The organism is Geodermatophilus sp. URMC 63, from assembly GCF_053502565.1.
Map to the genome: position 1 here is coordinate 57,297 of NZ_CP199956.1, position 230,686 is coordinate 287,982.

General features: G+C 73.7%; 199 protein-coding genes, 4 tRNA genes and 11 pseudogenes (1 of these 214 running past the window's edge). 65 read left to right on the forward strand and 149 right to left on the reverse strand.

Annotated features, from left to right (window positions below):
- Positions 1–38: 38 nt before the first annotated feature.
- From lepB to rpsP, 7 genes are all read right to left on the reverse strand, one after another.
- Positions 39–950, reverse strand: a complete 912-nt coding sequence (gene lepB, locus ACWIZO_RS00285; RefSeq protein WP_448640586.1) for a signal peptidase I — start codon at positions 948–950, stop codon at positions 39–41.
- Between the two features lie 67 nt (positions 951–1,017).
- Positions 1,018–1,374: a 50S ribosomal protein L19 gene (rplS, locus tag ACWIZO_RS00290; RefSeq protein ID WP_448640587.1), complete on the reverse strand. Its 357-nt coding sequence runs from the start codon at positions 1,372–1,374 to the stop codon at positions 1,018–1,020.
- A 184-nt stretch (positions 1,375–1,558) separates the two neighbouring features.
- Positions 1,559–2,059 (reverse strand): NUDIX hydrolase, encoded by a 501-nt coding sequence (locus ACWIZO_RS00295; protein ID WP_448640588.1) that lies wholly within the window; start codon positions 2,057–2,059, stop codon positions 1,559–1,561.
- Complete coding sequence (trmD, locus tag ACWIZO_RS00300) at positions 2,052–2,795, reverse strand: tRNA (guanosine(37)-N1)-methyltransferase TrmD (protein WP_448640589.1); 744 nt, start codon at positions 2,793–2,795, stop codon at positions 2,052–2,054. Before trmD ends, ACWIZO_RS00295 begins: the two co-directional genes overlap by 8 nt.
- Positions 2,792–3,292 carry a ribosome maturation factor RimM gene (gene rimM / locus ACWIZO_RS00305; protein WP_448642907.1) on the reverse strand — a complete coding sequence of 167 codons (501 nt, stop codon included), beginning with the start codon at positions 3,290–3,292 and terminating at the stop codon, positions 2,792–2,794. The genes trmD and rimM overlap by 4 nt, the downstream gene beginning before the upstream one ends.
- A 40-nt stretch (positions 3,293–3,332) precedes the next feature.
- The gene (locus ACWIZO_RS00310) at positions 3,333–3,569 is read right to left on the reverse strand and encodes an RNA-binding protein (protein WP_446756861.1); all 237 of its coding nucleotides are present in this window, start codon (positions 3,567–3,569) and stop codon (positions 3,333–3,335) included.
- Between the two features lie 3 nt (positions 3,570–3,572).
- On the reverse strand, positions 3,573–4,010 hold the full coding sequence (gene rpsP / locus ACWIZO_RS00315; protein ID WP_448640590.1) for a 30S ribosomal protein S16: 438 nt from the start codon (positions 4,008–4,010) through the stop codon (positions 3,573–3,575).
- 158 nt (positions 4,011–4,168) lie between these two features.
- Between rpsP and ACWIZO_RS00320 the strand changes: the two genes are divergently transcribed.
- On the forward strand, positions 4,169–4,570 hold the full coding sequence (locus ACWIZO_RS00320; protein ID WP_448640591.1) for a VOC family protein: 402 nt from the start codon (positions 4,169–4,171) through the stop codon (positions 4,568–4,570).
- Here ACWIZO_RS00320 and ACWIZO_RS00325 read toward each other — a convergent pair.
- The 7 genes from ACWIZO_RS00325 to ACWIZO_RS00355 all read right to left on the reverse strand — a co-directional run bounded on the left by ACWIZO_RS00325 (position 4,537) and on the right by ACWIZO_RS00355 (position 13,768).
- Positions 4,537–6,291, reverse strand: coding sequence for a proline--tRNA ligase (locus ACWIZO_RS00325; protein WP_448640592.1), 1,755 nt, complete (start codon positions 6,289–6,291; stop codon positions 4,537–4,539). The genes ACWIZO_RS00320 and ACWIZO_RS00325 overlap by 34 nt on opposite strands.
- Before the next feature lie 146 nt (positions 6,292–6,437).
- Positions 6,438–7,529, reverse strand: a complete 1,092-nt coding sequence (locus tag ACWIZO_RS00330) for an amidohydrolase family protein (protein WP_448640593.1) — start codon at positions 7,527–7,529, stop codon at positions 6,438–6,440.
- Complete coding sequence (gene ffh, locus ACWIZO_RS00335) at positions 7,526–9,112, reverse strand: signal recognition particle protein (RefSeq protein ID WP_448640594.1); 1,587 nt, start codon at positions 9,110–9,112, stop codon at positions 7,526–7,528. The genes ACWIZO_RS00330 and ffh overlap by 4 nt, the downstream gene beginning before the upstream one ends.
- Positions 9,113–9,216: 104 nt before the next feature.
- Entirely contained in the window at positions 9,217–9,420 is a 204-nt protein-coding gene (locus ACWIZO_RS00340; RefSeq protein WP_448640595.1) for a hypothetical protein, read from the reverse strand.
- An 87-nt stretch (positions 9,421–9,507) separates the two neighbouring features.
- A complete protein-coding gene (locus tag ACWIZO_RS00345; RefSeq protein WP_448640596.1) occupies positions 9,508–11,931 on the reverse strand; it encodes a [protein-PII] uridylyltransferase in 2,424 nt (807 codons plus the stop codon).
- Positions 11,932–12,062: 131 nt separating this feature from the next.
- Positions 12,063–12,401 carry a P-II family nitrogen regulator gene (locus ACWIZO_RS00350; RefSeq protein ID WP_091108093.1) on the reverse strand — a complete coding sequence of 113 codons (339 nt, stop codon included), beginning with the start codon at positions 12,399–12,401 and terminating at the stop codon, positions 12,063–12,065.
- Positions 12,398–13,768, reverse strand: a complete 1,371-nt coding sequence (locus tag ACWIZO_RS00355; protein ID WP_448640597.1) for an ammonium transporter — start codon at positions 13,766–13,768, stop codon at positions 12,398–12,400. Before ACWIZO_RS00355 ends, ACWIZO_RS00350 begins: the two co-directional genes overlap by 4 nt.
- 351 nt (positions 13,769–14,119) lie before the next feature.
- Between ACWIZO_RS00355 and ACWIZO_RS00360 the strand changes: the two genes are divergently transcribed.
- Positions 14,120–15,241: a HoxN/HupN/NixA family nickel/cobalt transporter gene (locus ACWIZO_RS00360; protein ID WP_448640598.1), complete on the forward strand. Its 1,122-nt coding sequence runs from the start codon at positions 14,120–14,122 to the stop codon at positions 15,239–15,241.
- Positions 15,242–15,304: 63 nt separating this feature from the next.
- Here ACWIZO_RS00360 and ftsY read toward each other — a convergent pair whose 3' ends face one another.
- Entirely contained in the window at positions 15,305–16,540 is a 1,236-nt protein-coding gene (ftsY, locus tag ACWIZO_RS00365) for a signal recognition particle-docking protein FtsY (protein ID WP_448640599.1), read from the reverse strand.
- 72 nt (positions 16,541–16,612) lie between these two features.
- Between ftsY and ACWIZO_RS00370 the strand changes: the two genes are divergently transcribed.
- Together ACWIZO_RS00370 and ACWIZO_RS00375 are read left to right on the forward strand one after the other, a co-directional pair.
- The gene (locus ACWIZO_RS00370; protein WP_448640600.1) at positions 16,613–18,316 is read left to right on the forward strand and encodes an alkaline phosphatase D family protein; all 1,704 of its coding nucleotides are present in this window, start codon (positions 16,613–16,615) and stop codon (positions 18,314–18,316) included.
- Between the two features lie 13 nt (positions 18,317–18,329).
- The gene (locus ACWIZO_RS00375) at positions 18,330–19,145 is read left to right on the forward strand and encodes an endonuclease/exonuclease/phosphatase family protein (RefSeq protein ID WP_448640601.1); all 816 of its coding nucleotides are present in this window, start codon (positions 18,330–18,332) and stop codon (positions 19,143–19,145) included.
- A 63-nt stretch (positions 19,146–19,208) separates the two neighbouring features.
- Here the strand turns inward: ACWIZO_RS00375 and smc are convergent, their stop codons facing one another.
- From smc to ACWIZO_RS00435, 12 genes are all read right to left on the reverse strand, one after another.
- Positions 19,209–22,775: a chromosome segregation protein SMC gene (gene smc, locus ACWIZO_RS00380; protein ID WP_448640602.1), complete on the reverse strand. Its 3,567-nt coding sequence runs from the start codon at positions 22,773–22,775 to the stop codon at positions 19,209–19,211.
- A gap of 81 nt (positions 22,776–22,856) precedes the next feature.
- On the reverse strand, positions 22,857–23,048 hold the full coding sequence (locus ACWIZO_RS00385; protein WP_446756876.1) for a hypothetical protein: 192 nt from the start codon (positions 23,046–23,048) through the stop codon (positions 22,857–22,859).
- Positions 23,049–23,252: 204 nt separating this feature from the next.
- Entirely contained in the window at positions 23,253–23,525 is a 273-nt protein-coding gene (locus ACWIZO_RS00390) for an acylphosphatase (protein WP_446756877.1), read from the reverse strand.
- The gene (gene mutM / locus ACWIZO_RS00395; RefSeq protein ID WP_448640603.1) at positions 23,522–24,400 is read right to left on the reverse strand and encodes a bifunctional DNA-formamidopyrimidine glycosylase/DNA-(apurinic or apyrimidinic site) lyase; all 879 of its coding nucleotides are present in this window, start codon (positions 24,398–24,400) and stop codon (positions 23,522–23,524) included. Before mutM ends, ACWIZO_RS00390 begins: the two co-directional genes overlap by 4 nt.
- A gap of 2 nt (positions 24,401–24,402) precedes the next feature.
- Positions 24,403–25,212 (reverse strand): ribonuclease III, encoded by an 810-nt coding sequence (rnc, locus tag ACWIZO_RS00400; RefSeq protein ID WP_448640604.1) that lies wholly within the window; start codon positions 25,210–25,212, stop codon positions 24,403–24,405.
- 11 nt (positions 25,213–25,223) lie between these two features.
- Positions 25,224–25,403 carry a 50S ribosomal protein L32 gene (gene rpmF / locus ACWIZO_RS00405; RefSeq protein WP_075014296.1) on the reverse strand — a complete coding sequence of 60 codons (180 nt, stop codon included), beginning with the start codon at positions 25,401–25,403 and terminating at the stop codon, positions 25,224–25,226.
- A 2-nt stretch (positions 25,404–25,405) separates the two neighbouring features.
- Complete coding sequence (locus tag ACWIZO_RS00410; RefSeq protein WP_448640605.1) at positions 25,406–26,026, reverse strand: YceD family protein; 621 nt, start codon at positions 26,024–26,026, stop codon at positions 25,406–25,408.
- Between the two features lie 221 nt (positions 26,027–26,247).
- Positions 26,248–26,937 carry a hypothetical protein gene (locus ACWIZO_RS00415; protein ID WP_448640606.1) on the reverse strand — a complete coding sequence of 230 codons (690 nt, stop codon included), beginning with the start codon at positions 26,935–26,937 and terminating at the stop codon, positions 26,248–26,250.
- Positions 26,934–27,419 carry a pantetheine-phosphate adenylyltransferase gene (gene coaD, locus ACWIZO_RS00420; protein ID WP_448640607.1) on the reverse strand — a complete coding sequence of 162 codons (486 nt, stop codon included), beginning with the start codon at positions 27,417–27,419 and terminating at the stop codon, positions 26,934–26,936. The genes ACWIZO_RS00415 and coaD overlap by 4 nt, the downstream gene beginning before the upstream one ends.
- Positions 27,416–27,970: a 16S rRNA (guanine(966)-N(2))-methyltransferase RsmD gene (gene rsmD / locus ACWIZO_RS00425; RefSeq protein ID WP_448640608.1), complete on the reverse strand. Its 555-nt coding sequence runs from the start codon at positions 27,968–27,970 to the stop codon at positions 27,416–27,418. The genes coaD and rsmD overlap by 4 nt, the downstream gene beginning before the upstream one ends.
- A gap of 9 nt (positions 27,971–27,979) precedes the next feature.
- Positions 27,980–30,166 carry an ATP-dependent DNA helicase RecG gene (recG, locus tag ACWIZO_RS00430; protein WP_448640609.1) on the reverse strand — a complete coding sequence of 729 codons (2,187 nt, stop codon included), beginning with the start codon at positions 30,164–30,166 and terminating at the stop codon, positions 27,980–27,982.
- 1 nt (position 30,167) lies between these two features.
- Positions 30,168–31,814, reverse strand: a complete 1,647-nt coding sequence (locus ACWIZO_RS00435) for a DAK2 domain-containing protein (protein ID WP_448640610.1) — start codon at positions 31,812–31,814, stop codon at positions 30,168–30,170.
- Between the two features lie 182 nt (positions 31,815–31,996).
- On the opposite strand from ACWIZO_RS00435, the gene rpmB reads away from it, so the two are divergent.
- Positions 31,997–32,179 (forward strand): 50S ribosomal protein L28, encoded by a 183-nt coding sequence (gene rpmB / locus ACWIZO_RS00440; RefSeq protein WP_425283681.1) that lies wholly within the window; start codon positions 31,997–31,999, stop codon positions 32,177–32,179.
- A gap of 135 nt (positions 32,180–32,314) precedes the next feature.
- Here rpmB and ACWIZO_RS00445 read toward each other — a convergent pair whose 3' ends face one another.
- The 3 genes from ACWIZO_RS00445 to ACWIZO_RS00455 are packed head-to-tail and all read right to left on the reverse strand — an operon-like array spanning position 32,315 to position 34,504.
- Positions 32,315–32,941 (reverse strand): cytidylate kinase-like family protein, encoded by a 627-nt coding sequence (locus ACWIZO_RS00445; protein WP_448640611.1) that lies wholly within the window; start codon positions 32,939–32,941, stop codon positions 32,315–32,317.
- The gene (locus ACWIZO_RS00450; protein WP_448640612.1) at positions 32,929–33,486 is read right to left on the reverse strand and encodes a GNAT family N-acetyltransferase; all 558 of its coding nucleotides are present in this window, start codon (positions 33,484–33,486) and stop codon (positions 32,929–32,931) included. The genes ACWIZO_RS00445 and ACWIZO_RS00450 overlap by 13 nt, the downstream gene beginning before the upstream one ends.
- Positions 33,470–34,504 carry a thiamine-phosphate kinase gene (locus ACWIZO_RS00455; RefSeq protein WP_448640613.1) on the reverse strand — a complete coding sequence of 345 codons (1,035 nt, stop codon included), beginning with the start codon at positions 34,502–34,504 and terminating at the stop codon, positions 33,470–33,472. Before ACWIZO_RS00455 ends, ACWIZO_RS00450 begins: the two co-directional genes overlap by 17 nt.
- A gap of 92 nt (positions 34,505–34,596) precedes the next feature.
- Between ACWIZO_RS00455 and ACWIZO_RS00460 the strand changes: the two genes are divergently transcribed.
- Positions 34,597–34,830 (forward strand): Lrp/AsnC ligand binding domain-containing protein, encoded by a 234-nt coding sequence (locus tag ACWIZO_RS00460; RefSeq protein ID WP_448640614.1) that lies wholly within the window; start codon positions 34,597–34,599, stop codon positions 34,828–34,830.
- Positions 34,831–34,933: 103 nt separating this feature from the next.
- Positions 34,934–35,425 carry a DUF3515 domain-containing protein gene (locus ACWIZO_RS00465; RefSeq protein ID WP_448640615.1) on the forward strand — a complete coding sequence of 164 codons (492 nt, stop codon included), beginning with the start codon at positions 34,934–34,936 and terminating at the stop codon, positions 35,423–35,425.
- A 26-nt stretch (positions 35,426–35,451) separates the two neighbouring features.
- On the opposite strand, the gene ACWIZO_RS00470 is transcribed toward ACWIZO_RS00465, so the two are convergent.
- A complete protein-coding gene (locus ACWIZO_RS00470) occupies positions 35,452–36,102 on the reverse strand; it encodes a hypothetical protein (protein ID WP_448640616.1) in 651 nt (216 codons plus the stop codon).
- Entirely contained in the window at positions 36,099–37,247 is a 1,149-nt protein-coding gene (locus tag ACWIZO_RS00475; RefSeq protein ID WP_448640617.1) for a D-alanine--D-alanine ligase family protein, read from the reverse strand. The genes ACWIZO_RS00470 and ACWIZO_RS00475 overlap by 4 nt, the downstream gene beginning before the upstream one ends.
- A gap of 83 nt (positions 37,248–37,330) precedes the next feature.
- Between ACWIZO_RS00475 and ACWIZO_RS00480 the strand changes: the two genes are divergently transcribed.
- A complete protein-coding gene (locus ACWIZO_RS00480) occupies positions 37,331–38,149 on the forward strand; it encodes a CDP-alcohol phosphatidyltransferase family protein (RefSeq protein WP_448640618.1) in 819 nt (272 codons plus the stop codon).
- Positions 38,150–38,172: 23 nt separating this feature from the next.
- Here the strand turns inward: ACWIZO_RS00480 and ACWIZO_RS00485 are convergent, their stop codons facing one another.
- The 3 genes from ACWIZO_RS00485 to ACWIZO_RS00495 are packed head-to-tail and all read right to left on the reverse strand — an operon-like array spanning position 38,173 to position 41,143.
- Positions 38,173–39,330 (reverse strand): cystathionine gamma-lyase, encoded by a 1,158-nt coding sequence (locus ACWIZO_RS00485; protein ID WP_448640619.1) that lies wholly within the window; start codon positions 39,328–39,330, stop codon positions 38,173–38,175.
- Positions 39,327–40,349: an NAD(P)H-dependent glycerol-3-phosphate dehydrogenase gene (locus tag ACWIZO_RS00490; protein ID WP_446756897.1), complete on the reverse strand. Its 1,023-nt coding sequence runs from the start codon at positions 40,347–40,349 to the stop codon at positions 39,327–39,329. Before ACWIZO_RS00490 ends, ACWIZO_RS00485 begins: the two co-directional genes overlap by 4 nt.
- Positions 40,346–41,143: a lysophospholipid acyltransferase family protein gene (locus ACWIZO_RS00495; protein ID WP_448640620.1), complete on the reverse strand. Its 798-nt coding sequence runs from the start codon at positions 41,141–41,143 to the stop codon at positions 40,346–40,348. Before ACWIZO_RS00495 ends, ACWIZO_RS00490 begins: the two co-directional genes overlap by 4 nt.
- 87 nt (positions 41,144–41,230) lie before the next feature.
- Here ACWIZO_RS00495 and cofC point away from each other — a divergent pair, with 87 nt between their 5' ends.
- From cofC to ACWIZO_RS00510, 3 genes are read left to right on the forward strand one after another with little or no spacing between them, the layout of a single operon-like run.
- A complete protein-coding gene (gene cofC, locus ACWIZO_RS00500) occupies positions 41,231–41,869 on the forward strand; it encodes a 2-phospho-L-lactate guanylyltransferase (RefSeq protein WP_448640621.1) in 639 nt (212 codons plus the stop codon).
- A 53-nt stretch (positions 41,870–41,922) separates the two neighbouring features.
- The gene (locus ACWIZO_RS00505) at positions 41,923–44,070 is read left to right on the forward strand and encodes an RNA degradosome polyphosphate kinase (protein ID WP_448640622.1); all 2,148 of its coding nucleotides are present in this window, start codon (positions 41,923–41,925) and stop codon (positions 44,068–44,070) included.
- Complete coding sequence (locus ACWIZO_RS00510) at positions 44,060–44,989, forward strand: NUDIX hydrolase (RefSeq protein ID WP_448640623.1); 930 nt, start codon at positions 44,060–44,062, stop codon at positions 44,987–44,989. The genes ACWIZO_RS00505 and ACWIZO_RS00510 overlap by 11 nt, the downstream gene beginning before the upstream one ends.
- Positions 44,990–45,007: 18 nt before the next feature.
- On the opposite strand, the gene leuD is transcribed toward ACWIZO_RS00510, so the two are convergent.
- Positions 45,008–45,613, reverse strand: coding sequence for a 3-isopropylmalate dehydratase small subunit (leuD, locus tag ACWIZO_RS00515; RefSeq protein WP_448640624.1), 606 nt, complete (start codon positions 45,611–45,613; stop codon positions 45,008–45,010).
- A gap of 5 nt (positions 45,614–45,618) precedes the next feature.
- On the reverse strand, positions 45,619–47,040 hold the full coding sequence (gene leuC / locus ACWIZO_RS00520; protein WP_448640625.1) for a 3-isopropylmalate dehydratase large subunit: 1,422 nt from the start codon (positions 47,038–47,040) through the stop codon (positions 45,619–45,621).
- Positions 47,041–47,123: 83 nt separating this feature from the next.
- Between leuC and ACWIZO_RS00525 the strand changes: the two genes are divergently transcribed.
- Positions 47,124–47,801, forward strand: a complete 678-nt coding sequence (locus tag ACWIZO_RS00525; RefSeq protein WP_448640626.1) for an IclR family transcriptional regulator — start codon at positions 47,124–47,126, stop codon at positions 47,799–47,801.
- A gap of 94 nt (positions 47,802–47,895) precedes the next feature.
- Here ACWIZO_RS00525 and ACWIZO_RS00530 read toward each other — a convergent pair whose 3' ends face one another.
- On the reverse strand, positions 47,896–48,594 hold the full coding sequence (locus ACWIZO_RS00530) for an MOSC domain-containing protein (RefSeq protein ID WP_448640627.1): 699 nt from the start codon (positions 48,592–48,594) through the stop codon (positions 47,896–47,898).
- Between the two features lie 86 nt (positions 48,595–48,680).
- Here ACWIZO_RS00530 and ACWIZO_RS00535 point away from each other — a divergent pair, with 86 nt between their 5' ends.
- The 3 genes from ACWIZO_RS00535 to ACWIZO_RS00545 all read left to right on the forward strand — a co-directional run bounded on the left by ACWIZO_RS00535 (position 48,681) and on the right by ACWIZO_RS00545 (position 50,637).
- Positions 48,681–48,935, forward strand: a complete 255-nt coding sequence (locus ACWIZO_RS00535) for a hypothetical protein (protein ID WP_448640628.1) — start codon at positions 48,681–48,683, stop codon at positions 48,933–48,935.
- Positions 48,932–49,459, forward strand: a complete 528-nt coding sequence (locus tag ACWIZO_RS00540; RefSeq protein ID WP_448640629.1) for an ArsR/SmtB family transcription factor — start codon at positions 48,932–48,934, stop codon at positions 49,457–49,459. The genes ACWIZO_RS00535 and ACWIZO_RS00540 overlap by 4 nt, the downstream gene beginning before the upstream one ends.
- Before the next feature lie 71 nt (positions 49,460–49,530).
- Complete coding sequence (locus ACWIZO_RS00545) at positions 49,531–50,637, forward strand: molybdopterin-dependent oxidoreductase (RefSeq protein ID WP_448640630.1); 1,107 nt, start codon at positions 49,531–49,533, stop codon at positions 50,635–50,637.
- Between the two features lie 25 nt (positions 50,638–50,662).
- Here the strand turns inward: ACWIZO_RS00545 and ACWIZO_RS00550 are convergent, their stop codons facing one another.
- From ACWIZO_RS00550 to ACWIZO_RS00560, 3 genes and pseudogenes are all read right to left on the reverse strand, one after another.
- Positions 50,663–50,974, reverse strand: coding sequence for a hypothetical protein (locus tag ACWIZO_RS00550; protein ID WP_448640631.1), 312 nt, complete (start codon positions 50,972–50,974; stop codon positions 50,663–50,665).
- 16 nt (positions 50,975–50,990) lie between these two features.
- The gene (locus ACWIZO_RS00555) at positions 50,991–51,944 is read right to left on the reverse strand and encodes a sodium:solute symporter family transporter (RefSeq protein WP_448640632.1); all 954 of its coding nucleotides are present in this window, start codon (positions 51,942–51,944) and stop codon (positions 50,991–50,993) included.
- 139 nt (positions 51,945–52,083) lie between these two features.
- Positions 52,084–52,524, reverse strand: a pseudogene (locus ACWIZO_RS00560) (sodium:solute symporter family transporter); the annotation flags it as partial.
- On the opposite strand from ACWIZO_RS00560, the gene ACWIZO_RS00565 reads away from it, so the two are divergent.
- Complete coding sequence (locus ACWIZO_RS00565; protein WP_448640633.1) at positions 52,433–52,621, forward strand: hypothetical protein; 189 nt, start codon at positions 52,433–52,435, stop codon at positions 52,619–52,621. The pseudogene ACWIZO_RS00560 and the gene ACWIZO_RS00565 overlap by 92 nt on opposite strands.
- 75 nt (positions 52,622–52,696) lie before the next feature.
- On the opposite strand, the gene galK is transcribed toward ACWIZO_RS00565, so the two are convergent.
- The 8 genes from galK to ACWIZO_RS00605 all read right to left on the reverse strand — a co-directional run bounded on the left by galK (position 52,697) and on the right by ACWIZO_RS00605 (position 59,084).
- The gene (gene galK / locus ACWIZO_RS00570) at positions 52,697–53,878 is read right to left on the reverse strand and encodes a galactokinase (protein ID WP_448640634.1); all 1,182 of its coding nucleotides are present in this window, start codon (positions 53,876–53,878) and stop codon (positions 52,697–52,699) included.
- Positions 53,875–54,963, reverse strand: a complete 1,089-nt coding sequence (galT, locus tag ACWIZO_RS00575; protein ID WP_448640635.1) for a galactose-1-phosphate uridylyltransferase — start codon at positions 54,961–54,963, stop codon at positions 53,875–53,877. Before galT ends, galK begins: the two co-directional genes overlap by 4 nt.
- Before the next feature lie 166 nt (positions 54,964–55,129).
- Positions 55,130–55,202 (reverse strand) — tRNA-Glu (locus tag ACWIZO_RS00580).
- A gap of 99 nt (positions 55,203–55,301) precedes the next feature.
- Positions 55,302–55,374, reverse strand: a tRNA-Glu gene (locus ACWIZO_RS00585).
- A 56-nt stretch (positions 55,375–55,430) separates the two neighbouring features.
- Positions 55,431–55,502 (reverse strand) — tRNA-Gln (locus ACWIZO_RS00590).
- 62 nt (positions 55,503–55,564) lie between these two features.
- Positions 55,565–56,800, reverse strand: coding sequence for a CPBP family glutamic-type intramembrane protease (locus ACWIZO_RS00595; RefSeq protein ID WP_448640636.1), 1,236 nt, complete (start codon positions 56,798–56,800; stop codon positions 55,565–55,567).
- Entirely contained in the window at positions 56,797–58,275 is a 1,479-nt protein-coding gene (gene gltX / locus ACWIZO_RS00600) for a glutamate--tRNA ligase (protein WP_448640637.1), read from the reverse strand. Before gltX ends, ACWIZO_RS00595 begins: the two co-directional genes overlap by 4 nt.
- Positions 58,272–59,084, reverse strand: coding sequence for a fumarylacetoacetate hydrolase family protein (locus ACWIZO_RS00605; protein WP_448640638.1), 813 nt, complete (start codon positions 59,082–59,084; stop codon positions 58,272–58,274). Before ACWIZO_RS00605 ends, gltX begins: the two co-directional genes overlap by 4 nt.
- A 63-nt stretch (positions 59,085–59,147) precedes the next feature.
- Here ACWIZO_RS00605 and ACWIZO_RS00610 point away from each other — a divergent pair, with 63 nt between their 5' ends.
- The 5 genes from ACWIZO_RS00610 to ACWIZO_RS00630 all read left to right on the forward strand — a co-directional run bounded on the left by ACWIZO_RS00610 (position 59,148) and on the right by ACWIZO_RS00630 (position 62,351).
- A complete protein-coding gene (locus ACWIZO_RS00610; protein ID WP_448640639.1) occupies positions 59,148–59,528 on the forward strand; it encodes a VOC family protein in 381 nt (126 codons plus the stop codon).
- A gap of 141 nt (positions 59,529–59,669) precedes the next feature.
- Positions 59,670–59,999, forward strand: a complete 330-nt coding sequence (locus ACWIZO_RS00615; RefSeq protein WP_448640640.1) for a putative quinol monooxygenase — start codon at positions 59,670–59,672, stop codon at positions 59,997–59,999.
- Positions 60,000–60,097: 98 nt separating this feature from the next.
- The gene (locus tag ACWIZO_RS00620; RefSeq protein WP_448640641.1) at positions 60,098–61,210 is read left to right on the forward strand and encodes a sensor histidine kinase; all 1,113 of its coding nucleotides are present in this window, start codon (positions 60,098–60,100) and stop codon (positions 61,208–61,210) included.
- Positions 61,207–61,860, forward strand: a complete 654-nt coding sequence (locus ACWIZO_RS00625) for a response regulator (protein WP_448640642.1) — start codon at positions 61,207–61,209, stop codon at positions 61,858–61,860. Before ACWIZO_RS00620 ends, ACWIZO_RS00625 begins: the two co-directional genes overlap by 4 nt.
- An 80-nt stretch (positions 61,861–61,940) precedes the next feature.
- Entirely contained in the window at positions 61,941–62,351 is a 411-nt protein-coding gene (locus ACWIZO_RS00630; protein ID WP_448640643.1) for a hypothetical protein, read from the forward strand.
- A gap of 55 nt (positions 62,352–62,406) precedes the next feature.
- Here ACWIZO_RS00630 and cimA read toward each other — a convergent pair whose 3' ends face one another.
- The 3 genes from cimA to serA all read right to left on the reverse strand — a co-directional run bounded on the left by cimA (position 62,407) and on the right by serA (position 66,913).
- The gene (cimA, locus tag ACWIZO_RS00635; protein ID WP_448640644.1) at positions 62,407–63,996 is read right to left on the reverse strand and encodes a citramalate synthase; all 1,590 of its coding nucleotides are present in this window, start codon (positions 63,994–63,996) and stop codon (positions 62,407–62,409) included.
- 280 nt (positions 63,997–64,276) lie between these two features.
- Positions 64,277–65,296, reverse strand: a complete 1,020-nt coding sequence (locus ACWIZO_RS00640) for a 3-isopropylmalate dehydrogenase (protein ID WP_448640645.1) — start codon at positions 65,294–65,296, stop codon at positions 64,277–64,279.
- Positions 65,297–65,311: 15 nt separating this feature from the next.
- Complete coding sequence (gene serA / locus ACWIZO_RS00645; RefSeq protein ID WP_448640646.1) at positions 65,312–66,913, reverse strand: phosphoglycerate dehydrogenase; 1,602 nt, start codon at positions 66,911–66,913, stop codon at positions 65,312–65,314.
- Positions 66,914–67,112: 199 nt separating this feature from the next.
- Between serA and ACWIZO_RS00650 the strand changes: the two genes are divergently transcribed.
- Positions 67,113–67,955, forward strand: coding sequence for a hypothetical protein (locus ACWIZO_RS00650; RefSeq protein WP_448640647.1), 843 nt, complete (start codon positions 67,113–67,115; stop codon positions 67,953–67,955).
- Positions 67,956–68,068: 113 nt separating this feature from the next.
- A complete protein-coding gene (locus tag ACWIZO_RS00655) occupies positions 68,069–68,542 on the forward strand; it encodes a hypothetical protein (RefSeq protein WP_448640648.1) in 474 nt (157 codons plus the stop codon).
- A 136-nt stretch (positions 68,543–68,678) separates the two neighbouring features.
- On the opposite strand, the gene ilvC is transcribed toward ACWIZO_RS00655, so the two are convergent.
- The 7 genes and pseudogenes from ilvC to ilvD form a co-directional block, all read right to left on the reverse strand.
- Positions 68,679–69,707 carry a ketol-acid reductoisomerase gene (gene ilvC / locus ACWIZO_RS00660; RefSeq protein WP_448640649.1) on the reverse strand — a complete coding sequence of 343 codons (1,029 nt, stop codon included), beginning with the start codon at positions 69,705–69,707 and terminating at the stop codon, positions 68,679–68,681.
- 91 nt (positions 69,708–69,798) lie between these two features.
- Positions 69,799–70,326, reverse strand: a complete 528-nt coding sequence (ilvN, locus tag ACWIZO_RS00665) for an acetolactate synthase small subunit (RefSeq protein WP_448640650.1) — start codon at positions 70,324–70,326, stop codon at positions 69,799–69,801.
- 93 nt (positions 70,327–70,419) lie between these two features.
- On the reverse strand, positions 70,420–72,288 hold the full coding sequence (locus tag ACWIZO_RS00670) for an acetolactate synthase large subunit (RefSeq protein ID WP_448640651.1): 1,869 nt from the start codon (positions 72,286–72,288) through the stop codon (positions 70,420–70,422).
- Between the two features lie 288 nt (positions 72,289–72,576).
- Positions 72,577–72,951: an EAL domain-containing protein gene (locus tag ACWIZO_RS00675; RefSeq protein WP_448642908.1), complete on the reverse strand. Its 375-nt coding sequence runs from the start codon at positions 72,949–72,951 to the stop codon at positions 72,577–72,579.
- 13 nt (positions 72,952–72,964) lie between these two features.
- Positions 72,965–75,058 (reverse strand): annotated as a pseudogene (locus ACWIZO_RS00680) (putative bifunctional diguanylate cyclase/phosphodiesterase); the annotation flags it as partial.
- A 232-nt stretch (positions 75,059–75,290) separates the two neighbouring features.
- Positions 75,291–77,594 (reverse strand): putative bifunctional diguanylate cyclase/phosphodiesterase, encoded by a 2,304-nt coding sequence (locus tag ACWIZO_RS00685; RefSeq protein ID WP_448640652.1) that lies wholly within the window; start codon positions 77,592–77,594, stop codon positions 75,291–75,293.
- A 492-nt stretch (positions 77,595–78,086) separates the two neighbouring features.
- The gene (ilvD, locus tag ACWIZO_RS00690) at positions 78,087–79,790 is read right to left on the reverse strand and encodes a dihydroxy-acid dehydratase (protein WP_448640653.1); all 1,704 of its coding nucleotides are present in this window, start codon (positions 79,788–79,790) and stop codon (positions 78,087–78,089) included.
- Between the two features lie 82 nt (positions 79,791–79,872).
- Here ilvD and ACWIZO_RS00695 point away from each other — a divergent pair, with 82 nt between their 5' ends.
- A complete protein-coding gene (locus ACWIZO_RS00695) occupies positions 79,873–80,694 on the forward strand; it encodes a helix-turn-helix transcriptional regulator (RefSeq protein ID WP_448640654.1) in 822 nt (273 codons plus the stop codon).
- Between the two features lie 2 nt (positions 80,695–80,696).
- Here the strand turns inward: ACWIZO_RS00695 and ACWIZO_RS00700 are convergent, their stop codons facing one another.
- Genes ACWIZO_RS00700 through ACWIZO_RS00710 form a run of 3 tightly spaced genes read right to left on the reverse strand, consistent with a single transcriptional unit; the run spans position 80,697 to position 83,429 of the window.
- Positions 80,697–81,062 (reverse strand): PH domain-containing protein, encoded by a 366-nt coding sequence (locus tag ACWIZO_RS00700; RefSeq protein ID WP_448640655.1) that lies wholly within the window; start codon positions 81,060–81,062, stop codon positions 80,697–80,699.
- A 37-nt stretch (positions 81,063–81,099) separates the two neighbouring features.
- A complete protein-coding gene (locus tag ACWIZO_RS00705) occupies positions 81,100–82,059 on the reverse strand; it encodes a 2-hydroxyacid dehydrogenase (protein WP_448640656.1) in 960 nt (319 codons plus the stop codon).
- 11 nt (positions 82,060–82,070) lie between these two features.
- Entirely contained in the window at positions 82,071–83,429 is a 1,359-nt protein-coding gene (locus ACWIZO_RS00710) for an NAD(P)/FAD-dependent oxidoreductase (protein ID WP_448640657.1), read from the reverse strand.
- 130 nt (positions 83,430–83,559) lie between these two features.
- Between ACWIZO_RS00710 and ACWIZO_RS00715 the strand changes: the two genes are divergently transcribed.
- On the forward strand, positions 83,560–84,723 hold the full coding sequence (locus tag ACWIZO_RS00715) for a PQQ-dependent sugar dehydrogenase (protein ID WP_448640658.1): 1,164 nt from the start codon (positions 83,560–83,562) through the stop codon (positions 84,721–84,723).
- Between the two features lie 125 nt (positions 84,724–84,848).
- Here the strand turns inward: ACWIZO_RS00715 and gatB are convergent, their stop codons facing one another.
- Genes gatB through gatC form a run of 4 tightly spaced genes read right to left on the reverse strand, consistent with a single transcriptional unit; the run spans position 84,849 to position 88,376 of the window.
- Positions 84,849–86,360 carry an Asp-tRNA(Asn)/Glu-tRNA(Gln) amidotransferase subunit GatB gene (gene gatB / locus ACWIZO_RS00720; protein ID WP_448640659.1) on the reverse strand — a complete coding sequence of 504 codons (1,512 nt, stop codon included), beginning with the start codon at positions 86,358–86,360 and terminating at the stop codon, positions 84,849–84,851.
- Positions 86,357–86,539: a hypothetical protein gene (locus ACWIZO_RS00725; RefSeq protein WP_446756936.1), complete on the reverse strand. Its 183-nt coding sequence runs from the start codon at positions 86,537–86,539 to the stop codon at positions 86,357–86,359. Before ACWIZO_RS00725 ends, gatB begins: the two co-directional genes overlap by 4 nt.
- Positions 86,536–88,047, reverse strand: a complete 1,512-nt coding sequence (gene gatA / locus ACWIZO_RS00730; RefSeq protein ID WP_448640660.1) for an Asp-tRNA(Asn)/Glu-tRNA(Gln) amidotransferase subunit GatA — start codon at positions 88,045–88,047, stop codon at positions 86,536–86,538. The genes ACWIZO_RS00725 and gatA overlap by 4 nt, the downstream gene beginning before the upstream one ends.
- Positions 88,044–88,376 (reverse strand): Asp-tRNA(Asn)/Glu-tRNA(Gln) amidotransferase subunit GatC, encoded by a 333-nt coding sequence (gene gatC, locus ACWIZO_RS00735; protein ID WP_448640661.1) that lies wholly within the window; start codon positions 88,374–88,376, stop codon positions 88,044–88,046. The genes gatA and gatC overlap by 4 nt, the downstream gene beginning before the upstream one ends.
- 192 nt (positions 88,377–88,568) lie before the next feature.
- On the opposite strand from gatC, the gene ACWIZO_RS00740 reads away from it, so the two are divergent.
- Together ACWIZO_RS00740 and ACWIZO_RS00745 are read left to right on the forward strand one after the other, a co-directional pair.
- Positions 88,569–89,237 carry an ACT domain-containing protein gene (locus tag ACWIZO_RS00740; protein WP_448640662.1) on the forward strand — a complete coding sequence of 223 codons (669 nt, stop codon included), beginning with the start codon at positions 88,569–88,571 and terminating at the stop codon, positions 89,235–89,237.
- Positions 89,238–89,336: 99 nt separating this feature from the next.
- Positions 89,337–91,511, forward strand: a complete 2,175-nt coding sequence (locus tag ACWIZO_RS00745; protein ID WP_448640663.1) for a DUF222 domain-containing protein — start codon at positions 89,337–89,339, stop codon at positions 91,509–91,511.
- Between the two features lie 43 nt (positions 91,512–91,554).
- Here ACWIZO_RS00745 and ligA read toward each other — a convergent pair whose 3' ends face one another.
- From ligA to ACWIZO_RS00775, 6 genes and pseudogenes are all read right to left on the reverse strand, one after another.
- Positions 91,555–93,963: an NAD-dependent DNA ligase LigA gene (gene ligA / locus ACWIZO_RS00750; protein WP_448640664.1), complete on the reverse strand. Its 2,409-nt coding sequence runs from the start codon at positions 93,961–93,963 to the stop codon at positions 91,555–91,557.
- Positions 93,964–94,021: 58 nt separating this feature from the next.
- Positions 94,022–95,062 carry a methionine synthase gene (locus tag ACWIZO_RS00755; RefSeq protein WP_448640665.1) on the reverse strand — a complete coding sequence of 347 codons (1,041 nt, stop codon included), beginning with the start codon at positions 95,060–95,062 and terminating at the stop codon, positions 94,022–94,024.
- Between the two features lie 59 nt (positions 95,063–95,121).
- Positions 95,122–96,927: a bifunctional metallophosphatase/5'-nucleotidase gene (locus ACWIZO_RS00760; protein ID WP_448640666.1), complete on the reverse strand. Its 1,806-nt coding sequence runs from the start codon at positions 96,925–96,927 to the stop codon at positions 95,122–95,124.
- 72 nt (positions 96,928–96,999) lie between these two features.
- Complete coding sequence (gene mnmA, locus ACWIZO_RS00765) at positions 97,000–98,073, reverse strand: tRNA 2-thiouridine(34) synthase MnmA (RefSeq protein ID WP_448642909.1); 1,074 nt, start codon at positions 98,071–98,073, stop codon at positions 97,000–97,002.
- Positions 98,073–98,897 (reverse strand): cysteine desulfurase family protein, encoded by an 825-nt coding sequence (locus ACWIZO_RS00770; protein WP_448640667.1) that lies wholly within the window; start codon positions 98,895–98,897, stop codon positions 98,073–98,075. The genes mnmA and ACWIZO_RS00770 overlap by 1 nt, the downstream gene beginning before the upstream one ends.
- 64 nt (positions 98,898–98,961) lie before the next feature.
- Positions 98,962–99,207, reverse strand: a pseudogene (locus tag ACWIZO_RS00775) (aminotransferase class V-fold PLP-dependent enzyme); the annotation flags it as partial.
- A gap of 482 nt (positions 99,208–99,689) precedes the next feature.
- Between ACWIZO_RS00775 and ACWIZO_RS00780 the strand changes: the two are divergent.
- On the forward strand, positions 99,690–101,675 hold the full coding sequence (locus ACWIZO_RS00780; protein WP_448640668.1) for an FHA domain-containing protein: 1,986 nt from the start codon (positions 99,690–99,692) through the stop codon (positions 101,673–101,675).
- 140 nt (positions 101,676–101,815) lie between these two features.
- Here the strand turns inward: ACWIZO_RS00780 and ACWIZO_RS00785 are convergent, their stop codons facing one another.
- The 9 genes from ACWIZO_RS00785 to ACWIZO_RS00825 form a co-directional block, all read right to left on the reverse strand.
- Entirely contained in the window at positions 101,816–102,778 is a 963-nt protein-coding gene (locus tag ACWIZO_RS00785; RefSeq protein ID WP_448640669.1) for an electron transfer flavoprotein subunit alpha/FixB family protein, read from the reverse strand.
- Between the two features lie 38 nt (positions 102,779–102,816).
- Positions 102,817–103,596, reverse strand: a complete 780-nt coding sequence (locus tag ACWIZO_RS00790; RefSeq protein ID WP_448640670.1) for an electron transfer flavoprotein subunit beta/FixA family protein — start codon at positions 103,594–103,596, stop codon at positions 102,817–102,819.
- Positions 103,597–103,714: 118 nt separating this feature from the next.
- Complete coding sequence (locus ACWIZO_RS00795) at positions 103,715–104,836, reverse strand: PLP-dependent cysteine synthase family protein (protein WP_448640671.1); 1,122 nt, start codon at positions 104,834–104,836, stop codon at positions 103,715–103,717.
- Between the two features lie 26 nt (positions 104,837–104,862).
- Positions 104,863–106,053, reverse strand: coding sequence for an ABC transporter ATP-binding protein (locus tag ACWIZO_RS00800; RefSeq protein ID WP_448640672.1), 1,191 nt, complete (start codon positions 106,051–106,053; stop codon positions 104,863–104,865).
- Positions 106,050–106,949 carry an ABC transporter permease subunit gene (locus ACWIZO_RS00805; protein ID WP_448640673.1) on the reverse strand — a complete coding sequence of 300 codons (900 nt, stop codon included), beginning with the start codon at positions 106,947–106,949 and terminating at the stop codon, positions 106,050–106,052. Before ACWIZO_RS00805 ends, ACWIZO_RS00800 begins: the two co-directional genes overlap by 4 nt.
- Positions 106,946–107,869, reverse strand: coding sequence for an ABC transporter permease (locus ACWIZO_RS00810; protein ID WP_448640674.1), 924 nt, complete (start codon positions 107,867–107,869; stop codon positions 106,946–106,948). The genes ACWIZO_RS00805 and ACWIZO_RS00810 overlap by 4 nt, the downstream gene beginning before the upstream one ends.
- Positions 107,845–108,966 (reverse strand): ABC transporter substrate-binding protein, encoded by a 1,122-nt coding sequence (locus ACWIZO_RS00815; protein ID WP_448640675.1) that lies wholly within the window; start codon positions 108,964–108,966, stop codon positions 107,845–107,847. Before ACWIZO_RS00815 ends, ACWIZO_RS00810 begins: the two co-directional genes overlap by 25 nt.
- A gap of 200 nt (positions 108,967–109,166) precedes the next feature.
- Positions 109,167–109,952 carry an enoyl-CoA hydratase/isomerase family protein gene (locus ACWIZO_RS00820; RefSeq protein ID WP_448640676.1) on the reverse strand — a complete coding sequence of 262 codons (786 nt, stop codon included), beginning with the start codon at positions 109,950–109,952 and terminating at the stop codon, positions 109,167–109,169.
- Positions 109,953–110,010: 58 nt separating this feature from the next.
- Positions 110,011–110,832, reverse strand: a complete 822-nt coding sequence (locus ACWIZO_RS00825; protein ID WP_448640677.1) for an ABC transporter ATP-binding protein — start codon at positions 110,830–110,832, stop codon at positions 110,011–110,013.
- A 63-nt stretch (positions 110,833–110,895) separates the two neighbouring features.
- On the opposite strand from ACWIZO_RS00825, the gene glgX reads away from it, so the two are divergent.
- The gene (gene glgX, locus ACWIZO_RS00830) at positions 110,896–113,091 is read left to right on the forward strand and encodes a glycogen debranching protein GlgX (protein WP_448640678.1); all 2,196 of its coding nucleotides are present in this window, start codon (positions 110,896–110,898) and stop codon (positions 113,089–113,091) included.
- Positions 113,092–113,268: 177 nt separating this feature from the next.
- Here the strand turns inward: glgX and ACWIZO_RS00835 are convergent, their stop codons facing one another.
- Together ACWIZO_RS00835 and glgP are read right to left on the reverse strand one after the other, a co-directional pair.
- On the reverse strand, positions 113,269–114,270 hold the full coding sequence (locus ACWIZO_RS00835) for an FHA domain-containing protein (RefSeq protein ID WP_448640679.1): 1,002 nt from the start codon (positions 114,268–114,270) through the stop codon (positions 113,269–113,271).
- Positions 114,271–114,391: 121 nt separating this feature from the next.
- Entirely contained in the window at positions 114,392–116,941 is a 2,550-nt protein-coding gene (glgP, locus tag ACWIZO_RS00840) for an alpha-glucan family phosphorylase (RefSeq protein WP_448640680.1), read from the reverse strand.
- Positions 116,942–117,124: 183 nt separating this feature from the next.
- Between glgP and ACWIZO_RS00845 the strand changes: the two genes are divergently transcribed.
- The 5 genes from ACWIZO_RS00845 to ACWIZO_RS00865 all read left to right on the forward strand — a co-directional run bounded on the left by ACWIZO_RS00845 (position 117,125) and on the right by ACWIZO_RS00865 (position 126,936).
- The gene (locus tag ACWIZO_RS00845; protein ID WP_448640681.1) at positions 117,125–119,152 is read left to right on the forward strand and encodes an alpha-1,4-glucan--maltose-1-phosphate maltosyltransferase; all 2,028 of its coding nucleotides are present in this window, start codon (positions 117,125–117,127) and stop codon (positions 119,150–119,152) included.
- 86 nt (positions 119,153–119,238) lie between these two features.
- Positions 119,239–121,080 carry a maltose alpha-D-glucosyltransferase gene (treS, locus tag ACWIZO_RS00850; protein WP_448640682.1) on the forward strand — a complete coding sequence of 614 codons (1,842 nt, stop codon included), beginning with the start codon at positions 119,239–119,241 and terminating at the stop codon, positions 121,078–121,080.
- On the forward strand, positions 121,077–122,462 hold the full coding sequence (locus ACWIZO_RS00855) for a maltokinase N-terminal cap-like domain-containing protein (protein ID WP_448640683.1): 1,386 nt from the start codon (positions 121,077–121,079) through the stop codon (positions 122,460–122,462). Before treS ends, ACWIZO_RS00855 begins: the two co-directional genes overlap by 4 nt.
- 84 nt (positions 122,463–122,546) lie before the next feature.
- A complete protein-coding gene (gene glgB, locus ACWIZO_RS00860) occupies positions 122,547–125,423 on the forward strand; it encodes a 1,4-alpha-glucan branching protein GlgB (protein ID WP_448640684.1) in 2,877 nt (958 codons plus the stop codon).
- 118 nt (positions 125,424–125,541) lie between these two features.
- Positions 125,542–126,936: a neutral zinc metallopeptidase gene (locus tag ACWIZO_RS00865; protein WP_448640685.1), complete on the forward strand. Its 1,395-nt coding sequence runs from the start codon at positions 125,542–125,544 to the stop codon at positions 126,934–126,936.
- A 58-nt stretch (positions 126,937–126,994) separates the two neighbouring features.
- On the opposite strand, the gene ACWIZO_RS00870 is transcribed toward ACWIZO_RS00865, so the two are convergent.
- Positions 126,995–127,963, reverse strand: a complete 969-nt coding sequence (locus ACWIZO_RS00870) for a tetratricopeptide repeat protein (protein WP_448640686.1) — start codon at positions 127,961–127,963, stop codon at positions 126,995–126,997.
- Between the two features lie 44 nt (positions 127,964–128,007).
- Positions 128,008–128,532: a MarR family winged helix-turn-helix transcriptional regulator gene (locus tag ACWIZO_RS00875; protein ID WP_448640687.1), complete on the reverse strand. Its 525-nt coding sequence runs from the start codon at positions 128,530–128,532 to the stop codon at positions 128,008–128,010.
- A 352-nt stretch (positions 128,533–128,884) separates the two neighbouring features.
- Here ACWIZO_RS00875 and ACWIZO_RS00880 point away from each other — a divergent pair, with 352 nt between their 5' ends.
- Positions 128,885–129,592: an endonuclease domain-containing protein gene (locus ACWIZO_RS00880; protein ID WP_448640688.1), complete on the forward strand. Its 708-nt coding sequence runs from the start codon at positions 128,885–128,887 to the stop codon at positions 129,590–129,592.
- A 100-nt stretch (positions 129,593–129,692) separates the two neighbouring features.
- Here the strand turns inward: ACWIZO_RS00880 and ACWIZO_RS00885 are convergent, their stop codons facing one another.
- Genes ACWIZO_RS00885 through ACWIZO_RS00895 form a run of 3 tightly spaced genes read right to left on the reverse strand, consistent with a single transcriptional unit; the run spans position 129,693 to position 133,406 of the window.
- Complete coding sequence (locus tag ACWIZO_RS00885; protein ID WP_448640689.1) at positions 129,693–131,159, reverse strand: phytoene desaturase family protein; 1,467 nt, start codon at positions 131,157–131,159, stop codon at positions 129,693–129,695.
- 40 nt (positions 131,160–131,199) lie between these two features.
- Positions 131,200–132,219, reverse strand: a complete 1,020-nt coding sequence (gene meaB, locus ACWIZO_RS00890) for a methylmalonyl Co-A mutase-associated GTPase MeaB (RefSeq protein ID WP_448640690.1) — start codon at positions 132,217–132,219, stop codon at positions 131,200–131,202.
- The gene (locus ACWIZO_RS00895) at positions 132,216–133,406 is read right to left on the reverse strand and encodes an acetyl-CoA C-acetyltransferase (protein ID WP_448640691.1); all 1,191 of its coding nucleotides are present in this window, start codon (positions 133,404–133,406) and stop codon (positions 132,216–132,218) included. The genes meaB and ACWIZO_RS00895 overlap by 4 nt, the downstream gene beginning before the upstream one ends.
- 211 nt (positions 133,407–133,617) lie before the next feature.
- Here ACWIZO_RS00895 and ACWIZO_RS00900 point away from each other — a divergent pair, with 211 nt between their 5' ends.
- The 8 genes and pseudogenes from ACWIZO_RS00900 (at position 133,618) to ACWIZO_RS00935 (ending at position 140,838) form a co-directional block, all read left to right on the forward strand.
- Positions 133,618–134,466 carry an alpha/beta fold hydrolase gene (locus ACWIZO_RS00900; RefSeq protein ID WP_448640692.1) on the forward strand — a complete coding sequence of 283 codons (849 nt, stop codon included), beginning with the start codon at positions 133,618–133,620 and terminating at the stop codon, positions 134,464–134,466.
- A gap of 104 nt (positions 134,467–134,570) precedes the next feature.
- Positions 134,571–135,044: a methylmalonyl-CoA epimerase gene (gene mce, locus ACWIZO_RS00905; protein WP_448640693.1), complete on the forward strand. Its 474-nt coding sequence runs from the start codon at positions 134,571–134,573 to the stop codon at positions 135,042–135,044.
- Positions 135,045–135,129: 85 nt separating this feature from the next.
- Positions 135,130–136,461 carry a crotonyl-CoA carboxylase/reductase gene (gene ccrA / locus ACWIZO_RS00910; protein WP_448640694.1) on the forward strand — a complete coding sequence of 444 codons (1,332 nt, stop codon included), beginning with the start codon at positions 135,130–135,132 and terminating at the stop codon, positions 136,459–136,461.
- A 123-nt stretch (positions 136,462–136,584) separates the two neighbouring features.
- Positions 136,585–138,042 (forward strand): hypothetical protein, encoded by a 1,458-nt coding sequence (locus tag ACWIZO_RS00915; protein ID WP_448640695.1) that lies wholly within the window; start codon positions 136,585–136,587, stop codon positions 138,040–138,042.
- Positions 138,043–138,249: 207 nt separating this feature from the next.
- The gene (locus tag ACWIZO_RS00920; RefSeq protein ID WP_448640696.1) at positions 138,250–139,131 is read left to right on the forward strand and encodes a hypothetical protein; all 882 of its coding nucleotides are present in this window, start codon (positions 138,250–138,252) and stop codon (positions 139,129–139,131) included.
- Between the two features lie 114 nt (positions 139,132–139,245).
- The gene (locus ACWIZO_RS00925; RefSeq protein ID WP_448640697.1) at positions 139,246–140,139 is read left to right on the forward strand and encodes a DUF4397 domain-containing protein; all 894 of its coding nucleotides are present in this window, start codon (positions 139,246–139,248) and stop codon (positions 140,137–140,139) included.
- Between the two features lie 257 nt (positions 140,140–140,396).
- Positions 140,397–140,534: pseudogene (locus ACWIZO_RS00930) on the forward strand (class F sortase); the annotation flags it as partial.
- 76 nt (positions 140,535–140,610) lie between these two features.
- The gene (locus ACWIZO_RS00935) at positions 140,611–140,838 is read left to right on the forward strand and encodes a sortase domain-containing protein (RefSeq protein ID WP_448640698.1); all 228 of its coding nucleotides are present in this window, start codon (positions 140,611–140,613) and stop codon (positions 140,836–140,838) included.
- On the opposite strand, the gene ACWIZO_RS00940 is transcribed toward ACWIZO_RS00935, so the two are convergent.
- The 3 genes from ACWIZO_RS00940 to nucS all read right to left on the reverse strand — a co-directional run bounded on the left by ACWIZO_RS00940 (position 140,835) and on the right by nucS (position 143,728).
- Positions 140,835–141,143, reverse strand: a complete 309-nt coding sequence (locus ACWIZO_RS00940; protein ID WP_448640699.1) for a hypothetical protein — start codon at positions 141,141–141,143, stop codon at positions 140,835–140,837. The two genes, ACWIZO_RS00935 and ACWIZO_RS00940, sit on opposite strands and share 4 nt — an antisense overlap.
- 11 nt (positions 141,144–141,154) lie before the next feature.
- On the reverse strand, positions 141,155–142,936 hold the full coding sequence (locus tag ACWIZO_RS00945) for a 3-hydroxyacyl-CoA dehydrogenase family protein (protein ID WP_448640700.1): 1,782 nt from the start codon (positions 142,934–142,936) through the stop codon (positions 141,155–141,157).
- Positions 142,937–143,044: 108 nt separating this feature from the next.
- Positions 143,045–143,728, reverse strand: coding sequence for an endonuclease NucS (gene nucS, locus ACWIZO_RS00950; RefSeq protein WP_448640701.1), 684 nt, complete (start codon positions 143,726–143,728; stop codon positions 143,045–143,047).
- 102 nt (positions 143,729–143,830) lie between these two features.
- Between nucS and ACWIZO_RS00955 the strand changes: the two genes are divergently transcribed.
- On the forward strand, positions 143,831–144,682 hold the full coding sequence (locus ACWIZO_RS00955) for a hypothetical protein (protein WP_448640702.1): 852 nt from the start codon (positions 143,831–143,833) through the stop codon (positions 144,680–144,682).
- Positions 144,683–144,762: 80 nt separating this feature from the next.
- Here ACWIZO_RS00955 and ACWIZO_RS00960 read toward each other — a convergent pair whose 3' ends face one another.
- Positions 144,763–145,536, reverse strand: a complete 774-nt coding sequence (locus ACWIZO_RS00960; RefSeq protein WP_448640703.1) for an enoyl-CoA hydratase-related protein — start codon at positions 145,534–145,536, stop codon at positions 144,763–144,765.
- 51 nt (positions 145,537–145,587) lie between these two features.
- On the opposite strand from ACWIZO_RS00960, the gene ACWIZO_RS00965 reads away from it, so the two are divergent.
- Positions 145,588–146,313: a YqjF family protein gene (locus ACWIZO_RS00965; protein WP_448640704.1), complete on the forward strand. Its 726-nt coding sequence runs from the start codon at positions 145,588–145,590 to the stop codon at positions 146,311–146,313.
- Between the two features lie 9 nt (positions 146,314–146,322).
- On the opposite strand, the gene ACWIZO_RS00970 is transcribed toward ACWIZO_RS00965, so the two are convergent.
- Positions 146,323–148,341 carry a methylmalonyl-CoA mutase family protein gene (locus tag ACWIZO_RS00970; protein ID WP_448640705.1) on the reverse strand — a complete coding sequence of 673 codons (2,019 nt, stop codon included), beginning with the start codon at positions 148,339–148,341 and terminating at the stop codon, positions 146,323–146,325.
- Positions 148,342–148,495: 154 nt separating this feature from the next.
- Between ACWIZO_RS00970 and ACWIZO_RS00975 the strand changes: the two genes are divergently transcribed.
- Positions 148,496–148,825, forward strand: a complete 330-nt coding sequence (locus tag ACWIZO_RS00975) for a hypothetical protein (protein ID WP_448640706.1) — start codon at positions 148,496–148,498, stop codon at positions 148,823–148,825.
- A gap of 54 nt (positions 148,826–148,879) precedes the next feature.
- Here the strand turns inward: ACWIZO_RS00975 and murA are convergent, their stop codons facing one another.
- Positions 148,880–150,160 (reverse strand): UDP-N-acetylglucosamine 1-carboxyvinyltransferase, encoded by a 1,281-nt coding sequence (murA, locus tag ACWIZO_RS00980; RefSeq protein WP_448640707.1) that lies wholly within the window; start codon positions 150,158–150,160, stop codon positions 148,880–148,882.
- A gap of 58 nt (positions 150,161–150,218) precedes the next feature.
- Here murA and ACWIZO_RS00985 point away from each other — a divergent pair, with 58 nt between their 5' ends.
- Entirely contained in the window at positions 150,219–150,827 is a 609-nt protein-coding gene (locus tag ACWIZO_RS00985) for a cob(I)yrinic acid a,c-diamide adenosyltransferase (RefSeq protein WP_448640708.1), read from the forward strand.
- Between the two features lie 12 nt (positions 150,828–150,839).
- Here ACWIZO_RS00985 and ACWIZO_RS00990 read toward each other — a convergent pair whose 3' ends face one another.
- From ACWIZO_RS00990 to argS, 23 genes are all read right to left on the reverse strand, one after another.
- Positions 150,840–151,241, reverse strand: a complete 402-nt coding sequence (locus ACWIZO_RS00990) for a DUF2550 domain-containing protein (protein ID WP_448640709.1) — start codon at positions 151,239–151,241, stop codon at positions 150,840–150,842.
- Between the two features lie 82 nt (positions 151,242–151,323).
- Complete coding sequence (locus ACWIZO_RS00995; protein ID WP_448640710.1) at positions 151,324–151,713, reverse strand: F0F1 ATP synthase subunit epsilon; 390 nt, start codon at positions 151,711–151,713, stop codon at positions 151,324–151,326.
- A 161-nt stretch (positions 151,714–151,874) separates the two neighbouring features.
- Entirely contained in the window at positions 151,875–152,090 is a 216-nt protein-coding gene (locus ACWIZO_RS01000) for a hypothetical protein (protein WP_448640711.1), read from the reverse strand.
- A gap of 311 nt (positions 152,091–152,401) precedes the next feature.
- Positions 152,402–153,838, reverse strand: a complete 1,437-nt coding sequence (atpD, locus tag ACWIZO_RS01005) for a F0F1 ATP synthase subunit beta (RefSeq protein WP_448640712.1) — start codon at positions 153,836–153,838, stop codon at positions 152,402–152,404.
- A gap of 83 nt (positions 153,839–153,921) precedes the next feature.
- Positions 153,922–154,875, reverse strand: coding sequence for a F0F1 ATP synthase subunit gamma (locus ACWIZO_RS01010; protein ID WP_448640713.1), 954 nt, complete (start codon positions 154,873–154,875; stop codon positions 153,922–153,924).
- A gap of 1 nt (position 154,876) precedes the next feature.
- Positions 154,877–156,493: a F0F1 ATP synthase subunit alpha gene (gene atpA / locus ACWIZO_RS01015; protein WP_448640714.1), complete on the reverse strand. Its 1,617-nt coding sequence runs from the start codon at positions 156,491–156,493 to the stop codon at positions 154,877–154,879.
- 73 nt (positions 156,494–156,566) lie between these two features.
- Complete coding sequence (locus tag ACWIZO_RS01020) at positions 156,567–157,385, reverse strand: F0F1 ATP synthase subunit delta (protein WP_448640715.1); 819 nt, start codon at positions 157,383–157,385, stop codon at positions 156,567–156,569.
- The gene (locus tag ACWIZO_RS01025; RefSeq protein ID WP_448640716.1) at positions 157,385–157,969 is read right to left on the reverse strand and encodes a F0F1 ATP synthase subunit B; all 585 of its coding nucleotides are present in this window, start codon (positions 157,967–157,969) and stop codon (positions 157,385–157,387) included. The genes ACWIZO_RS01020 and ACWIZO_RS01025 overlap by 1 nt, the downstream gene beginning before the upstream one ends.
- Before the next feature lie 49 nt (positions 157,970–158,018).
- Positions 158,019–158,252, reverse strand: a complete 234-nt coding sequence (gene atpE, locus ACWIZO_RS01030; RefSeq protein ID WP_448640717.1) for an ATP synthase F0 subunit C — start codon at positions 158,250–158,252, stop codon at positions 158,019–158,021.
- 93 nt (positions 158,253–158,345) lie between these two features.
- Positions 158,346–159,176, reverse strand: coding sequence for a F0F1 ATP synthase subunit A (gene atpB / locus ACWIZO_RS01035; protein WP_448640718.1), 831 nt, complete (start codon positions 159,174–159,176; stop codon positions 158,346–158,348).
- Complete coding sequence (locus tag ACWIZO_RS01040; protein ID WP_448640719.1) at positions 159,173–159,505, reverse strand: AtpZ/AtpI family protein; 333 nt, start codon at positions 159,503–159,505, stop codon at positions 159,173–159,175. Before ACWIZO_RS01040 ends, atpB begins: the two co-directional genes overlap by 4 nt.
- A 13-nt stretch (positions 159,506–159,518) precedes the next feature.
- A complete protein-coding gene (locus ACWIZO_RS01045) occupies positions 159,519–159,992 on the reverse strand; it encodes a hypothetical protein (RefSeq protein WP_448640720.1) in 474 nt (157 codons plus the stop codon).
- Complete coding sequence (locus ACWIZO_RS01050; protein WP_448640721.1) at positions 159,989–161,293, reverse strand: glycosyltransferase family 4 protein; 1,305 nt, start codon at positions 161,291–161,293, stop codon at positions 159,989–159,991. Before ACWIZO_RS01050 ends, ACWIZO_RS01045 begins: the two co-directional genes overlap by 4 nt.
- A 164-nt stretch (positions 161,294–161,457) precedes the next feature.
- The gene (locus ACWIZO_RS01055; RefSeq protein WP_448640722.1) at positions 161,458–162,099 is read right to left on the reverse strand and encodes an L-threonylcarbamoyladenylate synthase; all 642 of its coding nucleotides are present in this window, start codon (positions 162,097–162,099) and stop codon (positions 161,458–161,460) included.
- Between the two features lie 6 nt (positions 162,100–162,105).
- Positions 162,106–162,975, reverse strand: coding sequence for a peptide chain release factor N(5)-glutamine methyltransferase (gene prmC, locus ACWIZO_RS01060; protein ID WP_448640723.1), 870 nt, complete (start codon positions 162,973–162,975; stop codon positions 162,106–162,108).
- Between the two features lie 4 nt (positions 162,976–162,979).
- Entirely contained in the window at positions 162,980–164,059 is a 1,080-nt protein-coding gene (gene prfA / locus ACWIZO_RS01065; RefSeq protein WP_448640724.1) for a peptide chain release factor 1, read from the reverse strand.
- Between the two features lie 105 nt (positions 164,060–164,164).
- Positions 164,165–164,389 carry a 50S ribosomal protein L31 gene (rpmE, locus tag ACWIZO_RS01070; RefSeq protein ID WP_446757000.1) on the reverse strand — a complete coding sequence of 75 codons (225 nt, stop codon included), beginning with the start codon at positions 164,387–164,389 and terminating at the stop codon, positions 164,165–164,167.
- A gap of 190 nt (positions 164,390–164,579) precedes the next feature.
- Entirely contained in the window at positions 164,580–166,811 is a 2,232-nt protein-coding gene (gene rho / locus ACWIZO_RS01075; RefSeq protein ID WP_448640725.1) for a transcription termination factor Rho, read from the reverse strand.
- Positions 166,812–167,058: 247 nt separating this feature from the next.
- Positions 167,059–167,955 (reverse strand): homoserine kinase, encoded by an 897-nt coding sequence (thrB, locus tag ACWIZO_RS01080; RefSeq protein ID WP_448640726.1) that lies wholly within the window; start codon positions 167,953–167,955, stop codon positions 167,059–167,061.
- Positions 167,956–168,146: 191 nt separating this feature from the next.
- A complete protein-coding gene (thrC, locus tag ACWIZO_RS01085) occupies positions 168,147–169,226 on the reverse strand; it encodes a threonine synthase (protein ID WP_448640727.1) in 1,080 nt (359 codons plus the stop codon).
- Positions 169,223–170,512: a homoserine dehydrogenase gene (locus tag ACWIZO_RS01090; RefSeq protein WP_448640728.1), complete on the reverse strand. Its 1,290-nt coding sequence runs from the start codon at positions 170,510–170,512 to the stop codon at positions 169,223–169,225. The genes thrC and ACWIZO_RS01090 overlap by 4 nt, the downstream gene beginning before the upstream one ends.
- On the reverse strand, positions 170,509–171,993 hold the full coding sequence (gene lysA, locus ACWIZO_RS01095; RefSeq protein ID WP_448640729.1) for a diaminopimelate decarboxylase: 1,485 nt from the start codon (positions 171,991–171,993) through the stop codon (positions 170,509–170,511). Before lysA ends, ACWIZO_RS01090 begins: the two co-directional genes overlap by 4 nt.
- Before the next feature lie 32 nt (positions 171,994–172,025).
- On the reverse strand, positions 172,026–173,687 hold the full coding sequence (gene argS, locus ACWIZO_RS01100) for an arginine--tRNA ligase (RefSeq protein WP_448640730.1): 1,662 nt from the start codon (positions 173,685–173,687) through the stop codon (positions 172,026–172,028).
- Positions 173,688–173,906: 219 nt separating this feature from the next.
- Between argS and ACWIZO_RS01105 the strand changes: the two genes are divergently transcribed.
- The 3 genes from ACWIZO_RS01105 to ACWIZO_RS01115 all read left to right on the forward strand — a co-directional run bounded on the left by ACWIZO_RS01105 (position 173,907) and on the right by ACWIZO_RS01115 (position 175,534).
- A complete protein-coding gene (locus ACWIZO_RS01105; protein ID WP_448640731.1) occupies positions 173,907–174,698 on the forward strand; it encodes a DUF3105 domain-containing protein in 792 nt (263 codons plus the stop codon).
- 7 nt (positions 174,699–174,705) lie between these two features.
- The gene (locus ACWIZO_RS01110; protein ID WP_448640732.1) at positions 174,706–175,401 is read left to right on the forward strand and encodes a DUF305 domain-containing protein; all 696 of its coding nucleotides are present in this window, start codon (positions 174,706–174,708) and stop codon (positions 175,399–175,401) included.
- Between the two features lie 58 nt (positions 175,402–175,459).
- Positions 175,460–175,534: transfer RNA gene (locus tag ACWIZO_RS01115), tRNA-Arg, on the forward strand.
- 166 nt (positions 175,535–175,700) lie between these two features.
- Here the strand turns inward: ACWIZO_RS01115 and ACWIZO_RS01120 are convergent.
- The 5 genes and pseudogenes from ACWIZO_RS01120 to mobF (ACWIZO_RS01140) form a co-directional block, all read right to left on the reverse strand.
- A pseudogene (locus tag ACWIZO_RS01120) lies at positions 175,701–176,747 on the reverse strand (tyrosine-type recombinase/integrase); the annotation flags it as partial.
- Positions 176,744–177,067 carry a hypothetical protein gene (locus tag ACWIZO_RS01125; protein WP_448640733.1) on the reverse strand — a complete coding sequence of 108 codons (324 nt, stop codon included), beginning with the start codon at positions 177,065–177,067 and terminating at the stop codon, positions 176,744–176,746. The pseudogene ACWIZO_RS01120 and the gene ACWIZO_RS01125, both read right to left, overlap by 4 nt.
- On the reverse strand, positions 177,064–177,354 hold the full coding sequence (locus ACWIZO_RS01130) for a hypothetical protein (RefSeq protein WP_448640734.1): 291 nt from the start codon (positions 177,352–177,354) through the stop codon (positions 177,064–177,066). The genes ACWIZO_RS01125 and ACWIZO_RS01130 overlap by 4 nt, the downstream gene beginning before the upstream one ends.
- Positions 177,351–177,584 carry a helix-turn-helix domain-containing protein gene (locus ACWIZO_RS01135; RefSeq protein ID WP_448640735.1) on the reverse strand — a complete coding sequence of 78 codons (234 nt, stop codon included), beginning with the start codon at positions 177,582–177,584 and terminating at the stop codon, positions 177,351–177,353. The genes ACWIZO_RS01130 and ACWIZO_RS01135 overlap by 4 nt, the downstream gene beginning before the upstream one ends.
- 356 nt (positions 177,585–177,940) lie before the next feature.
- Positions 177,941–181,588, reverse strand: a complete 3,648-nt coding sequence (gene mobF / locus ACWIZO_RS01140; RefSeq protein ID WP_448640736.1) for a MobF family relaxase — start codon at positions 181,586–181,588, stop codon at positions 177,941–177,943.
- Between the two features lie 306 nt (positions 181,589–181,894).
- Here mobF (ACWIZO_RS01140) and ACWIZO_RS01145 point away from each other — a divergent pair, with 306 nt between their 5' ends.
- The gene (locus tag ACWIZO_RS01145; RefSeq protein ID WP_448640737.1) at positions 181,895–182,995 is read left to right on the forward strand and encodes a PIN domain-containing protein; all 1,101 of its coding nucleotides are present in this window, start codon (positions 181,895–181,897) and stop codon (positions 182,993–182,995) included.
- 264 nt (positions 182,996–183,259) lie between these two features.
- Here the strand turns inward: ACWIZO_RS01145 and dcm are convergent, their stop codons facing one another.
- The 4 genes from dcm to ACWIZO_RS01165 all read right to left on the reverse strand — a co-directional run bounded on the left by dcm (position 183,260) and on the right by ACWIZO_RS01165 (position 187,566).
- Complete coding sequence (gene dcm, locus ACWIZO_RS01150) at positions 183,260–184,546, reverse strand: DNA (cytosine-5-)-methyltransferase (RefSeq protein ID WP_448640738.1); 1,287 nt, start codon at positions 184,544–184,546, stop codon at positions 183,260–183,262.
- Between the two features lie 93 nt (positions 184,547–184,639).
- Positions 184,640–185,566: a hypothetical protein gene (locus ACWIZO_RS01155; protein ID WP_448640739.1), complete on the reverse strand. Its 927-nt coding sequence runs from the start codon at positions 185,564–185,566 to the stop codon at positions 184,640–184,642.
- Positions 185,553–186,731: a hypothetical protein gene (locus ACWIZO_RS01160; RefSeq protein WP_448640740.1), complete on the reverse strand. Its 1,179-nt coding sequence runs from the start codon at positions 186,729–186,731 to the stop codon at positions 185,553–185,555. The genes ACWIZO_RS01155 and ACWIZO_RS01160 overlap by 14 nt, the downstream gene beginning before the upstream one ends.
- A 25-nt stretch (positions 186,732–186,756) precedes the next feature.
- Positions 186,757–187,566 (reverse strand): transposase family protein, encoded by an 810-nt coding sequence (locus ACWIZO_RS01165; RefSeq protein ID WP_448640741.1) that lies wholly within the window; start codon positions 187,564–187,566, stop codon positions 186,757–186,759.
- A gap of 321 nt (positions 187,567–187,887) precedes the next feature.
- On the opposite strand from ACWIZO_RS01165, the pseudogene ACWIZO_RS01170 reads away from it, so the two are divergent.
- Positions 187,888–188,759: pseudogene (locus tag ACWIZO_RS01170) on the forward strand (IS5 family transposase).
- A 271-nt stretch (positions 188,760–189,030) separates the two neighbouring features.
- Here ACWIZO_RS01170 and ACWIZO_RS01175 read toward each other — a convergent pair.
- The 6 genes from ACWIZO_RS01175 to ACWIZO_RS01200 form a co-directional block, all read right to left on the reverse strand.
- Complete coding sequence (locus ACWIZO_RS01175) at positions 189,031–189,468, reverse strand: GIY-YIG nuclease family protein (protein WP_448640742.1); 438 nt, start codon at positions 189,466–189,468, stop codon at positions 189,031–189,033.
- A gap of 112 nt (positions 189,469–189,580) precedes the next feature.
- Positions 189,581–189,973, reverse strand: coding sequence for a very short patch repair endonuclease (locus tag ACWIZO_RS01180; protein WP_448640743.1), 393 nt, complete (start codon positions 189,971–189,973; stop codon positions 189,581–189,583).
- Between the two features lie 167 nt (positions 189,974–190,140).
- The gene (locus tag ACWIZO_RS01185; RefSeq protein ID WP_448640744.1) at positions 190,141–190,296 is read right to left on the reverse strand and encodes a hypothetical protein; all 156 of its coding nucleotides are present in this window, start codon (positions 190,294–190,296) and stop codon (positions 190,141–190,143) included.
- A gap of 54 nt (positions 190,297–190,350) precedes the next feature.
- Positions 190,351–190,764: a hypothetical protein gene (locus ACWIZO_RS01190; protein ID WP_448640745.1), complete on the reverse strand. Its 414-nt coding sequence runs from the start codon at positions 190,762–190,764 to the stop codon at positions 190,351–190,353.
- Between the two features lie 43 nt (positions 190,765–190,807).
- On the reverse strand, positions 190,808–190,945 hold the full coding sequence (locus tag ACWIZO_RS01195) for a hypothetical protein (protein WP_448640746.1): 138 nt from the start codon (positions 190,943–190,945) through the stop codon (positions 190,808–190,810).
- 157 nt (positions 190,946–191,102) lie between these two features.
- A complete protein-coding gene (locus tag ACWIZO_RS01200; protein WP_448640747.1) occupies positions 191,103–191,447 on the reverse strand; it encodes a hypothetical protein in 345 nt (114 codons plus the stop codon).
- A gap of 1,349 nt (positions 191,448–192,796) precedes the next feature.
- Here ACWIZO_RS01200 and ACWIZO_RS01205 point away from each other — a divergent pair.
- Positions 192,797–193,006: a helix-turn-helix transcriptional regulator gene (locus ACWIZO_RS01205; RefSeq protein ID WP_448640748.1), complete on the forward strand. Its 210-nt coding sequence runs from the start codon at positions 192,797–192,799 to the stop codon at positions 193,004–193,006.
- A 117-nt stretch (positions 193,007–193,123) separates the two neighbouring features.
- Positions 193,124–193,741, forward strand: coding sequence for a LuxR family transcriptional regulator (locus tag ACWIZO_RS01210; RefSeq protein ID WP_448640749.1), 618 nt, complete (start codon positions 193,124–193,126; stop codon positions 193,739–193,741).
- Between the two features lie 45 nt (positions 193,742–193,786).
- Here ACWIZO_RS01210 and ACWIZO_RS01215 read toward each other — a convergent pair whose 3' ends face one another.
- Both ACWIZO_RS01215 and ACWIZO_RS01220 read right to left on the reverse strand, forming a co-directional pair.
- Complete coding sequence (locus tag ACWIZO_RS01215; protein ID WP_448640750.1) at positions 193,787–199,147, reverse strand: DEAD/DEAH box helicase; 5,361 nt, start codon at positions 199,145–199,147, stop codon at positions 193,787–193,789.
- Positions 199,144–202,227 (reverse strand): hypothetical protein, encoded by a 3,084-nt coding sequence (locus ACWIZO_RS01220; RefSeq protein ID WP_448640751.1) that lies wholly within the window; start codon positions 202,225–202,227, stop codon positions 199,144–199,146. The genes ACWIZO_RS01215 and ACWIZO_RS01220 overlap by 4 nt, the downstream gene beginning before the upstream one ends.
- A 137-nt stretch (positions 202,228–202,364) precedes the next feature.
- Here ACWIZO_RS01220 and ACWIZO_RS01225 point away from each other — a divergent pair, with 137 nt between their 5' ends.
- The 4 genes from ACWIZO_RS01225 to ACWIZO_RS01240 all read left to right on the forward strand — a co-directional run bounded on the left by ACWIZO_RS01225 (position 202,365) and on the right by ACWIZO_RS01240 (position 206,175).
- Positions 202,365–202,892, forward strand: a complete 528-nt coding sequence (locus tag ACWIZO_RS01225) for a transposase (RefSeq protein WP_448640752.1) — start codon at positions 202,365–202,367, stop codon at positions 202,890–202,892.
- A gap of 1,079 nt (positions 202,893–203,971) precedes the next feature.
- Entirely contained in the window at positions 203,972–204,553 is a 582-nt protein-coding gene (locus ACWIZO_RS01230) for a hypothetical protein (RefSeq protein WP_448640753.1), read from the forward strand.
- A 201-nt stretch (positions 204,554–204,754) separates the two neighbouring features.
- On the forward strand, positions 204,755–204,880 hold the full coding sequence (locus ACWIZO_RS01235; RefSeq protein ID WP_448640754.1) for a hypothetical protein: 126 nt from the start codon (positions 204,755–204,757) through the stop codon (positions 204,878–204,880).
- Between the two features lie 134 nt (positions 204,881–205,014).
- A complete protein-coding gene (locus ACWIZO_RS01240) occupies positions 205,015–206,175 on the forward strand; it encodes a GTPase family protein (RefSeq protein WP_448640755.1) in 1,161 nt (386 codons plus the stop codon).
- A gap of 470 nt (positions 206,176–206,645) precedes the next feature.
- On the opposite strand, the gene ACWIZO_RS01245 is transcribed toward ACWIZO_RS01240, so the two are convergent.
- On the reverse strand, positions 206,646–207,917 hold the full coding sequence (locus tag ACWIZO_RS01245) for a tyrosine-type recombinase/integrase (RefSeq protein ID WP_448640756.1): 1,272 nt from the start codon (positions 207,915–207,917) through the stop codon (positions 206,646–206,648).
- A 119-nt stretch (positions 207,918–208,036) separates the two neighbouring features.
- On the opposite strand from ACWIZO_RS01245, the gene ACWIZO_RS01250 reads away from it, so the two are divergent.
- Entirely contained in the window at positions 208,037–208,852 is an 816-nt protein-coding gene (locus ACWIZO_RS01250) for a transposase family protein (protein ID WP_448638242.1), read from the forward strand.
- Between the two features lie 60 nt (positions 208,853–208,912).
- Here ACWIZO_RS01250 and ACWIZO_RS01255 read toward each other — a convergent pair whose 3' ends face one another.
- The 5 genes from ACWIZO_RS01255 to ACWIZO_RS01275 form a co-directional block, all read right to left on the reverse strand.
- Complete coding sequence (locus ACWIZO_RS01255) at positions 208,913–209,272, reverse strand: hypothetical protein (RefSeq protein WP_448640757.1); 360 nt, start codon at positions 209,270–209,272, stop codon at positions 208,913–208,915.
- Between the two features lie 5 nt (positions 209,273–209,277).
- Positions 209,278–209,460, reverse strand: a complete 183-nt coding sequence (locus ACWIZO_RS01260) for a hypothetical protein (protein WP_448640758.1) — start codon at positions 209,458–209,460, stop codon at positions 209,278–209,280.
- A gap of 94 nt (positions 209,461–209,554) precedes the next feature.
- The gene (locus tag ACWIZO_RS01265; protein WP_448642910.1) at positions 209,555–209,737 is read right to left on the reverse strand and encodes a helix-turn-helix transcriptional regulator; all 183 of its coding nucleotides are present in this window, start codon (positions 209,735–209,737) and stop codon (positions 209,555–209,557) included.
- Positions 209,738–210,097: 360 nt separating this feature from the next.
- Entirely contained in the window at positions 210,098–213,733 is a 3,636-nt protein-coding gene (mobF, locus tag ACWIZO_RS01270; RefSeq protein WP_448640759.1) for a MobF family relaxase, read from the reverse strand.
- A 542-nt stretch (positions 213,734–214,275) separates the two neighbouring features.
- Complete coding sequence (locus tag ACWIZO_RS01275; RefSeq protein WP_448642911.1) at positions 214,276–215,538, reverse strand: IS256 family transposase; 1,263 nt, start codon at positions 215,536–215,538, stop codon at positions 214,276–214,278.
- Positions 215,539–215,738: 200 nt separating this feature from the next.
- Here ACWIZO_RS01275 and ACWIZO_RS01280 point away from each other — a divergent pair.
- The 4 genes and pseudogenes from ACWIZO_RS01280 to ACWIZO_RS01295 all read left to right on the forward strand — a co-directional run.
- Positions 215,739–216,446 (forward strand): annotated as a pseudogene (locus ACWIZO_RS01280) (transposase); the annotation flags it as partial.
- 76 nt (positions 216,447–216,522) lie between these two features.
- Entirely contained in the window at positions 216,523–217,110 is a 588-nt protein-coding gene (locus ACWIZO_RS01285; protein ID WP_448643018.1) for a hypothetical protein, read from the forward strand.
- Positions 217,111–217,584: 474 nt separating this feature from the next.
- Positions 217,585–217,992: a hypothetical protein gene (locus tag ACWIZO_RS01290; RefSeq protein WP_448640760.1), complete on the forward strand. Its 408-nt coding sequence runs from the start codon at positions 217,585–217,587 to the stop codon at positions 217,990–217,992.
- A 12-nt stretch (positions 217,993–218,004) separates the two neighbouring features.
- Positions 218,005–220,935: a CHAT domain-containing protein gene (locus tag ACWIZO_RS01295; RefSeq protein WP_448640761.1), complete on the forward strand. Its 2,931-nt coding sequence runs from the start codon at positions 218,005–218,007 to the stop codon at positions 220,933–220,935.
- Positions 220,936–221,553: 618 nt separating this feature from the next.
- Here ACWIZO_RS01295 and ACWIZO_RS01300 read toward each other — a convergent pair.
- From ACWIZO_RS01300 to ACWIZO_RS01325, 6 genes and pseudogenes are all read right to left on the reverse strand, one after another.
- On the reverse strand, positions 221,554–222,168 hold the full coding sequence (locus ACWIZO_RS01300) for a transposase (RefSeq protein ID WP_448642912.1): 615 nt from the start codon (positions 222,166–222,168) through the stop codon (positions 221,554–221,556).
- On the reverse strand, positions 222,078–222,620 hold the full coding sequence (locus tag ACWIZO_RS01305) for a winged helix-turn-helix domain-containing protein (RefSeq protein ID WP_448640762.1): 543 nt from the start codon (positions 222,618–222,620) through the stop codon (positions 222,078–222,080). Before ACWIZO_RS01305 ends, ACWIZO_RS01300 begins: the two co-directional genes overlap by 91 nt.
- A 637-nt stretch (positions 222,621–223,257) precedes the next feature.
- The gene (locus ACWIZO_RS01310) at positions 223,258–223,818 is read right to left on the reverse strand and encodes a hypothetical protein (RefSeq protein ID WP_448640763.1); all 561 of its coding nucleotides are present in this window, start codon (positions 223,816–223,818) and stop codon (positions 223,258–223,260) included.
- A gap of 594 nt (positions 223,819–224,412) precedes the next feature.
- On the reverse strand, positions 224,413–224,922 hold the full coding sequence (locus tag ACWIZO_RS01315; RefSeq protein WP_448640764.1) for a hypothetical protein: 510 nt from the start codon (positions 224,920–224,922) through the stop codon (positions 224,413–224,415).
- 58 nt (positions 224,923–224,980) lie between these two features.
- A complete protein-coding gene (locus ACWIZO_RS01320; protein ID WP_448640765.1) occupies positions 224,981–225,238 on the reverse strand; it encodes a hypothetical protein in 258 nt (85 codons plus the stop codon).
- Positions 225,239–225,412: 174 nt separating this feature from the next.
- Positions 225,413–225,729: pseudogene (locus tag ACWIZO_RS01325) on the reverse strand (IS3 family transposase); the annotation flags it as partial.
- Between the two features lie 23 nt (positions 225,730–225,752).
- Between ACWIZO_RS01325 and ACWIZO_RS01330 the strand changes: the two are divergent.
- A pseudogene (locus tag ACWIZO_RS01330) lies at positions 225,753–226,242 on the forward strand (helix-turn-helix domain-containing protein); the annotation flags it as partial.
- Positions 226,243–226,657: 415 nt separating this feature from the next.
- Here ACWIZO_RS01330 and ACWIZO_RS01335 read toward each other — a convergent pair.
- Positions 226,658–228,172, reverse strand: coding sequence for a DUF4062 domain-containing protein (locus ACWIZO_RS01335; protein ID WP_448640766.1), 1,515 nt, complete (start codon positions 228,170–228,172; stop codon positions 226,658–226,660).
- Between the two features lie 894 nt (positions 228,173–229,066).
- On the opposite strand from ACWIZO_RS01335, the pseudogene ACWIZO_RS01340 reads away from it, so the two are divergent.
- Positions 229,067–229,546 (forward strand): annotated as a pseudogene (locus ACWIZO_RS01340) (site-specific integrase); the annotation flags it as partial.
- Between the two features lie 89 nt (positions 229,547–229,635).
- On the opposite strand, the pseudogene ACWIZO_RS01345 reads toward ACWIZO_RS01340, so the two are convergent.
- A pseudogene (locus ACWIZO_RS01345) lies at positions 229,636–229,836 on the reverse strand (hypothetical protein); the annotation flags it as partial.
- Positions 229,837–229,956: 120 nt separating this feature from the next.
- Positions 229,957–230,686, reverse strand: the 3' portion of a protein-coding gene (locus tag ACWIZO_RS01350; RefSeq protein ID WP_448640767.1) for an IS30 family transposase. The gene runs 527 nt beyond the window's last position; only the last 730 of its 1,257 coding nucleotides appear in the window; its start codon lies beyond the right edge, outside the window — the gene reads right to left on this strand; its stop codon occupies positions 229,957–229,959.

Consider the following 230,686-nt stretch of genomic DNA (forward strand, 5'->3'; position numbering starts at 1 on the left):
GGGGCGACGCCGTCGTGAGGCAGGTGCGGGCAGCCGCGCTAGCGGTCGGCGGTGCGGCGCAGCCGCCGCCGGCGGTGCCACACCGTCACGGGCAGCGCGCCGACCACCCCCGCACCCAGCGGGAGCACCGAGCCGGCGGGGCTCACGGTGCCGGACGGGGCCTCGGCCGAGGCCTCGGCGTGCTGGATGTCGGGGTCGTCGAGGGTGCCGAAGCGGTTGATCGGCCAGACGATGAGCGCGGCCTTGCCGATGACGTCGTCCACGGCGATCGTCCCGCTGTAGCGGTCACCGACGTGGGAGCGCGAGTCGGCCGACGCCGAGCGGTGGTCGCCCATCACCCACAACCGGCCCTCGGGGACGGTCACCGCGTCGAACGCACGGCTCTCCAGGGGCGTGTTCTCGTAGATGTAGGGCTCGTCGAGGGGCTGACCGTCGACGGTCACCCGGCCCTCGGCGTCGCAGCACTGCACGGTCTGGCCACCGGTGGCGATGACCCGCTTGACGTAGTCGTCCTCGCTCGGCGGCGCGACGCCGACCGTGCGGCCCAGCCACAGCAGCGCGCCGGTGAACCAGTTGTCCGGCTCCTGGACGTCGACCTCGGGCACCCAGGTGTCGGGACCCTGGAAGACGACGATGTCGCCGGGCTCGGGATCGCCGAACCAGTACGGGACCTTGTTCACGAGCACCCGGTCGCCGGTGCACCCGGGGCAGCCGTGCAGCGTCTGCTCCATCGACCCGGAGGGGATGAAGAACGCCTGCGCGAAGAAGGTCTTGACCACCAGCGCCAGCACGAAGGCCACCAGGAGCAGCACCGGCAGCTCGCGCAGCAGCGAGGTCTCCGACCGCTGGGCCCGCCGCCGGCGCCAGCGGCGGCTCGTGGCCTCGGCTCCGGAGGGGGGGACGTCCCCTAGGACGACGTCGGCGGACTCCCCGGACCGGTCGCTGCTCATCGGGAGCCAGCGTACGGCCGTGGGGAGCCCGCCGTGGACAGGCCGGGTGGGGCCGGCCGGGAGGTCGTCAGCGCGCGACGGTCTCGCGACGCTCCTTGATCTTGGCGGCCTTGCCGCGCAGCTCGCGGAGGTAGTACAGCTTGGCGCGACGGACGTCACCGCGGGTGACGAGCTCGATCCGCTCGACGACCGGGGTGTGCACCGGGAAGGTGCGCTCGACGCCCACGCCGAAGCTCACCTTGCGGACGGTGAAGGTCTCGCGGATCCCACCGCCCTGGCGGCGGATGACCACGCCCTGGAAGACCTGGATGCGCGACCGGTTGCCCTCGACGACGCGGACGTGCACCTTGACGGTGTCCCCCGGACGGAACTCGGGGATGTCGTCGCGCAGCGAGTCGGCGTCGAGTACGTCCAGGGTGTTCATCGCAGCATTCCTCGGTCTCAGCGGTGGCTCGTCGTCGGCCCGGCAGCGGGTGCCCCGCGCTCCGGTCCAGATGGCTGCGACTCCAGGAGGGAGTGCCCGTCGGCGGGCGCCTCCGGTCTGCAGCAGCTCTCTACTGTGCCACATCCGCGCTGGGCTGCCGAGCGGACCCCGGGCGGGCGCGGACTCAGTCGACGACGCGGGGTGGGCGGCGCCACGGTCCGGCGAGCAGTTCGGGCAGCACCGCGGCCAGCTCGCGGGGCGCGAACGCCTCGGCCGAGGCGGCCACCTCGGCCGGCGTCCACCAGCGGTGCGGCTCCTCGCCGAGCAGCTCCAGCTCCGTGCGCCCGGCCGGGTCCACCTCGTGCACAACGTCGCGCAGCACGAAGAAGGTCTCGCGCGAGTCGACCTGCACGCCGGCGAAGAGCCCCACGTGCCGCCGGAACCAGACCGGGCCCTCGAGCGCCGCGGGGTCGACGACCAGGCCGATCTCCTCGGCCAGCTCCCGGACGGCGGCCTGCCGGACGGTCTCGCCGTCCTCCACTCCCCCGCCGGGCGTGTACCAGAACAGCACGTCGCCGGGTGGGACGGCGGGGTCGGTCAGCCGCGCTCCGAGCAGCAGCACCCGCCTGTCGGGGTCGAGGACGACGACCCGCGCCGTCGGCCGCACCCACGCCTGCTCAGGCACCGTCGAGGACCGCCCGGTCGGCCGGCGAGAGGGCGTCCTCGGGCAGTGCGGCCAGCAGGTCCGGACGCCGGGCCGCCGTCCGCCGCAGCGACTCCGCCCGCCGCCACCGGGCGATCGCGGCGTGGTCGCCCGAGAGCAGCACCGGCGGGACGTCGAGCCCGCGCCAGGAGGCCGGCCGGGTGTAGGAGGGGCCCTCGAGCAGCCCGTCGGCGTGTGAGTCGTCCTCGACCGACTCGCGGTTGCCGACGACGCCGGGCAGCAGCCGGGTGACCGCCTCGACCATGACCAGCACCGCCGACTCGCCGCCGGCCAGCACGTAGTCGCCGATCGAGACCTCCGACACCGGCCCGGCCGCCGTGGCCCACTCGGCCACCCGCTGGTCGATGCCCTCGTAGCGGCCGCAGGCGAAGACCAGCCCGGGCTCGGCGGCCCACTGCGCGGCGACGGCCTGGGTGAACGGGCGCCCGGCCGGGGTCGGCACCACCAGGCGGGTGCCGGGCGGGCGGACCGCCTCCAGGGCGCGCGCCCACGGCTCGGGGCGCATGACCATGCCGGGGCCGCCGCCGTAGGGGGCGTCGTCGACGGTGCGGTGGACGTCGTCGGTCCACTGCCGGAGGTCGTGCACGCCGATGGCGACCAGGCCGCGCTCGGCGGCCCTGCCCAGCAGCGACTGGCGCAGCGGGGCGAGGTACTCGGGGAAGATCGTGACGACGTCGACGCGGTAGGGGCCGCTCACAGGTCGAGCAGCCCCTCCGGCGGGTCGACGACCACGACACCCTCGGCGAGGTCGACGGTGGGCACGATCGCCGCGACGAAGGGCACCAGCAGCTCGCCTCCACCGGTGCGCGCGACGACCAGCAGGTCGGCGCCCTCGTGGCGCACGGCGGCGACGGTGCCCAGCGGGGCGCCGTCGGTCAGCCGGGCGGCCAGGCCGACGAGCTGGTGGTCGTAGTAGGCGTCGGGGTCCTCCAGCGGCGGGAGGTCGGCGACCGGCACGTGCAGCTCGGTGTCGCGCAGCTCCTCGGCCGCCTCGCGGCTCTCCACGCCCGCGACGGTGAGCAGCAGCACCTCGCGGTGCCAGCGCACGCCGGCCACGGTCAGCGGACCGCGGGTGGCGGGTTCGGTCAGCAGGACGGCGCCGGGGACGAAGCGGTCGTCCGGGTCGTCGGTGCGGACCTCGACGGTCACCTCACCACGGACACCGTGGGGCCGGCCGATGCGGCCGACCACCACGGTGTCCGGTGGGGTATGGGCGTCCAAGGGACGGCGGGGCTCAGCGCCCGTCGGTGTCGACGACGTCGACCCGCACGCCGCGGCCGCCCACGCCGGTCATGACCGTGCGCAGCGCCTTGGCGGTGCGCCCGCCGCGGCCGATCACCTTGCCGAGGTCGTCGGGGTGCACCCGGACCTCGAGGGTCTTGCCGCGGCGACCACCGACCAGGTCCACGGTGACGTCGCGGGGGTGGTCGACGATGCCCTTGACCAGGTGCTCGAGCGCCTCTTCGAGCACGTCTTACTCGGCGGGCGTCTCGGCGGCGTCGGTGCCCGCCGCGTCGTCGGCCTTGGGGGCGGCCTTCTTCTTGGGCGTGGTGGCACCGGCGGCGGGCTCGTCGCCGTTGGTGCGCACGAGCTCCTCGTAGAGGGCCTTGCGGTCGGGCTTGGGGGCGGCGACCTTCATGGGCGGCGGCGCCGGCTCGCCCTTGAACTTCTGCCAGTCACCGGTGACCCGGAGGATGGCGGCGACGGCCTCGGTCGGCTGCGCGCCGACGCCCAGCCAGTACTGGGCGCGCTCGCTGTCGACCTCGATGAAGGAGGGGTCCTCCTTCGGGTGGTACTTGCCGATCGTCTCGATCGAGCGACCGTCCCGCTTGGTGCGGGCGTCGGCGACGACGATGCGGTAGTACGGGGCGCGCATCTTGCCCAGGCGCATGAGCTTGATCTTGGTGGCCACGGTGGCTCGGATTCTCCTCGAACGCTGTCTGACGGTGCTCGCCGGACGGACGCGTGGGGTTACGCCGGGGCGGAGCCAGGGACACGGCCGGCGTCGGTGAGAGGGCCGCGCACCGCCGTGTTCGACCGACCATGATGCCAGACGCGGGGAGGCGTGCGGTGACCAGCCGGGGACTGCTGCACCACGTGGAGCTGTGGGTGCCCGACCTCGCCCGCGCCGAGCGCTCGTGGGGCTGGCTGCTCACGGCCCTGGGCGCGGCGCCGTACCAGTCGTGGGAGCACGGCCGGTCGTGGCGGCTCGGCGGGGTCTACGTCGTCGTCGAGCAGTCTCCGGCGCTCAGCGCCGGCATCCACGAGCGCACGCGCCCGGGCCTCAACCACCTGGCGTTCCACGCCGGGGACGCCGCCGCCCTCGACGGGCTGGTGGCCGCGGCGCCGGCGCACGGGTGGCGGCTGCTGTTCGCCGACCGCCACCCCTTCGCCGGCGGCCCGGAGCACCGGGCGGCCTACCTCGAGGACGCCGACGGCTACGAGGTCGAGCTGGTCGCCGACCGCACCTGAGCGAGGACCGCGGCCGCGGCGTCGGCCACCGGCACCTCCTCGCGCTCCCCCGTCGCGCGGTCGCGCAGCTCGACGAGGCCCTGGGCCAGCCCGCGGCCGACGGTGACGATCGTGGGCATGCCGAGCAGTTCGGCGTCCTTGAACTTCACCCCTGGGCTCACCTTGGGCCGGTCGTCGTAGAGCACGGTCAGGCCGGCGTCGACGAGCTCCCCGGACAGCTGCTCGGCGGCCTCGAAGACGGCGGCGTCCTTGCCGGTGGCGACGACGTGCACGTCGGCCGGCGCGACCTCGCGCGGCCAGACCAGGCCCAGCTCGTCGTGCGTGGACTCGGCGATCGCGGCCACGGCCCGGGAGACGCCGATGCCGTAGGAGCCCATCGTCACCGTGACGAGCCTGCCGTTCTCGTCGAGCACCTGGAGACCGAGCGCCTCGGCGTACTTGCGGCCCAGCTGGAAGATGTGGCCCATCTCCACGCCGCGGGCCAGCTCCAGCGGGCCGGAGCCGTCGGGGGCGGGGTCGCCGGGCAGCACCTCGGCGGCCTCGATGACGCCGTCCCAGGTGAAGTCGCGGCCGGCGACCAGGTCGAACACGTGCGTGCCGGGCTGGTTCGCCCCGGTGATCCACCGGGTGCCGGACACCACGCGCGGGTCGACCAGGAAGCGGATGCCCGACGCGCCGTCGGTGCCGAGGACCTCCGGGCCGATGTAGCCCTTGACCAGCGCGGGGTGGGCCTCGAAGTCGGTGAACGCCTCGACCTCGGCCGGCGCGACCTGGGCCTCGAGCCGCTTGGTGTCGACCTCGCGGTCACCGGGGACGCCGACCACCAGCGGCTCGCGGGTGCCGTCGGGGTGCACCAGCGTGACGACGACGTTCTTCAGCGTGTGCGCCGCGGTGTAGCCGGCGTCGGGGAACAGCTCCCGCGCGACGGCGACGAGCGTGTCGATGGTGGGGGTGTCGGGGGTGTCCTCGACGTGCGCCGCGGGCAGCCCGTCGAGCGGGATCGACTCGGGGACGACGGTGCTGACCGCCTCGACGTTGGCCGCGTAGCCCCCGGCCGAGCGGACGAAGGTGTCCTCGCCGACCTCGGTCGGGTGCAGGAACTCCTCGCTCCTGGACCCGCCCATGGCGCCCGACATGGCCGAGACGATGACGTAGTCCAGGCCCAGCCGGTCGAAGATGCGGATGTAGGCGTCGCGGTGGGCGGCGTAGCTCTTGTCCAGGCCGGCGTCGTCGACGTCGAAGGAGTAGCTGTCCTTCATCGTGAACTCCCGGCCCCGGAACAGCCCGGCGCGGGGCCGCGCCTCGTCCCGGTACTTGGTCTGGATCTGGTAGAGCGACAGCGGCAGGTCCTTGTACGAGGAGTACAGGTCCTTCACCAGGAGGGTGAACATCTCCTCGTGGGTGGGGCCGAGCAGGTAGTCGGCGCCGCGGCGGTCCTGCAGCCGGAAGAGGTTGGGGCCGTACTCGGTCCAGCGGCCGGTGGCCTCGTAGGGCTCGCGCGGCAGCAGCGCCGGGAAGTGCACCTCCTGCGCGCCCATCGCGTCCATCTCCTCGCGGACGACGCGCTCGACGTTGCGGAACACCCGGTAGCCCAGTGGCAGCCAGGTGAAGCCGCCGGGGGCCGCCCGCCGGATGTAACCGGCCCGCACCAGCAGGCGGTGGCTGGGGACCTCGGCGTCGGCCGGGTCGTCGCGCAGCGTGCGCAGGAACAGCGTGGACATGCGAAGGAGCACGGGAGGAGTCTCCCAGGCCGCGCACGCCGGTTTCGTCGGGCCGCCGTCCTCCCTCACCGCAGCGCGTCCTCCCTCACCGCCCACCGTGAGGGAGGACGCGCCACGATCAGGTCACCTGATCGTGGCGCGGGGCCTCAGACGACGCGGCCGCGCAGGACGGTGAGCGCCGGGCGGGTCAGGGTGGCGAGGTCGGCGCGCGGGTCGGCGTCGTAGACGACGACGTCGGCCGGCGCTCCCTCCTCGATGCCGGGCAGGCCCAGCCACTCGCGCGCCGCCCACGACGCCGCGGCCAGCGCCGCCTCGGCCGGCATGCCGGCCTCGCACAGCGCCCGCACCTCCTCGGCGATGCGCCCGTGGTCGATGCCACCGCCCGCGTCGGTCCCGGCGAACACCGGCACCCCGGCCTCGTACGCCGCGCGGACGACGGCGCCGGAGGTCGCGTACAGCCGTCGCATGGTGCTCGCGTAGGTCGGGAACCGCTTCTCCCCCGCGGCGGCGAAGCCCGGGAAGTTCTCCACGTTGACCAGCGTCGGGACCACCGCGGTGCCCCGCGCGGCCATCTCGCCGAGGAGGTCCTCGGTCAGCCCGGTGCCGTGCTCGATGCAGTCGATGCCGGCGCGGATCAGGTCGGGCAGCGCGTCGGTGCCGAAGGTGTGCGCCGTGACCCGGGCACCCTCCTCGTGCGCCGCCGCCATCGCCGCGGCCAGGACGTCGGCGGGCCACTCGGGCGCGAGGTCGCCCACGCCCCGGTCGATCCAGTCGCCGACGAGCTTGACCCAGCCGTCGCCGCGGCGGGCCTGCACGCGCACCTCCGCGACGAGGTCCTCGGGCTCGAGCTCGACGCCCAGGCCCGGCAGGTAGCGGCGGGTGCGGGCGATGTGCCGGCCGGCCCGCACGATCCGCGGCAGGTCGGGCTCGTCGTCGAGCGCGCGGGTGTCCACCGGCGAGCCGCAGTCGCGCAGGGCCAGCACCCCGGCGGCGCGCTCGGCCAGCGCCTGCTCGCGCAGGCCCGCGAGGTCCTCGACGTGCACCCCGCCGCGGCCGATGCCGACGTGGCAGTGCGCGTCGACCAGACCGGGCAGCAGCCAGCCACCGCGGCTCACCGTCTCCGCGCCGGGCACCGGCTCGGAGGTGATCCGCCCGTCGCGCACCCACAGGTCGCGGTGCTCCCCCTCGGGGAGGACGACGCCGGACAGGTGCAGGTCGGGCAGCCGCGGGTCGCTCACCGGCCCGGCCGCTCGTCCTTGAACTTGTCGAAGTCCAGCTTGGTGAGGTCGGGCAGACCCTGCCCGGCCAGGCCCGGCGGCAGCTGCGGCATGCCGGCACCCGGCACGCCGCCCCCCGGGAAGCCGGCGCCCGGCGGCATCCCCGGCGCACCGACGGGGCGCCGCGCCGGCCCACCCTTCCCCTTGACGCCGCCCTTCTTGCCCTTGCCCTTCTTGGACTGGGCCTGCATCTGGCGGCCGCGGGCCTTCTTGGACATGGGGCCCATGCCGGGCATCCCCATGCTGCCGGCCATCTGGCCCATCATCTTCTGGGCCTGCGCGAAGCGCTCCAGCAGCTGGTTGACCTCGGTGACGGTCACACCCGAGCCGTTGGCGATGCGCACCCGGCGGGACGCGTTGATGATCTTGCTGTTGACCCGCTCCCCGGGCGTCATCGACTGGATGATCGCCGCGGTGCGGTCCAGGTCGCGGTCGTCGACCTGCTTGAGCTGCTCCTTCATCGCCCCGGCGCCGGGCAGCATGCCGAGCAGGTTGGCGATCGGGCCCATCTTGCGGATGGCCGTCATCTGCTCGAGGAAGTCCTCGAGCGTGAAGCCCTCGCGGCTGGCGAGCTTGCCGGCCATCTTCTCGGCCTGGTCGGCGTCGAAGGCCTGCTCGGCCTGCTCGATGAGGGTGAGCACGTCGCCCATCCCGAGGATGCGCGAGGCCATCCGCTCGGGGTGGAAGACGTCGAAGTCGGTGAGCTTCTCGCCGGTGGAGGCGAACATGATCGGCTGCCCGGTCACGTACCGGACCGAGAGCGCGGCACCACCGCGGGCGTCGCCGTCGAGCTTGGTGAGGACGACGCCGGAGAAGCCCACGCCGTCGCGGAAGGCCTCGGCGGTGGTGACGGCGTCCTGGCCGATCATCGCGTCGACGACGAACAGCGTCTCGTCGGGCGAGACGGCGTCGCGGATGCCGGCGGCCTGCGCCATCAGCTCGGCGTCGATGCCCAGCCGGCCGGCGGTGTCGACGACGACGACGTCGTGCTGCGTGCGGCGGGCGTGCTCGATCGAGGCGGCGGCGACGCGGATCGGGTCCCCGACGCCGTTGCCCGGCTCGGGCGCGTAGACGTCGACGCCGGCCTGCTGCGCGACGATCGACAGCTGGTTGACCGCGTTGGGCCGCTGCAGGTCGCAGGCCACCAGCAGCGGGGTGTGCCCCTGGGACTTCAGCCAGCGGCCGAGCTTGCCGGCGAGCGTGGTCTTACCGGAGCCCTGCAGGCCGGCGAGCATGACCACCGTCGGCGACTGTTTGGCGAAGCGGAGCCGGCGCGTCTCGCCGCCGAGGATCTCGATGAGCTCCTCGTTGACGATCTTGATGACCTGCTGCGCGGGGTTGAGCGCCTGGGAGACCTCCGCCCCGCGCGCCCGCTCCTTGACGGCGGTGATGAAGGCCCGCACCGCCGGCAGCGCGACGTCGGCCTCGAGCAGCGCGATGCGGATCTCGCGGGCCGTGGCGTCGATGTCGGCGTCGGTCAGCCGGCCCTTGCCGCGCAGGCCGGTGAAGACCTTGTCGAGGCGGTCGGAGAGTGTCTCGAACACGAGCAGTCCTCAGCAGTCACGGGCGCGTTCACGGGCCCGGACGGGCCGCGCCACCTGACCCCAGGGTATCGACCGCGGCCGGCACGCCCCCGCCGTGCGCGCTGCTAGGCCGCGCGGTGGTCGCGCGCGGCGGCCACCGCACCGACGACGGCCTCCAGGCCGCCGAGGAAGAACGCGCTGCCGCAGTCGGTGCACACCCACTCGGGGCACCCGGCGCCGTCGTCGGTGTGGCCGTCGACGCACGGGGGCTGCTCGAACGCCCGGTCCTCACCGCAGGTCGGGCAGGGCCAGTGCTGCTGGGCACTCACCAGGTCTCCTCCTCGCCGGTCGCGCCGGGACCGTCGGGTCCCGCTCGCCTGCGACCGTCGCACGCACCACCGACAGTCCCGCGGAGCTCAGCCCGGTGTGTCCCCCGCCCCGGCCGCGACCGGGTCCGGCACGGGCGGGTCGAGGACGGGCGGGTCCGGCACGGGCGGGTCGGGCACCGCGCCGCGGGTGGCCGCGACCAGCGCGGCCTCCACCCGCGCCCGCTGCCCGGCGTCGATGGGGCGGCCGGCCGGGTTGCACACGTAGAAGTAGTCGGCGGCATCGGCGCCGAGGGTCTCGATCCGGGCGCTGGTGACGTCGAGCCCCTCGGCGGCCAGCGCGGCGGTGAGCCGGTAGAGCAGCCCCGCCCGGTCGGTCGCGCGCACCTCCACGATGCTGGTCGCCTCCCCGCTGACCTCCGAGTCGTGCCAGGAGACCCGCGGCGTCCCCGCGCGTCCGTCGCCCTGCCGGTAGTCGGCCTCGCGCTGCCGCAGCCGCTCGGCCAACGGGAGCGTGCCCTCCAGCGCGGCGCGGACGGCGTCGGCCAGGATCGTCGGCTGCGGCGCGCGGCCGAACCGCGGGCGGACGGCGAACACCGCCGTCGCCCGGCCGCCCACCACGTTGACCTTCGCCGCCCGCACGTCGAGCTGGTTGAGCGCGAGCACCCCCGCCAGCCCGCTGAACAGCCCGGCCCGGTCGGGCGCGCCGATGGTGACCTGCTGGCCGTCGGCGACGTCCTCCACGCCCACGGTGACCGCCCTCGCCGCCTCGCCCTGCGAGACGGTCGGCTCGGTGGGGTGCAGCACCGGGTCGGGCTCGGGGTCCGCGGCCGTGACCGGCGCGCCCAGCCGGGCCTGCACGCGGGCCACCAGGTGCGCCACCAGGTGCGCCTTCCACGGCGACCAGGCCGAGGCGCTGGTCGCGGCGCCGTCGGCCTGGGCCAGCGCGTGCAGCAGCTGCAGCACCTGCGGGTCCTCGCCGATGGTCGTGGCGACGCGGTCGATGGTCGCGGGGTCGTCGATGTCGCGGCGGGTGGCGGTGTCGGGCAGCAGCAGGTGGTGGCGCACCAGGGTGCCGACCGTGGCGACGTCGGCGTCGGAGAAGCCCATGCGGGCGGCCACCGCGGCGGCCACCGGCTCCCCGGCCACGCTGTGGTCCCCGGGCCAGCCCTTGCCGACGTCGTGCAGCAGCGCCGCGACGAGGAGCAGGTCGGGGCGGTCGACGTCGTGGGTGAGCTCCGCGGCGGCCGCCGCCGCCTCCACCAGGTGCCGGTCGACGGTGAAGCGGTGCCACGGGTGGCGCTGTGGGAGCGAGCGGACGCGGTCCCACTCCGGCAGGAAGCGCGCGAGCAGCCCCTCCTGGTCGAGCTGCTCGAGGACGGGCACCGCCGCGCGGCCGCTGGCCAGCAGTCGCAGGAACCACCAGCGGACCTCCGCGGGCCACGGCTCGGGCACCGGCGGCGAGTGCACGGCGAGCACCCGCAGCGTGTAGGGCGACAGCAGGAGGTCCGCGCGTGCGGCGGCGGCGGCTCCGCGCAGCACCAGGCCCGGGTCGGTGGCCGGGCGGGCGTCGCGGGCGAGCACGACCTCGTCGCCCTGACGCACCACCCCCTCGGCCAGCGGCTCGCGCTGCACCCGCCGGTGGCGGGCGCGCGGACGGCGGACCAGGACCGCCTCGACCCGGCGCCAGGCGTCGTCGGCGACGAAGGCCAGCCGCCGGCCGGCGAGGCTCACCTCGCGCAGCAGCTGGTCTTCGTCGGCCAGGCCGAGGGCGACGGCGACCGGACGCTGCTCCTGGCGGACCAGGACGTCCCCGGCCCGGCCCGCGCGGCGGCGCAGCTCGTCGCGGACGTCGAGCAGGAAGGCGTAGACCTCCCCCAGCTCGGCGGAGGGCTCGTCGACGAGCTGGGCGGCGGCCACCGCGCGCAGCACCTGGCCCTCGCGCAGGCCGCCGTAGGCCTCCTTGAGGTCGGGCTCGAGGAGGAAGGCCAGCTCACCGACCTGCCGGGCGCGGGTGCGGCGCAGGTCGCGCAGCTGGGGCAGCAGCCGGGCCGCCGACTGGCGCCAACTGGCCAGGGTGGCGGTGCGCAGCGCCGTGGCGAGGGCGGCGTCGCCGGCGACCAGCCGGGCGTCGAGCAGCCCGAGACCGGCCTTGACGTCGGTGGAGGCGACCGCGACCGCCTCGGCGACCGTGCGGACCGAGTGGTCCAGCCGCACGCCGGCGTCCCAGATCGGATACCAGACGGCGTCGGCGAGGGCGGCGACCTCGGGCCGGCCGTCGTGCACCAGCACGAGGTCGAGGTCGCCGTGCGGCGGGGGCTCGCGCCGGCCGAGGCTGCCGACGGCGACCAGCGCGACGCCGTCGGTCCCGGTGCGCGGCGGCGGCCCGCCGCGGCGCTGCCGCGGTGGCGGCGTCCCGGCGACGGCGTCGGCCAGCAGGCCGTCCAGCCAGGCGTCGAGGACCCGCACCCGCTCGGCGCGGGGCAGGTCGGGCAGCGACCCCAGGTCCGGCACGGTCCCCCCTCGGTGTGGCGTGTGCGACGGCGTCGGCCGGGGCGGTGGGAGCCCACCACCCCGGCCGTCGAAGGACCCCCTGCCCCCCACGGCTCGCCAGCTCGCCGCGGGCCCCTGCAGGGGGCCGGGGGTCAGAGCGCGTCCTCGCCGCGCTCGCCGGTCCGCACCCGCACGATCTCGTCGATCGTGGTGACCCAGACCTTCCCGTCGCCGATCTGGCCGGTGGAGGCCGACTCGACGACGGCGTCCACGACGCGAGCGGCGTCGATCTCGCCGACGACGACCTCGATGCGGACCTTCGGCACGAAGTCCACCTGGTACTCCGCGCCGCGGTAGACCTCGGTGTGGCCCCGCTGGCGGCCGAAGCCCTGGACCTCGCTGACCGTCAGCCCGGTGATGCCGATCAGCTCGAGGGCGTTCTTGACGTCGTCGAGCTTGAAGGGCTTGACGATCGCGGTGACGAGCTTCACACCCGGCTCCTCTCAGTGGCGGGGGTGGTGCTGCGGGCCTCGGCGCGGGCCTGGCCGGCGGCCGTCAGGGCCGAGCCGCCGCCACCGCCGAGGGAAGCCAGGTCGTACCCGGTCTCGGCGTGCACGACGCCGTCGATCCCGGCGACCTCGTCCTCCTCGGAGATGCGGAAGCGCATGACCTTGGCGATGACGGAGCCGATGACCAGCGTCAGGACGAAGGAGTAGACCAGGACGGTCAGGGCGCCCAGCGCCTGGCGCCACAGCTGGTCGACCCCGCCGCCGTAGAACAGTCCGTCCACGCCGGCGGTGGTGGCGGCGGAGGCGAACAGGCCGACGGCGACGGTGCCCCACAGGCCGCCGACGAGGTGGACGCCGACGACGTCGAGGGAGTCGTCGTAGCCGAGCCGGTACTTCAGGCCGACGGCCAGGGCGCACAGCACACCGGCGACCAGGCCGACGGCGAGCGCGCCGAGCGGCGTCACCGAGGAGCAGGCCGGGGTGATGGCCACCAACCCGGCGACGACGCCGGAGGCCGCACCCAGCGAGGTGGCGTGCCCGTCGCGCAGCTTCTCGGTGAGCAGCCAGCCGAGGGTCGCGGCACCGGTGGCGGCCAGCGTGGTGACGAAGACCTCAGCGGCCTGGCCGTTGGCGGCCAGCGCGGACCCGGAGTTGAAGCCGATCCAGCCGAACCACAGGATGCCCGCGCCGATCATCACCAGCGGCAGGTTGTGCGGCCGCATGGGGTCGCGGCCGAAGCCGCGCCGCCTGCCGAGCACCAGCGCGAGCGCCAGGCCCGCGGCACCGGCGTTGACGTGCACCGCGGTGCCGCCCGCGAAGTCGATGGCCAGCAGGTCGTTGGCGATCCAGCCGCCGGTCTCGGACTCCGCGCCGTCGAACGCGAACACCCAGTGGGCGACCGGGAAGTAGACGAGGGTGGCCCAGACGCCGGCGAAGACCATCCACGGGCCGAAGCGGGCGCGGTCGGCGATGGCGCCGGAGATCAGGGCGACGGTGAGGATCGCGAAGACGCCCTGGAAGGCGACGAAGGCCAGCGAGGGGATGGTGAAGACCAGGTTGTCGGGGGCGAAGGCCCCGTCCAGGCCGGCGGTGCCGATGAGCGAGGACAGGCCGAAGAACTCGAACGGGTTGCCCAGCAGCCCGCCGCCGACGTCGTCGCCGAAGGCCGTCGAGTAGCCGTAGAGCACCCAGAGCACGCTGATCAGCGCGAGCGCCCCGAAGCTCATCATCATCATGTTGAGGACGCTCTTCGCGCGGACCATGCCGCCGTAGAAGAGCGCCAGACCAGGGGTCATGAACAGGACCAGCGCGGCGCTGACCAGGACCCAGGCGGTGTCGCCGGTGTCCACGGCAACCTCCTGACCGTGTGGTGTGGCGGGGCCACAGGACGGCCCCGGTCGCGAGGACGCGCCCGGGGTGTGTGTCGGGTGCGCCCACCTCCGGACGTCGGCCGGCCGGAGGTGGGCTGTGCGGCGTCCACCGTGCCGGGCCCGTGTTTCCGCGGCCGGCGTCCGCCCGTTTCCGGACGGTGAACTCCCCGTCGCGTGTCGCGCGGCGTGTGTCGGCCGTGTTGCGCGGGCCCTCCCCGGCAGCCACCGCCCCACCGGACGGGGAGCGGACCTGTCCGGTGCGACAGGTGTGCAGTTGCAAGTCGTGTGCAATAAGGTCGCCGCGTCCGTCCCGACGTCCCTGGAGGCAGCGTGAGCGTCCCCGCGGTGTCCGCCCGGCTCGGTCTCCCGGCGCGCCGGGCCGGCGCGGGCGGCTCGTTCAGCCCCCGGGAGTGGCGCTCGATCGGCGGCATGGCCGCGTTCGTCCTGCTGCTGCACGTCGTCGGGTGGGGCGTGCTGGTGTTCGCCGTGGCGCCCGCCGAGTACCCGCTGGGCAGCACCGGCGTGCTGGGGGTCGGCGTCGGTCTGACCGCCTACATGCTCGGCGTCCGGCACGCCTTCGACGCCGACCACATCGCCTCGATCGACAACACCACCCGCAAGCTGGTCGCCGAGGGCACGCCGTCGGTGAGCACCGGCTTCTGGTTCTCCCTGGGCCACTCCTCGGTCGTGTTCGCGGCGAGCCTGCTGCTGGTGGCCGGGGTGCGCTCGGTCGCCGGCGTCGTGCAGTCCGACGACAACTCCGTCGGCCAGGCCCTGGGCCTCGTCGGCACCCTGGTGGCGGGCACCTTCCTGCTGCTGATCGGGCTGATGAACCTCGGCTCGGCGGTGGGCATCGCCCGCGTGTTCCGGCGGATGCGCTCGGGTGAGTACGACGAGGCCGAGCTCGAGCACCACCTGCACAACCGCGGGTTCCTCGCCCGGCTGCTCGGCCGGGTGACCCGCCGGGTGAGCCGGCCCTGGCACCTCTACCCCGTCGGCCTGCTCATGGGCCTGGGCTTCGACACCGCCACCCAGGTGGCGCTGCTCGTGCTCGCGGCCGGCTCGGCGGCGTTCGTGCTGCCCTGGTACGCGATCCTCGTCCTGCCGGTGCTCTTCGCCGCCGGGATGAGCCTGTTCGACGCCGCCGACGGCGTCCTCATGACCCGCGCCTACGGCTGGGCGTTCCTCAAGCCGGTGCGCAAGGTCTTCTACAACCTGACGATCACGGTGCTGTCGGTGACCGTCGCGCTGGTCATCGGCACGCTGGTGCTCGTCGGGCTGCTCGTGGAGCGGCTGCAGCTGCAGGCGGCGCCGCTGGTGTGGCTGGCCTCGCTGGACCTCGAGTACGTCGGCTTCGCGATCGTCGGGCTGTTCGTGCTCACCTGGGCGGTGGCCGTCGCGGTGTGGCGGTTCGGCCGCATCGAGCAGCGCTGGTCCGCCGGCGCCTCCTGACGCGGCCTCCCTGCAGGGGCCCGCCGCGAGCGTGCGAGTGGCGGGGGGCAGGGAGGTCCTTCTTCAGTCGGCCCCGCCGACCAGTCCCTCGGCGAAGACCTCGGGCTCGAACGGCGCCAGGTCGTCGGCCCCCTCACCGAGGCCGATCAGCTTGACCGGGATGCCGAGCTCGCGCTGCACGGAGACGACGATGCCGCCCTTGGCGGTGCCGTCGAGCTTGGTGAGCACGACGCCGGTGACGTCGACGGCCTGGGTGAACACCCGCGCCTGCACGATGCCGTTCTGGCCGGTGGTCGCGTCGAGCACCAGCAGCACCTCGGTGACCGGGCTGACCTTCTCCACGACGCGCTTGATCTTCCCGAGCTCGTCCATCAGGCCCGACTTGGTGTGCAGCCGCCCGGCGGTGTCGACGACGACGGTGTCGACCTCGGCCTCCACGCCGGTGCGGGCCGCCTCGAAGGCCACCGACGCCGGGTCGGCGCCCTCGCGGCCGCGCACGGTGAGCACGCCGACCCGCTCACCCCACGTCTCGAGCTGGTCGGCGGCCGCGGCGCGGAAGGTGTCGGCGGCACCGAGCACCACGCTCCTGCCGTCGCCGACGAGCACGCGGGCGATCTTGCCGACCGTCGTGGTCTTGCCGGCGCCGTTGACGCCCACGACCAACACGACGCCGGGCCGGCCCTCGCGGCGGTCGGTGTGCAGGGTGCGGTCCAGGTCGGGGCCCAGGACGGCGGTCAGCTCGCGCACCAGCAGCGCGCGCAGGTCCGCCGGCGAGGCGGTGGCCAGCACCATCGACTGGGTGCGCAGGCGGTCGACGATCTGCTGGGTGGCCGCGACGCCGACGTCGGCGGCCAGCAGGGTCTCCTCGACCTCCTCCCAGTCGTCCTCCGTGAGCCGCTCGCGCGCCAGGACGGTGAGCAGGCCGCGGCCCAGCGAGGACTGCGAGCGGGCCAGCCGCGAGCGCAGCCGGACCAGCCGGCCGGTCGAGGGCGGCGGCGTCTCGAAGACGAGGTCCGGCTCCGGCTCGGCCGGCGGGAGCACGACCTCCGGCGGCGCCTCCGGCGAGACCGCGTCGGGCTCGGCGGGCGCCAGGCCCTGCCCCGAGGCGGTGGCACCGGCCGGCCGGCCGGTCGGAGGAGCCGTCGGCGGGGCGGCCGGTGGGCGCGGCCGGGTCAGCGTCGTGCCCGCGGCGGCGTCGTCGTCGAGCCGGGTGGTGCGCCGGCCGCGGCCGACGAGGAGGCTCACCCCCGCGACCAGGGCCACCAGGACGATCGCGATCGCGATCAGCACGAACTCCATGCCGGCCAGTCTCCCAGTCCCCGCTGCGCCGGGTCTGGGCGGAACCCGGGTCGGTGGGACAGGCTGGGCACCATGCCACCGCCCGCCGGGGACGCCCCCACGCTCCTGATCGGTCCGCTCCTGCGCCACGTCGACCCGGTGTCGGCGACCGTCTGGGTGGAGACCGACCGCCCCTGCGAGGTCGAGGTGCTCGGCCGGACCGCACGGACCTTCCGCGTCGGCGGCCACCACTACGCCCTCGTCCTGGTCGAGGACCTCGAACCGGGCAGCGTCACGCCCTACGAGGTCCGCCTCGACGGCGCCCGGGTGTGGCCGGAGGAGTCCTCCACCTTCCCGCCGAGCCGGATCCGCACGCCCGGCCGACCCGGCCCCTTCCGGCTGGCCTTCGGCTCCTGCCGCTACGCCGCCCCCACCACCGTCGACGTCACCGAGGGCATCCCGCCCGACGCCCTCGACGGCTACGCCGAGCGCGTGGCCGCCCTGCCCGAGGACGAGTGGCCCGACGCGCTCGTGCTGCTCGGCGACCAGGTCTACGCCGACGAGCTGACCGCGGTGACCCGCTCCTGGCTGCGCCGGCGCCGGGACGAGCCGGTGCCCGAGGACGGCCAGGTGCGCGGGTTCGAGGAGTACACCCGCCTCTACACGGAGTCCTGGACCGACCCGCAGGTGCGGTGGCTGCTGTCGACGATCCCGTCGTCGATGGTGTTCGACGACCACGAGATGATCGACGACTGGAACACCTCCGCGGCCTGGCGCCGGAAGATCACGGCCACCGACTGGTGGGACGAGCGGATCGCCGGCGGGCTGGTCAGCTACTGGGTCTACCAGCACCTGGGCAACCTGAGCCCCCAGGAGCTGGCCGCGAACACGACCTGGCAGGCGGTGCGGGCGCTGCCCGGGGGCGCCGACGCCGAGCCGGTGCTGCGCCGGATGGCCGTCACCGCGGACCGGGAGCCGCGCTCGGTGCGCTGGAGCTACGTCCGCCACTGGGGGCAGGCGCGGCTGCTCGTGGTCGACAGCCGGGCCGGCCGGGTGCTCGAGGAGCAGGCCCGCCGGATGGTCGACGACGAGGAGTTCGCCTGGGTCGAGGCGGCGATGCGCCAGGCCGTCGAGGACGGCGTCGAGCACCTGCTGGTGGGGACGTCGCTGCCCTGGCTGCTCCCCCACGCCATCGACTCGATCGAGCGGTGGGACGAGGCGCTGGCCGTCCGGCACGAGGGCCGCCCGCTGGGCCGGCTGGCCGAGGCGCTGCGCCAGGCCGCCGACCTCGAGCACTGGGCCGCGTTCGGGCACTCCTTCGACCGGCTGGCCGCCGCGCTGGTGGCCGTGGCCCGCGGCGAGCACGGCCGGGCGCCGGCGACGGCGGTGGTCCTCTCCGGCGACGTCCACCACGCCTACGCCGCCGAGGTGGTCTCCCCCGGCGACCTGGCCACCCGGGTCCACCAGCTCACCGTCTCCCCGCTGCACAACCAGGCGCCGCACCCCATCCGGGTCGGCTTCCGGATCGGCTGGAGCCGCTGGGCCCGCCGCTTCACCGGGACGATCGCGCGCCTGGCCCGGGTCCGGCCGCCCTCGGTCGACTGGGCCAAGGCGGCCGGGCCCTACTTCGGCAACCAGGTGGGCGAGCTGGTGCTGGAGGGCCGGTCGGCGCGGTTCGTGCTGCACGTGAGCGACCGCCGGCCCGACGGCGACGACGGCCTGCGGGAGGTGCTCGACCTGCCGCTCGCCGATCCGCGGACCGCCCCGGTGCCCGCTGCGACGGCCCCGGCCGGGTGACAGGCTCGCGGGCGTGACCGACGCCCTCGCACCGCGGCCCGCGCCCGGCCCCGACCAGCCGCCCATCCCGGTCCGGCTGGTCACCTTCAACACCCACCACGCGGTGGGCGGCGACCGGCGGCACGACCTCCCCCGGCTGGCGAAGGTGCTCGCGGCCGCCGACGCCGACGTCATCTGCCTGCAGGAGGTCGACAGCCACTTCGGCGACCGCAGCGAGGACGTCGACCAGGCGGTGCTGCTGTCGCGGGCGCTGGACATGCAGCTGGCCTGGGGCCCGGCCATCGACGAGCCGCGGCCCGGGGACGCGCCCCGCCGTCAGTACGGCAACGCGCTGCTGTCCCGGCTGCCGATCCTGGTCAGCGACGTCCACCCGCTGCCCGGCGGCGGCGAGCCGCGCAGCGCGCTGCGCACCCTCGTCGAACTCGACGGCGGCGCGCTGTGGGTGACCACCGCCCACCTGTCCACGCGGTCGGAGGCCGAGCGGGCCGCGCAGGCCGCCCTGCTGCGGGACCTGCACACCGAGCCGATGGCGACCGGCGTGGTCGCCGGGGACCTCAACGCCGGCCCCGACGCCCCCGAGCTGGCGCCGCTGCGCGAGGGGTTCACCGACGCGTGGGAGCTGGCCGGCGAGCGCGACGACCAGGCCCGCTGGCGGTTCTGGCAGCGCGAGGCGGGCCTGACCCACCCGGCGCGGTCACCGCACGTGCGCATCGACCAGGTGTGGGTGACCTCCGGCATCGCGGTGGCCGGCGCCCGGGTGCTCGACGGCGCGGGCGCGTCGGACCACCTGCCGCTGGTGGTCGACCTGCTCGTCCCCTCCGGCGTGTAGCGGAAGGACCCTCCTGCCCCGCCGCTCGCCAGCTCGCCGCGGGCCCCTGCAGGAGGGCCGGGATCAGGCGGGCTCGGGTTCGCGGAGGCGCTGGCTGATGACGCCGGTGATGCCGTCGCCGCGCATGCTCACGCCGTAGAGCGCGTCGGCGATCTCCATCGTCCGCTTCTGGTGGGTGATGACGATCAGCTGCGACGTCGACCGCAGCTGCTCGACGAGGGTGAGCAGCCGGCCGAGGTTGACGTCGTCGAGGGCGGCCTCGACCTCGTCGAGCACGTAGAACGGCGAGGGGCGGGCGCGGAAGATCGCCACCAGCAGGGCGACGGCGGTCAGCGAGCGCTCGCCGCCGGACAGCAGCGACAGCCGCTTGACCTTCTTGCCCGGCGGGCGCGCCTCGATCTCCACGCCGGTGGTGAGCATGTCCTCGGGGTCGGTGAGCACCAGCCGCCCCTGCCCGCCGGGGAACAGCGTGGCGAACACGCCCTCGAACTCGCGGGCGACGTCGGCGAACGCGGCGGCGAAGACGTCGTGGATGCGCCCGTCGACCTCGCGGACGACGGTGAGCAGGTCGCGCCGGGTGGCCTTGAGGTCCTCGAGCTGGGTGGCCAGGAAGCCGTGCCGCTCCTCCAGCGCCGCGAACTCCTCCAGCGCGAGCGGGTTGACCTTGCCCAGCGTGGTCAGGTCGCGCTCGGCCTGGGCGGCCCGGCGCTCCTGGACGGCGCGCTCGTAGGGCACCGGCGCCGGCTCGGGCTCCCCCGCGGCCTCCGCGGCGGCCAGCTGCGCCGGCGTGGGCGGGACGGGCGCGGCCGGCCCGTACTCGGCGACCAGGGTGGGCAGGTCGACGCCGAACTCCTCGGCGGCCCGCTCCTCCAGCGCCTCGATGCGCAGCCGCTGCTCGGCCCGGGCCACCTCGTCGCGGTGCACCTCGTCGGTGAGCCGCTCGAGCTCGGCGGCCGCCGCGCGGACGCGGGTGCGGACCTCGAGCAGCTCGGCCTCGCGGGCGGTGCGCTGGCGGGCCAGCTCGTCGCGCTCGGCGGCGGCGCGGCCCAGCGAGGTCGCCAGCGCGGTGAGCGCCTCCTCGGCCCCGGCCCGCACGCGGGCGGCGACCTCGGCGCCGCGGCGGCGGGCCAGCCGGGCAGCGGCGGCCCGCTCGCGGGCGGCCCGCTCCTGGCGGGCCTGGCGGCGCAGGGCGTCGGCGCGGCCGGACAGCGCCCGGGCGCGCTCCTCGGCGGTGCGGACCGCCAGCCGCGCCTCGGTCTCGGCCTGCCGGGCGGCGGCGACCTCCAGCCGCAGGCGGTCGCGCTGCTCGGAGGAGGGCTCCTCCTCGACCGGCGCCGCCTCGGCCTCGGCCAGCCGCGCCTCCAGCTCGGCCAGGCCGGCCGCCGACTCCTCCAGCGCCCGCTCGGCCCGCCGCCGCGCAGCCGTGGTGCGCTCGGCCTCCGCGGCGGCCGACCGGGCCGCGGCACCCAGCTCGGCCAGCTCCGCGGCCAGCTTCGACCGGCTGCGGTCGGCGGCCTGCCGGGCGGCCAGCGCGGCGTCGACGTCGGCGGAGCGGGCGCGGGCCGCCTCGCGGGCGGCGGCCAGCCGGTCGGCGAGGTCGGCGGCGCGCTCGGCCGCGGTGGCCAGCTCCCGCTCGGCCTCGTCGACGCGGGCACGCACCTCCAGGCCCGAGGGGGTGTTCGCCGAGCCACCGGTGGCCCAGTCGGCGCCCACGAGGTCGCCGTCGGCGGTCACCGCCCGCACCCGGGGGTGGGTGGCCACCAGCGTGGCGGCGTCGTCCAAGGTCGGGACGACGGCGACGCGGTCGAGCGCCCGGGCCAGTGCCGGGCGCAGCTCCTGGGGGACCTCGAGGAGGTCCAGTGCCCACCGCTGGCCCTCGGGCAGCGCCGGCCAGCCCTCCCGCGGCAGCGCCGGCATTCCGCCGGTGACCAGCAGCCCGGCCCGGCCGCGGTCGGTCTCGCGCAGGTGCGCCAGCGCGGCCGCGGCACCGGCCACCCCGGCGACGACGACGGCCTCGGCCAGCCCGCCCAGCGCCGCGGCCAGCGGCACCTCGGCGCCGGGCGCGACGGTGATCCGCTCGGTCACCGGCCCCAGCACGCCGGGCAGACCGGCGGAGAGGACGGCGGCGGCGCCGTCGGCGGGGGCGAGCCCGAGCGCGAGCGCGTCGCGGCGGGCCGACCACGAGGCCCGGTCGCGCTCGGCGGCCCGCTCGGCGTCGGCGAGCTCGGTGACGGCGCGGGCGGCGGCGGTGTGCGCGGCGACGGCGTCGGTGTGGGCGGTGACCAGTGCGACGTCCTCGTCGTCGGCGTCGGCGACCGTGGCGCGCCGCTCGTCGAGGCGGGCCTGCGCGGCCTCGGCCCGCTCGGCGGCCTCGGCGGCGGCCTGCGCGAGCCGCTCGGCCTCCGCGCTGCCGGCGGCGGCGCGCGAGCGGCCGGCGGCGACCTTGCCCGAGAGCCGGGCCAGGCCCTCGCGCCGGTCGGCGAGCGCGCGGGTGGCGGCCACCCAGGCGCGCTCCTCGGCGGCCAGCTCCTCCTCCAGCCCGGCCCGGGCGGCGACGGCGGCGGCCAGCCGGCCGCGCTCGGCCTCCAGTCCGGAGGCGAGCCCGGCCTCGGTGGCCGCGACCCGGTCGGCCTCGGCCTCGAGCTGGTCGGGATCGCGGCCGGCGGTCGTCGCGGGCCCGGCTGCCGAGAGGTGCCGGTGCCGCTCGGCGGCCAGCTGGGCGACGCCGCGGAAGCGCTCGGTGAGCGCCGAGAGCCGGTACCAGGTGTCCTGCGCGGCGCCCAGGCGCGGGGCGTCGGCGGCCAGGGCCGCCTCCAGCGCGCTCTCGCGCCGCGACACCCCGGCCAGCTCGGCCTCCACGACGGCGCGGCGCGCGCGGGCGGCGGTCTCGTCGGCGACGTCCTTGTCCAGGGCGTCGCGCAGTCCGACGAGGTCGTCGGCGAGCAGCCGCAGCCGGGCGTCGCGCAGGTCGGCCTGCACGCCCGCCGCGCGGCGGGCGACCTCGGCCTGCCGGCCCAGCGGCTTGAGCTGGCGGCGCAGCTCCGCGGTGAGGTCGGCCAGCCGGTCGAGGTTGGCCTGCATCGCGTCGAGCTTGCGGAGCGCCTTCTCCTTGCGCTTGCGGTGCTTGAGGACGCCGGCGGCCTCCTCGACGAAGGCGCGGCGGTCCTCCGGGCGGCCGGAGAGGACGGCGTCGAGCTGGCCCTGGCCGACGATGACGTGCATCTCGCGGCCGATGCCGGCGTCGCTGAGCAGCTCCTGGACGTCGAGCAGGCGCACCTTGTCGCCGTTGATCTCGTACTCGCTCTCGCCGGAGCGGTACATGCGGCGGGTGACCGAGACCTCGGTGTAGTCGATCGGCAGGGCGCCGTCGGCGTTGTCGACGGTCAGCGTCACCTCGGCCCGGCCCAGCGGGGCGCGGCCGGCGGTGCCGGCGAAGATGACGTCCTCCATCTTGCCGCCGCGCAGGCTCTTGGCGCCCTGTTCCCCCAGGACCCAGGCGATGGCGTCGACGACGTTGGACTTGCCCGAGCCGTTGGGGCCGACGACGGCGGTGATGCCGGGTTCGAGCCGGAGCGTCGTCGGGGACGCGAAGGACTTGAAGCCCTTGAGCGTCAGGCTGGAGAGGTGCACCGGACCGGCTCGGGTTCCCAGCGGGCGGCCCCGCTGCGGGGTCCCGCCACGGGGGTGTGGGTGGGCAGCGAGGTCCTGGCCTCAGGCCAGGGCGGGCTCGGCGTTGTCGCCGGCCAGGCTGAGCAGCTCGTGGGCGATGGCGGCCTCGCGCTGGGTGCGCAGCTCCTCGAGCTCCCGCTCCAGGCGCCGGACCCGGGCCCGCAGCACCGCGTTCTCCTCGAGGGCGCGGAGCTCCGCGCCGGATACGACGGAACCGAAGAGGGCCTTGGCCATGGCGGAACGGCCTTTCACAGCGAGAGGGGTGCCCGCCGCCCCGGGAGGTCGGTCGGCGCGGGCTCGGTGTCCTCAGGGTGACAGCCCCGGACACGCAGGTCAACGCCAGTGCCGGACCCGTCCCGTGTCGGGGCGGTGTCGTCTTCGTCACGCCGCCGTGATGCCGTCGTGACACGGCGGTGACGCGGCGAGGAGGGCAGGTCGTCAGGCCGTGGTGAAGCCCGATCCCCCCTGCACCGGGCGGTCCTCCCGGGTCACGCCGGTGACCGAGCCGGGCGCACGGGGACCGTCGAGGGCGGCGAGGACGGCGCGGACGTCGTCCTCCGGTCCCTCCAGCTGGACCTCGACCCGCCCGTCGGGCAGGTTGCGCGCCGAGCCCGACAGGCCGGCGGCGTCGGCCAGGCCGCGGACGAACCAGCGGTAGCCGACGCCCTGCACCAGCCCGGAGACGAGGGCGTGCACCCGGACGGTGCTCACGTCCGGCGGGCCCGCGGCCGGGGCTGGCACGTCGGGCAGCTGTAGCTCGACCGGTTCATGAACGACTCGCGCACGATCGCCGTCCCGCAGCGCGGGCAGGGCCGGTCGACCTGGCCGTAGACGGCGAGGAAGCGGGAGAAGTAGCCGCTCTGCCCGTTGACGTCGACGTAGAGCGAGTCGAAGGAGGTGCCGCCCTGCGCCAGCGCCTCCCCCAGGACGCTGCGCACGCCGTCGAGCAGGTCGGTGACCTGGGCCCGGGTCAACCGGTCGGTGGGCCGGGCGCCGTGCAGCCGCGCCCGCCACAGCGACTCGTCGGCGTAGATGTTGCCGACGCCGCCGACCAGTGTCTGGTCGAGCAGGGCGCGCTTGACCTCGGTGTGCCGCCGCCGCAGCGCGGCGCTGAAGCCGGACTCGTCGAAGGAGGGGTCGAGCGGGTCGATGGCGATGTGCGCCAGCCGCGGCGGGATGCCGTCCCCCTCCGGGGCGTCCTCGACGACGAGGCCGCCGAAGGTGCGCTGGTCGACGAAGCGCAGCTCGCGGCCGCCGTCGGTGAAGGTGAACCGGGCCCGCAGGTGGGTCTCGTCCGGTTGCGAGGGCTTCTCCACCAGCAGCTGGCCGCTCATGCCCAGGTGGGCGACCAGCGCCCGCCCGGCGGAGGTGCCGTCGTCCTCGGCCAGCGGCAGCCACAGGTACTTGCCGCGGCGGTGGGCCGCGGTGAGCGTGCGGCCGGTCAGTGCCGCGGTGAAGTCGTCGACGCCCTCGAGGTGCCGGCGGACGGCGCGCGGGTGGTGCACCTCGACGGCGGCCACGGTGCGCCCGGCCACCCAGCGCTCCAGGCCGCGCCGCACCACCTCGACCTCGGGCAGCTCGGGCACGGTCAGCCGCCGCCCGCGCCGGTCGCCGTCGGCAGTGCCGCCGTCGTCGCGGTGGGGTCCGCCTTGATCGCGCCGTAGGCGGCCGCGGCGGCCTCCTGCTCGGCGGCCTTCTTGGTGCGGCCGGTGCCGCGGCCGCGGACGACGTCGGCCAGCGACACCGCGGCGGTGAAGGTCTTGGCGTGCGGCGGCCCCTCGTCGCTGACGTCGTAGACGGGCGCACCGAGGCCGCGGGCGGCGCCGAGCTCCTGCAGGCTGGTCTTCCAGTCCAGGCCCGCGCCGCGGGTGGCGGCCTCGGCCAGCAGCGGGTCGAAGACGCGGTGCACCAGGACGCTCGTGGCGTCGAGCCCCAGGCCCAGGTGCAGCGCGCCGATGAGCGCCTCGAGCGCGTCGGCGAGGATCGAGTCCTTCTCGCGCCCGCCGGTGGTCTCCTCGCCGCGGCCCAGCAGCAGGTGCGGGCCCAGGCCGCCGGCGCCCAGCCGCCGGGCGACCGCGGCCAGGGAGGTCATGTTCACCACCGAGGCGCGCAGCTTCGCCAGCCGGCCCTCGGGCAGGTCGGGCTGGCTGCGGTAGAGCTCGTCGGTGACGACCAGGCCGAGCACCGAGTCGCCGAGGAACTCCAGGCGCTCGTTGGTCGGCAGACCGCCGTGCTCGTAGGCGTAGGAGCGGTGGGTCAGCGCCAACGCCAGCAGGCCGCCGGGCAGCTCGACACCCAGGGCGTCGAGCAGCCAGGCGGCCGCGCGGTCGGCGTGCGCCTGGCCCGCCGGCGGACCGCCGTCCGGGACCACCGTGCTGCGGGGAGCGGCGCTGGCCACGACCGGCCGGGTCAGACCGAGAGGACCTGACGGCCGGCGTGCTGGCCGCAGTTCGGGCAGGCCTGGTGCGGCGGCTTGAGCTGACCGCAGGCGCGGTTCGGGCAGGGGGTGAGCGTGGGGGCGCTCGCCTTCCACTGCGACCGGCGGGCGCGGGTGTTGGCGCGGGACATCTTCCGCTTCGGGACGGCCACGGTCAGTTCTCCTCAGGGTCGTCGGGGCGGTCGGGGACCGTCCCGGTGGTGGCGAGACCGGCGAGCCCGGCCCAGCGGGGGTCGAGCAGCTCGTGCGAGTGGTCGGCCGGCAGGTCGTCGAGGCGCTGGCCGCAGCCCGAGCACAGGCCGGCGCAGTCCTCGGTGCACGTGGGGGCGAGAGGGAGGGCCAGGACGACGGCGTCGCGGACCATCGGCTCGAGGTCGATGCGCTCGCCCTCGACGAGGCGGACCTCGTCCTCCTCGCTCGTGGCCTCCGTCGTGCTGCCCGGGTAGGCGTAGAGCTCCTGGATGTCGAGCTCGAGGGTGTCCTCGACCGGCTCCAGGCAGCGGGCGCACTGACCCTGCACTGGGACCTCGACGTCCCCGGAGACCAGCACGCCCTCCATCACCGACTCCAGCCGCACCCGCAGGTGCACCGGCGCGCCGGCCGGGACGCCGATGAGCTCGAGCCGCCAGCCCTCGGGCGCGGGCAGGGTGCGGTCGAGCTCCTGCATCGAGCCGGCGCGGCGGCCGAGCTCGCGGAGTTCGACGGCCCAGGGGTTGGTGGCGGGACGCCGGGCGTCCGTGGACGCGGCGCCTGGGCGGTGCGGTGCGGCAGGCATGTCAGTACTCGCGGTCGTCAGTGGGAGGGGATCCGGCCCGGGGAGGTCACCGGTGGACCAGCACCCGAGACTACCCGATCCCGGGACGACGCCGTCCGGCGCGGAGGGCGGGGGCCGTCCTCCCCCACCGCGGCGCGTCCTCCCTCACCGCAGCGCGTCCTCCCGCACCGTCCACCGTGAGGGAGGACGCGCCACGATCAGGTTCCCTGATCATGGCGCGCTCAGGAGTCGCGCAGCGTGGAGCGGGCCTTCTCCACCGAGCGCAGCATCCGCTCCAGCGTCGCGCCGAAGTCGGCCAGCCGGGTGTCGACGTACTCGTCGACCTCGGCGCGCATCCGGTCGACCTCGGCCACCGTCTGGGCGCCGAGCTCGTCGGAGCGGCTGACCGCGCCGCGGTAGACCTCGGTCTCGCTGACCAGCCGCTCGTGCTCGGCCTGCGCCGCGGCGAGGATCTCGGCCTGCTGGGCCTGCGCGTCGGCGACCAGCGCCTCGTGGTGGGCGCGCGCCTCGGCCAGCAGCCCGTCGGCCTCCGCCTCGGCCCGGGTGAGCAGCTCGTCGGCCTCGGCCTGCGCCTGGGCGAGCAGCTCGTCACGCTGCCGGCGGGCCACGCCGAGGACCTCGTCGCGCTGGCGGCGTGCCGCGGCCACCAGCCGGTCGGCGTCCTCGCGGGTGCGGCCGGTGAGCTGCTCGGCCTCGGCCTGGGCCTGCTGGAGGATCTCGGTGCGCTGCTCGACGATGGCGCCGGCGGCGTGCACCTCCTCGGGGAGGTTCTCCCGCAGGTCGTCGAGCAGGTCGAGCAGGTGGTCGCGCGGGACCATGCACGAGCCCGACATCGGCACGCTGCGGGCGCTCTCGATGACCCGGCTGAGCTCGTCGACGGTCTCATAGAGCCGGTAGACGACCTCCGTCACGCCCCGGCCCCGTCCCGCTTGGCCAGCAGCCGGTCGAGGACTGCCTTCGGCACCAGCCGCGAGACGTCGCCGCCGAAGGTGGCGATCTGCTTGACCAGGCTCGAGGACAGGTGGCCGACCTGCGGCGCGGTGGGCACGAACAGCGTCTCGACGCCGGCCAGCTCCCGGTTCATCTGCGCCATCTGCAGCTCGTACTCGAAGTCGCCGACGGCGCGCAGGCCCTTGACCACGACCGGGACGTCGTGGCTGCGGCAGTAGTCGACCAGCAGGCCGCTGAAGCTGTCGACGACGACGTTGGGCAGCTCGGCCACCGACTCGCGCAGCAGCTCCATGCGCTCGTCGACGGAGAACAGGCCGGCCTTGCCGGGGTTGACCAGCACGGCCACGACCAGCTCGTCGTACAGGGCGGCTGCGCGGTTGATGACGTCCACGTGGCCGTTGGTGACCGGGTCGAACGACCCGGGACAGACCGCTCGCCTCACGGGAGCCGACCGTACCGGAGCAGGGCCTCCCCGTAGCGGCGGTCGCGGATCCCCTCGAGGGGTGTCGGCCACTCCTCCGGGGCCCCGCGGGCCGGCCGCTCCACGACGACCACGGCTCCGGGCGCCAGCCACTCCCCCGAGACCAGCACCGCCAGGACGTCGCGCACCTCGGCGGCGGACGAGGCGTAAGGCGGGTCGGCGAGCACCAGGTCGAAGCGGGCCGGCGGGGGGCCGGACACGACGGCGCGCACGGGACCGGCCACCACGCGGGCCCCGGGGAGGCCGACCGCGGCGACGTTCGCGCGCAGCACCGGGAGCACCCGGGGCCCGTTCTCGACGAGCACCACCGTCGCGGCGCCGCGCGACAGCGCCTCCAGGCCGAGCGCGCCCGAGCCGGCGTAGAGGTCGAGGACGGTGGCGCCGTCGAGGTCGAGCAGGGTGCCGAGGCTGTTGAACAGGCCCTCGCGGGCGCGGTCGCCGGTGGGCCGGACGCCGCTCGGGGGCACCCGCAGCCGCCGTCCCCCGGCGACGCCGGAGATCAGCCTGGTCACCGGCCGGCCTCAGGCCTTCTCGAGGTAGGTCGCGCGCTCGTCGGTGGCCAGGGCGGCGACCTCGGCGGCCAGGCCGGGGTGGTCGGCCAGGCCGCGCTCGGTCTCCAGCAGCGCGGTGGCCTCGGCGCGCGCCACCGCGATGAGCTCCTCGTCCTCCAGCAGCGACAGCAGCTTGACCGTCGAGCGGCGGCCGGACTGCGCGGCGCCGAGGACGTCGCCCTCGCGGCGGGTCTCGAGGTCCACCCGGGCCAGCTCGAAGCCGTCGGAGGTCGAGGCCACCGCGGTCAGCCGCTGCCCGGTGGCCGAGGTCAGCGGCAGCTCGGTGACCAGCAGGCACAGGCCCCGGTGCTTCCCGCGGGCGACCCGGCCGCGCAGCTGGTGCAGCTGGCTGACGCCGAAGCGGTCGGCGTCCATGACCACCATGACCGTGGCGTTGGGCACGTCGACGCCGACCTCGACGACGGTGGTCGCGACCAGGACGTCGACCTCGCAGGCGGCGAAGGCCCGCATCGTCGCCTCCTTGGCCTCCGGCGTCATCCGGCCGTGCAGCACCGCCAGCCGCAGCCCCGCGAGCGGCCCCTCCGCGAGCCCCTCCGCCACGTCGAGCACGGCCAGCGGCGGCCGCTTGTCGTCCCCGCCGGCGGGCTCCTCGGGAGCGTCGGCCTCGTCCGGGTCGTCGTCGCTGGCGCCGGCGTCGTCGCCGATGCGCGGGCAGACGACGTAGGCCTGCCGGCCGGCGGCGACCTCCTCGCGCAGGCGCTCCCAGGCGCGGTCGAGCCACGCCGGCTTGTCGCTGACCGGCACCACCGAGCTCGCCACGCCGCCGCGGCCGCTGGGCAGCTGCCGCAGCACGGAGGTCTCCAGGTCGCCGTAGACGGTCATCGCGACCGTCCGCGGGATCGGCGTCGCGGTCATGACCAGCACGTGCGGCGGCCGGTTGCCCTTGGCGCGCAGGGCGTCGCGCTGCTCGACGCCGAAGCGGTGCTGCTCGTCGACGACGACCAGGCCGAGGTCGGTGAAGTCGACGCCCTCCTGCAGCAGCGCGTGGGTGCCGACGACGATCCCGGCGCTGCCGTCGGCGACCGCGGCGCGCGCCTCCCGCCGGGCGGCGGCCTTGAGCGACCCGGTGAGCAGCACCACCCGCGTGCCCGCCGGGTCGCCGTCGAGCTCGCCGGCGCGGGCGAGCGGGCCGAGCATCGCGGCGATGCTGCGGGCGTGCTGGGCGGCCAGGACCTCGGTGGGCGCCAGCAGCGCGGCCTGGCCGCCGGCGTCGACGACCTGGGCCATGGCGCGCAGCGCGACGACGGTCTTGCCGGAGCCGACCTCGCCCTGCAGCAGCCGGTGCATGGGCTGGTCTCGGTCGAGCTCGGCGGCCAGCTCCTCGCCCACCGCGCGCTGGCCCTCGGTGAGCGAGAACGGCAGCGCGGCGTCGACGGCGTCGAGCAGGCCGCCGGGACGGCGCGGGCGGGCGGTGCCGGGCTCGAGCGCGGCGGCGCGGCGGCGGGCGGCCAGGACGAGCTGCAGGGTGAGCGCCTCGTCCCACTTGAGCCGCTCGCGCGCGTGCTCGACGTCGTCGGACGAGGTGGGCCGGTGGACGTCGAGCAGCGCCGCCGGGAGGCTCGGCAGCCCGTGCCGGGTGCGCAGGTCCTCGGGCAGGGGGTCCTCGACGAAGCCGAACCCGCCGGCCGCGTCGAGCAGCAGCTTCACCGACTTCTGGATCACCCAGCTGGAGACGTCCTTGCTCGCCGGGTAGATCGGGATGAGCGCGCGGGCCCAGTCCTCGTCGTCGTCGCCGGAGATGAGGTGGAAGTCGGGGTGGGCGAACTGCTTGGTCCGGCGGTACTCGCCCACCGTCCCGGCGAACAGCCCCCACGCGCCCTGGCTGAGGTTGCCGTGCTTGCGGTTGAAGAAGACCAGCTGCATCTCCCCGGCGCCGTCGCCGACGGTGACCTCGGTGAGCGTGCCGGGGCGGTTACGCATCCTCCGCGTGGTGACGCGCGTGACCTGGGCGAGCACGGTGACCCGGTCGCCGACCTGCAGGTCGTCCAGCCGCGTCATCTCCCCGCGGCGGGCGTAGCGGCGCGGGTAGTGGCGCAGCAGGTCGCGGACGGTGCGCAGCTCCAGCGACTCGGCCATGGCCTTGGCCGTCTTGGCGCCGAGGACCCGGGACAGGTCGGTGTCGAGGGTGACCGCCACCTCACTCCACCCCGACCTGCAGCGGGACGGCGGCCGCCCCGCCGTCGTAGCGCACCACCTCGACGGTCGGGTGCGCGGTGGCCAGGTGGGCGCAGACGGCGTCGCCCAGCGCGGCGTCGGGGCCGACGACGAGGGTGGCCATCTCGCCGCCGGCCGACAGCAGCCGGTCGAGCAGGTCGCAGGCGACAGCGGCCGGCTCGGCCCCGATGACGACGACGTCGCCCTCGGCGGCGCCCAGGACGTCACCGGGCCGGCAGGGACCGGCGCTGGTGAGGGCCTCCTGCTCGGCGGTGCTGACCTCGGCCCAGCGCGTGGCGGCGGCGGCCTCGGCCATGGCGATGACGTCGTCGTCGAAGCGGCGGGCGGGGTCGGCGACGGCGACGGCGGCCAGCCCCTGCACCGGCGAGCGGGTGGGGACGACGGCGACGTCGCGGTCCTGCTCGCGGGCCCGGGCGGCCGCGCGGGCGGCGACGGGGGTGAGCGCGGCGTCGTTGGGCAGGACGACGACGTCGGTGGCGGCGGCGGCGACGATCTCGCGGAGCACCGCGTCCTCGGTCACGCCGTCGGGCCCGCGGGCGACCACCCGCACGCCCTCCCCGGCGAACAGCCGGGCCAGCCCGTCCCCCGGCACGACCGCGACCACCGCGCGGCGGCCGGGCACGGGCGCCGCGGCGCGCACCGGGGCCAGCGGGGTGACCGCGATCCGGTACGGCCGCCCGGCCTCGATGCCGGCCTCGATGGCGGCGCCGACCTCGCTGGTGTGGACGTGCACGTTCCACTCGCGGCCGGTCGGGGTGTCGACACCGACGACGACCAGGCTGTCGCCGAGGGCGGCCAGCCGGGTCCGCAGGCGCGCGACAACGGTCTCGTCGGAGTCGGCGAGCAGGTACTGGACCTCGCTGCCGGGGCCGGGCGGGGGCTGGTGCGGCGCGTGCCCGGGATCGCCGCGGCCGGCCGGGCGGGTCACCAGCGGCGGGCGCGCGGGCTCCGCCCCGGTGACCGTGCCGACCAGCGCGTCGAGGACCAGGCACAGGCCCGCGCCGCCGGCGTCGACCACCCCGGCGTCGCGGAGGACGTCGAGCTGGCCGGGGGTGGCCTCCAGCGCGGCCCGGGCGCCGTCGGCGGCGGCGACGACGACGTCGGCGAGCGCGGTGCGGCCCGCGGCGACCGCGGCCCCGGCGGACTCCGCGCCGGCGCGGGCGACGGTGAGGAAGGTGCCCTCCTCGGGGTCGGCGACGGCCGCGTAGGCGGTGTCGGCGGCCTTCTGCAGCGCGGCGGCGAGGACCGGGCCGTCGGCGGGCGGCGCGTCGGCCAGGGAGTCGGCCAGGCCGCGCAGCAGCTGGGCGAGGATCGTGCCGCTGTTGCCGCGCGCACCCAGGACCGCGCCCCGGGCGAGCGCCGTCCAGGCGGACCCCTCGCTGCCGGACCCGCCACTGCCGGCGGCCTCGTCGAGGGCGGCCTCGTCGAGGGCGGCCTCGTCGAGGGCGGCCACGGCGGCCTCGGTGGTGAGCAGCAGGTTGGTGCCGGTGTCGCCGTCGGGCACGGGGAAGACGTTGAGCTCGTCGAGCCGGTCGCGGCCGGCGGACAGCGCCGCGACCGCGGCCCGGCACCACCGGCCGACCGCGGCGTCGTCGAGCGCCTGCAACACGGCCGGAATGTACCTGCGGCCGCCGACGGCCCCGGGCGCCGCGCACCGGTGCGGCGGCGCCCACCCCGCCCTCGGCGACACGCGCGCCGCCGAGCGGTTAGACTCCTCGACGGTCTCGCGGTCGCCGTCTGTGCGCCGCCGTCTGTCAACGAACTTCCTGGGAGTGATCCACCGTGGCTGCCGTGTGCGACGTCTGTGGCAAGGGGCCCGGTTTCGGTATGTCGGTGTCGCACTCGCACCGCCGCACGCCGCGCCGGTGGAACCCGAACATCCAGTCGGTGCGGGCGCTGGTCGCCCCCGGCAACCGCCGCCGCATCAACGCCTGCACCTCCTGCATCCGCGCGGGCAAGGTCGTCCGCGCATAACGCGCCGGGGAGGGCCCGGTCGCGGGCCCGAACCCGTCCCGGCCACGGCCGGGCCGACCCCGGAGGTCGACGACCTCCGGGGTCCTCCGTGTGCGCAGGTGGGGCCGCGGGCGACCCGGACACCGGCGTGACCGTCTAGGCCCCCACGCCCCGCGACCGGGCCGCGGCCACGACGAGGTCGACGACGGTGCCCAGCGGCAGCGCGGTCCCGTCGACGACGAGGTGGTAGTGCTGCGCCGCCGCGGGGTCGCACCGGTAGAAGTGGCGGACGTAGGCCTCCCGCGTGCGGTCGTTGGCCTGCATCTCCTCCCGCAGCTCCTCCTCCGGGCGCCCGTAGCGCTCGACCGCCGCGCGCAGCCGGGCCCCGGGCGGCCCGTCGAGCCGGACGTGCAGGGCGTCGGGCCGACCGCGCAGCACCAGGGCCCCGGCCCGGCCCAGGACGACGCCGCCCGCGCCGTCGGCGATCTCGTGCAGCACCCGCTCGGTCTGCTCCCGGTAGGCCCGCTCGTCGGGCTGCGGGGTCAGCGGCACCACGCCGCCCACCGGGTCGGGCATGGCCCCGAGCGAGGCCACGAGCCGCCACAGACCGCGGACCACCCGCTCGTCGTTGGCCTCGGCGTCGTCCTGCGATACGCCCAGGCGCCCGGCCACCTGCGCCGGGATCGCCCGGTCGTGGAAGGGCAGGCCCAGCCGCTCGGCCACGGCCGGGCCCACCTCCGGGCCGCCGGCCCCGTAGGACGCGGAGATCGTCACGATGCCCACGGCCGCTCCTCGCTCTCCTCGGCGCCCTCCTCGGCGGGGGCGCCCAGCCGCTTGCCCAGGAACACCGCTCCCGACCCACCGGCGTAGATGCCGTACCCGGGGACGGGCGTGTACCCCAGGCCCGCGTAGAGCGCGATCGCCTCGGGCTGGCGGTCGCCGGAGTTGAGGACCACCGAGCGGTACCCGGCCCGGCGGGCCGAGTCCTCGAGCGCGGCCACCACGACCTGCGCCAGCCCGCGGCGCCGGAACGCGGGCTCCACGTACACCCGCTTGACCTCCGCCTGCCCGGGACCGCCCTCGACGTGCCGCCGCCACGCGCCGCACCCGGCGGGGACGCCGTCCACCTCGGCGACGAGGAACAGGCCCGCGGGCGGCACGAACTCCGCCGGGTCGACGGCGGCCTCGTCGGGTCCACCGTAGCGGTCGACGTACTCCTGCTGCACCCGGGCGACGAGTCCGCGGGCCACCGGGTCGTCGTAGGGCACGGCGCGCAGCGCGGCGGTCGAGCCGTCGCGCAGCCGCACGGCCTCAGCCGAAGTGGACATGCCCGGCCCTCCCGGCCCCGACGGCGGTGACCACGGCCGCCGCCGGTTCCCCGCTCACCAGCACCCCCGGGTCCCCCGCGCGGACCTCGCCGATGGCCACGAAGCCCTCCGGCAGCGCGGCGCCGGCCGGGAAGGTGGCCAGCAGGGCGTGGTCCTCCCCGCCGGTCAGCACCCACGACAGCGGATCGACGCCGAGCGCGGCGGCCACCTGCTGCATCGGTCCCGGCGGCTCCAGCGCCGCCCGCACGAGCGCCGCCCGGTCGATGTCGACCACGACGCCGCTGCTCTCGGCGACGTGGCCGACGTCGGCGAGCAGGCCGTCGCTGACGTCGCACATCGCGGTCGCACCGGCGTCCGCGGCGGCGGGCCCGGCGGCGTAGGGCGGAGCCGGACGGCGGTGCGCGGCCACCGCGGCGATCGGGCTGCTGAACCCGCGGCGCAGCACGGCCAGCCCGCACGCCGACCAGCCCAGCCGGCCGGCGACGGCGAGGACGTCACCGGGCCGGGCGCCCGAGCGCAGCACCGGGGCCCGGCCGCGGAGGTCGCCCAGCGCGGTCACCGACAGCACGACCGAGCCGCTGTCCGGCGCCGAGGCGACGGTGTCCCCGCCGACGACCGCCGCGCCCAGCGGCGCACACTCGGCGGCCATGCCGGCGGCCACCCCCTCCAACCAGGAGGTGGACGTGTCCGCCGGGCAGGCCAGGCCGACGAGCAGCGCGGTGGCCACGCCGCCCATCGCGGCGACGTCGGCGAGGTTGGCCGCGGCGGCCTTGTGCCCCACGTCCTCGGCCGAGGACCAGTCGCGGCGGAAGTGGCGGCCCTCGACGAGCACGTCGGTGGTGGCCACCACCCGGCCGTCGGGCACGCGCAGCACCGCCGCGTCGTCGCCCGGGCCGACGTCGGCGACCTCGGCCGACCCGGCCCGGGCGACGACCCGGGCGATGACGCCGAACTCGCCGACGACCCGCACGCTGTCGGCGAGGTCCCCGCGGCCGACCAGCGGCCGGGGCCGTGTCACCGGCCGCCCCCGGGCGCTGCGGTAGGTTGCGGTGCGATCCGCCCGCCGGTGCCGCGGAGGCACCGGCAGCGCTGCCCGAGGAAGGTCGTCCCGTGGTCCACGCCTACATCCTGATCCAGACCGAAGTCGGCAAGGCCGCCCAGGTGGCCTCGACGATCAGCGACATCGCCGGCGTGACGAAGGCCGAGGACGTCACCGGCCCCTACGACGTCATCGTCCGCGCCGAGGCCGACACCGTCGACGAGCTCGGACGCCTGGTCGTCGCCCGCGTGCAGTCCGTCGACGGCATCACGCGGACCCTGACCTGCCCCGTCGTCAACATCTGAGCCGCTGAGCGAGGACGCCCCCGACGACGGCGGCGCCGGGCCCGCCCGGCGTCCCGACCCGCTGCGGCGGTACGCGCTGGTCGCCGCCGCCGTCGTCGTCCCCGTGCTGGTCGCGCTGCTCGTGCTGGTCAACGTCCTGGGCGGCGACGACGACACCGGCGACGGCGCGGTCGCCGACGTCGGCGGCACGACCGGGCCGCAGCGCGAGGACCTGCCCGTGCTCCCGGTCGAGGTGCCTCCGGCGACCCCGGAGGCGGATGCGAGCTGCCCGGCGCTCATGCAGGCGCTCCCCCTCGACCTGCTCGGCGAGCCGTCCCGGCTCGTCGACTCGGACACGCCCTACGCCGCCGCCTGGGGCGATCCGCCGGTCGTGCTCGTCTGCGGCGTCCCCCAGCCGGCGGGCCTGGTCCCCGGGGAGGGGCTGTTCACCATCAACGGGGTCACCTGGTACGTCGACCAGTCCGACCCCGACGCCACCGTGTGGACGGCGGTCGACCGCGCGGTGTACGTCGCGGTGACCCTGCCGCCCGACGTCGACAGCGCCCCCGTCACCGCGCTCAGCGACGTCCTGGCCGACACGCTGCCCGCCCGCTGAGCCCGCGCCGGTGCGCCCGGCTGACCTCATGCCGGCGGCAGCCGGTCGACCTGGGCGAGCACGACCGCCCGCAGCTCGTCGGTGGCCGACTGCTCGCTCGTCGACACCGCGGTGACCGCGACGCTGAAGACCCCGTGCCCGCACCAGGCGAACGCCGCGGGACCGGTCAGCCGGGTGGCCGGGTCGGCCTGCGCGACGGTGAGCAGGCTGCAGCCGGCGGGCAGGCCGGGCGGGTCGCGGCGCAGGACGCCGTCGTAGACCGCGGCGTCGTTGGCCGCGAGGTCCTCGGCGTAGGCGGCCGCACCGCCGGCGTCGTCGAACTGGTCGACGAACACGGTGGTCAGCGGCCCCGTCGTCGACCCCCAGAAGCGCTCCCAGCCGTGCCGGTAGCCGTAGTCGCGCAGCACCGCGCGCTCGCGGGCCGGGTCCTCGGCGTAGCCGGCCACGTCGTCGACGGTCTTGGCGCCCGCCGGGGGCTGCAGGTCCCCGTCCGGGATCCGCGGCAGGCCGGAGGGCACGGCGGACAGCAGCAGGGCCTCGAGGTCCTCGACGGTGTCCGGCGTGACGGAGGCCGGCGCGGGGGTGGCGCTGCCGACCACGGTGGGGGTGCAGCCGGCCGTGGCCGGGACCACCGACAGCAGACCCGCCGTCAGCGCCACGAACCGGCCCGGGGTCACCGGGGGGTCCGCTGGTCCCCCGGCCGGCCCGCCCGCGCCAGCGCCGAGGCGACCAGCCGGTCGACCAGCTCGGGGTAGGCCACCCCACTGGCCGCCCACATGCGGGGGAACATCGAGATCGGCGTGAAGCCCGGCATCGTGTTGACCTCGTTGACCACCAGCCGGTCGGCGCCGTCCGATCCGGTGCCGAGGAAGAAGTCCACCCGCGCGAGCCCCTCGCAGTCCATGGCGAGGTAGGCGCGGCAGGAGGCCGCCTGCACCATCCGGGTCTGCGCCGGGGTCAGCTCGGCCGGCACGTCGAACTCGACGGCGTCCTCGAGGTACTTGGCGTCGAAGTCGTACCAGTCGGTGCCCGGGCGCAGCCGGATCTCCGCCGGCAGGCTCGCCTCGGGCGACCCGCCGTCGCGGCCGGCGAGCACGCCGCACTCGACCTCCCGCCCGGGGACGGCGGCCTCCACCACCACCTTCGGGTCGACGGCGGCCGCGGTGGCCACCGCCTCGGGGAACCGCGCCCAGTCGGTGACCTTGCTGATGCCGATGCTCGACCCCGCGCGCGAGGGCTTGACGAAGACCGGCAGCCCCAGCCGCTCGCGGTCGGCCGCGGTCAGCAGGTCGGGGTCGGCCGACACCGCCCCGCCGGCGTCGCGCAGCACCACGTGCTCGCCCTGCGGCAGGCCCGCGGCGGCCAGGAGCTTCTTGGTGTGCTCCTTGTCCATCGACGCCGCGCTGGCGAACACCCCCGACCCGACGTAGGGCAGCCCGCTCATCTCCAGCAGGCCCTGGATGGTGCCGTCCTCGCCGTAGGCGCCGTGCAGGACGGGGAAGACCACGTCGACCTCGGTCAGTGCCGGGCCGATCGCCGATGCGGGGTCGAGCACCGCCAGGCCGCGGCCGGCCGGGTCGCCGACCAGGGTCACCGCGGTCCCGCCGGTGACCTCCGGCAGCCGCCCGTCGGCGATGGCCAGCCGCTGCCCGGGGTCGGGCAGCACCCAGCGGCCGTCGCGCGCGATGCCGACCGGCACCACCTCGTAGCGCTCGGGGTCCAGCGCCGCCATGACGCTGCCCGCGGAGACGCAGGAGATCGCGTGCTCGGCGCTGCGTCCCCCGAACACGACCGCGACGCGCACCCTGCCTGTCCCGCTCATCGCGGCAGACCCTAGTCGACGTCCTCCGCGCGTCCGGTGCCTCCGGAGAGCCGACACCCCGCCGGTGTGGGAGCCTCGACGCGATGCGGGAGAACGCGGCCCCTCCGGTGGACCCCCGGCCTCCGGCGACGACGGCGGACCAGGGGGAGGTCCCGGCGCGCCCGTACCCGCTCCCCCTGCGGTTGGCCGGCGGGGCCGTGCACGTCTACACGGCCCTCGGGTCGGTGCTGGCGCTGCTCGTCGTGCTCGCCGCGCTCGACGGCGACGCGGTGACCGCGCTGTGGGTCGGCCTGGCCGCCCTGGTCATCGACGGCACCGACGGGATGCTGGCCCGCCGCGCGCGGGTCAAGGAGACGATCCCCTGGTTCGACGGCGCCCTGCTCGACAACATCGTCGACTACCTGACCTACGCCTTCGCCCCCGTCGTGCTGCTGTGGACCACCGGGGCGCTGCCGGAGGGCCCGCTCGGCTGGCTGCTGGCCGCGCTGCCGCTGCTGGCCTCCAGCTACCAGTTCTGCCGGGTCGACGCGAAGACCGACGACCACACCTTCCTCGGCTTCCCGAGCTACTGGAACGTCGTGGCCTTCTACGTCGTCGTCCTGGACCTGTCGCAGCCGGTGGTGGCGGCACTGCTCATCGCCTGCTCGGTGCTGGTGTTCGTGCCGGTGCGCTACCTCTACCCCTCGCGCACCGAGGCGCTGCGCGGCCTGAGCCTGGCGCTGACCGCCGTCTGGCTGGTCACCTACGCCGTCCTGCTCCTCCAGCTGCCCCACCCGCACCCGGTCGTCCTGGCCCTGTCGCTGGGCTACATCGCCTACTACGTCGCCATCAGCGGCTGGCTGACCGCCCGTGCCGCCGCCCGCCGCCGCTCGGCCGCACGGAGCGCCGCGCGCGCGGGCTGAGCCCCTCTCAGCCCGCGGCCCCCTCAGCGCGCGGCGGCCTCGAGCCCCGCGAGGAGGTCCGCGACGACGTCGGCGGTGTCCTCGATGCCGCAGGAGAAGCGCAGGAACCCCACCGGGACGACGTCCCCGCCCCACTGCGCCCGCCGGTCGACGGTGCTGTGCACGCCGCCGAAGCTGGTCGCGGCCGTCCAGAGCCGGGTGGCGGCGAGGAAGCGGGACACGGCGGACTCGTCGGCGAGCTCGGCCGAGACCACCCCGTTCGGCCGCAGCATCTGCCGCGTGGCCAGCTCGTGGGAGGGGTCACCGGGCCGCCACGGCCAGCGCACGCCGGTCACCGCCGGGTGGTCGGCGAGCACTGCCGACACCGCCGCGGCCGTGGCGCCCTGGCGGCCCAGCCGCAGGTCCAGCGTGCTCATCGACCGGTGGCCCAGCCACGCGTCGAAGGCGCCCGGCGTCGCGCCGGTGTGGTCACGCCAGCCCCTCAGCCGGTCGTACAGTTCCGCGGAGGCGGTGCTGACGTGGCCGAGCAGCAGGTCGCTGTGCCCGGTGAGCGCCTTGGTGTCGGCGCCGACGGTGAGGTCGGCGCCCAGGTCCAACGGCCGCTGGCCGAGCGGGGTGGCGGTGGTGTTGTCGACGGCGAGCAGCGCGCCGGCGGCCCGGGTGGCGCGGGCGACGGCGGCGACGTCGCAGACGTCGAGGTGCGGGTTGCTCGGCGTCTCCAGGACCACCATGCGCGCGCCGTCGAGGTCGCCGCGCGCGGCGACGTCGGCGATCTCGAGGGTGGGCACGTACTCCACCCGCACGCCGAGGCGCTCGAGCTCGTCGCGGGCCAGCAGGCGCGTGGCGTAGTAGCCGTCGGCGGGCAGCACGAGCCGGTCCCCCGCCGACACCAGCGCCAGCACCGCGGCGCTGACCGCGGCCATCCCGGTGGCGTAGGACAGGCAGCGGCCGCCGTCGAGCTCGCCGACGGCCGTCTCGAACGCCCGGTACGTGGGGTGCTCGGTGCGGGCGTAGGCGTCGGCGCCGCCCGCGCGCGGCGGGAGGTCGCCGAGGTGGAAGGGGGCGGCGAACACCGGCGAGGGCCGCAGCGGCGTGCCGGGCACCGGGGGCGCGTCACCGGCGTGCACCGCGCGGGTGCCGTCCCCCCAGCCGGCGGGCAGCGGCCCGGTGCTGCCGGTCACTCCTGCTTGGCCTCGCGGGACATGATCTCCTTGAGCATCTGCGCCGCGGACACACCCTCGTGGCACACCCGCACGACCGCCTCGGTGAGCGGCACGTCGACGTCGTGGGCGCGGGCCAGGTCGAGCACCGGACGGCAGCTCTTGACGCCCTCGGCGGTCTGCCGGGTGGTGGCCTGCACCTCCTCCAGCGACATGCCGCGGCCGAGCTTCTCCCCGAAGGTCCGGTTGCGCGACAGCGGCGAGCTGCAGGTGGCCACCAGGTCGCCGAGGCCGGCCAGCCCGGCGAAGGTGGTCAGCTCCGCGCCGAGGGCGGTGCCGAGCCGGGCGGTCTCGGCCAGCCCCCGGGTGATCAGCGAGGCGCGGGTGTTGTCGCCGAACCCCATCCCCTCGGCCATGCCGCAGGCCAGGGCGATGACGTTCTTCACCGCGCCGCCGAGCTCGCAGCCGACCAGGTCGCGGTTGGTGTAGGGCCGGAAGTACGGCGTGTGGCAGGCCGCCTGCAGCGCCTCGGCGCGGTCGGTGTCGGGGCAGGCGATCACCGTGGCCGCCGGCTGCTCCTCGGCGATCTCGCGGGCCAGGTTCGGCCCCGACAGCGCGGCCACCCGGTCGGGACCGGCGCCGGTGACCTCGCGGATGACCTCGCTCATCCGCTTCGTGCTGCCCAGCTCGACGCCCTTCATCAGCGACAGCAGGGTCGCGTCGGAGGGCAGCAGCGGCGTCCAGGCGAGCAGGTTGGCGCGCAGCGACTGGGAGGGGACGGCGAGCACGACGACGTCGGCGCCGTCGAGGGCCTGCGCCGCGTCGGTGGTCGCCGTCAGCGCGCCGGGCAGCTTCACCCCGGGCAGGTAGTCCGGGTTCTCCCCCGACTCGGTGATGGCCTGGCACAGCTCGGGACGGCGGGCGTGCAGGGCCACGGTGCAGCCGGCGTCGGCGAGCACCTTGGCGAACGTCGTCCCCCAGGAGCCGGCGCCGAGGACGGCGGCGCGGGTGCCGTGGCCACTGCGCCCGGGGCCGCTCACGCGGCACTCCCCGGCGCGTCGCCGGGCAGCCGTCGTCGCGCGCGGGGGGCGAAGCCGGAGGGCGCCGGCTCACCGCGCAGCTCGGCCAGGAGGTCGCGCACCCGGCCCATGACCAGGTCGGTCGTCTCCCGCAGCAGCTCGGGCGTCAGCGGCCGGCCGGCGCGCACCTCGGCGCGCAGCGCGGTGAGGTCGACCGGCTCCCCGAGGGAGTACTCGGCGGGCGTGCGCGGGCGCAGGTGCAGCTCCTTGGTGTGGTAGTCGTGCACCCGCTGCGGCCCCCACTGGGCCACGGGCAGCACGACGGCGTCGGTGGTGAGCGCCAGGCGGGCCACGCCGGTGCGCGCCTGCATCGGCCACCAGTGCTCGTCGCGGGTGACCGAGCCCTCGGGGTAGATGACCACGACGTTGCCGGCCTGCAGGTCGGCCGCCGCGGCGGCGAGCGCCTCCCGGGCCTCCGACGAGCCGCGCGCCACCGGGATCTGCCCGGCGTCGCGCAGGATCGCGCCGGCCGGCCCCCTGAACACCGCCTCCTTGGCCATGAAGTGCGGGATCCGGCCGTTGTCGTACACCAGCCGGGCGCAGGCCAGCGGGTCGAGCACCGAGACGTGGTTGGCCACCAGCAGCACCGGTCCCGTGCGCGGCAGCCGCTCCCCGTGCCGGTAGCGCAGCCGGAACAGCAGCGAGGCGACCGGGTAGACGACGACCACCGCCAGCTTCAGCGACCACGGCAGCCTGCCCCGCTCGTGCAGGACCCGCGTCCCGTGCTGCGCCCCGGCGGTTCGGTCCTCGGTCACCGGCACCCTCCGCTCGATCGCGACGACCCGCACATGATCGCACCGAGGCCCGCGGCGGCGTCCGGCGACCGGTCCGGGTGTGCTCACATGGGACCCGTGCGCTGGTCCCTCGTCGTCCCGGCGAAGCGGCTCGGTGCGGCCAAGACCCGCCTGAGACCGCTGACCGGCCCCGCCGGCGGCGGCGTGCACGCCGAACTGGTGCTCGCGCTGCTGGCCGACACCGTCGCCGCGGCCCGCGCCTGCCCGCTGGTCGCCGACGTCGTCGTCGTCACCGACGACGAGCGCGCCGCCGCCACCGTCCGGGCGTGCGGCGCGCGGACGGTGCCCGACGCGCCCGACCGCGGCCTGAACCCCGCGCTGGCCCACGGGGCGCTCGCGGCGGCCACCGGCGCCGTGGCCGCCCTGTCCTCGGACCTCCCGGCACTGCGTCCCGCCGAGCTGGCGGCGGCGCTGGCCGCGGCGACGGCCGCGCCGCGTTGCTTCGTCGCCGACGCCGCCGGCACGGGCACCACGCTGCTCACCGCGGCCGGGGTGCCGCTGGACCCGCGGTTCGGCCGGGACTCCGCCGCCGCCCACGCCGCGACGGGGGCGGTGGCGCTGGCCGGCGGCTGGCCGGGGCTGCGGCGCGACGTCGACACCCCCGGCGACCTGGCCGCGGCCGTGGCGCTGGGCGTCGGGACGGCGACGGCGGCCCTGCTCCCCCGGTTGCCGCGGCCGGCGGCCTGAGCGCACCCGCCGCACGGCCGTCGCCGTCCACCGCGGTGCGGCACGATGGCGACGTGGCAGCCGAGACGACGACCCCCGCGACCGCGACCGGGGGCCCCGCCGCCCCCGCCGAGCCGCCGGCCCTGCCCGCCGACCGCTACCTCAACCGCGAGCTGTCGTGGCTGGACTTCAACGCGCGGGTGCTCGAGCTGGCCGAGGACGAGACGCTGCCGCTGCTGGAGCGGGTGAAGTTCCTGGCGATCTTCGCCGGCAACCTCGACGAGTTCTACATGGTCCGCATCGCCGGGCTCAAGCGGCGGCAGAGCACCGGCCTGACCGTCCGCTCCCCCGACGGGCTCACCATCCGCGAGCAGCTGTCGCGGGTGACCGCGCGCGCCCAGGAGCTGGTGCACCGGCACGCCGTCGCCTTCGAGCAGGACGTCACCCCGCGGCTGGAGACCCAGGGCATCCGGATCGTGCACTGGTCCGACCTCGCCGAGCCCGAGACCCGGCGGCTGCGCGAGTACTTCCGCGACCAGGTCTTCCCCGTGCTCACGCCGCTGGCCGTCGACCCGGCGCACCCGTTCCCCTACATCAGCGGGCTGTCGCTGAACCTGGCCGTGCAGGTGCGCGACCCCGACACCGGCGCGCCGCACTTCGCCCGGCTGAAGGTGCCCAACAACGTGCCGCGCTTCGTGCCGGTGGGGGCGGGGGCGCAGGACACGGCAGGGGCGGGCGGGGCGCAGGACACGGCCTCGCAGGCGACGTTCCTGCCGCTCGAGGACCTCATCGCCGCGCACCTGACCGCGCTGTTCCCGGGGCTCGACGTCGTCGACCACCACCTGTTCCGGGTCACCCGCAACGCCGACGTCGAGGTCGAGGAGGACCGCGACGAGGACCTGCTGCAGGCCCTCGAGCGGGAGCTGGCCCGCCGCCGCTTCGGCCCGGCGGTGCGCCTGGAGGTGACCGAGACGATGGACCCGCAGATCCTCGCCGTCCTGGTCTCCGAGCTCGAGGTCGACCCGCAGGACGTCGTGACGGTGCCCGGGCTGCTCGACCTCGCCTCGCTGTGGGCGCTCTACGACCTCGACCGGCCCGAGCTCAAGGACGAGCCGTTCGTGCCGGCCACCCACCCGCGGCTGAGCGAGGGCGAGACGCCGAAGAGCGTGTTCGCCACGCTGCGCGAGGGCGACGTGCTGGTCCACCACCCCTACCACTCGTTCGCGACCAGCGTGCAGCGCTTCATCGAGCAGGCCGCGGCCGACCCACACGTGCTGGCCATCAAGCAGACGCTGTACCGGACGTCGGGCGACTCGCCGATCGTCACCGCGCTGATCGAGGCCGCCGAGGCCGGCAAGCAGGTCGTCGTCCTGGTGGAGATCAAGGCGCGCTTCGACGAGGAGGCCAACATCACCTGGGCGCGGTCGCTGGAGCGGGCCGGCTGCCACGTCGTCTACGGGCTGGTGGGCCTGAAGACCCACTGCAAGACGGCGCTGGTGGTGCGGCGGGAGAGCGGCGTCATCCGCCGCTACGTGCACATCGGCACCGGCAACTACAACCCGAAGACGGCGCGGCTCTACGAGGACCTCGGCATCCTCACGGCCGACCCGCGGGTGGGTGCCGACCTCACCGACCTGTTCAACACCCTCACCGGCTACTCGCGGCAGACCGCCTACCGGCAGCTGATGGTCGCACCGCACGGCATCCGCAGCGGGCTGGTGGACAAGATCCGCCGGGAGGCCCGCCACGCCGCCGAGGGCCGGCCGGCGGGGATCCGCATCAAGGTCAACTCGCTGGTCGACGAGCGGGTCATCGACGCCCTCTACGAGGCGGCGCTGGCCGGGGTGCCGGTGGAGCTGTTCGTCCGCGGCATCTGCGCGCTGCGGCCCGGCGTCCCGGGGCTGTCGGAGGGCATCCGGGTGCGCTCGATCGTCGGCCGCTTCCTCGAGCACTCGCGGGTCATGGCCTTCTGCAACGGCGGCGAGCCGGAGTGGTGGATCGGCAGCGCCGACCTCATGCACCGCAACCTCGACCGCCGGGTCGAGGTGCTGCTGCGGGTCTGCGACGAGACCGCCCAGCGGGAGCTGCAGGCGGTGTTCGACGCCGCGATGGCGCCGGGCGTGGACTGCTGGGAGCTGGGGCCCGGGGGGACCTGGACCCGCAGCGGCGACCGTGACTACCAGGCGGGGCTGATGGCGGCGGTGACCGAGCATGCCGGCTGAGCGGACGCGCGGGGTGGTCGCGGCGGCCGGCGGGGCGGTCTGGCGCCCGGCGGACGGCGGCGGCATCGAGACCGTCCTCGTCCACCGCCCGCGCTACGACGACTGGTCGCTGCCCAAGGGCAAGCTCGACGCCGGGGAGAACGCCCTGGCCGCCGCCGTCCGCGAGGTGCGGGAGGAGACCGGCCTCGACGTCGTCGCCGGCCGGCGCAGCGTCCGCACCCGCTACGCGGTCGCCGAGGGCGCCAAGCACGTCGACTACTGGCTGGTGCGGGCCGCGGACGGCGACCAGCCCTTCGCGCCCGACGACGAGGTCGACGAACTACGCTGGCTGCCCGTCGCCGACGCGTCGGCCCTGGTCACCCACGAGCACGACCGCACGGTGCTCGCCGACCTCGCGCGCACCGACGTCCCGCGGGCGCCCACGCTGCTGCTGGTGCGGCACGCCCGGGCCGGCAGCCGGGGCGACTGGGACGGCCCGGACGGCGAGCGGCCGCTCGACGCGCAGGGCCGACGGCAGGCGCGGCAGCTGGCCGACGTGCTGCCGGTCTTTGGCCCGGTCGAGCTGCTCGCCGCCGAGCGGGTCCGCTGCCGCCAGACGCTGGAGCCGCTGGCCGAGCGGACCGGGCTGCCGTTGCAGGCGCTGCCCGAGCTCGGCGAGGAGGAGTTCGCCGCCGACCCGGACGCCGGGATGGCGGTGGTCGAGCGCCTCCTGGCGCGCGAGGAGCCGGGGGTGACCGTGGTCTGCAGCCAGGGCGGGGCGATCCCCTCGGCGCTGCTGGCCCTGGGCGTCCGCTGGGAGGGCACCCGGCTGCACCCGCCGGCGGCCAAGGGCAGCGTCTGGGCGCTCGGCGGCCGGCCCGGCGCCCTGGTCGCCGACTACTACCGCGACCTCGGCCCCGACCCCGACGCCCCCGCGTGAGGCGCCAGGGCCGCGGGCTCAGGCCGGGAGGGCGGGGAGGGCCCGGGGTAGCCAGGACGGGCGCCGCGTCTCGTAGGCCTCGACGTCGGCCAGGTGCCGCTCGGTGAGGCCGACGTCGTCGAGGCCCTCCAGCAGCCGCCAGCGGGTGTACTCGTCGACCTCGAACGGCACGCTGTGGTCGCCGTAGGAGACCCGCCGCTCCTGCAGGTCGACGGTCACCTGCGTGGTGGGGTCGGCCTCCACCGCCGCCCAGAGCGCCTCGACCTCGGCCTGCGGCAGGACGACGGTGAGCAGGCCGGACTTGGTCGAGTTGTTCTTGAAGATGTCGGCGAACCGGGAGCTGATGACCACCCGGAAGCCGCCGTCGAGCAGCGCCCAGCAGGCGTGCTCGCGGGAGGACCCGGTGCCGAAGTCCGGGCCCGCGACCAGGATCGAGGCGTCGGCGTACTGCGGCTGGTTGAGCACGAAGTCCGGCTCGTTGCGCCGCCAGGCGACGAACAGGCCGTCCTCGAACCCGGTGCGGGTGATCCGCTTGAGGTACTCGGCCGGGATGATCTGGTCGGTGTCGACGGCGCTGCGGCGCAGCGGGGCGGCGGTGCCGGTGTGCGTGGTGAAGGCGTCCATCGGGCTCAGACTCCAGCGGTCTCGAGGTCGGCCAGGTCGGCGGGGGCGGTCAGGCGCCCGGTGAGGGCGGTCGCCGCGGCCACGGACGGCGACACCAGGTGGGTGCGCCCGCCCTTGCCCTGCCGGCCCTGGAAGTTGCGGTTGCTCGTCGAGGCCGACCGCTCGCCCGGCTGGAGCTGGTCGGGGTTCATGCCCAGGCACATCGAGCACCCGGCGCCCCGCCACTCGGCGCCGGCCTCGGTGAACACCTGGTCCAGGCCCTCGGCCTCGGCCTGCAGCTTGACGCCGACCGACCCGGGGACGACGAGCATCCGGGTGTTCGCGTCGATGTGCCTGCCGCGCAGCAGCTCGGCGGCCACGCGCAGGTCCTCGATGCGGCCGTTGGTGCACGAGCCCAGGAAGACGGTGTCCACCTCGATCTCACGCAGCGGCGTGCCGGGGGTCAGCCCCATGTAGGCCAGCGCCTGCTCGGCGGCGCGGCGCTCGCCCTCGTCGGCGAGGGCAGCCGGGTCCGGGACCGACTCCGCGATCGGCAGGCCCTGGCCGGGGTTGGTGCCCCAGGTGACGAACGGCGTCAGCTCGGCGGCGTCGAGGACGACCTCGGTGTCGAAGACCGCGTCCTCGTCGGTGCGCAGCGTGCGCCAGTGCTCGACGGCGGCGTCCCAGTCGGCGCCCTGCGGCGCGTGCGGGCGGCCCTGCAGGAACGCGAAGGTGGTCTCGTCCGGCGCGATCAGCCCGGCGCGGGCGCCGGCCTCGATCGACATGTTGCAGATCGTCATCCGGGCCTCCATCGACAGCGCCTCGATGGCGCTGCCGCGGTACTCGATGACGTGGCCCGCGGCGCCGTTGGTGCCGATCTTCGCGATGACGGCCAGGATGACGTCCTTCGCCGAGACGCCCTCGGGCAGCTGCCCGTCCACGGTCACGGCCATCTGCTTGGGGCGGTACTGCGGCAGGGTCTGCGTGGCCAGCACGTGCTCGACCTCGCTGGTGCCGATGCCGAAGGCCAGCGCGCCGAACGCGCCGTGGGTGGAGGTGTGGCTGTCGCCGCAGACGATCGTCGTGCCCGGCTGGGTCAGCCCCAGCTGCGGGCCGATCACGTGCACGATGCCCTGGTCGCGGTCGCCCATGGGGGCCAGCCGGATGCCGAACTCGGCGGCGTTGCGCCGCAGCGCCTCGACCTGGGCCCGGCTGACCGGGTCGGCGATCGGCTTGAAGATCTCCAGCGTCGGGACGTTGTGGTCCTCGGTGGCCATCGTCAGGTCGGGGCGGCGCACCGTGCGGCCGGCTGCGCGCAGACCGTCGAAGGCCTGCGGGCTGGTCACCTCGTGCACCAGGTGCAGGTCGATGTAGAGCAGGTCCGGCTCGCCCGCGGCACTGCGCACGACGTGGGCGTCGTAGACCTTCTCCGCCAGGGTCTTCGGCACGGGTCCCTCCAGGTGGGCCATGGTGGTCATCTCACTGAGTGGGATGAGAGTATTGCTGTGTGGGACAGCCTAACCCCGTTGCCGTGCTGGACAAAGCAGTGGCCATCCTGCGCGCCGTCGCCCAGGAGCCGGCGTCGCTCACCGACCTGGTCACCCGCACCGAGCTGCCGCGCGCGACGGCGCACCGGCTGGCCGTCGCCCTCGAGGGCCACCGGCTGCTGCGGCGCACGCCGGGAGGCGCGTGGGCGCCGGGACCGGCCCTCGCCGAGCTCAGCCACGGCAGCGCCGACCTGGCCCGGGTGGCCGGCCGGCACCTGGCGCTGCTGCGCGACGCCAGCGGGGAGAGCGCCCAGTTCTACGTCCGCGAGGGCGGGTCGCGGGTGTGCGTGGCGGTCGCCGAGCGGGCGCACGGCCTGCGCGACACCGTGCCGGTCGGCGCGCGGCTGCCCATGACGGCCGGCTCGGCGGCGCACGCGCTGCTGGCCTTCGCGCCCGCCGAGGAGGTCACCCCGCTGCTGCCGAACGCGAGCTTCACCGCCCGCACGCTGCTCGACGTCCGCCGGCGCGGGTGGGCGCACAGCGTCGCCGAGCGCGAGCCCGGGGTCGCCTCGCTGTCGGCGCCGGTGCGCGACCCGGCCGGCGGGGTCCTCGGTGCGGTCTCCATCTCCGGCCCGGTCGAGCGACTGGGCCGCCGGCCCAGCCCCGAGGTGGTCGGCGCAGTTCTGGAGGCCGCCTCGGCGATCGCCCGCGCCGCGAGCTGACGCCGCCCCCTCCGTGGTCATCGGCGGGTGGCGGCACCCCTGCAGTCGTCCGTCGCCGGGCGGCGCAGGTCGGGCGAGCCGGAGCAGGAGCCGCTCACTCGACCCGGACGACGTCGCCGACGCGGACGGTGCCGCCGTGCTCGACCTGCGCCCGCAGGCCGAACAGCAGGGCCCTCTCCCGGCCGAGCAACCGCAGCAGTCCGTCGCCCGCGGGACGGCCACCGTCGAGGAGGTCGACCATCCGGCAGCGGGTCATGCCCCCGTCGGGGCGCAGCAGGACCTCGTCTCCGAGTGCGAGGCACCGGCCGGCCCAGGCGTCCTCGATGAAACCGGCGCCAGGGACGTCGACGACGACGTTGGCGCGGAACCGCGTGGCGGCGACCGACGCGCCGAGCAGCTCGGCGACGCGGCGCAGACCGGCGGTCGTGACCACGTGCACCGGCGCCTCGTCGTGGTGGGGCACGGCGGCCTCCTCGGCCAGCCGCAGCCGGCGGCCCAGCACGGCTGAGACCAGGTCGTCGGCCGCTGCCGAGCCGACGGGCGCCGACCGGCCGCCGGGGGTGCTCACCGCCGGAGGCGTGCCGGCGGCCACGAGGCCGAGCAGCCCGTCCACCCGGCGGAAGCGCCGAGTGGTCTTGCCGCTCCCGATCCCGCCGTCCTCGGTGTAGGCCGCCCAGACGCGGTCACCGTCGAGACCGCGCGCCCCGATCGTCGTGGCGGCGAGCGGCTCACCGGCCATGGACTTCACCGGGTAGCGCGCCAGCGACACGACCCGTCCGACGTCGGTGGTCACGATGCACCACTGTGGCAGCCGCGCCCACGTCGCCGGTGCATCCGGCACGCTTGAGTCGGTTCTACGTTGTTTCGTAGCATGACGGCATGGAGGAGTCCGGGAGTCCGTCCTCGTCCCGGGTCCTCCGGGGTGCCGCCATCGGCTCCGTGCTCGGCCTCGTCGTCGCGCTGGTGCTGAGCGCGATGGACGTCGAGGCGGTCAGCCCCTTCCTGGCCGCGGCACTCGGCACCGCCCTGGGCGCCGGTGTCGGCGGCGACCCCTCCACGCACCGCGGCCGGGGCGCCGGCATCGGCGGCGACCCCTCCACGCACCGCGGCCGCCGGAGCCGAGGACCCCGGTGACGGGGCTGCCCGAGCGCCTGGCGCGGGTCGAGGAGCGGCTCGCCGCTCTGGAGACCGCACTCGCCGTCGACCCCGCCGCGCCCGGTGGCGCCCCGCCTCGCGCGGACCCTGGGCGCTTCGGCGTCCTCGAGCACCTGGCCACCGACGACGCCGCGCTGCCCGGGGGCGCGGTGGCCTATGCCGGCCGGGTCGAGCTGCCCACTGGCGAGGAGTACGCCTGGCAGCGCACGCACGCCGCTGCGGAGGTACGCGGCACGACCGCGGACGACGCCGTGACGGCCGCTGTCCTCGGTGCACTGAGCCACTCGGTGCGGCTGCGGCTGCTCCGCGAGGTGCTGTCCGGCACCCGGACCACGGCTGCCCTCGCGGCTCTGCCCGGCTTGGGCACGACCGGGCAGTTGCACCACCACCTGCGCCAGCTCACCTCGGCCGGATGGCTGCGAACGACCTCGCGCGGTGCCTACGCCGTCCCGGCCGAGCGCGTCGTGCCCCTGCACGTCGTCCTCGCGGTGGCGACGGCCTGACCGCCCACCCACCCGGCTCCCGCCCGGCCGGAGGGGTGACCCGGGGCGGCCGCGGAGCGGACACTGCGCGCATGACCGCTCCCGAGCGCAGGCACCGCGGCCGTGCCCGGATCGCCGGGCCGGGGGAGGGCATCGGCCTCGACGAGCTGGCCCTCGCCACCCGCAACCACGGGATGCCCCTGGAGGCGCTGCGCTACGACGTCACGCCGCCGGGCCTGCACTACGTGCTCACCCACTACGACATCCCCGCCGTCGACCCGGACAGCTGGTCGCTGGAGATCGGCGGCGCGGTCGGGCGCCCGCTGCGGCTGGACCTCGACGACCTGCGCCGCCGACCGGCCGTGACGGCACGGGTCCTGCTCGAGTGCGCCGGCAACGGCCGCGCCCGGCTGGAGCCGCGGCCGGTCGGCCAGCCCTGGTTGCTCGAGGCCGTGGGCAGCGCGGAGTGGACCGGCACCCCGCTGGCACCGCTGCTCGAGGAGGCCGGCCTCTCCCCCGGCGCGGTCGACGTCGTCTTCACCGGCGCCGACCACGGCGTCGAGCGCGGCGTCGAGCAGGACTACGCGCGCGGCCTGCCGCTGGCCGAGGCGCTGCGGCCCGACGTCCTGCTGGTCTGGGCCATGGACGGCGCGCCGCTGCCGCCCCAGCACGGCGCCCCGCTGCGGCTGCTCGTGCCCGGCTGGTACGGGATGGCGCACGTCAAGTGGCTGACCCGCGTCGAGGTGCTCGACCACCCCTTCGACGGCTTCCAGAACGCCAGGGCCTACCGGCTCAAGGTGGACGCCGGGGACCCCGGCGAGCCGGTCACCCGCATCGCCCCGCGGGCCCTGCTCGCCCCGCCCGGCTGGCCGGACCTGATGACCCGCGCGCGGTTCCTGCGCCCCGGGCCGGTGACGCTGACCGGGCGGGCGTGGTCCGGACGCGCCCCGGTGACCGGCGTGGAGGTCAGCACCGACGGCGGCACCACGTGGACCGCGGCCGCCCTCGCGCCGGCCGACCCCGCCCATCCGTACGCCTGGCGGGCGTGGCGGTGCACCTGGGACGCCCGCCCCGGCGACTCCGAGCTCGTGGTCCGCGCCACCGACACCGAGGGCGCCCAGCCCATCGAGCAGCGGTGGAACCGCCAGGGCATGGCCAACAACCTCGTGCAGCGGGTGCCGGTCACCGTCCTCGGGTGACCGGGCCCGGCGCCGGGGTCCTCCTTCAGTGGCCGGGGACCGTCCGGCCGCTGCCGTCGTCCTCGGGGTCCTGCCGGTCCGGCGGGGCCTCGACGACGATCGGGCGCAGCCGGACCCACAGCGCGAACGCCGCCGCGAAGACGATCATGGCGATCCCGGCCCACAGGTTGGCGTTGACGTCGCCGGTCCGCTCCTGGTCGGAGGGGGTGTCGCCGAACAGGCCCACGAGGACCAGGACGACGCCGTAGAAGCCGATCAGGCCGGCGATGACGTTGCGGACGTCGAAGGCGCCGGCCGCGTGCTTGCTCCCGGCGCCGCCGGAGGTGCTGCTGCTCATGACCGTGCTCCTGACGTCAGCGGAAGATCACGTTGAGGATGATGACCATGACCAGCGCGATCCCGGCCAGCTTGGTCGGCGACTGGTACCAGGGCAGCCGGTGCGCGTCGGGGTCGGTGCGCTGCTCCTTGGGCGTCTCGGAGTAGACGAGCCCGGCGAGCTGGGCGACCGGCTTCGGCGCGGTCACCGAGCTGACGGCCACGCTGACCACGATGTCGACGACGAAGGCGGCACTCGCGGCGACGAAGCTCGCACCCTGGCCACCGATCGGGAGCACGCCCAGCGACGCCGTCCCGAAGGCGTCCTCGCTCAGGAAGGCGACGAGGACCGCCGCCAGTGTCCCGGACACCAGCCCCGTCCAGCCGGCGGTCGGCGTCATCCGCTTCCAGAACATGCCCAGGATGAACGTGGCGAACAGCGGGGCGTTGAAGAAGCCGAACAGCGTCTGCAGGTAGTCCATCAGGTTCGTGTAGCCCGACGCGATGATCGCGGTCCCGATGGCGGCCACGGTGGCGCCGACCGTCGCCCACCGGCCGACGGCGAGGTAGTACCCGTCGGGCCGGTCCTTCTTCACGTACTGCTGCCACAGGTCGTAGCTGAAGACCGTGTTGAAGGCGGAGATGTTGGCCGCCATGCCGGCCATGAACGCCGCCAGCAGGCCGGCCAGCGCCACGCCGAGCAGGCCGTTGGGCAGGGTGTCGCGGATGAGCAGCAGGATCGAGTTGTTGTAGTCGAAGTCCGTGGCGGAGCTGGCCCGGGCCTCGACGACCTCCGGGACCAGGACCGTGGCGATGATGCCCGGGATCACCACGATGAACGGGACGAACATCTTGGGGAAGGCGCCGATGATCGGCGTGCTGCGGGCGGCGGACATCGACTTGGTCGCCATCGCCCGCTGGACCTCGACGAAGTTCGTCGTCCAGTAGCCGAACGAGAGTACGAAGCCGAGGCCGAACACGATGCCGATCACCGACAGGACCGGGCTGCCGATGCCGGAGAAGCTCCGTGGCCGGCCACGAGGTGAGCTCCTCGCCGCGGCCGGAGTCGGTGACCCGGTCGATCAGCCCGCCGACGCCGCCCACGCGGTGCAGGCCGATGAGCGTCAGCGGCAGCAGCGCGGCCACGATGACGAAGAACTGCAGGACCTCGTTGTAGATGGCCGCCGACAGCCCGCCGAGGGTGATGTAGCTGAGCACCACGGCCGCGGCCACGATGAGCGACAGCCACAGCGGCCAGCCCAGCAGCGCCTCGACGATGGTGGCCAGCAGGTAGAGGTTGATGCCGGCGATGAGGATCTGGGCGGCGGCGAAGCTCAGCGCGTTGACCAGGTGGGCGCCGGTGCCGAACCGGCGGCGCATGAACTCCGGGACGCTGCGGACCTTCGACCCGTAGTAGAAGGGCATCATCACCACGCCCAGGAACAGCATGGCCGGGACCGCGCCGATCCAGAAGTAGTGCATGGTGCTCATGCCGAACTGCGCGCCGTTGGCCGACATGCCGACGATCTCGACCGCGCCCAGGTTGGCCGAGATGAACGCCAGGCCGGTCACCCACGCGGGCAGCGACCGGCCGGACAGGAAGAAGTCCAGGCTGTCGGACACCCGCCGGCGCGCGGCGGCGCCGATCAGCAGCACGACGGCGAAGTAGGCGGCCACCAGCAGGTAGTCGACGAACGACGCGTCCAGTCTCAGATCGTCCACTCGGGCCTCCACTCGGGTCGGGTCATGTCAGCCGCCTCGCCCCGGGCGAGGGGACGGCGACGAACGCGCGGGGGGCACCGGCGCCCTCGCGCGCGAAGCGGTCGGCGACGCCGGCGGTGACGGCGTCCACGGCGTCGGCGTCGACGAGGGCGACGGCGCTGCCGCCGAATCCGCCGCCGACCATCCGGGCGCCGTGGGCGCCGGCGTCGAGGGCCGCCTCGACGAGGGCGTCGAGCAGCGGCACCGACACCTGGAAGTCGTCGCGCAGCGAGACGTGGCCCGCGGTGAGCACCGGGCCGACGGCGCGCGGGTCCCGGCCCGAGCGCAGCAGCCCGACGACCTCGCGCACGCGGGCGTCCTCGCTGACGACGTGCCGGGCCCGCCGCAGCAGCAGCCCCCCGCGGTCGGTGCCGTCGTCGAGCGGGGCCAGGTCGGCGACCTCGCGGACGTCGCACAGCAGCTCCACACCCAGCCGCCGCGCGGCCTCCTCGCACTCCCGGCGCCGGTCGCCGTAGCCGCTCTCGGCGTGGTCGTGGGTGGTGCCGGAGTCGAGCACGAGCAGCGCCAGCCCCGCCGCGGCGAGGTCGAGGGGCACCTGCTCGCTGCTGCGGTCGCGGGTGTCGAGGTAGAGCGCGTGCCCGGCGGTGCACAGCACCGAGGCGGACTGGTCGAGGATGCCGGTGGGTGCGCCGACGAAGTCGTTCTCGGCCCGCCGGGCGACGTCGACCAGGTCGCCGGGGCCCAGGGCGAGGGCGAGCAGGTCGCGCAGGGCCAGGGCGACGGCGCACTCCAGCGCGGCCGACGAGGACAGGCCCGCCCCGGCCGGGACGTCGCCGTCGACGAGCAGGCTCAGCCCGCCGGGGACGGACTCGCGCAGCTCGGCCACGACACCGGCGGGGTAGCCGGCCCAGCCGCCGGGGCTGCCGGGAGCGAGGTCGGCGACGGCCACCTCGGCGTCGGCCCCGGGATGCTGGTGCGAGACGAGCACCAGCCGGCCGTCGTCGCGGCGGGTCACGGCGGCCCGCGTCGTGTGCGGCAGCGCCACCGGCAGCACGTGCCCGCCGTTGTAGTCGGTGTGCTCGCCGATCACGTTGACCCGGCCGGGCGCGGCCCAGACCCCCTCCGGCGCGGCGCCGAACCGCTCGGTGAACGCGGCGACGGCGCGCTCGACGGCGGCCGCGTCGTCCAGGGGCCGGTCGCTCACGGGACCACGACCGCGCGCAGCTGCTCGGCGACGTCCTCGGGGTTGGTGTCGGTGACGAACGCGCCCATGCCCGACTCCGAGCCGGCCAGGTACTTCAGCTTGCCCGGGGCCCGGCGCAGCGAGAACAGCTGCAGGTGCAGCCACCAGTCGTCGCGGCCGGTGGTCACCGGCGCCTGGTTCCAGGAGGCGATGTAGGGCATCGGGGTGTCGAAGCGGTGCGCGAAGCGGCCCAGGACGTCGAGGTAGACCGCGGCCAGGGCGTCGCGCTCGGGGTCGTCGAGCGCCGGCAGGTCGGGCACCCGGCGGGTGGGGAACAGCTGCACCTCGTAGGGCCAGCGGGCGGCGGCGGGGACGAAGGCCAGCCAGTGCTCGTTGGCGGCGACCACCCGGGGGCCGGCGCGCTCGGCGTCGACCACCTCGGCGAACAGGTCGCCACCGGTCCGCTCGCGGTGCCGGCGCACCGAGGTCAGCACCCGCTCCACCCGCGGCGTCACGAACGGGTAGGCGTAGATCTGCCCGTGCGGGTGCGACAGGGTCACCCCGATCTCCTCGCCGGAGTTCTCGAAGCAGAAGACCTGCTCGACGCCGTCGATCGCGCTCAACTCGGCGGTGCGCTCGGCCCACACGTCGACGACCAGGCGCGCGCGGTCGCGGCCGAGGCCGGCGAAGTGCTGGTCGTGGTCGCTGGTGAACAGCACGACCTCGCAGCGGCCGAAGCCGGGGCGCAGCTCGGCCAGGGGGTCCCCCGGCGCGTGCGGCGCGACGTCGCGGTCGACCGAGGTGGCCAGCGACGGGAAGCGGTTCTCGAAGACGACGACCTGGTACTCCGACTCGGGCACCTCGGTGGGCCGGCCGGGCCGGGAGGGGTCCAGCGGGCACTGGTCGGCCGGTGGCAGGAAGGTGCGGGCCTGCCGGTGGGCGGCGATCACCACCCACTCGCCGAGCAGCGCGTCCCAGCGCAGCTGCGAGTGGGTGCCCACCGCAGGGAGGTCGCGGGTGTCCTCGGCGGTGCGGGCGGGTGTGCCGTCGACGTCGAAGTAGAGGATCTCCCGGCCGTCCGCCAGCCGACGACTCGTCCGGATCACCGTTCCCGCCTCCCGTCCCGGCCCGCTGACCGACCCCGCGCACGCTATGCCCGTCGGTGATCGCCCAGCCACTCGGGGACCGGGGTCCGGACGCACGAGGGCCCCCGGCCGGGTGACCGGGGGCCCTCGTGCTGAGCCGCGTGCTGTCGTGCGCGTGGTGCCGCTGTAGCCCCGAAGGGATTCGAACCCTCGCTACCGCCGTGAGAGGGCGGCGTCCTGGGCCGCTAGACGACGGGGCCGGACGGGCTCCATGGTGCCACGGGCGGCCGGCGTCCCGGGACGGGGCCCGGGACGCACGAGAGCCCCCGGTCGGCTGACCGGGGGCTCTCGCTGCGCTGTAGCCCCGAAGGGATTCGAACCCTCGCTACCGCCGTGAGAGGGCGGCGTCCTGGGCCGCTAGACGACGGGGCCGTGCGGTGGTGCTGTGCGGTGGTGCTGGTGGTGCGTGAGGAGGTGGTGCTTCCTCGCTGGGGTACCAGGACTCGAACCTAGACTAACGGAACCAGAAACCGTCGGGCTGCCAATTACCCCATACCCCAAGGTCTTGGCCGGCACCTCGCGGCGCCGGGCACGACGATACCCGATGCCCGCGGACCGGGTGTCACCACCCCCGGGTCCGCGGGTCGCCGGCCGCGACGCGCAGGTCCTGGGCCGCCGTGACCAGCTCGGGGTGCAGCCGCCGGCGGGCGGCCGCGACGGCGGCCACGTAGGCGCTCATCGACAGCAGCGTGAGCAGCAGGGACAGCAGTCCCACGCCCGCCGGGACCTCGTCGGTGGTCACGCCGTCGCCCAGCGTGCCGGCCAGGCAGAACACCAGCACGTTGTTCACCGCGTGCAGGACGATCGCCGCCTCGAGGCCGCCGGTGAGCCAGACCACGGCGGAGGCGGCCAGGCCGAAGGCGAACCGGTCGAGGAAGGTGACGACGTCGCCGGGGGCGTGCGCGGCCGAGAACAGCGCGGCGGTGACGACGGCGGCCACCAGCGCGCCGACCCGCGGGCTGCGGATCCACCCGGCGATCGCCTGGCTGAGGTAGCCGCGGAAGACGTACTCCTCGGCGGCGGACTGGATCGGCGTGGTGAGCACCACGACCAGCAGCAGCCAGACGAGGTCGTCGACCGGGCCGGTGACCGCACCCCCCTCGACCAGGAACCCGAGCAGCACCGACAGGCCGATGCCCACGCCGAGCGTGGCCAGGGCCCGCAGGGTGAGGGGCGCGAACAGCCGCCAGCGCAGCCGCGCCAGCACCGACGACGACCAGCCCGGCCGCATGCCGTGCGCAGCCACCCAGAGCAGCCACACGATCGGGATGGCGACGATCAGCGAGAGGTTGGTCAGCAGCAGCGTGCCGGGGTCGACCAGGTCGAGCAGCGCCAGGTCCGGGGTGATCCCGGTGAGCAGGGTCAGCAGGACGACGACGAAGGCCGCCACCGAGTAGGCGACGGCGAACAGCAGCAGCCCGAGCAGCGGCCGCCACCACGCCCAGTCGCGCGAGCGCATGGCGAGCAGGTAGGGCACCGGCTCGTCGTGCGGAGGCGTCCCGGGGGGCGGCGCCAGCCGCACGCCCGGCGGGAACACGGCCGGGGGCGGCGCCGGCCGGGCGTCGAGGACCGCCTGCTGCCAGGACGGGGCGCCGGGCAGGTGGGTGTGCGGGGCCGGCTGTGCGGGGACCGGCCCCAGCGGCCAGGGCACCGGTCCGGCCGCCGCGCCGGGCGGCGGCGGGTACCGGCCGCGGGACGCTCCCGGGACGTACGGCGGCGCCCCGTAGGGACCGGTCGGCGGCGGCCCGGTGTAGGGCTCGTCGCCACCGGGCGGCCACGGCCCGGGCGGGACGGTCACCCGGCCGTGTCCCGGGCGGCCGCGAGGCGGGCGAGCGTGCGCTCGCGGCCCAGCAGCTCGAGCGACTCGTAGAGCGGCGGGGACACCGTGCGGCCGCTGACCGCCACGCGCACCGGCCCGAACGCCTGCCGCGGCTTGCGCCCGAGGCCCTCGACGAGCGCCTCCTTGAGCGCGGTCTCGATCGCGGCGGCCGACCACTCCGCCAGCTCCCCGAGGGCTGCGGAGGCCGCGGCCAGCACCTCGCCGTCCTCCGGGCGCAGGTTCTTGGCCGCGGCGGCGGGGTCGACGTCGACGTCGTCGGTGAACAGGAAGCCGACCAGGCCGACGACGTCGGAGAGGACCACGGTGCGCTCCTGCGCCATCGGCGCGATGGCCCGCAGCACCCGGTCCTGCTCGGGCGTCGGCGGATCGGCGACCAGGCCGGCGCCGGCGAGGAAGGGCACGACCCGGTCGACGAACTCCTCGACGGGCAGCTGCCGCACGTGCGTGGCGTTGATCGCCTCGGCCTTCCGGACGTCGAAGCGCGCCGGGTTGGCGCTGACCCGGGTGACGTCGAAGGCCCCGGCCATCTCGGCCATCGAGAACACGTCGCGGTCCTCGGCGATCGACCAGCCCAGCAGCGCCAGGTAGTTGGCGAACCCCTCGGGGAGGAAGCCGCGCTCGCGGTAGACGTCGACGTTGGACGTGGGGTCGCGCTTGGACAGCTTGCGGTTGCCCTCGCCGGTCACGTAGGGCAGGTGGCCGAAGCGCGGGGCGCCCCGGGCGACGCCGACGTCCTGCAGCGCCGCGTAGAGGGCGAGCTGGCGGGGCGTGGAGGGCAGCAGGTCCTCCCCGCGCAGGACGTCGGTGATGCCCATGAGGGCGTCGTCGACGGGGTTGACGAACGGGTAGAGCGGCACGCCGTTGCCCCGGACGATGACGAAGTCGGGCACCGACCCGGCGGCGAAGCGGACCTCGCCGCGCACCAGGTCGGTCCAGGCGAGGTCCGCGTCGGGCATCCGCAGCCGCAGCACCGGCTCGCGGCCCTCGTCGCGGAAGGCGGCCTTCTGCGCGTCGGTGAGGAAGCGGTCGGCGTTGTCGTAGCCGAGCTTGGGGTCCTGCCCGGCCGCCCGGCGCCGCGCGTCGACCTCCTCGTTGGTCGAGAACGACTCGTAGGCGTGCCCGGCCTCGAGCAGCTCGGCGGCCACCTCGCGGTAGACGTCGTGCCGCTGCGACTGCCGGTAGGGGCCGTGCGGGCCGCCGACCTCGGGCCCCTCGTCCCAGTCCAGGCCCAGCCAGCGCAGGCTGTCGAGCAGGTGCCGGTAGGACTCCTCGGAGTCGCGGGCGGCGTCGGTGTCCTCGATGCGCAGGACGAGGCTGCCCCCGGAGTGCCGGGCGTGCGCCCAGTTGAACAGCGCGGTCCGCAGCAGGCCGACGTGCACCATCCCGGTCGGCGACGGGCAGAAGCGGGTGCGGACCTCGCCCGGAGCGCTCACCGCGCGGCCCCGGCGGTCGAGGTCGGGTCGGCCCCGCTGACGCCGTTGGTCAGCGATCCCAGCCCCTCGATGGCGCACTCGACGCGCTGGCCGGGGGCGATCGGCCCGACGCCGGCGGGGGTGCCGGTGAGGACGACGTCGCCGGGCAGCAGGGTCATGACCTGCGAGATGGTGGAGACCAGCGTGGGCACGTCGAACAGCAGCTGGCTGGTGCGCCCGGACTGCCGGAGCTCGCCGTCGACGGTGCAGGTGATCGCCAGGTCGGCCGGGTCCTTGCCCAGGACACCCAGGTCGGTCTCGATCCAGGGGCCGAGCGGGCAGAAGGAGTCGAACCCCTTCGCGCGGGTCCACTGCCCGTCGGCCTTCTGCATGTCCCGCTCGGTGACGTCGTTGGCGATCGTGTACCCGAAGACGCTGGCCGGGACCTGCTCCGGGGTGAGGTTGCGCGCTCCGCGGGCGCCGATGACGACGGCGAGCTCGACCTCGTGGTGGACGTTGGTGCTGCCCGGCGGGATGCGGATGGCGTCGCCGGGGCCGATGACCGACGTCGAGGGCTTGAGGAACAGCAACGGCCGCTCGGGGGCGTCGCCGGTGTCCATCTCCTTGACGTGCTCGGCGTAGTTCTTGCCGACGCAGACCACCTTGCTCGGCAGGATCGGCGAGAGCAGCCGGACGTCGGCCTGCGCGAAGCGCTGGCCGGTGAAGGAGAGGGTGCCGAACGGGTGGCCCTCGATCTGGGCGACCTGGCCGTCGCCGTCGAGGACGCCGAAGGACATGCCCGAGGGCGAGGCGAAGCGGACGATGCGCACGCCGTCGAGGCTACTGACCCGGCCGGACCGCGCCGACGCCGCCGGACCCCTACGGTCGGCGGCGTGGCCGCCCGGTTCAGTGAGCTCGTCGTCGACTGCCGCGACCCCGAGGCGCTGGCCGCGTGGTGGGCCGGGGTGCTGGGCTACCGGGTGCTCGGCCGCGACGAGGACGGCGCCGTGGAGATCGGCCCGGAGGCCGGCTTCGGGGGTGCCGCCCCGACGCTGGTGTTCGCGCCGGTCCCCGACCCCGCCCCGGGCAAGCCCCGGCTGCACGTCGACCTCTCCCCCACCGACCGCGACCAGGACGCCGAGCTGCAGCGGCTGCTCGACCTGGGCGCCACCCGGGCCGACGTCGGGCAGACCGGGGAGGAGAGCTGGCACGTGCTCGCCGACCCGGAGGGCAACGTGTTCTGCCTGCTGCGCACCCGGCTCGACCCGCTGTGACACTGTCGTCCTCCGGACGACACCGCGACCAGGAGCGCTGAAGGACCCCCTTCTCCCCGCCCCTCGCACGCTCGGGGCGGGACCCGGAGGGGGGCCACGCGGAGCCCTCCGGGCCCCACCCGGATCGACCGAGGAGACGCCGTGATCCTGATCGTCATCAAGTTCCCCGTCCGCCCCGACAGGATCGACGAGTTCCGCACCCACGCGGACGAGTACGCGGCGGCGGTGAACGCCGAGGAGGGCAGCCTGTTCTTCGAGTGGTCGCGCAGCGTGCTCGACCCGAACACCTTCGTCTGCGTCGAGGGCTTCCGCGATCCCGACGCCGGCGCCTCGCACGTGGCCACCCCGCACGCCAAGGCCGCCTTCGACTGGATGTCCGACCTCGTCGCCGAGCAGCCGCAGATCATCTACATCGACGCCCCCGACGTCAGCGGCTTCGGCCCGATGGGCGAGGTCCGGCCCCGCACCTGACCCGCCGGCCGGCGGACACGCGCCGGTGGCCCCCTCCCGGGCGGGAGGGGGCCACCGGCGTGTTGACCGGGCCGAGACGGCGGCGCGAGAGTGATCAGGTGACCCGCGCCCTCGCGGTGCTGACGCTCCTGGCACTGCTCACCGTGATGGTCGAGGCGACCGACGACCCGCACCCGCTGCTCCCCGTCGCCCTCGCGGTGACGTACGCGACGCACGCGCTCCTCGCGCTCCCGTGGCTCGCCCGCCAGCCCGTCCCGCGCCGGTACTGGCTCGCGGCCGGACACGTGTGCCTGCAGCTGCCGCTCGGGATCCTGCTCTTCGGCGTCTCCGGCCCCGGTGTCGGGACGACGCTGCTGCTGCTGGTGCTGGTCAGCCAGAGCGTGCTGCTCCTCCCCCTCCCGGCGGCCGCGCTGGTCACGGCCGCCGTCCCGCTCGTGCACCTGGGGATGAGCTGGGGGGACTTCGCGCGCAACGGCCTGGGCGCGCTGGGCGCCGCGGTCTTCACCGCCGTCGTCACCGAGCTGCTCAAGCGCGAGCAACGGGCCCGGGCCGAGCTCGCCGAGGCCAACGAGCGGCTGCGCGGGTACGCCGCGCAGGCCGAGGAGCTCGCGACCACCCGCGAGCGCAACCGGCTGGCCCGCGACATCCACGACGGCCTCGGCCACCACCTGACCGTCGTCCAGGTGCAGGTGCAGGCCGCCCGGGCAGTCCTGGCGTCGGACCCCGCCCGCGCCGACGACGTCCTCGCCAAGGCCCAGACGCAGGCGAGCGAGGCCCTGGCCGAGGTCCGCCGGTCGGTCGCCACGCTGCGCGAGCCCCGGACCGCACCACCGCTGCGCACCGCGCTCGAGGCCCTGACCGCGGAGGTCTCCGTGGCCGGCGTCCCCGCGACGCTCGAGGTCGTGGGCACCGAGCGGCAGCTCCCCGCGGAGGCCGAGGAGTCCCTGTTCCGGTCGGCGCAGGAGGGGCTGACCAACGTCGGCAAGCACGCCGGCGCGACGTCGGCCCGGGTGACCCTGACCTACGGCGAGGACGGGACGGTGCGGCTGGGCGTGCGGGACGACGGCCGCGGCCTCCCGGCCGGGGGACGGGACCCGCGCGCCTTCGGGCTGGTGGGCCTGCAGGAGCGGGCGGCCCGCGCGGGCGGCTCCCTCCGCGTGGCCTCGGTGCCCGGCGGCGGCACCGAGCTGCTGGTCCAGGTGCCGGGGTGAGCGCCGTCCGCGTGCTGGTGGTCGACGACCAGGCGCTCTTCCGCGAGGCGCTGGTCACCCTGCTGGGCACCCGTCCCGAGGTCGAGGTGGCCGGGGAGGCCGGCGACGGTCACCAGGCGCTGGAGCGCGCGGCCGCGCTGCGGCCCGACGTCGTCCTCATGGACCTGCACATGCCGGTCCTCGACGGCATCGGCGCGACCCGGCGGCTGCGCGTCGAGCAGCCCGGCGTCCGCGTGCTGGCGCTGACGACCTTCGACGACGACGAGGACGTCTTCGCGGCGCTCCGGGCCGGGGCGGTGGGCTACCTGCTCAAGGACGTGTCCGCGGACCGCCTCGTCGAGGCGGTGACCGCCGCGGCCCGCGGCGAGTCGGTGCTCCAGCCGTCGGTGGCGGCCAAGGTGCTGGCCCGCTTCGCGCAGCTCGACGACGCCCCCCGGCCCCGGCCGCAGCCGCTGGTGGTGCCGCTGTCCGGCCGTGAGCTCGACGTCCTGCGGCTGCTGGCCGACGGGAACAGCAACCGGGAGATCGCGGCGGCGCTGTTCCTGGCCGAGGGCACGGTGAAGAACCACGTGACCACCGTGCTGGGCAAGCTCGGCGCCCGGGACCGCACCCAGGCGGCGCTGCGGGCCCGGGCCCTCGACCTGCTCTGACGGGGGTCACGCCGGATCGTGACCGGGGAGCGTGACCTCCGGCACCTGGCGGGGACGGCGCGGCGCCCGACGCTCCCGGCATGACGACGCAGACCCCGCCCCAGCACACGCGCAGCCGCGGCCGGCGCACCTGGCACCTCGTCCGCCACTACCTCGAGATGCTCGTCGCGATGGTCGCCGGGATGGTCGTCCTGGGCGCCGCCGAGGGCCTGGTCTGGCCCGGGCTCGACGACCGCGCCGACGTCCACGCGGTGGTCATGGCGACCAACATGGCGATCGGCATGGGCGCCTGGATGCGCATCCGCGGGCACTCGTGGCCGGCGATCACCGAGATGTCGGCGGCGATGTACGTGCCGTTCGCGGTCCTGCTCCTCCCCTACTGGGCCGGCGCGGTCTCCGGGGACACCCTGTTCACCGCCGGGCACGTGCTGATGCTCCCGGCCATGGCGCTGGCGATGTGGTGGCGCCTCGACGAGTACGCCCACTGCTGACGCGCCATCCCGCCGTCCCGCCTCCCCGCGCACGGGCTGGCGGGACGGCGGGGTGTCAGCGGCAGCGGACGGCGTAGGTCAGCGCGTCGACCAGGGCGTGCCAGGAGGCCTCGACGATGTTGTCGTGGACGCCCACGGTGGTCCACTCGCCGACGCCGTCGGTGGAGTCGATGAGCACCCGGGTCGTGGCGCTGGTGCCGCCCTTCCAGCCGAGGATGCGGACCTTGTAGTCGGCCAGCGAGACGTCGGCGAGCTGCGGGTGGCGGCTGACCAGTGCCTGGCGCAGCGCGTTGTCCAGCGCGTTGACCGGGCCGTTGCCCTCCCCGGTGCTGATGACCCGCTCGGCCGTGCCGTCGGCGTTGGGCAGGAGCACCTTGACCGTCGCCTCGCTAACGACGACGCCGTTGCCCCAGTGCTCGACCGTCGTCCGGTAGCTCTCCAGCTCGAACAGCGGCTGGGGGGCGTCGGGCAGCGAGGCGCGCAGCAGCAGCTCGAAGGAGGCGTCGGCGGCCTCGAAGGACCACCCGTCGGCCTCGAGCACCTTGACCCGGTCGACGACGTGGCCGACGACGTCGGCGTGCCCGTCGAGGTCGACGCCGAGCTCGCGGCCCTTGAGCTCGACCGAGGCGCGGCCGGCCATCTCGGTGACCAGGATGCGCATGTCGTTGCCGACCAGCGCCGGGTCGAGGTGGTTGTACAGCTCGGGGCTGACCTTGATCGCGCTCGCGTGCAGGCCGGCCTTGTGCGCGAACGCCGAGGCGCCGACGTAGGGCTGGTGGTCGTCGGGGGCGATGTTGGCCAGCTCGGCGATCGCGTGGCTGACCCGCTGCAGCTCGGTCAGGCAGTCCGCGGGCACCACCGGCAGGCCCATCTTCGTGACCAGGTTGGCCACCAGCGCGAACGTGTCGGCGTTGCCGGCCCGCTCGCCGTACCCGTTGGCGGTGCCCTGCACGTGGGTCACGCCGGCCTCGACGGCGGCCAGCGAGTTGGCGACCGCGCAGCCGGTGTCGTCCTGGCAGTGGATGCCCAGCCGGCCCTCCACCCGGGAGCGGACGTCGGCCACCACCCGGCCCACGCCCATGGGCAGCATGCCGCCGTTGGTGTCGCACAGGACGCCGACCTCGGCGCCGGCGGCGAACGCCGTCCGCAGCACGTCGACGCCGTGGTCGGGGTCGGCGGCGTACCCGTCAAAGAAGTGCTCGCAGTCGACGAACACCCGCCGGCCGTGCGCGACCAGGTGCGCCACCGTGTCGCCGACCATCGCGAGGTTCTCCTCCAGCGTGGTCCGCAGCGCGTCGCGGACGTGCCGGACGTCGGACTTCGCGACCAGGCAGACCACCGGGGTCTCGGCGTCGAGCAGCGCCTGCACCTGCGGGTCGTCCTCCACGCGCACGCCGGCCCGGCGGGTCGAGCCGAACGCGACGAGCACCGCGTGGCGCAGCTTCAGCTCGGTGCGGGCGCGGGCGAAGAACTCGGTGTCCTTGGGCAGCGCCCCGGGCCAGCCGCCCTCGATGTAGCCCACGCCGATCTCGTCGAGCAGCCGTGCGACGGCGAGCTTGTCGGCGACGGAGAAGCTGATCCCCTCGCGCTGGGCGCCGTCGCGCAGCGTGGTGTCGAAGACGTGGAACGAGGCGTCGGTGGCCACGGGTGCTCCCGGGGGTTCGACGGCGACCAGGCCCCTCACACGAGAAAGACCCCCCGGGTACGGAGGGTCTGCGCGCGGTCGGGGTGCTGACCGCGCGCTAGCCGATGATGAGGGTCGTGCCGGGGAGGTGCATCACCGGGCAGTGTAGCCCTGGTGACGTGAGGGAACGGCCCCCTGCAGGCAGGAGGACCCCGTCCTCCTCACCACTCGCGAGCTCGCGGCGAGCCTCAGCACGGGGCCTGGGGCGAGCCTGCGAGCGGCGGGGGGCAGGGGGCCTTCCTCAGCCGGCGAGCGCGGCCAGGCGGTCGCCGACCTCGGCGGTCCGCACCGGCTGCTGCGGGTCGCGGGTGGACAGGTCGAAGGCGACCGCGGCCTCGACCTTGCGCGCCGAGTCGCCGCGGCCGAGGTGCCCCAGCAGCAGGGCGACCGACAGGACGGTGGCCGTCGGGTCGGCGACGCCCTGCCCGGCGATGTCGGGAGCCGAACCGTGCACCGGCTCGAACATGCTCGGGTTGGTGCCCGACGCGTCGAGGTTGCCGCTGGCGGCCAGCCCGATGCCCCCGGTCACGGCCGCCGCGACGTCGGTGACGATGTCGCCGAAGAGGTTGTCGGTGACGATGACGTCGTAGCGGCCCGGGTCGGTGATGAAGAACATCGAGGCCGCGTCGACGTGCTGGTAGGCCACGGTGACCTCCGGGAACTCCGCGCCCACCTCCTCGACCGTGCGCGACCACAGCGACCCGGCGTGGGTGAGCACGTTGGTCTTGTGGATGAGGGTCAGGTGCCGGCGCGGCCGGGCCGTGGCCCGCTGGAAGGCGTAGCGGACGACCCGCTCGACGCCGAAGGCGGTGTTGAGGCTGACCTCTGTGGCCACCTCCTGCGGGGTGTCGCGGCGCAGCACGCCACCGTTGCCCGCGTAGGGGCCCTCGGTGCCCTCCCGGACGCAGAGCATGTCGATCGCGCCGGGGTCGGCCAGCGGGCTGCGCACGCCGTCGAAGAGCTTCGCGGGGCGCAGGTTGACGTGGTGGTCGAGCTCGAAGCGCAGCCGCAGCAGCAGCCCGCGCTCGAGGATGCCCGGCGGCACGCTCGGGTCGCCGATCGCCCCGAGCAGGATGGCGTCGTGGCCGCGCAGCTCGTCGAGCACCGTGTCCGGCAGCAGCTCCCCGGTCCGCTGCCAGCGGGCGGCGCCCAGGTCGTACTCGGTGGTCTGGAGGTCCGGGACCACCCCACCGAGGACCTTGAGGCCCTCGGCCACCACTTCCGGACCGATGCCGTCTCCCGCGATCACTGCCAGGCGCATGGCGAGGACCCTAGGTCAGCGCGGGTCGAGGTCGGCCGAGCGGGCCTCACGCGCCCCGATGCGGCCGGCGATGTCGCCGAGCAGCTCGGCGGGCACCGGGCTGTCGACGGTGACCGCCATGAGCGCCTCGCCCCCGCGGGTGGTCCGGCTGACCTGCGCGCCGGCGATGTTGATGCCGGCCTCCCCCAGCGCCGCGCCGACGGTGCCGACGACGCCCGGCCGGTCGGTGTAGACGAAGAACAGCAGGTGGCCGGACAGGTCGAGGTCCATGTCGAAGCCGTCGACCTCGACCAGCTTGGGCACCTGGTTCTTGCCGAACAGGGTGCCGGAGACGGCGACCTCGCGGCCGTCGGCCATGGCACCGTGCACCCGGACGAGGTTGCGGTAGTCGGGGCTCTCGACGTCGCCGGTCAGCGTCACGTCGAGGCCGCGCTGCTGGGCGAGCAGCGGGGCGTTGACGTAGGTGACCTGCTCCTCGACGACGTCGGAGAAGACGCCCTTGAGGACGGCGAGCTGCAGGACCGAGTCGTCGAACTCGGCCAGCTTGCCGCGCACCTCGACGGTGACCGACTGGGCCAGGCCACCGGCGACCGCGGTGAACACCGTCCCCAGCTTCTCGGCCAGCGGCAGACCGGGTCGCACGTCCTCGGCCACGACACCACCGGCCTGCACGTTGACCGCGTCCGGCACGAACTCGCCCTGCAGCGCCAGGCGCACCGAGTGCGCGACGGCGGTGCCGGCCTTGTCCTGGGCCTCCGTCGTCGAGGCGCCCAGGTGCGGCGTGACGACGGTGTTGGGCAGCGCGAACAGCGGACTGTCGGTGCAGGGCTCCTGGGCGTAGACGTCGAGGCCCGCGGCACCCACCTGGCCCGAGGCGAGCGCGTCGGCCAGGGCGGCCTCGTCGACCAGCCCGCCGCGGGCGGCGTTGACGATGATCACGCCGCGCTTGGTGGTGGCCAGTTCCGCGGACCCGATCAGCCCGAGGGTCTCCGGCGTCTTGGGCAGGTGGACGGTGATGAAGTCGGCCTCGCGGAGCAGGTCCTCCAGCGACACCATCCGCACCCCGAGCTGGGCGGCGCGGCCGGGCTGGATGTAGGGGTCGTAGGCGATCAGCGTGGTGCCGAAGGCGGCCAGCCGCTGGGCCACCAGCTGGCCGATGCGCCCCAGGCCCACGACACCGACCACCTTGTCGGTGACCTCGACGCCGGTGAACCTCGAGCGCTGCCAGGTGCCCTCGCGCAGCGACGCGTCGGCGGCCGGGATGTGCCGGGCGGCGGCCAGCAGCAGCGCGACGGCGTGCTCGGCCGCGCTGACGATGTTCGACGTCGGCGCGTTGACGACCATGACGCCGCGCTCGGTCGCCGCGGCCACGTCGACGTTGTCCAGCCCGATGCCGGCGCGGGCGACCACCTTGAGGTTCGGCGCGGCCGCGAGTGCCTCGGCGTCGATCTGCGTGGCACTGCGGATCATGACCGCGGCGGCGTCGGCCAGTGCGGGCAGCAGGGCGGACCGGTCGGCGCCGTCGACGTGGCGGATCTCGACATCGCTGCCGAGCACCGCCAGCACGCTGGGGGCCAGTTGCTCGGCGATCAGGACGACGGGCGCGCTCTCGGTCACGGGCACACAGCCTAGGGAGACGACCGGCCTCCGCCCCGTCCAGCCCCTGGGGCGGCGAGCCGGGTCACCGCCTGGTCACGAGGTGCCCCGGCTGACTCGACACCCCGAACGAGGGGTGCTCTGGTTGTCCGTGTCGCGGCCGTCCCAGCATCCTGGCGGCCGGAACTGCCGGCACGGGCCGGCGCCAGCGGAGGGGACCATGAGCAACTACGGCAACGACCAGGGCACGGGCGGGACCCCCCCGTACGGCCAGGGCCAGCAGGGTCAGGGACAGCCCGACCTGACCAAGCGGTCGGACCAGCCGACGGGCGCCTCGGCCGCCGGCCAGCAGGGGCAACCCCAGCAGGACCAGTCCCACGGCCAGTACGGCCAGTACGGGCAGGACCAGCAGTACGGGCAGGGCCAGCAGTACGCACAGCCGGGCCAGCCGCAGTACGGGCAGCAGTACGGGCAGCCGGGCTACGCGCAGCAGTACGGGGAGGGCCACCCCCAGCAGTACGGGCAGCAGGGCTACGCCCAGCAGTACGGGCAGTACGGCTACGCCCAGCAGTACGGGCAGGGCGCCGTCCCGGCCAAGCCCGGAGGCGTGGTGACCGCCGCCGTGCTCGGCTTCGTCCTCGGGGCGATCGGTGTGCTGATCAGCCTGGTCACGATCTTCTTCGGGGCCTTCGCCGCCACCAGCGCCTCCTCCGGGGACCTCGAGGAGGAGCTACCCGGCTTCGGGTCGGTGGCCGGCGCCGTCGGAGGCGTGCTGCTGGTGTTCGGCCTGCTGGCGCTGGTCTGGACGGTGATCACGATCTGGGGCTCCGTGTGGGCCCTCACGGGGCGCAGCCGGGTGCTGCTGCTGATCGGCGGCTCGATCGCCCTGGTCTTCACGCTGATCGGCCTGATCGGGAACCTCACCGCCGCCGACACCGCCGGGGCGGGGGGCATCGTCACCAGCCTGCTGTTCTTCCTGGCCGCGCTGGCCATCGTCGTGCTCCTGTCGCTGAAGCCGGCCGCCGCGTTCTTCGCGGCACACCGCGCCCGCCGCGGCCGCTGACCGCTGTCACCAGAAGGGGTCTGTCCGTCCGGGCAGACCCCTTCTGGCGTCCCGGAGCCCCCTACAGTCGGCCACCGGCCGCCGACATGGCGCGACGACCTCCAGGAGGAACGATGACCGGCCCCAGCTCCGAGAAGGACACCCCGCCGGGAGGCCCGCCCGGGTACGGCGCGCCCTCCCCCTACGGTGCCCCGACGGGCCGGCGCCCCGGCACGGTGACCGCCGCGGCGGTCACCGGCATCGTGTGGGGCGCGCTCGGTGCCCTGCTGTCGCTGCTGGTGATGCTCGCCGCCTTCGGCTACGGGCTCACGCTGCTCGGGCTGCTGCTCCTGGTCTCGCTGGCGGCCTACGTGGCCCTGCTGGTCGGGGGGATCGCCGTCCTCCGGGGGCAGGTACCGAGGCTGCTGCTGTACACGAGCTACGCGCTGATCGCGCTGGGGCTGGTCAGCTTCGTCCTGTCCCTGGTGCAGAGCGGCGGGGACGCGGTCAGCGGCGTCCTGGGCCTCGTCATCACCGCGGCGATCGCCGCGCTGCTGCTGCAGCCGCAGTCCCGGCAGTACTTCGCCGCCCGCGGCCAGCGCTACTGACACCCTGGACCCGCCGGCTCCGTGTCCCCGGGGGCCACGTCGTCCGACCGGCACCGCCCGGGACGCAGGGAGGCCCCCGCTGCCGGCCGGCAGCGGGGGCCTCTGCGTGCTCCGGCCCCTGCGGAGGGGCCTCGGCTCAGCCGCGGGCGGCGGTGCCGGTGTAGTCGTCCGACGTCGACACCCAGCTCATCAGGCCGCGCAGCTTGCGGCCGGTCTCCTCGATCGGGTGCGCCTCGGCCTCGGCGCGGCGGCGCGTGAAGTCCGGCGCGCCGGCGTCCTGGTCGGCGATGAACTCCGCCGCCCACGAGCCGTCCTTGATCCGGGCCAGCACGTCCTTCATGGCGTCCTTGACGTGCTGGTCGATGATCTTCGGGCCGGACGTGTAGTCCCCGTACTCCGCGGTGTCCGACACCGACCAGCGCTGCTTGGCGATGCCGCCCTCGTACATGAGGTCGACGATCAGCTTGAGCTCGTGCAGGCACTCGAAGTAGGCGATCTCGGGCTGGTACCCGGCGTCGGTGAGGGTCTCGAACCCGGCGGTGATCAGCGCGCTGGCGCCGCCGCAGAGGACGGCCTGCTCGCCGAAGAGGTCGGTCTCGGTCTCCTCGGCGAACGTCGTCCGGATGACGCCGGCGCGGGTGCCGCCGATGGCCTTGGCGTAGGACAGCGCCAGCTGCAGCGCCTGGCCGCTGGCGTCCTGCTCGACGGCGACCAGCGCGGGCACGCCCTTGCCGTTCTCGAACTCGCGGCGCACCAGGTGGCCCGGGCCCTTGGGGGCGACCATGGCGACGTCGACACCCGCCGGGGGCTTGACGTAGCCGAAGCGGATGTTGAAGCCGTGCGCGAAGAACAGCGCGTCGCCGTCCTGCAGGTTGGGCTCGATCGCCTCGGCGTACACCTTCCGCTGCACGTGGTCCGGGACGAGGACCATGATCAGGTCGGCCTCGGCGGCGGCGTCGGACGGCGTCACCACGCGCAGCCCCTCCGCCTCTGCCTTGGCCCGGCTCCTGCTGCCCTCCGGCAGGCCGACGCGGACGTCGACGCCGGAGTCGCGCAACGACAGGGCGTGCGCGTGGCCCTGGCTGCCGTAGCCGATGACGGCGACGGTCCGCCCCTGGATGATCGACAGGTCGGCGTCGTCGTCGTAGAAGATCTCGGCGGCCATGCGGTGGTGCTCCTTCTGGTGAGGGGATGGAACGGCCCCCTCGCAGGGTCCCGCCGCGAGCCTGCGAGCGGCGGGGGGCGAGGGGGGCCTTCTAGGCGCTGCGGTCGACCGGGCGCAAGGTACCGGCGCCGCTCATCGAGCGCGGCCCCCGGCCCAGGGCGACGGTGCCCGACTGCGCCATCTCCTTGATCCCCAGCGGGGCCAGGACGGCGAGCAGGGCCTGCAGCTTGTCGGGGGTGCCGGTCGCCTCCAGCGTCACGGTGTCGGTGTTGACGTCGACGACGCGGGCGCGGAACAGCTCGGCGGTCTGCAGCACGGTGGTGCGGTCGGCCAGCGGCGCGCGCACCTTGACCAGCAGCAGCTCGCGCTGCACCGCGGCGCTGCCGTCCAGCTCCACGATCTTGATGACCTCGATGAGCTTGTTCAGCTGCTTGGTCACCTGCTCCAGCGGCGCGGACTCGGCGTCGACCACGATCGTCATCCGCGACAGGTCGGGGTTCTCCGTCGGGCCGACGGCCAGCGACTCGATGTTGAACGCGCGCCGGCTGAACAGCGCCGAGACACGGGCCAGCACACCGGCCTTGTTCTCGACGAGCACCGACAACGTGTGGCGGGTCATGTCAGAGCAACCTGCTTCCGATTCGTGTTCGGCCCCGTTCCAGGGGCCCGCCGCCGAGCGCAGCGAGGTGGTGGGGAGGAACGGGGTCCTTCGTCACACCTGGTTGTCACCGAAGACCGGGCGCAGGTCGCGCGCGGCCAGGATGTCGTCGTTGCTGGCGCCCGCGGCGACCATCGGCCACACCTGGGCGTCGGCGCCGACGACGAAGTCGATGACCACGGGGGCGTCGGTGATCGCCATCGCCTTCTCGATGACGGCGTCGACGTCGTCCTTGCTCTCGCAGCGCAGCCCGACGCAGCCCAGCGCCTCGGCCAGCGCCACGAAGTCGGGGATGCGCACCGGCTTGGGCCGGCCGTCGGCGTCGACCGGGTGCAGCTTGGTGTTGGAGTAGCGGCCCTCGTAGAAGAGGGTCTGCCACTGGCGGACCATGCCGAGGTTGCCGTTGTTGATGACGGCGACCTTGACCGGGATCCCCTCGATGGCGCAGGTGGCCAGCTCCTGGTTGGTCATCTGGAAGCAGCCGTCGCCGTCGATCGCCCAGACGGTGGTCTCCGGGCGGCCGTACTTGGCGCCCATGGCCGCGGGGACGGCGTAGCCCATGGTGCCGAGGCCGCCGCTGTTGAGCCAGGTGCCCGGCTTCTCGTACCTGATGAACTGGGCGGCCCACATCTGGTGCTGGCCGACACCGGAGGCGTAGATCGCGTCGGGGCCGGCGATCGCGCCCAGCCGCTCGACGACGTACTGCGGGGACAGCGAGCCGTCCTCGGGCCAGTCGTAGCCGAGCGGGTAGCGCGTGCGCCAGTCGTCGAGCTGCGCCCACCAGGCGGTGAGGTCGGGGGTGCGGCCGGCCCGGTGCTCGGTCTGCAGCGCGGTGACGAGCTCGGCGATCGTCTCCCGGGCGTCGCCGACGATCGGGACGTCGGCCTTGCGGTTCTTGCCGATCTCCGCGGGGTCGATGTCGGCGTGCACGACCAGCGCGGCGGGCGCGAACGAGGACAGCTCGCCGGTGACGCGGTCGTCGAAGCGGGCGCCCAGCGCCACCAGCAGGTCGGCCCTCTGCAGGGCGGTGACCGCGGTGACGTTGCCGTGCATGCCCGGCATGCCGAGGTTCTGCGGGTGGCTGTCGGGGAACGCGCCGCGGGCCATGAGGGTGGTGACCACGGGCGCGCCGGTGAGCTCGGCGAGCTCGGCCAGCTCCGCCGTGGCGCCGGACTTGATCACCCCGCCGCCGACGTAGAGGACCGGCCGGCGGGCGGCGGCGATCAGCGAGGCGGCCTCGCGGACCTGCTTGCCGTGCGGGCGGGTGGTCGGCTTGTAGCCGGGCAGGTCCAGCCGCGGCGGCCAGGAGAAGTCCGTGGTGGCCTGCAGCGCGTCCTTGGCGATGTCGACCAGGACGGGGCCGGGGCGGCCGGTGGCGGCCAGGTGGAAGGCCTCGGCGATGCGCTGCGGGATCTCCGCGGCGTCGGTGACCAGGAAGTTGTGCTTGGTGATCGGCATCGTGATGCCGCGGATGTCGGCCTCCTGGAAGGCGTCGGTGCCGATCGCGCGGCTGGGCACCTGCCCGGTGATCGCGACCATCGGGACCGAGTCCATGTAGGCGTCGGCCAGCGGGGTGACCAGGTTGGTCGCGCCCGGGCCGGAGGTGGCCATGCAGACGCCGACCCGGCCGGTGGCCTGCGCGTACCCGGTGGCCGCGTGCCCGGCGCCCTGCTCGTGGCGGACGAGGACGTGCCGGACGCGGGAGTCGAACAGCGGGTCGTAGGCCGGCAGGATCGCCCCGCCGGGGATGCCGAAGACGACCTCGACACCGACGGCCTCGAGGGAGCGCACCAGGCTCTGCGCGCCGGTGATGCCGGTGGCGGGCTCGGCGGCGGACTCGGCGATCGAGCGGGCCGTCGTCTCGACACCGGTGAGCGCCGCGGCGGCGTCTCGGGTGGCGGACTCGCTCGGGGTGGTCGTCATGGCGGCGTCTCTCCTGGGCCGGACGTGCGGGGCAGGGCGTGCGGTTCGGGTGTCTGGCCGGGTGTCGGGGCGGACCTCCCGGCGTCGCCGGGCCGGCCCGTCGGGACCCTCGTGGCCAACAAAAAACCCCTCGTGCCGCGGGCACAGAGGGGTGTAGCGCGTCGGTCGGGCGACCGGCGCGCTAGGCGATTACGAGGAGCGGACAGGCGGAGCGCACGAACACACTGTGCGCCTCGGCTGCCGCGACGTCAACAACGGCGTCCCACACAGTGGACGCCGCCAGCCGGATCATGGGACGACCACCGGGACGTCGACCTCGGGGCCGAGCAGCGTCGGGTCGAACCGGTCGACCACGCCGGCCAGGTCGGCGGCGGGCACCGGGCGGCCGGTCAGCCACCCCTGCAGGTGGCGGCAGCCCAGCCCGACGAGGACGTCGCGCTGCGCGGCGGTCTCCACGCCCTCGGCGACGACGTCCATGCCGAGGGTGCGGCCGAGGTCGATGACGCTGCCGACGAGCGCGGCGCCGCGGGGGTCGGTGTCGATGCCGGAGACGAAGCCGCGGTCCATCTTGAGCACGTCGACGGGCAGCCGGGCGAGGTAGGCCAGCGACGAGTAGCCCTTGCCGAAGTCGTCGAGGGAGACGCTGCACCCCAGCGCGGACAGCTCCGCGAAGCTCGGCGAGCACCCGCTCGTCGTCGTCCACGAGCACGCTCTCGGTGACCTCGACGCCCAGCAGCCGCGCCGGCAGGCCGGAGCGCTCCAGCGCCCGGGTGACGTCCTCGACCAGGCAGCGGGCCTGCAGGTGGCGCGCGGAGATGTTGACGCCCAGGCGGATGTCCCGGCCGCCGGCCACCAGGCGGGCGTGCTCGGCGGTCGCCGTCTCGAGCACCCAGCGCTGCAGCGGCACGATCAGGCCGTCGTCCTCGGCCAGGCCGATGAACTCCTCCGGCGACACCGGCCCGAGGACCGGGTGGTCCCAGCGGACCAGGGCCTCGACACCGGTCACCCGCCGCTCGAGGACCCCCACGATCGGCTGGTGGACCAGCCGCAGCCGGCCCTCGGCCACAGCGACGGGCAGGTCGCGGGCCAGGCGGCTGCGGCGCGCGGACTCCTCGACGAGGGTCTCCCCCGACGCCCGGACGCCGTTCTTGCCCTGGGCCTTGACCGTGCGCAGCGCCAGGTCCGCCTCCCGGACGGTGGCCGACGCGTCGATGCCCGGCACGACCTCGGCCACGCCCACGCTGGCCGAGACCCGGAAGACCGGCCCGGCGCCGTCGGGCGCGCCGGGCGCGGCACCGTAGCGGCGGGTGCGGTCGAGCCGGGCGACCAGCCGCTCGCCCAGCGCCATCGCCTCGGCGGGCCCGGCGTCGACGACGAGCGCGAACTCGTCCCCGCCGAGCCGGGCGACGAGGTCCCCCTCCCGCGCCTCGGCGCGCAGGGAGTCGGCCACCTCGCACAGCAGCCGGTCGCCGGCGTCGTGACCGGCCACGTCGTTGACCGACTTGAAGCCGTCGAGGTCGACCAGCAGCACGCAGGCGCGCCGGCCGCGGGTGGCCCGGTCGAGCGCGCCCTCCAGCGCGGCCATGAACCGGGCGCGGTTGGGCAGGCCGGTCAGGGAGTCGGTGTAGGCCAGCCGCTCCAGCTCGCGCTGGCCGGCCCGGCGCTCGGTGACGTCGCGCAGGTGCAGGACGAGCCCGTCGTCGGACCGGCGGGTGCCCGTGCGGGCCGCGCCGGAGACCTCGACGTCGCGCCAGCCGCCGTCGGTGGTCCGCATCCGGCCGGTCGCGGGCAGGCCGTCGGGAGCGCCGTCCCGCAGGGCCGCGGCGACCCGCTCCACCAGGTCGCGGTCGTCGGCGTGCAGGAGGGTCACCAGCGCGCGGCCGAGCAGGTCGCGCTCGGTCCGGCCCAGCTGGTCGGCGACCGGCCCGGACACCGACGTCACCCGCCCGGCCGCGTCCAGGACGACGGTGACGGCGTCGCCGCTGTGCACCAGCGCGCGGAACCAGCCCTCGGTCCGCTCCAGCCGCCGGGTGAGGCGCGCGGCGTCCAGCGCCCAGGACAGCGTGCGCGCCGAGGTCAGGACCAGCAGGACGGCGGCCGCGGCGGCCTCCGGGGCGCTCACCGGCCGGCCGGTCAGCACGCCGCCGGTGACGGCGAGCAGGGCGGCGGTCGACGTCCCGCAGGCCAGCACCGCGCCGCGCAGAGGCAGGACGCGCCGGCCGTCGGGCACCGCCGCCGGCCGGTCGGCCGCGGCGGCGCACAGGCTGGTGCCGAGCATCGTCAGCCAGGCGAGCACGGTGAGCACGTCCCAGAGCGGCCCGTCGCCGGCCGAGGCGCGGCCCAGCGCCCCGCCGAGCGCCACGGTGGCCATGGCGACGAAGGCCGCGAGCAGCCAGGTCGCCGAGCGGCGGCGCGCCTCGGGCACCGCGGTGACGGTGACCAGGCCGACGCCGCAGAGGACCGCCCCGACCAGCGGGTAGCCGGCCGCGATCAGGCCCTGCCCGGGTCCGGCGACCCGGACGAGCAGCTCGTCGAGGACGACGCTGCCGAGCACGGCGACGGCGACGGTCAGGACGGCGCCGTCGAGCAGCACCCGCGCGCCCACCCGCAGGCCCGTCCGCGGGGGGAGCAGGAACACCGCGACCGCCACGGCCACCGGGACCGCGAGCAGCGTGGGGAGGTCCTCGATCCCGCCGGTGGTCATGTCGCGGTACGGGCGCGTCACGGCCAGCACCTGGCCCAGCGCGAGCAGGCCGGCGGCCAGCGTCATCGCCCGCCACGGCCGCCCGGCCCGGCCCGGCACGCGGGCGGCGGTCCCGGCGAGGACGGCGGCACCGACGCCGGAGGCCAGCGCCAGGGCCGCGGGGACCAGCACGGCCGCCCGCGGTGAGGCGGTCAGCTGCAGGACGGTCGTGTCGGTGCCCAGCAGCGCGAGCAGGGACAGGACCGCGGCGACCGCGCCGGCACCCACCGGCCGGGCGGCGGCGGACCGGGTCCGCGGGTCAGACACCGCGCACCGCGCGCACGTCAGGGGTCTCGTCCGCAGCGCCGAAGTCGTCGGCCGACAGGCCGGCCAGACCCGGCCACAGGGCGCCGGCGCCCTCCTCGAGGACGCGCACGAGGTCGGCCAGCAGCAGCGGCCGCGACAGCAGGAAGCCCTGCGCGAAGCCCAGCCCCAGGCCGCGCAGCACGCCCAGCTGGGCGGGGGTCTCCACGCCCTCGGCGACGACGTCGAGGCCCAGGGCCCGCGCGACGGTGACGACGGCCTGGCACAGCGCGCGGCCCTGCGCGTCGCGGTCGACCCGCGAGACGAAGGTGTTGTCCAGCTTGAGGACGTCGATGGGCAGGCGGGTCAGGTGCGCCAGCGAGGAGGACCCGGTGCCGAAGTCGTCCAGCGCCACGTGCACGCCCATCAGCCGCAGCGCCCGGACGTCGGTGACCACGTGGTCGCCGTCGTCGAGCACGGTCGCCTCGGTGACCTCCAGGACCAGCCGCTGCGGGGCCAGCCCGGAGTCGGCCAGCGCCGTGGTGACGTCGTCGACCAGGGTGCGGGCGGCCACGTGCGAGGCCGAGATGTTGACGCCCAGCTGCAGCGGCGCGCCGCCGGCCTCGGGCAGCGCGACGGCGGCCGCGGTCGCCTCCCGCAGCACCCAGCGCTGCAGCTCGCCGACCACGCCGGCGCGTTCGGCGATCGGGACGAACTCCCGCGGCGGGACGTCGCCGAGCACCGGGTGCCGCCAGCGCAGCAGCGCCTCGACACCGGTGACCCGCTGCTCGTCCATCGACACGACCGGCTGGAACACCAGCCACAGCTCACCGCGCGCGGCGGCGCCGGGCAGGTCCTGGCGCAGCCGGTCGCGGCGCGCGGCGGCGGCGCCGAGGGTCGGCGTCCAGCGGGTGGCCCGGGACCGGCCGCCGCTCCGGGCGGCGGCCACGGCCAGTTCGGCGCGGGCGGTGAGCTCGGCGACGGTCAGGCCGTGCTCGACGGGGACGACGCCGACGTCGGCGGTGAGGTCGAAGAGGCCCGCGGGGGTGCTGACGGGCCGCTCGAGGACCGCCAGGCAGCGGTCGGCGAGCCGGTCGGCGGTGTCGCCGTCCCCTGCGGCCAGCACGGCGAAGGCACCGCCGGCGACCCGGGCGACGACCTCGTCGCCGCGCACGGCCTCGCGCAGCCGCCGGCCCAGCTCGACCAGGACGTCGGCGACCGCGTCACGGCCGGCGTGCTCGCGGACCTCGCCCAGGCCCGAGACCTCGAAGACGAGCACCGCCTTCCCCGTCCCGGCGTCGGCGCGCCCGGCGGCCGCGGCCAGCTCGGCGTCCCAGCCCGCCCGGTTGGGCAGCCCGGTGAGGGTGTCGGTGAACGCGACCTCCTCGAGGGCGCGCTCGCGGGCCTCCCGCTCGGTGACGTCGCGGCAGTGCAGAACGACCGAGGCGATCGCGGCGTCGCCGCGCAGGTCGGACACGCCGGCCTCCAGGCAGCGCCGCTCGCCGTCGGCGTCGCGCACGTGCAGCACCAGCAGCCCGCCCGCGGTGCCGGGGGCGCTGCCGGCGAGCCGGGTCCGCAGCGCGGCGGCGTCGTGGGCGTCGACCGTGCCGGGGCGCGTGGTCGGGGTGCTGCCGGCGAGCAGGTCGCGGCCGACCAGGTCGGCGGGGTCGCGGCCGAGCAGCGCCGCGAACGCCGGCGAGGCCCAGCCGACGCGCAGCCGCGCGTCGAGGACGAGCACCGGCTCGCTCGAGGCCGACAGCAGGCTGCGGAAGTAGGCCTCGTCGCGGCGCAGCCGGGCGCCGCGCAGGTGGTCCTCGCGGGCGGTGACCCAGCGGTGGACCGCCGCGAGCGCGACGCAGGCCAGCGCGCCGCCGAGGGTGGTGCCGGTCGGGGCGGTGCCCAGCACCACCGGCACGACGACGAGGGCGACGACGACGACCAGCGCCAGGTGCGGCAGCGCCGAGCGCAGCTGCGCGGCCCGCCCCCCCGGGTGCGCCCCGGCGGCCGGGGCGGTGTCGAGCAGGCGGGCGAGCACCAGCAGGGCCAGCCCGACGACGACGGCGACCCGGGTGGCGGGGACGGCGCCGGGAGCGCCCAGCAACGCCGCCGAGGTGCCGGCGCCGCGCCCGGCGCACACCGCCACCAGCCCGGCCAGCAGGGCCGCGGCTGCGGGCTGGCGGCGGGCGTCGGCGGCGCCGAGGACGGTGAGGGCGGCGGCCATGGTGGCCGCGGTGGCGAGCACGGCGGCGCCGAGGACGAGCCGGGCGACCGCCGACAGCGCCGTCCAACCGCTGCCCGGGCCGACGAGCAGCACCTGCATGACCACGAGCGCGGCGGTGCCGAACAGCGCGAAGCTCGAGACCCGTGCGCAGGCAGGTGGGGCGCCGCGGAGGGCGCCGGACCATGCCGAGCAGCGCGAGGACCGCGAGCACGTGGCCGGGGACGATGAACACCCAGCGCAGCACCACGTCCTCGAGGACCGAGGCGGGGTCGACGGCCACGCTGGTGAGCAGCCCGGCGACGGGCAGCAGCGGCGCGACCGCGAGCAGCCGCCAGGGCCGGTCGGCCGGCTCCCCAGGGCGCCCGGACCGCCAGAGGACCGCGGCGGTCAGCACCCCGGCGAGGGCCGGAACGACCTCGCCCACGGGGTGCAGCGCCGGGACGACGGCGGCCACGACGCACGCCACCGCGGCCGTCAGGGCACACGCCAGCACCCACTTGATCCGCCTGTCCACACCAAGGGTGTCGGCAGCGCGGCGGGCCGGCAGGAGCCGCGGCGGGCCCCCCTCACCCCAAGGAGGGGGGCCTCGGCTCAGGAGCAGATGGCGCCCTGCGCGGCCGAACCGACGAGCTTGGCGTACTTGCCGAGCACCCCGGTGGTGTAGCGCGGGGGCAGCGGCGCCCAGTCCGCGCGGCGGCGGGCGAGCTCGTCGTCGTCGACCAGCAGGTCCAGGGTGCGGGTCCCCAGGTCCAGGCGGATGCGGTCGCCGTCCTGGACCAGGGCGATGGGGCCGCCGTCGGTCGCCTCGGGGGCGACGTGGCCGACGCACAGGCCCGTCGTCCCGCCGGAGAACCGTCCGTCGGTGAGCAGCAGGACGTCCTTGCCCAGGCCCGCGCCCTTGATCGCGCCGGTGACGGCGAGCATCTCGCGCATGCCCGGCCCGCCGCGGGGGCCCTCGTAGCGGATGACGACGACGTCGCCGGCCTGCAGGGTGCCCTCGGTGACGGCGTCCATGGCGCCCTGCTCGCCGTCGAAGACGCGCGCGGTGCCCTCGAAGACGTCGGCGTCGAAGCCCGCGGACTTCACCACCGCGCCGTCCGGGGACAGCGAGCCGCGCAGGATCGTCAGGCCGCCGGTCGTGTGGATGGGGTTCTCCATCGCGTGCACGATCGTGCCGTCGAGGTCCGGCGGGGCGATCTCGGCGAGGTTCTCGGCCATGGTCTTCCCGGTCACGGTGAGCGTGTCGCCGTGCAGCAGGCCGGCGTCGAGCAGCGCCCGGAGCACCACCGGCACGCCGCCCACGCGGTCGATGTCGGTCATCACGAACCGGCCGAAGGGCTTGACGTCGGCCAGGTGCGGCGTGCGGTCGCCGATGCGGTTGAAGTCCTCGAGGGTCAGGTCGACCCGTGCCTCGTGCGCGATGGCCAGCAGGTGCAGGACGGCGTTGGTCGAGCCGCCGAGCGCCATGACCACGGTGATGGCGTTCTCGAACGCCTCCTTGGTCATGATCTGGCGCGCCGTGATGCCCTGGCGCAGCAGGTTGACCACGGCCTCGCCGGAGGCGACGGCGAACGCGTCGCGGCGGCTGTCGGGGGCCGGCGGGGCGGCGCTGCCGGGCAGGGCCATGCCGAGCGCCTCGGCCACGCTGGCCATCGTGTTGGCGGTGTACATGCCGCCGCACGAGCCCATCCCCGGGCAGGCGGCCCGCTCGACGGCGGCCAGCTCGTCCTGGCTGATCAGCCCGCGGGCGCACGCGCCGACGGCCTCGAAGACGTCGATGATCGTCAGGTCGTCGCGGTCCCCCAGCTTCCCGGGCAGCGTGGAGCCGGAGTAGAGGAAGACGCTGGCCAGGTCCAGCCGGGCGGCGGCCATGAGCATGCCGGGCAGCGACTTGTCGCAGCCGGCGAGCAGGACCGAGCCGTCGAGGCGCTCGGCGAACATCACCGTCTCGACCGAGTCGGCGATGACCTCGCGGCTGACCAGCGAGGCCCGCATGCCCTCGTGGCCCATGGAGATGCCGTCGGAGACGGAGATCGTGCCGAACTCCAGCGGGAACCCGCCGGCCGCATGCACGCCCTCCTTGGCCCGCTTGGCCAGCCGGTCCAGCGACAGGTTGCACGGGGTGATCTCGTTCCACGACGACGCGACGCCGATCTGCGGCTTGTCCCAGTCGTCGTCGCCCATGCCGACCGCGCGCAGCATCGCCCGCGCGGGGGCCTTGGTGATGCCGTCGGTCACCTCGCGGCTGCGGGGCTTGACGTCGGCGGTGGTGCGGGGCTCGTCCACGGTGGTCACGGACGAGCAGCGTAGGCCGGGCGGCGGCCCGTGCCGAGGCGCCGTCGATACTGGTACCGACACCACCACCGAGGAGCGCGCCGTGTCCGCCACCGCCCGGTCCGAGCTGGCCGAGTTCCTGCGCTCGCGCCGCCGGCAGGTCGACCCGCGGGCCGCCGGGTTGCCCGCGGGCGGGGCGCGGCGGACGCCGGGGCTGCGCCGCGAGGAGGTCGCGCTGCTCTCGGGGGTGAGCCACACCTGGTACACGTGGCTGGAGCAGGGCCGCGACATCCGCCCCTCCCGGCAGGTGGTCGACGCCCTGGCCCGGACGCTGCGGATGTCGCCGGCCGAGCACGAGTACGTGCGGCGGCTGACCGGGCACGGCGGCGCTCCCCCGGCCGACCCCGACGGCGGGATGCCCGCGCACCTGCAGCGCCTGCTCGACGCCCTGGACCCCTCCCCCGCCTACACGATCACCGCGGACTGGTCGATCGTCGGGTGGAACCGCGCCTACCAGCGGCTCTACCCGGGCGTGGCCGCCGTCCCCGCCGCCGAGCGCAACCTGCTGTGGCTGGTCTTCACCGACCCGGCGGTGCGCGCGCTGCTCGCCGACTGGCCGACCGACAGCCGGCGCTTCCTCACCCAGTTCCGCGCGGAGGTCGGCCCGCGGCTGGCCGACCCGGCGGTGGTCGACCTCGTCGCCCGGCTCGAGGCGGCCAGCCCGCACTTCCGCGCCGGGTGGGCCAGCCGCGACGTCGACCGGTTCAGCTCCGCCGAGCGCCGCTTCGAGCACCCCGAGGTCGGTCCCCTGCTGCTCGAGCACCACCAGCTGACGCCGGCCGACGCGCCCGGCCTGCAGCTCGTCGTCTACACCGCGGTCGAGGGCAGCGACGCGGCGCAGCGGCTCACCACGCTGGCCGGGTGAGGTCAGGGCGCGTCGATGCGCCCACCGGAGAGCACCGCGAGACGCGGGAGGTCACGCGCCCGCAGGACCGGCAGGCGCACCTCGGAGCCGCCGGTGGTCACCAGCCGGAGCCGGGCGCCGCGGCCGACGCGGATGCCGGCCAGGTCGCTCCACGCCACCCGGCGCGGGCGCAGCAGCGAGTGGGTGGTGATGCCGTCCTCGTCGACGTCGACACCGACCCGCAGCACCCAGGCCGCGGCCAGCAGCGGGAGCAGCAGGACCAGCGCGGCCCACGGCGAGGCCGCGGCGAAGGGCAGCACGCAGACGGCGAGGAAGACGACCGGCAGCAGGGAGACCCGGCTCAGCCGCATGCGCGCGAGGGCAGCCACGGCTGCCCATGCTCCCAGGCGCCGTGGTCCCGGGACCTCAGTACGCGGCCACCACGTTGACCAGCGGCTCCCCCGCCAGCACCCGGCGGAGCTGGTCGAGGACCGCGGCCTGCGCCCGGGCATCGGTGTCGGGCACGGAGCCGGCCACGTGCGGGGTGAGCAGCAGGCCGGGCGCCGACCACAGCGGGTGCCCCTCGGGCAGCGGCTCGGGGTCGGTCACGTCGAGGGCGGCGCGCAGCCGGCCCGCGGTGAGCTCGGCCAGCAGCGCGTCAGTGTCGACGACGACCCCGCGGGCGGCGTTGACCAGCAGCGCGCCGTCGCGCATCGAGGCGAGGAACGCGGCGTCGACCAGGCCGGTGGTCTCCTCGGTCACCGGGACCACCACGACGACGACGTCGGCCTCCGGCAGCAGCCGCGGCAGCTCGTCGGTGCCGTGCACGCCGTCGCGGGCGGTGCGGCCGACGAGGGCGAGGTCGACGTCGAAACCGGCCATCATGGCGCCCACCCGGCGGCCGATGTCGCCGGCGCCGACCACCACCACCCGCGCCCCGACCAGCGAGGAGTAGGTGCGCGGCGTCCAGCGGCCGGCGTCCTGCTCGCGGACGAGGTCGGGCAGGCCGCGCTGGACGGCCAGCGTCGCGGCCACGACCCACTCCGCCGTCGACGGGGTGTGGGCGCCGCGGGCGTTGCAGAGCACGACGCCCTCGGGCAGCCGGCCGACGAAGCGCTCGGCCCCGGCGCTGGTCAGCTGCACCAGCCGCAGCGCCGGGAGCGCGGCCACGAACCCCGGCTCCGGTGAGGCGCCGCCGCTGGGCGGCACCCACACCTGCGCCCGGGCGGCCTCCCCGGTCGGCGGGCCGTCGTCCGGGGTGGCCGGGAAGGCGCGCACCCGCGGGTCGAGCGCCTCGACCGTGGCGGCCGTGTCGCGCGAGGGGACGAGGACGGTCAGCGTCTCGTCGGGGCCGACGACGTCGGTGCCGCGGATCTCGGGAGCCACGGCACCCGACCCTAGGCGGGTGCGGCGGCAACCCCCTGGGCGGTGGCGATCCGGGCGTCCTCGGGGCGGACCACGGACAGCTGCGTGGACTCCGGCGGCAGCAGCGTCTGGAACAGCCAGTCGGCGGCGACGCGCACCCGGTTGGCCGTCGCCGGCAGCGCGTAGAGGTGGTACCCGCGGGTGACGACCTTGGCCAGCGGGCCGGTCAGCGGGACGCCGAGCGGCCGCGCCACGGCGTCCCAGCCGCCGAGGTCGGCGACCAGGCCGAGGTCGCGGTGCCGGTACCGGCGGGGCCGGCCGACGCCGAGGTCGGCGGCGACGTTGCGGCCGAGGACCGCGCCCTGCCGCTGCGCGTGCTGTGCCGTCGGCGGGGTGTCGGGCCGTGTCCCGCCGTCCGCGGAGACGGCGAGGTCGGGGACGGCGGCGGCGTCGCCCGCGGCCCACACGCCCGGCGCCCCGGGGACGGCGAGGTCGGCCCCGACGACGAGCCGTCCCCTGCGCAGCGGCAGCCCCAGCCGGCCGACCAGCGGGTGGGCGACCACCCCGGCGCCCCAGACCAGTGTGCGGGTCGGGACGGTCTCGCCGTCGGTCAGGACGACGGCGCCGTCGTCGACGGACACGACCGACGTCCGCAGCCGGACGTCGACCCCGCGGCGGGCGAGCAGCTCCAGCGCGCGGCGGCCGAGCTCGGGGCCCAGCTCGGGCAGGACGGCCGGGGCGACGTCGACGAGCAGCCACCGGACCTCGGCGGCGCGGGTGCGGTCCCAGCGGCCCTCGATGCGGCGCAGCCAGCGCTGGGTCTGGGCCACCACCTCCGTGCCGGTGTACCCGGCCCCCACGGCGACCACGGTGAGCCGCGCCGCCCGTTCCGCCCGGCCCGCCGGGGTGTCGGGCAGCGCGTCGGCGAGGTCGAGCTGCTCGAGCAGGTGGTCGCGGAGGAAGACCGCCTCGACCAGGGTCTTGAGCGCGCGACCGTGCTCGGGGACCCCCGGGACGGGCAGCTGGCGGGTGACCGAGCCGGGCGTGAGGAGGAGCCGGTCCCACGACATCGGCGCCGTCGTCCCGTCGGGCCGCTGCAGGGTCAGCGACCGGGCGGCCAGGTCGACGTCCTCGACCCGGCCGAGGACCAGGCGCACCCTGGGCAGCAGCCGCCGCAGCGAGACCGCGACGTGCCGGGCCTCCACCACCCCGGTCGCCACCTCGGGCAGCAGCGGGCTGTAGAGCAGGTAGTCCGTCGGGGTCACCAGCACGAGGTCGGCCGCGCCGGGCGGCAGGGTCCGCTGCAGCCGGCGCAGGGCCGCCAGCCCCGCGAACCCCCCGCCGACGACGACCACGCGCGGCCGCACCGGGCCGGACACCGTGCTGTGCATGCCGACCTCCGTCGCTCGGACAGCGGGTCCGGCCAACCTAGCGGCCGGAGCACCCACGCCGGTGGGGTCGCGCGCGCGGTCGGCATCCGGCTCCGGCCGCCGGTCGCGGACCGGCCGTACTGTGGACCGGGTGAGGCGGCTGCGGGGACGGCGTGCCGCCGCCGGGTGCGCGGTGGCCCTGACGCTGCTGCTGGCCGCCTGCGGCGAGGACGGCTACGAACCCGCCGGACCCTTCCGGCCGCTGCCCGAAGGGGCGCCGCCCGAGGTCGGGCCGCCCACCGAGTCCTCCCCCGCCCCGTCGCCGGGCGAGCCGGCCGGCCCCGGCTCCGGCACGGCCCCCGGGGACCCCAACGTGGTCGCCACCGGCCTGACCGTGCCCACCGGCCTGGTCGTGCTCCCCGACGGCAGCGCCGTGGTCGGGGAGCGCGAGACCGGCCGGCTGCTGCAGGTCTTCCCCGACCGCTCGCCGGCACGGGAGCTCATGACCGTGTCCGGCGTCGACACCGCCGGTGACGGCGGGCTGCTGGGACTGGCGCTGTCCCCCACGTTCGACGAGGACGGCCTCTTCTACGCCTACGTGTCGACGCCGGCCGACAACCGCGTCGTGCGCTTCCCCCTCGGCGGCACCCCGAACCCGGTGCTCACCGGCATCCCGCGCGGCGAGGTGCACAACGGCGGCGGCCTGGCCTTCGCCCCCGACGGCACGCTGTTCGTCGGCACCGGCGACACCGGCGCCCCGGCGCTGGCCCAGGACCCGGTGTCGCTCGCCGGCAAGGTGCTGCACGTCGACGTCTTCGGTCAGCCGGTCGGCGCCGGGCCGGTCTACAGCCGCGGGCACGCCGACGTGACCGCGCTGTGCCCGTCGCTGGACGACCCGCGCGCGCTCTACTCCGTCGACGAGTCCACCGACGGGCCGGACGAGCTCAACGCCGTGCTCGAGGACAGCGACCACGGCTGGCCCGCGGTCGGGTCCACCAGCACCGGCCCGCTGCTCGAGGTCCCGAACGCCGAGGGTGGCCTCGGCGGCTGCGCGGCCGTGGGCGGCACCGTGTTCCTCGGCGCACTCGACGGCCAGCGCGTGTACGTCGTCCAGACCGAGGCCGGCGCCGTCGTCGAGGAGCCGACCGAGCTGATCGCCGGACGCTACGGCCGGCTGCGCACGGTGGTGCTCGACACCGAGGGCGGGCTGTGGGTGACGACGTCGAACAGGGACGGCGTCGGCACCCCCGCCGAGGACGACGACAAGGTGCTGCGCATCCTGCCGCCCGCGGCGACCGGCACCTCCCGGCTGTGACACCGCGGTCCTACCGGACCGCACCGCGGCAGGTGGCCGTCCCCGACCTGAGCTGACCCCCACCGTCGCACCCCTCGCGGAGCCCTCCGGGGCCCATTCGGGCCCGACACGGCGGCGAGCCGCCGTCACCCCCCGAGGACGCGCTCCTCGAGCATCCGCCTCACCGTGGGGGCGTCGGCCTGGCCGCGGGTGGCCTTCATGACCTGGCCGACCAGGGCGCCGAGCGCCTGCACCTTGCCGCTGCGCACCTTGGCGACGACGTCGGGTGCGCCGGCGATCGCCGCGTCGACCGCGGCCACCAGCTCGTCGGACTCCCCCATGACCGCCAGCCCGCGGGCCTGCACGACCCCCCGGGGGTCGCCCTCGCCGGCGAGCACGCCGTCGAGCGCCTGCCGCGCGAGCTTGTCGTTGATCGTGCCCTCCGCGACCAGCGCGGCCAGCTCGGCGACCTGCGCCGGCGTGACGGCGAGCTCGGCCAGCTCGACCCCGGCGTCGTTGGCCCGGCGGGCCAGCTCGCCCAGCCACCACTTGCGGGCGTCGGCCGGCGAGGCACCGGCGGCGACGGTCTGCTCGACCAGCCCGAGGGCCCCGGCGTTGACCAGCCAGGTCATCTCGGTGGCCGACAGGCCCCACTCCTCCTGCAGCCGGGCACGCCGGGCGGCGGGCAGCTCGGGGAGGTCGGCGGCCAGCTTCTCGATCCACTCGGCGTCGGGGGCCAGCGGCACGAGGTCGGGCTCGGGGAAGTACCGGTAGTCGGTCGCCTCCTCCTTGCTGCGGCCCGGTGACGTGCTGCCGGTGTCCTCGTGGAAGTGGCGGGTCTCCTGCACCACCCGGCCCCCGGCGTCGAGGACGGCGGCCTGCCGGCGCATCTCGTAGCGGACGGCGCGCTCGACCGACCGCAGTGAGTTGACGTTCTTCGTCTCGGTGCGGGTGCCCCACTCGGGGCTGCCGACCGGGGCGAGGGAGGTGTTGACGTCGCAGCGCAGGCTGCCCTGCTCCATCCGGACGTCCGAGGCGCCGAGGGTCTGGATGATCTCGCGCAGCTCGGTGACGTAGGCGCGGGCCACCTCGGGGGCCTTCGCGCCGACCCCGGGGACCGGCCGGGTGACGATCTCGACCAGCGGGATGCCCGCGCGGTTGAAGTCCACCAGCGAGTGGTCGGCGCCGTGGATGCGCCCGGTGGCCCCGCCGACGTGCAGGTTCTTGCCGGTGTCCTCCTCCAGGTGCACCCGCTCGATCTCCACGCGGTGGGTCTCGCCGTCCACCTCGACGTCGAGGTGCCCGGCGGTGCACAGCGGCTCGTCGTACTGGCTGGTCTGGAAGCCCTTGGGGATGTCCGGGTAGAAGTAGTTCTTCCGGGCGAAGCGCGACCAGGGCGCGATGCGGCAGCCCAGCGCCAGGCCGATCCGGATGGTCGACTCGACGGCGGCGGCGTTGGCCACCGGCAGCGACCCGGGCAGCCCGAGGCACACCGGGCAGGTCTGGGTGTTGGGCTCGGCGCCGAAGGTGGTCGAGCAGCCGCAGAACATCTTCGACTCGGTGCCCAGCTCGACGTGGGTCTCCAGGCCGATGACGGGCTCGTAGCGGGTGAGGACGTCGTCGAACTCGACGAGGGTCTCGCTGCGGGTCTCGCTCACGTGCGGGGGTCTCCCTTCGGGGCGGTGCTGCGCCCGGTCAGCCACGCACCGACCGCGGTGAGCACCCCCAGGACGAGGAACACGGCGAAGAAGGCCTCGCCGGTGACCAGCCAGCCGACCACGCCGACGAGGACGACGAACACGGTCAGGCCCCAGGCGGCCTTGAGGGCACCGTTCACGCAGCACGCTCCACGAGGCGGTCGGTCAGCGGGGCGCCCAGCGCCGCCTCGACGGCGGCGGCGACCAGGTAGCAGCGGTCGTCGGCCAGCGCCGGTGCCATGACCTGCAGGCCCACCGGCAGCCCCTCGGACAGCCCGCAGGGCACCGAGATGGCCGGGACGCCGGCGAGGCTGGCCGGCAGCGTGCACAGGTCGGCGGCGTACATGGCCAGCGGGTCGTCGACGCGCGCACCGATCGGCCAGGCGACGGTGGGGCTGGTCGGGCTGACCAGCACGTCGACGCCGCCGCCGTCGTCGTCGTCGTCGAAGGCGGCGCCGAAGTCACGGCCGATGAGCGTGCGGACCTTCTGCGCCTGCCCGTAGTAGGCGTCGTAGTAGCCCGCCGACAGCGCGTAGGTGCCGAGGATGATCCGCCGCTTGACCTCCGGCCCGAAGCCCTGCTCGCGGGTGAGCGCCATGACGTCGTCGACGTCGCGGCTGCCGTCGTCGCCGACGCGGATGCCGAAGCGCATCCCCTCGAAGCGGGCCAGGTTCGACGACGCCTCGCTCGGGGCGATGAGGTAGTAGGCCGGCAGCGCCAGGTCGAACGCCGGGCAGGACACCTGCCGGACCTCGGCGCCGGCGGCCTCCAGCAGCGCGACGGCCTCGGCGAACCGGTCCAGGACGCCGGCGTCGTAGCCCTCGCGGGAACCCTCGCCGCCGAGCTCACGCACGACGCCGACCCGCAGGCCGGCCAGGTCGCCGCCGGCCCCCCGGCGGGCGGCCTCGACCACCGCGGGCACGGGGGCGTCGATGGACGTCGAGTCGCACGGGTCGTGGCCGCCGATCGCCTCGTGCAGCAGGGCGGCGTCCACCACCGTGCGGGCCATCGGGCCGGCCTGGTCGAGGCTGGAGGAGAAGGCGATGAGCCCGTAGCGCGAGACCGAGCCGTAGGTGGGCTTGTGCCCGACCAGGCCGGTGAGCGCCGCGGGCTGCCGGATCGAGCCGCCGGTGTCGGTGCCGAGGGCGAAGGGCGCCAGCCGGCCGGCGACGGCGGTGCTCGACCCGCCGGAGGACCCGCCGGGGATCCGGTCGGTGTCCCAGGGGTTGCGGGTGGGCCCGTAGGCGGAGTTCTCGGTGGAGGAGCCCATCGCGAACTCGTCCATGTTGGTCTTGCCGAGCAGGACCGTGCCGGCGTCGGCGAGCCGGCGGGCGACGGTCGCGGAGTACGGCGGGCGCCAGCCCTCGAGGATGCGCGAGCCGCTGGTGGTGGGCAGGCCCTCGGTGACGAAGACGTCCTTGAGCGCCACCGGGATGCCGGCCAGGCCGGTGCCCGCGCTGCCGGCGGCGTCGATCTCGGCGGCGCGCCGCAGGGCGCCCTCGTCGTCGACGTGCAGGTAGGCACCGAGCGCCCCGTCCTCGGCGTGGATGCGCTCGAGGTGCGCGCGGGTGACCTCGACGGAGGTGGTCTCGCCGGACGACAGCGCCTGCTGCAGCTCGACGACGCTCAGGGCGGTGAGGTCGCTCACGCCTCCTCCCCCAGGATGCGCGGCACGCGGAAGCGGTCGTCCTCGGCGGCGGGGGCACCGGCCAGGACGACGTCGCGCGGCAGGCTGGGCCGGGTGACGTCCGGTCGCAGGACGTTGGTCAGCGGCACGGCGTGCGTGGTCGCGGCGACGTCGGCGACGTCGGCGCGCTGCACCCGGGCCACCGCGTCGAGGACCGCACCCAGCTGGCCGGCGAAGCGGTCGAGCTCCTCGTCGGTGACGGCCAGGCGGGCCAGCCGCGCGAGGTGCGCGATGTCCTGGCGGTCGAGGGCCGGGTGCGCGCCGGGGTCGGGCATCGGCTCGGTGCTCATGAAGGGGGAGGACTCCTGTCGTCGGCGCCGGCCGGCGCCAGGGACGCAACCCGGTCACTGTACGTGGACCGGTGCCGGCCCCGGGGCGGCCGGGACGGTGACTCGACCGGAGGGCCTCGCATGGGGGAAGCTGCTGGGGCCACGCGATCGACGAGGATCGGCCAGCAGCTCGACGTCGTCAGCGGAGGAACCGTGTCCCATCTCCTGAGGCTGGTCGTCCCGGACCGCCCCGGCCTGTTCGGCGCGGTGGCGACCGCGCTGGGCACCGCGGGCATCGACATCGTCTCGGTCGACGTGCTCGAGCGCGGCAACGGCGTCGCCGTCGACGACGTCGTGGTCGACCTGCCCCCGGGCCGGCTGCCCGACAGCCTGATCACGGCCGTGCAGACGGTGCCGGGCGTGCAGGTGGAGGCGCTGCGCCCCTTCCACGGGCCGTTGGACACCCACCGTGAGCTCGACCTGCTCGAGGCACTGGCCCGCGCCGCCGAGGGGACCGCCGTCAAGCTGCTCGCCGCCGAGCTGCCGCGGGTGTTCCACAGCGGCTGGGCGGCGGTGCTGCAGGCGGCCGAAGGGCGCGGGTGCGAGGTGCTCGCCGCCTCCGACGCCGCGCCGACCTTCGACGGGATGCACCTGCCGTGGCTGCCGCTGGCCTCGCCGCGGCTGCTGCCCAGCGAGGACGACTGGCTGCCCGAGCGCTGGCGGGAGATGGCCGTCGAGATGATGGCCGCGCCGTTCGGCGACCCGGGGACGGCGACCGTGGTCGGCCGATCCGGTGGGCCCGCCTACCGGCGCTCGGAGCTGCTGCGGCTGACCCACCTGACCGGCATCGCCGCGAGCGTCGCCCACCTCCCGCCGGTCTGAGCCCGGCTGGCTCCACAGCTGTCCCCACGCTTCTCTGACCTGTGTCTTCGCCGTCCGCAGGTCGTGTTCGACCCTCTGTTCGAACGTACGATCGAAGACGTGACGACGGGGTCGTTGCGCGAGGTGCGCAACGCACCTGCGGTGCCCGACCTCGCGTCGCCGGCCGTCGGGTGGGCGGCCGGCCCGCTGGGTGAGGTGCAGGCCGCCGAGCGGGAGATCTCCCGCCAGACGGCGCGCCGCGCGCGGGCCATCGCCGCGTTCGCCGCGACCCGGCCGGCCTCGACGGACCGGGGGCAGGGTGAGCGTGGCGCGATGTCGGCCGAGCGGTGGGCGGCTCGGGCGGACGTGCTGCGCCCGGTGAGCGAGTGGGCCGCCCAGGAGTTGTCCATCGCGCTCGACGTCACCGCGCAGCGCGCCGAGGCCGAGCTCGAACGGTCCCTGCTGCTCGTCTCACGGCTGCCGCGGGTGATGGGCGCGCTGGAGTCGGGGCGGCTGCACGCCGGGCACCTGTGGTGCCTGCTCGAGCACGTGGCCCCCATCGCCGACGATGCCGTCCGCGCTGCCATCGAGGCGGAGCTGCTCGCCCGGCTGGGTCAGCGGCAGCGGGTGACCACCCCCGGCCAGCTCGGTGACCGGGTGCGGCGCGCGGTCGCGAAGCACGACGCCCGCGACGCCGCCCGCGACGCCGCCCGCGATCTCGTGCGGGCGCTGCGGGAGCGCGGTGTCTCGGCCCGGCCCGAGCGCACGGTGGGCATGTCGACGTTGACGGTGGTGTGCACCACCGCTGAGGCGCAGGCGCTGCTGCGGGCGCTGTCGGCCTACGCCGACGCGCTGGAGCCCGACCCGGCCGATGACCGCACCCGCGGGCAGAAGATGGTCGACTGCCTGCTCGACCTGGTGCTGCGGCCCGGGAAGTCCGACCTGCCGCCGGTGCAGGTGCTGCTGACCATCGTGGCCTCGGTGCAAACCCTGCTCGACGGCGACGGCCTCGGCGAGGTCGACGGGCAGCTGGTACCCGCGGAGATGGCCCGCCAGCTCGCCCGCGCCTTCGCCGGCCTGGAGCCAACGGGCCCCGCCGACTCGCCCTCGGACGCCACCGGCACCGGCACCACCGGCACGGGCCCCGCCTGTTCCGACGCCGGGGAGCCCAAGGACGGCGGGGCCATGGGCGGTGGGGAGCCCGTGGACACCAGCGAGCCTGTGGCCGCCGATGAGCTGCTGGCCGCCGACCAGTTCTCGGACGCTGGGGGGCCCACAGACGTCGAGGGCGGCCCGGTCGACCGGGCCGCCGCGCAGCTCGACGCGGGGGACTTCGACCGCTGGCTCGACGAGCTGGTGCGCGAGGCCTTCGGCGACGCACCGGCATCCGGCGACCCCGGCTGGACACCCGACCGGCCACCCGACCCGGCCAGGGAGGACACGACCCCCGGTGACGAGGACGACGCGCCGGCCCCGGCACCCACCGGCGCGGACGCCGGGCCGCTTGCCCGGAGCGGGATACCGGAGCGCCACGGCACCGCTGCGCCCGCAGACGGCAGCCCCTCAGCCGGCGGCTGGTGGGCGGCGGCCGACCGAGCCGTCGAGGACGCCGCCGTCGCGGTGCACACCGCCCGCCTCGCCCTCGGTGCGGCCGAGCGGATGGTGGCCACCGCCCGGCGGGCCGACGCCGCCGACGAGACCGCCTGGCAGACCAGCCCCGCCGGAGAGGTGAACACCGCCGCCGACGCGCTCGGTGCGCTGGCCGCCGCCACCGACACCCAGCGCGGCGACCTCGCCGCCCTGCTGGCCACCACCGCCGGCGGCGGACTGGCCGACCGCCCCCGCCTCGCCCTGGTCGACGCGGTCAGCGGTGCTCTGCTCGTCCTCACCGACCTACCCGGACTGCGCCGCACCGCACACTGCGGCGCCCGCGCCTGCCGCCGCCGGCCCGGCACGTGCGGCCACGACCTCACCGGCCGCCCCGACCTGACCGTGCCCGCGCCGGCCGACGGCTACCGGCCCGCCGCGGCGTTGGACCGCTTCGTCCGCGCCCGCGACCGGCACTGCCGCTTCCCCGGCTGCCGCCGCCGCATCCCGAGGGTCGGCGAGCTCGATCACGTCACGCCCCACCCGGACGGGGAGACGTCCGCGACCAACCTGGCCGGCTTCTGCACCACCCACCACCGCGGCAAGCACCAGGCACCGGGCTGGACCCACACCCTCACTCCCGAGGGCACCCTCACCGTCACCACACCCACCGGCCTGACCGCGGTGACCACCCCACCACCGTTCTGAGCGACCACCGAGGCGGCTCGCACGGCGATGGGCGCCCCGGAGGTCAGGCCTCCGCCGGCTCGGCCTCCAACGGGTCGGCCTGCATCGGCTCCGCCCCCGACGACTCGGCCCCCGACGACTCGGCCCCCGACGACTCGGCCTCCGTCGACTCGGCCTCCGGCCGCTTGGCTCTCGCCTGCTTGGCTCTCGCCCGCTTGACCTTGGCCGGCTCGGCCTCGGTCCCCGCGGCAGCCTCGTGCCCGGCCCCCGCCTCGTGCCCGGCCCCCGCCTCGTCCCCGGTCGGCTCTGCAGCTGCCGGCTCGCTGCCGTCACCGATCGTCGCCACCGCGCGGGCGGCCTCGGGGCCCTCGTCGAGCAGGACGCGCAGGCCGTCGTCGTCGAGGATCGGCGCCTTCACCTGGACCGCCTTGTCGTACTTGCTGCCCGGGTCGGCGCCGACGACGACGAAGCCGGTCTTCTTCGACACCGAGCCGGTGATCTTGCCGCCACGCTCCTGCACCGCGGCGATGGCCTGGTCGCGCGAGAGGTCCCGCAGCGAGCCGGTGATGACCACGGTGACGCCGGTGAGCGGCCCGGGCGGGGCGTCCTCACCGGCGTCGGCCAGCCGTACACCGGCCCGCCGCCACTTCTCCACGACCTCGCGGTGCCAGTCGACGGCGAACCAGTCGCGCACCGAGCGGGCGATCGTCGGCCCCACCCCGTCGGCGGCGGCCAGCTCCTCCTCCGACGCGGCGGCGATGCGGTCCAGCGACCGGAAGTCCCGGGCCAGTGCCTGCGCGGCGGTGGGGCCCACGTGCCGGATCGACAGCGCCACCAGCACCCGCCACAGCGGGACGTCCTTGCGGGTCTCCAGGTTGGTCAGCAGCCGCGTGCCGTTGGCCGAGAGGCTGCCGTCCTTCTTGGTGAAGAACGACGTCCGGCACAGTTTGTCCTCGGTGATGTCGAAGACGTCGCCCTCGTCCTCGAGCAGGTGCTCGGCCAGCAGCGCGATGGCGGCCTCGTAGCCGAGCACCTCGATGTCGAAGGCCCCGCGGCCGGCGACGTGGAACACCCGCTCCCGCAGCTGGGCGGGGCAGGACCGCGCGTTGGGGCAGCGGATGTCGGCGTCGCCCTCCTTCTCGTGCCGCAGCTCGGTGCCGCACTCGGGGCAGTGCGTGGGCATGACGAACTCGCGCTCGGAGCCGTCGCGGGCGGCGGCCACCGGGCCGAGGATCTCCGGGATGACGTCGCCGGCCTTGCGGATAACGACGGTGTCGCCGATCAGCACGCCCTTGCGCCGCACCTCGCTGGCGTTGTGCAACGTGGCCAGCTGCACGGTCGAGCCGGCGACCTTGACCGGCTCCATGTAGCCGAAGGGTGTCACCCGGCCGGTGCGCCCGACGTTGACCCGGATGTCCAGCAGCTCGGTGGTGGCCTCCTCGGGCGGGTACTTGAAGGCGATCGCCCACCGCGGCGCCCGCGCGGTCGAGCCCAGCCGCCGCTGCAGCGCGACCTGATCGACCTTCACGACGACGCCGTCGATCTCGTGCTCCACCGAGTGCCGCTGCTCGCGGTAGCGCTCGATGTAGGCCCCCACCGCCTCGAGGTCGTCGACCACCTCGTAGCGGCTGCTCACCGGCAGGCCGAAGCCGCGCAGCCGCTCGTAGGCCTCCGACTGCCGGCCGGGCTCGAAGCCGCGCCGGGCACCGAGGCCGTGCACGACCAGCCGCAGCGGCCGCGAGGCCGTCACCCGGGGGTCCTTCTGCCGCAGTGAGCCCGCCGCGGCGTTGCGCGGGTTGGCGAACGGGGCCTTGCCGGCCTCGACCAGGCCGGCGTTGACGTCGGCGAACCCCTCGAGCGGGAAGTAGATCTCGCCGCGGACCTCCAGCAGCTCGGGCACGTCGTCGGGGTCGCCGGCCAGCTGCTGCGGGACGTCGTCCATGGTTCGGACGTTGGCGGTGACGTCCTCCCCCGTCGTCCCGTCGCCGCGGGTGGCTGCGCGCACCAGCCGGCCGCGCTCGTACACCAGCGCGACGGCGACGCCGTCGACCTTGAGCTCGCACAGCCAGGCGATCCCGTGACCGGCGTCGCGCACCACCCGGGTGGCCCAGGCCGAGAGCTCGTCGCGGTCGAAGACGTTGTCCAGGCTCTGCATGCGCTCGAGGTGCGCGACCGGCGCGAAGGTGGCGGTGAACCCGCCGTTGACCTTCTGGCTCGGCGAGTCGGGGGTCAGCAGCGCCGGGTGCTCGGCCTCCAGCGCCCGGAGCTCGGCCATGCGCTCGTCGTACTGGCCGTCGCTGACCAGCGGCGCGTCCTGCACGTAGTAGGCGAACGCGTAGCGGTCGAGCTCCTCGGACAGGTCGCGGTGGCGGGTGCGCGCGACGTCGGGCACCTCGGTGAGGTCCGCCCGGTCGGCGGTGGCAGCCACCCGCGGGGCGTCGTCCTGGACGGTGTCGGCGGCGTCCGTGCTCACGCGGAGGACGGTAACCGGCGAGTACGACGGCACACCCGCCGCACTCACCCGTTCGGGATCACTCCGGCAGCAGGTACCGGGCGGCCTCCCGGACGTGGGTCATGGCCGCGCGTGCGTAGGCGGGACTCGCACCGGCCAGACCGCAGGCGGGGGTGAGCGTGACGGCCTCGTGCAGCGCGTCGGCGGGGAACCCCAGCTCGCGCCACCACGCGTGCAGCCGGGAGGCGGTCGCCCTCGGCGCCGGCAGCGGCGCGTCGGTCCCGGGGACGACGCCGACCACCAGGTGGGTGCCGGCCTCGACGGCGGTGCCGAGCGCGTCGAGGTCCTGCACCAGCCCGAGGTCGAACGACAGCGCGTCCGCGCCGGCGGCCCGCAGCAGGTCCAGCGGCGCGCGGTGCGCGCAGCAGTGGACGACGACGGGGCCGGGCACCGCCGCGACGACGGCGGCCAGCTCGGTCTCCACCACCGACGCCTCCACCTCGGGCAGCCGGCCGAACCCGCTCGCCGTGGGCAGGGCCCCCTGCAGGACGGCGGGCAGCGACGGCTCGTCGAGCTGGACGACCACCTGCGCGCCGGGCACGCGGGCGGCGACCGCGGCGACGTGCGCCGCGATCCCCTCGGCCAGCGACTGCCCGAGGTCCCGTCGGGCGCCGGGGTCGACGACGGCCCGCTCCCCGCGCTCGCGCTCGAGCCCGGCGGCCAGCGTCCACGGCCCGGTGGCCTGGACCTTGAGCGGTCCGCGGTGGCTCTCGGCGACGTCGTGCAGGGCGTCGAGGTCGCGGGCGAGGAACTCCTGCGCCCGGCGCAGGTCGATGCCGCCGCGGGGCACCAGCCGCCAGCCCGCGGGGGTCAGGTCGACGGCGAGGTCGACCAGCAGCGCGGCGCTCCGCCCGATCAGGTCCGCCCCGGCGCCGCGCGCGGGCAGTTCCGGCAGGTGAGGCATGCCGGGCAGCTCGCCCAGGACGACCCGGATCGCCTCGGCGGCGTCGGTGCCGGGCAGCGACCCGACGCCCGAGGCCGGCCCCCACGGCGCGGGAGCCGGCCCCGGGTCGGTGCTGGTCTGCTCGGGGATGCGTTCCGGGTCGATCGGGGAGGCCACGGCGGCGACGGTAGTCCCGCGCCGCCGGAGCCCCGACCGGATCGGGGTGCGCCGGCCGGTCAGACGGCCGTGCCGTGGTCGGCCGCCGGCGGACTGACCGGTGAGTGGGCCTCGACGTAGGCGACGAGGGCGTCGACGTCGACCGGGCCCACGGTGAGGTCGGTCCCACCGGTGAAGGTGGTGAACGAGTCGCCGCCGGCGGTCAGGAACGAGTTCGCCACGACCCGGTAGCTCGCCGCCGGGTCGACGGCCACGCCGTCGAGGGTGATCGAGGTGTCGACCACCCGCTCCCCGTAGGGCAGGTCGAGGTCGTAGGTGTAGGCGAAGCCCTCCGACGTGCCCAGGATCAGCTGGCTGTCGCGCGGGCCGCCGCCGAGCTGGAACTGCTCCTCCAGCACGTCGTCGATCTGCGCGCCGGTCAGCGTCAGCACGTTGACGGTGTTGCCGAAGGGCTGCACCGCGAACAGCTCGCCGTAGGTCACCTCGCCGGCCTCGATGTCGGTGCGCACGCCGCCGGGGTTCATGAAGGCGATGACCGGGTTGCCGAACTGGTCCTGCTGCACCGCCTCGAGCTGGGCCTGGGCGACCAGGTCGACGATGGGCTGCTCGGCGTTGCGGCCGGCGGACCCGGCGGTGCCGATCGTCGTGGTGGCCGAGCCGACGACGACGTTGCGGGCCTCCGCCGCTCGGCCGTTCCAGTAGTCGACGATCGACTGCACCTCGGGGTCGGCGGCTTCGCGGGTCACCGGCACGTTGGTCGCCGAGTAGGTGGCGCCGCGGTCGACGTCACCGGTGGCGCGGTCGATCGACAGCCGGATGTCGGTGACCAGACGGCCGTAGAAGCCGGCCTGGGTGACCAGCCGCGGCCGGCCGCTGGGGTCGTCCAGCCGGCAGTCGTAGGCCTGGTGCGTGTGCGCGCTGACGATCAGGTCGACCGCAGCGGAGGTACGGGCGTTGATGTCGACGATCGGGCCCGTGAGGCCCGTACAGCTGTCCGCGGTGGGGGCGGCGCTGGGGTCGGTGACCGTGCCGCCCTCGTGGACCAGCATACCGATCGCCTCGATGCCCTGCTCCTGCAGCTCGGGCACCCACCGGTTCACCGCGTCGGCCTCGTCGACGAACGCGACGTCGGCCACGCCGTCCGGCGAGACGATGGTCGGGGTGGTCTCGGTGACCACGCCGATGAGGGCGACCCGCTGGCCGCCGGCCACGTCGAGGACCTGGTACGGCGGGAGCACCGGCTCACCGGTCTCGCGCGAGACGACGTTGGCGGCGAGGTACGGGAACCGGGCGCCCTCGAACGCGTGCTCGCCCTCGCCGAAGCAGCCGTCCACGCCGGGCTCGACGCCCTCGCAGGCCTCGACGTCGTCGGTGTAGGTGCCGTCGGTCGCGGCCGAGATGCGCCGCAGCTCCTCGGTGCCGCGGTCGAACTCGTGGTTGCCGACGGAGGAGACGTCCAGGCCCATGGCGTTGAGCGCCTCGACGGTCGGCTCGTCCCGGTACACGCTGGACTCGAACGGCGAGGCACCGACCAGGTCGCCGGCGCCCACGAAGAACGAGGTGGACGGGCCCCGGGTCGTGTCGTCGAACGTCGCCTGCAGGCGCTGGACGGTCGCGGCGACGTGCGCCGCGCCACCGACCGGGACGCTGACGTCATCGGGGGTGCCGTACTGGCCGTCGGCACCGGGCGAGGTCGCCAGCGACCCGTCGGCCCCGGTCTGCGGGGTGATCCGCCCGTGGAAGTCGTTCACGGCCAGCAGCTGGACCGTCACGTCCGCGGGCGCGGCCGCGGCCACGGACGGGACGGCCAGGACCCCGGCCGAGGTGACGACGGCGGCAGCGAGGGCGAGGTGGGTGCGGCGCACGGCGTCCTCCGGGGGACCAGGGGGTGGCTCGCCGCACACGCTAGGTGACGGACCGGTCCCGCACCACGCGGGTCAGCCGGGGACGACCACCGGCGCCTGGCCGAGCACCAGGTCGCCGTGCACCGGGTCGGGCGCGTAGAGCACCGCCGACTGCCCCGGAGCCACGCCGCGCTGCGTCTCGCCGAGCGCGAGCACCAGCCCGCCGTCCCGGCCGGCGGACACCTCGCACGCCACGGCGGCCGCGTGCGCGCGCAGCTGGACCTCCGCCCGCAGCGGCAGGTCGGGAGCGGCGCCCGTCCACGTGGGCGGTCCCGTCCGGACGACGTCCACCCCGGTCAGCTCCGCGGTCCCGACCGTCACCGTGCGGGTGACCGGCTCGATCGCGAGCACGTAGCGCGGCCGCTGGTCGCCCACGGCCAGGCCCAGCCCCCGCCGCTGTCCGACGGTGAAGCCGTGGGTGCCCTCGTGCGTGCCGACGGTGGCCCCGGTGGCGGCGTCGACCACCGGCCCCGGGCGCGCGCCCAGCCGGCGGGTGAGGAAGCCGCGGGTGTCGCCGTCGGGGATGAAGCAGATGTCGTGCGAGTCGGGCTTGGTGGCCACCGCGAACCCGCGCTCGGCGGCGAGCGCGCGCACCCGCTCCTTGGTCATCGACCCCAGCGGGAACAGCGCCCCGGCCAGCTGGCCGGGTGTGAGCACACCGAGGACGTAGGACTGGTCCTTGGCCGCGTCGACCGACCGGCGCAGCTGCCCGCCGGCCAGCCGCGCGTGGTGCCCGGTGACGACGGCGTCGAAGCCCAGCGCCTGCGCCCGGTCGAGCACCGCGGTGAACTTGATCCGCTCGTTGCACCGCAGGCACGGGTTGGGCGTGCGCCCGGCCGCGTACTCGGCCACGAAGTCCTCGACGACGTCCTCGGTGAACCGCTCGGCGAGGTCCCAGACGTAGAACGGGATGCCCAGCTCGTCGGCGACCCGGCGGGCGTCGTGGGCGTCCTCGACGCTGCAGCAGCCGCGGGCGCCGCTGCGCAGGGTCTGCCGGTCGGGCGAGAGTGCGAGGTGGACCCCGGTGACGTCGTGGCCGGCGTCGACCGCCAGGGCGGCGGCGACGGCGGAGTCCACTCCCCCGCTCATCGCGGCGAGCAACCGCATCAGCGCCGTCCCATCCCGGCGCGGCGGGCCCGCTCCACCACCGGGCCGATCACCGCCAGCAACGCGTCGACGTCGGCGTCGGTGCTGGGCGAGCCGAGGCTGAAGCGCAGCGAACTGCGCGCCCGACCGGCGTCGGCACCGACGGCGGTGAGCACGTGGCTGGGCCGGGCCACCCCGGCGCTGCACGCCGAGCCGGTCGAGCACTCGATGCCGCGCGCGTCGAGCAGCATGAGCAGCGCGTCGCCCTCCGCGCCCGGGAAGGACAGGTGCGCGTTGCCCGGCAGCCGTCCCGGGCCGCCGGCGACGACGTCGTCCAGGGCAGCGCCGTTGAGCTGGGCGTCGGGGACCTCCTCGAGGACACCGGCCACCAGCCGGTCGCGCAGCGCGGCCAGCCGCGCGGCCCGCTCGTCCCGGCCGGCGACGGCGGTCGTGGCGGCCACGGCGAGGCCGACGATGGCCGGCACGTCGAGCGTGCCGGAGCGGACGTCGCGCTCCTGGCCGCCGCCGTGCAGCAGCGGCGTGCACTCCGCGTCGCGCCGCAGCAGCAGCACGCCGGCGCCCATCGGGCCACCGAGCTTGTGCCCGGTCATGGTGAGCGCGTCGACGCCGCTGGCGGCGTAGCCGACCGGCACCTGGCCGACGGCCTGCACCGCGTCGGTGTGCAGCGGTACCCCGACGGCGTGGGCCGCCTCGGCGAGCGCGGCGACGTCGCTGACCGTGCCGATCTCGTTGTTGGCCCACATGACACTGGCGACGGCGACGTCGGACCCGTCGCCGAGCGCGTCGGCCAGCGCCGCGGGGGTGATCCGCCCGGTGGGCTCCACGTGCAGCCAGGTGCAGCTCGGCGCCCTCGTGCTCGGCCAGCCACTCGGCGCTGTCGAGGACGGCGTGGTGCTCGGCGGGGCTGACCACGAGCCGCCGCCGGCGCGGGTCGGCTCCCCGCCGGGCCCAGTAGAGGCCCTTGAGCGCGAGGTTGTCGCTCTCGGTGCCGCCGCCGGTGAACAGGACCTCCGACGGCCGGGCGCCCAGCGCCTCGGCCAGCCGCTCGCGGGCCTGCTCGGCGGCCCGGCGCGCCGCCCGGCCACCGGCGTGCAGCGACGAGGCGTTGCCGACCCGGCCCATCTGCTCGGTCATGGCGGCCAGGACCTCGGGCAGCACCGGGGTGGTGGCCGCGTGGTCGAGGTACGTCACCTGCTCTCCTCACCACCGCTCGGCGGGGCCGTGCCCCGGGCCGCTCTCCCCTGGGGTGACCGCCCGGTCACCGGGGCCAGGGTAGTCGCGCGGGGCGACCGGCCGGTCGGGAGCGCCGGACCGCCGTCCCCGCGGTCGCGGCGGGTCCCGGTGAGCCGCGCCCGCGGACGTTGACACCTCCCCCCACACCCCCCACCGTGGACACGGCCCCGGACCCGGCGGCGGGCGGACCCGCGGGTCCGCCCCGCCGGAGGACCGGGGTCGGAGGAGGCCGTGTGCCGGGACCGTGTCCCGGCGACGGGGACACGGCCGCTCGCCGGACACCCCGCGGCGCGGTGCCCGGCGAGGACCGCCGGCCGCGGCGCGGTGCCCGGCGAGGACCGCCGGCCGCCGCGCACGGGCCACTCGGAGCGGGAGCCGGATCGATGATCACCGCACTCGTCGGAGTCCAGGGACGGCTGGAGGGTCAGCGGTTCCCGCTCGGCCGCACCCCGGTCACGCTGGGCCGGGGCGACACCAACGACGTCGTCCTCGCCAGCCGGTTCGCCTCGCGGGTGCACGCCGAGGTGCGCCGGGAGGGTGCGGGGTTCGTCCTCGAGGACCGCGACAGCGACAACGGGACCTGGGTGAACGGCGTCCAGGTCACCGTGCAGCCGCTGGAGCCCGGCGACGAGATCCGGATCGGCGACGAGGTGTTCCGTTTCGAGACCCGGGAGACGGCCACCTACGTCGGCCCGGTCGACGCCCTCGACGGCGGGTCACCCGACGTCCTGCGGGTCACGATCACCGGCGGCGGGCCGGTCGGCCTCAGCCTGGCCCTGCTGCTCGACCACCTCCTGGGCCCGCGGGTGGCGGTCCGGGTCCACGACCGCCGGTGGATGCGGGTCGGCGACCACCTGGAGTGGACGACCTACGAGAAGGGCAACGTCCGCCGCGAGCAGGTGGTCACGCTGCAGAGCCGCCAGTACCTGCGGCTGCCGCCGCACGTGCAGGAGCGGCTGTTCGCCGCCCGCGAGGACTGGTCGCAGATGTGGCCGGTCGGCCCCGACTCGATCGACGGCGCCGCGCCGCGCAACACCCCGGTCCGGTTCATCGAGGACAAGCTGCTCGAGCTGGCGAACGAGCGGTCCGAGCGCATCACGCTCGTCCCGGAGCGCTTCGACGCCGCCGAGGCGGCCGACGACCTCGTCGGCCAGCACGTGCTGGCCGTCTGCGAGGGCGGCCGCTCGCGCACCCGCGACCACTTCGCCGACCGGTTCGGGACGGCGGACACCTCCATGTACTCCGTGGACGGCGAGCACGTGTCGGACATGGTCCTGGGGCTGCGGGTCCGCTCCGGACTGCCGGACCCGACCAGCGTGCTGCTGACGGTGTCGCAGAACCGCTTCCTGCTCAACTCGCTGCACGGCGAGGGCTTCCTCAACATGCGGCTGACCGACCAGGAGGCGCAGGAGGCGGTGGGGATCAACCCGGTGCGGCAGGTGTTCACCGCCTGCATCCAGTCCGCCCCCTGCGTGCTGGAGCGGCAGCCGGACGGCGAGTACATGTGCGAGACCCACCGCACCTTCTTCCTCCCGGCGCTGCTCAAGGGCTCGGCGCTGTGGACGCGGGTGCAGGAGGGGCTGCGGCTGTTCGGCGTCCCCGAGGACCGGCTCACCGCGGTGACCGGGTTCCGGCTGGACATGGTCCAGCGGCCGCGGTTCACCGCACAGCTCTACCCGCCGACCCGCACCACACCGGGCACCTTCGCCTGCCTGCTCGGCGACGCGGGCAACGCCATCCACTTCTGGCCCGGCCGCGGCCTCAACAGCGGCCTGGCGTCGGCGATCTCGCTGGCCCGCACCCTGGCCACCGTCTGGCGGGGGACGCCGCTGCGCGACGCGGACTTCGTGCGCCACGAGGCGGTGATGGCGATGCTGCAGTACCGGCACAAGACCCGCGCCTGGCGCCAGATGGTGACCATCGACGCCACCGGGCGGCCGCGGACGATCAAGGGCCAGATCGCCCGGGGCATCGCGGAGGGCGAGCAGGGCGCCTTCGACCGGGCCGCGGACACCGAGGCGCTGATGGAGCGGCTGCGGCGCAACCGGGCCCGACTGGACGGACGCCTGCCCGGGCTGCCCGACGACGCGGCGCTGCTCGCCCAGCTGGAGCCGCTCACCGGCCCGACACTGCACACGCTGGCGGTCAGCGGGTCCTGGGACACCGCGAACGTCGGCGGCGAGGAGGTCGACGTCGGCTGGCTGCTCCCCGAACCCGAGCCGGCCGCGGTCCCGGCGCCACCACCGGCCGTCGACGCCGCGCGCGTCACCCGGCGGGTGTCGGGTGACCGGCCCGCCGCCGCCGTGCCGGGACCACGCGAGCGGCCGGACGCGCTCCGGGATCCCGCCGCCCCCGCGCCCGGGGCCTGAGACCCCCGGAACGCGCAGGCGCCGGCCCCCGCGAACGGGGACCGGCGCCTGACGTGCCGTGCTGTCGACGACGTGCTGTGCTCGGCCCCCTCACAGGGTCCCGCTGCGAGCCTGCGAGCAGTGGGGGGTGAGGGGGTCCTTCACTTGCGCGCGGCGATCTGCTCGGTGGCGGCGGGGACGACCTGGAAGAGGTCGCCGACGACGCCGAAGTCGGCCAGCTCGAAGATCGGGGCCTCGGGGTCCTTGTTGACGGCCACGATGGTCTTGCTGGTCTGCATGCCGGCGCGGTGCTGGATGGCCCCGGAGATGCCGACGGCGATGTAGAGCTGCGGCGAGACGGTCTTGCCGGTCTGCCCGACCTGGAAGCTGTGCGGGTAGAAGCCGGAGTCGACCGCGGCGCGCGAGGCACCGACGGCGGCACCGAGGGTGTCGGCCAGGCCCTCGATGATCGTGAAGTTCTCCGCCGAGGCCACGCCGCGGCCACCGGAGACGACGATCGCGGCCTCGGTGAGCTCGGGCCGGTTGCTCTTCTGCTCGACGACCTTGTCGACCACGCGGGTCTGCTTGGCCTGCTCGGACAGCGTGACCTGCACCGGGACCTCCTCACCGGCGGCGGGCGCCGGCTCGGGGGTCACGGAGTTGCCGCGCAGCGTGTAGATCGGCGTACCGGTCGTCACCTTCGCGTGCACGATCTGCTGACCGGCGAAGATGACCTGGGTGGCGGTGCCGTCGGCGGCGATCTCGGTGACGTCGGTCAGGAAGCCGCTGCCGGTCTTGAGCGCCAGCCGGCCGGCGACCTCGCGGCCCTCCGGGGAGGAGGGGATGACGACGGCGGCCGGCGAGACCTGCTGCACCAGCTGGGCCAGCACCTCGGCCTTGGGCGCGACGAGGTACTCGTCGATCTCCGGGGACTCGGCGACGTAGACCTTCGCCGCGCCGTACTCCGCGAGCCGCTCGCGGACGCCGGCGGCGACGCCGGGGCCGCCGGCGACGACCGCCGAGACCTCACCGAGCGCCCGCGCGGCGGTGAGCGCCTCGAGCGTGCCCTTGCGGACGGTGCCGTCGGCCGGGTTCAGCTCGACGAGGACCAGGACCTCTGCCATGGGTGTTCAGTCTCCTCTTCGCTGCGATCGACGGCCGGTCAGACGAGCTTCTGCTCGACGAGGTAGCCCACGAGCTTCTGGGCGCCGTCGCCCTCGTCGGTGACCTTGACGCCCTCGCCCTTGGGCGGGCGGCCGGTGACGTCGACGACCGCACTGGTGGCGGTGGCCAGGCCCACGGTGGAGGGGTCGATGCCCAGGTCGGCGAGGGTCTTGGTCTCGACCGGCTTCTTCTTGGCCGCCATGATCCCCTTGAAGGAGGGGTAGCGCGGCTCGTTGATGGTGTCCCAGGTGGACACAATCGCCGGCAGCGGCGCCTCCAGGGCCCAGAAGCCGCCGTCGGTCTGCCGCTCGACCTTCACCGTCGAGCCCTCGACGGTCAGCTTCTGCGCGCCCGACAGCTGCGGGACGCCCAGCCGCTCCGAGAGCAGCGCCGGCATGACGGCGACCTGCCCGTCGGTGGAGGTGGCACCCATCAGCACCAGGTCGTAGTCCAGCTGCTGCAGCGCCGCGGCCAGGATCGCCGAGGTCTGGATCGCGCACGAGCCGTGGATGGCGTCGTCGGTCACGTGCACGGCCTTGTCGGCGCCCATCGACAGCGCCTTGCGGATCGCGTCGGTCGCCGAGGCCGGGCCGACGGTGAGCACGGTGACCTCACCGCCCTCGCGGTCGCGGACCTGCAGCGCCTCCTCGATCGCGTACTCGTCGATCTCGTTGATGACGTTGTCCGCGGTGGCGCGGGCGACGGTGTTGTCCGCGGCGTCCAGCGAGCGCTGGGTGCCGGAGTCGGGGACCTGCTTGACCAGAACGACGATGTTCATCGCCAGACCTACCTCCGCGATCGGTCATGGGGTGACGCGGGCCGCGGCCCGCCTGGCTCCGATAGTGGAGGTTACTGCGGGGTAACGGGTCCGCGGGTCGGGGCCTCGGTGACGACGGTCACGCCGTCCAGCGCCCCGTCGCGGTGAACTCCTCGAGGACCGCCGCGTGCGGCGCGAGGTCTAGTCCGCGGGCGGCCACCCAGTCGTCGGAGAAGTACGTGTGCGCGTAGCGCTCCCCGCCGTCGCACAGCAGGGTGACGACGCTGCCGGTGCAGCCCGCGGCGACCATCTCGGCGACCAGCCGGAAGGCGCCCCACAGGTTGGTGCCGGTCGAGCCGCCGGCCCGCCGTCCGGTGACCCGCTCCAGGTGCCGCACCGCCGCCAGGGACGCGGCGTCGGGCACGCGGATCATCCGGTCGACCACCGAGGGCAGGAACGACGGCTCCACCCGCGGCCGGCCGATCCCCTCGATCCGGGAGGGCGTGCCGGTGGTCCGCCCCGGCTCGTCGGCCACCCAGCCGGGGAAGAAGGCGGAGTTCTCCGGGTCGACGACGGCCAGCCGGGTGGGGTGGCGCCGGTAGCGCAGGTAGCGGCCGAAGGTCGCGCTGGTGCCCCCGGTGCCCGCGCCGACGACGACCCACTCCGGCACCGGGTGGCGCTCCAGGGCCATCTGCTCGAACACCGACTCGGCGATGGTGTTGTTGCCGCGCCAGTCGGTGGCCCGCTCGGCGTGGGTGAACTGGTCGAGGTAGTGGCCGCCGGTCTCGACGGCCAGCCGGCGGGCCTCGTCGTACATGGCGGCGGCGTCCTGCACGAAGGAGCAGCGCCCGCCGTGGAACTCGATGAGCGCGACCTTCTCGGGGCTGGTCGAGGCGGGCATGACGGCGACGAAGGGCAGGCCGAGCATCCGGGCGAAGTACGCCTCGCTGACCGCCGTCGACCCGCTGGAGGCCTCGACGACGGTGCTGCCCTCGGTGATCCAGCCAGAGCAGAGAGCGTGCAGGAACAGCGAGCGGGCCAGCCGGTGCTTGAGGCTGCCGGTCGGGTGGGTCGACTCGTCCTTGAGGTAGAGGTCGACACCCCACTCGGGCGGCAGCGGGTGGACCAGCAGGTGGGTGTCGGCGCTGCGCAGCGCGTCGGCCTCGACGGCGGCGATCGCCCACTCCACCCACGCCCGGCCGGCGCGGTCGGACCGGTCGACGTCCGTCGGCTCGGGGTCGGTCGGGTCGGGGCTGGTCACCGCCCCATCCTCGTGCACCCCGCGGCTCAGACCCCCGCGGCTCCGTCCGCCGTGTCCCGGTCCGCAGTGGCCCGGTCCGCAGTGGCCCGGTCCGCAGTGGCCCGGTCCGCAGTGGCCCGGTCCCCAGTGGCCCGGTCCCCAGTGACCGGCTCGACCAGGGCGGGGCGCTCGGCGGGGGTGACGGTGACCGCCGTCCCCGGGGTGAGGCCCTGGCTCTCGGCGCTGGGGACGTCGGCCTGCACCTCGAGGCCGTCGGGCAGCGCGACCGCGAGGCGGGTGGTGGCACCGGAGAACGTGCGCGTGACCACCCGGCCGCTCCCCCGCGGGTCGGCCTGGACGAGCAGCGCCTCGGGGCGCACCAGCGCGAACGCCGGGCCCGGTGCCGCCGGGGTACCGAGCACCTCGCGTCGCACACCGAGGAACTCGACGTCGCCGTCGCCGAGGACGGCGGGGATGCGGTTCATGGCGCCGACGAACCCGGCCACGAACGCCGTCGCCGGGCGCTCGTAGAGCTCGTCGGGCGAGGCCACCTGCTCCAGCCGGCCGGCCCGCATGACGCCGACCCGGTCGGCCACCGAGAGCGCCTCGGCCTGGTCGTGGGTGACGAAGACCGTGGTGGTGCCCAGCTCCAGCTGGATGCGGCGGATCTCCTCCCGCAGCTGCACCCGCACCTGGGCGTCGAGCGCCGACAGCGGCTCGTCGAGCAGCAGCACCTGCGGCGCGACCGCCAACGCGCGCGCGAGGGCCACCCGCTGCTGCTGGCCGCCGGAGAGCTGGTGCGGGTAGCGCCCGCCGCGGTCGGCCAGCCCCACCAGCTCGAGCAGCTCGGCGGCGCGCCCGGCCCGTTCGGCCCGGTCCCGGCGGCGCACCCGCAGCCCGTAGGCGACGTTGTCGGCGACGGTCATGTTCGGGAACAGGCTGTAGGCCTGGAACACCATCCCGACGTCGCGCCGGGACGGCGGGACACCCGTGACGTCGCGGCGGTCGAACCACACCCGCCCCACGTCGACCTGCTCGAAGCCGGCAATCGCCCGCAGCGCCGTCGTCTTGCCGCACCCCGAGGGGCCGAGCAGGGCGAGGAACTCCCCGCCGGCGATCTCGAGGTCGAGGGCGTCGAGGGCGAGCACGGAGCCGTAGCGACGGGTCAGCCCCTCGAGGCGGACGGCGACCCCGGGCTGCGCGCGCAGGTCGGCGGGGGCGGCGCCGAGGGCGGTCATGCGGGCTCCTCCTCACGGCGCCGGCGGTCCAGCGCGGAGATCAGCAACAGCAGCACCCAGGTGAGCAGCAGCGACAGCACCGAGACGGCCACCGACAGCCGCGGCTGGGACCCCGAGATGCGCACGATCCAGGTCGGGAAGGTCTCGAAGCCGAGGATGTTGGCCACGGTGAACTCGCCCAGCACCAGCGCCAGGGTGAGGAAGGCGGCGTTGAGCACCGACGTGCGCAGCACCGGCAGCACCACCGACGTCATCACCCGCGGCCACGAGGCGCCCAGCACCCGGGCGGCCTCGGTGAGCGTGCGCAGCTGCGCGCCGCGGACGCCGGCGTCGAGCGCCCGGTAGACGAACGGCAGCGCCAGGACGACGTAGACCAGCACCAGGATCCACGGCAGGGCCGGCTCCTGGAGGGCGAAGAACGCGTCGGCCAGCGGCGTCCGGAAGAAGTACTCCGGCGCCCAGGCCAGCACGCTGCGCACCCCGACGACCAGCGCGATCGGGGGCAGCAGGAGCGGGACGAGGGTGAGCATCTCGACCAGCGGCCGCAGCCGCGGCAGCCGCAGCTCCACCAGGACGACGGTGGGCACCATGAGCACCAGCGCGACCAGCACGGTGAGCGCGCCCAGGGCCAGCGAGCGGCCGAAGTTCTCCGCGAAGCCCTCGGCGGTCGGGATGCCCGCGTAGACGTCGGCGCTGACCCCGCCCCGTGCCCGGTCGCGCACGGTGAACCACAGCGAGGCGGCCAACGGCACGAGGAAGTACAGGCCGAGGACGGCGAAGACGGCCCAGCGCCACCAGCCGCGGCCCCGCCGTCCGGGGCGCTCGCGGGTCTCGGGCTCGACGCCGCCGGCACCGGTGACCGCGGCCGTCGACAGGCCGGTCGTCGTGGCGCTCACGCCAGCCACCGCGACGTGCGCCGCTGCACCCAGGTGTAGAAGGCCATGACCAGCCCCACGAGCACGACCATGCCCAGCGCCAGCGCCTTGCCCAGGTTCTCCGCGCCGACGACGACATTGCTCGACAGCGAGTCGGCGATCTGCAGGGTCACCAGCGGCACGCTGCTGCCCACCAGCGCCTTGGCGGTGGCGTAGGCGGCGAACGCGGAGGCGAAGAGCAGCATCGTGGCGCCCAGCACCGGCGGGGCCAGCACCGGCCCGCCGACGTACCGCCAGTACTGCCAGCCGCTGGCCCCGAGGACGTCGGAGGCCTCCCGCCACTGCGGGCGCAGCGCCTCGATCGCCGGGACGATGGTCAGCACCATCAGCGGGACCAGGAAGTAGAGGTAGACCACCGCCAGCCCGGCCATCGAGTACAACGAGAAGCCGTCGAGGCCCAGCGTGTCGGTGAGCAGTGCGGTGACCACCCCGGCGTTGCCGATCGTGGCGAGGAAGGCGAAGGCCAGCGGGACGCCGCCGAAGTTGGCCAGCACCCCGGACGCGGTGAGCACCAGCCGCCGCAGCAGCCGACCCCGGCGGGTGGTGACGACGGCGAAGGCCAGCGCCAGGCCGAGGACGGCGCCGAGGACGGCGGTGACCGCCGACAGCTGCAGACTGCCGAGGTAGGCGCGGGCGTAGGCGCCGCCGGCGACCGTGCCGATGTTCGCCGTCGACCAGGTGTCCTCGAAGGTGACCGGGTCGGTGGCGCGGAAGGCCTCGACCGCCAGCACGCCGACCGGCAGCAGCAGGAACAATGCGACGTAGAGCAGGAACGGCACGATGCCCAGCACGGGCAGCAGACCGCCGCGCCGGCGCCCCCTGCGGGACGCCGGCGCGGCGGTGTCGACGACGGTGCTCAGCCGGAGATCTCCTGGTTCCACCGGGCCGCGACCACCTGCTGGGCGGCGCTCTCCTGCTCCTGGGTCGGGAACTCCGCGGTGCCCTCGACCGGCGGCAGGGCGGCCAGCGCATCGGCGTCGGCGGTGCCGGCCTCCTGCATCGCCGGCAGCCGGACCGGGCGGGCGCCGCCGGCCAGGTACAGGTTCTGTCCCTCGTCGCTGTAGAGGAACTCCTGCCACAGCCGTGCGGCGGCCGGATGCGGGGCGTAGGCGCTGACCGCCTGGCTGTAGTAGCCGCCGAACAACCCGTCGGAGGGGACGGCGACCTGCCACTCCACGCCCTGCTCGGCCAGCGTCGGGGTCAGGCCGGCGTTGAGGTAGTCCCAGTCGATGGCCAGCGGGGTCTCCCCGCTCTGGATGGTCGCCGGGGTGATCTCGACGGGGTTGAAGTTGCCGACCTGCTTGACCTGGGCGAAGAAGTCGATGCCCGGGCCGATGTCGTCGAGGCTGCCGCCGTTGGCCAGCGAGGCGGCCCACACGCCGGAGAAGGCGGCCGCGGCCTGGGTCGGGTTGCCGTTGAGCGCGACCTGCCCGGCGTACTGCGGGTCGAGCAGGTCGGCCATCGTCGTCGGGCACTCGGCGATCACCGTGGCGTTGCAGCCGATGGAGATGTAGCCGCCGTAGTCGTTGTACCAGTGGCCCTCGGGGTCCTTCTGGCCCTCGGGGATCTCGTCCCAGGTCTCGACCTGGTAGGGCGCGAGCAGATCCTGCGCCTGTGCCTGGCGGGCGAAGGCGGTGCCCAGGTCCAGCACGTCGGGCGCGCGGTCCTGCCCGCGCTGGCTCTCCACCGCGTTGAGCTCGTCCTGGCTCGAACCGTCGGGCGAGGCGCTGTTGACGGTGATGTCGTACTTCTCCTCGAACGTGGAGATGATCTCGCCGTAGTTCGCCCAGTCCGGCGGCAGCGCGATGACGTTGAGCTCGCCCTCGGCCTGGGCGGCCTCGACGAGGGCGTCCACGCCGCCGAGGTCCTCGGCCGAGGTGGCGCTCGCCGCGTCGGAGCCGCCACCGCCCCCACCGCCCGAGCCGCCGTCGTCACCCCCGCCGCAGGCGGCCAGCAACAGGGTCGCGGCGGCCAACACGGCCGCCGTCCTCGGGATGGGGGTGGCAGGGCGTCGCACGGGCGTCCTCCTCGACGAGTGGTCCGGGTGGCCCTCCGGTCCGGCGACGTGCCGGTGGTGGGGGTCCGCGGATCGTGACAGAACGGGACGGCCCACGGCAGACCGCGCGGGGACACCTTGGCGAAGTCGTGATCACCGGCGCTCCGGCGCCGGAACGGCGCTCAGCGACCGGCGAACGTGGCCTTGCCGGGACCGCTCTCGAGGAAGGAGCGCATGCCGGTCGACTGGTCCTCGGTGTCGAACAGCTCGGCGAACAGCCGGCTCTCCAGCTCCAGCCCGCGGCCGAGGGGGAGGTCCAGTCCCTCGTCGACGGCCCTCTTGGCCGCGGCCAGCGCCAGCGGCGGGCCGGCGGCGAACTTGCGGGCCATGGCGACGGCGGTGTCGTACACCTCGGCGTCGGGGACGACGGCGTCGGCCAGGCCGATCTCCAGCGCCTCCTCGGCACCCACGTGCCGGCCGGTGAAGACGAGGTCCTTGGCCTTGGCCGGGCCGACCAGGCGGGCCAGCCGCTGCGTGCCACCGGCACCGGGGATGACGCCGAGCAGGATCTCGGGCTGGCCGACCTTGGCGCCGGCACCCATCACCCGGAAGTCCGCGCACAGTGCCAGCTCGTAGCCACCGCCCAGGGCGTAGCCGGTGATCGCCGCGATGACCGGCTTGGGGACGTGCGCGACGGCGGTGAAGCTGTTGGTCAGCTCCCGCCCCCAGGCGACCATCGAGCTGCCGGTCAGCTGCGACATGGCCTTGATGTCGGCGCCGGCGGCGAAGACCCGCTCGCCGCCGTAGAGGACGACGGCACGCACGTCGGCCCGCTCGCCGGCCTCCAGCGCGGCCGCGCGGACCTCCTGGTGCAGTTGCTCGTCGATCGCGTTCATCTTCGGACGGTCGAGGCGGATCGTGCCCACCCCGTCCTCCACCGACAGGGTCACGAACTCCGGCTCTGCCATCGAAGGCCTCCCGCAGGTGTGGACGACGTCGTCGCCGCACCCTAGTCAGCGGCGGAGCTCACGCCTTCCGGCGGGCGGCGAAGCGGCCGTCGGCGCGCTCGAGCTCCAGCGGCAGGCCGAAGGTCTCCGACAGCGCCTCGGCGGTCAGCACCCCGTCCACCGGCCCGGCGGCGACGACCTGACCCTCCCGCATCAGCAGCGCGTGGGTGTAGCCCGGCGGGATCTCCTCGACGTGGTGGGTGACGAGCACCTGGGCCGGCGCGTACGCGTGGCGGGCGAGGGCGGACAGCCGGCTGACCAGGTCCTCGCGGCCGCCGAGGTCCAGGCCGGCGCCGGGCTCGTCGAGCAGCAGCAGCTCGGGGTCGGGCATGAGCGCGCGGGCGATCTGCGTCCGCTTGCGCTCGCCCTCGCTCAGCGTGCCGAAGGGCCGGTGCGCGATGCCCGCGACCCCCCACTGCTGCATGAGGGCGGCGGCGCGGGACAGGTCGTGGATGTCGTAGCGCTCCCGCCAGCGGCCGACGACGGCGTACCCGGCCGAGATGACGACGTCGCCGGTGCGCTCCCCCGGCTCGATCCGCTGGGCCAGTGCCGCGCTGGTCAGGCCGATCCGCGGGCGCAGCTCGAAGACGTCGACGGCGCCGAGCGTCTCGCCGAGCAGGCGGACCTCGCCGCGGGTGGGGTGCATGTGCGCGCCGGCCAGCTGCAGCAGCGTCGTCTTGCCCGCGCCGTTGGGGCCGAGCACGACCCACCGCTGATCGGCCAGCACGGTCCAGTCCACCCCCCGCAGCAGGGAGGCCCGGCCGCGGACGACGTCGATGCCGCGCATCTCGACGACCGGCTCGGACGTGGCGGGGAGGTCGGTCACCGCGCTGCTCGACACGACCCCATCCAACCAAGCACCCGCCTCCCTCCGCCGGACAGGCGGACCGGGCAGGATCGCCGGGTGAGGACGACTCCCGAGGACCGACCCGACGCCGCAGAGGTGTGGCCGGGCTCCCCCGCGCCCCTCGGTGCGCACTGGGACGGCACCGGCACCAACTTCGCGCTGTGGTCGGCCGGGGCCACCGCCGTCGACCTGTGCCTCTTCGACGCCGACGGCACCGAGCACCGGCACCGGCTGCGGGAGACCACCCACCAGGTCTGGCACGGCCGGATGCCCGGGATCGGACCCGGCCAGCGCTACGGCTACCGGGTGCACGGCCCCTACGACCCCGGCGCCGGCGCCCGCTTCAACCCGGCCAAGCTGCTGCTGGACCCCTACGCCCGGGCCGTCGACGGCGAGCTGACCCTGGACCCGGCGCTGTTCGGCTTCCCGTTCGAGGGCGGTGACACCGGCGCCCCCGACCCGCGCGACTCCGCGCCGCACGTCCCGCGCGGCGTCGTCGTCCACGACTCCTTCCCGTGGGACGGCGACCGGCGGCCGGGCACCCCGTGGTCGGACACCGTCATCTACGAGGTGCACGTCAAGGGCGCGACCATGCGCCACCCCGACGTCCCGCCGGCGCTGCGCGGCACCTACGCGGGGCTGGCCCACCCGGCGTTCGTCGAGCACCTGCGGTCCCTCGGGGTGACCGCCGTCGAGCTGCTGCCGGTGCACCACTTCGTCAGCGAGCCGCACCTGCTGCGCCGCGGGCTGACCAACTACTGGGGCTACAACACCCTCGGGTACTTCGCCCCGCACGCCGCCTACAGCTCGGCCGGGTCCGGCGGCGCGCAGGTGACGGAGTTCAAGGCGATGGTCAAGGCGCTGCACGCCGCGGGCATCGAGGTGGTCCTCGACGTCGTCTACAACCACACCGCCGAGGGCGACCACAGCGGCCCGACGCTGTCGCTCAAGGGCATCGACAACGGCGGCTACTACCGGCTCGCCGGCGGCAACCCGGCCCGCTACACCGACTACACCGGCTGCGGGAACACCCTCGACGTCCGCCGGCCGGCGGTGCTGGCGCTGCTCATGGACTCGCTGCGCTACTGGGTCACCGAGATGCACGTCGACGGGTTCCGCTTCGACCTGGCCAGCGCGCTGGCCCGCTCCTTCCACGACGTCGACCGGCTCTCGGCGTTCTTCGACGTCGTGCACCAGGACCCCGTGGTCAGCCGGGTCAAGCTCATCGCCGAGCCCTGGGACGTCGGCGAGGGCGGCTACCAGGTGGGCAACTTCCCGCCGCTGTGGACCGAGTGGAACGGCAAGTACCGCGACACCGTCCGCGACGTCTGGTCCGGCGCGCACGTCGGCGTCCGCGACCTCGCCTACCGGCTCACCGGTTCCTCGGACCTCTACCGCTCCGACGGCCGGCGCCCGTTCGCCAGCGTCAACTTCGTCACCGCCCACGACGGGTTCACCCTCGCCGACCTGGTCACCTACGAGCGCAAGCGCAACGAGGCCAACGGCGAGGACAACCGGGACGGCGAGAGCCACAACCGCAACTGGAACTGCGGCACGGAGGGCCCCACCGACGACCCCGACGTGCGGGCGCTGCGCGCGCGGCAGGTGCGCAACCACCTCTCCACGCTGCTGCTGTCGACCGGCGTGCCGATGCTCACCGCCGGCGACGAGCTGGGCCGCACCCAGGGCGGCAACAACAACGCCTACTGCCAGGACGGAGAGGTCTCCTGGATGGACTGGGCCGCCGCCGACGCGGACCTGCTGGCCTTCGTCCGCCGGCTGGTGGACCTGCGCCGCCGCTCCCCCGTGCTGCGGCAGGAGGCCTTCTTCGAGGGCCACGAGATCCCCGGCACCGCCCTGCCCGGCACGCACGGCACCCGCGACCTGGCCTGGTTCGCCCCCGACGGCGGGCAGCTGACCACCGCCGACTGGTTCGACAACCGGCTGCAGACGATCGGCATGTACCTCGACGGGCGCGGCATCCGGCACCGCGACCAGCGCGGCCGGCCCGTCGTCGACGACTCCTACCTCGTGCAGCTGCACGCCGGCCCCGAGCCGGTGACGGTCGACCTGCCGGGGCCGCCGTGGTCGGACGGCTACGAGTTCGTCGTCAGCACCGAGTACCCGACGGGGGCCCCGCCGCGGCCGGCCGTCGTCGCCCCCGGCCCGATCGTGGTGCCGCCGCGGACGGTCTGGCTCCTCCGCGTCCTCCGCCGCCCGTCCGCGGGGTCGCGCCAGGATCAGGGGACCTGATCGTGGCGCGTCCTCCCTCACCGCCCACCGTGAGGGAGGACGCGCTGCGGTGAGGGAGGACGCCGGCGCGCGATCCGCGCGGACCACGGCGCGCCGGCCCCCGCGGTGGCCCCGGACGTGCGAGAGCCCCGTCCGGCGGGCGGACGGGGCTCTCGTCGACGTTCGGTCCTGCTGGGTTCAGTCCTGCGGGTCCTCGTAGGTGATGACGGTCCAGCCCAGCAGCAGGCGGTCGCCGTCGGAGAGCGGGTGGGCGACGCCGGGCTCGAGCTGGGTCCACTCGGTGGCCTCGGGGCCGGCGACGTGCGTGCCGTTGAGCGAGCCGAGGTCGGTGAGGGTGACCTCGCCGCCGGTGCGCTGGATGGCCGCGTGGGCCGAGGACAGCACGTTCTGGGTGTCGGCGATCGGCACCGGGCGGGCCGTGCCGCTGGTGACCAGCTCGTGGCTGTCGGGACGACGGCCGAGGACGAGGTCCTCGTCGACGGTCACGACCAGGCCGTCGTCGAAGCGCAGCACGGGCGCCGAGGCCGACTCCGGCTTCCAGAAGGCCGTCTCCTCGCCGCCGTCGGTGGCGCGGGGGGTCTGACCGGACGCCGACGAGCCGCCGCCGGAGCCGTAGGACGCGGCGCCGGCGAACCCGGCGTCGGAGCCGGCCGTGAACGGCGACGGCGCCGGCGACGCGGCGGTGGCCGGCGGGACGGCGGCGGAGACGTGCGCGGCGGCGGCGAGCTGCAGCATCGCGCCGGAGCCGGGGACGGTGCCCTCGGCGAGGTCGTAGGCGACGCCCGGCGGCATCTGCGGCGCGGCCTGGCCGGGGCCCACGTAGAGCGTGGCGCCGAGCGGGAAGCCGGCGGCGATGCTGCAGCCGCCGTCGACCGGCTGCCCGGACACCGGGACGCCGTCGACGGCCGGCTGGCCCTTGCCCGACCACAGCGCGACGCCGGTGCCCGACCCCTCGGCCGGGTCGACGAGGACGAGCGCGAAGGACGCCGAGCCGCCGAGCCGGGACATCTGGGCGGCGACGGCCGCCAGGACGCGGTCGGCGCCGGGCCCCGAGACGCCCAGGCAGGCGTGCAGCGCGGCGACCAGGGCGGGTGAGCCGGGAGCGTCCACCCAGAGCAGACCCCCGCCGCGTCGGGCGACGACGGCGTCTCCGGGCAGGACTTCACAGCGGTCGGGCATGCGCGCCAGCCTAGTGACCGCTCGGCGAACCGCCAGGTCCGGCGCCACCGCCACGCCGGTCGCCGGGCCGCCTGAGGGCGCTGCGACCGGCGTGACGGGTGTGCTGCCGTCCGGGTCCTCCTCAGGCGCTGCGGACGAGCCCCAGCTCGGCGGGGTCGGCAAGGTGCTCGGAGTGCGGCAGCACCCGCACGGTGTAGCCGAAGGCGCCGGTGCGCTCCAGCGGCACGGTGGCGGTGAACCAGTGCCGGGAGCCCTCGGTGTGCTCGTGCTCCATGGGCACCGTGGTCACCTCGTGCAGGCCGTCGGCGTCGTCGACCCGCCCGTAGGCCGCCTGCACCTCGACGTCGCCCGGGGCCAGGTGCGGCAGCTCCACCTCGGCCCGCAGCGCCAGCGTCGAGCCGATCTCCGGGGTGTCGCCACCGCCGGTCGCCTCGACGTGGGCGACCCGCACGCCGGTCCAGTTCTCCTGCACCCGCGCCCGCCACTGCGCCTCGGTGCGCGCCGGGCCGTAGCCGCCGTCGGCCATGGTCCGCGACGAGCCGGCCGCCGGCAGGTAGAGCTGCTGCACGTAGTCGCGGACCATCCGGGTGGCCAGCACCCTCGGGCCGGTCTCGCGCAGCGTGTGCCGGACCATCTCCACCCAGCGGGTGGGCACGCCGTCGCGGTCGGTCTCGTAGAACCGCGGCACCACCTGCGTGCTCAGCAGGTCGTAGATGGCCCGCGCCTCGACGTCGTCACGGCGGTCGGGGTCGGCCACGCCGTCGGCTGTCGGGATGGACCAGCCGTTCTGGCCGTCGAACCACTCGTCCCACCACCCGTCGCGGATGGAGAGGTTGAGGCCGCCGTTGAGCGCCGCCTTCATCCCCGACGTCCCGCAGGCCTCCAGCGGACGCAGCGGGTTGTTGAGCCAGACGTCGCAGCCCCAGTACAGGTAGCGGGCCATGCCGATGTCGTAGCCGGGCAGGAACGCGATCCGGTGGCGGATGGAGGGGTCGTCGGCGAACTTCACCATCTGCTGGATGAGCTGCTTGCCGCCGTCGTCGGCCGGGTGGCTCTTGCCGGCGATCACCAGCTGCACCGGCCGGTCGGGGTCGAGCAGCAGGGCCCGCAGCCGCTCGGGGTCGCGCAGCATGAGGGTGAGCCGCTTGTAGGAGGGCACCCGGCGGGCGAAGCCGATGGTGAGGACGTCGGGGTCGAACGCGGCGTCGGTCCAGCCGACCTCGGCCTCGGCCGCGCCGCGGGACAGGGCCGTCTCCCGCAGCCGGCGGCGCACCTCGTCGACGAGCCGGCCGCGCAGCATCCGGCGGGTGCTCCACAGCTCGCCGGAGGGGATGCGGTCGACGCCGTCGAAGGACACCGGACCGCGGGCCTCGATCGGGTCGCCCTCGCGGGAGGTCTGCGTGCCGAGCTCGACGAGCTCCCGGGCGGTCCAGGTCGGCGCGTGCACGCCGTTGGTGATCGAGCCGATCGGGACGTCGCCCTCGTCGAAGCCGGGCCACAGGTCGCTGAACATCGACCGGCTGACGTGCCCGTGCAGCTGGCTGACCCCGTTGGCCCGCTGCCCGAGGCGCAGGCCCATGTGCGCCATGTTGAACTTCGACGGGTCGTCCTCGGCGCCGAGCGGGATGAGGTGCTCCAGCGGGACGCCGAAGCCGGCGAAGTAGCGCTCGATCAGCGCGCGCGGGAAGCGGTCGATGCCCGCGGGCACCGGCGTGTGGGTGGTGAACACCGTGCCGGCGCGGACGGCCTGCAGCGCCTCGGCGAAGGACAGCCCGTGGGACTCGGTGAGCTCGCGGATCCGCTCCACGCCCTGGAAGCCGGCGTGGCCCTCGTTGGCGTGGAACACCTCCGGCTGCGGGGTGCCGGTGAGCTGGCAGTAGGCCCGCAGCGCGCGGACCCCGCCGATGCCCAGCAGCATCTCCTGGCGCAGCCGGTGGTCCTCGTCGCCGCCGTAGAGCCGGTCGGTGACGCTGCGCTCGGCGGGGGTGTTCTCCTCGATGTCGCTGTCGAGCAGCAGCAGCGAGACCCGGCCCACCTGGGCCCGCCAGACGTGCGCGTGCAGGGTGCGGCCCTCGGGCAGCGGCACGCTGACGACGACGGCCGAGCCGTCGGGCTGGCGCAGCAGCTTGACCGGCAGGCCGTGCGGGTCCAGCGACGGGTAGCGCTCCAGCTGCCAGCCGTCGGCCGACAGGCCCTGCTCGAAGTAGCCGGCGCGGTAGAGCAGGCCGACGCCGATCAGCGGCACGCCCAGGTCGGAGGCGGCCTTGAGGTGGTCGCCGGCGAGGATCCCCAGGCCCCCGGAGTACTGGGGCAGCACCTCGGTGATGCCGAACTCGGCGGAGAAGTAGGCGATGCTGCGCGGCGCGTCCGCACCCAGCGACTGGTACCAGTGCTCGGAGGACAGGTAGTCCTCCAGGTCGTCGACGACGTCCTGCAAGTGGCGCAGGAACCGCCGGTCGCGCGAGAGGGTGGCCAGCCGCTCGGCCGACACCTCCCCGAGGACCGTGACCGGGTCGTTGCCGCAGGTCTGCCACAGCTCGGGGTCCAGCGCCTCGAAGAGGTCGCGGGTCTCGGCGTGCCACGACCAGCGGAGGTTCATCACCAGCTGGGAGAGGGGCGTGAGGGCCTCGGGGAGGGCCGCCCGGACGGTGAACCGACGCAGTGCTCGCACGCGGAGAGACTAGTCAGCGGCAGAAGACGGGACCGGCCGGGCGGTTCACCGGCCGACGCGCCAGGATGAGCCATGGCGAGCAGACGTCCCGGCCACCCCTCCGTCCCGCCGGTCCGGCAGCACGAACGCCAGCCGTCGGTGGCCGATGTGCTCACCCGACGCCCCGTCGATAGCGTGGCCGGGATGACTCGCCGCACCGACCTCCGTCTCGGTATCACCGATGTCGCCCCCGTCGTGTCCTGTGGGTCCTTCTCGGCCCGCGCCGTGGTCGGCGAGCACCTGCCGGTCACCGCCACCGTGTTCCGCGAGGGTCACGACGCCGTCGCGGCCGACGTCGTCTGGACCGCCCCGGACGGGACGCGCGCCCCGCTCAACCGGATGCGGCGCTACGGCGACCAGCCCGACCGGTGGATCACCTCCGTCGTCCCCGACCGGGAGGGCCGCTGGACCTTCCGGGTCGAGGCGTGGAGCGACCCGCTGGCCACCTGGCACCACGCCGTGGAGGTGAAGATCGAGGCCGGTCAGGGGCCGGCCGAGCTGGCCAACGACCTCGAGGAGGGCGCCCGGCTGCTGGAGCGGGTGGCCGCCGACGCCGACGGCGAGTGGCGCACCCGGCTCACCGACGCCGCCGCCGCCCTGCGCGACGACGACCGCGGCCTGCACGACCGGGTCGCCCCGGCGCTGGCCGCCGGCGTGCAGCGCTACCTCGACGAGCACCCGGTCCGCGAGCTGGTCACGCCCTCGCCGGACCACGAGGTGTGGGTCGACCGCCCACGCGCGCTCTACGGCTCCTGGTACGAGTTCTTCCCCCGCTCCGAGGGGGCGGTCGTCGGCGGCACCCCGACGCACGGGACGTTCGCCACGGCGGCCGACCGGCTGCCCGCCGTCGCTGACATGGGCTTCGACGTCGTGTACCTGCCGCCGGTCCACCCGATCGGGAAGGTCAACCGCAAGGGCCCGAACACGGCGGTCTACCCGGGCGGCAACCCCCACGAGATCGGGCCGGACGACGTCGGCTCGCCGTGGGCCATCGGCAGCGGCGAGGGCGGCCACGACGCCGTCCACCCGCAGCTGGGCACCATGGAGGACTTCCGCGCCTTCGTCGCCCGCACCCGCGAGCACGGCATGGAGGTGGCGCTGGACCTCGCGCTGCAGGCCGCGCCGGACCACCCGTGGGTCGAGGAGCACCCGGAGTGGTTCACCACCAAGCCCGACGGGACGATCGCCTACGCGGAGAACCCGCCGAAGAAGTACCAGGACATCTACCCGATCAACTTCGACAACGACCCCGAGGGCCTCTACGCCGAGGTGCTGCGGGTGGTGCGCGTCTGGATGGACGCCGGGGTGCGGATCTTCCGCGTCGACAACCCGCACACCAAGCCGCTGGACTTCTGGCACTGGCTGATCTGGAAGGTCAAGGAGACCGACCCGGACGTGCTCTTCCTCGCCGAGGCCTTCACCCGGCCGGCGATGATGCACCAGCTCGCGCGGCTGGGGTTCACGCAGTCCTACACGTACTTCACCTGGCGGACCGCGCGCGGTGAGATCGAGGACTACGGCCGCGAGCTGGCCGCCAACGCGCACTACATGCGGCCGAACTTCTTCGTGAACACCCCGGACATCCTGCACGAGAGCCTGCAGTACGGGGGCCCGCCGATGTTCAAGATCCGGGCGGTGCTCGCGTCGATGATGAGCCCCACGTGGGGCGTCTACTCCGGGTTCGAGCTCTACGAGCACGTGGCCGTGCGCCCGGGCAGCGAGGAGTACCTCGACAGCGAGAAGTACCGGCTGCGCCCGCGCGACTGGGCCGGCGCCGAGGCCTCCGGGCGGACCCTGGCGCCCTACCTGCGGCGGCTCAACGAGATCCGCCGCCAGCACCCGGCGCTGCAGCAGCTCCGGACGCTGCACTTCCACCCGGTCGACAACCCGAACCTGCTGTGCTTCTCCAAGACCGACCCGGGCTCGCAGGACGCCGTCCTCGTCGTCGTCGCCCTCGACAGCCACAACCGGCAGATCGGGACGACGGCGCTGGACCTGCCGGTGCTGGGTCTGGACTGGCACGAGCGGTTCGGCGTCACCGACGAGATCACCGGCGCCCGGTACGACTGGGGGCAGTTCAACTACGTCGAGCTCGACCCCTACCGGGAGCCGGCGCACGTGTTCTCCGTCGGGCTCCCGCGGCAGGTCACCTGGCCGCCGACGGCCCGCTGACCGCCACGACCTCCCCTCCACTCCCCTCCCCCTCCTCCACCAGCCGCTCCCCGACCCGAGGGCTCCCAGCACCGATGACGCTCCCCGTGCCCGACTCCGCCGACACGGGCTCCGCGCTCCCCGCGCGGGGCACCGACCCCCTCTGGTACAAGCGCGCCGTCTTCTACGAGGTGCTCGTCCGCGGCTTCGCCGACAGCAACGCCGACGGCATCGGCGACCTCCGCGGCATGATCGACAAGCTCGACTACCTGCAGTGGCTCGGCGTGGACTGCCTCTGGCTGCCGCCCTTCTTCGCCTCCCCGCTGCGCGACGGCGGCTACGACGTCAGCGACTACACCGCCGTGCTGCCGGAGTTCGGCGACATCGAGGACTTCAAGGACCTCATCGGCGAGGCCCACAGCCGCGGCATGCGGCTGATCATCGACTTCGTCATGAACCACACCTCCGACCAGCACCCGTGGTTCCAGGCCAGCCGCAGCGACCCCGAGGGCCCCTACGGCGACTTCTACGTGTGGGCCGACGACGACACCGGCTACGCCGACGCGCGGATCATCTTCGTCGACACCGAGAGCTCGAACTGGACGTTCGACCCGGTGCGCAAGCAGTACTTCTGGCACCGGTTCTTCGCCCACCAGCCCGACCTGAACTTCGAGAACCCGGCGGTGCAGGAGGCGATCATCGACGCCCTCCGGTTCTGGCTGGACCTGGGCATCGACGGCTTCCGCCTCGACGCGGTCCCCTACCTGTTCGAGGAGGAGGGGACCAACGGCGAGAACCTGCCCAAGACCCACGAGTTCCTCAAGCACGTCCGCAAGGTGGTCGACGTCGACTACCCCGACCGGGTGCTGCTGTGCGAGGCCAACCAGTGGCCGGGCGACGTCGTCGAGTACTTCGGCGAGGACGGCGACGAGTGCCAGATGGCCTTCCACTTCCCGGTGATGCCGCGCCTGTTCATGGCCGCCCGCCGGGAGCAGCGGTTCCCGATCTCGGAGATCATGGCGCAGACGCCGGACATCCCGGACAACTGCCAGTGGGGCATCTTCCTGCGCAACCACGACGAGCTGACCCTGGAGATGGTCACCGACGAGGAGCGCGACTACATGTGGGCGGAGTACGCCAAGGACCCCCGCATGAAGGCCAACATCGGCATCCGCCGCCGGCTGGCGCCGCTGCTGGACAACGACCTCAACACCCTCGAGCTGTTCAACGCGCTGCTGCTGAGCCTGCCCGGCTCGCCGGTCCTCTACTACGGCGACGAGATCGGCATGGGCGACAACATCTGGCTCGGTGACCGCGACGGCGTCCGCACGCCCATGCAGTGGACGCCGGACCGCAACGGCGGCTTCTCCACCGCCGACCCGCAGCGGATGTACCTGCCGCTCAACCAGGACCCGGTGTACGGCTACCAGACCACGAACGTCGAGGCGCAGCTGCGCAACAGCAACTCGATGCTGCAGTGGATCCGCCGGATGATCGCCGTCCGCAAGGAGCACCCCACCTTCGGCCGCGGCACCTACGAGGAGATCGGCTCGCGCAACCCCACGGTGCTGTCGTTCGTCCGCGAGTTCGGCGACGACGTGGTGCTCTGCGTCAACAACCTCTCCCGGTTCCCGCAGCCGGTGGAGCTCGACCTGCGCCGCTTCGAGGGCCACACGCCGATCGAGCTCACCGGCCGGGTCGAGTTCCCGCAGATCGGCGTCCTGCCCTACATGCTCACCCTCGCCGGCCACGGCTTCTACTGGTTCGAGCTGGCCAGGCCGCCGGAGGAGGCGGCCGAGCCGGTGGTGGAGGAGCCGGCCGAGCAGACCAGTCCCGTCGCCGACTCGCTGCTGGCCGCGGGCGTGGTCGCCGCCGCCGAGGAGATCCCCGGCGGCAGCGACACGCGCACCGGCGACGACGTCCCGCCCAGCACCGGAGGACCCCGATGAGCTCCGCCCCCCACACGGCCCTGACCGAGCTGCTGCGCGACTGGATGCCGCACCAGCGGTGGTTCGGCGGCAAGGGCCGCGAGTGGGCCGACGTCGCCGAGGAGGGCTTCCTGCTCTCCAAGACCGACCCGGTGCTCTCGGTGCACCGGGTCCGGGTCACCTACACCGACGGCGCGACCGAGACCTACCTGGTCCCGCTGTCGTGGCGGGCGCACCCGGAGGAGGAGCTGAGCGCGGCCTTCATCGGCGCCGTCCCGGGTGCCGACCGGGAGAACTACGCCTACGACGCCCTGCGCGACCGCGACGCGACGACGCCCTGGCTGACCCACCTCGTGGCCGCCTCGACGGTCGGGCCGATGCACTTCCACCCGGCCGGCGTCGAGGCCATCCCCGAGGGCGTGCCCGGCGACGTCGTGTCCACCGAGCAGAGCAACACCTCGCTGGTCTACGGCCAGGACGCGATCCTCAAGCTGTTCCGCCGGCTGGAGCCCGGGCTCAACCCCGACGTCGAGATCCACGACGCGCTGCGCCGCACGGACAACAAGCACATCGCGCCGCTGCTCGGCCACATCGAGATCGACGACCCCGACCCGGGCACGGAGCCGGCGACGGCCGCGATGCTGCAGACGTTCGTCCCCAACGCCAGCGACGGGTGGCGGCTGGCCACGGCCAGCGTCCGCGACCTCTACGCCGAGGGCGACCTGCACGCCGACGAGGTCGGCGGCGACTTCGCCGCCGACAGCGAGCGGCTCGGCGCGGCGACCGCGGCCGTGCACGCCGACCTCGCGCAGGTGCTGCCCACCGAGCCGGCCGACCGGGAGTGGTTCTCGGCCACCGGCCAGGCCATGACCGCGCGGCTGGAACAGGCGCTGTCGGTCGTCCCCCAGCTGGAGGAGCACCTCGCCGGCCTGCGCGCGGTCTACGCCGCGGTGGCCGACAGCCCGGAGTCCGTCGTGCGCCAGCGGGTGCACGGTGACCTCCACCTCGGCCAGGTGCTGCGGACGGCGACCGGCTGGGTGGTGCTCGACTTCGAGGGCGAGCCGGCGCGGCCGCTGGCCGAGCGGCGCCAGCTCGACAGCCCGATGCGCGACGTCGCGGGCATGCTGCGCAGCTTCGACTACGCCGCACGCCACATGCTCGTCGAGCAGCCCGAGGACGCCCAGCGCGCATACCGGGCGCAGGAGTGGGCAGTGCGCAACCGCGGCGCCTTCTGCACCGGCTACTCGGCGGCCAGCGGCATGAACCCGTGCGGGGACTCCCCCCTCCTGCGGGCCTTCGAGGCGGACAAGGCCGTCTACGAGTGCGTCTACGAGGCGCGCAACCGGCCCAACTGGCTCATGATCCCGCTGCAGTCGCTGTCACGGCTCACCGCCGAGGCGTGACCGGACCGGTCGGACAGCACGGCACCGCAGCACGCACGCAGACGACAGCGCACCCAGGAACAGGCAGAGGACGGCAACGCGACGATGACGACGAGTGACTCGACACCCGGGGACGCGCCCGCGACCAAGGACGAGCTGCAGCGGGTGGTCGCGGAGCGGACGGCGCAGGCAGAGGCAGCCGAGACCGAGCCGGTCATCAACCCCGGCCCCGCGAAGAAGCGCGCGCCGGCCAAGAAGGCCGCCGCGAAGAAGGCCGCCGCGAAGAAGGCCCCGGCGAAGAAGGCCCCGGCGAAGAAGGCGGCGGCCTCGGCGGCCTCGGCGGGCGCGGCCGACGGCGGCGCGGAGCCAGCGGCCGCGAAGAAGGCCGCCGAGCGCGCGACGAAGAAGGCCACCCCCGCCGGCGACGGCGCCCCGGCCACCCGCAGGCGCGCGCCGGCGAAGCGGACCGTCGCCGACACGATCGAGGAGCCGACCGGCGAGATCGTCGCCGAGCAGGGCGGCAGCACCCCGCCACCGGTCGTCGCCCCGGCGCCGATCGCCGAGCCGGGCTCGCCCTCCGGCGCCTCCGCGGAGCCGCCCGCACCCACGGCCCCGGAGTCGCCGGAGCCGGGCACCGAGACCACGCCCGCACCCGAGGCGGTCACCGGGTCCGCCGGCGAGGAACCGGCCGGCGGTCCGGTCACCGGGCAGGCCGTCCCCGACGACGTCGGCGAGGAGGACCTGCGTGCCATCGTCGACGGGTGGTCGCGCGACCCGCACCGCGTGCTGGGGGCGCACCCGGCCGCCGACGGCTGGGTGGTGCGCACGCTGCGCCCGAACGCGGTCTCGGTCGCCGTCCTCGACCAGGACGACACCCGCCACGAGGCCCGGCGGATCCACGACGGCGGCGTCTTCGAGGCCACCCTCCCGCACCAGCCCGGCGACTACCGGGTCGAGGTGACCTACCCCGGCGCCGACGGCGGGCAGGACACCTTCGTCGTCGACGACCCCTACCGGTGGATGCCGACGCTGGGCGAGCTCGACCAGTACCTGATCGGCGAGGGCCGGCACGAGCAGCTCTGGCAGGTGCTCGGCGCCCACGTGCGGCGCTACGACACCCCGCGCGGCACCGTCGAGGGCGTCTCCTTCGCCGTCTGGGCGCCCAACGCCCAGGGCGTCAAGGTCACCGGCGACTTCGACTACTGGGAGGCCCGCGCCCACCCGATGCGCCAGCTGGGCGCCACCGGGGTGTGGGAGGTCTTCCTCCCCGGCGTCCGGGCGGGCACCAAGTACCGCTACCACGTGCTCGGCGCCGACGGCGTCTGGCGGGAGAAGGCCGACCCGATGGCCTTCGCCACCGAGGTCCCCCCGGCCAACGCGTCGGTCGTCGTCGAGTCCACCCACCAGTGGAGCGACGACGCGTGGCTGGCCGACCGCGCGGCCGGCAACTGGCACGAGCGGCCGATGAGCGTCTACGAGGTCCACCTCGGCTCGTGGCGGCAGGGCCTGTCCTACCGGCAGCTGGCCGAGGAGCTCGTCGACTACGCCGTCTCCGCCGGGTTCACCCACCTGGAGTTCCTGCCCGTCGCCGAGCACCCCTTCGGTGGCTCGTGGGGCTACCAGGTCACCAGCTACTACGCGCCGACGTCGCGCTTCGGCAGCCCCGACGACTTCCGGTACCTCGTCGACCGGGCCCACCAGGCCGGTCTCGGCGTCATCGTCGACTGGGTGCCGGCGCACTTCCCGAAGGACGAGTGGGCGCTGGGCCGCTTCGACGGCACCGCGCTCTACGAGCACGCCGACCCCCGCCGCGGCGAGCAGCCGGACTGGGGCACCTTCGTGTTCAACTTCGGCCGCACCGAGGTGCGCAACTTCCTGGTCGCGAACGCGCTGTTCTGGTGCCAGGAGTTCCACGTCGACGGGCTGCGGGTCGACGCCGTCGCCTCGATGCTCTACCTCGACTACTCGCGCGAGGACGGCGAGTGGGTGCCCAACGAGTACGGCGGCCGGGAGAACCTCGAGGCGGTGTCGTTCCTGCAAGAGGTCAACGCGACGGTCTACCGCGAGGTGCCGGGCGTGGTGACCATCGCCGAGGAGTCGACCGCCTGGCCCGGCGTCACCCGGCCCACCTACCTCGGCGGCCTGGGCTTCGGCTTCAAGTGGAACATGGGCTGGATGCACGACTCGCTGTCCTACGTGCAGCGCCAGCCGGTCCACCGCAGCTACCACCACAACCAGCTGACGTTCTCGATGATGTACGCCTACTCTGAGAACTACGTGCTGCCGATCAGCCACGACGAGGTCGTCTACGGCAAGGGCTCGCTGCTGCGGAAGATGCCCGGCGACCGGTGGCAGCAGCTGGCCAACGTGCGCGGCTACCTCGCCTACATGTGGGCCCACCCCGGCAAGCAGCTGCTGTTCATGGGCTCGGAGTTCGCGCAGGACTCCGAGTGGGCCGAGAGCCGCTCGCTGGACTGGTGGCACCTCGACGACCCGGCCCACCGCGGCGTGCTGCAGCTGGTCACCGACCTCAACGCCCGCTACCGGGAGACCGAGGCGCTGTGGTCGCTCGACGTCGACCCGGCCGGCTTCCAGTGGATCGACGCCAACGACGCCTCGGGCAACGTCATCACCTTCCTGCGCTTCGGGCGCCCGAAGGTCGTCGACGTGCCCACCCCGACCCAGTCGGCGGAGTCCGGCGCCGGGGAGGCCCCGGCCACCGACGGCGGGCAGACGCCGGGCCAGACGCTGGCCGTCGTCTGCAACTTCTCGGGCTCCCCGCACCACGGCTACCGGATCGGCCTGCCCCGCGGCGGACGGTGGCGCGAGGTGCTCAACACCGACGCCGAGGGCTACGGCGGGTCCGGCGTCGGCAACTACGGCGGTGTCGACGCCGTCGAGGAGCCGTGGCACGGCCAGCCGTACTCGGCCACCCTCTCGGCTCCTCCCCTGGGCACCGTCTGGCTGCTGCACGAGGGCTGACCGCCCGGGCCACGGGTGCGGCCGGCGTCCGGACCGGCACGGACGCCGGCCGGACGCCGGCCGGATGCCGCCGCACGCTGGGCGTTCGCCGGCGCCGTCCCCGGGTAGGAGGCCCTCGATGGACCTGACCACGCGCTCCCGGGGCCTGCTCGTGCTGCTCGTGCTGGGCGCCCTGCTGACGTCGGGGTGCTCGTACGTCGTCGTCGGCCGGCCGAGCTCGCAGATGTCGCCGCAGGAGTCCGTCGGCGACGGCACAGTGCCGGTCGAGGGCGCGACCGACGGCCCGATCGACGATCTCGCCCGCAACGCCCTGGCCGACCTGCAGACCTTCTGGTCCCAGCAGTTCCCCGACGTCTACGGCCAGCCCTTCCCGCCGCTGACCGGCGGGTACTACAGCGTCGACCCGAACGACGTCGACCCGTCGACCTACCCCGACGGCATCGGCTGCGGCACCAATCCGCTCGACCTGGAGAACAACGCCTTCTACTGCTCGGCGCAGGGCGTGCCCAACTCCGACTCGATCAGCTACGACCGCGCCTTCCTCGCCGAGCTCGCCTCCCGCTACGGCGAGGTGCTGCCCCAGCTGGTGATGGCCCACGAGTTCGGCCACGCGGTGCAGGCCCGGGTCGGGTACCCGCAGACCTCGATCGCCACCGAGACGCAGGCCGACTGCTTGGCCGGCGCGTGGACGGCCTGGGTCGCCGACGGCAACGGCGAGTACGCGCGGATCGACACGGCCGACCTCGACCAGCTGCTGCGCGGCTACTTCCTGCTGCGCGACCCGGTCGGCACCGGCAGCGGCGAGCAGCAGGCGCACGGCTCCTACTTCGACCGCGTCTCGGCCTTCCAGGAGGGCTTCGACGACGGCACCGAGGCCTGCCGCGACCGGTTCGGAGCGGACCGCCTGTTCACCCAGGGCGAGTTCACGAGCGACGCCGACTTCGCCACCGGGGGCAACGCACCCCTCGACGAGACACAGGGCCTCATCGAGGACTCCCTGCCGGAGTTCTGGACCCGCGCCTTCACCGAGGTCCTGGACGGGACCTTCCAGCCCCCGTCGCTGGAGACGTTCTCGCGCAACCCGCCGGGCTGCGCCACGGAGGACGTCGCGCTGGTCTACTGCGCGGACGGCGGCGACGGGGACGCCGGGCTGGTCGCCTACGACTCCGGCTTCGCCCGGGACGCCTACGAGCTGGGTGACTTCGCGCTGGTCACCGCCGTGTCCCTGCCCTACGCGCTGTCGGCCCGCGACCAGCTGGGCCGGTCCACCGACGACACCGCCGCCCTGCGGTCGGCGGTCTGCCTGACCGGCTGGTACTCCGCGCAGGTCTACCGCCAGCAGCTGTCGGTGCGCATCTCCCCGGGCGACCTCGACGAGAGCGTGCAGTTCCTGCTGGAGTACGGCAACGACCCCGACGTGCTGGCCGACACCGAGCTGACCGGGTTCCAGCTCGTCGACGTCTTCCGCGCCGGGTTCCTCCAGGGCGCCGGCCCCTGCGACGTGGGGGTGTAGGCCTCCCTGCAGGGGCCCGCGCCGAGCGGAGCGAGGCGTGGGGGGCGAGGGGGTCCTTTCAGTAGAGGGCGGCCATGAGCTGGCGGCGGGCGGCGGCGACGCGCGGGTCGGCGTCGCCGACCACCCCGAACAGCTCGACCAGGTGCTGGCGGGCCCGGTCGCGGTCCTCGCCCGCGGTGCGCCGGACGAGGTCGACCAGGCGGGTGAAGGCGCCCTCGACGTCGCCGGTGCCGAGCAGGAAGTCCGCGGCCCGGGTCTGCGCCTCGACGTCGTCGGGTGCGGCGTCGGCGCGGGCCAGCGCGTCGGGGCCGGCGGCGTCGGCGCGGCGGAAGAGCTGCACCTGGCGCAGCGCCAGGCCGGCGACGGGGTGGTCGGGCTCGGTCTCGAGGATCGACGCGTAGGCGGCCTCGGCGGCCTCCAGGTCACCGCTCTCCAGAGCGGCCTCGGCGGCGTCCAGGCGGGGGTCGTCGAGGCCGTCGTCCTCGCCGTCGGCGGCAGCGGGCACCGCGCCGCCGGTGGTGGCCCGGACCAGCTCGGTGACGAACTGGCGGGCCTGGTCCTCGGGGATGGCACCGGTGAACTCGGCGACCAGCTGGCCCTGCCAGACGGCCTTGACCGCCGGGATCCCCTGGACGCGCAGGCCCTGGGCGAGGGCCGGGTTGGCGTCGACGTCGACCTTGGCCAGCACCCAGGAGCCGCCGCCCTCGGCGGCGAGGCGCTCGAGCACCGGGGACAGCTGCTTGCACGGCCCGCACCACTCGGCCCAGAGGTCCAGGACCACGGGCACCTGGAAGGAGCGGTCGAGGACCTCGGTCTGGAAGGTGGCCTCGGTGACGTCCACGACCGCCGCGCCGGGGGCGCCCGCGGGGGCCGCGGCGCTCGGCGGCGGCGCGGCCTGGGCCCGTGCGGCGGCCTCGGAGCGCGCCTTGACGGCGGCGAGGTCGACCGCACCGGCCAGGGAGGCGGCCAGCTGTGCCTGCTGGGCCTGCGCGCGCGGGTCGGGGCGTCCGGGACGGGTGGGCTGCATGCCCCCATGATCCCACCGGCGGACGGCGCGGCGCCGCCGGCCGCTCAGCCTCCCTCGACGGCGCCCTCCGCGACGTCCCCGGCCCCCAGCCGGACCCGCCGCAGCACCCGGAACAGCATGTCGAGCTCGGCCTCGGGCAGGTCGCCGAGGCCGAAGTCGAGCGCGGTGAGCTCGCCGGTGGCCACCTCGACCACCGCGCGGCCGCGCTCGCTGATGCCGGCCAGCACACCGCGACCGTCGGCGGGGTTGGGCCGGCGGTCGACGAAGCCGGCCGCGACCAGCCGGTCGATGGCGTTGGTGACGCTGGTCGGGTGCACCATCAGCCGGCTGCCGATGACCTTGAGCGGCAGCTGACCGGTGCGGCTGAAGGTGAGCAGCACCAGGACCTCGTACCGGGCGAAGGTCAGCCCGTGCGGCCGCAGCACCTCGTCGAAGCGGGCGAGCAGGATCTGCTGGACCCGGAAGACCGACGTCGCCGCGCGCATCGCCGCGGCCGGCCCGAAGCGCTGCTCCCAGGTCTCCCCAGCGCGCTCGATCGGGTCGAACGGCAGCCCCAGCGCCCGGACCATGCCGCCGACGCTACCTGCCCGCCCGCCGAGTGCCCGCCTCCTGCGGTCACCCCCACCCCGAGCGCCGCTCGTCGACCTGCGGCGCCCTCGACGCTGCCGGGAGCACCGCAGGTCGACGACGGGTGCCGGCTGTGGACGACGCGGGCGCCCGGCCGGCCCACTCGGTCATCCTCCTGCGGTGCCCGTCCACCCCGTCCGCCCCGACGTCCTCCGCGGTCGCGTGTTCCGCGGCTCGGATCAGGTCGCTGCCGGTCGCCTGACTCGCGGTCAGCTCCGCGGCCCCGCCTGGCAACGCCTCTTCCGGGACGTCTACGCGTGCTCGACGGTCACCGTGACGCACGAGGTGCGGACCATGGCTGCCGTCCGCCTGCTGCTCCCGCGGGCGGTCGTCTCCGGCCGCAGCGCCGCGGTCCTGTGGGGCGTCACCGCCTCGGGCGCCACCGACGACGTCGAGCTGACCGTCCCGCCCGGGTCGTCCGCGTGCACGGTCCCCGGTGTGCGCGTCCGGCGGTGGGCGCTCGACCCCGACACGGTCGCCGTCCGACGTGGCCTGCCGGTCACGACCCCGGAGACGACCGCGGTGGACCTCGGTCGGGCCGTCACCCCGCTCGCTGAGGCGGTCGGGCTCGTCGACGCGCTCGTGGTGGCCAGAGCCACCCGCATGGACGTCGTCCGGGCAGCCGCGGCGACCGCCACCGGACCCGGCTGCCGGCGCGCGCGGCAGGTGGTGGCACTGGCCGACGGCCTCGCGGAGTCCCCGCAGGAGACACGGCTGCGCCTGCTGCTCCACTCATCCCGCCTGCCGCGACCGGAGGCCCAGCACCGCGTGCGGGACGCCACTGGCCGGGAGATCGCCCGGGTGGACTTCGCCTGGCCCGAGCAGCGAGTGGCGGTGGAGTACGAGGGTCGGTGGCACGGACGACCGCGGCAGGTCGCTCCCGACCGGGCCCGACTCAACCGCCTCACCGCGGTGGGGTGGCGGGTGGTCTTCGTGACCGCCGGGGATCTGCGCGAGCCCGAGCTGGTCGTCGCCCGCATCGCTGCAGCACTCGCCGGGTGAGCGCCCGTCGTCGATCTGCGGCGCTCTCGGCGCCCCTGAGCCCGCCACAGGTCGACGACCGGCGATCGAGCGGCCGACGCGAGCGGGACGGGCAGGGCGCTCAGGCGGCCGGGCGCAGGGGCGGGACGTCGCGGACGCCGAACACCTCGCGCAGCGCCACCTGCGCGGCGTTGTCGCCGCAGGCGCCGTGCACGGCCGGCCCGGGCGGCGTCGCCGACGAGGCCAGGTAGACGCCCGGCACGGGGGTCTTGTAGGTGTTCCAGCGCGGGACCGGCCGGGCGAGCATCTGCCGCAGGGTCGCCTGGCCGTTGGAGATGTCCCCGCCCAGGTACATCGGGTTCCAGGCCTCCATCTGGACGGCGTTCTTCGTGGCCCGCTCGACGACCGTGTCCTTGAACCCGGGGGCGAAGCGCTCGATCTGGTCCTCGATCGCCGCGGTCATGTCGACGTCGGAGCCGTTGGGCACGTGCACGTAGGCCCAGAAGACGTGGCCGCCCTCGGGAGCGCGCGTCGGGTCCGGCACGGTCGGCTGGACGGCGAGCACGTAGGGACGGTCGGTGATCCGCCGGTGGTTGGGGGCCCGCTCGCCGTCGATCGTCTCCTCGAGGGTGCCGGCGACGTGGATGGTCCCGGCCCGCCGCACCTCGGGGTTGGTCCAGGGCACCGGCTCGGACAGGATCCAGTCGATCTTGAAGACGCCGGCGCCGTGGTCGTAGCGGTCCACCCAGCGGCGGTAGCCCTCGTGCACCCGGTCACCGGCCATCGACACGAAGGCCTCGGGTGTGGTGTCGAGCAGCACGGCCGGCACGCCGTCGAACTCGCGCAGGTCGGTGACCAGGTGGCCGGTCTCCACCTCACCGCCCTGCTGCTCCAGGGCGGTCACCATCGCGTCGGCGAGGTTCTGCGACCCGCCCTCGACCAGCGGCCAGCCGGCGTGGTGCCCGAGCATCGTGAGCAGCATCCCGAGCGCGGAGGTGAGCGGCCGGGTCAGGTCGAGCATCCCGTGCGCGGCCGCTCCGCCGAGCAGCGCGCGGGCCCCCTCGGTCTCGAAGTACCGGTGCGCCAGCCAGCGCACGTTGGGCAGCCCGTGGAGCCCGAAGTGCGCGATCTGCGGCACGCTGTGGGTGGGCAGCCGCCGCAGCCGGCTGGTCAGGAAGAAGTCGACGACGTCCTGGCCGTGCTCGACGAGCGGCTCGAACAGCCGCCGGTAGGCCGGCCCGTCCGGCCCGAGGGCGGCCGCGGTCTCCTCCAGCGAGTGGTACGCGACCGAGGCGCCGCCGCCGTCGAGGGGGTGCGCGAAGTTGACCTCCGGCTGCACGAGGCGGACCCCCCGGCTGGGCAGGTCGAACTCGCGGAAGAACGGCGCCGCGGCGGCCATCGGCTGCACGATCGAGCAGACGTCGTGCCGGTACCCCGGCCGCACGAGCTCCTCGGTGCGCATCCCCCCGCCGGGCTTCGCGGCCGCCTCGACCACCTGCACGCGCAGGCCGGCGGCGGCCAGTCGCAGGGCGGCGGCCAGGCCGTTCGGCCCGGATCCGACGACGACGGCGTCCGGCTCGCCGTTCATGGACACAGTCCGTTCATCGGGCCAGTCTCCCCGGGACGGGTCAGAGCTGCCCGAGGAGCCGGTCGGCCGCGCGGTAGGGGTCGGTCTCCCCCGCCACCACCGCGTCGGCCAGCGCGGCCAGCGCCGCCGATCCGCGCACCTCGCCCATCCGCTCGCGCAGCCCGGCCAGCGCGATGGCCTCGATCTCCCGGGCGGCCCGCTCGGCACGGCGGCGCGCCCCCTCGCCGGACCCCTCCAGCCAGCGCCGGTGCGCCTCGACCTGCTCGAGCACCCGGTCGACGCCCTCCTCGCGGGCGGCCACGGTCCGGCAGATCGGGGGCCGCCACGCACCCGGCCCGGTGTGCCGGCCGCCGAGTGACTGCGCGTACCGCAGGTCGTGCACCGTCTGGTCCGCGCCGTCGCGGTCGGCCTTGTTGACGACGAGGACGTCGGCCACCTCGAGGATCCCGGCCTTGGCCGCCTGGATGCCGTCGCCCATCCCGGGGGCCACGAGCACCAGCGTGGTGTCGGCCAGTGAGGCGATCTCCAGCTCCGACTGGCCGACCCCGACCGTCTCGACCAGCACGACGTCGCAGCCGGCGGCGTCGAGCACCCGCACCGCCTGCGGGGTGGCCCAGGCCAGCCCGCCGAGGTGGCCGCGGGAGGCCATGGAGCGGATGTAGACGCCGCGGTCGCCGGCGTGCTCCTGCATCCGGACGCGGTCGCCGAGCAGCGCTCCGCCGGAGAAGGGCGAGGACGGGTCGACGGCGAGCACCCCGACGCGCCGGCCCCCGCGCCGCAGCGCCCGGACCAGCGCGGTCGTCGTCGTCGACTTGCCCACCCCGGGCGAGCCGGTGAGGCCGAGCACCTGGGCGTGCCCGGTGTGCGGGGCCAGCGCCGCGGCGACCTCGCGGAGCACCGGACTGGCGTCCTCGACCAGCGAGATCAGCCGGGCCACCGCGCGGGGCTCGCCGGCGCGGGCCCGGGTGACGAGGTCGGGGACGTCGACGTGCCGGCGCCCCCGGCGCCCGGGCGGGGCGGCGGGGGCGCCGGTGCGGACGGCGAGGCCGTCGGAGGTCACGCCGTCGCGGGCACGTGCAGGACCAGCGCGTCACCCTGGCCGCCGCCGCCGCACAGCGCGGCGGCACCGACGCCGCCGCCGCGGCGGCGCAGCTCCAGCACCAGGTCGAGCACGATGCGCGCGCCGCTCATGCCGATCGGGTGGCCGAGGGCGATGGCGCCGCCGTTGGGGTTGACCTTCTCCGGGTCGATGCCGAGCTCGCGGGTGGAGACGATCGCGACGGCGGCGAAGGCCTCGTTGAGCTCGACGAGGTCGAGGGCGGCCGGGTCGATGCCCTCCCGGGCGCAGGCCTTCTGGATGGCCCGCGACGGCTGGCTCTGCAGGGTGGCGTCCGGACCGGCGACGACGCCGTGGGCGCCGATCTCGGCGATCGGGGTCAGGCCCAGCTCGGCGGCCTTCTCGGCCGACATGACCACGACCGCGCACGCGCCGTCGGAGATCTGCGAGGCGGTGCCGGCGGTGATCGTGCCGTCCGGGGCGAACGCCGGCTTGAGCTTGGCCAGCGTCTCGACGGTGGTGTCGGGGCGGACGCCCTCGTCCTCGCGGAACTCGATGGGGTCGCCCTTGCGCTGCGGGATGAGGACGGGGGTGACCTCCTCGTCGAAGACCCCGTTCTTGGCCGCGCGGGCGGCCCTCTGGTGGCTCTCCGCGGCGAAGGCGTCCTGCTCCTCGCGGGTCAGCTGGTACTCCGCGTTGGCCTGCTCGGTCAGCGCGCCCATGGCGACCTGGTCGAAGGTGTCCGACAGCCCGTCGTGGGCCATGGAGTCGACCAGCGTGGCGTCGCCGTACTTGGTGCCGGTCCGGGAGCTGGGCAGCAGGTGCGGGGCCTGGCTCATCGACTCCATGCCGCCGGCGACCACGACGTCGAACTCGCCGGCGCGGATGAGCTGGTCGGCCAGGGCGATCGCGTCGATGCCCGACAGGCAGACCTTGTTGAGCGTGAACGAGGGCACCGACATCGGGATCCCGCCGGCCACGGCCGCGGGCCGGGCGGGGTTCTGCCCGGCGCCGGCCTGGATGACCTGACCCATGATCACGTAGTCGACCTGGTCTCCGGAGATGCCGGCGCGCTCGAGCGCGGCCTTGATGGCGATGCCACCGAGGTCGACCGCGGAGAAGTCCTTGAGGGAGCCGAGGAGCCGGCCCATGGGGGTCCGGGCGCCGCCGACGATGACCGAGCGGGACATGCTGCCTCCAGTGCCGGTCGCCGCCACTGGCGACCGCGGGATCGGTACCGCCGCGTCACGGCGACACGGCATCCATCCCTCGCAGGATAGGACGGCGGTCTCGGCGCGGTCACCGGCGTGACGGGCGTCTCGATGCGTTCGATCGCGTGCCACCGGGTAGGGCGCCGGTGATCACACACCTGAGACGAGCACCCGAGACGAGGGAGACCCCATGCCCCGACTGACCGTCGGCACCGAGAACGGCCAGCCCGTCGAGCTGTACTACGAGGACCACGGCACGGGCCGCCCGGTCGTGCTCATCCACGGCTGGCCGCTGTCCGGCCGCTCGTGGGAGGCGCAGGTCGGGCCGCTGGTCGAGGCCGGCCACCGGGTCGTCACCTACGACCGCCGCGGCTTCGGCGCCTCCTCGCAGCCCTGGACCGGTTACGACTACGACACCTTCGCCGCCGACCTCGACGCGCTGCTCACCGCGCTGGACCTGACCGACGTCACCCTCGTCGGCTTCTCCATGGGCGGCGGCGAGGTCGTGCGCTACCTCTCCCGCCACGGCGCCGCCCGGGTCCGGAGCGCCGTCCTGGCCGCCGCCGTCCCGCCTTACCTCTACAAGAGCGCCGACAACCCCGACGGCGGCCTCGACGACGCGACGATCGAGCAGTTCCAGCAGGGCGTCCGCACCGACCGGCTGGCCTTCCTGGACGGCTTCACCAAGGACTTCTTCTCCCCGGGCGGCTCGGGGCTGCTCACGAGCGCGGCGGTGAGCGAGGAGCAGCGCCGCTACGCCTGGCAGATCGCCGCGTTCGCCTCGCCGAAGGGCACGCTCGACTGCATCACCGCCTTCGGCCGGACCGACTTCCGCCCCGACGTCGCGGCGGTGACCGTGCCGACCCTGGTCATCCACGGGGACAGCGACGCCATCGTGCCGCTCGAGGTCAGCGGCAGGCGCTCGCACGAGGCCATCGCCGGCAGCGAGCTGGTCGTCATCGAGGGCGGCCCGCACGGCGTCAACGCCTCCCACCCCGAGCAGTTCAACCGGGCGCTGCTGGACTTCCTCGCCCGCTGAGGGACCCGACCGCAGGGGCCCGTCGCACCGCAGGTGCGGCGGGCCCCTCTGCGTGCGCGCCACCCACCGATGTCGTCCCAGACGTCTTGCGCCACCATGACCCGATGACCGCCGACGCGCCCGCGGGTCTGCCCGCCGAGCTGTTCACCACCATCGACCACGTCGGCATCGCGGTGCCCGACCTCGACGAGGCGATCGCCTTCTACGCGGCCACGTTCGGCGTGCGCTCGGTGCACGAGGAGACCAACGAGGAGCAGGGTGTCCGCGAGGCGATGCTCGCCGTCGGCAGCGGCGACACGCGCATCCAGCTGCTGGCACCGCTGACCCCCGAGTCGACCATCGCGAAGTTCATCGGCCGCTCGGGCGCCGGCCTGCAGCAGCTCGCCTTCCGGGTCGACGACGTCGAGGCGGTCGGCGCGACCCTGCGCGAGCGCGGTCTGCGACTGCTCTACGACACCCCGCGGCGCGGCACCTCGGACAGCCGGGTCAACTTCGTCCACCCCAAGGACGCCGGCGGGGTCCTCGTGGAGCTGGTGGAGCCGGCGGACGGCGCCGGGACCACCCGACCTGAGAGCTGACCGGGTTCTTACCCATCCGTAACATGTGCCGCCACCGCACTGCCCCTCCACCGACTCACGAGCCGACAGAGCCCCGGGAGACCGCGTGAAAGAGATCAGGGACGCCATCCTCACCGACGAGCTGGAGGCCGTGGCCGGCCTCCCGGTGCCGGAGTCCTACCGCGCCGTGCTGGTCCGCAAGGACGAGCAGGGCATGTTCGAGGGCCTCTCCACCAAGGAGAAGGACCCCCGGCAGTCGCTGCACGTGGAGGAGGTCGCCACCCCCGAGCTGGGCCCGGGTGAGGCGATCGTGGCCGTGATGGCCTCCTCGGTGAACTACAACACCGTCTGGACGTCGATCTTCGAGCCGGTGAGCACCTTCGGGTTCCTCGAGCGCTACGGCCGCCAGAACAGCCTCACCAAGCGGCACGACCTGCCCTACCACGTGGTGGGCTCCGACCTGGCCGGCGTGGTGCTGCGGGTCGGTCCGGGGGTGAACCGGTGGCAGCCCGGTGACGAGGTGGTCGCGCACTGCCTGTCGGTGGAGCTGGAGGACCCCGCCGGCCACGACGACACGATGCTCGACCCCCAGCAGCGGATCTGGGGTTTCGAGACCAACTTCGGCGGCCTGGCCGAGCTCGCGCTGGTGAAGTCCAACCAGCTCATGCCCAAGCCCGCCCACCTGACCTGGGAGGAGGCCGCCGCCCCCGGGCTGGTCAACTCCACCGCCTACCGCCAGCTGGTGAGCAAGAACGGCGCGGCCATGAAGCAGGGCGACGTGGTGCTCATCTGGGGCGCCTCGGGGGGCCTGGGCTCCTACGCCACGCAGATGGCGCTCAACGGCGGCGCCATCCCCGTCTGCGTCGTCTCCTCCCCGGAGAAGGCCGACATCGTCCGGTCGATGGGTGCGGAGCTGGTCATCGACCGCACGGGCGAGGGCTACCGGTTCTGGAAGGACGAGGACACCCAGGACCCCAAGGAGTGGCAGCGCTTCGGCAAGCGGATCCGCGAGCTCACCGGCGGCGACGACGTCGACATCGTCTTCGAGCACCCGGGGCGTGAGACCTTCGGGGCATCGGTCTACGTCGCCAAGAAGGGCGGCACGATCGTCACCTGCGCCTCCACCAGCGGCTACATGCACTCCTACGACAACCGCTACCTGTGGATGAACCTCAAGCGGATCGTCGGGTCGCACTTCGCCAACTACAAGGAGGCCTGGGAGGCCAACCGGCTCATCGACAAGGGCCTCATCCACCCCACCCTGTCCAAGGTCTACCCAATGGAGGAGGTCGGGCAGGCCGCCTGCGACGTGAAGAACAACTGCCACCAGGGCAAGGTCGGGGTGCTCACCCTCGCCCCCGAGGAGGGCCTGGGTGTCAAGGACGCCGAGAAGCGCGAGCGGCACCTGACCGCGATCAACCGCTTCCGCGGCGTGTGAGCGGTCCCGTGGGCCCTGCCGCCGGCACGCCCGCGACAGGGCCCACGGTCCGCTGAGCGCAAGGCACCGCCCGGCCCGTCCGGCGCGGTGACGCCCTCCGGCCGACTCTGCGAGGATGGCGTCATGAGCGACCCCCGCCGCGACCTGCTGCCGATGCGCGAGGCCCAGCACTCGTTCGACGTGGTGCTGCGGGGCTACGACCGGCACCAGGTGGCCGAGACCATCGAGCGGCTCGAGGCCGACATCCGCGTGGCCCTGGCCGACCGGGACGCCGCGGCGAGCCGGTCGACCGACCTCGCCGGCCAGCTGTCGGCGATGCACGCCGAGATCGAGCAGCTGCGCCGCAAGGCCGCCAACGCCGGCCCGGCGACGTTCGAGAACATGAGCGAGCGCATCTCGCACATGCTGCGGCTGGCCGAGGAGGAGGCCGCCGACATCCGCGGTCAGGCCGAGCAGGAGGCCCGCGCGCTGCGCGAGCACACCGCCGCCGAGGAGCGCGCGATGCTCGAGCGCCAGGCGGCCGGCCGGGCCGAGGTCGAGCGCATCCTCGCCGAGGCCCGCCAGAACGCCGAGCAGATCGCCAGCAAGGCGCAGATCCGCGCCGACGAGCTGGTGACCAAGGCCCAGGAGAAGGTCGCCCGGCTCGACGCCGAGTCGCAGGCCCGCCGCGCCAAGGCCGAGGAGGACTTCGAGATCGCGCAGCGGGCCCGCCGCGCCGAGGCCGCCCGGCACGAGGAGGAGCGCGAGCGGGCCTCCACCCAGGCCGCCCGGGACCGGGTCGCCGCCGCCGAGGCGCACGCGGCCGCCGTCGTCGGCGACGCTGAGGCGTCCGCCGCCGCCGTCCGGCGGATCCGCGACGAGCTGGCCGGCCGGCTCGGCGAGGCCCGTCGGGTGCTCGCCACCCTCCCCGACCTCGCCGACCGGCAGCAGGCCGCGCGCCCGGCCCCGCAGGGTCAGGCACCGCAGGCTCCCCGCGGTCCGGCGCCGCAGCCTCCGCAGGGCCAGCCCGTCCCGGCGTCGCAGGAGCCGGCGCCCGCACGCCGCGACGGCCAGGGCGCCCAGACCGCAGCACAGCCGGTGGTCGGTCCGCGCACCGCCGTCCAGCCGGCCGTCGGCCCGCAGACGGCGGTGCAGCCGGCCGTCCGGCCGCAGACGGCACCGCAGCCGGTGCCGCCGCGGCCCACGCCGCACACCCGGTCGCCGGAGTCCCCGGCCGGTGGCGCCGGCGAGGCCGCGGCGGCGCGTCAGCCCGTCCGGGCGCCGGCTCCGCCCACCCAGCCGGCCGTGCAGGCGCCCGTGCAGCAGAACGGCGCCGCCTCCCCTGCCGCGCAGACCCAGGTGATCCGGCCGGTGTCCGCGCCGGACCAGGGCGGCGCGCCCGGGCGGCACGCGAGCGACGCCCCGTCCGGCTCCACCCGGACCGTCCCCGGCGAGCGGCCGGAGGCCGGCGAGTCCGAGGGGCCGCGGACGGCAGTGCAGCCCGCGGTGGGCTCCGACTCCCGCGCCGACTCCCGCGCCGACTCACCCGCCGACTCACCCGCCGACACCGGCGGCCAGCCGGCCGTGCCCGGTCGCCGCTGACGGCTACCACCCGTCCGGGCCGCTCCGCGCGCGCCACGGACCGCGACACGGTAGGCAGTGTCCGTGTCTGACGCCGACGGACCGGGGCGCGCCGGTCCGTCGGGTCCACCGGGCGAGGACCCCTCCCCCGCGCCACGGCCCCCGCGCCGGCACCACGCACGGCACCGGGCGCGCGTCAGCGGGCTGCTCCTGCCCTTCCTCAGCGGTGTGCTGCTGACGCTGGCCGTCCTCCTCGGCGGTGCCGCCCTGCTCGTGGCACTGGACGACCCCCCGCCCGCCGCGGGCGGTGACCCGGCGAGCACCGCCCCGGAGAGCACGGCCCCGGCGAGCACCGCACCGGGGAGCACCGCACTGGGCAGCGGGGAGCCGTCCCCGCCCGCGGCGGTCCCGTCCGACGCGCCCGGCGGCAGCGCCGCGGTCGGGGCCACGCTGACCGGCTGGCTGCCCGACGCGCTGCCGGAGGACACCGACCTGGCCGCCTCGGCCGCCGTCCGCGACGAGCTCGCCGCGCAGGGCGTGCTGGCCGACCGGCTGCGCCCGGCGGAGGACGGCGTGCCGGGCGGCACGCTGCTGGCCGTCGTCGGCCCCGCACCGGCGGGATCGCGCGTGCTGGCCCGCTTCGACCGGCCCGGTGACGGCAGCGAGCTGCTGGTGGTCGACCCGGCACCCGGCGAGCCGACCGCCGAGGAGGTCGACGGTCGGCGGGCGCTGGCCGAGGCCCTGCTGGCCAACCCGACCACCGGTGCCACCGGCCCGACCGCGGACGTCCTGTCCCGGGCCGACGTGGACCGGCGGCTGCTCAGCCTGCTCGCCGCCCTGGCCGCCCGTGACGGGATCGGCATCGGCTCCTTCCCGGCGCTCCCGGGTGAGGAGGGGTCCGCCGTCCCGGCGCGGCGCGTCGTCCTCTCCGCCCTCGGCGGTGCGCCCGTGCCCGGCGACCCAGCCGCCACGGACCGGCTCGTGACCTGGCTCGCGGCGCAGCTGCCGCCGTTCGCGCCCGACGAGGTGCAGGTGACCGACGACGGCGTGCTGGTCGCCTTCCGCTACGTCTCCGACCCCGACGCCGTGGTGACCGCCGCGACCCGGTGACGATCCGCCCGGGGCGCCCCCGAGGTGCGGCCGGGTCGCCGACCCGGTAGACCGTGGGTCGTCACTCCACCACTCTGCGGCACTGCCGCGGGGCTCTGAGCAGCGGAGGCACCTGTGACGAGAACGAGCCGGATCCTGGCGGTGACGGCCCTCGCCGCGGCCGTCACGGGCCTGCCCATGGCGACGGCGAGTGCTGCCCAGGGCGGCCTGCTGCGACTGGCGCACCTGTCCCCCGACACCCCGGCCGTCGACGTCTACGTCGACTCAGTCGCCGACCCGGCCGCCGGCCAGGTGTTCCCGGGCGTCGACTACGGGACGGTGTCGGCGTACCAGGACGTGCCTCCCGGCACCTACGCGATCAGCATGCGCGCGGCCGGGGCCGACCCGGACAGCCCGCCGGTACTGTCCACGACCGTGCAGGTCACCGCCGACAGCGCGCGGACGGTGGCCGGCGTCGGCCCGTTCGCCGACCTCGGGCTGGAGGTGCTGCAGGACGACCTGACGCCTCCCCCGGCCGGCAGCTCCCGGCTGCGCGTCATCGCCGCGGCGGCCGCGGCCGACACCCTCGACGTCGCCGTCCCCGGCGGCCCGGCCCTCGCCGCCGACCTCGCCTTCGCCGACACCACCGGCTACGTCGACGTCCCGGCGGGCGCCACGAGCATCACCGTGACCCCCGAGGACGGGCAGCCCACCGAGCTGCCGGTGCAGGTCGCCGCCGGCTCGGTGTACAGCGTCCTGGTCCTCGACGCCCCCGGCGGCGGGCTGACCGTGCGGACCGCACTGGACGCCGCCAGCCCGGGCGTCGTGCCGGTCGGTGGCGTGGAGGCCGGGGCCGGTGGCACGGCGCCGGAGGGCCCGCCGCTGCCCGTCGTGGCCGTCGCGGTCGGCGGCTCCCTCGCGGTGGGGGCCGGCCTCCTGGCGACGGCACGGGCGCTGCCGTCGCGGGTCGGGGCGGCCGGGGCTCCCCGCGTCCGGGGCCGGCACGCCAGGCGCTCCCGGACGCGGTGACCGGCACCCGGTACCGCGGGACCGTCCGGCAGCGGCACCGCGCTCCCGGGCGGCAGCCGCGGCACCGCGCGTCGCGCCGGCGCGGCGCGGTCGGGCTCCGGCTGGTCCTGACCGTCCTCGCGCTGGGCGCCGGGGCGGTCGCCCTGCTCGTCCCTCCCGGTCCGGCACCCGCCTCGGCCGGCACCGGCACGGCTCCCGGGCCCGTCCTGCTCGCGGCGCCGCCGGGAACCGCTCCCGCGGCGCCCATCCGGGTGCGCGTGCCGGCCATCGGGCTGGACAGCGGGCTGGTCGGCCTCGGCCTGGACGCCGCCGGGGCGCTGGAGGCGCCGGCCGAGTACGGCACGGCCGGGTGGTACGCGGGCGGGACCGTCCCGGGGGCCGTCGGGCCGGCCGTGGTCGCCGGCCACGTGGACTCGGTCGACGGTCCCGCGGTCTTCTCCCGGCTGCGGGAGCTTCGCCCCCGGCGAGGAGGTGTTCGTCGACCGCGCCGACGGGACGACGGCCCGCTTCACCGTCACCGAGGTCGAGCGGCACCCCAAGGACGCGTTCCCGACGCGGGAGGTCTACGGGCCGACCGCGGACGCGCAGCTGCGGCTGATCACCTGCGGCGGCGACTTCGACCGCTCCGCGCGCAGCTACGAGGACAACGTGGTCGTCTTCGCGACGCTGACGGGGTGGGCAGCGGGGGCCTCCCGCTAGTGGCGGCGGCCCCGGGCCCGCCAGCAGGCGGTGTGCCAGTGCCGGCGGAGGTCGGCGGCCGAGTCGGTGTCCCAGGGATCGAGGTCGGAGTCGCGCGCGTACGCCGGCCAGGTCACCAGGTGCGGCGTCCCCGGGCGGACCTCCTGGTCGCAGCCCGGGCAGCGGTAGGCCTTCGTGCTGGCCGAACCGGTCAGCGACCGGACCACCCAGTCGCCGTCGGTGGCCTCCTCGACCGGGTCGGCACGACGCAGCGGGGGGCGGCCCTCAGGCCGCCCCCCGCCGGTGCGTCGTCCCCGCCGAGACACGCCGCGGCACCTCAGTGCCGGGAGTGGTCCCGGAACCCGCGGCCGGTCTTGCGGCCGAGGTAGCCGGCGGTGACCAGGTGCTCGAGCAGCGGCGCCGGCGCGAAGCCCGGCTCGCGGAACTCGGTGTAGAGCTCCCGCTCGATGGCCAGCGACACGTCCAGGCCCACGACGTCGAGGAGCTCGAAGGGGCCCATCGGGTAGCCGCAGCCGACCTTCATGGCGGCGTCGATGTCGTCGGCGGTGGCGTAGTGCGCCTCGAGCATCTTCACCGCGTCGTTGAGGTAGGGGAACAGCAGCGCGTTGACGACGAACCCGGCCCGGTCGGTGCAGGAGACCGCGTGCTTGCCCAGCTGCGCGCAGACGGCGTGCGCGGTGGCCGCGACCTCGGGCGCGGTGGCGATGGTGCTGACCACCTCGACGAGCCTCATCACCGGCGCGGGGTTGAAGAAGTGCAGGCCCACGACGTCGGCCGGCCGCTCGCTGGCCTTGGCGCACTCGATCACCGGCAGGCTCGACGTCGTCGTCGCGAGGACCGCACTCGGCTTGGCGATCTCGCCGAGCGCGGCGAACAGCGCCTGCTTGACCGGCAGCGACTCGACGACGGCCTCGATGACCAGGTCGCGGTCGGCGAACTCGTCGAGCGATGTCGTCCCGCGGACCCGGCTCAGCACCTCGTCGCGGCCGGCCTCGTCCAGCCGCCCGCGGGCCACCTGCTTGTCCAGCGACCGGCGCAGCGCGGTCTGCACCGCCTCGACCTTCTCCGCCGAGCGGGCCTGGAACAGCACGTCGTAGCCGCCCTTGGCGACCACCTCGATGATGCCGGTGGCCATCGTCCCGGAGCCGACGACGCCGACGGCCGAGACCGGGCGGGCGCCCTCGGCCGCACCGCCCGGGACGGGCGTGCTCTCGTCGGCCACGACCTCGGCGGAGTCGCGGCCGGCGTAGGTGTAGAAGCCGCGGCCGGACTTCCGGCCCAGCAGCCCGGCCGTCATCATCTGCTTGATGATCGGGCTGGGCGCGTGCAGCCGGTTGCGCGACTGCTTGTACATCGTGTCGAGGATCTCGTAGGCGGTGTCGATGCCGATGAGGTCCATGAGCGCCAGCGGCCCCATCGGCAGGCCGCAGCCCAGCCGCATGGCCGCGTCGATGTCCTCGCGGCTGGCGTAGCGGTTCTCGTACATCGAGACCGCGTGGTTGAGGTAGCCGAACAGCAGCGCGTTGGCGATGAAGCCGGCCTTGTCGCCGATGGTCACGTCGACCTTGCCCAGCCGCTCGGCCAGCGCCTCGACGTCCTCGACGACCGAGGGCTCGGTGACGACGGTGCGCACCACCTCGACCAGCTTCATGACCGGCGCCGGGTTGAAGAAGTGCATCCCGATGACCTTGCTCGGCCGCCCGGTGGCCACCGACAGCTCGGTCACCGACAGGCTCGAGGTGTTCGTCGCGAGGATCGTGTCGGGCGGGCAGATCTTGTCCAGCTGCGCGAACAGCTCGGTCTTGAGCTCCATCCGCTCCGGGACGGCCTCGATCACCAGCTCGGCCACCGCCAGGTCCTCCAGGGAGGTGGTGAAGCGGATCCGCCCGAGGATGGCGTCGCGGTCGGCGGGGTCGAGCTTGCCGCGCTTCACGGCGCGCCCGGTGGACTGCTCGACGTGCGCCCGGCCGCGGGCCAGCGCCTCGTCGCCGATCTCGACGGCGGTCACCGACAGGCCCGCGCGGGCCATGACCTCGGCGATGCCCGCACCCATCGTGCCCAGGCCCACCACGCCGACCTCGGTCAGTTCTCTGGCCACGCTGCCATCCCTCCACAACGGATCGTCGGCGACGAGTCTCTCACCACGCCGGCCCCGCCCCGAGGCTCACCCCGAGCTCGCGAGGGGTGCGCAGGACGGGGTCCTTCGTCAGAACAGCCGCTGGGTGGGGTCGTCGGTGCCCTTGAGGACGGCGTAGTCGACGGTGACGCAGTCGATGCCGCGGTCGTGGGCCAGCACCCGCGCCTGCGGCTTGATCTCCTGCGCGGCGAAGACGCCCTTCACGGGGGCCAGCAGCGGGTCGCGGTTGAGCAGCTCGAGGTAGCGGGTCAGCTGCTCGACGCCGTCGATCTCCCCGCGCCGCTTGATCTCCACGGCCACCGTCGCGCCGTCGGAGTCGCGGCAGAGCAGGTCCACCGGGCCGATCGCCGTCGGGTACTCGCGGCGGACCAGCTGCCAGCCGGCCCCGAAGGTCTCCACGTGCAGGGCCAGCAGCCGCTGCAGCTCGGCCTCGACGCCGTCCTTCTGCAGGCCGGGGTCGACACCCAGCTCGTGCGAGGAGTCGTGCTCCACCGACTCGATGGTGATGACCAGCTGCTCACCGGCCCTGTTCGTGACCGTCCAGGTGCCGGCCCTGCCGTCCGGGGTGTCGACGAGCTCGTCCTTCAGGGAGCAGGGCGGCGTCATCCAGTTCAGCGGCTTGTAGGCGCGGTCGTCGGCGTGCACCGACACCGAGCCGTCGGCCTTGACCAGCAGCAGCCGGTTGGCCATGGGGAGGTGGGCGGTCAGCCGCCCGATGTAGTCGACCGAGCAGCGGGCGATGACCAGGCGCACGGGCGCCGACGGTACCGGGCCGGCCGCCCCGGTTGTCGGGAACCGGACCGGCCGCCCGGGCGTCGGAGGACCGTGACCCGTCGCGTGACCCGTCGGAGGACCGTGAGGCGGAGCGCGGCGCGGGCCGCGGGCCGCGCCGCCGCGCTGGTCCTGCTGCTGGCGGTCGCGGCCTGCGCCTCCGGCGGGGCCGCGCCGTCCGGGGACGCCGGCGCCCCGTCGTCCGGCCCCGCGCCGCTGCCGACGGGTCTGGTCCTCCAGGTCGCCGAGACCGGCGGCTTCACCACGCCGGCGGAGCTGGCCACCCGCCTGCCGCTGGTCACCGTGTACGGCGACGGCCGGGTCCTCACCCAGGGGCCGCGCATCGCGGTGTGGCCGGCGCCGGCGCTGCCGAACGTCCAGGTGCAGGAGGTCGACCGGGCGACCGTCCGCGACCTGGTCGACCGGGCGGTGGCCGCGGGGGTGACGGGGACCGACGACCTCGGGCAGCCGCCACTGGCCGACGCGACGACGACCCGCTTCACCCTCGTCACCGAGGACGGGACCGCCGTCCGGGAGGTGTACGCGCTGGCCGAGACCCCCGACGACGCCCTGACCGCGGAGCAGCGGGAGGCCCGCGGCCGGCTGCGCGACCTGCTCGACGGGCTCACCGGCCTGCCGGGGACGACGCGGCCCCACGTCCCGCAGACGGTCGCCGCGGTCGTGCAGCCCCACACCGGCGGCGACCCCGAGCTGCCGCAGCCCGACGTGGCCTGGCCGGGACCGGAGCTGCCCGGCACCCCGCTCGGGGCGGGGCTGACGTGCGTGAGCGCGACCGGGCAGCAGGCGGCCGACGTGCTCGCCGCCGCGGCCTCGGCGAACGCGCTCACCCCGTGGGTCACCCCGGACGGCGGCCGCTGGTCGATCGTGCTCCGGCCGGCGCTGCCGCACGAGAGCGGGTGCGCCGACCTCGGGTGATCGCCCCCGTCGTCCCGTGATCCGGCCCTCCTGCAGGGTCCCGCCGCGAGCGTGCGAGTGGTGGGGGGCAGGAGGGTCCTTCAATCGGTCCAGACCGGCGGGCGCTTCTCCAGGAACGAGCGCATGCCCTCGCGGGCACCGTCGAGCTGGCTGGCGGCGGCCATGACCTCGACGGCGGTCGTGTAGGCGTCGCGCTCGGGACGGTCGAGCTGGGCGTACATCGTCTGCTTGCCCCAGGCCTTGCTGGCCCGCGAGCCGCGGACCGCCCGCCCCAGCAGGTCGTCGACGGCGGCGTCGAGGTCGGCGTCGGGCACCACGCGGTTGACCAGGCCCCAGTCCAGCGCCGTCCGGGCGTCGATGACGTCGCCGGTCAGGGCCAGCTCCATCGCCCGCTTGCGCCCGACGTTGCGCGCGATGGCCACCATCGGCGTGTGGCAGAACCAGCCGCCCTTGCCGCCCGGGGCGGCGAAGCCGGCCGACTCGGCCGCCACGGCGAGGTCGCAGGAGGCGACCAGCTGGCAGCCGGCGGCGGTGGCCAGGGCGTGCACCCGCGCGAGGACCACCTGCGGCACCGACTGGACGGCCTCCATCAGCTCCGTGCACAGCGCCAGCAGGCTGCGCACCTCCGGCAGCGGCGCGTCGACGACGTCGGCGAAGTCGTGCCCGGCGCTGAACACCGGCCCCTCGGCGGCCAGCACGATGCCGGCCGCGTCCGACCCGCCCACCTCGGTGACGGCGGCCAGCAGCTGGCCCAGGTGCTCCCGCGACAGCGCGTTGCGCTTGCGCGGCCGGCACATCGTGATGCGGACGACGTCGCCGTCGCGCTCGACCCGCGGAGCGCCCTCTGCAGTCATGTGAGCGACCTCACCACGCGCCCCACCCGGGAGGCAACGGAGGCTGGGGGCGTGCAGCCCGAGGACGTCACCGACACCGCACCGCGAGCCGCCGGGCGGACCCTGTTCAGCCAGGGCTGGCGCGACGTCGCCTTCCTGCACTGGGCGGTCGACCCCGCGCTCGTCGCGCCGCTGCTGCCGCCGGGGACCCGGCCGGACACGACCCCGGACGGGCGCACGTGGGTGGGCCTGGTCCCCTTCCGCATGCGCCGCATCGGCGTCCTCGGCTCCCCCGGGCTGCCCTGGGTGGGCTCGTTCCTCGAGACCAACGTGCGGCTGTACTCCGTGGACGGGCAGGGCCGCCGCGGCGTCGTCTTCCGGTCCCTGGACGCCGACCGGCTGCTGCCGGTGCTCGTCGCCCGCGCCGCGGGGCTGCCCTACCTGTGGGCGCGGATGCGGTTCGCCCGCGACGGCGACCGGGTGACCTACACCTCCCGCCGGCGCTGGCCCGGCCCCCGCGGCGCCGGCGGCCGGATCGAGATCGGGGTGGGACCGCGGCTGACCGCCCCCGGCCCGCTCGAACGCTTCCTCACCGGCCGGTGGGGCCTGCACCAGACCTGGCGCGGCCGCACGCGCTACTGGCCCAACGAGCACCCGGCCTGGCCGCTGCACCGCGCCGAGCTCCTGACCTGGGACGGCGACCTGCTCGCCGCGGCCGGGCTGCCCGGCACCGGCGGCCCACCGGACAGCGTGCTGTTCTCCCCCGGGGTCGACGTCCGCTTCGGCCCCCGGCTCTGACGACCCGCCTCAGGCGGGCGCCGCCACCCGCTCGTCGAGCCCACGGGCACGGCGGACCACGTCGACGACCTGGCCCATGATCTCGTCGAGCCCGAAGTCCCTGGGGGTGAAGACGCGGGCCACCCCCTGCTCGCGCAGCCGGCGGGCGTCGCTGTCGGGGATGATCCCGCCGACGACCACCGGGACGTCGTCCAGCCCGGCCTCACGCAGGCCCCGCAGGACCGCCGGCACCACCTGCAGGTGCGAGCCGGACAGCACCGACAGGCCGACGACGTCGACGTCCTCCTCGACGGCGGCCGACACGATCTGCGCCGGCGTGAGCCGGATGCCCTGGTAGACCACCTCGAAGCCGGCGTCCCGGGCGCGGACGGCGATCTGCTCGGCGCCGTTCGAGTGCCCGTCGAGACCCGGCTTGCCGACGAGGAACCGCAGCCGGCCGCCCAGCTCCTCCCCGGTGGCCCGCACCCGCTCCCGGACGGCGGTCAGCGTCTCGTCGGCCTCGCCGCCCCCGGTGGCCGCCGCGACCCCGGTGGGCGCGCGGTACTCGCCGAACACCTCCCGCAGGACGCCGGCCCACTCCCCCGTCGTCACGCCGGCGCGGGCGCACTCGAGGGTGGCCGGCACCAGGTTGACGTCGCTGCCGGCCGCCTCGCGCAGCGCGGCGAGCGCCCGCTCGACCGGTCCGGGGTCCCGCCCGGCGCGCCACGCGCGGACGGCCTCCTGCGCGGCGGCCTCCACGGCGGGGTCGACGACCTGGATGGCGGCGTCGAGGTCGGCCAGCAGCGGGTTGGGCTCGGTGCTCTGGAACCGGTTGACGCCGACGACGACGTCCTCGCCGCTCTCCATCCGCCGCCGGCGCCGGGCCAGCGAGGCGACCAGCTGGCCCTTCATGTAACCGGACTCGACGGCCGCGACCGCCCCGCCCATCTCCTGCACCCGGGCGATCTCCGCGCGGGCGCCCTCGACCAGCTCGCTGACCTTCGCCTCGACCACGACCGACCCGGTGAACAGGTCCTCGTACTCGAGCAGGTCGGTCTCGTAGGCGAGCACCTGCTGCAGCCGCAGCGACCACTGCTGGTCCCACGGCCGGGGCAGGCCCAGGGCCTCGTTCCAGGCCGGCAGCTGGACCGCGCGGGCGCGGGCGTCCCGGGAGAGCGTGACCGCGAGCATCTCCAGCACGATCCGCTGGACGTTGTTCTCCGGCTGCGCCTCGGTCAGCCCGAGGGAGTTGACCTGCACGCCGTAGCGGAAGCGGCGGTGCCTCGCGTCCTGCACGCCGTAGCGCTCGAGGGTCAGCTCGTCCCAGAGCTGGGTGAACGCCCGCATCTTGCACATCTCCTCGACGAAGCGGACGCCCGCGTTGACGAAGAAGGAGATGCGCGCGACCACCTCGCCGAAGCGCTCCTGCGGCACCTGGCCGGAGTCGCGCACCGAGTCCAGGACCGCGATCGCGGTGCTCATCGCGTAGGCGATCTCCTGCACCGGTGTCGCCCCGGCCTCCTGCAGGTGGTAGCTGCAGATGTTGATCGGGTTCCACTTCGGCATGGCCGTCACCGTGTAGGCGACCACGTCGGTGATCAGTCGCATCGAGGGCCCGGGCGGGAACACGTAGGTGCCCCGCGACAGGTACTCCTTGATGATGTCGTTCTGCGTCGTCCCGGCCAGCTGGGCGACGTCGTGCCCCTGCTCCTCGGCCACGGCCTGGTAGAGCGCGAGCAGCCACATGGCGGTGGCGTTGATCGTCATCGACGTGTTCATCTCGTCGAGCGGGATGCCGTCGAACAGCGCCCGCACGTCGCCGATGTGCGTGACCGGCACACCGACCTTGCCGACCTCACCGACCGCCAGCTCGTCGTCGGGGTCGTAGCCGGTCTGCGTCGGCAGATCGAAGGCCACCGACAGGCCGGTCTGCCCCTTGGCCAGGTTCCGGCGGTAGAGCGCGTTGGACTCGGCCGGCGAGGAGTGGCCGGCGTAGGTGCGCATGACCCAGGGGCGGTCGCGCTCCCACGGCTGCGAGGGGAACGGCATGCCCGCGGAGTGTAGGGGCCGGCTACCGACCAGTAGCAGCCCGGTGGGGTGACGTCAGCGGTGGCACACTCGGGGGAGGACCCTCGTGCCCCCGCCCCCCGCTCCGCTCGGGCCGGGCCCCTGCACGAGGGCCGGTCGTGCCGAAGGAGGACGGGTGCTCCAGCCGGGCAGCCTCAGCTACATCGCCGGACCGGTCGTCGCGGTCGTGGTGATGGTCCTGCTGGCCCTGTTCATGCGGTGGGCCTTCGGCAGCGACGGTGCCGGCAGCGGCCGCCGGAGCCCGGCACCGTCCGACGACGGGCTGCTCACCCGCGTGGCCACCCTGTCGCGCCGGGAGTCGGCCCTCGCCCTGCGCGCGGTGCTCTCCGACGCCGGGATCCGCTCGACCGTCCGCTTCCCCACGGCGCACCGGGCCGACGTGCTGGTCTTCCCGGAGGACGCCGCCCGCGCCCGCGAGCTGGCGGCCTCCTTCCCCGCGGCGTGAAGGACCCCGCCCCCCACCGCCCACCCGCTCGCGGCGGGCCCCTGCACCGGGCCGCTAGTCGGGACGCTCGACCCGCCGGACCTGCGCGCCCAGGCCGCGCAGCTGCTCGACGAAGTCGGGGTAGCCGCGGTCGACGTGGTGCACGTCCTGAACCTCGGTGACGCCGTCACTGACCAGCCCCGCCAGCACCAGCCCCGCGCCGGCGCGGATGTCGGTGGCGAGCACGGGGGCGCTGGAGAGCCGCTCGCGGCCGCGGACGACGGCGTGGTGGCCGTCGATGCGCACGTCGGCGCCCAGGCGCACGAGCTCGTTGACGAACATGAACCGGCCCTCGAACACGTTCTCCGTGATGAGCGCCGAGCCGGTCGACACCGCCGCGAGCGCGACCGCCATCGGCTGCAGGTCGGTCGGGAAGCCCGGGAAGGGCAGCGTCACGACGTCGACCCCCCGCGGCCGGTCGTCCATGGCGACCCGGACGCCGTCGGGCACGACCTCCACCGTGGCGCCGGCGCCGGTCAGCTTGTCCAGCGGGACGGCGAGGTGGTCGGCCACGGCCCGCTCGACGACGACGTCGCCGCGGGTCATCACCGCGCCGATGGCCCAGGTGCCGGCGACGATCCGGTCGGGCACGGTCGTGTAGGTGACCGGCGCCAGCCGGGTCACGCCCTCGACGGTCAGCGTGGAGGTGCCCGCGCCGTCGATCCGCGCGCCCATGGCGGTGAGCATCGAGCAGATGTCGACGATCTCCGGCTCGCGGGCGGCGTTGTCGATGACGGTGGTGCCCTCGGCGAGCACCGCGGCCATGAGCAGGTTCTCGGTGGCCCCGACCGACGGGAAGTCCAGCCAGATCGACGTCCCGCGCAGCCGGGGCGCACTGGCGACCAGGAAGCCGTGCTCGCTGTGGATGGAGGCACCGAGCCGCTCGAGGCCGGAGATGTGCATGTCCAGCCCGCGCGAGCCGATCGCGTCACCGCCGGGCAGCGCGACCCGGGCGCTGCCGCAGCGGGCGACCAGCGGGCCGAGCACGCTGATCGAGGCGCGCATCTTGCGGACCAGGTCGTAGTCGGTCTCGGTCGCGGGGACCTCGGGGACGTCGACGACCACGCGCCCGCCCCCGCCCGGGTGGCCCGATCGCTCGTAGGTGACGCCGCAGCCGAGCCGGCGCAGCACCTCGCTCATGATCGAGACGTCGAGGATGTCGGGGACCTCCTCGACGGTGGTCCGACCGGAGGCCAGCAACGCGGCGGCCATGAGCTTGAGGGCGCTGTTCTTCGCCCCCGTGACCCGAACCCGGCCGGTCAGGGCCGTGCCGCCGGTCACCTCGAAGCACTGCACCGGCACACCCTACGGTGGCCCCGCTGCAGGGTCCCGCGCACGACCTAGGCTCGCCCACATGACCGTCCGGCTGACCCGCATCTACACGAAGACCGGTGACGCCGGCCAGACGCACCTGGGCGACATGAGCCGGGTCGCCAAGACCGACCCGCGGCTGGTCGCCTACGCCGACGTCGACGAGGCCAACAGCGCGCTCGGCGTCGCGCTCGCGCTCGGCTCGCCGTCCACGGAGCTGGTCGAGCTGGTCCGCAGCGTGCAGAACGACCTCTTCGACGTCGGCGCGGACCTCTCGACCCCGGCGGTGCCGGACCCGCAGTACCCGCCGCTGCGGGTGACCGCTGCCTACACCGAGCGGCTGGAGGCGGCCTGCGACGAGCACAACGAGGCGCTGCCGGCGCTGACCAGCTTCATCCTCCCCGGAGGGACGCCGCTGGCCGCGCTGCTGCACCAGGCGCGGGTCGTCGTCCGGCGGGCCGAGCGCAGCGTGTGGGCGCTGCTGCAGGCCGACGGCGAGCGCACCAACCCCGAGACGGCGCGCTACCTCAACCGCCTGTCGGACCTGCTGTTCATCCTCGCCCGCGCGGCCAACCCCGGCGGCGACGTGCTGTGGGAGCCCGGCGCGCACAGCGGCGTGCACGCCCAGCGCGCGGCGCGCCGCGAGGGCTGAGGGTCCTCTCCGTCAGCGCCCCGGGGGCGCGGACTCCACCCAGGAGAGGAAGCCGGTGACCGTCGAGGGCTCCATCGCGAGCTCCTTGCGCCCACTACCGGTGGCACAGGACAGGACGACGACGTCGTCGGGCAGCGCCACGTCGTCGCGGGCGGCACCGCGGCGGCCCTCGATGCGCACCTCGCTGCGGCACAGCCGCTGCTGGGGACGGACCGACAGCGACAGGCCCCGGTACCAGAGCAGGGCGTCCCCGCCGTACCAGGCCACGCCCACCGACCAGCGGGAGCTCCCGGCCGGCCGCAGCCACATGGTGACCGCGCCGAGCCCGGTCAGGAGCAGGCGGCGGCGGAGCAGGAAGGCGACCACCAGGGCGACCACGAGCGTCACCGCCAGGACGATCAGGAACGTGGTCACCGGCGGGTCGCGCGCCCCGCGGGCCGGCCCTCGTGCACGGACCCGGGCCGAGCGGGGCGAGGTCCGGGGGGCACGAGGACCCTCAGTCGGCCTGGCCGGCGGCCCGCAGCCGCGACTGGGCGCGGCGGGCGGCGGCGAGGGCGTCGGGGTCGTCGCCGCCCTCCTCGGCCCGGCGCAACGCCTCGCGGGCGCGCTCGACGTCGATCTCGGAGGAGATCTCGGCGGTCTCGGCGAGGATGGACACCCCGCGCGGGGTCACGGAGAGGAAGCCGCCGTGCGCGGCGACGACCAGGTCCTCGCCCTCGGTGGTGCGGATGGTCACGACGCCGCCGGGAGCCAGCTCACCGAGCAGCGGGGCGTGGCTGGGCAGGACGCCGATCTCACCCTCGGTCGTGCGGGCGATGACCATGCTCGCCTCACCGGACCAGATGATCCGCTCGACGGCCACCAACTCGACCTGCAGGGTCGCCACGACACTCCTCCGGGTCCACCGACGAACGGTGCTCAGGGCGCCGGGCCGGGCGGGCACGGCGACGGTCGTGCTCACTCTAGCCGCGCGACCGGGGACGCCCGGCGCGGGCCGGGCGGCGCCACCCGTCCGTGCGGCCCGGGGGCGGAGGGCGGGGTCCTGCTTCAGGCCGCCCGGCGGTACAGCAGCGTCCAGCGCCCCACCCGCACCCACGGGTGGCGGACCGTCGAGGCCGGGGCCCAGTCCTCGGTGTCGAAGCAGCGGGCGTCGACGTGCGGCACCGGTGCTGATGGCGGCCAGGTCCAGCCGGGGTCGATCGCCCCGGCACCGGGCAGCCGGATCGGCGTGCCGTCCGTGCTCGTGGCGTCCAGCCAGTCCATCGTCGTCTCCCGCAGTGCGCGTCCGGTCCCTCCGGTCACCACCTGCTCGATCGGCAGGGATGCTGCTGCACTTGAGGGGCGACCGCCAGGCCCGTGCCCACGGACCCGGGCGCACAACCACCCCAGGTCGGCGACACGGAGCGTCCCGACGCACGGTGAGGACACCGGTACGTCGACACCACGGACGGGCCACCACGGACGCTCCACCACGACGCACGACCGCCGGGCCCCCCTGCGGGGACCCGGCCGTCGGTGACGTGCGGGAACGACCCCTCGCCCCCGCCGCGGGGGGCGGGGGCGAGGGGTCCTCCTCAGCCGCGCTTGAGCTTCTCGGCGTTGCGCTCGAGGTCCTCGAGGCCACCGCACATGAAGAAGGCCTGCTCGGGCACGTGGTCGTAGTTGCCCTCGGTGAGCGCCTTGAAGGCCTGGAGGGTCTCCGACAGCGGCACGTACGAGCCGGGCTGACCGGTGAACGCCTCGGCCACGAACATGTTCTGCGAGAGGAAGCGCTCGATCCGCCGCGCGCGCTGCACGGTGACCTTGTCCTCCTCGGACAGCTCGTCGATGCCGAGGATCGCGATGATGTCCTGCAGCTCCTGGTAGCGCTGCAGGATCTGCTTGACCGTCTGGGCGACCTGGTAGTGCTCCTGCCCGACGTACTGCGGGTCGAGGATCCGGCTGGTGGAGTCCAGCGGGTCGACGGCCGGGTAGATGCCCTTCTCCGAGATCGGCCGCGAGAGCACGGTCGTCGCGTCGAGGTGGGCGAAGGTCGTGTGCGGTGCGGGGTCGGTGATGTCGTCGGCGGGCACGTAGATCGCCTGCAGCGAGGTGATCGAGTGACCGCGCGTCGAGGTGATCCGCTCCTGCAGCTCGCCCATCTCGTCGGCGAGGGTCGGCTGGTACCCCACGGCGGAGGGCATGCGGCCCAGCAGCGTGGAGACCTCGGACCCGGCCTGGGTGAACCGGAAGATGTTGTCGATGAAGAGCAGCACGTCCTGGTTCTGCTCGTCGCGGAAGTACTCCGCCATCGTCAGTGCCGACAGCGCCACCCTCAGCCGGGTGCCCGGCGGCTCGTCCATCTGGCCGAAGACCAGCGCGGTCGAGTCGATGACGCCGGACTCCGTCATCTCGGTGATGAGGTCGTTGCCCTCCCGGGTGCGCTCGCCGACGCCGGCGAACACCGACACGCCACCGAACTCCTGGGCGACGCGGCGGATCATCTCCTGGATGAGCACCGTCTTGCCGACGCCCGCCCCGCCGAACAGGCCGATCTTCCCGCCGGCCACGTACGGCGTCAGCAGGTCGATGACCTTGATGCCGGTCTCGAGCAGCTCGGTGCGGCCCTCGAGCTGGTCGAAGCGCGGCGCGTGCCGGTGGATCGACCAGCGCGGCAGGTCCCGGCCGTAGCCGGGGGTGTCCAGGCACTCGCCGAGTGCGTTGAACACGTGGCCGGTGACGTCCGGGCCCACCGGGACGCTGATCGGCGCGCCGGTGTCGGAAACCTCGGCGCCGCGGACCAGCCCGTCGGTCGGGGCCATGGAGATGGTGCGGACCACGTTGTCACCCAGGTGCTGGGCGACCTCGAGGGTCAGGGTCTTGCCCAGGTCGGCGAGGGTGACGTCGACGTGCAGGGCGTTGAACAGGTCGGGCATCGCGTCGCGCGGGAACTCGACGTCGACGACCGGCCCGGTGACCCGGACGACGCGGCCGGTCGTCTGGGTGGTCGGACGGTCCTCGGTGACGGTCATGGGGAGTGCTCTCCTGCCCTCGCAGCTTCAGTGGTGTCGCAGTTGCAGTGTCCCCGTCCGTGGCGACGGCGGGGACCGGTCGGTCAGTCGTCGGCGCCGGCCGAGACCAGCGCGTCGGCGCCACCGACGATCTCGCTGATCTCCTGGGTGATCTCCGCCTGCCGGGCCTGGTTGGCCTGGCGGGAGAGGTTCTTGGCCAGCTCCTCGGCGTTGTCGGACGCCGACTTCATCGCCCGCCGCCGCGACGCCGACTCCGAGGCCGCCGCCTCGAGCATCGCCGCGTAGATGCGAGTGGTGACGTACTTGGGCAGCAGCGCGTCGAGCAGCGCCTCGGGCGAGGGCTCGAACTCGTAGGAGGTGGGGACGCCGCTGTCACCGGCCGGCCGGCCGGCTGCCGCCTCGTCGGCGTCCCCGTCGCCGCCCTCGACGTCCTCGGGGTCCATCGGGGCCAGCCGTTTGGCGACCGGCACCTGGGCCAGCAGCGACCGGAACTCGGTGTAGACGATGTGCACCTCGTCGACACCGCCACTGCGGTCGCCGTCCTCGGCGGGCTCGAAGACGTCGATCAGCGCGCGACCGACCTCCTGCGCGTCCGAGTAGGCCGGCTGCTCGGAGAACCCGGTGAAGGTGTCCTCCACCGGCCGGTCGCGGAAGGAGTAGTAGGTCTCCCCCTTGCGGCCCACGACGTAGAGGACGGGCTCCTTGCCCTGCTGGCGCAGGGTGCCGAGCAGCTCCTCGGTCCGGCGCAGCACGTTGACGTTGTAGGAGCCGGCGAACCCCCGGTCGGAGGTGATCACCAGGACCGCCGCCCGTCGGGTGTCGGTGCGCTCGTTGAGCAGCGGGTGCTCCAGGGACGCCGAAGCCGAGAGCGCGGTCAGCACGCGGGTGATCTCCCGGGCGTAGGGCTTGGAGGCCTCCACCCGGGCCTGCGCGCGCACGATGCGGGCACCGGCGATCAGCTCCTGAGCCGAGAAGATCTTCTTCGTCGACTGGGTGGAGCGGATGCGGCGCCGCAGCGCGCGGAGGGAGCCGGCCACGTCAGGCGCTCTTCGTCGTCGAGACGCCCTGGGCGCTGGCGCCCGCCTCGTCGTCGTCGGTCAGCGAGCTGCCGTCCGTCGTCGTGAAGTTCCGGTAGAAGCCCTCGACGGCGCGCTCGAGGCTGCCGACGGCGTCGTCGCCGAGCGTCCGCGAGGTGCGGATCTCGTCGTAGACGCCGGGCTCGGCCCGGGCGATGTGGTCGAGGAACTCCGACTCGAAGCGGCGGACGTCACCGACCGGGACGCGGTCGAGCTTGCCGGTGGTGCCCAGCCACAGCGAGACGACCTCGCGCTCGACCGGGTAGGGCTGGTACTGCCCCTGCTTGAGCAGCTCGACGAGGCGCTGGCCGCGGTCCAGGGTGGCGCGACTCGAGGCGTCGAGGTCCGACGAGAAGGAGGCGAAGGCCTCCAGCTCTCGGTACTGCGCGAGGTCCAGGCGCAGCCGGCCGGCGACGGACTTCATCGCCTTGATCTGCGCCGAGCCACCGACCCGGGAGACCGAGATGCCGACGTTGATGGCCGGGCGGACGCCGGAGTTGAACAGACCGGTCTCGAGGAAGATCTGCCCGTCGGTGATCGAGATGACGTTGGTCGGGATGTAGGCCGACACGTCGTTGCCCTTGGTCTCGATCAGCGGCAGACCCGTCATCGACCCGGCGCCCAGCTCGTCGGAGAGCTTGGCGCAGCGCTCCAGCAGCCGGGAGTGGAGGTAGAAGACGTCGCCGGGGTAGGCCTCGCGGCCGGGCGGGCGGCGCAGCAGCAGGGAGACGGCGCGGTAGGCCTCGGCCTGCTTGGACAGGTCGTCGAACACGATCAGCACGTGCTTGCCCTCGTACATCCAGTGCTGGCCGATGGCCGAGCCGGTGTAGGGGGCGATGTACTTGAAGCCCGCGGCCTCCGACGCCGGGGCGGCCACGATCGTCGTGTACTCCATCGCGCCGGCCTCCTCGAGGGAGGCGCGGATGGCCGCGATCGTCGAGCCCTTCTGGCCGACCGCGACGTAGATGCAGCGCACCTGCTGCGCCGGGTCTCCGGTGGCCCAGGCCTGCTTCTGGTTGATGATCGTGTCGGTGACGATGGCGGTCTTGCCGGTCTGCCGGTCACCGATGACCAGCTGGCGCTGGCCGCGCCCGATCGGGGTCATGGCGTCGATCGCCTTGATCCCGGTCTGCAGCGGCTCGTGCACCGACTGGCGCTGCACGACGGTGGGCGCCTGCAGCTCCAGGGCGCGGCGGCCGGTGGTCTCGATCGGGCCGGCGCCGTCGATGGGGTTGCCCAGCGGGTCGACGACGCGGCCGAGGTAGCCGTCACCGACCGGGACCGACAGGACCTCCCCGGTGCGGCGGACCTGCTGGCCCTCCTCGATGCCGGCGAAGTCACCGAGAATGACCACGCCGACCTCGCGGACGTCGAGGTTCAGGGCCAGGCCGCGGACGCCGCTCTCGAACTCGAGCAGCTCGTTGGTCATGACCGAGGGCAGGCCCTCGACACGCGCGATGCCGTCGCCGGCCTCGGTGACCATCCCGACCTCTTCCCGGGAGACGTCCGGGGAGTACTCGGTGACGTAGTTCTGGATGGCACTGCGGATCTCGTCTGCGGAGATCGTCAGCTCGGCCATGGCTCGCGTCCTCTTCCCTGCTGGGTGTGCTGCTGGGTGCTGTCTGGTGGTTCGGTGAGCGGGTACCGCGACGTCAGCCGGTGAGCCGGCGGCCCGCGATCTCGAGCCGGTTGGCGACGCTGCCGTCGATGACCTCGTCGCCGACGCGGACGACCAGGCCACCGAGGACGTCGGGGTCGACGGTCACCTGCAGGCCGATCGCCCGCCCGTAGATCCGGCCGAGGACGTCGCGCAGCCGCTGCTCCTGGGCCGCGGTGAGCGGCGTCGCCGTCGTCACGTGGGCGACCGACCGGCCCCGCCGCGCGGAGGCGGCCTCCGAGAGGCGTTCCACCCGGTTCTCCGCGTTGCCGACGTGCCGGGCGGTCAGGGAGTTCCGCAGCAGCTGCTCGGTCACCGGGCTCACCCGGCCGGAGACCAGCCGGTCGAGCAGCGCGGTCTTGCCCTCCACGGGCGCCCGGTCGTCGGAGAGGATGCGCGAGAGCTCCGGGTCGCCGGCGACGATCCGGCCGAACCGGAACAGCTCGTCCTCGACGCCCTCGAGCTCGCCACGGGCCTCCGCGGCGTCCAGCGAGGCCTCGGTGGCGAGGGTCTCGACGGCCTCGACGAGGTCCAGCGGCCGTGACCAGCGCTGCCGGGCGACGGTCTGCACGAGGTCGACGGTGGCCTCCGACACCCGGCCGCCGAGGACGCGGCCGACCAGGCCGGCCCGGTCGACGGGCTTGGCCGCCGGGTCGGACAGGGCCCGGCGCAGCGCGATCTGCCCGTCGAGCAGCCGCGCGACGGCGAACAGCTCGTCGGCCAGGGCGAGCAGCCCCGGGCCCGCGGCCCCACGGGTGGTCTCCGCCAGGCGCTCGCGCGAGAGCACGAGCGCCTCGCGGCTGGAGGCGTCCATCAGCGGTCGCCGCCGGGCACGAACACGGTGCTGCCGGTGCGCCCGTCGGGCGCGCCGCCGCCGGTCATGCCGTCGAGCTGGTCGAGGAAGCGGTCGACCGTGCCGCGGCGACGGGCGTCGTCCTCCAGGGACTCCCCCACCACGCGCCCGGCCAGGTCGACGGCGAGGGCGCCGATCTGGCCGCGCAGCTCGGTGACGACCGACTGCCGGTTGGCCGCCAGCTGCTCCTCGCCGCGGGCGACGATCCGGGCCGACTCCTCCTGCGCCTGGGCCCGCAGCTCCTCGAGGATCTGCTGGCCCTCGGCGCGCGCCTGGTCACGGATCTGGGCGGCCTCGGTGCGCGCCTCGGCCAGCTGGGCGCGGTACTGCTCCAGCGCGGCCTTGGCCTCGGCCTGCATGGCCTCGGCCCGCTCGATCCCGCCCTCGATGGCCTCCCGGCGTGCCCGGAAGACCTGCTCGAAGCGCGGCGCGACGAACCGGAAGAACACGAACATGACGACCGCGAAGGCGATCAGTCCGATGATGATCTCGCCGAGCGGCGGCAGGAGCGGGTTGTGCGCTTCCTCCGCTGCGAGGGTTCTCATGGTCTCAGTGTCCCTGTCTGGAGTCGGTGACCGTGCCCGTGGGCACGGGTCAGATGCCGAAGACGAAGGGGACGACGAAGCCGATCAGCGCGAGGGCCTCGGAGAGGGCGAACCCGAGGAAGGCATAGGTCCGGGTCAGGCCGGCCGACTCGGGCTGACGCGCGGTGGCCTGGATGTAGGCGGCCCACACGATGCCGACGCCGATGCCCGGGCCGACGGCGGCGAGGCCGTAGCCCACGGAGCCGATGCTGCCGCTCAGCTCAGCGAGAAGATCCAGATCCATGACGGGGTGTTCCTCCTGTGTCGTCGCCCGGGCGCTCCGGGCGGCTTGCGGGGGTCGTGCGGGTGGTGCGGTCCGGGGGGCCGAGCCCGAGGCTCAGTGCTCGGCCTCGATCGAGCCGTTGAGGTAGGTCCCCATCAGCACGGTGAAGACGTAGGCCTGCAGGAAGATGACCAGCAGCTCGAAGAACGTCATCACGATCGCCATCAGTGCCGAGATCGGCCCGAACACGATCGAGAAGTTGTCGCGGCTGAAGAGGTAGACCGCGCCGAGGGAGAAGACGACCAGCAGCATGTGACCGGCGAACATGTTGGCGAAGAGCCGGACGGCCAGCGTGAAGGGCCGGACGATGAAGTTCTGCAGGATCTCGATCGGCGTGACCAGGATGTACATCGGCTTGGGCACGCCCGGCAGGAACAGGATGTCCTTGAAGTAGCGGCCGGCGCCCTGCTCGCGGATGCCGATGTAGATGTATATGACCCAGCAGATGAGGGCCAGCACGAGCGGAAAGGCGAACCGCGACATGGGGGAGATCTGCGCCAGCGGCAGGATCGACATAAAGTTGTTCGCGAGGATGAAGAAGAACAGCCCGGCGAGGAACGGCGCGAAGGGGATGCCCTTCGGGCCGACGACGTCGCGGGCGATGCCGTCGCGGACGAGCGAGTAGCCGCTCTCGCCGACGAACTGCAGCTTGCCGGGGATGATCTGCGGCTTGCGGACCGTCAGCACCATGAAGACGAGCATCGCCAGGGTGGCGAACCACAGGCCCAGCGTGATGCGCGTGATCTCGAAGTCGACGCCGAGCAGTGAGAACTGCGCGAGGGGCTCGGGGTAGAACTCGCCGAGACCGGGGGCCTGGAACCCGTCACCCGCTGCGCCGCCCTCGGCGGCGAGGACGTCCACGTGCGCGAGGGCGCTGGAGGTCACCGTTGTCCCTTCTGCGTCCTGGGCCGGCTCCGTCGTCCGCCCGGGGTGCTGTTGCCGTTCTCGGACGCCCCCGGCGTCGGGGGCAGACCGCCGTACCGTTTCACGACCAGGTAGATGGCCGCCGAGATGCCGAGGAGGATCCCGACCGGCAGGAACACGCGCGTGTCCCACCACCGGTCGAGCAACCACCCGGCACCGCCCCACACGGCCATCCCGGAGATCATCGTGCCGATGACCGCATAGCCGGTCTCGGCACCGCTGCCCCGGGGGGCTTCCCGCGCAGGTCGGGGCCGAGGGGGATCCCCGCGGGCGGGGTCGTCCTCGGCCATCGCGGGGACCCTATCAGCCGCGTGTCGCGGGCCCGTCCGGTCCCGGGGTCACGGTCGCCTGACCGGGTGGCGCCGGCGGAGTCACGTAGTAGAGCGGCCGGGTCCACACCCAGCGCAGCTGCACGCCGCTCCACAGCAGGGCCCCGACGATCACCGACCAGGCCATGGTCAGCCGGTCCAGCCAGCCGTCCTCGGGCAGCGCGTTCAGCAGACCGAAGAGGAGCAGCGCCTTCACGACGAACGTCCCGAGCGCGGCCGGCAGGGTGAAGCTGTCGTGGATCCGGCCGGCCCAGGCGATGACGACGCCCGAGACGACGAAGAAGGACGTGACCACCGCGGCGGCCGCGAGCACGCCGACCGCGTCGGCCCAGCCGCCGACCAGCCCGGCGACCAGCGCGGCGACCGCCGCGACCACCGCGGTCGCGAGGGCCCCGACGCGCAGGAAGGACAGGTCCCATCCGGGCCGCTCCGGCGGGAGGCAGGTCACGGGATCACCTGCCCGGCGCCGGTGCGGCGCACCGCGGGGGCGGTGCTGGGACGGTCCGCGGAGGCGGTGCTGGGACGGTCCGCGGAGTCGGCGCTGGGACGGTCCGCGGGGTCGGCCGGGAGCGCGGGGCCACGGGTGCTCGGGTGTGCGGCGCGGCTGCGGCGCCGCTGCGCGGCGATCTCGGCGGCCCGGGCCTCCCGGGCCGCACGCCGGGCGTGCGGGCCGAGGACGACGACGACACCCACGGCGAGCAGCACCCCGATCAGGACGAGCAGCTCCACCTTGCCGCCGGTGATGGACAGTGCAACCGCGCCGAAGGACAGGAGAGCCGCCCAGAAGTACATGGTCAGCACCGCCCGGCGGTGCGAGTGGCCGATGGCCAGGAGCCGGTGGTGCAGGTGCATCTTGTCGGGCGAGAACGGCGACTGGCCGCGCCGGGTCCGCCGGACGACGGCCAGGAGCAGGTCGACGAACGGGATGAACAGCACCGCGATCGGCACGAGCAGCGGCAGGGTCAGCGGCAGCAGGTTCGCCGCGGAGCCCAGGGTCTGTGAGTCGGTCTGCCCGGTCGCGGACACCGCGGCCGCCGACAGCATCAGCCCGACGAGCATCGAGCCCGAGTCGCCCATGAAGATGCGCGCGGGGCTGAAGTTGTGCGGCAGGAAGCCCAGGCAGGCACCGGCGAGCACGGCGGTGATCAGGGCCGGGGCACTGGCCACGTCGTCGTAACCGACCCGGCCGAGGTGGTAGCTGTAGGCGAAGAAGGCCAGCGCGGCGATGGCCGAGACGCCGGCGGCCAGGCCGTCGAGGCCGTCGATGAAGTTGAGCGCGTTGACCGTGAAGACGGTCAGCAGGATGGTCGCCGGCACGCCCACGTCCGGCCCCAGCGACAGGGTCCCGATGTCGGCCACGGGCAGGAACAGGAACGCCAGCTGCACCCCGATCAGCACCATCACGCCGGCGGCGGCGATCTGGCCGGTCAGCTTGGTGAGGGCGTCGAGGCCGAACTTGTCGTCGAGGACGCCGAGCAGGCAGATCAGCCCGCCGGCCACGAGCACCGCGGCGGTCTGCGAGTCGTCGAACGTGCGCTGCAGCGCCGGCAGCCGGGTGGCCACGAGCACCGCGGCGGCCACACCCAGGTACATCGCCACTCCCCCGCCGCGCGGGGTGGGGATCACGTGCACGTCCCGCTCGCGCGGCGCGGCCATCATCCGCAGCCGGACCGCGGCGACCCGCACCACCGGGGTGGCCAGGAAGGTCACCAGCGCGGCGGTCAGCAGGACGACGGCGTACTCGCGCACGGCTCAGCCCCCACGGGGACCGCGCAGCACCCGGGCCGGGAGCGCGGCGGAGGGGCTCATCGCGACGGTGCTCCCCGGGGCGAGGCGACAGGGCTGACCTCCCACGGTATCGCCACCCCTGCGCCCGGAGGCGGACCGAAGGCCCTCGGCCGGGCGCGCGGCCCTCACTCGGTGGTCTCGGGGACGACCTCGCGGAGCCGGTCCACGGGCACCGCGCCGACCCGCAGCACCCGCGGCACGGGGCCGGTGCAGTCGACGATCGTGCTGGCCCCCGACCCGGTCCGCGGGCCGCCGTCGAGGACCACCGCGGCGTGCTCGCCGAGCTGGGCGACCGCCTCCTCGGCCGTCGTCGCGGCCGGCCGGCCGGAGCGGTTGGCGCTGGAGACGGCGAGCGGACCGGTGCGGCGGAGCAGGTCGCGGGCGACGTCGTCGTCGGGCAGGCGGACGGCGACCGTGCCCTCGGCGTCGCCGAGGTCCCAGGCCAGTGACGAGGCGTGCTCGACGACGAGGGTCAGCCCACCGGGCCAGAACGCCTCGGCGAACCGGGTGGCGACCGGGGGCACGGTCAGCACCAGGCCGGCCAGGGTCGAGGCCTCCCCCACCAGCACGGGCACCGGCATGGCCCGGCCGCGGTTCTTCGCGGCGAGCAGGCCGGTGACCGCGGCGGGTGAGAAGGCGTCGGCACCGACGCCGTAGACGGTGTCGGTGGGCAGCAGGACCAGCTCGCCGCGGGCGATGGCGGCGGCCGCGGCGTCCAGGCCGGCCGCGCGCGCGTCGGGGTCGGTGCAGTCGTAGACGTCGGCCACGGGTGGTCAGTCTCGCGCGGCCCGGCGGGCGGTGGTGAAGCGGGGGCGGCCGGCGAGGTCGGGGTGGTCGGCGACGTCGGTGAACCCGCCGGCGCCGCGCACCAGGGCCGGCAGCGCGTCCCCCTGCTGGTCGGCGTGCTCGATGCCCAGCGCGCCGCCGGGGCGCAGCAGCCGGGCGGCGGTGCGCAGCAGCCCACGGACGACGTCGAGGCCGTCGGGGCCGCCCCACAGCGCGAGCGGCGGGTCGTGGTCGGCGACCTCGCGGGGCACGCGGGCGCCGTCGGGCACGTAGGGCGGGTTGGAGACGACCAGGTCGACGGCGCCGTCGAGGCCGGCGAGCAGCGCGGGGTCGGTCATGTCACCGGCGAGCACGGTCACCGGCCGGTCGCCGGCGGCGGCCCGCAGGGCGGCGTTGTGCCGCGTCCACTCCAGCGCCTGCGGGTCGCGCTCGACGGCGGTGACCTCCGCGCCGGGGTGCTCGTGCGCGAGGGACAGCGCGATGGCCCCCGAGCCGCTGCCCAGGTCGACGACGACCGGCTCGTCGAGACCGGCCAGCCGGGCGAGTGCCCACTCGGCGAGCTGCTCGGTCTCCGGCCGCGGCACGAACACGCCGGGGCCGACGGCGAGCTCGAGGTGGCGGAACGGCGCCCGCCCGGTCAGGTGCTGCAGCGGCACCCGCTCGGCGCGCTGGTCGAGCAGCGCGGCGAAGCGGGCGGCGGCCGCGTCGTCGACGTCGGCACGGGTGAGCAGCGCCGTCCGGGGGACGCCGAGGACGTGGGCGAGCAGCAGCTCGGCGTCCACGCGGGGCGACTCGACGCCGGCGTCGGCCAGGCGCCGGGCGGCGCCGGCCAGGAGGGTTCTGACACTCAGGGACACGGTTCTAGGAGCCGGCCGCCAGCAGCTCGGCGGTGTGCGCGCGGGTGAGCGCGTCGATGACCGGGTCGAGCTCGCCGTCGAGGACGGCGTCGAGGTTGTGCGCCTTGAAGCCGACCCGGTGGTCGGAGATGCGGCTCTCCGGGAAGTTGTAGGTGCGCACCCGCTCGCTGCGGTCGACGGTGCGCACCTGGCTGCGCCGCTGGTCGCTGGCGGTGGCCGCGGCCTCCTCGCGGGCGGCGGCCAGCAGCCGGGAGCGCAGCACGCGCAGCGCCGACTCCCGGTTCTGCAGCTGGCTCTTCTCGTTCTGCGAGCTGACCACGATGCCGGTGGGCAGGTGGGTGATGCGGACCGCCGAGTCGGTGGTGTTGACGCTCTGCCCGCCGGGGCCCGAGGAGCGGAAGACGTCGATGCGCAGGTCGTTCGGGTCGACGGTGACGTCGACCTCCTCCGCCTCGGGCAGCACCAGCACGCCGACGGCGGAGGTGTGGATGCGGCCCTGGGACTCGGTGACCGGCACCCGCTGCACGCGGTGGACGCCGCCCTCGAACTTCAGCCGCGACCAGATGCCCTCGTCGGTGCGGGACTTCACCGCGATCGAGACGTCCTTGTACCCGCCGAGCTCGGCGGGGACGGCGTCGAGCACCTCGGTGGCCCAGCCGCGGCGCTCGGCGTAGCGCAGGTACATGCGCAGCAGGTCGCCGGCGAACAGCGCCGACTCCGCGCCGCCCTCCCCCGCCTTGATCTCGAGGATGACGTCCTTGTCGTCGTCGGGGTCCTTCGGCAGCAGCTGTTCGCGCAGCCGGTCGGTGAGCTCCTCGATGCGGCCCTCGAGCCCGGAGGCCTCCTCGGCGAAGGAGGGGTCCTCGGCGGCCAGCTCGCGGGCAGCGCCCAGGTCGTCGCGGGCGGCGTCGAGCGCCCGCGCCGTCTCCACCACCGGCGCCAGCCGGGCGTAGCGGCGGCCCAGCCGCCGTGCGCGGCCGGGGTCGGCGTGCACGGCCGGGTCGGCCAGCTCGGTCTCCAGCGCGGCGTGCTCCTCGAGCAGCCCGCGCAGCCGGTCGGGTGCGGCGTCGGTGGGACTGCTCACGCGGACCTCTCGTGCAGGACGGGCACTTCCGCGGAAGCGCCCACGGGGGCGGACACGACGACGGCGCCCGTCCCACGCGAGGTGGGACGGGCGCCGTCGGGGGTGCTACTTGCCGGCGGTGGCGCCGCGCTTGCCGAACCGCTTCTCGAAGCGGGCCACGCGGCCACCGGTGTCGAGGATGCGCTGCTTGCCGGTGTAGAAGGGGTGGCAGGCCGAGCAGGTCTCGACGGTCAGCTGACCGCTGGGCGCGGTGCTGCGGGTGGTGAAGGTGTTCCCACACCCACAGGTCACCGTGGTGGTGTGGTAGTCGGGGTGGATACCGGGCTTCATGATGCGGGCCTCTTCCGGGACGTCGTTGCTGTCTGTCTGAACGCGGGCGGCCGACCGGTCATTCCGGCCGCTCCCCGCCGTGGCGCGGGGCTCGGCCGACCAGTATCCCTGACCGGCCGGGCCCCGTCGCCGGGCCCTCCTGCCCTCCCCACCCGAGCCTGCGAGGGGTGGGGGGCAGGAGGGTCCTTCGTCAGTCGAGCGCGGTGCCCGGCGTGTTCTTCTGGACCTGCATGAGGAACTCGACGTTGTTGCGCGTCTTGCGCAGCTGGCCGAGCAGTAGCTCCAGCGCCTGCTGCGGCTCGAGGGCGGCGAGCACCCGGCGCAGCTTGATGACGATGGCCAGCTCGTCGGGCGACATGAGGATCTCCTCCTTGCGCGTGCCCGACGCGTTGACGTCGACGGCCGGGAAGACCCGCTTGTCCGCCAGGCGGCGGTCCAGCTTGATCTCCGCGTTACCCGTGCCCTTGAACTCCTCGAAGATGACCGTGTCCATCGTGGAGCCGGTCTCGACCAGCGCCGAGGCGATGATGGTCAGCGAGCCGCCGTTCTCGATGTTGCGGGCGGCGCCGAGGAAACGCTTGGGCGGGTAGAGCGCCGTGGAGTCGACACCACCGGAGAGGATGCGCCCGCTGGCGGGGGCCGCCAGGTTGTAGGCGCGGCCCAGACGGGTGATCGAGTCCAGCAGGACGACGACGTCGTGACCCATCTCGACCAGGCGCTTGGCCCGCTCGATGGACAGCTCCGCGACCGTGGTGTGGTCCGACGGCGGCCGGTCGAAGGTCGAGGCGATGACCTCGCCCTTCACCGAGCGCTGCATGTCGGTGACCTCCTCGGGCCGCTCGTCGACGAGGACGACCATGAGGTGGCACTCGGGGTTGTTCGTCGTGATCGCATTGGCGAGGGACTGCAGCACCATCGTCTTGCCGGCCTTGGGCGGGCTGACGATGAGCGCCCGCTGGCCCTTGCCGATCGGCATGACGAGGTCGATGACGCGCGTGGTCAGCTGGTGCGGCTCGGTCTCCAGCCGCAGCCGCTCCTGCGGGTAGAGCGGCGTCAGCTTGGTGAACTCCGGCCGGTTGCGCGCCTGCTCGGGGTCCAGGCCGTTGACGGTGTCGAGGCGGACGAGCGCGTTGTACTTGTCCTTGCGCTCCCCCTCGCGCGGCTGGCGGACGGCGCCGGTGATCGCGTCACCGCGGCGCAGGCCGTGCCGGCGCACCTGCGACAGCGAGACGTAGACGTCGTTCGGGCCGGTCAGGTACCCGGAGGTCCGGACGAACGCGTAGTTGTCGAGGACGTCGAGGATGCCGGCGACCGGCAGCAGGACGTCGTCGTCGCTGACGGTCGGCTCGGTGGGCTGGTCGAAGCGCTCGCGCCCGCCCCGGCGGTTGCGGTCGCGGTAGCGGCGCCCGCGACGGCCGCGGCCACCCTCGAAGTCGTCGTCGTCGTCCTCGCGGTCGGCGCTCCGGTCGTTGCCGCGGTCGGCGCTCCGGTCGCTGCGGTTGTCCTGCCGGGCGGCGCGGTCGGGGCGCTCGCCCCGGTCGGGTCCGCGGCCGTCCCGGCCGTTGCCGTCGCGGGCGCCGTCGCGGTCGCGGCCGGCACGCTCGGCCCGCTCACCGTCACGGCCACTGCTGTCACGACCACTGCCGTCACGGCCACTGCCGTCGCGGGTGCGCTCGGCGCGCTCCCCGTCCCGGCCGCCGTCGCGCTCGGCCCGGCCGCCGTCGCGGCCGTTGCCGTCGCGGTCACGGGTGTCGCGGCGGTTGCGGTCGCGACGGGCCGGACGGTCGCCGTCGGTGCGGTCCTCGGTGCGGTCACCCTGACCGTCGGTCCGCTCGCCCTCCGTCCGCTCGTCCTCGGTCCGCTCGCCCTCCGTCCGCTCCGCGGGCGGGGCGGCGGGCGCGGCAGTGGTGGCCTGCTCGGGGGCGGGGGCCGAGGTCGAGGCCGGCTCGGCGCCCGCCTCGGTGGGCGCGCCGGCGGGGCGGCTGGCCGCGCGGCGGCGGCGGGGCGTGCTCTCGGCGCCGTCGGTGGTGGGCGGGGCGGTCAGCGGCCCGCCGTTGGCCCCGCCGCTGACGGGGGCCTCGAGGGGCGCGGCGGTCGCCGCGACGCCGCGCGCCGCGGGAGCACCGGCGGCCTCGGCGGTCGTGCTGTCGGCCGGGGCGCTGGGCGCCGGGGCGCTGCTGCCCGGGGCCTCGCCGCCGACCTGCCGGGTGGAGATGGCGGCGACGAGGTCGCCCTTGCGCATGCGGCCGGTGCCGGGGATGCCCAGCTCGGTCGCGAGCCGCTGGAGCTCGGGGAGCAGCATCCCGGCCAGTCCGCTGCCGCGGCGGCGGGACCGGCCCGCCGTCCCCGTGGCCGCAGCTGCCTCGCCCGCCGCGGTGCCCTCGGTGGCACCGACGGTCGCGAGGTCGGTGGTTTCGCTCACGTACAGGTCCTTCCCTGCGGTGACCTGCGCCTACCAGCGCAGGGGGTGACCCGGCGCCTGCCTGTCCGGCCGGATGACGGGACAGCGGGACAGACGGCGGATCGAGTGGGTGCGGAGCGGATTCAGCGACGACGGGTGAGAACGTCTGCATCGCCCCGCGCGAGGCTCGCCCGAGGGGGCGGCTGAGCCGAACTTTAGACTCACCCCACGGACGGGACAACACCGCTGGACGGCAGTGTGTTCCTCGTCATCGAGACGATACCCCAGGTCCCGGCGCCAGCACGTGGGCTCCGTCGCCGTCCACCTCCACGGGGTACACCTGCCACCCCGGAGGGGTGAGGCAGCTCACGTCGCGCACCACCGCGTCGGGGTCCCCGGCCCCGAGCACCAGCAGGCTCGGGCCGGCGCCGGAGACCACCGCGGCGTGCCCCGCGGCGCGCAGCCGCTCCAACAGGTCGATCGAGCCCGGCATCGCCGCGGCGCGCTGCCGCTGGTGCAGCCGGTCCTCGGTGGCCTCGAGCAGCAGCGCCGGCTCCCGGGTCAGCGCGTGCGCCAGGAGCGCGGCCCGGCCGGCGGCGTGGGCGGCGTCAGCGTGCGGGACGGCGTCGGGGAGCAGCCCGCGGGCGACGTGCGTGGACAGCCGGGCCTCGGGCACCAGCACCACCGGCCGCACCTCGGGCAGGACGGCCAGTCGCGCGGCACGCGCACCGCCGTCGGTCATCCACGACAGCGTCGCCCCGCCCAGCAGGCAGGGCGCCACGTTGTCCGGGTGCCCTTCGAGCTCGGTGGTCAGCCGCAGCACGGCGTCCTCGTCGACATCGTCGACGTCGGGGCACAGCGCCCAGGCGCCGACCGCACCGGCGACGACGGCGGCGGCCGAGGAGCCCATCCCCCGCCCCTGCGGGATGCCGTTCTCCGCGACCACCCGCAGCCCCGGTGGCGACCAGCCGAGCACCGCGCAGGCGGCGCGGAACGCCCGCACCACCAGGTGCGACTCGTCGGTGGGCAGCTCCCCCGCCCCGACGCCGGACACCTCGACGCGCAGCCCGGCGTCGGCGACGGCGAACTCCAGGACGTCGTGGCAGGTCAGCGCCAGGCCCGCGCAGTCGAAGGCCGGGCCGAGGTTGGCACTGGTCGCGGGCACGCGGACCCGGACGGACGCGCCGCTCGGTCCGGCCACGTCCCGGGCCGGCCCGCTGCAGGGTCCCGCCGCGAGCGTCGATCGGCCCCCCTGCAGGGTCCCGCCGCGAGCCTGCGAGCGGTGGGGGGCAGGGGGGTCCTTCTCGGGGGGCAGGGGGTCCTTCTGCGAGCGGAGGGGAGGACGCGGTCCTCCCATCAGAGACCCAGCTGCGCGGCGGCCGCGGTGGCGTCGACGGGAACGGTCACCGGCGTGGGCGCGCCGGAGATGGCCCAGTCGGGGTCCTTGAGCCCGTTGCCGGTGACGGTGCACACGACGCGCCGTCCCGGCTCGAGTTCGCCCGCGGCGGCCACCTTGAGCAGGCCGGCCACCGACGCGGCCGACGCCGGCTCGACGAAGACCGCCTCGCTGCGGGCGAGCAGGCGGTAGGCGGCGAGGATCTCGCGGTCGGTGACGGCGTCGATCCGCCCGCCGGACTCGTCGCGCGCGGCCAGCGCCTTGGTCCAGGACGCGGGGTTGCCGATCCGGATGGCGGTGGCGATGGTGCTCGGCTGCTCGACCACCCGGCCGGTGACGATGGGTGCGGCGCCGGCGGCCTGGAAGCCCCACATCCGCGGCGTCCGGGTGGCCACGCCGTCGGCCGCGTACTCGCGGTAGCCCTGCCAGTAGGCGGTGATGTTGCCGGCGTTGCCGACCGGCAGGCAGTGCACGTCGGGGGCGTCGCCGAGGACGTCGACGATCTCGAACGACGCGGTCTTCTGCCCCTCGATGCGGTACTGGTTGACGCTGTTGACCAGGCTCACCGGGTAGTCGATGGACAGCTTGCTCGCCAGGGCCAGGCAGTCGTCGAAGTTGCCCTCGACCTGCAGCAGCTTGGCGCCGTGCACCAGCGCCTGGGCCAGCTTGCCCAGCGCGATCTTGCCCGTGGGCACGAGGACGGCGCAGACGATGCCGGCCCGCGCGGCGTAGGCGGCGGCGCTCGCGCTGGTGTTGCCGGTGGAGGCGCAGATGACCGCCTGGGCGCCCTCCTCCACGGCCTTGGTGATGGCCATGGTCATGCCGCGGTCCTTGAACGACCCGGTCGGGTTGGCGCCCTCGACCTTGAGGAACACCTCGCAGCCGGTGCGCCGCGACAGCTCGGCCGCGGGCACCAGCGGGGTCGCCCCCTCGTGCAGCGTCACCACCGGCGTCGTGTCGCTGACCGGCAGCCGTGACCGGTAGGCCTCGATCAGCCCGGGCCAGACCGGCGAGACGGCCCCGCGCAGCGTCCCCGTCATGACAGACCCTCCACCCTCAGCACGCTCGTGACCCCGCGGACGGCGGGGACCTCCCGCAGTGCGGCGATCGTCGCCGACAGCGCCGCGTCCGGGGCGCTGTGCGTGACGATGACCAGTGTGGCCGCGTCGCCGTGCCCGTCCTGGCGGACGGTGGCGATGCTGACCTCGTGCCGGGCGAACTCCGTGGCCACGGTCGCCAGCACGCCAGGGACGTCGGCGACGTCGAGGCTGACGTGGTAGCGCGTCGGCGTCTCGGCGATCGGCCGCGCCGGCAGGTCGGCGTAGGCGCTGGGCCCGGCCCCGGCGGCGCCGGACACCCGGTTGCGGGCGACGGCGACCAGGTCGCCGAGGACGGCGCTGGCGGTGGGCTCGCCGCCCGCGCCCTGGCCGTAGAACATCAGTTGCCCGGCTGCCTCGGCCTCGACGAAGACGGCGTTGAAGGCCCCGCCGACGGCGGCCAGCGGGTGGCTGGTGGGGATCATCGCCGGGTGCACGCGGACGGCGACCGAGTCGCCGTCCTCCCCCGCCACCCGCTCGCAGATGGCCAGCAGCTTCACCGTGCAGCCGATCTCGGCGGCGCGGGCGACGTCGGTGGCGGTGACCGCGGAGATGCCCTCGCGGTGCACGTCGGCGGCGGTGACGGCGCTGTGGAAGGCCAGCGACGCCAGGATGGCGCCCTTGGCGGCGGCGTCGAACCCGTCGACGTCGGCGGTCGGGTCGGCCTCGGCGTAGCCGAGCTCGGTGGCCTCGGCCAGCGCTTCGCTGAACCCGGCGCCGGTCTCGGCCATGCGGGAGAGGATGTAGTTGGTCGTGCCGTTGACGATGCCGACGACGCGGCGGATCTGGTCGCCGGCCAGCGACTCGCGCAGCGGGCGCAGCAGCGGGATCGCGCCGGCCACCGCCGCCTCGTAGTACAGGTCGACCCCGGCCTTGGCCGCCGCGGCGTGCAGCGCGACGCCGTCCTCGGCCAGCAGCGCCTTGTTGGCGCTGACCACCGACTTGCCGGCCTCGACGGCGGCGAGGATCAGCGAGCGGGCCGGCTCGATGCCGCCGATGACCTCCACGACGAGGTCGACGTCGTCACGGGTGACCAGCCCGTGCGCGTCGGTGGTGAGCAGCGCGGCGGGCACCCCGGGGTGCCGGTCGGGGCGGCGGACGGCGACGCCGACGATCTCGACGGGCCGGCCGACCCGGGCGGTGAGGTCGTCGGCCTGCTCCTCGACCAGCCGCAGCACGGCGCTGCCGACGGTGCCGCAGCCGAGCAGGGCGACCTTCAGGGGTGTCACGGCTGTACTCCTACGCCGACTCTCGAGCTCGTCGGCCGAGCTCCCACGGCGTGCTCGGGGGCGGGCTGGGACGGGGCGGGGGGCGCGGGCGTGTCCGCGAGGACGGCGTCCAGGGCGAACACGTCGGCCAGTGTCTGGCGCCGCACGATCTCGGTGGCGGCGCCGTCCCGGACGGCCACCACCGGCGGCTTGAGCAGGTAGTTGTAGTTGCTGGCCATCGACCAGCAGTACGCGCCGGTCGCGGCGACGGCGAGCAGGTCGCCGGCCTGCACGTCCGACGGCAGCCACAGGTCGCGGACCAGCACGTCGCCGCTCTCGCAGTGCTTGCCGACGACGCGGCACAGCGCCGGCGGGGCGTCGGAGGTGCGGTTGGCCAGCACGCAGGTGTAGCTCGCGTCGTAGAGGGCGGTGCGGATGTTGTCGCTCATCCCGCCGTCGACGGAGACGTAGTTGCGCACCTGCGGCGCGCCGTGGCCGCCGCTGCCGAGGCGGACCGGCTTGATGGTGCCGATCTCGTAGAGGGTCACCGTGCCGGGCCCGGCGATGGCCCGTCCGGGCTCGACGGCCAGCCGCGGGACGGGGAGGTCCAGCGCCGCGCACTCCGCGGCGACGACCGCGCCCAGCCGGCCGGCGACGTCGGCGGGGGTCACCGGGTCGTCGTCGGAGAGGTAGGCGATGCCGAAGCCGCCGCCGAGGTTGAGCTCCTCGAGCACCTCGCCGGTGGCTTGCTGCACCTGGCCCATGAGGCCGACGACCCGGTGTGCGGCGGCCTCGAAGCCCGCGGTGTCGAAGATCTGCGAGCCGATGTGGCTGTGCAGCCCCGACAGGCGCAGCGCGGGCTCCCGGATGACGCGCACGGCGGCGGTCAGCGCGTCGCCGGTGGCCAGGGAGAACCCGAACTTCTGGTCCTCGTGCGCGGTGGCGATGAACTCGTGGGTGTGCGCCTCGATGCCGACGGTGGTGCGCACCAGCACCGGCACGGGCGTGCCGCCGGCGGCCACCCGGGCGGCGGCCATCGGCACCAGCCGGTCGATCTCGTCGAAGGAGTCGAGGACGACGTGGCCGATGCTGGCGTCGACGGCCAGCTGCAGCTCGACCAGCGACTTGTTGTTGCCGTGCAGGGCGATCCGCCGCGCCGGGAAGCCGGCGGCCAGGGCGACGGCGAGCTCGTTGCCGCTGCAGGCGTCCAGGTGCAGGCCGTCGTCGGCGATCCAGCGGGCCACCTGGCCGCAGAGGAAGGCCTTGGAGGCGTAGTGGACGTCGGCGCCGTCGAACGCGGTGGCGAAGTCGGCGGCGCGGCCGCGGAAGTCGTCCTCGTCGAGGACGAACAGCGGGGTGCCGTGGGCGCGGGCCAGCTCGGTCACCGGCCGGCCGCCCAGGTGCAGCTCGCCGTCGACGCGGCGGGCCGAGCGCGGCCACACCTGCGGGTCGAGCGCACCGAGGTCCTCCGGCGGGAGGCCGACCGACGGCGGCGGGGTCATGCCCCCGTGCAGCGGACCCGCCGGGTGCGCCCTCACATCCGCTCCGGGGCGCTCACACCGAGCACGTCCAGACCGTTGCGCAGCACCACGGCGGTGGCCGCGCACAGCCACAGCCGCGCGGTGGTCAGGGGGCCGGCCTCCTCGTCGCCGCGCGGCAGCACCCGGCAGACGTCGTAGAAGCGGTGGTAGGTGCCGGCCAGCTCCTCGAGGTAGCGGGCCACCCGGTGCGGGGCGCGCAGCTCGGCGGCCGAGGTCAGCACCCGCGGGAACTCGCCGATCGCCCGCAACAGGTCGTTCTCCCGCTCGTGGGTGAGCAGCCCGGCGTCGACACCGTCCGCCCCGCCCAGCGACAGCCCGAGGTCGGCGGCGTTGCGCAGCACCGAGGCGATCCGGGCGTGCGCGTACTGCACGTAGAAGACCGGGTTGTCGTTGGTCTGCCGGCTCCACAGGTCCAGGTCGAGGTCGATCTGCTGGTCGACCGAGGCCCGGGCCAGGGCGTAGCGGGCGGCGTCCTTGCCGACGGCCTCCACGAGGTCCTCGAGCAGGACGACGGTGCCCGCCCGCTTGCTCATCCGCACCGGCTCGCCGTCGCGGACGAGGTTGACCAGCTGGCCGAGCAGGATCTCCAGGTTGGCCTCGGGGTCGTCGCCGACCGCGGCCACCAGCGCCTCGTAGCGGCCGACGTAGCCGGCGTGGTCTGCGCCCAGCATGATCACGACCTTGTCGAAGCCGCGGGTGCGCTTGTCCAGGTAGTAGGCGCAGTCGGCGGCGAAGTAGGTCGGGTCGCCGTCGCTCTTGACCAGCGGCCGGTCCTTGTCGTCGCCGAAGTCGGTGGTGCGCAGCCAGACGGCGCCGTCGGCCTCGTAGACGTGGCCGTTCTCCCGCAGCCGCGCGATCGCCTTCTCCAGCGCGCCGGTGTCGTGCAGCGTGCGCTCGCTGAAGTAGACGTCGAACTCGACGCCGAACGCGGCGAGCGTGCGCTTGATCTCGGTGAACATCAGCTCGACGCCGCGCTCCCGGAAGCGCTCCTGCTGCTCGGCCTCGGGCAGGGCGAGGACGCCGGGCTCGGCGGCGACGACCTGGGCGGCGATCTCACCGACGTAGTCGCCGGCGTAGCCGTCCTCGGGTACCGGCCGGCCGTGCGCGGTGGCCATCAGGCTGCGCGCGAAGCGGTCGATCTGCGCGCCGGCGTCGTTGAAGTAGTACTCCCGCGTGACCGTGGCGCCGCTGGCCTCCAGCAGCCGGCCGAGGGCGTCGCCGACCGCGGCCCAGCGGGTGCCGCCGATGTGCACCGGGCCGGTCGGGTTGGCCGACACGAACTCGAGGTTCAGCTTCTGCCCGGCCAGGGTCGTGGTGCAGCCGTAGGTCTGCCCCGCGGTGACCGCCTCGACGGCGATGCGGCCCAGCGCGCCCTGGGCGAGGCGGATGTTGAGGAATCCGGGGCCGGCGACGTCGACCGCGGCGATGCCCGCCTGGGCACGCAACTCCTCGGCCAGGACCTCCGCGACCTCGCGCGGCGGCCGCCCGGCCGGCTTGGCCAGGCGCAGGGCGACGTTGGTGGCGTAGTCGCCGTGCTCGGGGTTCCGGGGGCGCTCGATGACGACCTCGTCGGGGACGGCGACGGCGAGCGTGCCGCGCTCGACGACCGCCCCGACCGCGGTCCGCACGAGGTCTCGCAGCTGCTCGGGTGTCACCGCGTCATCGTAGGCAGCGGACGCGACGCGCTCCCCCGCCGCACCCGCGCGGTCGGGGGAGCACACAGGGAACCGACCTAGACTCGCGGACGAGCAGCGGCCGCGGGGCCGGAGGCCCTCATCGTGGGCTCCCCCGCCCGAGAGCACCACCCGGAGCCGCCGCACACGAGGACACGACCGCCGCCGGACGGCGACGGAGCCCGAGGACGAGGAGAGCCCGTGGCCAAGGACCGCAAGCCCGATGCCGGCCGTGCCGGGGGCGGGCCGAGCCGGTCGGGCTCCGGCGCCCGTCCGGCGGCGAACCGGGCCGGCAACCGCGGCCGCACCCGGCCCCCGACGCAGGTGGTGACGCAGCAGCGGCCGTGGGGGCTGATCGCCGCGGCCGTCGCGGTCGTCGTCTTCGCCGCCGCCGCGATCACCTACGCGGTGGTGCAGGTGCGCCAGGCCGACGCCGAGCAGATCGACGCGCTCGACGAGATCGCCGGCATCCGGAGCTTGGACTACGCCGCGGGGCAGGAGCACGTGAGCACCCCGGTCGACTACGAGCAGTCGCCGCCGGTCGGCGGCCCGCACGACGGCGAGTGGGCCGACTGCACCGGCACCGTCTACGACGTCGACATCCGGCACGAGAACGCCGTCCACTCGCTGGAGCACGGCGCGGTGTGGATCACGTACAACCCCGACGAGGTCGCCGACGACGACGTCGCGAAGCTGGCCGAGCTCGTCGACGGCGTCTCCGGCCGGCTCATGTCGCCCTACGCCGGGCTGGACTCCGCGGTCAGCCTGCAGTCCTGGAACCACCAGCTCAAGGTCGACTCGGCCGACGACCCGCGCATCGAGCAGTTCGCCGACTTCCTCACCTTCAACGGCGACGTCGAGGGCCACTACCCCGAGATCGGCGCGAGCTGCGAGAACCCGACGTTCGTGACCGACCCGCTGGTCGTCGGCGACGGCAGCCGCGGCACGGGCGCGATGACCACCGACGCCCCCACCACGCCGACCCCCCAGTGAGCCCGCGATGACCGCCACCGCCGTCCGCCCCGACCAGGACGCCCCTGCTCCCGCCCCCCGTGGGCGCGGGCTGCGCGTCGTCCTCCTGGCGGTCATCGCCGTCGCGCTCGTCGCGCTCGGCGGGGGGCTCGCGGTGGGGCTGGGCATCGGCCAGGAGCGGACGCCGTCGACCGACTCGGTCGACGCCGGGTTCGCCCGGGACATGTCGGTGCACCACCGGCAGGGCGTGGGGATGGCCAACCTGGCGCCGGAGCGCAGCACCGACCCCGAGATCCGGCAGATCGCCTTCGACATCTCCAGCACGCAGACCAACCAGGCCGGCCGGATGGAGGGCTGGCTGTCGCTGTGGGGCCTGCCCCGCTCGGGCGGGGAGCACATGGCCTGGATGGGCGGCGAGCACGCCGGGCACGACATGGCGTCGACGTCGGGGTCCGACGGCGCGCTGATGCCCGGCATGGCCACCGAGGCGGAGCTCGCGGACCTGCGGTCGCTGTCGGGGACGGCGTTCGACGTCGCGTTCCTGCGGCTGATGATCCGCCACCACCAGGGCGGCCTGGAGATGGCGCAGTACGCCGCGGAGCACGCCGCAGAGCCCGCGGTGCGCACCCTCGCCCGCTCGATCGCCGACACGCAGACCGCCGAGGTCACCACGATGGTCGGGATGCTGACCGCGCGGGGCGGGACGCCGCTGCCGGCGCCCTGACCGCCCGTCGGCGGAGGACGCGGAGGGGACTGGTAACTTCTCCCCTGCCCCACCGCGAGCCCCCGTAGCTCAGGGGATAGAGCACCGCCCTCCGGAGGCGGGTGCGCAGGTTCGAATCCTGCCGGGGGCACCAGACGAAAGAGCTGCTCAGCAGCTTGTCGGCCCGTTCCGGACGACGTCGGATCGGCGATGACACGCCCGCGAGTCCGCAAAGAGTCCGCAACCCGTGCGCGGACTGCCTGCACGGCCTGGTCCAGTCCCTCGGCGACGGCGTCCAGGTCGTCGTCGAACAGGTCGGCGTAGGTGTCCAGCGTCATGGCCGCCGAGGCGTGACCGAGCATCCGCTGCACGGCCTTGACGTTGGCTCCGGAGGACACGGCCAGGCTGGCGGCGGTGTGCCTCAGCTCGTGCGGCACCAGGCCGTCCAGGCCCACCGCCGCGGCGGCCCGGTCGAAGCCGGCCCGGCGGAAGATCCGGTTGCGCAGCACTCCTCCGCCCCGCAGGCCGGTGAACACCAGGTCGTCCGGCGCCCGGTCGGCCAGGTGCCGCCGCAGCTCGTCGGCGAGGAACGCCGGGACGGGCACCGACCGGCGTTCGTATCCCTTGGGCACTCCCCAGATCAGTACGCCGTCGACCTCGACGACGGACTCGGCCACCTCGATGCGCCGACGCCCGAGGTCGACCCGCGTGGCCTTCAGCGCCGCCAGTTCGCCCCAGCGCAGGCCGCAGTAGGCCAGCACGAGCACGACGAGGCGGTAGGAGCCCATGACCTCCCGCTCTCGGTACGGCAGCCGGGTGCCCGGCCGCGGCAGGCAGGTCTCCTCGGCCAGGCGGTGGACCTGGTCGTGGGTCAGGTAGCGGCGGCGGGCCTGCTCCAGCCGCGGGAGGTTGACCCCCTGGCAGGGATTGCGGGGCAGCCGCCCGTCACGCACGGCGAGTTCCAGGACGAGGCTCAGGACCCGGAAGTGCTTGCGGACGGTGGCCGGCGCGACGCCGTCAGCGCGTTGCCGGGCGACCCACGCTTGGACGTCGGCGTGCGACACCGCCACCAGCTGGACCGAGCCCCATGGCGGCAGCACGTGGCGGTCGAGGATGCCGCGGTAGCGGGACCGCGTCGTCGGCTTGAGCTGGGCCTGGCCGTCCAGCCACTTCCGCGCCCACTCCCCCACGGTGATCCGGCCAGCGCGAGGGTCGACGTAGGTGCCCGTCTCGACGGCCGCGGTGACGGAGTTGAGCCATCGCTGGGCGTCGACCTTGCGGTCGAAGTGCCGGGCGTGTTCCTTGCCGGCCGAGTCCCGGTAGCGGGCGCGCCACTGCCCGGACGGGCGTCTGGCGATGTTCGTCATGACCTTCGGTCCTCGGCGGCGACCCGCGCCTCAAGCGCCTCGCGGGCCAACTGGGAGAGTGTCATGCCCTCCCGGGCGGCGATCTCGGCGGCGCGGTCACGGACGTTGGGGGTGACGCGGAAGACGATGCGCGGCGATGCGGCCGCCTCGCCGGTCAGGGAGGGGCGGCCGCCGCGGCGGCGCACCTCCTCGACGATCTCGCTGGCGCCCTGCTCGGTCAGCCGGGTCCCGTCCGCCAGCCGGACGTCCTCGGCGTCGAGGTCGACGTCGGGCCCGATCGGCGAGGCGGTGGTGACGGGTGGCGGGATGCGCTCGGTCATGGATGTCCTCCTCGGAGCTGGGTCGGCATCACGTGGATGACCAGCAGGTAGGGCGAGGCGCCCTCTGTCGGTCCGACCTCGATGGCGATGACCTCCAGTTGTCGCCCGCGCTCGTCGGGTCCGACGTAGAGCCAGGCGTCTGTGCCACGGTGGGTGGTGACCGGCGTCGGTGCGGTGCTGGCCATGACGTGCCGCGCGGAGGCCCGGCCGATGCGGTGCTTGCGCGCAGCCTGGGTGAACCGGATCTCCCAGGCGCCACTATTGTCCGACACAAGAGACTCGGTCAAGGGCGACCGGTGCTGCCCTGCTGGCGCTGGGCGTCGATCCAGGTGTGCAGGTCGTCGCGGCGGTAGAGGACGCGGCGGCCGAGCCGGAAGCTGTGCGGGCCGGTGCCCAGGTGGCGCCAGTACCGCAGCGTGGCGACCGGAGCACGCAGCAGCAGGGCCGCTTCGGCGATGGTGAGCAACTCGGCAGGGGACTCGGCGCTGGGTTCGTGACCCAGGGGGTGAGTGGTCATGGTTGTCTCCGAGGGCTGGACGGGTTCGGGCGGCTGTGTACCTGGAGAAGGCGCCGTTTCGCGGCCGTTGGTGACAGCCCACAGCCAACTTTTTTGATCGATCTCCTGTTTTCCTCCGGCTGGGCTCCTGTCGCCGGGGTGATGTCCCCGCCGGTGGCCCGACCGGTGGGAGCCGCCGATGTGACGACCCGTCGTGGGGGCCGGCGCGGGGTGGTGGCGTCCGGCAAGGGACCGGCTCGGGCAGGGACCTGCCGGAGGTCGACAGCTCCTCCAGTTGTCCTCCACTTCTCCTGCAGTTCCGTTCTCCTGCAGCCCCCGCTCGCCGGGCCTGGCAGCAGGCCGGGGAGCGCCTCCGCTCACCGCCTGAGGCCCGGGGTGACACCCTGCGCGGACCGTGGCCCGTGGCGCTCGGACTCGGGCCGCGGTACACCCGCCGGGAACGCGCCCGGCTCCGGCGTGACGGCTCGGCGCCGCTGGCGGTCGGCGTCGTAGTGCGCGCGCCAGGCGTCACGAGCTGCGGTGAGCCGGCCGGGCGGCTGGCTCAGCAGGGCCGAGTCGGCCTGCAGGTCGGCGATGCGGGTCCGGGCGGCGGTCAGCTCGTGCCGGGTGGTGGCGATCGAGCGCTTGACGTCGGCCAGCCGCCCGGCCGGGTCGGGTGCCCAGGCGAGCGGCCCGAGTGGGTCGAGCCGTTCGGCGCGGCGGCGCTGCGCCTCGGCCAGGGCGGCCCGGGCCTGCTCGGCGGCCCGGCAAGCGGCCTCAGCGGCGGCGTGCAGCCCGACGCGCTCGGGATGCTCTCGTCCGGTGGCCCGGCGGGCGGCGGCGTCGAACGCCCGCCACAGCCCGGGCCGGTCGTCGCCCCGGTCGGCCACCCGCGCGAGCTGTTCCACGTCGGTGGGCAGTGCGGGCAGGCGCGTGCGCCACCGGTCGGCCCAGCCGGACAGCTGCTCACCGGCCCGGGTGACGGGTGCGCGCTTGAGACCCCACCAGCCGGGCCCGTCGAGCACCACCCGGGCCGCGGTGCGGGCGGCGCCGTGCTCAGCGTCCCAGGAGGCAACCAAGCGGTCGCGGATCCGGTCGGCCTCCTCGGCACGTGCGACACCAGCGGCCTCGGCCCGCTGCGTCGCCTGTTGGGCGGCCAGGACCGCCTGCCGGTGCTCAGCCTCCAGCCGGGCCAGGTCGCCGGTGTGGGTGGCCTCGAGCGCGATGGTCTGGCGCAGCACGTCGCACCAGGGCTGCAGGACGGCCAGCCGGTCGAGGCAGCGCTGCTCGACCGTCCACACCTGCTGCAACGCCGCCAGCACCTGCTCCAGCGGGCGCGGTGTGGCGTAGCGGGCCGCCTCGGCAGCAGCCAGCTGCGCGGCGTGGCCGGGTCCGAGGTCGGCGCGGTCGCGGCCGAACACGGTGATCCACTGCTCGCGCGCCTGGTTGAGGTCGGTGGCGATCAGGTGGGCGGTGTTGGCGGTGCGGCCGCGGGTCATCCCGACGTAGGCCGATGCCGCGCCGGTGTGCTCACCGACCACCAGGTGCGCCGCGGGAACCGTCTCGCCCTGCGCGCCGTGCGCGGTGCTGGCGTAGGCCAGGTCCACATGCGAGGTGACGTAGCCGGCAGGCAGCACCCGCTCCCCCATCCTCGCCGGGGTGACACCGGACGGGACGGCGTCGATGGGGGTGACGTCGGCCGGGATGACGGTCAGGCAACCGCCCTGGCCGACGGCGGTGACGGTCCAGGTGTCGCGGTTGGCCACGCTGAGGTCACGGTCGTTGCGGCGGGTGGCGATTCGGTCCCCGACCCCGATGCGCTGCCCGGCGCCGGTGATCGCGACCCGGACATCATCGACGCGGCCGTCGGCGACCAGCCGCTCGCGGATGGCGGCGCTCAGCTCGGCGGCCTGCTCGCGGGTGTCGACCACCACGGCCACCCGCTCGCCGTCGCGGTGATGGGCGGCGACCAGCATGGCCAGGGCGTGCTGCAGTGCTGCCGGGTCGGCATGCACGCGGATCTGGCCGCGGGTGACGAGGGCGTCGAACACCGCGCCCGGGTTGGCGCCGGTGCGCATGGCCAAGGTCAGCGCGGCGTACTCGGTGTCCGGGGTCGCCCGGCCGGTGTCGTCGGTGCAGCTGAAGCGGTGGACCCCGTCGAGCACCAGGTGGCCTGCCGGGTCGACCTGACGCACTGCGAGGTCCAGCACGCCGCCGCGGCCGACCGCGGTCAGCTGGTGCCGGTCACCCAGCAGCGCCAGGCGGGCTCCGGCCTCGTCGGCGACGGTCAGCAGAACTCGGGCGGTGTCCTGGTCGAGCATCCCGGCCTCGTCGACCACCAGCAGGTCCCCGGAGGTGAGGCCCGCCTTCCGCGCCGGCCCGGTGTAGACGGCTCCGGTGCGCGGGTCGATGTCACCGGCAGCCAGCCGGGTCCAGAGGCCGTCGTCGGTCCAGCGCCAGCCGTGCTGATAGGCCAGCCACGCTGCTGACCCGGTCGCGGTGCCGACCTCGGCGGCGGCGACCTTGGCCGCCTTCAGCGTTGGGGAGACGACCACCAGCCTGCGCCCTCGCGCCTCGAGGAGGGCCCGGGTGGCGGCCAGCGTGGTGGTCTTGCCCGCACCGGCCGCTCCCTCGACGACGACCAGGGGCCGGTCACCGGCCAGCGCGGTGACCGCCGCCGCCTGCCCGGTATCCAGCAGGCCACGCACCACACTCGGCAGTTCCGGCTCGTGCTCTCGCCGCCGGTCGGCTGGTGTCGGGGTGCTGCGGGCGGCGAGCCGGTCGCTCAGGTCGGCCTCGACGTTGAGCACCGGCTGGGAGGTCCAAGCCCGGATGTGTTCCGGAACGCCGACCCGTTCCCGGTCCAGCAGCGGCACGCACCGGGCCATGGCACGGACAGTGAGGTCCTCGGCCACCTCGGTCCGCACGCCGGCGTCGACGACGACGCCCTCGGCGGCGAGCAGCAGCTCGACCTCCCCACGCACATCGGCGGTGTTCCACGCCGAGCGCCCGGCAGCCAACCGGGACAGCACGCGCTCGACCGCACCGTCCCGGTCCAGCCCGCCGATGGGCGTGCGGGTCAGGACGACAGGTCGCCCGGGGTCCCGGTGACCCAGAGCGGCCAGCTCGGCCACCCACCGGGCGGTGAGGTCGGTGCCGCGCTGTGGGGTGACCTTGTCCGGGCGGCCCTCGGCCCACGCCCGGGCATCCCACGCCTGCCGCAGCGCCGGCCCGGGGACCTCGCCGGGGTGCGCTCGGGTCCAGTCGCTTTCGTAGCGGTCCCGGTTGCGGCGGATCTGGGCCGCCCGGGCGCTGAACGCGGCGGCGTGGGCGGCGAGCTCCGGTATGTCGCCGGTTGCGTCCAGGATGTAGCCGTGCGCGGCCAGCGCCGCACGGAACTGCGGGTCCGCGACGACGGCGGCGTGTCCGATGCCGTTGATCGCGCCGAGGAAGTCGCGCACGCCCACGGTGTGCAGCCCCCGCCAGCGGCCGTCGGCGAACACCCGAGCGCCCAGCTGCAGGTGCAGATGCCGGTGCGGATCCCCGGCGCGGGAGGTGTGGTGCCGCACCGTCACCGCCTCCAGGCACTCCACGGGTACCTGCACCTGCCCGCCGCGCGGGCCGACCCGCGTGGTGGCGTGCTCGGTAAGCCAGCCGGTGATCTGGGTGGCGGCGCGGTCCTGGGCGGCGTCGTAGGCGGCGGCGATGTCCGGGTGCAGGGCGGCGGCCAGCGACCAGGATTTCGGGCCGTTGATCACCACCTCGACGAACCGCACCGCGCGGTCGTCGGTGCGCAGCCGACCGCGCGGCTCGCCGGTGTCGGGGTCCAGACCGCCTACCCATGCCTCATAGCCGTCTCCGGCCAGCGGAGCGAGTTCAGTCACCCGGCCGTCGGCGGCGATGTAGCGGCGCGCGATCCCGGTGCCCTCGGTGAGGTAGTAGTCATCGGCCCGGCCCCGGCCGGCCTCCACATAGTGGCGGGCCGCCGACGGGGCGCCAGCGTAGATCTTCAGGCCGCCGTGCATTTCTCAACGCCATCCAACAATGACCAACACGTCACCCCTAGAAACGGCAGTGGGCCCCGCAAGGCGGGGCCCGGACTACCTCTATTGGTAGCATGCGTGCCGCATCTGTGGTCAAGCTTCCTGACCTCCACCGGTAGGTCAATCTGAAGCAGGTCAGCGGGTGTTGAAGGTTAAGGTTGCCAAGGGGTTAATAAGCGTTGATTGTTCTATCTACGCAGAAGCGGCCGAGCAGCGAAGATGAGCTTCGCGCCGACGGTGGCGCTTCCCGCGCCGACCCAAGGCTGAGGAGTTCATAGGATCGTCAAGGTGAAGACGATCGTCCTCGATGCCACGGAACTCGCGCGCGACTATCTCTGCACTGGTCTGGCCTATGAGGTGCTGGGACACATGCTCCACGCCACGTGGTTCAACGTGTACGTCCCAGCGTCGGTGTTCGAGGAAGTTGTCGCCAGTCACGGCCGTGCAGTGCAGGAGGCGCGGCGGTCGGTTGAGCGTCTGGCTCGGCCGCGGAGGCTGCTCGGCCTCTCGCCGATCGCGGTCGAGGACGTGCCGTTCGACTACCGCGCGTACCTTGCCGAGCGGTTCGACGCCCAACTCGGCATCACGGTCTTGCCATGGCCCGCGGTCCCACACGAGAAACTCGTCACGCGAGCAGTGACGCGCACTCCGCCGTTTGATGAGAAGGGCGGTGGCTACAGGTATTCCTTGGTCTGGGCCGACGTCGTCGAGTTGGCGCGCACCGGCCACGACGTCGCCCTCGTGTCCGCGGATAGGGCATTCGCCGGCAAGGGCGAGCAGTTGGCGCCGTCTCTAGAAGACGAGGTCAGGGCCTTGTCCGGGAGTGTCGAACTCGTGCGCGACTTCGGCTCCTGGTTGGTGTCCGCATTGCCGTGGAAGGCCGAGGACCTCCGGTCCGCCGTGGCGAGGAGTCGTGACGAGGCGTTCTACAACTACTACCTTCAGTCGGACCTTCAGGACGAGCTGGTCCCCACGGTGGAGGAGCTGGGGTTCCGTTGGCCTCCGTACTCGTGCGCGATCTTGGAGGTCCGATGGGATGGTCACTTCGATTCGGTGAACGCCTCCTCGGGACCCGACGGCCTGACCCTCGTCGAGTACGAACTCGACCAAGTCGTGGAGTTCACCGCCGACTTCCCCGAGGGCGTCGAACCCGAGCCCGACTGGGAAGTCTTCGAAGCTGATGTGTTCGGTCGCGTGCACGTCACGGGCGAAGTTCGCATGATCGTCCGCATCGCGGTCCTGTCCGGGGCGGAGGTGGGGTTCAGCGTGGACCAACTGTCCTGGCGACGGGCGGACGGGACGGGGCCGGGGGCACCGACTTACCGCCCGGAACATGACCCCAACCAGCTGTCGTTGCTCGATTCCGCCAGCGATCCCTCGGCGGACTGACGATGGACGCGGGACGCGGGACGGCTGTCGCCGTTCGCTGAATGCCAGAAGCGTCGATGCCATGGCGTCAGGGGCGGCTTTGACTTCGGACGAGTGCAGATCTAAGCCGATTGTCTCCTTATGGGTCCTCGTCGGAGACTGTGGTCGACCAGGGGGTGTCGCCGCTTCGGCGTCCGGTCCGGGGTGACGGGATGGCCTACGACGGCCTTACGGCACTCCCTGGGCTTGGTCGCGCGAACGTCCTTCGAGCGGCACCCCACGGCATCACAGCTGAGATGTCACCCCTTCGTGCAGCAGTCCCCCAGACAGCGCATCGGCAAGCGATGGGACGTCGGGCGGCGCGTCCGCGCCCTGTCCAGCCTGCGGCCTCAAGGCGGAAGTGACGAACGGAACCTGTCGCACTCGGCCAGGCCCCGCACCCTCACCAGCATGTGCGTCTTTGGGACCCACGAGTCCCTCGAATTCGGTCGGCAGCTGAGCCGGAGCCACAGGATGCGGCGCGGTAGCCGAGACCGCGACTGGACGTGCCTCGGGACGCGGCGAGGCCAGGCCGAGCACTGCGGCGACTTGACGTCCGGCGGCCTCCGCCAGCGGTGGTGGAGTGGCGTTGCCCGCGAGCCGCACCTGGTCGCGGTCGTCTCCGGTTAGCACCCAGCCAGGAGGGAATCCTTGCAGGGCGAGTCGCTCCTCGACTGCGAGCGGGCGGTTGTCCCAGTGAAACGGGCCAGTCCCGGGCCCAGGCGACGCGGGCAGTGTCCAGCTGGGCCGGTCGCGGGCCAGTTTCAGCAGGAATGACCAATAGCGGGTACGCCAGCCAAAGAGTTCCGGTCCACCGCCGCGCTTTGTCAGGTAGAGATAGTTGCCGCCCTCTGGAACACATGGCAAAAGTGCGGCCCACTTGCCTTTAGCCGTTGGCAGCACGGCCGGCTGAAGGCTATGAAGTGCTTCCCAGGCCGTCACGTGCCGGTTCGCGTGCGTTGCGGGCGGTGGCCCGTCTACACACTGCCCCTCTCGGAATGCGGTGGCGATAACTCGCTGGCGGTGCTGGGGAACGCCGTAGTCAGCCGCGTCTACGACGTACCAAGTCAGCGAGTAGGACGTAGCGTACTTGTCGTTGATCTGATCGAGCCTGGCGGTAATGACTTCCTCGGCGCTGACGTCCCCGTCAAGAAAGCCGGCGACGTTCTCGATGAGCATGGCCTTCGGGCGGAATGATTCAAGGAGGTCTAGCATTCCGAGGACCGCCTGGCCGCGCGGGTCGGCCATGCCAACTCGGGACCGCTGCGACCACTGCGCCGCCTTGCTGAATGGCTGGCATGGTGGGCCGCCGGCCAGCAGATCCAATTGACGAGCACGCAGCCCGAGGTGCCTCGGCTTGAGTTCGGCGCCGGCCTTGACGACGTCGGCGGGTGTCAGCAACGTCCAGGCGGGGCGGTTCGCCATGAGGGTCCGGCGGGCATCCTCGTCGGTCTCAAACAGCCCGACTGTGCGAAAGCCGGCGGCCTCCAGGCCCAGGTCGAGGCCGCCGGCGCCACTGAAGCAGGACAACACGGTCGGCCTCCCCCCTCGTGCCCTTCTCACAGTTGCCCTCCTCGTGCCCGCCCGTCGCTGTCCTGCCGAGCTCACCCGGCGCGGGCGGCCGTGTCAAGAGGACGCGCGAGACGGCGGTGCGCTCCGGGGGGCCGCCGCGCGGGTCGTACCGCCGGCAGTCCGTGTTCGCATGACCCCCAGGGCACCCATTAGAGCAGGGTCGGCTCCGAGGGCCATGCACTGGTCTCGGTCGAGGAGTTCCCAGATCCTGAGCCGGTCCAGGACCAACTCTGTATTGCAGGTGAGTTCGGTCCAGTGCGCCCAGTCCTGGGGCAGCACGTGAGGCACCGCGAGTGCTGTAGTCAGGCTGTGCTCCGTGAGCGCGAGAAGCTTGCCCCACTCGGAGGCGGTGGTCTCCCTGGCCTTCGCAACCAGCGTTGCCTGCTGTCCGATGGTGCACTGACAAAGCACGGTGGGATGCCCGTGCCGCAGGCTCCGGAATGGCCGCCACGCGACCACGTCGAGTCCGTGATCCTTGCGTTCCTTCCGGGCGCGGTACGGGTGCGCCTCGACGTTGAGTCGATCCCCCAGTTCGGCGATCGCGCCCCTGATCTTGGGATGGAGTTCGGATAGGACGTAAGCCTCGCCGCCGGTATACGTCCGAAGCGCCTCACGGCTGATCGTCTCGAACACGCGGCTGGGCCTGTGCCCGCTACCAGCCAATATCCGCGAGGACTGGTGCACCGACAGCGTCACGAGGAACTCCCACAGCGCACGGTCTTCGTCCGTGCCGGCCAAGCTGACCGCCCCGTCGAGGACCTCGAACGGGTAAGCGATGACTGCGGACCTGCGCCGCAGTTCGGTGCGCACGCTCCCGACGAGCAGCTCCGCTTCCTCGCTGTCAGGGTCATCGTCGACGTACGTCTCTGCCACCAACGCACCGACGTTCGACCAGCTTAGGCGCCCCCGGCGAGAGGTGAGCACAGCCAGTTCGACGCGGTCAGTCAGGTTGACGATTTCGCTGCTGTCAGCGGTCGCCATTGTCTTCATCCGCCGCCTCATCAACGAGGTCTTGCTCCTCGTCGTCGAGTTTGAAATCGTCGGATTCCGCTTCCTCGTTCGTCGCCTCGACCGAGGATGGCGCCACCAGCGGTCCCAGACCGGTGACGGCAACGTGCAGCTGGGTGATGGCGCTCTCTACCGCGTGGTCCCTCAGAAGCCCGTCAAGGTCGTTCGTCATCGCCTTGACGGCCGCGAGCGCCTTCGACGCGTTGTTCAGGAACCGATCCCGGCCAGCGCCTGACATCGCCTCGGCCTCGTCCAGGTTCCGAGTCTTGCGCAGATGGTCGGTCGCCTCCGCCGACTCCAGAACCTGCCCGAGGTCGCGCAGACGACGCGCGTCGGTGAATACCGGTTCCTCGGTATTGCTTCCATAGATCCAGCTCAGGAGTTCTTGCATCTCTGCGTCGTTCGCGTTGTAGGCAGTCTCCATGTCCACGGTGACGCTGCCCGCGCCCGTGGCCTGAATGAAGTTCCGCACTCCCCGGCTACTCAGGGCCCTGGTGAACACGCCGAACTCTTGCCGGGCGGCCGTCACATCCGTGCCCGCCGCCTCGGCCTGTTTTAGCAGCGTGTAATCACGGATGTAGGTCCTGATGCGGGTCGGACTCTCCCCGGTTAAGACTGACACGCTCTGGAACACACCGTCGTCGGTCGAGCCCGCCTGATCCGCTTGCCTTGCGACCAGCTGCTTCACGAACGCTGCCTTCTCGTACGCGTCCCACTTCTTGATCCCGACGATGTGACGGAAGCCGATCACTGGGGCGGCCTCGTCCCGGTCGGCCACGACCTGGACCGGCACCACGCGGAGCCCTTGTCTTCGGTCCTCCGTCAACGACGCGGCCAGGTCGTCCCAGGCGTCGTCAACCTCAACCTCATTCCGAAAGCCTTCATCAAGCAGGAGCGTCAGCGCGAGGAGCCGGCGGTTCCCCTCAACCACGACGAACCTGTCCCCCTCCTCATAGGCGATAAGGGGGTCGGAATCAAAAAATCCAAACTGCACCATCGACCTGCCGATCGGCAGGGGATCGTGCTTGTCAGCGAGGCGTCGGGCGGCCTCTGCCGCATCCAGCGGCTGGCCGCCGCTACCCGGATCGACGAGGCGCGGATTGAGCGGATCCAACACAAGCCGTTCCCGTTCGATCATGCGAATCGGGGAGACTGAGGTGTTCTCAACGGATTGGTCGCTCGGCAGTGGTCAGAACAAGTGCGGCCGCGATGATGGCGCCGATTCGCTGAGGACACAGTCGGATGCGCTGCAGCGCCTTCCACCGGTTCTTGAGCAGCGCGATGCCGCGCTCGCCTTCGGCGCGCAGCCGGGTCAGCAACTGGTTGCGGCAGGCGCTGCTCGGGGCCAGGTTGCCGCCTTTAGCCGGCGTGTGGATGCCGACGCCGGCGCCGTCATAGCCCTTGTCGGCCAGGGCGGGTAGGCCCAGCAGGGCGGCCGCGGCGTGCAGCGCACCGAGGAAGCCGGTGGCCCGGGCGGCGGCGAGGTCGTGCATCGAGCCGGGCTGGACGTCAGAGACCGCCACGGGGAAGCCGACCGGGTCGCAGATGATCTGCACGTTGCCGCCGTGGGCGCGGTGCTTGCCGGAGTACCACAGGTCGTGACCGGACTCGGGGTTGTGCACCCGGCAGCGGTCGGTGCGGACGAGCGTGCCGTCGAGGACGACGTGGCTCCAGCCGGCGGCACTTCCGGCCTCAAGCACTCGGTGCAGGTCGGGTGCTCGGTCGGCGAGCACGTCGATGCCCTCGTGCAGGTAGCGGTAGCCGGTGGCCGGCGAGATGCCGGTGTCGCGGGCCAGGGTGGGCATGTCGGCGTCCTGGCGGAACCAGCGCAGCACCAGGATGGCCTGATCGCGGGCGGAGGCAGCGCGGGCGCCGATGCCGGTGCCGCGGCGGCGGCGTTCGGCGATCAGCAGGTCGGTGAGCAGGACGGCGGTGGCCTCGGGCACGTCGAGCGTGGCAGAGTAAGTGATCACGTGGGGTCCGTGCGGATGAGGGTCGTTCTTGGTCGACGCCATCATCGGCTGGGCCCCACGCCCTTTGCAGTGACGTCGTCGTTCCAGCCACTGACCTGCTCACTCAGCGTTCAGCAAAGCCCTTCCGCGCAGATCCGTTGAGAAGACCTCACTGTCTCCTCGGGCATGGCGCCTCCCAGTTGTTGGGTTATCAAGTTGATCACGTTGACCGGTGGCGCGCGGCAGACACGCCGCGCGGCGGCCGCTCCCAACGGGCTGACTGCGGGAGCGACCTAGGGACTGTCCTGGCGATCTTGCATCGGTGTGATTCAGGCTTGGTTGATGGTCGGCCGACACGAACTCACCGACACCGCCTGGGCCCGGATCGAGCCCCTGCTGCCGCCGGCCGGTCGCCGGGGCGGGCGCTGGCGGGATCACCGGCAGGTGATCAACGCGATCCTGTGGCAGGCCAACACCGGCGTGCCGTGGCGTGACCTGCCCGAGCGCTATGGGCCGTGGAAGACCGCGCACGAGCGGCTGCGCCGGTGGACCGCCGATGGCACCTGGGACCGCATCTTCGCCCACGTGGTGGTCAAGGATGACGCGGTCGGTGCGGTGGAGTGGACGATCAGCGTGGACTCCTCCTCGGTCCGGGCGCACCAGCACGCCGCTGGCGCCCGGAAAAAGGGGGCTGCAGTGCCGGCGTCGAGGCCCTCGCCGTCGAGGGCGAAGCGCTGGGGCGCTCCCGCGGCGGGCTGACCAGCAAGGTCCATCTGGCCGTGGATGGGCGCGGGCTGCCGATGGCTGTGCTGCTCACCGCCGGTCAGGCCGGGGACAACCCGCAACTGCTGCCGCTGCTCGACGCCATTCGGGTGCCCCGCGTCGGCCCTGGACGGCCGCGCAAGCGTCCCGATCACCTGATCGCCGATAAGGCCTACTCCCATCCCTCCACCCGCCGGGCGCTGCGCCGCCGTGGCATCGCGCACTCGATTCCGGAGAAGCGTGACCAGCGGGCGCACCGGCGCGCGCGGGGGTCGGCCGGTGGGCGACCGCCAAAGTTCGACCGTGACCGGTACAAGCAGCGCAACGTCGTCGAGCGCTGCTTCAACCGGCTCAAGCAGTTCCGCGCCCTGGCCACCCGCTACGCCAAACGCGCCGCCTACTACCGGGCCATCCTGCTGCTGGTCAGCGCAGTCCTCTGGCTCCGCACATGATCCGCGGGACAGGCCCTAGCCGCCCCTCACATCACGTCGTCAAGCGCCCGTGGACACGCGTGGCGAAGCGCGAGCGCCGCCCCTGAGTCCCTTTCCTTGCACACACGTCATCAAGGCGACTGAGGGTTCTTCTGTGGCCGCCCCGTACCTGCCCTCTGCCGGCCGATGCGGGTTCGGACAAGGAGGGGCCGAAGGCCCATCGCCAAGCGACGCGCAGCGCCCTTGAGCCCACCAAGGCGGCCGGGACACTGCTCGGCTGGTCAACGGCGGCTCAGGAACGGTCCGGCTGCGGGCGCGGGCCCGCGGAGGCCCGGTAGGCGGCGCGCGCGGCGGCGATCTTGAGGTGCAGCGGGTGCTCCTTGTTGTGGTCCTGGTTCAGCGACGGGCCCAGTCGGGCGATGACGGCGGCCTCGACGGCGTGCGGGTCGGGATGCTCGGCCCACGTGACGCGCATGTGTTCGCGCATCCACGCCGAGAGCCGCGCCTCGTCGGCGTCGACGGGCACGACACGCGTCCGGTTCCACCTCGTCGTGTAGCCCTCCGACGCGTGCAGCAGTGCCACCAGGGCGCGGCGCAGGGTCGAGGACCCGGTCGGGCCGCGAAGGTGGTTGTCGGCAACCCGTGCGTGGAGGTTCCGGGCCAGGCCGACGTAGAGCAGTTCCCGCCCTCCGACGTCGAAATGAGCCGGGCCGGAAACACCGGGCAGCACTCCGGGACGTGCCCAGTACGCGTAGAGCCCCGGCGCTCGGGGCAGGCGGGCGGCCGCGTCGGAGCTGCCAGCGGCTCGCCGCAGAGTTCCCGGGCGATCATGCTCAGGTCTGTCACGCGCGGCGCCGGGCCTGTTGGCGCGCCGCGACGGTCGCCTGCACCCGGGCGGCGACCATGCCGGGGTCCTCGTGCTCCCAGGCGCGAACGACAGCCCAGCCGGCAGCGGCCAGGCGGGCGTCGGTATCCCTGTCCCGGGCCCGGTTGGCGGTTAGCTTGGGGCCCCAGTAGTCGCGGTTGGACCGCGGGGTGTTGCCGTGCTCGGGGCAGCCGTGCCAGAAGCAGCCGTCGACGTAGACGGCGACCCGGGCGGGACCGAAGACGAGGTCGGCGCGCCGCCGCAGGCCGGGCAGCGGCGCCCGGTCGACGCGGTAGCGCAGGCCAGCGGCGTGCAGCAGCCGCCGGACGGCGATCTCGGGCCCGGTGTCGCGGGTCCGCTGGGCCTGCATGCGCGAGCGGACGCCGGAGGTAACGGCGGTGGACCTGGCGGCGCTCGCCTCCTGCCGCCTGCGTTCCGCGGTCCGGGGGCGGCCGGTGCGCCAACCAGTGACAACCTGTGGGTGGTCCGCCCCGCGCCGGGAAGGGGTTGCCCGCCTCGTGGGCGCCTCCTGGGGGGTCACCGAAGCTCCGGGGCGTAGCGGACCAGGCGGCACAGCGCCTTGGCGACGGCGTCCTGGTGCCCGCCGAGTTCGGCGGCGCGGGGCGGGGCGACGTCGAGGGCGAGCCGGGACAGGCTGGGGGCGTAGGTGCCGATGACGGCGTCAATCGTCACTGGGGTGGGCTGGCCGTCGGCGGGGGGCTGCTCGTCGATGTCGAAGACATAGATTCAGTTGGGTGGCTGGGCCTGGCGCCCAGCCAGGACGGGGTCGTCTGCAGGCCGGTCTCCGGCGGCGACCAGCCGGAAGGTGCCGTCGTCTCGCTCGACCAGCTCCGGTGTGCCGAGGAAGGGCTGCCAGGAGTCCCAGACCGGGCGCAGGATGGCGAGCACGCAGCCGGCTGAGCTGTCCCTGCGGGTGAGCTGGAACTTGACCATGACCTGGTAGAAGGTCCGCTTGAAGACGTTGCTGATGTTGGGGCCTTCCACGCTGCGGCCGGGCCAGTCCGGGTGAGCGGCGATCTGGTCGGGGAAGTCGCCGCGGTACAGGTCCCGGGCGCTGACCATGGCCTCGACGGCGTGGCGGTAGCTGCCGTGGGTGTCGGCGGTCTGGACCTCGATGACGCCGTAGCGGCCCAGCCGCACCGGCGGCGGGTCATCCTCAGCCCCTGCCCGGGAAGCCCGCCGCTCACCGGGCGCCCCGGCGCTGGCCGCTCGACAGGTCACCGGCGATTAGCTCGGCGGCGGCGTCGGACAGCGACTGGCCGTGCGCGCGGGCACGGTCCTGCAGTTCGTCGGCGACGGCAATGGGCAGCCGCACCAGCACGGCCCGACGCTCACCTCGCCATTGGGGGCGCCGGGCGGTATCCCGGCCGTCTTTCGGCACGGGCCAATGTTGATACAGCTTCCCGCCGCCGGGCCGCGGGCCGGTGGGGGCGTGTCGCGGGCCGGCGGCGTAGGACCGCAGAGTGAGGGTGACCATGTCAGCTGCGGAAGGCCGCGGCGCGCAGAACCCGCTCGACCAGGGTGCGGAGGGCCGCGGTCGTGCCGTCGTCGGTGGTGTCGGCGGCGAGCGCCTCGCCGTCGTAGGCCTGCTCCGGGGCGTACAGCGCCACGGCCCAGCCACTGTGCTCGGCGCGCGCCCACGCGAGGCTGTCCTCGGCGTCGGTGACCAGCAGCGTGTGGCCGCCGTCGAGCCGGACCTCGAGCGCAGCGTTCATCCCGCCGGTCTGGGTAAACACCGTCGGCAGGCCGGCGCCAGACAGGGCGTCGATGACGTCCTGGTACTGCGCCTGCCCGAGCGCCATGGTCGCCTCGTAGCTGAGCAATGCGGCCTCCTCGTGGTTCTTCCGGTCTCGGCCGACGGTACGGGGAGGCATAGACAGAACTGGGCGACCTCCGACCCGGAGTGGGTGGTCCGCACCTGCGCCGCCTCGACGCGTGTTGGTCGCCCGCTCGGTTGAACGCGGCCCGTGCCACGCTGACCCCGTGCCGTGGACCGTCGGGCGGTGCGCGAACTGTGACGCGCCCTTGCATCTCGCATCCAGGCGCGCCCGGCTTCTCTGTGGGAGCTACTGCACGTCCTAAGCCAAGGACGTCCGCTGATCTCGCGCCTGCCGGCCGCGACGTACGCCACACCGACCCGCTGGTCGCGCAGGCCCTCCGAGTACGCCTCGCCTACTTGGTCGCCGGCGGCTACGACGAGACAGCTCGGCGGGTCAGCCCTTGGCTGCGAGCCGAGGCACTCACCGCTGCAGGCGGGATGTGCGCTGCCTGCGGCCAGCGGCCGGCCACCGAGGCCGACCACGTGATGGACTCAGCGGCGCCCGCGAGAACCTGCAGGGCCTCTGTGGGCCCTGCCACCGGGCCAAGACAGCCGACGGCCTGGAAACGATGTCGCCGATCCAGCTGGCCGTCCGGGCGGCATTCATCGCCCGCGTCGAGGCCCGGTTACCGGCACGTGCCTGTGACGAACACGTGGGCTGGAACGACCTGCAGCGGCATCTGCTTGAGCGCTCCCGCGCGTGGTGGTGATCCGCCCAACCCGTCGAGGATCTCGGCCGCCTCGAGTTCACGCCCGATGGCCGCCCGGTGATCATCGGACCTGGGAGCAGCGAGCGTGGCCAGGTCAGCGCCCCCCGAGGGCGCACGTCCGGATGTTGTGGACAGGAGCCGTTGTCCACAGGCACCAATTGCGCACGAGCGTCCCGACGCTCGCGGACTGCATGGGCCAACAGGAGGACAACTGCAGGAACCCCCGGTCAGCAGCGGACCTTCAGTACTTCTCCAGTCCCTGCGGGGAACGGTTCCCGACTGTCGTCGGCCTACCGGAGAACGTCCTTCACAAGCACGGGCGGCGCGGGTCGGTCAGGGACAGCGTCGCGGAGGACAACCGGGCATCGGCCGGAGACGAAGTGGAGGCGGTCCCGGGAGACCGCGTATCCGGACAGGGTCGAACCCAGCCGCGGGACCGGGGGCTGTCCACCGGCGGTCCCGGCGCCGCTCCCCGGCGTCGGCAGATGAGGGCCTCCATCGCTGGCAGTCACGCGCCAGGGGCGCCTACAGGAGAACAACCGGCGACAGTCAGACAAGGCTGGCTGTGAAGTGTCACCGCCGGGCCCGAAATGGCGCCTTCTGTGGTGAAGGCACCGCCACCGACCACCCCCGGGAGCCAGCCATGCCCGACCCCGCCGCCGACCACGAGCCCGAGTTGCTCACCATCACCGAGGCCGCGGACGTGCTCCGCGCCCCCGTCGCCACCCTCCGGTACTGGCGACACCTAGGCACAGGGCCGAACAGCTTCCGACTCGGCCGGCGCGTCCTTTACCGCCGCGCCGACCTGCACACCTGGATCGACGCACAAGCAGACCAGTCCCCGCGCCGATAGCCCCCGCCTCCGGAGAGCGGCTGAACGGGGCGCGAGGCCGCTTCGGACCCCGGACACACGGTGAGGCAATGTGGCCCCCCGGGACCCGCCGGCGCAACCCCGGCAGGGCAACGCACCGTGCTCGTCGTCGACCTCGACGGCGAGCCGCTGCGCGCTCTGGAGGAAATCCTGCTGCGCCTGGGCACGTGGGGGGACGACGACCAGCGGGATCCGAGCACCGACCCGGAGCCGCTGCGGTTGCCGGCGGCGCTAACCGATCGGGTCGCCCTCGCCACCGTGCAGCGCCTCTCACCGCCTTGCCGCCCACCCAGTCCCGGGGACCGGGCACGGTCGGCTGCTCGCCCCGGACGGCCGCTACGGGCACGCGCCGATGAGACCGCGCTCACCCTGCCCGCCGCCGACATCGACCTCCTCTCCGCCACCGCCGCCGCCCTCGGGCACCCTCGGCTTAACGCCGACATCGCCGAGCTGGTCGCCGCCCAAGCCGAGCAGCTCGCCAGCGGCTACCGCCGGGCCGACCGCAGCGAGCTCGTCTCGCTCCCCGCGCGGCTGGCCGGCCTGCTCGACCTCGCTGCCACCGACGACACCCGGCTGCTCACCGCGCGGCTGCGGGCCACCTCGCCCGGCACCGACTGTCTGCTCAACGACGCCGAAGAAGCAGCCCACGCCCGCACCGCCGACCGCATGAAGCACATATGGGCGCACGGCTCCGGCATCGACCGCTACCCATACTGAAACCGCGGCCGGGACATTCTTGGCCCGCGCCAGACAACCGTTGTCTTATCCGCTGAGGAGGCGGCCCGCCACAACGCCCGGCTGCCGGATGAGATGGAACGCGCTGGTCACCATGGCTCCTGGATGCCGAGCATGAAAATTAGCCGCTCGGGAGGCACTCACCTCATCCTCGAGAGGATGAAGTAGGCCCAGCACCTTTCCGCGGGGCGTTCGCACGGCGGGCAAGTGGTCGTCTACGGGGTTCAACGAGAAGTCCTCAGCGAAGGCGGCAAGCAGTTTTCGGTCTCGGTCCTCGGTGTTCGTTGGAGTCAGGGGCCGGCCCAACAGGAGTCCCAGCATGTCTCCTGCGAGCCGCCAGTCGAGAAGACTGTGCCAGTGGCTGTTGCGGTAGTCGCGCAGGCAGGCATAGCAGCTGCTGTCGCATGTGCTTGTGCCGTGCTGCTGGAGGTCTTGCGCGTACGCGTCTGCTCTCGCCAACAGCTCCTCGGCGGTCTCGGCGAGCCGAGTGGCGTAGCCAGCCCCGTTCTCAAGGGTATCGCCGATGAAGGCCTCTCCATGTACGCGTCCCCCGACGACGCGGGGGTGAACGCCTACCTGGAGTTCGTCAGGACCGATGTCGAGCCACTTCACCGCTGTGTCGCGGAGCGCATAGCCCAACGATGCCCAAGCCGCCCGACCGGTGGAAGTCCGCGGGCTCGCCTCCACATCGGCTGGCTGCTCCCGGAAGCCCACAACCAGAACATCAGTACGTCTGCGAGCGGCCAACGCGACAAGCGGTCCAGGCGTGCCAGCTCGGCGGAGGTTCGTCGTTTTGGCCCTCTGCGCGGCCTGCCCGTTGCTGAGGAAGGCGTCCTCTAAAAGCCCGCTCACGTTCTTCGCCGCGCCGGCCCAGGTGCGCGTAGCAGAACTGAACGTATATCCGTCGCCACGATTGTCGTTGACCGCAACGACCTCCGCGTTCGCGGCTGCCCGCAATTCCGCGTTATGAACGAGGTTAGGCGCGGTCTCCGGAAGGACGAGTCGGGGTTGCGAAGCGCGACTCGCCGGGTCGCCTAGCTGCTCGTAGTCGCGGGGCGAGTACGAAGTCCGGTAGGCCGTTGGCTCCACAAGTTGCAGGCGGTTGAACTCTGGGGCTTCCGCGCTGCACGTGGGACAGCGATCGCCGGGTAGTTCGGTCAGTCCGAGGCAGGAGCGGCAAAGGCCAGCGTCGACGGGAGTGCCCAACGGATCGCCTCGGTCGATCCAGCCACCACTAGCCGTTTGCATGAAGTCAACAACACCGACTGCCGTATGAATGGCCTTGTCCTTGACCACCTCGGAACCTGGTGCGAACTCAGAGATCGCGATGCCGGAGTCTCGATCAAGTGTTGACGGCTCTACCCCTCTTCGCGGCGCCTCAGTGAAGAGCACCTTGACCTGCGTGGGGAATCCGAACATAGGTAAGAGGCCCGCCCGAGCCAGTGCCTCGGCGAGATCGGGCACCGTTGCTGTGTTGGCAGTCCTGTCGACCTCGGACGCCAACTGTGACGTGATCCATCCGACTAGACCGTCCTCGTCCACGTCGTTCAGGTCTGTCTCTCGTAGCACGCTCTGCACAGTTGCGCGGATCGATTCGACCTTCCCCCCGAGATAGTCCGTCAAGCGACTTCGGAGCACCGCGTCATTGAGCCACTGGTCGACGCTGCCGAACTGTCCGTGGACGGACCGTCCACCATCGAAGCTTGTGTGGCTGTTCCCAACGTCCTCGAAAGCGGACGTCAGCACGTCGGCGATGATCGCTCGACGTGCGATGCGTCCTGCCGACATGTCAAGGAAGGGCTGGGGCGGTGGATCCCCGGTGATCTGCTCCGGGTGGGCGAAGTAATGCTCATCGTGGCTTCGGGCCCCTCGGCACACGGTTAGGGCGATCGCCAGGTGCTCTGTGCGCCGGCCCGCACGACCAACTCGCTGTTGGTAGTTGAAGCGCTGCGGCGGCATATTCGCCATGACGACGCCGCGAAGCGCGCCGATGTCGACACCAGCCTCCATCGTCGTCGTCACCGAGAGGACGTCCACGCCGTCGACTCGTGGCTGACCTCCGTCGCCCAGAAATACGTCCTGAAAGCGCGCCTGGCGGCGTTGCGAAGCAAGAGGATCTGTCTGCCCTGTGAGTTCCTCGCAGTGCATGCGCGTAACGCCTGCCGGCTCACCTGCGAGCCAGGCGTAGTAGTCGTCCACGGGCACGATGGATTCTGGTTCGCGATTGAGCGGTCCATAGCAGTTGACACACACCCCTGCGCTGGCGTGCAGATGGCGCGTGCTGCAGATTGGGCAGCGCCACGGCTGCCCGCCGGTTTGCTGCACGCGGATGTGTGCGGCGAGGATGCGATAGCCGCTGCCTGGCCCTACACCCAGCGGAGACTCCAGTCGTCCAAGGATCCCAGCACCATCCAGAGGGCCGGGATGCATCCGGGCGACGGCATCCGCGTATTCCCTGGCTTGTCGAGCCCAGGAATCGCGTGCATCCCCGGCGGGCGGAACGCGCCACCGGCGACCCATGATCCTCATGACACTGCTGACGACCTGTACGGCCACATCGGTCCCGTAGCCGGGAAGGCTGACGGGGGCTGTGGGCCTCGCGTGGGCGATGCCAAGGCTCTCCACGTCGCGGCCGCCGGCGGCAAAGACGGTTCGGATGACCTGCACTTGCAACGCATTGCGAATGTCGGCCAAGAGTTCTCGCTGGGCCTGATCAAGGTTGCCGCCTCGGTCCTGGACCGCGGCATCACCGGACGGCCATGTGAACAGTGAGGTCCACGGCCGGCTGTCACGGTCGGCCTGGAGGCTCGGCTGAGGCCCGGCTGGGTTGATGCCAAGGCCGAGGAGTCGAGGCTCCACTGCCGTGACGAGGTCGTCGAGGGTGGGGATACCGCTCAGCGACACCTCGGCGTCCGCAATGGCCTGCTGGTCGGACTCGGACAGTGGCAGGCCGGTCTGCTTCTTCATGTAGGCCACGGCCGCGTTCGGGAACGACATCTGAAAGCTGGTGAAGGCCGACGCGGCCTCAGGGCCGCGGTCGGAGCCGCTCAGGTAGGCCCGCACGAGCGCGCTGGATCCGGATCGGCGCCCCAGCTCCTCCAGGAGGAGAGCACGAACCACGTCCTGGTAGTGATTGAGTTCGAGGTTGGCGGATACGCGGGCGGCTCCCTGTCGACTGTCACTGAACACCACGAGGTTGGAGGCTGGGCGCTTACCGAGCTGCCGTCGCAATGCGCCGGTCAGGACCTGGTTAGCACGGTCAAAACCGATGCCTTGCGTGCGGATGGGGGAACGGCTGCGGTTCGCGTCCTCGGGGGGGCCGAGCCAGCGCCGTTCGCCGTCAGCAGCGCATGACGGGCACCGGGTGGGAAGGCCGGGCATGCGTCGGAGACTGTCGGGACTGCGGGGTGCGTCGATGCGGAACGAGAAGCCCGTGGGTGCTGGTTGTCCGACTTGAAGTAGCCCGGTTCCGGGCGCCAGTGTCGCTCTCTGCCACTTCATGTCATAGCTGAAGGCGGCGTCCGTTGGTGTTGCGGGCGTCCCTGGCCGGCTCCAGGTCGTGACCAGAGCCTGCGGCCGCGAGGTAGGCCAATAGACGCGATAGTTGGCTGCTGTACGGGCCGTTATCGAGGCGTCTGGCAGCTCGTCAAGGTTCCCCAGCGACGAGACCAGGAATTCGCGTGCGCCGCTGCGGGTGATGTAGCCGCCGAGCATGACCTCGCCGCAGGACTCGCAGTACAGAAGTTCGAGCACGCGCGCCCCGCATTCGCAGGTGAAGCGCGCAGTGTCGTAGAGCTTCCCGACCCGGCGCTGGTCGTCGCAGTACAGCTCGTCTAACGCTTCGCATTTCGGATCAGTGCAGGCCCAGAGCCCTTGTAGTGTCTTAACGAACAGGTGGGCGCGCAGTCGGGCAGACGGCTCATCGAGTTCTCCGAGCAGGCTCACCAACCGGTCCAGGCCGGCGGTCGCGTCGCCCCGGGAGACGTCCGGCAGCAGCTGTGTCGCTACATCCGCGAAGGATCTCGCGCGTGGGCCGTTCTCATCCGCGAGCGCACGAGTGAAAAGCCGGGGCAAAGTTCCATCCGTCGGAACGTCGGAGGCTCGCGCTGTTCCCGCGACCAGCGCCGGTCCGAGGGAGCCCAAGGAGTCCGCTCCAGCGGGCGACTCGGGGGCGGCGCTGACGAAGGAGAACGGGGTCCGGGCGGGGCGAGCAAAGAAGCCGCGGAGGAACTCATGACCCACGGCGTCGTCCCCGATGCTGGCGGATGTGGCCACGATGGATAGCCGCTCCGGGTAGCGGTCTAGCCCGAGCCTGCGGAAGAGCCGCCGCAGCAGGTACGCGACCTCGGTCCCGGCGGTGCCTCGATACATGTGCAGTTCGTCGACTACGAGAGTGAAGACGTTGTCGGCCGAGGCGGCGATCCAGTCCCGCGTGGCGTCGAGTAGCGGCTGCTCGTCTTCTCGGCTGAGTGCGATGGAGAGCATGCTGTAGTTGGTCACCAGGATGTCCGGTGGGGAGTGCTGCATGTCCCACCTGGACCGCATCTCGGCGCCCGCCACCGAGGGCAGGAAGTAGCGTTGGTCCGGATCGACGTCACCGGCCGTGACCTTCCGGAGCAACTGGGCATGGCTCCGCTCGGCACCTTGCATCAGCTCAGCCAGGTACTTGATCCTGTCGTTGCTGGCGGCCTGACGGGTCCCCGGGACTGGGGTGCGGCCCGTATACCGGCCGAAGAAGAATCTCGCTCCTGCTCGGTTGGTGTCGAGCCAGGCGTGGGCCTCTGCCGAGTCGAACGCTCGCCGAAGCCGCAGCAGCTGATCCTCTACCAATGCATTCATGGGATACAGAAGCAGGGCCCGGACGGCGGCGGGCCGACCGTCGTCTCGTGGGCGCTGAGGGGTGTAACTACCTCGCGCTGACCACCATGGTGGGTTGACTGCTGGCCGTGTCGGATTCCAGGAGCGGGACTCCCGTACAAGTCGGGCGAGGACCGGCAGGAGGAAGCCCTCGGTCTTGCCTGACCCCGTGCCCGAGCCGATGACGACGTCCCTGCCGGTTAGCGCGTGCTCGAGCGCCTCTGCTTGGTGGGCATAGGGTCGGTCGTATGGAAGCAACCCTGCCCGGGCGAGCTCAGTGGCCTCGGGGACTCCAAGGCGGGTCATGAGTTCGCTCGTAGTCTCGGTGGCCGAGGCATAGCTCGGCATGAGTTCGATGTAGGGCTCGGCGAACAAGCTTCCCGGTTGGTTGAGTAGCTCGGAACGCTCGCGCGTGACAGCCCCAGACCGCAGCTCGTACGCGGTGTTGTAGTAGCGCATGAACGACCCGTGCAGATAGTCGCGCAGTCCCGCCACCGTCAGTGGGCTGGCCGTCGTCAGTTCGGGCGTCATGGGACCTCGAGAGCTGCTGTTGTGGTGACATGGTTCTGGCCGATGGTGCGGGCCGCCTGCTGTGCGATCTCGGCGTTGACATTGTCATACACGAGGTAGTTCGTAGGGCTGGGACGCTCGTTTGCGCGGACATCCCGGGCGAGCCACGGAGGAAGGCCTGTCCGGAGAGCGAGTGCGCGCGCGAGCAGCGGTGGGAGCGGCATGTCTGCGTCCACCAGGAGCCGACTGCTCGTCGAGTGGTGCAGGAGTCGGGGGTCACGGCCACGGGCGCGTTCGTCGGCCCAGATGCCGAGGTATCGGTCGATCTCAATCAGAGGCTCGTTCAGTGCGGCGCGGAAGCCGAACACGTCCCGCCACCCCAGGCGAAACCGGTATAGACCTGGCTGGTCATCCGTCGTCCTGTCTCGCCACTCAGGAGGCTGGTACGGCGACCAGGCCCGGACTTGTTTCTGGCGCGCGGGGGAGGCGGTGAATTGTGTCGCCGTCGCGAGCGCCTCATCAAGGGTTGGCAGAAGCGAGAGCACGCTGCTCGTCTCGACCTCCACGCCTAGGACGCGTAGCCCGTCAACGACGGCGTCACGGCAGGCCAAGTCCCACTCGACGAGCACAACGGTTGGACCAGCGGGCTGATCATCGCGAAACGGTGTTCTTCGATGGACGATGAGAGCGCTGCTGGCCTCGGCCACGCGCTCGTCCGGATCATCCGGGTCATCGATCCGCTCGAGCAGCGTGATGGGACGAGCCCCGCACAAGACGTGGAGTCCATTCGAGACCGGCAATCGCAACAGCGTTGCAGGTGCGACGGCAACTCGGCGGCGGTTCTGATCCACTTCCACATGCCCCAGCCGGCCAAGGATGGCCAGAGCTCGCCGCCACTGGTAGTTCATCTCGGTGAGCCCAGCTGCATCGCAGGCCCAGGCCCACGTGTCACGGAAGGCATCGAGACCCGCACCGCCGGACTCCCTCTCGGAAAGCCAAGACAGTATGTCGTCGTAGGGATTGGGGAACGAGCCATCACGGATGTCGCGCCGCCGTCTCGGCGGGACCAATGTCATGCCTTCAGGCCCGCTGGCCTTCCGGTTCCGTGCCCAGGTCATCGCGAGCGCCCGTAACTCGGCTTGGAGCCGGGGCGCCTCTGATCCGTACCACTGCCACGGGCGCCCGAAGATCTCAGCCACCAAGTCCGGACGCTGCAGCCGGCGCATCAGGCCTGGCAACAGCTCGACGTCGGGCGGGATCTCGGTACTGCCGATGCGACCGGACCGCTTGCTCCACGAAAGAAAGACTTGAGGGCGAGCCGGCATGCTGCTCCGTACAGTTTGCAGAGCGTCCACCTGCAGCGGGTCAATGGCCGCCTCGGCGACCCACCGTGCAGGACTAGGCCAAAATTGCATCAATGCGCCGGACGCGTCTAGCGCGAGATACTCCAGGCCAGCACCCGCACGCAACATGGGCGGGTTCGGGCTCTCGCGACCGTGTAGTACGCGCGCCCCCGACAAGCCGGACGAGTTCGTTCGACACGGTCCACTTACACGGTGCCCGGCGCCAGCGACTGCCAGTGGCCAGCCGCAAGCGCCACCTTCGGCTCGAGATCGCATGCCAGAGACGGACGTGAAGCGCACGGTTTGCCCATCAGGGAACGTGATCGTATGCGTTCCGGGGTCCAGACCTAGGTCCGACAGCCGAAACTCCAGCTCTCGAGCGACATGCTCCGTGCCGCCGACAACCACGAGCCCCGGGGCGCGCAACTCGAGCGTTGGTTCGCCGCCACACAAGTAGGTGTTGGGGGCGACGCGAAGGCCTCCCCTGAGGCGAGAGGCGGGTCTCGGCGCCGGCGCCAGGCCGCCCAGGCCGAGCTGAGCAAGAGTTGCAGAGGCCGGCAGGCGACCCAAAACCCATATCCAGGCCCAGCCTTCAATCGATGCTGACCGTCGCTCAAAGGGAGTCCCTGCGCTCGACAGCACCGCCTCGACATCCGCGACGTCCGCAAGCCGAACCAAGAGTCGACAGTCGAGAGCCGTCACCGGGCCGATGACCTGCAGTAGTAACCCCAGGGGCGGCTCATCAACGAACGCATAGGCTCGTGCGGCATCGAGGCTGACGGCCAAGCCTGGCGCGACCTCTAGGGACAAGCCTTCTTCTACGAGTTCACGTGCAGTCGCTGATGCGGACAGGGGGATGAAGCCGGTCGCCTCATCAACAACGATCCGATTTCCGTCTCCTGGATCCACCTCGATCCCGACAAGGCGCTCATCGCGGACGACCGCCGCGAGCGTGTCGGTCCAGTCGTCCAGGGTGAGCAAGCCCGACACAGACGCTGTGCCGCCACGCGACCTCGTGTACCCCGTCCAACGGGCTGCTTCCTCGGCCAGCACGTCCTCAGCCACGGCGCGCTCCACGCCCCCGCCCAGCCTCGCGAGAAGTTGCTCGCCTGCGGCCCCCCGATAGCGAAGCCATTGCTCGAAGGCATCAAGGAGAAGAGCAGGGGCCGGGCGCGATCCAGGAGGGAGCCCGGTCGCAGCGAAGAACGCCTCAATGAGCCGCCGGTCGCGGAATCTGAACAGTGCTTGGCTACGGGCCCACCCCTGGTGAACCCAGCGGTCGTGAGAGCGCGCTGTAGGCAGACCGAAGTCGCGCCCCTTCACCTGCAGCCATTCGTTGAAGATTGTCCATAGCTGCGGGACGTCCTCTGCGTAGCCGGGCGGACGAGTGGTGTCCACCGGGCGGCCCAACAGGTGGTTCTGCACCCGATAAACGCTGTCCGTATCCCCAACTGGGTCGGAGGTCACGGCAAGAACGGTCAGCGCCAAAGCCCAGAGGTGCGGGGGCGTGCCATGGCAACCCTCGCCTCGCCAGCGCCTGGCCTGTCGCACGGCATAACCAAAGGGGCGTCCCGCGAACGTGAACGGTCGGCTCGCGGCGAGAAACTCGGCAAGAGCCGTCTCGCGGGGAAGTCCACTGGCCTCGGCAAGGACGTCCTCGTCCACATAGAAGTACAGCGGCTCCTCGTGACGCCCCGGGACGAGTAGCGCCGCCGCTAGATGCTGGTTCCACATGACGAGAGGGGTAGCGGTGCTCACGGCTCCTTCATCGGCGGAAGTTAGATGATCATGATCTTGAGTCACCCTGGAGGGACAGACTGTAACCGCGGCGGAGACGGGAGTCGACGGTCCTCCTCAAGGTCCGCACCGCGGCCGTCGAGCGGCTCGACGCCCAGGTGGAGGCCGAGGTCGCCCCTTTCTCCAGGGCGGTTGAGCTGCTCGGCACCATTCCCGGCCTCGGCCGGCGCACGGCGTGGGTGATCCTCGCCGAGGCCGGCCCGGACATGACCCGCTTTCCAAGCGCGGCGCACCTGGCGTCCTGGGCCCGGCTGTGCCCGGGCAACCACGAGTCGGCCGGCAAACGACCCTCCGGACGCGCCCGCAAGGGCGACACCGCATTGCGCACCGCGATGGTGGAGGCTGCTTGGGCCGCGACGCGCACCCGCAGCACCTACCTAGGCGCCCAGTACCAGCGCTTCCGGCGGCGCCTCGGCAGCCGGGGCGAGACCAAAGCGATCTTCGCCGTCGCGCACACGATGCTGGTGATCGCCTGGCACGTCCTCGCCGAGCACAAGCCCTACGCCGAGCTCGGAGTCGACTACATCACCCGCCGCGCCGATCCCGAAGCCCACGCCCGACGCCTCACCCGCGAGATCGAGAAGCTCGGCTTCGACGTCACCATCCAGCCACACGCCGCCGCCTGACCCGACGCCCTCACTCACCGCGGCTCGGCCGTGGAACTGACGCCTGCCTACGAACCGGGATCCTCGTGTCAGAGACACCTGAAGGGCTCTCCGCCGACGGGGTGACAGCGCCCTTGTGGACCGGGCGGCTTTGACTCGTCACCCCTAGCCTCCGAGGCATGCAGCGGCTGTCGTGGCGTAGCCCAGTCCGTTGGTGCTTGATCGCTGTCTTCGTCCTGGTTGGTCTGGTCGCGGTCATCATGTGCATCTGGTGGACCGCGGTTGCCATGCCAAGAAGTCTCGCGGATCGCCCATGTGAGTGACGACCTGCGCCGGTGTTGCACCTCGACGCCGCGAATTGGGCGACCGTTTGCAGGTGACCGTCTCTTGCCAGTGTCGTGACCGCAATACTGCGATGGCCCTTCTCGCCTCTCCGGCACTCGCCAGAACCTTCCGTGTCAGGCTTGACCGGACCAGCGATATGTGGTGCACGGAGACTGGCCGATGAGGAAGATGCTGGTTGCGTCGCTGTTCATCAACGCCCTCCTGCTTGCCGTTGTCAGCGTCCTCGTCGTGACGGCATACGCTGTGCAGGACCGCCTGGAGGCTGTCGAGGTACAAGCAGCTGCACCCGGGCCGCCGGGGCCACAAGGCCCACCAGGTCCACCCGGACCTGCAGGACCTCGTGGCTCCAACGGTCGTGATGGTGAAGACGGGATGGCGGGTGCGGATGGACGCGATGGCATCGACGGCCAGGACGGCGCCCCGTGCCTGTCAGGGGTACCGACTGCGGTCACCGTCGTCACCGATATTGGAACCGAAATAATCACTGGGCGGACACGAATCTCGAAGCGCACAATTATGGTTTGCGCCAACTAGGTGCAGCGATCCGGCAACCGTCCTGTCTCGTGAGCGGCCCACTTCCGGACACATCGTCGAGCGGCCGCTGTTCATAGGGTCCAGCCACCTCGCTGGCGCGGAGGGACGGCGACGGAGAGGATCCGGCGGTGGTCCCTCGAAAGCCGCGCGTCGCCCCGATGGCAACACACGGCCCTTCGCGAGCGCTAGGCGAGTATTCACACGTGGAAGGGGCTGATGTGGTGATCGACACCAAGATGGTCAAGACGGCGGGAGAGCACACTGCTTGCGCCGCACTGGCACGCCACGGCTGGGCGCCCGCATTAACGCGCGACGGGATTGCTCGGACAGACATCCTCGCCGTGGGCACGCACCTGCCCGATCGGCCGACCGTCGAAATCCAGGTCAAGACGGCCACGCAAGTCGGCGCTCGGACCAGTTGGCAGATTAACGACAAGGCACAACAGTCAGCCCGCTCCCCGCACGAATGGTTCACCTTCGTCCTTCTCCCAACCCCGCCCAAGCCGGCGCGCTGCTTCGTCGTGCCGCGCGACCATGTCGCGGCGGCGACATGGGCTGTCCACATGAACTGGATGACTAGCCCTGACGCAGCGCCAGGAACGCGCAATACACCGCTCAGTCGTGCCCGGGTGGATGACACCGTGTGGGGACCCTATGAGGATCGCTGGGATCTGCTGGGCCTGCCAGGTCCCAAGGTCCCAGTCTTACTGCCGGAATTCGTGCGCAAGTTCATGCAGATCGAGCGGGTCGGCCTGCCGCCCTCGCATCCCTGGCAGTCGGAGCCGCCAGAGTGGCTGGGATAGGCCACCTGAGCGCTCATCGCTTGGCTTCAGGCCTGTCCCCGGAGCCGCCCTCAGGCCGAGCCGGCGGCGGTGTCCGTAAGGGGCCCACTCTGGGGGAGTAGCAGTGCCGGTAGTGGACGTGGTCGCGGTCGGCCAGGACCTGGCGCGGTGGGTCAACCGGTTGAGCGCCGTCATCTACCAGCCTCCTCCGGCCTACTGCCCGTGGCCGCGCGGATGGTCGGCGACATGGGCGACCGACCGGACCGCGGCCTCGTGTTGTGGGCGCACCACGACGGCATGGGGCTGAAGGATCGCCGCTGGGCGATGTCGCTGCTGGCGTGTCATTAGGCCGTGCACCGAGTCGCCGACTCAAACAACGCGCGCGTTGGCCGATAGATGGGTGGAGGGCCGCGGTGATGCGCGGCGGCTTGGCGATGGCGCCCACCTAAGGCGCGGACATACGGACATGCTGGAGGCAAACGGTGACTGCTCACCAAGAGGACGCCGACTACACCGACTTTGCGTCGCAAGTCAGTGATCAGACGCGGGACGCCCTGCGTCGACTGGGTCGCATGAACCTGTTGCTTGTTGGCAAGACGGGCACCGGCAAAAGCACTTTGGTCAATGCCATGTTCGGCGACGCCCTCGCCAAGACGGGTGTGGGGCGTCCGGTCACCCGAGGTCTGGACTATTTTCATGTGCCCGGTAAGCCGCTCGGCCTGTATGATTCTGAGGGTTTTGAGACTGGTCAAGACGGCGACACCATCCTGTCCCGACTGCAGGAGCACGTCGAGGAGAAGCGGCAGCTGCCCGTCAGCGAGCACATCCACGCGGTGTGGTACTGCCTGCGCTGGTCTGACCGCCGCTTCGAGGATGGCCAGGCGGAGTTCGTGCGAGCCCTGCGGGCCATGGGACTGCCCGTCATCCTTGTCCTGACCCAGGTGCCGAGGAACCCGGCCGGGGAGATTCACAGCGACGCCCAGGCGCTTGCGGACGATATTGAGGCCCGCGGCCTGGGCATTGCGCCAGCCGGTCGTGTGCTGTTCACGAACGCGGTGGCAGACGGCTTCATGGGGTGGCCGGCGCACGGCCTCCAAGAGCTGCTTGATGCCACCTTTCTGATCGTGCCGGAGGCGGCGCGGGCTGCCTTGACGGCGTCCCAGCAGATTGACTTAGAGCGGAAGCGCACGTTCGCGCGAACGGTGATCTTGGGAGCCGCTGCCACCGCTGGGGCAGTTGCCGCGACGCCAATCCCCCTCGCTGACGCCGCGGCCATCGTCCCCATCCAGAGCGGAATGATTGCCGGCATCTCGGCCATCTACGGCCTGCCCGTCAGCATGGGAACAATCGGATCACTGGCCGCTACGGCCTTCCTTGCACAGGGGGTTTCGGCGGTTGCAAAGAGCGCTGTCCGGACACTCCTCAAGTTCGTGCCAGGTGTAAATATTGCGGTCGCCACTGTGCAGGCGGGAGTGGCAGCCGCCTTCACTACAGCCGTTGGTCAAGCCCGGATTGTGGTCTGCGAGTTCCTGCACGACAAGAGTGCCGAGGTGATCGAAGCCCTGGTGGGCTCGGATGAGATCAAGCAATTGTTCCTCCTGAGCTTCAAGGCGGCCGCCAAGGCGTCAGTTGCTAAGGCGTGAATTTCTCGCAGGCTGACCCTCTGGAACGGCGTTGGCAACGCGTAGCTCCGCCGACGGCGTTGGCGACCTCGTTGAGCCTGGCTTGACGTGTCCCGTAAGCCGCCTTTGGGGACAGCGGCTCCGCTGAGGTGACAGCCCCGTCGAGGGGCCGCCGGACACCGAGACCAACTGTGCGTATGAACGCGTCAGTGGCCGCGTCCTGAGTCGCGACGATTGGGCGCCTCCACACCTCTGCCTGCTTCCCTACAACCGGCGTCCCTCCGGCTGACGCAGGGCGGGGGAAGGGTGGGCCGTAGGCCCATCCCGAAGGGACGCGAAGCGCCCTCCCAGCGACTGACTGCAGGCGGCACGTTAGCCGGGTGGAGGGCGGATGCGCTGGCCGAGGAGTCCGCAAGGAGTCCGCAAGGAGTCCGCAGAACTCCCCTAGGAAGCCGTCGACGCCCAACTATCGTCAACTGCATCGCTGCAGCTCAGAGCCGCAATAGCCGACCTAGCCGCAGGTCGGAGAACCGTCTGAATCGGCCTCCGGAGGCGGGTGCGCAGGTTCGAATCCTGCCGGGGGCACTTTGTGAAAGGCCTGCTCGGAGCGGGGATCCGCCGCTCCGCCGGGCGTCGTCCAGGTCGATGACCTCGGCCTCGGGCAACACTCGGGCAACAGCAGCGGCGCGCGCGGCCGCCATCGCCTCGGCCACCTCGTCCAAGCGGTCGCCGAACAGATGCCCGTACTGGTCCAGCGTCATCGCCGCGGAGGCGTGCCCGAGCATCTGCTGGACGACTTTGACGTCGGCGCCCGACGCGATCGCCAGCGACGCCGCGGTGTGCCGCAGCTCGTGGGGGTGCAGGCCGGGCCGGCCGATGGCGGCCGCCGCGGCGGTGAAGCCGGCCCGGCGGAAGACCGGGGCCCGCAGCGGGCCGCCCGACCTGGCCCCCGGGAACACCAGCTCGTCCGGGACCCGGCCGGCGACGTGGGCGGCGAGCTCCTCGACGAGGAACGGCGGGATGGGCACCTCGCGGCGCTCGTGGCTCTTCGGGGTGCCGAACACCTGGCGGGAGCCGACCAGGGTGACCGACTCGGCGATGAGGGCCCGGCGGCGGCGGAGGTCCAGCCGACCGACGCGGAGGGCGGCCAGCTCGCCGAAGCGCACGCCGGTGTAGGCGAGGAACAGCACGATCAGCCGGTGGTCGTCGTGCCGGCGCTCGGCGAGCCGTCGGTGCTTGCTCACCGGCTCCCCCGGCGGAGCGGCGCAGGCCTCGGCGAGCCGCTCGACCTCGGTGTGGGTCAGGTACTGCCGCTCCTGCCGGGTCACCCGGGGCAGGCCGACGCCGGCGGCGGCGTTGCGGGCCAGCCGGCCGTCCTTGACCGCCAGCGCCAGGACCAGGGACAGGACCCGGTGCACCTTGCGCACGGTCGCCGGCGAGCGGTCGGCCGCGAGCCGGGCCACCCAGGACTGGACGTCGGCGTGGGAGACGTCGCCCAGCCGCACCCTCCCCCACTGCGGCTCGATGTGCTCGCGCAGGATGCCGGCGTAGCGTTCCCGGGTCGACGGCTTGAGGTGGGTCTGGTCGGCCAGCCAGCGGGCCGCCCACTCCCCGACGGTGAGCCGAGCCAGCGACGGATCGGCGAAGGACCCGGTCAGCTTCGCCGACTCCACCGTGGTCAGGAACCGCTCGGCGTCGCCCTTGCGGGCAAAGGTCTTGTTCCGCTGCTTGCCGTCGGGCGTGCGGTAGTGAGGTTTTCTCACCAGCTTTGACGGCTTGACTTGTGTCGTCGCTCGTGGCGGCCGGGTCTCAGGAAGAGGGCGCGGACTCTCGGGGCGAAGATCGTCTCGCCAAAGGTTCTCCTCTTCCCCGGGAGCCCGCTGTGTCTCATCGTGCCAGCCGCCATGCCCACTTGGACGTGTCCGCGCCGATCCTCCAGGCCGTCACCGGGTGGATCGCCCGCCACCGTCGCCGCCCCGGAACTCGACCGGCGCAGCGGGCCGGCACGGTGCACACCCACGTCGCCCTCGTGCTGCGCTGGCTGCGCCACCGCCTAGACGTGCGCACCCTCGCCGGTGACGCGGGCCTGAGCGTCGCCACCGCCTACCGCTACCTGCACGAAGGCCTCGACGTGATCGCCGGACACTCGCCCGACCTCCAGGCCGTGCTCGCCGAGGCCCGAACTGTCGGGCTGCCCTTCCTCTGCCTGGACGGCACGCTGATCCCGACCGACCGGGTGGCCGCCCGCGCCGAGCGTGGCCATCACCTGTGGTACTCCGGCAAGCACCACGCCTTCGGCGGCAGCGTGCAGGTCCTCTGCGACCCCGGTGGCTTTCCGCTGTGGGTCTCTGACGTCCGGCCCGGCTCGACCCATGATCTGACCGCCGCCCGCGAGCTGGTCCTGCCGGCGCTGTACCCGCACGCCGCCCGCGGGCTGCCGGTGCTGGCCGACAAGGGCTACACCGGTGCCGGCATCGGAGTGCACGTCCCGATCAAGCACCACCCCGACGGGCCGCTGCACACCGACAACCGCTGCTACAACCGGCTGATCACCGCACTACGCGCACCCGCCGAACGAGGCCATGCCCTGCTCGGCCGCTGGCGCGCCCTCGACCGGGTCACCGTCAGCCCGCACCGCATCGGCGCCATTGTCGCCGCCGCATTGGTGCTCATCTCACTCGACCGCGGAACCAGGTGAGAAAGCCTCAGTGGGCGCGCCAGCTCGACCGCCCATCACGAACCCGCTTCTCGATGCTGCTCATGTCCGCCGCCCCTCCCCTCCGTACCCGTCTGTCCCGGGAGCGCCGCTGCGGTCAGCGACACGGGCTTCGAGCGCCTCGCGGGCGAGCTGGGAGACGGTCTTGCCCTCGTGGGCGGCGATCGCGGCGGCCCGGTCGCGGACGGCCGGGGTGATCCGGAAGGTGATGCGCGGTGAGGCGGCGGCCTCCCCGGTGAGGGAGGGGCGCCCGACGCGGCGGCGAACCTCGTCGACGATCTTCGCCGCTTTGTCCTCGGTCAGTCGGCTCCCGTCGGCCAGCCGGACGTCCTCGGCGTCGAGGTCGACGTCGGGGCCGATGGGCGTGCGGGGGGTGACGGCGGGTGGGGTGCGGTCTGCCATGGAGCTCATCCTCGGAGCTGGGTGGGCATGACGTGGATGACGAGCAGGTACGGCTGCACGGCGTCGGCCGGCCGGACCTCGAGCGCGATGATCTCCAGCTCTCGGCCCCGTTCGTCGGGTCCGACGTAGAGCCAGGCGTCGGCGCCGCTGCTGGTGGTGATCGGCCTGGGGTCGGTGCTGGCCAGCACGTGCCGTGCGGAGGTCCGGCCGATGCGGTGCCTCCTCGCCGACTGGGTGAACCGGATTTCCCAGTGGGGACTATTGTCTGACACAAGGGCCTCGTCAAGGATGACCGGCGTCGGCCTGCCGGCGTTGGGCGTCGATCCAGGCGTGCAGGTCGTCGCGGCGGTAGACGACGCGGCGGCCGAGGCGGAAGCTGTGCGGTCCGGTGCCCAGGTGGCGCCAGTACCGCAACGTGGCGACCGGAGCGCGCAGCAGCAGGGCCGCTTCGGCGATGGTGAGCAGCTCGGCGGTGTGATCGCGGCTGGGGGCTGGTCGGTCATGGCTGTCTCCGGGAGGCTCGACGGGTCTGGGCGGCTGTCCACCTGAAGAAGGCGCCGTTTTCCGGCCATTGGTGACAGCCCACAACCAACTTCTCCTGTCGACCTGCTGTCTTCCTCCGGTTGGGCTCCTGTGGTCGGTGGCTCGACAGGTGGGAGCGCCAAGTTCCTGGCCCGCCGTCGAGGCCGGCGCCGAATGTTGGCGGCCGGCAGGAGATCGGCTCTGGCAAGGACCGGTGGGGGTCGGCAGCTCCTTCAGTCGTTCTGCAGTTCTCCTGCAGTGCCCGCCCGCCGAGCCCGACAGCGGGCCGGAAAGCGGCCCCGCTCACCGCCCGAAGCTCGGTATGACCGCTGGCGCGGGCCGTGGCCCGTGACGCTCGGACTCGGGCCGCGGGACGCCCGCCGGAAAAGCGGACGGCCCCGGCGTGGCGGCTCGGTGCTGCTGGCGGCCGGCGTCGTAGTGCGCACGCCAGGTGTTGCGGGCTGCGGTGAGCCGGTCGGGTGGTTGGCTCAGCAGGGCCGGGTCGGCCTGCAGGTCGGCGATGCGGGCCCGGGCGGCGGCCAGCTCGTGCCGGGTGGCGGCGAGGTGGTGCTCAAGGTCGGCCAGCCGCCCTACCGGGTCGGGTGCCCAGGCGATCGGCCCGAGCGGGTCGAGCCGTTCGGCGCGGCGGCGATGCGCCTCGGCCAGGGCGGCCTGGGCCTGCTCGCCGGCTCGGCAGGCGGCCTCGGCGGCGGCGTGCAGCCTGACATGTTCGGGATGATCGGCTGTGGCGGTCCGGTGGGCGATCGCATCGAAGGACCGCCACAGCGCGGGCCGGTCGTCGGACCGATCAGCCACCCGCGCGAGCTGTTCGACGTCGGTGGGCAGTTCGGGCAGGTGCGGGCGCCACCGGTCGGCCCACCCGGCCAGCTGCTCTTCGGCCCGGGTGAGGGGTGCGCGCTTGAATCCCCACCAGCCGGGCCCGTCGAGCACCACCCGGGCCGCGGTGCGGGCGGCGCCGCGCTCGGCGTCCCAGGAGGCGAGCAGGCGGTCGCGGATCCGGTCGGCGTCCTCGGCACGTGCGACACTAGCGGCCTCGGCCCGCTGCGTTGCCTGCTGGGCGGCCAGGACCGCCTGCCGGTGCTCAGCCTCCAGCCGGGCGAGGTCGCCGGTGTGGGGGGTTTCCAGGGCCACGGTCTGGCGCAGGACGTCGCACCAGGGCTGCAGGACGGCCAGCCGGTCGAGGCTGCGCTGCTCGACCGTCCACGCCTGCTGCAGGTCGGCCAGCACCTGCTCCAGCGGGCGAGGTGTGGCGTAGCGGGCCGCCTCGGCCACAGCCAGCTGCGCGGCGTGGCCGGGGCCGAGGTCGGCTCGGTTGCGGCTGAACACGGCGATCCACCGCTCCCGCGCCTCGGCGAGGTCGGCGGCGATCAGGTGGGCGGTGTTGGCGGTGCGGCCGCGGGTCATCCCGACGTAGGCCGCCGCCGCCCCGATGTGCTCACCGACCAGCAGGTGCGCGGCGGGAACCGTGTCGCCTTGCGCGCCGTGCGCGGTGGAGGCGTAGGCCAGCTCGACGTGGGCGGTGACGTAGCCGGCGGGCAGCACCCGCTCCCCGGTGTCCGCGGGGGTGACACTGGACACGACAGCCCCTGGTGGGGTGACATCGGCCGGGACGACGGCCAGGTAACCGCCCTGGCCGACCGCGGTGACGGTCCAGGTGTCGCGGTTGGCCACGCCGAGGTCGCGGTCGTTGCGGCGGGTGGCGATCCGGTCCCCGACCCCGATCCGCTGCCCTGCCCCGGTGACCGCGACCCCGGTGTCGTCGACGCGGCGATCGGCGACCAGCCGCTCCCGGATGGCGTCGCTCAGCTCGGCGGCGTGCTCGCGGGTGTCGACCACTACGGCCGCCCGCTCGCCGCCGTAATGATGTGCGGCGACCAGCATGGCCAGGGCCTCCTGCAGTGCTGCCGGGTCGGGATGCAGGCGGACCTGGCCGCGGGCGGCCAGCGCGTCGAACACCGCGCCCGGGTCGTCGCCGGTGCGCATGGCCAAGGTCAGTTCGGCGTACTCGACGTCCGACACGGTTTGTCCGGTGTCATCGGTGCGGGTGAACCGGTGCACCGCATCCAGGGTCAGGTGCGCTGTCGGGTCGACCTGGCGCACGGCGAGGTCAAGGACCCCGCCGCGGCCGACCGCGGCCAGTTGGTGCCGGTCGCCGAGCAGCGCCAGCCGGGCTCCGGTCTCGTCGGCGATGGTCAGCAGCGCGCGGGCGGTGTCCTGGTCGAGCATCCCGGCCTCGTCCACCACCAGCAGATCGCCTGCGCCCAGGCGCGCCGCATCCCGCGGGCCGACGTAGGGCACGCCGGTAACCGGATCGACCTCACCGAGGGCCAGCCGGGTCCAGGCGCCGTGGTTGTTCCACCGCCAGCCGTGCTGATAGATCAGCCCCGCGGCTGACCCGGTGTGGGCGCCGACCTCGAGGAAGGCGACCTTGGCCGCCTTGAGGGTCGGGGTAACGACCACCAGCCGGCGGCCGTTCGCGTGCAGCAACGCCCGAGTGGCGGCCAGGGTGGTGGTCTTGCCCGCCCCGGCCGCACCCTCGATGGCGACCAGGAGCCGGTCGCCGGCCAGTGCGGTGACTGCCGCCGCCTGCCCGGCGTCCAATCGCCCCCGCACGGAAGCGGGCAGCGCCGGCTCATCGACAGCGGCGCCGGTCCTGCCCCGGGCGGCGAGGCGATCGGTCAGGTCGGCTTCGACGTCGAGCACCGGCTGCGAGGTCCAGGCCCGAATGTGCTCCGGGACGCCGGCTGCGTCCCGGTCCAGCAGCGGCACACACCGGGCCATCGCGCGAACGGTGAGGTCCTCGGCCAACTCGGTGCGCACGCTCGCGTCGGCGACGATGCCGGTGGCGGCGATCAGCTGCTCGATCTCGCCGCGGACGTCGGCGGCGTTCCACGCCGAGCGGGCGGCGGCCAACCGGGACAGCACCCACTCGACAGCGGCGTCACGGTCCAGGCCACCTACAGGAGTGGGGGTCAGGTCGACCGGTCGCCCGGGATCGCGGTAGCCCAGGGCGGCTAGCTCGCCCACCCACCGGGCGGTCAGATCGGTGCCCGGTCGTGGGGTGACCTTGTCCGGGCGGCCCTCGGCCCACGCCCGCGCGTCCCAGGCCCGCCGCAGCCCCGGCCCCGGCGTCTGGCCGGGGTGCGCGGCCATCCACTCCCGCTCGTACCGATCCACGTTGCGGGCGATCTGGGCCGCCCGGGCGCTGAACGCCGCAGCGTAGGCGGCCAGCTCCGGTAGGTCTCCGGTTGCGTCCATGGTGTAGCCGTGCGCGGCCAGCGCCGCACGGAACTGCGGATCGGTTGCCACCGCCGCATGTCCGATGCCGTTGATCGCGCCCAGGAAGTCGCGCACCCCGACGGTGTGCAGCCCTCGCCAGCGGCCGGCGGCGAACACCCGGGCGCCGATCTGCAGGTGCAGATGCCGGTGCGGATCCCCGGTCCGGGAGGTGTGGTGCCGCACCGTCACCGCCTCCAGGTGCTCCACGGGTACCTGCACCTGCCCACCCCGGGGCCCGACCCGGGTGGTGGCGTGCTCGGCGAGCCAGCCGATGATCTGGACGGCGGCTCGGTCCTGTGCGGCGTCGTACGCCTGCGTGATGTCGGGGTGCAGTGCGGCGGCCAGTGACCAGGATTTCGGCCCGTTGACGACCACCTCGACGAACCGCACCGCGCGGTCGTCGGTGCGCAGCCGGCCCCGCGCCATCCCGGTGTCGGGGTCGGTGCCGGCGACCCACGCCTCGTAGCCGTCTGCGGCCAGCGCAGCCAGCTCGGCCACCTGACCGTCGGCGGCGGTGTAGCGGTGGGCGAGCCCGGTGCCCTCGGTCAGGTAGTAGTCATCGGCCCTGCCCCGGTCGGCCTCCACGTAGCGGCGCGCTGCGGTAGGGGCGCCAGCGTAAATCTTTATTCCGCCGTGCATTATCAACGCCTGCCGATAATGACCAACACGTCACCCCCAGAAACGGCGATGGGCCCCGCAAAGCGGGGCCCGGACTACCTTCATTGGTAGCATGCGTGCAGTTCTTCAGTGAAGACTTGAGTGTCAGCAATCAGGGTTGGGCGTTATGGTCGGCAACTCGTCGTCGGTGTCAGCTCGTTGAGCGTTCCTGGTGATTGTTGGCGCAACCAGGATGTCGCCTCAGTTCCTGATGATGGAGTTGGGCTTCGCGATAGCACCGGTTCGCGGTCGCGCAGCAGCCTCCTGCGAAGCAGGGGCGTAGGTGTCGAGCGGCCGGCGGACGACGCGGCTCTCCCGGTCAGCGGGGCGCCCCTGTTGTCTCTCCCAGGCGGGACGGCTCACCGGGCTGGTCTTGCGGTACGGCGGCCGAGGGGCACGTGCTCTGTCCGGCGATGTTCTGGGTTGAGGTTTCGCTGAGCGGGACGCAGGTCGACCACGACGTGATCGCGAGGCAGGGGCCTGTCAGCAGTTCTGTGTAAGTGCGTGACCGGGGTGGTCATCGGTCAGGCTCGGTCGAGCCGGCCGGGGAACATGATGTCGAACTGGTTGAGCGCTGTCTTCCAGGCGTAGGGAGTGCGTCCGCCTTGGCCCTTGCGGGAGGTGCGGCCGAGTTCTCGGCAGCCGAGGTAGAGCAGCTTGATCAGGGCCTGGTCGGTCGGGAAGTGCCCGCGGGTCTTGCTGATCTTGCGGAGCTGGTAGTTGATGCTCTCGATCATGTTGGTCGTGTAGAGCACCTTGCGGACCTCGGGCGGAAAGGCGAAGAACGGGGTCACCTGCTCCCAGGCGGCCTCCCACTGCCGCTTGATCGCGGGGTACTGCCGGCCGACCTCGGAGTCGGTCCAGGCATCGAGTGCCTCGCGGGCGGCGGCCTCGGTCGGGGCGGCGTAGATCAGGCGGAGCTGGGCGGCGACGCGCTTGCGGTCTTTGTAGTTGACCCAGCGCAGGCTGGCGCGGGTCAGGTGCACGATGCAGGTCTGCACGATCGTGTCCGGCCAGACGGCGGTGACCGCCTCGGGCAGCCCGGTGAGTCCGTCGCAGACGACGATGAGGACGTCTTCGACGCCGCGGGCCTTGAGTTCGTTCATCACCCGCAGCCAGGATTTGGCGCCCTCGACTGCCTCCACCCAGATGCCCAGGACCTCCTTCTTGCCGTCGGTGTCGACCCCGACGGCCAGATGCGCGGCCTTGTTGCGCACCGTGCCGTTGTCTCTGACCTTGCAGACCACCGCGTCTAGGAAGATCACCGGCCAGACCCGGTCCAGCGGTCGGGATTGCCACTCGGCGACCTCCTCGAGCACCGAGTCGGTGATCGTGGAGATCAGGTCCGGGCTGACGGTCAGGTCGTAGATCTCGGCCAGATGGGCCTGGATGTCACGCACCGTCATGCCGCGGGCATAGACGCTGATCACCAGCGCGTCGACCCCGTCCCGGCGGCGCGTGCCCTTGGGCACGATGGCCGGGTCGAAGGTGGCGTTGCGGTCTCGCGGCACCTCCAGGTCCACGTGGCCGGCCTCGGTCAGCAGCCGCTTGGCCGTGACCCCATTGCGGGAGTTGCCGCTGCCCCGACCGGCCAGATCGCCCTCCTCATAGCCGAGGTGGTCGGTCAGCTCCTCGGCCAGCGCCCGTTCCAGCACCGCCTTGGTCATCTGCTGCAGCAGCCCGCCCTCGCCCAGCAGCTCCACGCCCTGCTCCTGAGCCTGGGCGATCAGCTTCTCGGCCAGCTGCTCGTCGACCAGGCGCTGCTCTGGCCGACGACGCTTGCCCATCGACTCAGTGTCGACCGCATCGCTCATCGCGTGTCCTCTCCGAGCCGCCCACGCGGCTCCGGTTCAGGTCACGCACTTAGCTTGGCTTTTAACCCGCCGGGCGCGCTGAGGGCGTCGCCGTGATGCTGGGCCTGGCATGAGGGCGGCCACCGCTGGATCCTTCGGAGTTGCGAGGCTTCGAAGCGACGGCGGTGGCCGTGATGAACAGTCTGATCCTGGCCGGTGGGGTTGACCAGAGCCTGACGACCGCGGGCCTGCAGCGCTTCCGCGGCGAGTTGTACCGATGCCTGGGCCGGCGGCGGGATGCGCTTTTCGAGCTGGTCGACGCGCTGCTGGCGGCGGAGGCGATGCTGTCGCTGCCGCATCTGAGCCTGGTCCCGACACACCGGCGCGGCTGGGGCAGCGTGTATGCCGCCCTGGCCGTCGGCGAGGTCGACGCCCAGCGGCTGGCCGAGCTGCTCGTCGCCCACCGGGGCGGTGGTGCGCCGGTCTTCGCGGTGGATGCCAGCACCTGGCCCCGCTGCGATGCTGAGTGCTCCCCGGGCCGGGGGTTCTACTACTCGCCGACCCGGCACTCGGCCGGGCAGCCGATCGTGGCCGGCTGGTGCTACTCCTGGATCGCCCAGTTGAGCTGGGCGCGCGACTGCTGGACCGCGCCGCTCGACGTCCGGCGGGTGGCTCCGGGCGAGGATCCCGGGCAGGCCACCGCCGCTCAGATCCGCACGTTGACCGAACGGCTCGGAGCCACGGGCTGGGTGCCGATGTTCGTCTTCGACGCCGGCTATGACCCGATCGCGCTCACCGTCGACCTGGCCGACACCGCCGTGGCGATCCTCGTCCGCATCCGCGGCGACCGGGTCTTCTACACCGATCCGGCGGCCCGGGGTCCGGGGCAGCTGGGCCGGCCGCGCCGACACGGCGCCCGATTCTGCTGCGCCGACCCGGCCGGCTGGCCGCCGCCGGACCAGATCCTGGAGTCCGGCGATGAGCAGTACGGCCGGGGTGCAGGTGACGGCCTGGGCGGGGCTGCATCCCAAGCTGGCCGGCCGCGGCCGCTGGACCGACTACGACCTACCGCCGATCGTGGCCGGCACGGTGATCCGGGTGCAGGTCGAGCACCTGCCCGGCCCTCGTGGGCGGGCGGTCAAGACGCTGTGGCTGTGGTGGACCGGACCCGGCACACCGGACCTGGATCTGTGCTGGCGGGCCTATATCCGGCGCTTCGACCTCGAGCACACCTTCCGCTTCTGCAAGCAGGCCCTGGGCTGGACCACCCCGCGGATCCGCACGCCCGAGCAGGCCGACCGCTGGACCTGGCTGGTGATGGCCGCCTACACCCAGCTGCGGCTGGCCCGCCTCATCGCCACCGACACCCGGCTGCCCTGGGAACGACGGCTACCCACCGAGCAACTGACTCCCACCCGAGTGCGCCGCGATTTCCCCCGACTGCTGGCAGAGCTAGGCACCCCGGCCAGTCCACCAAAACCCTGCGGACGCTCACCCGGACGCCCCAGAGGCAGCCGACGAGGACCAGCCCCACGCCACCCGGCGCGTCACAAGACCGCAGCCTGAGTTAAATGCCGAGCTTAGAGTGTTCGGGAACGACGCGCACCACCACGGGGTAAAAGATGGGTGAACTCCACGGGATGGCGGAGGTCGGGACGTGGGCGTTAATCGCCCCTTTCATGCGGCTTGTCCGGTGAGCCTTCTCGGCGGGCACGGGTCGGATGAGGTGCCTTAGCAGAAGATCCCCTGCGGGACGACGGCGGCTGGCTGTCCGCTCGGCTTAAGGCGCTGGGAAGGAATTGAGGCGGGCGGCACCAAGGCTGGGCAGGCCGCCGACGGCATGGGAAACGGCGGTGAAATTCTGCCAAACAGGTTGATGGTGACCGACGGCCGGATGCTCGGTGAACGCTGTGGCCCCTACTAGACGCCGCGCCGAGAGGGCTCGACGCGACCGCGCGGCCATGCCCTAATGAAGGCACGGAGACGCCGTCGTGGCGCCATCACTGTGGGGGTCGTCATGGACAGCAGGAACACTGCGGCGTGACCGCGCTAGCCGCGGTTGAAGGCGCCAACGCCTCGATGCTCCAACTCGTCGGGGCAGGGCTGTTCGGCGTCGTGCTTGGCTGGTTCGTGTACTTCGTGAACCGGCATCGCCGAGACGAGGTGGCGCTGACCGACATCGGGTCGTTGATCGCCGCCGTCGGGGCCGGAGGGGTGCTCTCTCTGTTCCCTGCCGGCACGGACCTGTTCGGCGCCTACGGCATCGGTCTCGCCGTGGGCTTCTTCTCCTACTTGATCGTCCTCGTCGTCCTGGTCCGGAGGACTCCGGACTGGTCGATGGCCTGGTTTCTAGACGGACGGCGCCCTGCACTCCGGGACGCGGAGATGGCTGGTGACGGGGACAGGCCCATGGGCGGACAAGATTCGCAAGGCTCCAACATCCGCTGATCCGGAGCAGTCATGGAATCCCGCAGACTGGCCGCCGCGGCTCTCGCCGTCGCCGAGCCGGATCCGCGGGGAGCGTTCGGTGACGATGAACTTGCCAACCTTCGCGCCAGGATCCACAACTTGCTAGCCCGCCTGCTCCGGCCGGGCAGCGCGACGCAGCTGGCGGCAGGCCTGACTCTTCGGCCAACCGTCGGCAAGCGCATCGAGCAGGAGCTGGCGGATTTGCTTGCTCAGGCCCCCGCCCTGGCGGCGGAGCTTGAGCACGCGCTGTGGCGCTTCAACCTTCTTGAGCAGGAGATACTGCGCGACCCCGTACGTGCCGTGGCCGAGCGGCGCCGCCGCAACCGAAGCATGCAGGACGAACGCACGAGGGTGGAGCTACAAAAGGACGAGGAGCGGCCGGAGGACCCCCTAGAGGAGCAGGGCGATGCTGGCCAACGTTTGGAGTGGGACCGTGGGGAGCGGCCTCAACGGCTGGAAGCTGAGCAACTTGAGGAGCTGCTCAGCGGCGGCTACCCAACCGATGTCGTCGAGGACCGCCCTTTGGAGGACGTCTACGACGGAGACAGCCTCTCAGACACCTCCGAGATCTTGCGGCCCGTCGAGCCGTCGATGAGCGACAGCGACGCAGGCGACATCGTCGGGGACCGCCCGTCGGAGGACGTCTACGAAGAAGACAGCCTCTCAAACCTCATCTCCGAAATCTTGCGGCCCGTCGAGCCGTCGATGAGCGACAGCGACGCAGGCGACGCCGTCGGGGACCGCCCGTCGGAGGACGTCTACGAATCAGAGGTCCTCGAGAATTTGCAGCCCACTGAAGTTAATTCAGAAGAGGTCCCCGACCGAGAGGAGTATGGGGAGGCCCCAGATCTTTTGAACCTGGTGCGGCGCCAACAGGAGGCACAGAACCGTGAGACGGACCCCCCGCGGGAGGAGTTGCGCTACTGGAATGATCCGATGTGGGGGCTGTGGAGCAAGCTCCGCCGACAGCAGGAGGAGGCGTCCCCGAGTCGGCCGTCCGAGCCTGAAACGCAGCCGTACTCGCCGCTGCCCACTCCCAGCTTCCCTTCAGCGTCCGACGTACCTGGCCATGTCGACGAACCGGCCCCCCCTAACAATTCACTCGTGCAACCGCGCCGGATCGTCAGCAGCGGGGTAGCCGCGGTCAAGGGAGACCACCGTCCGCTTGACTCCCGCACCGTTCTGGGCGCCGGCCGAAAGTACCTCTACTGGTTCGCCGTCGGCCCCGAGCCCAGGCCTGGACGCGTTGACGTCGGAAGAGCTCAGCTGCTCCCTGCCTTCGGGGCCTCGGCCGGTACCCGTCTCGTGGTCATCCTGTTCCCGTTCGCCGGCGGGCTGGTCCTCGACCCCGACGCGGACGAAGGGGAACTGGTCTTCCAGCAAGACGGGCCCCTGGTCGTCTCCCATTCACCGTCGCTGATCGGGCGTTCCGGGGACGAGCGGCTCCTGTTTCCGATCCGAACCCCGAAGGAGCCAGGTACCTACTCCCTGCGCAGCAGCGTTTACCTGGGCGCCCGATTGCTGCAGTCGCGGGTCCTCCAGGTGCAGGTCGGCCGTCGGCAGCAGCTGGCTCCTCATCAAGTGATCACGTCGACGACCGACTACTCGGTCTCCGAATCACTACGCGACTCGACGCTTGCCCGCATGGACCCACCGCGCGTCAGCATCCTGGTCAACGACGGCCCCAACGGTAGCCACGAGTTCCGCTTTCGCGGGGACGGCGACGTGCACGCAACTGCGTCACTCGACGGCGACATGCTCGGCAGGTTGCTGCTCAACGCTCGGACGGCTTTGGGCAGGGCTGTCTGGGGCACCGAACAACCGTGGTGCGAGGGGAACTCAGACCGCTATGCGGCCCCACGCCTGCAGCAGGAGGTCATGGCCGATCTTGTGGCGATGGCCCGCACCGGCTACCGGATCTGGTTTGCCCTGCAGGACGCCCTCGCGCGAACTGTAGCCGGGCAACTGCCGGCGCGGGAGGAGCGAACGCTGGCCGAGCGGCTGACAGCCTTACTGCAGCCGTCGGGAGCGCTGGAGCTGGCTTGTCGGCAATCGCTGCGCTTGGCCGTGCCCAGCGCACTGGTTTATGACTACCCCTTGGACTCCGGCTCGGATGACCTGCGCTTCTGTCCGGAGGCCACGCGGGCCGTGTTCGACGGCGGTGGTGACCTCACCGTGGAACCGTGCTTCGACGGGGACTGTCCACACTATGACGACCTCAACATCGTCTGCCCCGGCGGGTTCTGGGGCTACCGGCACGAGATCGGGGTACCCGTGTCGCTGAACGACGGCTCCGCCGGTGGCGCCGTTGACATCACCCCCACCATCCCCGGCGCGACGGCACCGGTCTTCGTCGTAGGCACCACGACCGATCCGTCCTTCACTGGACGGCTCCGGCACCTGGGCCGGCTGCACCAGGTCCATGTCCCGATCACCTGGCAGATCGGCGAGGAGCGGGACGTCGTGCTGCAGCTCCTGAGGAAGACCACGCCGCACGTCGTCTACTTCCTCTGCCACGGCGTCGAGAAGGACGGCCTCCCCGGCCTCGTGGTCGGGGATCCCACCCGGTCGTCGGCCATCACGCCGGACAACCTCGCCGCCTACAAGATCGCCTGGCCAGACACCCGCCCGCTCGTGGTCCTCAACGGATGCCGCACCACCGCGCTGGACCCCACGAAACCAATCAACTTCGTTGAGGCGTTCCTGCGTCATACCCACGCCTCTGGTGTGCTCGGCACCGAGGTCACCATCTTCGAGCCGCTGGCCACCGCCTTTGCCGAGGAAGTGCTGCAGCGGTTTGTGCACGACGACGTCACCCTAGGCCGCGCCGTGCGCGAGGCGCGCTTGGCCCTGCTGCGTCGTCGCAACCCGCTGGGCCTAGCCTACGTCCCCTACGCCCCGACCGAACTACAAATGACGTGAGCCGCGGCCATAGCTTCTGCACACCTGCAGCGATTGCGGCGTGCTGAATTCTCTGCGCGCCGGTGTGCGGCGACCCGCCCCAGCAAGGTGAACTCGTGAAGCGCCGAGAAGGTGCTTCACGAGGCCACCAGTTGATGCCCTATGAGGCCGATCTCGTGCGAGGAGCGTCGGGATGGATGCTAACCACAGTGCGCGCTGGCGCAACCAACATGACGACCATGGCACCCGTCACCCGTTCGTCCTCAGCGTTACCGACAACTTCGGCTCACAGTTGACCTCGGGCGGCTTCCGCCCCGACAGCAGCGGCTCCTCGATGGGCGGCAACCTGAATGTCGGCCAGATCTTGCTGCGAGGGCGCGGACGTTCGGAGACAGGACCTCATACGGCAGGTCCGTCTCGCCATCGGCTACCGCAGCGTGATTCGGGCCGCTTTCCCACAACCGGCATTGATCCGGCTGCAGCGGGCTGGGGAAGGGTGGGCCGTAGGCCCATCCCGGAGGGACGCGCAGCGCCCTTCCGGCGACCGGTGCAGCCGGCACACTCCCCGGTGAGAGGCGGCAGCTCCCGTCATCCTGCCTAGTGTCGAAGTTTGCACCTAACGATCATCAAGAGCGGGTGTTACAGGAACGGCGCGAACTCGAGCCCGGTGCTGGCGAGGAAGCCGGCCAGCAGTGCGGGGCGGTGCTGCATGCGTCTGAGCCGGGTCTTCACCAGGACGGTCAGCTCGGCGAGGGTGTGTTTGGTCAGGTTGGCCAGCGACCGCTTCAGGTGCGACCAGACCGACTCGACCGGGTTCAGCTCGTGGGCGTACGGCGGCAGCCGGAACACCGTCAACCATGGCCGAGCCGCGATGAGCTCGGTCATGGCCCTGCTGGTGTGGGTGCTGAGGTTGTCCCAGACCAGCACGATCGGTCCGCCCAGCTGTCGATGGGCGGCGTCGAGCAGGGCGGCATAGTCGGCCTCGGTGAACCCCTTGCGCCCGCCGCCGCGGCGGCCGCGATGGGTGCGGTAGAGCAGCCGCGGCCGGTGCCCGGGCTTGATCGCGACCAGCGCGGCCACCGACAGCCGCGGGCTGATCGCGGCGGTCACCCGGACCACCGGCGTGCGCCCGCGGCGGCCCCAGGTCCGTCCCTTCGGCGGCCTCAGCCCCTGGCCGGATTCGTCTTCGAAGACCAGCCAGGCGCCCAGGTCCGCCGCGGCCCTTTTATCGCCGGCCAGCTTTCCTGCCGCCAGGCGGCGATCTGCTGCTCGTCGCGCTCGGCCGCACGCCGGGCCGGCACCTGCACGCTCCACCCCATCCGGTGCAGCAGCAGGTCCAGCCCGGGCAGGGTGTAGTCCACGCCGAACCGCTCGCGCGCCACCGCGGCGATGCGCGGCAGCGTCCAGCACTGATCCGCCCAACCCCAGGCGCCCGGGCCGGCGTCGAGCAGGTCGGCCAGCTCATTCAGCTGGGCGGGGTTGAGCCGGCAGCGGGCCCCGCCCGGGCCCTTCGACGCCAGCGCCGAGCGGCCGCCTTCGGCCAGCGCGCGGCGCCACCGGTTGGCCGACATCCGCGTCACCCGGAACCGGGCGGCCACCTCCCGGTCGGTGGCGCCCTCCTCGATCCACTCCGCGGCCGCCAGCCGCACCTTCTCCCGCCGGGCGCACTCCGCGGCGGTCAGCCCACCACCCTGGGCGTACCTCATGGGTACGGCATAGCGCGCGCCGCGGTGGCTGTCAGCAGGCTACCGAACACCCGCCATTAATGATCGTTACTCCGCGCTCAGTCCGCAGGACGTTCAGCTGAGGCTCTTGATGACCGTAAATCCGCGCTGCACCGACGGCTGCACGATCAAGCCCACAGCTCGGGTCTAAATGGCCAAAGCGCGGTCCGCGAGCTGGTCTTAATGCCTGGCAAAGCACTCTCGGGTCCAGGACGAACCAGCCAGTAATCGCCGCGCCGTCGCATTTCAATCCACTGCACTTCCAAGTCGTCTTCACGGACGTGGCCCGACGTTATTGTCACGTCCGTGCTGCGGCACCAGGTTCGCAACGTTGAGCTGCTCTGCGCTCCTGCCCGGCACGGCGCGCCAAGTGGCTTAGACGTCCGTGGGCCGTTCGCGCCATCGGCGACGACCACTCGGTGCACCGGGCCAAGGCGGTGGGCCGCTTCGCCGACGCCACCAACGAGGCCGTACGTTCTGGCGCAATATCAAGCACGACGGCGTAGCTCTTGCTGCTTTCGAGGCCCGGCGTCCCGATAGGCGGTCAGGTACAGGTTCGGCAGCGAATCAATGATGTCGGTTACGACTTCCGGGAGGCCGGTCAATGACACCGCTTCACTTATTGCCCGGACGGACTGGTGTGACTGGTGGGCGTCTCGGGCGGGTTGGTTTCGAGGTTCCGACATGCATCGATCTTGTTCCACAGTGAGATGAAGTTCCTCCAAGCAGGCTTCCCGACGTTGTCCGGCGCGACCATCGCCTTCACGTAGGGTGCGTTCTGCAACAACTTTTCGATGCGAGAGCCATACAGCTCATCTGCCAACACCAACGACACCACTCCTCTATCAACGAGGTTCCCCAAGCGCTCGAACGCGGCTGTGTACCGCCTGAGCTCGATCGCATTGGGGTCGAATATGTTATTGTTGGGGACCGACACTTTGCCTTTATTCAACTCTTCCCGCAATTTCTCGAAACGTTCCTGATTAAGTAGCTGATCAAGAGCGAGCACGGCCTGCGCCTCGGAGGCGGCCTCGGCCCGCATGGCCGTTGCCTCGGCCCGCGCGGCCGTTTCTGCTGCCACTTTCAGCTGCCTCACAGCCAGCACCAGTGCAACAGCGGCGATCGGGATACCAATAAGTTGAGCAAGGTTGGCGAGGATACTTAGCCACTCTTGACACATAAGCGCCTCCCGAAGGCTCGGGTTGTCTGCACTTCCGTGCGCGTAAACCGAGATGCCTTGCTTGGCTCAGTCTCCGCCGCTCCCGCGAGCTCGTCGAGACCCTACGGAGGGCGACGAAAGTAATGGCCGCGGACGTCCTGCGCCGCCACGGCGACGCAAAGCGATCCCGGGACCTAGCCGTGGTCCGCAACTACACTGGCGGGGTGCGCAAGGTCGGCCAGTCCGGGGTCACTGACAAGCGCGCCGAACTAATCAAGGCCGATGATCAGGTGCAGCATCAGGCGCTGGTCCTCGTCGCCGATCATGCCCGCAACCTCGACCTCACTCTCGCCCGCTGGCGCGGCCGATCGGACAATCGTGCGTCCTGGCGCGCCTGCCAGCGCGGCCCGAGTCTGACGACCAGCTCCGCGAGCATTTCTCGGGACAGTCCGGTTACTCGGCGATCGGCGACAGCGGCGGCAGCGGCGGCAGGGCCAGGCTCCTGGGCACACCACGAGCCTGCTCCGTCGGTCATGAGCAGCCCGTCCCGACAACCATGCACGAGGTCGCAAGCCCAGAGGACACGACTTGAACCTGGCCATCGCAAGGCTCGCGTCAGCCAACAACCGCGATGGATTGAGTGGACGTAGAGGAACTCCCATTCCGAGGAAAAAGAGCATCGATATTGGGGTCAGCGAGAATCCTAGCCGTAATAGTGGTGCTGCCACTCTCCGTGCCGGATCCGGCTCTGCCAGTGAAGGTGAAAGTATCCGTCTCTCCAACCCGGAGGGTAGAAACGTCGCTACTAGTTGGATCAAATAAAAGGAAGCCAACTTCGCTACCTGCGGCTATCGGATCACCACTGATATCGGTTGCCGATCCGTTGGTCGGCACTCGAATTTTGATCACGTCAGGATTCGCGACGCGGATTGAGAACCGCACATTGCTTAAAGCGATGCCACCGTTGTCCGCCGGTGCATTGGTCACCGTCACCGTGAATTTGAAGGTTTCTCCCGGGTTTATTGATTCACCATTGTCTGGCTTTGGAGGGGATACGGTCACTGTCACCTTGTCATTCAGATAGGCCTTCACTGCCTGAGGCAGGTCGGAAAGGTTAAGAGCCATAGCCATTCCTCCGTGCAGGATGAGTGTGGACTTGAGTGCCCATCTTCACCCGCCAGCGTCACCACAGTGTCAACGATGCGTCACTGTCTTCGCGGTCACCGTCAAGCTGATAGGCGGGCGGAGCCTGTCTCTGGTGCCACATTCGGGGATACAGGCCACCGGACGGACGGTTGCGGCCGGAGCGGACCCGGTCGATGTTGTCGCCGGCGACGATGAGCAGCTCGGCAGCGGTGTCGGCGCCGATGCCGAAGGCCGCGACCAACTGCGGCACGAGCTGCCCGGTGAGTTCTGCCAGCAGCACCTCATGGGCCTTCATCTCCTCGTGCAGCTGCTACCAGCGTCGATCGATGGAGCGCAGCGTGTGCTTGGTCGCGGCGGCCACGGTGGTCACCCAGCCGGGACGCAGGCCGGCGCGGTGGTCGATCAGCGCCATCGTCGACAGCGGCTGCAAGGGACTGCTGCAGCTTCGGTTGCTGGCGGTTGGGACTGATCATGCCGCGACGGCGGCGTCTTGATCGGTGAAGACGAGTTCGTACTCGACCGGGGTGACTTGCCGAGGGCGCGTTGGCGCCGTCGGCGGTTGTCGGTGCGCTTGATCCAGAACAGGATCGCGGCGTGCAGCTCGTCGCGGGTGCGCCAGCGGCGGCGATCCAGGACGTTCTTCTGCAGGAGGGCGTACCAGGACTCCATGGCGGCGTTGTCGCCGGCCGAGGCGACTCGGCCCATCGATCCTTACAGCCCGGCGGCGGTCGGCACGGCGCGGAAGTATCGTGCTCGGAATTGGGCGGATTCAACCGGTCGTCGCAACACCTTGACGAGGAGGTGTCGCGGTGGCCTACGGAAGGCGTCAGCAGCAGGTCCGTCTGTATCGAGGGCAGATCCCGTCGCCGGGCCGCCCGACGGCGGCGTGGCGACAGGATCGGGTGAAGTTCTGGTTGGCGATCACTCGCGGGGTCAAGACCGAGCATGCGGCGGCCGAAACGGGCGTGTCTTCGCCCGTGGCGTTTCGGTGGTTCCGTCACGCTGGCGGGGTGAATCCGGGCCTGCCCGCGACGGTGTCGGGCCGGTAGTTGTCTTTCCGCGAGCGCGAGGACATCGCTTTTGTGGCGCGCGCAGAATGTCACTATTCGAGAAATCGCCCGGCGACTGAATCGTGTGCCCTCAACGGTCTCCCGTGAGCTTCGCCGGAACGCCTCCACCCGGGCCCACCGTCTGGACTATAAGCCGCGGCGTCCTCAGAGCCGGTCGGTCCAGGTGTCCTCGTCGCGGCTGCCCCAACTGGTCGATGAACGCGTCTGCGGCGCAGACGTGGGAGTCAACTGGCCTAGCGCGCGCAGCGCCTCTGCGCGCGTCAGCGAGCGCAAAGAGTCAACAGGCCGCCCTACGGCGGCCTCAATGGCCTGTTGACGCTCCGCCATGGACGCGAAGCCTTGGGCGGTGAGCGCTCCCCGGAGGGACTCGACGAGCCAGTCGGCACGTGGTTGTTCGGTAGGGAGGGGCGGGGTCGGCGCGCTGGGTGGATCCTCGCCGAACAACGAGAGGTCGCCTGACATGGCGCAATTCTACGAGCGCGTCGGTGACCGCTGGGCCGAAGGTCGAGGGATCCACCACGCCAGTCTCATCGCACCCCGGGCGGTCAACTCCGCGGCCAGCAGTTGGCGAGGACACACTCGCCCGTACATATCCGCCGCCAGCAGTTGGCGAGGACAGAGCACCCGTAGATGAAGGACGTTCCCTACGGGCGCGTCCGACCTCGCTCCGACTCTTCACGCGAGCCTGGGTAGTGCGGTCCACTGGGAAGCCAGCCAGCTCCACCGGAGAGCGCACTCGAGTCTTGAATGTCGCCCCACTCCCCATACCGGTTGTCGAACATCTGGGCTACATCTTCAAACAAGTCAGCGCCGCCACCGCACAAGCCCTTGCTCAACAACGGGTGTTCATCGCCGGCGTTCCGCACCTCTCTGCGGATCGCCTTTCCCACCGTCGTTCTACGCTGACCACCAGGGCCAGCACTCTCAATCCGCAGGTACGGATACCGCTCGCCCCAAGCCTTATAGTGCACCTGCCTGAAGTAGGTGCTAGCAACACCGACGAGGTACTGCCAGCGCTCCCACGCACGGTCAAACGACTCCTGCCATGCGTCGTCGTTCAGTGCGCCCTCGAGGTACTGCCGCAGTCGCTGAGCCGACCAGCCATCCGAATACATCAGGTCGGAGGTCAGCAGGGTGACCGCTGGGCCGTCGTCCTCACGGGATGGATCGTCGACTTCCAGCGCATCTGAAAGCAGCAGCGCCAGCAGCTCGTCGCGCCTCCCAGCGCATGCCCCCAAACCGGCCGCTGTGAACACAAGCACCGCGGGCGCACGCATGAGGTCAATGAGCTTCGTGTAGCCGCTCGCGCGAGGCGCCTGGTTCAGCTCAGTGATCAGCTCCAGCAGGTGCCGGTCGAGGTCAGGTGATCCCCAGCGCGCAGCAGCAGCAACGAGCTGCACAAGTCGACGAGCCGCGTCCTCCAACGCGGCCAGTCTCCGCTGGTACTCCGCCTGAAGGTCCGGCATGCCGTCGAACTCTCCTCGACCTTGGACGAAGGGGATGGCTTTGACCGCCCAAACCGCGTCACTGATTGCGCGCTCGACTCGTGCAGCGCCGGCGGGCGCGGCAAGTGCTTCGCGCAGGTCGTCTGACGTCGATGTGCCCCTGAGCACTACGGCCGGGCGTCTATCACCCTCCTGATCGGACTCGGTAGCACCGCGGACCCATCCGGGTCGCGGCTGCATGCGCATCGCCTCGGGGATGGACGCAAGAACCTTCTGGGCCAGGTCCGCGGCGTTGGTCCAGAACTGCACGGTGTGGCGCTCGCTGTCGCGCACCTTCGTCCAGAAGGCGTCGCGCTGCTTTCCCTTCTTGCCGGTGTCGTACTGGTTGGCGGGCAGCCTGGACGGCTCCGCATGCAGGAACGGTAGGACCGGGATGCCCAGCTCCAGCGCATAGTCGTACTCGCGCTCGGTGTAGCTACGACCGTCGCCGCCCACGCTTGAGCCGTAGCGCCCCGCGAGGAGAAGGATCATGTAGTCGGTGGTGTCGAGGGCGGACTTGATGACGTCCCACGGAGGCAGCCCGCTCGCGGTGAAGAGTTCCATGCCGGCCGGGATGCAGCGCAGCCTAAGCAGTTGCTCGGTCACCTGCTGGCGCTCCTCAATCAGGTCGGTGTAGGTGGAGCTGACGAAGACCTGGAAGCGCTTGTCGATCACCTCCGAGACTTACCACGCGCTCGCGGCGGTTCCGGTCATTGCTTCGAGCGCCGCGCCGTTGTCACACCCCCCGGCCAGACTTCTTCCGATATGGGGTGGTTATCGGTAGTAGGAGGCCAGGCAGTGGGAACGTGACAGAACACCGCTGAGCGAGACCGCGAAGCGGTTCTCGACGTGCATCGCCGACAGCCTTGAGCAGCCGCCGTGTGGTGCTCCGGCCACGACACTGCTGACCCTCACCTGCGCTGCTCGCCACCGGCGGCTGCTGAGCACCTGTGACGAGCACACCGCCGTCGCGCGGGAGATCGAGCCCGCGGCACTGGGGCCGTGTCTGGCCTGCGAGCACGTCACCGGCGTCGACGAGCCCATGGCAATCGCCGCGATCGAACCCTGGGGCGCCGAGCACCCGGTGATCGTGGGGCTCGAACGTGACCGCCGAGAGCTGGACCAGCTGTGAGCATCGAGCCACTCACTGACCTCGCGGACACGAGCACCGTTCCCGCGGTGCTCGAGGACGCGCCGGCGGCCGTCGTGCTGGCCGCACTCGCGACCGAAGGCTAACGCCTCGACGAAGCGGCGCGGGCTCGCCGCACGTGGAAGAGCTACCAGGGCGACTGGACGCACTTCACCGAGTGGTGCGCCAGCGTCGACCTCGACCCGCTGCCCGCAGCACCCTCGACCGTCGCGCTCTATCTGACCGACGCCTCCCGCACCTTCAAGGTCTCCACGCTGCGCCGGCGCCTGGCTGCGACCAGCGTGGTCCACCAGGGCTACGGGCACCCCTCCCCCACGGCCGACGTCGCGGTTCGCACCCGCATGAAGGGCATCGCGCGGGACAAGGCCGACGAGTCCGTCACGCGCAAGGCTCCGGCGTGGGGCCGTGACGTGCGGCGCATGGTGGCCGACCTCGGCGACGACGCCCGCGGCGCCCGGGAGCGCGCGCTGCTCACCATCGGCTTCGCCGGGGGCTTCCGCCGCTCCGAGCTCGTCGGCCTCGACGTCACCGACGTGACCGAGACCAACGACGGCCTGGTGGTGCGCATCCGTCGATCCAAGACCGACCAGGAGGGCACCGGACGCACCATCGGCATCCCCTACGGCTCGCACCCGTCGTCGTGTCCGGTGCGCGCGTTCCGCGCGTGGCGGCAGATCAACGACGGCCTATCAGGGGCGTTGTTCCGGCGCATCCACGGCCAAGCCACCCTCGGGAAGCGCCTCACCGACCGCAGCGTCGCGTTGATCGTGAAGGCCAGCGCCGAACACATCGGCCTGGACCCCGCCGACTTCGGTGGGCACTCGCTGCGCGCCGGCTTGGTCACCTCGGCCGCCGACGGCGGCGCCAGTGAGGCCGCGATCATGGAACAGACCGGCCACCGCTCTACCAAGCAGCTGCGCGACTGCCACTTGGTCGCCGACCCTCGGTCGTCGAGGTCGATGAGCCGGACGCGCATCCCGTCCATCGCAGCGGCGGTCGCGAGATTCACGGCCGTGGTCGTCTTCGTCGTCCCGCCCTTGGAGTTGAGGACGGCGGTAATCCTGTTGGCGGTCAAGTGGGGCCTCCCTTCAGCGCTGCGATGGGGAGCACCACAACGATTTTGAGGCGGAACGCTAGCCAGGTACCTCGGGTATCTGGGGGACCCCAGGCACCTCAGGTAGCCGGCCACTCTCTTCGAATGCGGCGCCGAAGGCGCCCGGCCAGTGGTCCTGGCCGGGACACCCGACCCCGCGCCTGGCCGGCAGGTTTGTGCTCCCCCGATTGGACTCGAACCAATGAGGTTTTCTCACTAGCTTTGGTGGCCTGATCGGCGTTGCTGCTGGTCGCAGCCGGGGTTGGTGGATTCAGCTGGTCGTCGCAACACCGGCTGATTGATCGGCGCAGAGTAGCCGGTCGAGCTCTCGGCGGGTGTGCGGAATTCCAAGGTCTTGCGAGGTTGACCGTTGAGCTTGTCGGCGATCGTGTCGAGGTCGTTGGCGGTGTGCTGCGAGAGGTCGGTGCTCTTGGGTAGGTACTGGCGCAGCAGGCCGTTGGTGTTCTCGTTGCTGCCGCGCTGCCAGGGCGAGTGCGGATCGCAGAAGTAGACCGGCAGGTCGGCGGCGATGGTGATCTCGGCGTGCCGGCGCATCTCAAGGCCCTGGTCCCAGGTCAGCGAGCGGCGCAGGACGGCCGGCAGAGTGGTGATCTTGTCGGTGATGGCGTCGCGGACGGCTTCGGCGTCGAACCCGTCGGGTAGGTGCAGCAGCAGGAGGAAGCGGGTGGAGCGCTCGACCAGCGTGCCGACCGCGGTCTTGCCGTTCTTGCCGATGACGAGGTCGCCCTCCCAGTGCCCGGGCACCGCCCGGTCCTCCACCTCCGGCGGCCGCTGGCTGATCATCAGCTTGTTCTTGATCCGTTCACGGCGGCCATCGGCGCGGCGGTGGGGTTTGCGCAGTGCCCGGCCGGTGCGTAGGCAGACGGCCAGCTTGCGGCGCAGCGCACCCCGGCCCTGCACATAGATCGACTGGTAGATCGCCTCG

Excerpts from the sequence above, each read along its gene's own strand:
- ACWIZO_RS00780 (WP_448640668.1), top strand. The coding sequence starts at position 99,690 with ATGATCACCGCACTCGTCGGAGTCCAGGGACGGCTGGAGGGTCAGCGG.
- ACWIZO_RS00785 (WP_448640669.1), bottom strand. The coding sequence starts at position 102,778 with ATGGCAGAGGTCCTGGTCCTCGTCGAGCTGAACCCGGCCGACGGCACC.
- ACWIZO_RS00800 (WP_448640672.1), bottom strand. The coding sequence starts at position 106,053 with ATGACCGCCCTCGGCGCCGCCCCCGCCGACCTGCGCGCGCAGCCCGGG.
- ACWIZO_RS00895 (WP_448640691.1), bottom strand. The coding sequence starts at position 133,406 with ATGTCCCGCTCGGTCATCGTCGGCGGCGCCCGGACCCCCATGGGCCGG.
- mobF (WP_448640736.1), bottom strand. The coding sequence starts at position 181,588 with ATGCACGGCGGCCTGAAGATCTACGCTGGCGCCCCGTCGGCGGCCCGC.
- ACWIZO_RS01125 (WP_448640733.1), bottom strand. The coding sequence starts at position 177,067 with ATGACCGAGCGCATCCCGCCACCCGTCACCACCGCCTCGCCGATCGGG.
- ACWIZO_RS01135 (WP_448640735.1), bottom strand. The coding sequence starts at position 177,584 with ATGACCACTCACCCCCTGGGTCACGAACCCAGCGCCGAGTCCCCTGCC.
- ACWIZO_RS01315 (WP_448640764.1), bottom strand. The coding sequence starts at position 224,922 with ATGGCTCTTAACCTTTCCGACCTGCCTCAGGCAGTGAAGGCCTATCTG.
- ACWIZO_RS00970 (WP_448640705.1), bottom strand. The coding sequence starts at position 148,341 with ATGCCGTTCCCCTCGCAGCCGTGGGAGCGCGACCGCCCCTGGGTCATG.
- ACWIZO_RS01025 (WP_448640716.1), bottom strand. The coding sequence starts at position 157,969 with ATGAGAACCCTCGCAGCGGAGGAAGCGCACAACCCGCTCCTGCCGCCG.
- ACWIZO_RS01295 (WP_448640761.1), top strand. The coding sequence starts at position 218,005 with ATGGAATCCCGCAGACTGGCCGCCGCGGCTCTCGCCGTCGCCGAGCCG.
- ACWIZO_RS00790 (WP_448640670.1), bottom strand. The coding sequence starts at position 103,596 with ATGAACATCGTCGTTCTGGTCAAGCAGGTCCCCGACTCCGGCACCCAG.
- ACWIZO_RS00550 (WP_448640631.1), bottom strand. The coding sequence starts at position 50,974 with ATGAGCAGCAGCACCTCCGGCGGCGCCGGGAGCAAGCACGCGGCCGGC.
- ACWIZO_RS00325 (WP_448640592.1), bottom strand. The coding sequence starts at position 6,291 with ATGTCCACGCTGTTCCTGCGCACGCTGCGCGACGACCCGGCCGACGCC.
- glgB (WP_448640684.1), top strand. The coding sequence starts at position 122,547 with ATGACGACGAGTGACTCGACACCCGGGGACGCGCCCGCGACCAAGGAC.
- cofC (WP_448640621.1), top strand. The coding sequence starts at position 41,231 with ATGGGACCCGTGCGCTGGTCCCTCGTCGTCCCGGCGAAGCGGCTCGGT.
- ACWIZO_RS01320 (WP_448640765.1), bottom strand. The coding sequence starts at position 225,238 with ATGAAGGCCCATGAGGTGCTGCTGGCAGAACTCACCGGGCAGCTCGTG.
- mobF (WP_448640759.1), bottom strand. The coding sequence starts at position 213,733 with ATGCACGGCGGAATAAAGATTTACGCTGGCGCCCCTACCGCAGCGCGC.
- ilvC (WP_448640649.1), bottom strand. The coding sequence starts at position 69,707 with ATGGCCGCCGAGATCTTCTACGACGACGACGCCGACCTGTCGATCATC.
- ACWIZO_RS00650 (WP_448640647.1), top strand. The coding sequence starts at position 67,113 with ATGAGCAACTACGGCAACGACCAGGGCACGGGCGGGACCCCCCCGTAC.
- ACWIZO_RS00900 (WP_448640692.1), top strand. The coding sequence starts at position 133,618 with ATGCCCCGACTGACCGTCGGCACCGAGAACGGCCAGCCCGTCGAGCTG.
- ACWIZO_RS00885 (WP_448640689.1), bottom strand. The coding sequence starts at position 131,159 with ATGAACGGCGAGCCGGACGCCGTCGTCGTCGGATCCGGGCCGAACGGC.
- ACWIZO_RS00870 (WP_448640686.1), bottom strand. The coding sequence starts at position 127,963 with ATGCAGCCCACCCGTCCCGGACGCCCCGACCCGCGCGCGCAGGCCCAG.
- ACWIZO_RS01205 (WP_448640748.1), top strand. The coding sequence starts at position 192,797 with ATGCCCGACCCCGCCGCCGACCACGAGCCCGAGTTGCTCACCATCACC.
- ACWIZO_RS00545 (WP_448640630.1), top strand. The coding sequence starts at position 49,531 with ATGACCGCTCCCGAGCGCAGGCACCGCGGCCGTGCCCGGATCGCCGGG.
- ACWIZO_RS00640 (WP_448640645.1), bottom strand. The coding sequence starts at position 65,296 with ATGCGCCTGGCAGTGATCGCGGGAGACGGCATCGGTCCGGAAGTGGTG.
- ftsY (WP_448640599.1), bottom strand. The coding sequence starts at position 16,540 with ATGGAGTTCGTGCTGATCGCGATCGCGATCGTCCTGGTGGCCCTGGTC.
- ACWIZO_RS00480 (WP_448640618.1), top strand. The coding sequence starts at position 37,331 with ATGCGGGAGAACGCGGCCCCTCCGGTGGACCCCCGGCCTCCGGCGACG.
- ACWIZO_RS00655 (WP_448640648.1), top strand. The coding sequence starts at position 68,069 with ATGACCGGCCCCAGCTCCGAGAAGGACACCCCGCCGGGAGGCCCGCCC.
- ACWIZO_RS01215 (WP_448640750.1), bottom strand. The coding sequence starts at position 199,147 with ATGACGCCCGAACTGACGACGGCCAGCCCACTGACGGTGGCGGGACTG.
- ACWIZO_RS01160 (WP_448640740.1), bottom strand. The coding sequence starts at position 186,731 with ATGATCGAACGGGAACGGCTTGTGTTGGATCCGCTCAATCCGCGCCTC.
- ilvN (WP_448640650.1), bottom strand. The coding sequence starts at position 70,326 with ATGACCCGCCACACGTTGTCGGTGCTCGTCGAGAACAAGGCCGGTGTG.
- ACWIZO_RS00630 (WP_448640643.1), top strand. The coding sequence starts at position 61,941 with ATGACGACGCAGACCCCGCCCCAGCACACGCGCAGCCGCGGCCGGCGC.
- ACWIZO_RS00670 (WP_448640651.1), bottom strand. The coding sequence starts at position 72,288 with ATGACGACCACCCCGAGCGAGTCCGCCACCCGAGACGCCGCCGCGGCG.
- ACWIZO_RS00450 (WP_448640612.1), bottom strand. The coding sequence starts at position 33,486 with ATGTCCACTTCGGCTGAGGCCGTGCGGCTGCGCGACGGCTCGACCGCC.
- lepB (WP_448640586.1), bottom strand. The coding sequence starts at position 950 with ATGAGCAGCGACCGGTCCGGGGAGTCCGCCGACGTCGTCCTAGGGGAC.
- mnmA (WP_448642909.1), bottom strand. The coding sequence starts at position 98,073 with ATGCGGTTGCTCGCCGCGATGAGCGGGGGAGTGGACTCCGCCGTCGCC.
- ACWIZO_RS00820 (WP_448640676.1), bottom strand. The coding sequence starts at position 109,952 with ATGGCAGAGCCGGAGTTCGTGACCCTGTCGGTGGAGGACGGGGTGGGC.
- ACWIZO_RS00960 (WP_448640703.1), bottom strand. The coding sequence starts at position 145,536 with ATGACTGCAGAGGGCGCTCCGCGGGTCGAGCGCGACGGCGACGTCGTC.
- lysA (WP_448640729.1), bottom strand. The coding sequence starts at position 171,993 with ATGACCCCGCCGCCGTCGGTCGGCCTCCCGCCGGAGGACCTCGGTGCG.
- ACWIZO_RS01275 (WP_448642911.1), bottom strand. The coding sequence starts at position 215,538 with ATGGGCAAGCGTCGTCGGCCAGAGCAGCGCCTGGTCGACGAGCAGCTG.
- ACWIZO_RS00835 (WP_448640679.1), bottom strand. The coding sequence starts at position 114,270 with ATGCCCGACCGCTGTGAAGTCCTGCCCGGAGACGCCGTCGTCGCCCGA.
- ACWIZO_RS01040 (WP_448640719.1), bottom strand. The coding sequence starts at position 159,505 with ATGGCCGAGGACGACCCCGCCCGCGGGGATCCCCCTCGGCCCCGACCT.
- atpA (WP_448640714.1), bottom strand. The coding sequence starts at position 156,493 with ATGGCCGAGCTGACGATCTCCGCAGACGAGATCCGCAGTGCCATCCAG.
- ACWIZO_RS01110 (WP_448640732.1), top strand. The coding sequence starts at position 174,706 with ATGACCGCCACCGCCGTCCGCCCCGACCAGGACGCCCCTGCTCCCGCC.
- ACWIZO_RS00685 (WP_448640652.1), bottom strand. The coding sequence starts at position 77,594 with ATGCAGGTGCTGCTCGTCGGCCCGGGCAGCGGTTGGACGGCGCTGTCG.
- gatC (WP_448640661.1), bottom strand. The coding sequence starts at position 88,376 with ATGAGCACCGAGCCGATGCCCGACCCCGGCGCGCACCCGGCCCTCGAC.
- ACWIZO_RS00880 (WP_448640688.1), top strand. The coding sequence starts at position 128,885 with ATGGCTGCCGTCCGCCTGCTGCTCCCGCGGGCGGTCGTCTCCGGCCGC.
- rpmE (WP_446757000.1), bottom strand. The coding sequence starts at position 164,389 with ATGAAGCCCGGTATCCACCCCGACTACCACACCACCACGGTGACCTGT.
- rplS (WP_448640587.1), bottom strand. The coding sequence starts at position 1,374 with ATGAACACCCTGGACGTACTCGACGCCGACTCGCTGCGCGACGACATC.
- ACWIZO_RS00845 (WP_448640681.1), top strand. The coding sequence starts at position 117,125 with ATGACTCGCCGCACCGACCTCCGTCTCGGTATCACCGATGTCGCCCCC.
- ACWIZO_RS00565 (WP_448640633.1), top strand. The coding sequence starts at position 52,433 with ATGGTGCTCATGCCGAACTGCGCGCCGTTGGCCGACATGCCGACGATC.
- ACWIZO_RS01180 (WP_448640743.1), bottom strand. The coding sequence starts at position 189,973 with ATGCAGGCCCAGCGGACCCGCGACACCGGGCCCGAGATCGCCGTCCGG.
- thrC (WP_448640727.1), bottom strand. The coding sequence starts at position 169,226 with ATGACGGGGACGCTGCGCGGGGCCGTCTCGCCGGTCTGGCCCGGGCTG.
- leuD (WP_448640624.1), bottom strand. The coding sequence starts at position 45,613 with ATGGACGCCTTCACCACGCACACCGGCACCGCCGCCCCGCTGCGCCGC.
- ACWIZO_RS00865 (WP_448640685.1), top strand. The coding sequence starts at position 125,542 with ATGGACCTGACCACGCGCTCCCGGGGCCTGCTCGTGCTGCTCGTGCTG.
- ACWIZO_RS01000 (WP_448640711.1), bottom strand. The coding sequence starts at position 152,090 with ATGGACTGGCTGGACGCCACGAGCACGGACGGCACGCCGATCCGGCTG.
- atpE (WP_448640717.1), bottom strand. The coding sequence starts at position 158,252 with ATGGATCTGGATCTTCTCGCTGAGCTGAGCGGCAGCATCGGCTCCGTG.
- ACWIZO_RS00710 (WP_448640657.1), bottom strand. The coding sequence starts at position 83,429 with ATGCACAGCACGGTGTCCGGCCCGGTGCGGCCGCGCGTGGTCGTCGTC.
- mce (WP_448640693.1), top strand. The coding sequence starts at position 134,571 with ATGACCGCCGACGCGCCCGCGGGTCTGCCCGCCGAGCTGTTCACCACC.
- atpD (WP_448640712.1), bottom strand. The coding sequence starts at position 153,838 with ATGACCGTCACCGAGGACCGTCCGACCACCCAGACGACCGGCCGCGTC.
- ACWIZO_RS01305 (WP_448640762.1), bottom strand. The coding sequence starts at position 222,620 with ATGAGGTACGCCCAGGGTGGTGGGCTGACCGCCGCGGAGTGCGCCCGG.
- ACWIZO_RS00475 (WP_448640617.1), bottom strand. The coding sequence starts at position 37,247 with ATGAGCGGGACAGGCAGGGTGCGCGTCGCGGTCGTGTTCGGGGGACGC.
- ACWIZO_RS01285 (WP_448643018.1), top strand. The coding sequence starts at position 216,523 with ATGAGCAGTACGGCCGGGGTGCAGGTGACGGCCTGGGCGGGGCTGCAT.
- ACWIZO_RS00385 (WP_446756876.1), bottom strand. The coding sequence starts at position 23,048 with ATGGCCAAGGCCCTCTTCGGTTCCGTCGTATCCGGCGCGGAGCTCCGC.
- ACWIZO_RS00985 (WP_448640708.1), top strand. The coding sequence starts at position 150,219 with ATGACCGTCCGGCTGACCCGCATCTACACGAAGACCGGTGACGCCGGC.
- ACWIZO_RS00370 (WP_448640600.1), top strand. The coding sequence starts at position 16,613 with ATGCCACCGCCCGCCGGGGACGCCCCCACGCTCCTGATCGGTCCGCTC.
- ACWIZO_RS01310 (WP_448640763.1), bottom strand. The coding sequence starts at position 223,818 with ATGTGTCAAGAGTGGCTAAGTATCCTCGCCAACCTTGCTCAACTTATT.
- ACWIZO_RS01255 (WP_448640757.1), bottom strand. The coding sequence starts at position 209,272 with ATGGCAGACCGCACCCCACCCGCCGTCACCCCCCGCACGCCCATCGGC.
- ACWIZO_RS01155 (WP_448640739.1), bottom strand. The coding sequence starts at position 185,566 with ATGGCGACCGCTGACAGCAGCGAAATCGTCAACCTGACTGACCGCGTC.
- ACWIZO_RS00535 (WP_448640628.1), top strand. The coding sequence starts at position 48,681 with ATGGAGGAGTCCGGGAGTCCGTCCTCGTCCCGGGTCCTCCGGGGTGCC.
- ACWIZO_RS00915 (WP_448640695.1), top strand. The coding sequence starts at position 136,585 with ATGAGCGACCCCCGCCGCGACCTGCTGCCGATGCGCGAGGCCCAGCAC.
- ACWIZO_RS00410 (WP_448640605.1), bottom strand. The coding sequence starts at position 26,026 with ATGCCTGCCGCACCGCACCGCCCAGGCGCCGCGTCCACGGACGCCCGG.
- ACWIZO_RS00855 (WP_448640683.1), top strand. The coding sequence starts at position 121,077 with ATGAGCTCCGCCCCCCACACGGCCCTGACCGAGCTGCTGCGCGACTGG.
- ACWIZO_RS00510 (WP_448640623.1), top strand. The coding sequence starts at position 44,060 with ATGCCGGCTGAGCGGACGCGCGGGGTGGTCGCGGCGGCCGGCGGGGCG.
- ACWIZO_RS01020 (WP_448640715.1), bottom strand. The coding sequence starts at position 157,385 with ATGGACGCCTCCAGCCGCGAGGCGCTCGTGCTCTCGCGCGAGCGCCTG.
- ACWIZO_RS00875 (WP_448640687.1), bottom strand. The coding sequence starts at position 128,532 with ATGGTCCGGGCGCTGGGGCTGCCGTTCGACCCGATCGAGCGCGCTGGG.